230 protein-coding genes, 2 tRNA genes, 2 pseudogenes, 2 riboswitches and 2 other annotated features (1 of these 238 cut by a window edge) are annotated in these 230,686 nt (G+C 28.0%); of the genes and pseudogenes, 206 read left to right on the top strand and 28 right to left on the bottom strand.

Annotated features, from left to right (window positions below; genetic code table 11):
- The 73 genes from thyX to KQI36_RS09510 all read left to right on the top strand — a co-directional run.
- Window positions 1–723, top strand: the 3' portion of a protein-coding gene (thyX, locus tag KQI36_RS09870) for an FAD-dependent thymidylate synthase (RefSeq protein ID WP_010295382.1). Its footprint begins 81 nt before the window's first position; only the last 723 of its 804 coding nucleotides appear in the window; its start codon lies beyond the left edge, outside the window; its stop codon occupies window positions 721–723.
- 21 nt (window positions 724–744) lie between these two features.
- Window positions 745–1,584: a 23S rRNA (guanosine(2251)-2'-O)-methyltransferase RlmB gene (gene rlmB / locus KQI36_RS09865; protein ID WP_010295380.1), complete on the top strand. Its 840-nt coding sequence runs from the start codon at window positions 745–747 to the stop codon at window positions 1,582–1,584.
- An 18-nt stretch (window positions 1,585–1,602) separates the two neighbouring features.
- Entirely contained in the window at window positions 1,603–2,112 is a 510-nt protein-coding gene (locus tag KQI36_RS09860) for an NYN domain-containing protein (protein WP_216450718.1), read from the top strand.
- A 75-nt stretch (window positions 2,113–2,187) separates the two neighbouring features.
- Window positions 2,188–2,832: an RNA polymerase sporulation sigma factor SigH gene (gene sigH / locus KQI36_RS09855; protein ID WP_010295378.1), complete on the top strand. Its 645-nt coding sequence runs from the start codon at window positions 2,188–2,190 to the stop codon at window positions 2,830–2,832.
- An 84-nt stretch (window positions 2,833–2,916) separates the two neighbouring features.
- Window positions 2,917–2,992, top strand: a tRNA-Thr gene (locus tag KQI36_RS09850).
- Between the two features lie 76 nt (window positions 2,993–3,068).
- Complete coding sequence (gene tuf / locus KQI36_RS09845; RefSeq protein ID WP_216450714.1) at window positions 3,069–4,262, top strand: elongation factor Tu; 1,194 nt, start codon at window positions 3,069–3,071, stop codon at window positions 4,260–4,262.
- A 262-nt stretch (window positions 4,263–4,524) separates the two neighbouring features.
- Window positions 4,525–4,674, top strand: coding sequence for a 50S ribosomal protein L33 (gene rpmG / locus KQI36_RS09840; protein ID WP_010295376.1), 150 nt, complete (start codon window positions 4,525–4,527; stop codon window positions 4,672–4,674).
- Window positions 4,675–4,709: 35 nt separating this feature from the next.
- Window positions 4,710–4,934 carry a preprotein translocase subunit SecE gene (gene secE / locus KQI36_RS09835; RefSeq protein WP_010295374.1) on the top strand — a complete coding sequence of 75 codons (225 nt, stop codon included), beginning with the start codon at window positions 4,710–4,712 and terminating at the stop codon, window positions 4,932–4,934.
- A 45-nt stretch (window positions 4,935–4,979) separates the two neighbouring features.
- Window positions 4,980–5,501 carry a transcription termination/antitermination protein NusG gene (gene nusG / locus KQI36_RS09830; RefSeq protein ID WP_216450717.1) on the top strand — a complete coding sequence of 174 codons (522 nt, stop codon included), beginning with the start codon at window positions 4,980–4,982 and terminating at the stop codon, window positions 5,499–5,501.
- A gap of 91 nt (window positions 5,502–5,592) precedes the next feature.
- The gene (gene rplK, locus KQI36_RS09825; protein ID WP_010295371.1) at window positions 5,593–6,018 is read left to right on the top strand and encodes a 50S ribosomal protein L11; all 426 of its coding nucleotides are present in this window, start codon (window positions 5,593–5,595) and stop codon (window positions 6,016–6,018) included.
- A 59-nt stretch (window positions 6,019–6,077) separates the two neighbouring features.
- Window positions 6,078–6,767: a 50S ribosomal protein L1 gene (gene rplA, locus KQI36_RS09820; protein WP_010295368.1), complete on the top strand. Its 690-nt coding sequence runs from the start codon at window positions 6,078–6,080 to the stop codon at window positions 6,765–6,767.
- A gap of 52 nt (window positions 6,768–6,819) precedes the next feature.
- Window positions 6,820–6,952 (top strand) — a sequence feature (ribosomal protein L10 leader region).
- Between the two features lie 32 nt (window positions 6,953–6,984).
- Window positions 6,985–7,488: a 50S ribosomal protein L10 gene (rplJ, locus tag KQI36_RS09815; protein WP_010295365.1), complete on the top strand. Its 504-nt coding sequence runs from the start codon at window positions 6,985–6,987 to the stop codon at window positions 7,486–7,488.
- A gap of 67 nt (window positions 7,489–7,555) precedes the next feature.
- Window positions 7,556–7,921 carry a 50S ribosomal protein L7/L12 gene (rplL, locus tag KQI36_RS09810; protein ID WP_216450716.1) on the top strand — a complete coding sequence of 122 codons (366 nt, stop codon included), beginning with the start codon at window positions 7,556–7,558 and terminating at the stop codon, window positions 7,919–7,921.
- Between the two features lie 281 nt (window positions 7,922–8,202).
- Window positions 8,203–11,910, top strand: coding sequence for a DNA-directed RNA polymerase subunit beta (gene rpoB / locus KQI36_RS09805; RefSeq protein WP_010295359.1), 3,708 nt, complete (start codon window positions 8,203–8,205; stop codon window positions 11,908–11,910).
- A 22-nt stretch (window positions 11,911–11,932) separates the two neighbouring features.
- Window positions 11,933–15,466, top strand: a complete 3,534-nt coding sequence (gene rpoC / locus KQI36_RS09800) for a DNA-directed RNA polymerase subunit beta' (protein ID WP_216450715.1) — start codon at window positions 11,933–11,935, stop codon at window positions 15,464–15,466.
- A 107-nt stretch (window positions 15,467–15,573) separates the two neighbouring features.
- Window positions 15,574–15,810 carry a ribosomal L7Ae/L30e/S12e/Gadd45 family protein gene (locus KQI36_RS09795; RefSeq protein WP_010295352.1) on the top strand — a complete coding sequence of 79 codons (237 nt, stop codon included), beginning with the start codon at window positions 15,574–15,576 and terminating at the stop codon, window positions 15,808–15,810.
- A 130-nt stretch (window positions 15,811–15,940) separates the two neighbouring features.
- Window positions 15,941–16,318 carry a 30S ribosomal protein S12 gene (gene rpsL / locus KQI36_RS09790; protein WP_010295350.1) on the top strand — a complete coding sequence of 126 codons (378 nt, stop codon included), beginning with the start codon at window positions 15,941–15,943 and terminating at the stop codon, window positions 16,316–16,318.
- 158 nt (window positions 16,319–16,476) lie between these two features.
- Window positions 16,477–16,947 carry a 30S ribosomal protein S7 gene (rpsG, locus tag KQI36_RS09785; protein WP_061995587.1) on the top strand — a complete coding sequence of 157 codons (471 nt, stop codon included), beginning with the start codon at window positions 16,477–16,479 and terminating at the stop codon, window positions 16,945–16,947.
- Between the two features lie 75 nt (window positions 16,948–17,022).
- On the top strand, window positions 17,023–19,086 hold the full coding sequence (gene fusA / locus KQI36_RS09780; protein WP_010295348.1) for an elongation factor G: 2,064 nt from the start codon (window positions 17,023–17,025) through the stop codon (window positions 19,084–19,086).
- Between the two features lie 160 nt (window positions 19,087–19,246).
- Window positions 19,247–20,440 carry an elongation factor Tu gene (tuf, locus tag KQI36_RS09775; protein WP_216450714.1) on the top strand — a complete coding sequence of 398 codons (1,194 nt, stop codon included), beginning with the start codon at window positions 19,247–19,249 and terminating at the stop codon, window positions 20,438–20,440.
- A 479-nt stretch (window positions 20,441–20,919) separates the two neighbouring features.
- Window positions 20,920–21,228: a 30S ribosomal protein S10 gene (rpsJ, locus tag KQI36_RS09770; RefSeq protein ID WP_010295344.1), complete on the top strand. Its 309-nt coding sequence runs from the start codon at window positions 20,920–20,922 to the stop codon at window positions 21,226–21,228.
- Between the two features lie 108 nt (window positions 21,229–21,336).
- A complete protein-coding gene (gene rplC, locus KQI36_RS09765; RefSeq protein WP_010295342.1) occupies window positions 21,337–21,966 on the top strand; it encodes a 50S ribosomal protein L3 in 630 nt (209 codons plus the stop codon).
- A 17-nt stretch (window positions 21,967–21,983) separates the two neighbouring features.
- Window positions 21,984–22,604 (top strand): 50S ribosomal protein L4, encoded by a 621-nt coding sequence (rplD, locus tag KQI36_RS09760; RefSeq protein ID WP_010295341.1) that lies wholly within the window; start codon window positions 21,984–21,986, stop codon window positions 22,602–22,604.
- A complete protein-coding gene (rplW, locus tag KQI36_RS09755) occupies window positions 22,604–22,900 on the top strand; it encodes a 50S ribosomal protein L23 (protein WP_010295338.1) in 297 nt (98 codons plus the stop codon). Before rplD ends, rplW begins: the two co-directional genes overlap by 1 nt.
- A gap of 56 nt (window positions 22,901–22,956) precedes the next feature.
- Window positions 22,957–23,790, top strand: coding sequence for a 50S ribosomal protein L2 (gene rplB, locus KQI36_RS09750; protein ID WP_010295336.1), 834 nt, complete (start codon window positions 22,957–22,959; stop codon window positions 23,788–23,790).
- Window positions 23,791–23,848: 58 nt separating this feature from the next.
- The gene (gene rpsS / locus KQI36_RS09745; protein WP_010295333.1) at window positions 23,849–24,130 is read left to right on the top strand and encodes a 30S ribosomal protein S19; all 282 of its coding nucleotides are present in this window, start codon (window positions 23,849–23,851) and stop codon (window positions 24,128–24,130) included.
- A 22-nt stretch (window positions 24,131–24,152) separates the two neighbouring features.
- Window positions 24,153–24,488: a 50S ribosomal protein L22 gene (rplV, locus tag KQI36_RS09740; RefSeq protein ID WP_010295330.1), complete on the top strand. Its 336-nt coding sequence runs from the start codon at window positions 24,153–24,155 to the stop codon at window positions 24,486–24,488.
- A 16-nt stretch (window positions 24,489–24,504) separates the two neighbouring features.
- Complete coding sequence (gene rpsC / locus KQI36_RS09735) at window positions 24,505–25,170, top strand: 30S ribosomal protein S3 (protein ID WP_010295328.1); 666 nt, start codon at window positions 24,505–24,507, stop codon at window positions 25,168–25,170.
- A 26-nt stretch (window positions 25,171–25,196) separates the two neighbouring features.
- The gene (gene rplP, locus KQI36_RS09730) at window positions 25,197–25,640 is read left to right on the top strand and encodes a 50S ribosomal protein L16 (RefSeq protein ID WP_010295326.1); all 444 of its coding nucleotides are present in this window, start codon (window positions 25,197–25,199) and stop codon (window positions 25,638–25,640) included.
- Window positions 25,630–25,842: a 50S ribosomal protein L29 gene (gene rpmC, locus KQI36_RS09725; RefSeq protein ID WP_010295324.1), complete on the top strand. Its 213-nt coding sequence runs from the start codon at window positions 25,630–25,632 to the stop codon at window positions 25,840–25,842. Before rplP ends, rpmC begins: the two co-directional genes overlap by 11 nt.
- A gap of 29 nt (window positions 25,843–25,871) precedes the next feature.
- Complete coding sequence (rpsQ, locus tag KQI36_RS09720; protein ID WP_010295321.1) at window positions 25,872–26,126, top strand: 30S ribosomal protein S17; 255 nt, start codon at window positions 25,872–25,874, stop codon at window positions 26,124–26,126.
- 23 nt (window positions 26,127–26,149) lie between these two features.
- Window positions 26,150–26,518, top strand: a complete 369-nt coding sequence (rplN, locus tag KQI36_RS09715) for a 50S ribosomal protein L14 (protein WP_010295319.1) — start codon at window positions 26,150–26,152, stop codon at window positions 26,516–26,518.
- Window positions 26,519–26,528: 10 nt separating this feature from the next.
- Window positions 26,529–26,846 (top strand): 50S ribosomal protein L24, encoded by a 318-nt coding sequence (rplX, locus tag KQI36_RS09710; protein ID WP_026022327.1) that lies wholly within the window; start codon window positions 26,529–26,531, stop codon window positions 26,844–26,846.
- 22 nt (window positions 26,847–26,868) lie between these two features.
- The gene (rplE, locus tag KQI36_RS09705; protein WP_010295314.1) at window positions 26,869–27,411 is read left to right on the top strand and encodes a 50S ribosomal protein L5; all 543 of its coding nucleotides are present in this window, start codon (window positions 26,869–26,871) and stop codon (window positions 27,409–27,411) included.
- Between the two features lie 15 nt (window positions 27,412–27,426).
- Complete coding sequence (locus KQI36_RS09700; protein WP_010295312.1) at window positions 27,427–27,612, top strand: type Z 30S ribosomal protein S14; 186 nt, start codon at window positions 27,427–27,429, stop codon at window positions 27,610–27,612.
- 32 nt (window positions 27,613–27,644) lie between these two features.
- A complete protein-coding gene (gene rpsH, locus KQI36_RS09695) occupies window positions 27,645–28,043 on the top strand; it encodes a 30S ribosomal protein S8 (RefSeq protein WP_010295309.1) in 399 nt (132 codons plus the stop codon).
- Between the two features lie 22 nt (window positions 28,044–28,065).
- Window positions 28,066–28,605, top strand: coding sequence for a 50S ribosomal protein L6 (gene rplF, locus KQI36_RS09690; RefSeq protein ID WP_010295307.1), 540 nt, complete (start codon window positions 28,066–28,068; stop codon window positions 28,603–28,605).
- A 22-nt stretch (window positions 28,606–28,627) separates the two neighbouring features.
- Window positions 28,628–28,990, top strand: a complete 363-nt coding sequence (gene rplR, locus KQI36_RS09685) for a 50S ribosomal protein L18 (RefSeq protein ID WP_010295306.1) — start codon at window positions 28,628–28,630, stop codon at window positions 28,988–28,990.
- 23 nt (window positions 28,991–29,013) lie between these two features.
- Window positions 29,014–29,511 carry a 30S ribosomal protein S5 gene (gene rpsE / locus KQI36_RS09680; protein ID WP_010295304.1) on the top strand — a complete coding sequence of 166 codons (498 nt, stop codon included), beginning with the start codon at window positions 29,014–29,016 and terminating at the stop codon, window positions 29,509–29,511.
- Window positions 29,512–29,524: 13 nt separating this feature from the next.
- Entirely contained in the window at window positions 29,525–29,704 is a 180-nt protein-coding gene (gene rpmD, locus KQI36_RS09675) for a 50S ribosomal protein L30 (protein ID WP_010295302.1), read from the top strand.
- 19 nt (window positions 29,705–29,723) lie between these two features.
- Window positions 29,724–30,164 carry a 50S ribosomal protein L15 gene (gene rplO / locus KQI36_RS09670; protein ID WP_010295300.1) on the top strand — a complete coding sequence of 147 codons (441 nt, stop codon included), beginning with the start codon at window positions 29,724–29,726 and terminating at the stop codon, window positions 30,162–30,164.
- On the top strand, window positions 30,165–31,436 hold the full coding sequence (secY, locus tag KQI36_RS09665) for a preprotein translocase subunit SecY (RefSeq protein ID WP_010295298.1): 1,272 nt from the start codon (window positions 30,165–30,167) through the stop codon (window positions 31,434–31,436).
- A gap of 22 nt (window positions 31,437–31,458) precedes the next feature.
- The gene (locus KQI36_RS09660; RefSeq protein ID WP_216450713.1) at window positions 31,459–32,121 is read left to right on the top strand and encodes an adenylate kinase; all 663 of its coding nucleotides are present in this window, start codon (window positions 31,459–31,461) and stop codon (window positions 32,119–32,121) included.
- Entirely contained in the window at window positions 32,108–32,854 is a 747-nt protein-coding gene (gene map / locus KQI36_RS09655; protein WP_216450712.1) for a type I methionyl aminopeptidase, read from the top strand. The genes KQI36_RS09660 and map overlap by 14 nt, the downstream gene beginning before the upstream one ends.
- A 13-nt stretch (window positions 32,855–32,867) precedes the next feature.
- Entirely contained in the window at window positions 32,868–33,137 is a 270-nt protein-coding gene (locus tag KQI36_RS09650) for a KOW domain-containing RNA-binding protein (protein WP_010295288.1), read from the top strand.
- A gap of 7 nt (window positions 33,138–33,144) precedes the next feature.
- On the top strand, window positions 33,145–33,363 hold the full coding sequence (gene infA, locus KQI36_RS09645) for a translation initiation factor IF-1 (RefSeq protein WP_010295286.1): 219 nt from the start codon (window positions 33,145–33,147) through the stop codon (window positions 33,361–33,363).
- Window positions 33,364–33,378: 15 nt separating this feature from the next.
- Window positions 33,379–33,492, top strand: coding sequence for a 50S ribosomal protein L36 (rpmJ, locus tag KQI36_RS09640; protein WP_003373491.1), 114 nt, complete (start codon window positions 33,379–33,381; stop codon window positions 33,490–33,492).
- A gap of 44 nt (window positions 33,493–33,536) precedes the next feature.
- A complete protein-coding gene (gene rpsM / locus KQI36_RS09635) occupies window positions 33,537–33,905 on the top strand; it encodes a 30S ribosomal protein S13 (protein ID WP_010295181.1) in 369 nt (122 codons plus the stop codon).
- A 15-nt stretch (window positions 33,906–33,920) separates the two neighbouring features.
- A complete protein-coding gene (gene rpsK / locus KQI36_RS09630) occupies window positions 33,921–34,313 on the top strand; it encodes a 30S ribosomal protein S11 (RefSeq protein WP_010295178.1) in 393 nt (130 codons plus the stop codon).
- A 17-nt stretch (window positions 34,314–34,330) separates the two neighbouring features.
- Window positions 34,331–34,951 carry a 30S ribosomal protein S4 gene (gene rpsD / locus KQI36_RS09625; protein WP_010295177.1) on the top strand — a complete coding sequence of 207 codons (621 nt, stop codon included), beginning with the start codon at window positions 34,331–34,333 and terminating at the stop codon, window positions 34,949–34,951.
- Between the two features lie 67 nt (window positions 34,952–35,018).
- On the top strand, window positions 35,019–35,966 hold the full coding sequence (locus tag KQI36_RS09620) for a DNA-directed RNA polymerase subunit alpha (protein ID WP_010295174.1): 948 nt from the start codon (window positions 35,019–35,021) through the stop codon (window positions 35,964–35,966).
- 12 nt (window positions 35,967–35,978) lie between these two features.
- A complete protein-coding gene (gene rplQ, locus KQI36_RS09615) occupies window positions 35,979–36,320 on the top strand; it encodes a 50S ribosomal protein L17 (protein WP_010295172.1) in 342 nt (113 codons plus the stop codon).
- A gap of 84 nt (window positions 36,321–36,404) precedes the next feature.
- A complete protein-coding gene (locus tag KQI36_RS09610) occupies window positions 36,405–37,289 on the top strand; it encodes an energy-coupling factor transporter ATPase (RefSeq protein ID WP_010295170.1) in 885 nt (294 codons plus the stop codon).
- Complete coding sequence (locus KQI36_RS09605) at window positions 37,274–38,125, top strand: energy-coupling factor transporter ATPase (protein ID WP_216450711.1); 852 nt, start codon at window positions 37,274–37,276, stop codon at window positions 38,123–38,125. The genes KQI36_RS09610 and KQI36_RS09605 overlap by 16 nt, the downstream gene beginning before the upstream one ends.
- A 43-nt stretch (window positions 38,126–38,168) precedes the next feature.
- Complete coding sequence (locus tag KQI36_RS09600; RefSeq protein ID WP_010295167.1) at window positions 38,169–38,972, top strand: energy-coupling factor transporter transmembrane component T family protein; 804 nt, start codon at window positions 38,169–38,171, stop codon at window positions 38,970–38,972.
- An 11-nt stretch (window positions 38,973–38,983) separates the two neighbouring features.
- Entirely contained in the window at window positions 38,984–39,718 is a 735-nt protein-coding gene (truA, locus tag KQI36_RS09595; RefSeq protein ID WP_216450710.1) for a tRNA pseudouridine(38-40) synthase TruA, read from the top strand.
- A gap of 188 nt (window positions 39,719–39,906) precedes the next feature.
- Window positions 39,907–40,344 carry a 50S ribosomal protein L13 gene (gene rplM / locus KQI36_RS09590; RefSeq protein ID WP_010295165.1) on the top strand — a complete coding sequence of 146 codons (438 nt, stop codon included), beginning with the start codon at window positions 39,907–39,909 and terminating at the stop codon, window positions 40,342–40,344.
- Window positions 40,345–40,373: 29 nt separating this feature from the next.
- A complete protein-coding gene (gene rpsI / locus KQI36_RS09585; RefSeq protein ID WP_010295164.1) occupies window positions 40,374–40,766 on the top strand; it encodes a 30S ribosomal protein S9 in 393 nt (130 codons plus the stop codon).
- A gap of 866 nt (window positions 40,767–41,632) precedes the next feature.
- Window positions 41,633–43,261, top strand: a complete 1,629-nt coding sequence (locus KQI36_RS09580) for a Na/Pi cotransporter family protein (RefSeq protein ID WP_010295163.1) — start codon at window positions 41,633–41,635, stop codon at window positions 43,259–43,261.
- A 224-nt stretch (window positions 43,262–43,485) separates the two neighbouring features.
- A complete protein-coding gene (gene cwlD / locus KQI36_RS09575; RefSeq protein WP_216450709.1) occupies window positions 43,486–44,205 on the top strand; it encodes an N-acetylmuramoyl-L-alanine amidase CwlD in 720 nt (239 codons plus the stop codon).
- A 256-nt stretch (window positions 44,206–44,461) separates the two neighbouring features.
- The gene (locus KQI36_RS09570) at window positions 44,462–45,445 is read left to right on the top strand and encodes a GntR family transcriptional regulator (RefSeq protein WP_010295159.1); all 984 of its coding nucleotides are present in this window, start codon (window positions 44,462–44,464) and stop codon (window positions 45,443–45,445) included.
- 24 nt (window positions 45,446–45,469) lie between these two features.
- Entirely contained in the window at window positions 45,470–45,880 is a 411-nt protein-coding gene (gene glmS / locus KQI36_RS09565) for a methylaspartate mutase subunit S (RefSeq protein WP_010295157.1), read from the top strand.
- A 27-nt stretch (window positions 45,881–45,907) separates the two neighbouring features.
- Window positions 45,908–47,302, top strand: coding sequence for a methylaspartate mutase accessory protein GlmL (gene glmL, locus KQI36_RS09560; protein ID WP_010295155.1), 1,395 nt, complete (start codon window positions 45,908–45,910; stop codon window positions 47,300–47,302).
- Window positions 47,303–47,322: 20 nt separating this feature from the next.
- Complete coding sequence (locus KQI36_RS09555; protein ID WP_010295154.1) at window positions 47,323–48,777, top strand: methylaspartate mutase subunit E; 1,455 nt, start codon at window positions 47,323–47,325, stop codon at window positions 48,775–48,777.
- Window positions 48,778–48,843: 66 nt separating this feature from the next.
- Entirely contained in the window at window positions 48,844–50,088 is a 1,245-nt protein-coding gene (locus tag KQI36_RS09550) for a methylaspartate ammonia-lyase (RefSeq protein ID WP_216450708.1), read from the top strand.
- Between the two features lie 178 nt (window positions 50,089–50,266).
- Complete coding sequence (locus KQI36_RS09545) at window positions 50,267–51,109, top strand: fumarate hydratase (protein ID WP_010295151.1); 843 nt, start codon at window positions 50,267–50,269, stop codon at window positions 51,107–51,109.
- 16 nt (window positions 51,110–51,125) lie between these two features.
- Window positions 51,126–51,683 (top strand): Fe-S-containing hydro-lyase, encoded by a 558-nt coding sequence (locus tag KQI36_RS09540; RefSeq protein ID WP_010295148.1) that lies wholly within the window; start codon window positions 51,126–51,128, stop codon window positions 51,681–51,683.
- 57 nt (window positions 51,684–51,740) lie between these two features.
- Window positions 51,741–52,004, top strand: a complete 264-nt coding sequence (gene citD, locus KQI36_RS09535; protein ID WP_010295146.1) for a citrate lyase acyl carrier protein — start codon at window positions 51,741–51,743, stop codon at window positions 52,002–52,004.
- Window positions 52,005–52,018: 14 nt separating this feature from the next.
- The gene (locus KQI36_RS09530; protein ID WP_216450707.1) at window positions 52,019–52,891 is read left to right on the top strand and encodes an HpcH/HpaI aldolase/citrate lyase family protein; all 873 of its coding nucleotides are present in this window, start codon (window positions 52,019–52,021) and stop codon (window positions 52,889–52,891) included.
- A gap of 89 nt (window positions 52,892–52,980) precedes the next feature.
- Window positions 52,981–54,519, top strand: a complete 1,539-nt coding sequence (gene citF / locus KQI36_RS09525) for a citrate lyase subunit alpha (protein WP_010295142.1) — start codon at window positions 52,981–52,983, stop codon at window positions 54,517–54,519.
- 291 nt (window positions 54,520–54,810) lie between these two features.
- A complete protein-coding gene (locus KQI36_RS17850) occupies window positions 54,811–58,506 on the top strand; it encodes a glycosyl hydrolase family 18 protein (RefSeq protein ID WP_216450706.1) in 3,696 nt (1,231 codons plus the stop codon).
- Window positions 58,507–59,252: 746 nt separating this feature from the next.
- Window positions 59,253–59,945, top strand: a complete 693-nt coding sequence (locus tag KQI36_RS09515; protein WP_010295135.1) for an anthrax toxin lethal factor-related metalloendopeptidase — start codon at window positions 59,253–59,255, stop codon at window positions 59,943–59,945.
- Window positions 59,946–60,059: 114 nt separating this feature from the next.
- On the top strand, window positions 60,060–60,758 hold the full coding sequence (locus tag KQI36_RS09510) for a DUF5714 domain-containing protein (protein ID WP_216450705.1): 699 nt from the start codon (window positions 60,060–60,062) through the stop codon (window positions 60,756–60,758).
- Window positions 60,759–60,834: 76 nt separating this feature from the next.
- Here the strand turns inward: KQI36_RS09510 and KQI36_RS09505 are convergent, their stop codons facing one another.
- A complete protein-coding gene (locus KQI36_RS09505; RefSeq protein WP_216450704.1) occupies window positions 60,835–61,419 on the bottom strand; it encodes a hypothetical protein in 585 nt (194 codons plus the stop codon).
- Window positions 61,420–61,995: 576 nt separating this feature from the next.
- On the opposite strand from KQI36_RS09505, the gene KQI36_RS09500 reads away from it, so the two are divergent.
- The 25 genes from KQI36_RS09500 to trxA all read left to right on the top strand — a co-directional run bounded on the left by KQI36_RS09500 (window position 61,996) and on the right by trxA (window position 86,077).
- Entirely contained in the window at window positions 61,996–64,029 is a 2,034-nt protein-coding gene (locus KQI36_RS09500; RefSeq protein ID WP_216450703.1) for a sigma-54 interaction domain-containing protein, read from the top strand.
- Window positions 64,030–64,239: 210 nt separating this feature from the next.
- Window positions 64,240–64,965 carry a gamma-glutamyl-gamma-aminobutyrate hydrolase family protein gene (locus KQI36_RS09495; RefSeq protein ID WP_216450702.1) on the top strand — a complete coding sequence of 242 codons (726 nt, stop codon included), beginning with the start codon at window positions 64,240–64,242 and terminating at the stop codon, window positions 64,963–64,965.
- Between the two features lie 35 nt (window positions 64,966–65,000).
- The gene (locus tag KQI36_RS09490; protein ID WP_216450701.1) at window positions 65,001–66,287 is read left to right on the top strand and encodes an APC family permease; all 1,287 of its coding nucleotides are present in this window, start codon (window positions 65,001–65,003) and stop codon (window positions 66,285–66,287) included.
- Window positions 66,288–66,529: 242 nt separating this feature from the next.
- On the top strand, window positions 66,530–67,573 hold the full coding sequence (gene citC, locus KQI36_RS09485; protein ID WP_216450700.1) for a [citrate (pro-3S)-lyase] ligase: 1,044 nt from the start codon (window positions 66,530–66,532) through the stop codon (window positions 67,571–67,573).
- Window positions 67,574–67,840: 267 nt separating this feature from the next.
- Window positions 67,841–68,602, top strand: coding sequence for a molybdate ABC transporter substrate-binding protein (gene modA, locus KQI36_RS09480; RefSeq protein WP_216450737.1), 762 nt, complete (start codon window positions 67,841–67,843; stop codon window positions 68,600–68,602).
- An 8-nt stretch (window positions 68,603–68,610) separates the two neighbouring features.
- A complete protein-coding gene (modB, locus tag KQI36_RS09475; protein WP_010295116.1) occupies window positions 68,611–69,270 on the top strand; it encodes a molybdate ABC transporter permease subunit in 660 nt (219 codons plus the stop codon).
- A 29-nt stretch (window positions 69,271–69,299) separates the two neighbouring features.
- Window positions 69,300–69,938: an ATP-binding cassette domain-containing protein gene (locus KQI36_RS09470; protein WP_216450699.1), complete on the top strand. Its 639-nt coding sequence runs from the start codon at window positions 69,300–69,302 to the stop codon at window positions 69,936–69,938.
- 235 nt (window positions 69,939–70,173) lie between these two features.
- The gene (fdhF, locus tag KQI36_RS09465) at window positions 70,174–72,315 is read left to right on the top strand and encodes a formate dehydrogenase subunit alpha (protein ID WP_216450698.1); all 2,142 of its coding nucleotides are present in this window, start codon (window positions 70,174–70,176) and stop codon (window positions 72,313–72,315) included.
- 438 nt (window positions 72,316–72,753) lie between these two features.
- Window positions 72,754–73,965, top strand: coding sequence for a molybdopterin molybdotransferase MoeA (locus tag KQI36_RS09460; RefSeq protein WP_216450697.1), 1,212 nt, complete (start codon window positions 72,754–72,756; stop codon window positions 73,963–73,965).
- A complete protein-coding gene (gene mobB, locus KQI36_RS09455; protein WP_216450696.1) occupies window positions 73,943–74,482 on the top strand; it encodes a molybdopterin-guanine dinucleotide biosynthesis protein B in 540 nt (179 codons plus the stop codon). Before KQI36_RS09460 ends, mobB begins: the two co-directional genes overlap by 23 nt.
- Window positions 74,483–74,503: 21 nt before the next feature.
- On the top strand, window positions 74,504–75,310 hold the full coding sequence (gene fdhD / locus KQI36_RS09450; RefSeq protein WP_216450695.1) for a formate dehydrogenase accessory sulfurtransferase FdhD: 807 nt from the start codon (window positions 74,504–74,506) through the stop codon (window positions 75,308–75,310).
- A 31-nt stretch (window positions 75,311–75,341) separates the two neighbouring features.
- Window positions 75,342–75,929: a 4Fe-4S dicluster domain-containing protein gene (locus KQI36_RS09445; protein WP_216450694.1), complete on the top strand. Its 588-nt coding sequence runs from the start codon at window positions 75,342–75,344 to the stop codon at window positions 75,927–75,929.
- 65 nt (window positions 75,930–75,994) lie between these two features.
- Window positions 75,995–77,377 (top strand): [FeFe] hydrogenase, group A, encoded by a 1,383-nt coding sequence (locus tag KQI36_RS09440; RefSeq protein ID WP_216450693.1) that lies wholly within the window; start codon window positions 75,995–75,997, stop codon window positions 77,375–77,377.
- Entirely contained in the window at window positions 77,377–77,949 is a 573-nt protein-coding gene (locus tag KQI36_RS09435) for a 4Fe-4S dicluster domain-containing protein (RefSeq protein WP_216450692.1), read from the top strand. Before KQI36_RS09440 ends, KQI36_RS09435 begins: the two co-directional genes overlap by 1 nt.
- Before the next feature lie 142 nt (window positions 77,950–78,091).
- The gene (locus tag KQI36_RS09430; protein WP_216450691.1) at window positions 78,092–78,580 is read left to right on the top strand and encodes a MogA/MoaB family molybdenum cofactor biosynthesis protein; all 489 of its coding nucleotides are present in this window, start codon (window positions 78,092–78,094) and stop codon (window positions 78,578–78,580) included.
- A gap of 19 nt (window positions 78,581–78,599) precedes the next feature.
- On the top strand, window positions 78,600–79,262 hold the full coding sequence (mobA, locus tag KQI36_RS09425) for a molybdenum cofactor guanylyltransferase (protein WP_216450690.1): 663 nt from the start codon (window positions 78,600–78,602) through the stop codon (window positions 79,260–79,262).
- Window positions 79,255–80,211, top strand: coding sequence for a GTP 3',8-cyclase MoaA (gene moaA, locus KQI36_RS09420; protein WP_216450689.1), 957 nt, complete (start codon window positions 79,255–79,257; stop codon window positions 80,209–80,211). The genes mobA and moaA overlap by 8 nt, the downstream gene beginning before the upstream one ends.
- 3 nt (window positions 80,212–80,214) lie before the next feature.
- The gene (gene moaC / locus KQI36_RS09415; protein ID WP_216450688.1) at window positions 80,215–80,682 is read left to right on the top strand and encodes a cyclic pyranopterin monophosphate synthase MoaC; all 468 of its coding nucleotides are present in this window, start codon (window positions 80,215–80,217) and stop codon (window positions 80,680–80,682) included.
- A 34-nt stretch (window positions 80,683–80,716) separates the two neighbouring features.
- Window positions 80,717–81,166 carry an MOSC domain-containing protein gene (locus KQI36_RS09410; protein WP_216450687.1) on the top strand — a complete coding sequence of 150 codons (450 nt, stop codon included), beginning with the start codon at window positions 80,717–80,719 and terminating at the stop codon, window positions 81,164–81,166.
- Between the two features lie 255 nt (window positions 81,167–81,421).
- Window positions 81,422–81,937 carry a citrate lyase holo-[acyl-carrier protein] synthase gene (citX, locus tag KQI36_RS09405; protein ID WP_216450686.1) on the top strand — a complete coding sequence of 172 codons (516 nt, stop codon included), beginning with the start codon at window positions 81,422–81,424 and terminating at the stop codon, window positions 81,935–81,937.
- A 1-nt stretch (window position 81,938) separates the two neighbouring features.
- Entirely contained in the window at window positions 81,939–82,814 is an 876-nt protein-coding gene (gene citG / locus KQI36_RS09400) for a triphosphoribosyl-dephospho-CoA synthase CitG (RefSeq protein ID WP_216450685.1), read from the top strand.
- A gap of 100 nt (window positions 82,815–82,914) precedes the next feature.
- Window positions 82,915–83,487, top strand: coding sequence for an RNA polymerase sigma factor (locus KQI36_RS09395; protein WP_216450684.1), 573 nt, complete (start codon window positions 82,915–82,917; stop codon window positions 83,485–83,487).
- Window positions 83,477–84,325, top strand: a complete 849-nt coding sequence (locus tag KQI36_RS09390; protein WP_216450683.1) for an anti-sigma factor — start codon at window positions 83,477–83,479, stop codon at window positions 84,323–84,325. The genes KQI36_RS09395 and KQI36_RS09390 overlap by 11 nt, the downstream gene beginning before the upstream one ends.
- Before the next feature lie 33 nt (window positions 84,326–84,358).
- Complete coding sequence (locus tag KQI36_RS09385) at window positions 84,359–85,648, top strand: tol-pal system YbgF family protein (RefSeq protein WP_216450682.1); 1,290 nt, start codon at window positions 84,359–84,361, stop codon at window positions 85,646–85,648.
- A 117-nt stretch (window positions 85,649–85,765) separates the two neighbouring features.
- Window positions 85,766–86,077 (top strand): thioredoxin, encoded by a 312-nt coding sequence (gene trxA, locus KQI36_RS09380; RefSeq protein ID WP_216450681.1) that lies wholly within the window; start codon window positions 85,766–85,768, stop codon window positions 86,075–86,077.
- 127 nt (window positions 86,078–86,204) lie between these two features.
- Here the strand turns inward: trxA and KQI36_RS09375 are convergent, their stop codons facing one another.
- Window positions 86,205–86,369, bottom strand: coding sequence for a hypothetical protein (locus tag KQI36_RS09375; RefSeq protein WP_216450680.1), 165 nt, complete (start codon window positions 86,367–86,369; stop codon window positions 86,205–86,207).
- An 84-nt stretch (window positions 86,370–86,453) separates the two neighbouring features.
- Entirely contained in the window at window positions 86,454–87,437 is a 984-nt protein-coding gene (locus KQI36_RS09370; RefSeq protein ID WP_216450679.1) for a hypothetical protein, read from the bottom strand.
- A gap of 484 nt (window positions 87,438–87,921) precedes the next feature.
- Between KQI36_RS09370 and cdaA the strand changes: the two genes are divergently transcribed.
- The 26 genes from cdaA (at window position 87,922) to KQI36_RS09240 (ending at window position 115,605) form a co-directional block, all read left to right on the top strand.
- Window positions 87,922–88,770, top strand: coding sequence for a diadenylate cyclase CdaA (gene cdaA / locus KQI36_RS09365; protein ID WP_010295070.1), 849 nt, complete (start codon window positions 87,922–87,924; stop codon window positions 88,768–88,770).
- Window positions 88,740–89,987: a CdaR family protein gene (locus KQI36_RS09360; RefSeq protein WP_216450678.1), complete on the top strand. Its 1,248-nt coding sequence runs from the start codon at window positions 88,740–88,742 to the stop codon at window positions 89,985–89,987. The genes cdaA and KQI36_RS09360 overlap by 31 nt, the downstream gene beginning before the upstream one ends.
- A complete protein-coding gene (locus KQI36_RS09355; protein ID WP_216450677.1) occupies window positions 89,968–91,572 on the top strand; it encodes an NAD(P)/FAD-dependent oxidoreductase in 1,605 nt (534 codons plus the stop codon). The genes KQI36_RS09360 and KQI36_RS09355 overlap by 20 nt, the downstream gene beginning before the upstream one ends.
- 303 nt (window positions 91,573–91,875) lie before the next feature.
- Window positions 91,876–92,970: a butyrate kinase gene (gene buk / locus KQI36_RS09350; protein WP_216450676.1), complete on the top strand. Its 1,095-nt coding sequence runs from the start codon at window positions 91,876–91,878 to the stop codon at window positions 92,968–92,970.
- 105 nt (window positions 92,971–93,075) lie between these two features.
- A complete protein-coding gene (gene ptb / locus KQI36_RS09345) occupies window positions 93,076–93,981 on the top strand; it encodes a phosphate butyryltransferase (RefSeq protein ID WP_216450675.1) in 906 nt (301 codons plus the stop codon).
- Between the two features lie 37 nt (window positions 93,982–94,018).
- Window positions 94,019–95,089, top strand: a complete 1,071-nt coding sequence (buk, locus tag KQI36_RS09340; RefSeq protein ID WP_216450674.1) for a butyrate kinase — start codon at window positions 94,019–94,021, stop codon at window positions 95,087–95,089.
- Window positions 95,090–95,137: 48 nt separating this feature from the next.
- A complete protein-coding gene (locus KQI36_RS09335; protein WP_216450673.1) occupies window positions 95,138–95,806 on the top strand; it encodes a nucleotide-binding protein in 669 nt (222 codons plus the stop codon).
- 393 nt (window positions 95,807–96,199) lie between these two features.
- A complete protein-coding gene (locus KQI36_RS09330; protein ID WP_010295052.1) occupies window positions 96,200–96,409 on the top strand; it encodes a 4Fe-4S binding protein in 210 nt (69 codons plus the stop codon).
- A gap of 13 nt (window positions 96,410–96,422) precedes the next feature.
- Window positions 96,423–97,493: a 3-methyl-2-oxobutanoate dehydrogenase subunit VorB gene (locus KQI36_RS09325; protein WP_199870434.1), complete on the top strand. Its 1,071-nt coding sequence runs from the start codon at window positions 96,423–96,425 to the stop codon at window positions 97,491–97,493.
- Window positions 97,493–98,242, top strand: a complete 750-nt coding sequence (locus KQI36_RS09320; protein ID WP_010295049.1) for a thiamine pyrophosphate-dependent enzyme — start codon at window positions 97,493–97,495, stop codon at window positions 98,240–98,242. Before KQI36_RS09325 ends, KQI36_RS09320 begins: the two co-directional genes overlap by 1 nt.
- A 1-nt stretch (window position 98,243) precedes the next feature.
- Window positions 98,244–98,774, top strand: a complete 531-nt coding sequence (locus KQI36_RS09315; protein ID WP_010295046.1) for a 2-oxoacid:ferredoxin oxidoreductase subunit gamma family protein — start codon at window positions 98,244–98,246, stop codon at window positions 98,772–98,774.
- A gap of 671 nt (window positions 98,775–99,445) precedes the next feature.
- Window positions 99,446–100,294 carry a polymer-forming cytoskeletal protein gene (locus tag KQI36_RS09310; RefSeq protein WP_216450672.1) on the top strand — a complete coding sequence of 283 codons (849 nt, stop codon included), beginning with the start codon at window positions 99,446–99,448 and terminating at the stop codon, window positions 100,292–100,294.
- Window positions 100,295–100,395: 101 nt separating this feature from the next.
- Entirely contained in the window at window positions 100,396–101,187 is a 792-nt protein-coding gene (locus KQI36_RS09305) for a polymer-forming cytoskeletal protein (protein WP_216450671.1), read from the top strand.
- A 442-nt stretch (window positions 101,188–101,629) separates the two neighbouring features.
- Window positions 101,630–102,976 carry a phosphoglucosamine mutase gene (gene glmM / locus KQI36_RS09300; protein WP_216450670.1) on the top strand — a complete coding sequence of 449 codons (1,347 nt, stop codon included), beginning with the start codon at window positions 101,630–101,632 and terminating at the stop codon, window positions 102,974–102,976.
- A gap of 705 nt (window positions 102,977–103,681) precedes the next feature.
- A complete protein-coding gene (gene glmS / locus KQI36_RS09295; RefSeq protein WP_216450669.1) occupies window positions 103,682–105,508 on the top strand; it encodes a glutamine--fructose-6-phosphate transaminase (isomerizing) in 1,827 nt (608 codons plus the stop codon).
- 692 nt (window positions 105,509–106,200) lie between these two features.
- Window positions 106,201–106,728 (top strand): acyltransferase, encoded by a 528-nt coding sequence (locus KQI36_RS09290; protein ID WP_010295036.1) that lies wholly within the window; start codon window positions 106,201–106,203, stop codon window positions 106,726–106,728.
- A gap of 53 nt (window positions 106,729–106,781) precedes the next feature.
- Window positions 106,782–107,696: a GNAT family N-acetyltransferase gene (locus tag KQI36_RS09285; RefSeq protein ID WP_216450668.1), complete on the top strand. Its 915-nt coding sequence runs from the start codon at window positions 106,782–106,784 to the stop codon at window positions 107,694–107,696.
- A gap of 405 nt (window positions 107,697–108,101) precedes the next feature.
- Entirely contained in the window at window positions 108,102–108,566 is a 465-nt protein-coding gene (locus tag KQI36_RS09280) for an NUDIX hydrolase (protein WP_216450667.1), read from the top strand.
- 140 nt (window positions 108,567–108,706) lie between these two features.
- The gene (locus tag KQI36_RS09275) at window positions 108,707–109,162 is read left to right on the top strand and encodes an NUDIX domain-containing protein (RefSeq protein WP_216450666.1); all 456 of its coding nucleotides are present in this window, start codon (window positions 108,707–108,709) and stop codon (window positions 109,160–109,162) included.
- A 367-nt stretch (window positions 109,163–109,529) separates the two neighbouring features.
- On the top strand, window positions 109,530–110,270 hold the full coding sequence (locus KQI36_RS09270) for an ABC transporter ATP-binding protein (protein WP_216450665.1): 741 nt from the start codon (window positions 109,530–109,532) through the stop codon (window positions 110,268–110,270).
- Window positions 110,254–111,066, top strand: a complete 813-nt coding sequence (locus KQI36_RS09265; RefSeq protein WP_216450664.1) for a hypothetical protein — start codon at window positions 110,254–110,256, stop codon at window positions 111,064–111,066. The genes KQI36_RS09270 and KQI36_RS09265 overlap by 17 nt, the downstream gene beginning before the upstream one ends.
- Window positions 111,067–111,076: 10 nt before the next feature.
- On the top strand, window positions 111,077–111,583 hold the full coding sequence (locus KQI36_RS09260) for an ABC transporter permease (protein ID WP_216450663.1): 507 nt from the start codon (window positions 111,077–111,079) through the stop codon (window positions 111,581–111,583).
- 100 nt (window positions 111,584–111,683) lie between these two features.
- Window positions 111,684–111,863 carry a hypothetical protein gene (locus tag KQI36_RS09255; protein WP_216450662.1) on the top strand — a complete coding sequence of 60 codons (180 nt, stop codon included), beginning with the start codon at window positions 111,684–111,686 and terminating at the stop codon, window positions 111,861–111,863.
- A 242-nt stretch (window positions 111,864–112,105) separates the two neighbouring features.
- Window positions 112,106–112,789, top strand: coding sequence for a response regulator transcription factor (locus KQI36_RS09250; RefSeq protein WP_216450661.1), 684 nt, complete (start codon window positions 112,106–112,108; stop codon window positions 112,787–112,789).
- Complete coding sequence (locus KQI36_RS09245; RefSeq protein WP_216450660.1) at window positions 112,782–114,179, top strand: sensor histidine kinase; 1,398 nt, start codon at window positions 112,782–112,784, stop codon at window positions 114,177–114,179. Before KQI36_RS09250 ends, KQI36_RS09245 begins: the two co-directional genes overlap by 8 nt.
- Window positions 114,180–114,840: 661 nt before the next feature.
- Complete coding sequence (locus tag KQI36_RS09240; RefSeq protein ID WP_216450659.1) at window positions 114,841–115,605, top strand: carbon-nitrogen hydrolase family protein; 765 nt, start codon at window positions 114,841–114,843, stop codon at window positions 115,603–115,605.
- Between the two features lie 596 nt (window positions 115,606–116,201).
- Here KQI36_RS09240 and KQI36_RS09235 read toward each other — a convergent pair.
- On the bottom strand, window positions 116,202–116,561 hold the full coding sequence (locus tag KQI36_RS09235) for a hypothetical protein (protein ID WP_216450658.1): 360 nt from the start codon (window positions 116,559–116,561) through the stop codon (window positions 116,202–116,204).
- Between the two features lie 1,199 nt (window positions 116,562–117,760).
- Window positions 117,761–118,318, bottom strand: a complete 558-nt coding sequence (locus KQI36_RS09230; protein WP_216450657.1) for a hypothetical protein — start codon at window positions 118,316–118,318, stop codon at window positions 117,761–117,763.
- A gap of 275 nt (window positions 118,319–118,593) precedes the next feature.
- Here KQI36_RS09230 and KQI36_RS09225 point away from each other — a divergent pair.
- The 13 genes and pseudogenes from KQI36_RS09225 to KQI36_RS09165 all read left to right on the top strand — a co-directional run.
- Window positions 118,594–118,800 (top strand): annotated as a pseudogene (locus KQI36_RS09225) (GNAT family N-acetyltransferase); the annotation flags it as partial.
- Window positions 118,801–118,947: 147 nt separating this feature from the next.
- The gene (locus tag KQI36_RS09220) at window positions 118,948–119,274 is read left to right on the top strand and encodes an ArsR/SmtB family transcription factor (RefSeq protein WP_216450655.1); all 327 of its coding nucleotides are present in this window, start codon (window positions 118,948–118,950) and stop codon (window positions 119,272–119,274) included.
- A 20-nt stretch (window positions 119,275–119,294) separates the two neighbouring features.
- On the top strand, window positions 119,295–119,699 hold the full coding sequence (locus KQI36_RS09215) for an arsenate reductase/protein-tyrosine-phosphatase family protein (RefSeq protein WP_216450654.1): 405 nt from the start codon (window positions 119,295–119,297) through the stop codon (window positions 119,697–119,699).
- A gap of 11 nt (window positions 119,700–119,710) precedes the next feature.
- Complete coding sequence (arsB, locus tag KQI36_RS09210) at window positions 119,711–120,766, top strand: ACR3 family arsenite efflux transporter (RefSeq protein WP_216450653.1); 1,056 nt, start codon at window positions 119,711–119,713, stop codon at window positions 120,764–120,766.
- A gap of 416 nt (window positions 120,767–121,182) precedes the next feature.
- Window positions 121,183–121,980, top strand: coding sequence for an ABC transporter substrate-binding protein (locus tag KQI36_RS09205; protein ID WP_216450652.1), 798 nt, complete (start codon window positions 121,183–121,185; stop codon window positions 121,978–121,980).
- 43 nt (window positions 121,981–122,023) lie between these two features.
- A complete protein-coding gene (locus tag KQI36_RS09200) occupies window positions 122,024–122,671 on the top strand; it encodes an amino acid ABC transporter permease (protein ID WP_216450651.1) in 648 nt (215 codons plus the stop codon).
- 15 nt (window positions 122,672–122,686) lie between these two features.
- Window positions 122,687–123,418 carry an amino acid ABC transporter ATP-binding protein gene (locus KQI36_RS09195; RefSeq protein ID WP_280527032.1) on the top strand — a complete coding sequence of 244 codons (732 nt, stop codon included), beginning with the start codon at window positions 122,687–122,689 and terminating at the stop codon, window positions 123,416–123,418.
- A gap of 432 nt (window positions 123,419–123,850) precedes the next feature.
- Window positions 123,851–125,044 (top strand): argininosuccinate synthase, encoded by a 1,194-nt coding sequence (locus KQI36_RS09190; protein WP_216450650.1) that lies wholly within the window; start codon window positions 123,851–123,853, stop codon window positions 125,042–125,044.
- A gap of 26 nt (window positions 125,045–125,070) precedes the next feature.
- On the top strand, window positions 125,071–126,390 hold the full coding sequence (gene argH, locus KQI36_RS09185; RefSeq protein WP_216450649.1) for an argininosuccinate lyase: 1,320 nt from the start codon (window positions 125,071–125,073) through the stop codon (window positions 126,388–126,390).
- A gap of 255 nt (window positions 126,391–126,645) precedes the next feature.
- Window positions 126,646–127,089, top strand: coding sequence for an Lrp/AsnC family transcriptional regulator (locus tag KQI36_RS09180; protein WP_342357387.1), 444 nt, complete (start codon window positions 126,646–126,648; stop codon window positions 127,087–127,089).
- A gap of 96 nt (window positions 127,090–127,185) precedes the next feature.
- Window positions 127,186–127,794 (top strand): LysE family translocator, encoded by a 609-nt coding sequence (locus tag KQI36_RS09175; RefSeq protein WP_216450648.1) that lies wholly within the window; start codon window positions 127,186–127,188, stop codon window positions 127,792–127,794.
- A gap of 155 nt (window positions 127,795–127,949) precedes the next feature.
- A complete protein-coding gene (locus KQI36_RS09170; protein ID WP_216450647.1) occupies window positions 127,950–128,528 on the top strand; it encodes a sugar O-acetyltransferase in 579 nt (192 codons plus the stop codon).
- A 66-nt stretch (window positions 128,529–128,594) separates the two neighbouring features.
- Entirely contained in the window at window positions 128,595–129,095 is a 501-nt protein-coding gene (locus tag KQI36_RS09165; protein WP_216450646.1) for an NUDIX hydrolase, read from the top strand.
- A gap of 98 nt (window positions 129,096–129,193) precedes the next feature.
- On the opposite strand, the gene KQI36_RS09160 is transcribed toward KQI36_RS09165, so the two are convergent.
- Window positions 129,194–130,549 carry a YjiH family protein gene (locus KQI36_RS09160; RefSeq protein ID WP_026022321.1) on the bottom strand — a complete coding sequence of 452 codons (1,356 nt, stop codon included), beginning with the start codon at window positions 130,547–130,549 and terminating at the stop codon, window positions 129,194–129,196.
- A 546-nt stretch (window positions 130,550–131,095) separates the two neighbouring features.
- Here KQI36_RS09160 and KQI36_RS09155 point away from each other — a divergent pair.
- The 5 genes from KQI36_RS09155 (at window position 131,096) to KQI36_RS09135 (ending at window position 134,856) form a co-directional block, all read left to right on the top strand.
- Window positions 131,096–131,650: an undecaprenyl-diphosphatase gene (locus KQI36_RS09155; protein ID WP_216450645.1), complete on the top strand. Its 555-nt coding sequence runs from the start codon at window positions 131,096–131,098 to the stop codon at window positions 131,648–131,650.
- A gap of 28 nt (window positions 131,651–131,678) precedes the next feature.
- A complete protein-coding gene (locus KQI36_RS09150; protein WP_216450644.1) occupies window positions 131,679–132,314 on the top strand; it encodes a DedA family protein in 636 nt (211 codons plus the stop codon).
- A 182-nt stretch (window positions 132,315–132,496) separates the two neighbouring features.
- A complete protein-coding gene (locus KQI36_RS09145; RefSeq protein WP_244991545.1) occupies window positions 132,497–133,348 on the top strand; it encodes a leucine-rich repeat domain-containing protein in 852 nt (283 codons plus the stop codon).
- 12 nt (window positions 133,349–133,360) lie between these two features.
- A complete protein-coding gene (locus KQI36_RS09140) occupies window positions 133,361–133,891 on the top strand; it encodes a 2'-5' RNA ligase family protein (protein WP_216450643.1) in 531 nt (176 codons plus the stop codon).
- Window positions 133,892–133,995: 104 nt separating this feature from the next.
- A complete protein-coding gene (locus KQI36_RS09135; RefSeq protein ID WP_216450642.1) occupies window positions 133,996–134,856 on the top strand; it encodes a CPBP family intramembrane glutamic endopeptidase in 861 nt (286 codons plus the stop codon).
- A gap of 154 nt (window positions 134,857–135,010) precedes the next feature.
- Here the strand turns inward: KQI36_RS09135 and KQI36_RS09130 are convergent, their stop codons facing one another.
- Window positions 135,011–135,187 carry a hypothetical protein gene (locus tag KQI36_RS09130; RefSeq protein WP_216450641.1) on the bottom strand — a complete coding sequence of 59 codons (177 nt, stop codon included), beginning with the start codon at window positions 135,185–135,187 and terminating at the stop codon, window positions 135,011–135,013.
- 205 nt (window positions 135,188–135,392) lie between these two features.
- Between KQI36_RS09130 and KQI36_RS09125 the strand changes: the two genes are divergently transcribed.
- From KQI36_RS09125 to KQI36_RS09025, 21 genes are all read left to right on the top strand, one after another.
- Window positions 135,393–135,719, top strand: coding sequence for an HIT domain-containing protein (locus KQI36_RS09125; protein ID WP_216450640.1), 327 nt, complete (start codon window positions 135,393–135,395; stop codon window positions 135,717–135,719).
- A gap of 290 nt (window positions 135,720–136,009) precedes the next feature.
- Window positions 136,010–137,389, top strand: a complete 1,380-nt coding sequence (locus KQI36_RS09120) for a bifunctional metallophosphatase/5'-nucleotidase (protein WP_216450639.1) — start codon at window positions 136,010–136,012, stop codon at window positions 137,387–137,389.
- Window positions 137,390–137,538: 149 nt separating this feature from the next.
- Window positions 137,539–138,090 (top strand): phosphatase PAP2 family protein, encoded by a 552-nt coding sequence (locus tag KQI36_RS09115; protein ID WP_216450638.1) that lies wholly within the window; start codon window positions 137,539–137,541, stop codon window positions 138,088–138,090.
- Between the two features lie 74 nt (window positions 138,091–138,164).
- A complete protein-coding gene (locus tag KQI36_RS09110) occupies window positions 138,165–139,355 on the top strand; it encodes a hypothetical protein (protein WP_216450637.1) in 1,191 nt (396 codons plus the stop codon).
- A 206-nt stretch (window positions 139,356–139,561) separates the two neighbouring features.
- On the top strand, window positions 139,562–140,260 hold the full coding sequence (locus tag KQI36_RS09105) for an arginase (protein WP_216450636.1): 699 nt from the start codon (window positions 139,562–139,564) through the stop codon (window positions 140,258–140,260).
- Window positions 140,261–140,440: 180 nt separating this feature from the next.
- Complete coding sequence (locus KQI36_RS09100; protein ID WP_216450635.1) at window positions 140,441–140,992, top strand: class I SAM-dependent methyltransferase; 552 nt, start codon at window positions 140,441–140,443, stop codon at window positions 140,990–140,992.
- A gap of 203 nt (window positions 140,993–141,195) precedes the next feature.
- Complete coding sequence (locus KQI36_RS09095; protein ID WP_216450634.1) at window positions 141,196–141,579, top strand: NifB/NifX family molybdenum-iron cluster-binding protein; 384 nt, start codon at window positions 141,196–141,198, stop codon at window positions 141,577–141,579.
- 2 nt (window positions 141,580–141,581) lie between these two features.
- Window positions 141,582–142,412 carry a P-loop NTPase gene (locus KQI36_RS09090; protein WP_216450633.1) on the top strand — a complete coding sequence of 277 codons (831 nt, stop codon included), beginning with the start codon at window positions 141,582–141,584 and terminating at the stop codon, window positions 142,410–142,412.
- Window positions 142,403–143,251 carry an ATP-binding protein gene (locus KQI36_RS09085; protein WP_216450632.1) on the top strand — a complete coding sequence of 283 codons (849 nt, stop codon included), beginning with the start codon at window positions 142,403–142,405 and terminating at the stop codon, window positions 143,249–143,251. Before KQI36_RS09090 ends, KQI36_RS09085 begins: the two co-directional genes overlap by 10 nt.
- A 28-nt stretch (window positions 143,252–143,279) precedes the next feature.
- Complete coding sequence (locus KQI36_RS09080) at window positions 143,280–143,633, top strand: NifB/NifX family molybdenum-iron cluster-binding protein (RefSeq protein ID WP_216450631.1); 354 nt, start codon at window positions 143,280–143,282, stop codon at window positions 143,631–143,633.
- Between the two features lie 180 nt (window positions 143,634–143,813).
- Window positions 143,814–144,245 (top strand): DUF134 domain-containing protein, encoded by a 432-nt coding sequence (locus KQI36_RS09075; RefSeq protein WP_216450630.1) that lies wholly within the window; start codon window positions 143,814–143,816, stop codon window positions 144,243–144,245.
- A gap of 30 nt (window positions 144,246–144,275) precedes the next feature.
- Window positions 144,276–144,764, top strand: a complete 489-nt coding sequence (gene tsaA / locus KQI36_RS09070; protein ID WP_216450629.1) for a tRNA (N6-threonylcarbamoyladenosine(37)-N6)-methyltransferase TrmO — start codon at window positions 144,276–144,278, stop codon at window positions 144,762–144,764.
- Window positions 144,765–144,903: 139 nt separating this feature from the next.
- Complete coding sequence (locus tag KQI36_RS09065) at window positions 144,904–145,785, top strand: metallophosphoesterase (protein WP_216450628.1); 882 nt, start codon at window positions 144,904–144,906, stop codon at window positions 145,783–145,785.
- A 113-nt stretch (window positions 145,786–145,898) separates the two neighbouring features.
- Window positions 145,899–147,101: an HD-GYP domain-containing protein gene (locus KQI36_RS09060; RefSeq protein ID WP_216450627.1), complete on the top strand. Its 1,203-nt coding sequence runs from the start codon at window positions 145,899–145,901 to the stop codon at window positions 147,099–147,101.
- Window positions 147,102–147,334: 233 nt separating this feature from the next.
- A complete protein-coding gene (locus KQI36_RS09055) occupies window positions 147,335–148,993 on the top strand; it encodes a LytS/YhcK type 5TM receptor domain-containing protein (protein WP_216450626.1) in 1,659 nt (552 codons plus the stop codon).
- Between the two features lie 15 nt (window positions 148,994–149,008).
- Entirely contained in the window at window positions 149,009–149,737 is a 729-nt protein-coding gene (locus KQI36_RS09050; RefSeq protein ID WP_216450625.1) for a LytR/AlgR family response regulator transcription factor, read from the top strand.
- Window positions 149,738–149,875: 138 nt separating this feature from the next.
- A complete protein-coding gene (locus KQI36_RS09045) occupies window positions 149,876–151,285 on the top strand; it encodes a carbon starvation CstA family protein (RefSeq protein ID WP_216450624.1) in 1,410 nt (469 codons plus the stop codon).
- A gap of 534 nt (window positions 151,286–151,819) precedes the next feature.
- A complete protein-coding gene (locus KQI36_RS09040) occupies window positions 151,820–152,611 on the top strand; it encodes a response regulator (protein ID WP_216450623.1) in 792 nt (263 codons plus the stop codon).
- A 57-nt stretch (window positions 152,612–152,668) separates the two neighbouring features.
- Window positions 152,669–153,145 carry a methylated-DNA--[protein]-cysteine S-methyltransferase gene (locus KQI36_RS09035; RefSeq protein ID WP_216450622.1) on the top strand — a complete coding sequence of 159 codons (477 nt, stop codon included), beginning with the start codon at window positions 152,669–152,671 and terminating at the stop codon, window positions 153,143–153,145.
- A 115-nt stretch (window positions 153,146–153,260) separates the two neighbouring features.
- Window positions 153,261–153,689, top strand: a complete 429-nt coding sequence (locus KQI36_RS09030; protein WP_216450621.1) for a hypothetical protein — start codon at window positions 153,261–153,263, stop codon at window positions 153,687–153,689.
- A gap of 64 nt (window positions 153,690–153,753) precedes the next feature.
- A complete protein-coding gene (locus KQI36_RS09025) occupies window positions 153,754–153,915 on the top strand; it encodes a hypothetical protein (RefSeq protein ID WP_216450620.1) in 162 nt (53 codons plus the stop codon).
- A gap of 26 nt (window positions 153,916–153,941) precedes the next feature.
- Here the strand turns inward: KQI36_RS09025 and KQI36_RS09020 are convergent, their stop codons facing one another.
- The 6 genes from KQI36_RS09020 to KQI36_RS08995 all read right to left on the bottom strand — a co-directional run bounded on the left by KQI36_RS09020 (window position 153,942) and on the right by KQI36_RS08995 (window position 159,951).
- Window positions 153,942–155,303: an ABC transporter substrate-binding protein gene (locus tag KQI36_RS09020; RefSeq protein ID WP_216450619.1), complete on the bottom strand. Its 1,362-nt coding sequence runs from the start codon at window positions 155,301–155,303 to the stop codon at window positions 153,942–153,944.
- 126 nt (window positions 155,304–155,429) lie between these two features.
- On the bottom strand, window positions 155,430–156,254 hold the full coding sequence (locus KQI36_RS09015; protein WP_216450618.1) for a carbohydrate ABC transporter permease: 825 nt from the start codon (window positions 156,252–156,254) through the stop codon (window positions 155,430–155,432).
- Window positions 156,255–156,264: 10 nt separating this feature from the next.
- Entirely contained in the window at window positions 156,265–157,158 is an 894-nt protein-coding gene (locus KQI36_RS09010) for a carbohydrate ABC transporter permease (protein WP_216450617.1), read from the bottom strand.
- Window positions 157,151–158,230 carry an ABC transporter ATP-binding protein gene (locus KQI36_RS09005; protein WP_216450616.1) on the bottom strand — a complete coding sequence of 360 codons (1,080 nt, stop codon included), beginning with the start codon at window positions 158,228–158,230 and terminating at the stop codon, window positions 157,151–157,153. The genes KQI36_RS09010 and KQI36_RS09005 overlap by 8 nt, the downstream gene beginning before the upstream one ends.
- A gap of 12 nt (window positions 158,231–158,242) precedes the next feature.
- Window positions 158,243–158,812, bottom strand: a complete 570-nt coding sequence (locus KQI36_RS09000; protein WP_216450615.1) for a CD3072 family TudS-related putative desulfidase — start codon at window positions 158,810–158,812, stop codon at window positions 158,243–158,245.
- 272 nt (window positions 158,813–159,084) lie between these two features.
- A complete protein-coding gene (locus KQI36_RS08995) occupies window positions 159,085–159,951 on the bottom strand; it encodes a 50S ribosomal protein L11 methyltransferase (protein WP_216450614.1) in 867 nt (288 codons plus the stop codon).
- A gap of 458 nt (window positions 159,952–160,409) precedes the next feature.
- Between KQI36_RS08995 and KQI36_RS08990 the strand changes: the two genes are divergently transcribed.
- Window positions 160,410–161,240 carry an Mrp/NBP35 family ATP-binding protein gene (locus KQI36_RS08990; RefSeq protein WP_010294929.1) on the top strand — a complete coding sequence of 277 codons (831 nt, stop codon included), beginning with the start codon at window positions 160,410–160,412 and terminating at the stop codon, window positions 161,238–161,240.
- Window positions 161,241–161,280: 40 nt separating this feature from the next.
- Here the strand turns inward: KQI36_RS08990 and KQI36_RS08985 are convergent, their stop codons facing one another.
- Window positions 161,281–162,765, bottom strand: a complete 1,485-nt coding sequence (locus KQI36_RS08985) for a hypothetical protein (protein WP_216450613.1) — start codon at window positions 162,763–162,765, stop codon at window positions 161,281–161,283.
- Between the two features lie 156 nt (window positions 162,766–162,921).
- Between KQI36_RS08985 and KQI36_RS08980 the strand changes: the two genes are divergently transcribed.
- Window positions 162,922–163,089, top strand: a complete 168-nt coding sequence (locus KQI36_RS08980; protein ID WP_155844757.1) for a hypothetical protein — start codon at window positions 162,922–162,924, stop codon at window positions 163,087–163,089.
- A gap of 284 nt (window positions 163,090–163,373) precedes the next feature.
- Here KQI36_RS08980 and KQI36_RS08975 read toward each other — a convergent pair whose 3' ends face one another.
- The 3 genes from KQI36_RS08975 to KQI36_RS08965 form a co-directional block, all read right to left on the bottom strand.
- Window positions 163,374–164,366, bottom strand: a complete 993-nt coding sequence (locus tag KQI36_RS08975; RefSeq protein WP_216450612.1) for a choloylglycine hydrolase family protein — start codon at window positions 164,364–164,366, stop codon at window positions 163,374–163,376.
- Between the two features lie 468 nt (window positions 164,367–164,834).
- Complete coding sequence (locus KQI36_RS08970) at window positions 164,835–165,323, bottom strand: hypothetical protein (RefSeq protein ID WP_216450611.1); 489 nt, start codon at window positions 165,321–165,323, stop codon at window positions 164,835–164,837.
- 174 nt (window positions 165,324–165,497) lie between these two features.
- Entirely contained in the window at window positions 165,498–166,367 is an 870-nt protein-coding gene (locus KQI36_RS08965) for a hypothetical protein (protein ID WP_061996383.1), read from the bottom strand.
- Window positions 166,368–166,701: 334 nt separating this feature from the next.
- On the opposite strand from KQI36_RS08965, the gene KQI36_RS08960 reads away from it, so the two are divergent.
- From KQI36_RS08960 to KQI36_RS08930, 7 genes are all read left to right on the top strand, one after another.
- On the top strand, window positions 166,702–167,124 hold the full coding sequence (locus KQI36_RS08960; protein WP_216450610.1) for a flavodoxin: 423 nt from the start codon (window positions 166,702–166,704) through the stop codon (window positions 167,122–167,124).
- Between the two features lie 94 nt (window positions 167,125–167,218).
- Window positions 167,219–167,830, top strand: a complete 612-nt coding sequence (locus KQI36_RS08955; protein WP_216450609.1) for a DUF3793 family protein — start codon at window positions 167,219–167,221, stop codon at window positions 167,828–167,830.
- Window positions 167,831–168,063: 233 nt separating this feature from the next.
- Window positions 168,064–168,753, top strand: coding sequence for a M48 family metallopeptidase (locus KQI36_RS08950; protein WP_216450608.1), 690 nt, complete (start codon window positions 168,064–168,066; stop codon window positions 168,751–168,753).
- Window positions 168,754–168,906: 153 nt separating this feature from the next.
- Window positions 168,907–169,278: a hypothetical protein gene (locus KQI36_RS08945; protein WP_216450607.1), complete on the top strand. Its 372-nt coding sequence runs from the start codon at window positions 168,907–168,909 to the stop codon at window positions 169,276–169,278.
- Window positions 169,233–169,883 (top strand): C39 family peptidase, encoded by a 651-nt coding sequence (locus KQI36_RS08940; protein ID WP_216450606.1) that lies wholly within the window; start codon window positions 169,233–169,235, stop codon window positions 169,881–169,883. Before KQI36_RS08945 ends, KQI36_RS08940 begins: the two co-directional genes overlap by 46 nt.
- Before the next feature lie 104 nt (window positions 169,884–169,987).
- Window positions 169,988–170,557 carry a 5-formyltetrahydrofolate cyclo-ligase gene (locus tag KQI36_RS08935; protein WP_216450605.1) on the top strand — a complete coding sequence of 190 codons (570 nt, stop codon included), beginning with the start codon at window positions 169,988–169,990 and terminating at the stop codon, window positions 170,555–170,557.
- Window positions 170,558–170,904: 347 nt separating this feature from the next.
- Window positions 170,905–172,191, top strand: a complete 1,287-nt coding sequence (locus tag KQI36_RS08930) for an L-cysteine desulfidase family protein (protein ID WP_010294905.1) — start codon at window positions 170,905–170,907, stop codon at window positions 172,189–172,191.
- A gap of 72 nt (window positions 172,192–172,263) precedes the next feature.
- Here the strand turns inward: KQI36_RS08930 and KQI36_RS08925 are convergent, their stop codons facing one another.
- Together KQI36_RS08925 and thrS are read right to left on the bottom strand one after the other, a co-directional pair.
- Complete coding sequence (locus KQI36_RS08925) at window positions 172,264–173,691, bottom strand: Sapep family Mn(2+)-dependent dipeptidase (RefSeq protein WP_216450604.1); 1,428 nt, start codon at window positions 173,689–173,691, stop codon at window positions 172,264–172,266.
- Window positions 173,692–173,998: 307 nt separating this feature from the next.
- Window positions 173,999–175,936 carry a threonine--tRNA ligase gene (gene thrS, locus KQI36_RS08920; protein WP_216450603.1) on the bottom strand — a complete coding sequence of 646 codons (1,938 nt, stop codon included), beginning with the start codon at window positions 175,934–175,936 and terminating at the stop codon, window positions 173,999–174,001.
- A 158-nt stretch (window positions 175,937–176,094) separates the two neighbouring features.
- Window positions 176,095–176,303, bottom strand: a binding site (T-box leader).
- Between the two features lie 241 nt (window positions 176,304–176,544).
- Between thrS and KQI36_RS08915 the strand changes: the two genes are divergently transcribed.
- The 19 genes and pseudogenes from KQI36_RS08915 to KQI36_RS08820 all read left to right on the top strand — a co-directional run bounded on the left by KQI36_RS08915 (window position 176,545) and on the right by KQI36_RS08820 (window position 197,671).
- Window positions 176,545–177,870 (top strand): SH3 domain-containing protein, encoded by a 1,326-nt coding sequence (locus KQI36_RS08915; RefSeq protein WP_216450602.1) that lies wholly within the window; start codon window positions 176,545–176,547, stop codon window positions 177,868–177,870.
- Window positions 177,871–177,982: 112 nt separating this feature from the next.
- Window positions 177,983–178,516, top strand: coding sequence for a phosphatase PAP2 family protein (locus KQI36_RS08910; RefSeq protein ID WP_010294893.1), 534 nt, complete (start codon window positions 177,983–177,985; stop codon window positions 178,514–178,516).
- A 520-nt stretch (window positions 178,517–179,036) separates the two neighbouring features.
- A complete protein-coding gene (locus tag KQI36_RS08905; RefSeq protein ID WP_216450601.1) occupies window positions 179,037–179,837 on the top strand; it encodes a nitroreductase family protein in 801 nt (266 codons plus the stop codon).
- A gap of 153 nt (window positions 179,838–179,990) precedes the next feature.
- On the top strand, window positions 179,991–181,679 hold the full coding sequence (locus tag KQI36_RS08900; RefSeq protein WP_216450600.1) for an EAL domain-containing protein: 1,689 nt from the start codon (window positions 179,991–179,993) through the stop codon (window positions 181,677–181,679).
- A 1-nt stretch (window position 181,680) separates the two neighbouring features.
- On the top strand, window positions 181,681–183,420 hold the full coding sequence (locus tag KQI36_RS08895) for a GGDEF domain-containing protein (protein ID WP_216450599.1): 1,740 nt from the start codon (window positions 181,681–181,683) through the stop codon (window positions 183,418–183,420).
- Between the two features lie 67 nt (window positions 183,421–183,487).
- A complete protein-coding gene (locus KQI36_RS08890; protein ID WP_216450598.1) occupies window positions 183,488–183,838 on the top strand; it encodes a hypothetical protein in 351 nt (116 codons plus the stop codon).
- Between the two features lie 121 nt (window positions 183,839–183,959).
- The gene (locus KQI36_RS08885; RefSeq protein WP_216450597.1) at window positions 183,960–184,706 is read left to right on the top strand and encodes a flavodoxin family protein; all 747 of its coding nucleotides are present in this window, start codon (window positions 183,960–183,962) and stop codon (window positions 184,704–184,706) included.
- Window positions 184,707–184,736: 30 nt separating this feature from the next.
- Window positions 184,737–185,312: a pentapeptide repeat-containing protein gene (locus KQI36_RS08880; RefSeq protein WP_010294878.1), complete on the top strand. Its 576-nt coding sequence runs from the start codon at window positions 184,737–184,739 to the stop codon at window positions 185,310–185,312.
- A gap of 119 nt (window positions 185,313–185,431) precedes the next feature.
- A tRNA-Glu gene (locus KQI36_RS08875) sits at window positions 185,432–185,506 on the top strand.
- A gap of 139 nt (window positions 185,507–185,645) precedes the next feature.
- The gene (locus KQI36_RS08870) at window positions 185,646–185,948 is read left to right on the top strand and encodes a hypothetical protein (protein WP_216450596.1); all 303 of its coding nucleotides are present in this window, start codon (window positions 185,646–185,648) and stop codon (window positions 185,946–185,948) included.
- A gap of 277 nt (window positions 185,949–186,225) precedes the next feature.
- On the top strand, window positions 186,226–188,001 hold the full coding sequence (locus tag KQI36_RS08865; RefSeq protein ID WP_216450595.1) for a sigma-54-dependent Fis family transcriptional regulator: 1,776 nt from the start codon (window positions 186,226–186,228) through the stop codon (window positions 187,999–188,001).
- 350 nt (window positions 188,002–188,351) lie between these two features.
- Complete coding sequence (gene prdC, locus KQI36_RS08860) at window positions 188,352–189,650, top strand: proline reductase-associated electron transfer protein PrdC (protein WP_216450594.1); 1,299 nt, start codon at window positions 188,352–188,354, stop codon at window positions 189,648–189,650.
- A gap of 12 nt (window positions 189,651–189,662) precedes the next feature.
- Entirely contained in the window at window positions 189,663–191,774 is a 2,112-nt protein-coding gene (prdA, locus tag KQI36_RS08855) for a D-proline reductase (dithiol) proprotein PrdA (protein ID WP_216450593.1), read from the top strand.
- Window positions 191,775–191,871: 97 nt separating this feature from the next.
- Complete coding sequence (locus KQI36_RS08850; RefSeq protein WP_341473510.1) at window positions 191,872–192,138, top strand: CBO2463/CBO2479 domain-containing protein; 267 nt, start codon at window positions 191,872–191,874, stop codon at window positions 192,136–192,138.
- The gene (gene prdB, locus KQI36_RS08845) at window positions 192,131–192,856 is read left to right on the top strand and encodes a D-proline reductase (dithiol) protein PrdB (RefSeq protein ID WP_216450734.1); all 726 of its coding nucleotides are present in this window, start codon (window positions 192,131–192,133) and stop codon (window positions 192,854–192,856) included. The genes KQI36_RS08850 and prdB overlap by 8 nt, the downstream gene beginning before the upstream one ends.
- Before the next feature lie 101 nt (window positions 192,857–192,957).
- Window positions 192,958–194,256 (top strand): annotated as a pseudogene (gene prdD / locus KQI36_RS17710) (proline reductase cluster protein PrdD).
- Window positions 194,257–194,258: 2 nt separating this feature from the next.
- Window positions 194,259–195,266 carry a proline racemase gene (locus KQI36_RS08830; protein WP_216450590.1) on the top strand — a complete coding sequence of 336 codons (1,008 nt, stop codon included), beginning with the start codon at window positions 194,259–194,261 and terminating at the stop codon, window positions 195,264–195,266.
- Between the two features lie 76 nt (window positions 195,267–195,342).
- Window positions 195,343–195,515, top strand: a riboswitch (cobalamin riboswitch).
- Between the two features lie 607 nt (window positions 195,516–196,122).
- Window positions 196,123–196,300, top strand: a riboswitch (cobalamin riboswitch).
- Window positions 196,301–196,429: 129 nt separating this feature from the next.
- Window positions 196,430–197,287 (top strand): YitT family protein, encoded by an 858-nt coding sequence (locus KQI36_RS08825; RefSeq protein ID WP_216450589.1) that lies wholly within the window; start codon window positions 196,430–196,432, stop codon window positions 197,285–197,287.
- A gap of 105 nt (window positions 197,288–197,392) precedes the next feature.
- Complete coding sequence (locus KQI36_RS08820) at window positions 197,393–197,671, top strand: cysteine-rich small domain-containing protein (RefSeq protein WP_216450588.1); 279 nt, start codon at window positions 197,393–197,395, stop codon at window positions 197,669–197,671.
- A gap of 86 nt (window positions 197,672–197,757) precedes the next feature.
- Here KQI36_RS08820 and KQI36_RS08815 read toward each other — a convergent pair whose 3' ends face one another.
- From KQI36_RS08815 to KQI36_RS08805, 3 genes are all read right to left on the bottom strand, one after another.
- The gene (locus KQI36_RS08815) at window positions 197,758–198,627 is read right to left on the bottom strand and encodes a polysaccharide deacetylase family protein (protein WP_010294844.1); all 870 of its coding nucleotides are present in this window, start codon (window positions 198,625–198,627) and stop codon (window positions 197,758–197,760) included.
- 38 nt (window positions 198,628–198,665) lie between these two features.
- Window positions 198,666–198,929 (bottom strand): hypothetical protein, encoded by a 264-nt coding sequence (locus tag KQI36_RS08810; protein ID WP_216450587.1) that lies wholly within the window; start codon window positions 198,927–198,929, stop codon window positions 198,666–198,668.
- Between the two features lie 450 nt (window positions 198,930–199,379).
- Window positions 199,380–199,544 (bottom strand): DUF1540 domain-containing protein, encoded by a 165-nt coding sequence (locus KQI36_RS08805; RefSeq protein ID WP_010294842.1) that lies wholly within the window; start codon window positions 199,542–199,544, stop codon window positions 199,380–199,382.
- 267 nt (window positions 199,545–199,811) lie between these two features.
- Here KQI36_RS08805 and KQI36_RS08800 point away from each other — a divergent pair, with 267 nt between their 5' ends.
- Window positions 199,812–200,057: a FeoA family protein gene (locus tag KQI36_RS08800; protein ID WP_010294839.1), complete on the top strand. Its 246-nt coding sequence runs from the start codon at window positions 199,812–199,814 to the stop codon at window positions 200,055–200,057.
- An 89-nt stretch (window positions 200,058–200,146) separates the two neighbouring features.
- Window positions 200,147–202,270: a ferrous iron transport protein B gene (gene feoB, locus KQI36_RS08795; RefSeq protein ID WP_216450586.1), complete on the top strand. Its 2,124-nt coding sequence runs from the start codon at window positions 200,147–200,149 to the stop codon at window positions 202,268–202,270.
- A 66-nt stretch (window positions 202,271–202,336) separates the two neighbouring features.
- Here the strand turns inward: feoB and KQI36_RS08790 are convergent, their stop codons facing one another.
- Together KQI36_RS08790 and atoD are read right to left on the bottom strand one after the other, a co-directional pair.
- On the bottom strand, window positions 202,337–202,996 hold the full coding sequence (locus KQI36_RS08790; protein ID WP_010294833.1) for a CoA transferase subunit B: 660 nt from the start codon (window positions 202,994–202,996) through the stop codon (window positions 202,337–202,339).
- Window positions 202,997–202,998: 2 nt separating this feature from the next.
- Window positions 202,999–203,652: an acetate CoA-transferase subunit alpha gene (gene atoD / locus KQI36_RS08785; protein ID WP_010294830.1), complete on the bottom strand. Its 654-nt coding sequence runs from the start codon at window positions 203,650–203,652 to the stop codon at window positions 202,999–203,001.
- Between the two features lie 418 nt (window positions 203,653–204,070).
- Between atoD and addB the strand changes: the two genes are divergently transcribed.
- The 3 genes from addB (at window position 204,071) to ybaK (ending at window position 212,306) form a co-directional block, all read left to right on the top strand.
- Complete coding sequence (gene addB, locus KQI36_RS08780; RefSeq protein WP_216450585.1) at window positions 204,071–207,496, top strand: helicase-exonuclease AddAB subunit AddB; 3,426 nt, start codon at window positions 204,071–204,073, stop codon at window positions 207,494–207,496.
- Window positions 207,489–211,184: a helicase-exonuclease AddAB subunit AddA gene (gene addA, locus KQI36_RS08775; protein ID WP_216450584.1), complete on the top strand. Its 3,696-nt coding sequence runs from the start codon at window positions 207,489–207,491 to the stop codon at window positions 211,182–211,184. The genes addB and addA overlap by 8 nt, the downstream gene beginning before the upstream one ends.
- Window positions 211,185–211,826: 642 nt before the next feature.
- A complete protein-coding gene (gene ybaK, locus KQI36_RS08770; RefSeq protein WP_216450583.1) occupies window positions 211,827–212,306 on the top strand; it encodes a Cys-tRNA(Pro) deacylase in 480 nt (159 codons plus the stop codon).
- A gap of 60 nt (window positions 212,307–212,366) precedes the next feature.
- Here ybaK and KQI36_RS08765 read toward each other — a convergent pair whose 3' ends face one another.
- Entirely contained in the window at window positions 212,367–213,143 is a 777-nt protein-coding gene (locus tag KQI36_RS08765; RefSeq protein ID WP_216450582.1) for a nitroreductase family protein, read from the bottom strand.
- Window positions 213,144–213,329: 186 nt separating this feature from the next.
- Here KQI36_RS08765 and KQI36_RS08760 point away from each other — a divergent pair, with 186 nt between their 5' ends.
- Entirely contained in the window at window positions 213,330–216,548 is a 3,219-nt protein-coding gene (locus KQI36_RS08760) for a ligand-binding sensor domain-containing protein (protein ID WP_216450581.1), read from the top strand.
- Window positions 216,549–216,802: 254 nt separating this feature from the next.
- On the top strand, window positions 216,803–219,976 hold the full coding sequence (locus tag KQI36_RS08755; protein ID WP_216450580.1) for a ligand-binding sensor domain-containing protein: 3,174 nt from the start codon (window positions 216,803–216,805) through the stop codon (window positions 219,974–219,976).
- 27 nt (window positions 219,977–220,003) lie between these two features.
- Here KQI36_RS08755 and yjeM read toward each other — a convergent pair whose 3' ends face one another.
- Entirely contained in the window at window positions 220,004–221,506 is a 1,503-nt protein-coding gene (yjeM, locus tag KQI36_RS08750; RefSeq protein ID WP_216450579.1) for a glutamate/gamma-aminobutyrate family transporter YjeM, read from the bottom strand.
- Between the two features lie 539 nt (window positions 221,507–222,045).
- Here yjeM and KQI36_RS08745 point away from each other — a divergent pair.
- The 7 genes from KQI36_RS08745 (at window position 222,046) to KQI36_RS08715 (ending at window position 228,171) form a co-directional block, all read left to right on the top strand.
- A complete protein-coding gene (locus KQI36_RS08745; protein WP_216450578.1) occupies window positions 222,046–223,086 on the top strand; it encodes a M42 family metallopeptidase in 1,041 nt (346 codons plus the stop codon).
- Entirely contained in the window at window positions 223,077–224,108 is a 1,032-nt protein-coding gene (locus KQI36_RS08740) for a M42 family metallopeptidase (protein WP_216450577.1), read from the top strand. Before KQI36_RS08745 ends, KQI36_RS08740 begins: the two co-directional genes overlap by 10 nt.
- Before the next feature lie 80 nt (window positions 224,109–224,188).
- Entirely contained in the window at window positions 224,189–225,163 is a 975-nt protein-coding gene (locus tag KQI36_RS08735; protein ID WP_216450576.1) for a hypothetical protein, read from the top strand.
- 158 nt (window positions 225,164–225,321) lie between these two features.
- On the top strand, window positions 225,322–226,317 hold the full coding sequence (locus tag KQI36_RS08730; protein ID WP_216450575.1) for an ABC transporter substrate-binding protein: 996 nt from the start codon (window positions 225,322–225,324) through the stop codon (window positions 226,315–226,317).
- Window positions 226,292–227,056 carry an ABC transporter permease gene (locus KQI36_RS08725; protein ID WP_216450574.1) on the top strand — a complete coding sequence of 255 codons (765 nt, stop codon included), beginning with the start codon at window positions 226,292–226,294 and terminating at the stop codon, window positions 227,054–227,056. Before KQI36_RS08730 ends, KQI36_RS08725 begins: the two co-directional genes overlap by 26 nt.
- Window positions 227,041–227,718, top strand: a complete 678-nt coding sequence (locus KQI36_RS08720; RefSeq protein ID WP_216450573.1) for an ABC transporter ATP-binding protein — start codon at window positions 227,041–227,043, stop codon at window positions 227,716–227,718. Before KQI36_RS08725 ends, KQI36_RS08720 begins: the two co-directional genes overlap by 16 nt.
- Before the next feature lie 138 nt (window positions 227,719–227,856).
- A complete protein-coding gene (locus KQI36_RS08715) occupies window positions 227,857–228,171 on the top strand; it encodes a DUF1540 domain-containing protein (protein ID WP_010294793.1) in 315 nt (104 codons plus the stop codon).
- A 261-nt stretch (window positions 228,172–228,432) separates the two neighbouring features.
- Here KQI36_RS08715 and KQI36_RS08710 read toward each other — a convergent pair whose 3' ends face one another.
- The gene (locus tag KQI36_RS08710; protein WP_010294791.1) at window positions 228,433–228,606 is read right to left on the bottom strand and encodes an HTH domain-containing protein; all 174 of its coding nucleotides are present in this window, start codon (window positions 228,604–228,606) and stop codon (window positions 228,433–228,435) included.
- A gap of 256 nt (window positions 228,607–228,862) precedes the next feature.
- Here KQI36_RS08710 and KQI36_RS17950 point away from each other — a divergent pair, with 256 nt between their 5' ends.
- Window positions 228,863–229,030 carry a 4Fe-4S binding protein gene (locus KQI36_RS17950; protein WP_216450733.1) on the top strand — a complete coding sequence of 56 codons (168 nt, stop codon included), beginning with the start codon at window positions 228,863–228,865 and terminating at the stop codon, window positions 229,028–229,030.
- A gap of 35 nt (window positions 229,031–229,065) precedes the next feature.
- Here the strand turns inward: KQI36_RS17950 and KQI36_RS08700 are convergent, their stop codons facing one another.
- Entirely contained in the window at window positions 229,066–230,451 is a 1,386-nt protein-coding gene (locus tag KQI36_RS08700; protein ID WP_216450572.1) for a radical SAM/SPASM domain-containing protein, read from the bottom strand.
- Between the last annotated feature and the right edge of the window lie 235 nt (window positions 230,452–230,686).

The raw sequence follows: 230,686 nt of genomic DNA, 5'->3' as shown, positions 1-230,686 counted from the left end.
GTTGGGGTTGATGAAATCTTAGAAGGATTAGATGAAAATAAAACAAATAAATTTATAGAAATGTTAATGAATTATGGACACTATTCACCGGTGGAACATATAAGTTTTACCTTTGCTATAGAAGGTGTATCTAGAAGTTTAACACATCAATTAGTAAGACATAGAGTAGCTTCATATTCACAACAAAGTCAAAGATATGTTAAATTAAAACAATTTCAATATATAGTACCACCAAACATAGAGAAAAATGAAAAAGCCAAAGAAATTTTTATAAATGCAATGAAGAAAAATCAAAAAGACTATGATGATATAGTTGAAATATTATACAATGATTCTTATAATAGTGAGATTCAAAAATATATAGAAAGTAACAAATTAGAATGTGAAGATGAAATAGATGAAAAAGTTAAAAAAAGAATTAAAAATTCTAGTATAAAAAAAGCTATAGAAGATGCTAGATATGTATTCCCAAACGCATGTGAAACTAAAATTATAGTAACTATGAATGCTAGAGAACTTATGCATTTCTTTGCTCATAGGTGTTGTAATAGAGCTCAATGGGAAATTAGAAATATGGCAGATGAAATGCTTAAAGAAGCTAAAAAAGTGGCACCTACAATATTTAAGTTTTCAGGCCCTTCATGCTTAAAGGGGTCATGCCCAGAAGGTACTATGACTTGTGGCGAAATCTTGAAAATTAAAGATAAATATAATCAATTATAAAATTTGAAAGAGGTTAAATTTATGACTAAAAGAAGAGATGAAAATAATAGATTTAAAGAAAATAGAGTAAGGGAAAATAAATTTAAAGGAAATAGAGAAAGAGAAGAAAGAATAAAAGAAGATTTAGTAGTAAGAGAAGATTTGATAGAAGGAAGAAATGCTGTTATAGAAGCGTTAAAATCTGATAGAACTATAGAACAAATATTAGTAGCTAAAGGAGATTCAAAAGGCTCTATAAATGTTGTTTTAGGGTTAGCTAAGGAACAGGGAGTTGTAATTAAGCATGTTGAAAGAGCTAAACTTGATGAAATGTCTCAAACTTCAGCTCATCAAGGAGTTATAGCAAAGGTTACTCCTTATAAATATTATGATATAAAAGACATATTAGATTATGCAAAATCTAAGGAAGAAAAACCATTTATAATAATTTTAGATGAAATTGAAGATCCACACAATTTTGGATCAATAATAAGAACGGCAGAAGTTTGTGGGGTACATGGAATTATAATTCCAAAACGAAAAAATGTTGGAGTAACACCTACAGTTTATAAAACAGCAGTTGGTGCTACAGAACATATGAGAATAGCGAAAGTTACTAATATAAATACTACTATAGATGAATTAAAAGAACAGGGACTTTGGATTTATGGTGCAGATATGTCAGGTGAAGTATGTTACAAAACAGACCTAAGTGGAGCGGTTGCATTAGTTATAGGAAGTGAAGGAAAAGGTATGTCAAAACTAACAAAGGAAAAATGCGATGTGTTGGTTAAAATACCTATGGTTGGACAAATAACTTCATTAAATGCTTCAGTAGCAGGTGGAATATTAATGTATGAGGTGTTAAAACAAAAGTCTTAATGACTTTTGTTAATCATTGTGAGAATAGTTTTTGTTGATGGATATAATGTAATAAATAGTTGGCCAGAATTAAAAGAAATTAAGGAATATAGTTATGAGTCAGCTAGAGAAAAATTACTTGACATAATGCGTAATTACTCAGCGTTTTGTGGTTATAAAATAGAAGTGGTATTTGACGCTCATATGGTTAAAGGAGCTTATGAAAAAAAAGAAAAACATGATAAGGTAAGTGTGGTATTTACTAAAGAGGGAGAAACAGCAGATGGATATATAGAAAAAAAAGTGAATCTAATAGGACGAAAATTTGAAGTATATGTAGTTACATCTGATTCCTTAGAACAACAAGTTACATTCCAAAGGGGTGCTAGTAGGATGTCTTCTTTAGAATTTTATCATGAAGTTATGAAAGTTGAGAGGAAAATAGGAAAGAAATGTGAGAAGGTATACTCTCAAAAGAGGAACTTATTTGAAGATATGATAGATGAAGATATAGCAAAAATATTAGAAAAGATGAGAAGAAGTCAGTAATAGTAAGCTTGACGCAATTTTATAATACTGTATAATCTAAAGTAAATTCATAGTTAATTTTTGGAGGGAATGCTGTTGGAAAAAAGGGTTGACAATGGAGAAAATAAAAATTCCTTTATAGATAAAACGGATGAAGAAATAGTTATATTAGCTAGAGAAGGAAGCAAAGAAGCATTAGACTACTTGTTATGTAAATATGAAAATTTTGTTAGGGGAAAAGCTAAATCATATTTTTTAATTGGGGCAGACAGAGAAGATATATATCAAGAAGGTATGATTGGACTATTTAAAGCAATAAGAGATTTTAGATTGGATAAATTGGCATCATTTAAGGCATTTGCAGAGCTTTGTGTTACAAGACAAATAATAACAGCAGTTAAAACTGCTACTCGCCAAAAGCACATTCCTTTAAATACTTATATATCTTTAAATAAACCAATATATGATGAGGAATCTGAAAGGACTTTAATGGACATAATATCAGGGGTTAAGATTTCAGATCCAGAAGAATTAGTTATAAGTAGAGAAGAATTACAAAACATAGAGAATGAAATAGGGCAAGTGTTATCAGAACTTGAAATGGAAGTTTTAATGTCGTATTTAGATGGAAAATCTTATCAGGAAATTGCTTGTGATCTTGATAGGCAAGCAAAATCAATAGATAACGCTCTTCAAAGAGTTAAAAGAAAATTAGAAAAATGTCTAAATAAAAGAGTGTGATTTGCGTTGACAATACATTATACATATTGTATAATGAATAACTGATATAAAGCAATTTATACGACGCACTTGAATAAGGAAAATGCCCATATAGCTCAGTAGGTAGAGCGTCACCTTGGTAAGGTGGAGGTCACCGGTTCAATCCCGGTTATGGGCTCCAAACTCGTTGAGGGATGACAACACGCCAGGATGAGTTTATAGGATAAATATTTAAAGATTAAAAGGAGGAATTATAAATGGCAAAAGAAAAATTTGAAAGAAGTAAACCGCACGTTAACATAGGAACTATAGGACACGTTGACCACGGTAAAACAACATTAACAGCTGCAATCACAACAGTATTAGCAAACAGAGGATTCGCAGAGGCATTTAAATATGACGAAATAGATAAAGCACCAGAAGAAAAAGAAAGAGGAATCACAATCAACACAGCACACGTTGAGTATGAAACAGATGCAAGACACTATGCACACGTTGACTGTCCAGGACACGCTGACTATGTTAAAAACATGATCACAGGAGCAGCACAAATGGATGGAGCTATCTTAGTTGTATCAGCAGCAGATGGTCCAATGCCACAAACAAGAGAGCACATACTACTAGCATCAAGAGTTGGAGTACAATACATAGTAGTATTCTTAAACAAAGCAGATATGGTAGACGATCCAGAATTATTAGAATTAGTTGAAATGGAAATCAGAGAGCTATTAAGCGAATATGACTTCCCAGGAGATGATATTCCAGTAGTAACAGGATCAGCATTAAAAGCATTAGAAAACCCAACAGATGCAGAAGCAACAGCATGTATCATGGAATTAATGGGACACGTAGATGAATACATCCCAACACCAGAAAGAGCTACAGATAAAGCATTCTTAATGCCAGTAGAGGACGTATTCACAATAACAGGAAGAGGAACAGTTGCAACAGGAAGAGTTGAAGCTGGAATTCTTAAAGTTGGAGACGAAGTTGAAGTAGTTGGATTAAGCGAAGAGAAAAGAAAAACTGTATGTACAGGAGTTGAGATGTTCAGAAAACTTCTAGATCAAGCAGAAGCAGGAGATAACATCGGAGCTTTATTAAGAGGAATACAAAGAACTGACATCCAAAGAGGTCAAGTATTAACTCAACCAGGAGCAGTAAATCCACACAAAAAATTCGTAGGTCAAGTATATGTACTTAAAAAAGAAGAAGGTGGAAGACATACACCATTCTTTGATGGATACAGACCACAATTCTACTTCAGAACAACTGACGTAACAGGATCAATCAAATTACCAGACGGAATGGAAATGGTAATGCCAGGAGATCACATCGACATGAACGTTGAATTAATAACTCAAGTAGCAATGGATGAGGGATTAAGATTCGCGATCAGAGAAGGTGGAAGAACTGTAGGATCAGGAGTTGTTACTTCAATAGTTGAGTAATAATAAAAAGAAATCACCATATAGGACTGGGTTTCTAACCTAGTCCTTTTAAAAGGCATTTTAAATAAAAAGGCCAAAATGAATAAAAAATGAAAAAACAGAAATACTTACCAATGATAAAGCTACTAACTAATTTGTTGACATATTTAAAAACTTGTGATAAATTAATTGGGTAGTTAAAAATTCGGATTTTAATTTCTAAGTATAAAGACAATACGATTAAGTTTAAGATAAATCACTCGTAAATTAGGAGGTGTAGACTGTGAGAGTTAAAGTGACTTTAGCATGCACAGATTGCAAACAAAGAAACTACAATACAATGAAAAACAAGAAAAACAACCCAGACAGAATAGAAATGCAAAAATATTGCAAATTCTGCCACAAACATACACTTCATAAAGAAACAAAATAATTAACCTAATATAAAATTGGGGATGTGAAAAAAAGATGGCTAAGAATGTTGAAAAAAAGTCAAATACAAAAAAGAAGCGTTCAGGAGTCATTCAGTTTTTTGTAGACTTAAAAGCTGAGTTCAAAAGAGTAACTTGGCCTTCCAAGAAAGAAATTAAAAAAGCTTCTGGAGCAGTGATTAGCTTTTGTCTTCTTTATGTGATTCTAGTAGGTTTGTTGGATACTGGTTTCAATAACCTCTTTAAAATGTTCTTCAAATAATAGAAAAAGGGAGGTAGGGGATTGGTTTAATCAACCCCTGAAGTTATGACAGGAAAAGCTAAGTGGTATGTTGTTCATACTTATTCTGGATATGAAAACAAAGTTAAAGCTAACCTTGAAAAAGCTATTGAAAATAGAAATCTTGAAGAGTTCATTCATGACATTCAAGTTCCTATGGAAGAACAAGTTGAAATCAAGGATGGCAAGAAAAAAGTAACTTACAAAAAAATATTCCCTGGATATGTAATGGTTAGAATGGTTATGACAGATGACTCTTGGTATATCGTAAGAAATACTAGAGGAGTTACAGGATTTGTTGGACCGGGATCAAAACCAGTGCCTCTAACAGAAGAAGAGGCAAAAAACATGGGAATTGTTGAAAAATCAGTTTCTATAGATATAGAAATTGGGGAACAGGTAAAAATAGTATCTGGCCCATTTGCAGAATTTGTGCTTTCTATACAAGAAATAAATATAGAAAAGCATAAAGTAAAAGGTTTAGTTGATATGTTTGGCAGGGAAACTCCTGTTGAACTTGATTTTAATCAAATAGAAAAAATGGATTAAGCTTATAAGATAAAATCTTAATATAGATTTATTCTTATTAAGTGGGAGGGCTTTTAAAGTCCGATTACCACAATATAGGAGGTGTAAACTCATGGCTAAGAAAATAACAGGAATGATAAAACTTCAACTTCCTGCAGGGAAAGCAACACCAGCACCACCAGTTGGACCAGCATTAGGACAACATGGTGTTAATATCATGGGATTCTGTAAGGAGTTTAACGCAAAAACTGCTGATAAGGCTGGATTAATAATACCAGTAGTAATTACTGTATATCAAGACAGATCTTTCAGCTTCATACTAAAAACTCCACCAGCAGCAGTTCTTTTAAAGAAAGCAGCTGGAATTGAGAGTGGTTCAGGCGTACCTAACAGAACAAAAGTTGCTACAGTAACTGCAGCTCAAGTTAGAGAAATAGCTGAATTAAAGATGCCAGATTTAAACGCTGCATCAGTAGAAACTGCTATGAGCATGATAGCTGGAACAGCTAGAAGCATGGGAATAACAGTAGAAGAATAATTCGATTTTTAAATTAGTGGGAGGCAAAAACCGTTAATACCACAAAGGAGGATAGCAATATGGGAAAAAACTACATAGAGAGTGCTAAATTAGTAGAAAGAAACACTCTATATACACCATCAGAAGCTATGGAGCTTGCGATAAAAACATCAAAAGCAAAATTTGATGAGACAATAGAAGTTCACGTAAGACTTGGTGTTGACCCAAGACATGCGGATCAACAAGTTAGAGGAGCAGTTGTTCTACCTCATGGAACTGGTAAAACAGTTAGAGTTTTAGTTTTCGCTAAAGGCGATAAAGCTAAAGAGGCAGAAGCAGCAGGCGCAGACTTCGTTGGAGCAGAAGAATTAGTAGAGAAAATCCAAAAAGAAAACTGGTTTGGATTTGATGTAGTTGTTGCTACACCAGATATGATGGGAGTAGTAGGAAGATTAGGAAGAGTATTAGGACCAAAAGGATTAATGCCAAACCCTAAATCTGGAACAGTTACATTTGATGTTACTAAAGCTTTAGCTGACATTAAAGCTGGTAAAGTTGAATACAGAGTAGACAAAACTGCTATAATACACGTTGGAGTAGGTAAAAAATCTTTTGGAGAAGCTAAATTACAAGAGAACTTTGCTACTTTAATGGATGCAATAGTAAAAGCAAAACCAGCTGCAGCAAAAGGACAATATATAAAATCAGTTACAGTAGCAAGCACAATGGGTCCTGGAATCAAAATCAACCCAGTAAAAGTTACTGAATAATTTTTAAAAAATATATTGACTAGTTGCAACAAGTATGTTAGAATCTTAAAAGTTGAATATAATAAATATTCCGTAGACAGTAGGTGCCTTTGGCGTAACAGAATAACCTACCGAGGGTTCTAATAGAACGTGATGATTTTATTGGTCTCTTCGTATGTTTGCGGGGAGACTTTTAATTTTAAATAAACAGTGAAAGCTGTGAGGAGGTGGACACACAGTGCAAAGCAAAAACAGAGCATTAAAAGAAGCAAAAGTTGCTGAGATAAAAGAAAAATTAGAGAAAGCTCAAGGCGTTATACTAAGTGAATATCAAGGATTAACAGTTGAGCAAGACACAGAATTAAGAAAGAATTTAAGAGAAGCTGGTGTTGAGTATAAAGTTTACAAAAACACATTAGTAGCATTAGCTGCTAAAGAGCTAGGAATAGAAGGATTAGAAGCATACCTTCAAGGACCTGTATCAATAGCATTTGGTTATGAGGATCCAACAGCTCCAGCAAGAATATTAAATGATTTCGCAAAAGCTAACAAAAAGCTACAATTAAAAGCTGGAGTAGTTCAAGGCGAATTATTTGATGGAGATAAAGTTAAAGAGCTTGCTTCAATACCACCAAGAGAGGTATTACTTGCAAAACTTCTTGGAAGTTTCAAAGCTCCATTATCAAACTTAGCGTACTTATTAACTGCTATAGCAGATAAAAAAGAAGAAACAGCTGAGTAATAATATAAAAGTAAAACACTATAACAAAGATAAAAAAAGAAAGATAAATTTCGGAGGTGCATTTAAAATGACAAAAGAGCAAATAATAGAAGCTATAAAAGAAATGAGCGTTTTAGAATTAAATGAATTAGTTAAAGCTTGTGAAGAAGAATTCGGAGTAAGCGCAGCTGCACCAGTTGCAGTAGCAGGAGCAGCAGTTGCAGGAGCAGCAGCAGAAGAAAAAACTGAATTTGAAGTAGTTTTAGCTAGCGCTGGAGCTAACAAAATAAAAGTTATAAAAGCAGTTAGAGAAATAACTGGATTAGGATTAAAAGAAGCTAAAGAAATAGTTGATGGAGCTCCTAAAACATTAAAAGAAGGCGTAAGCAAAGATCAAGCTGAAGAAATGAAAGCTAAATTAGAAGAAGTTGGAGCAGCTGTAGAAGTAAAATAGTTGTAACATTAACAAAAAAAGGAGTACTTTCATAGTGCTCCTTTTTTCATCTAAAGCTTGACTTTAGGTTCGAAATGTGATAAAATAATTCAATGCGAAAGTAATTAGACAGTTTAAGTTATGTAATTAATTGTAGAAAAAAGAAGAAAAATCTATATGTGAATAAAAATTCTACAATTGGTTATAATAGCATGATGAAAAAGTGTGAAGTCCGAAAACACAAAGTCCTAGGGGATAGTGGGTTTTTGGGTTATTTTAGTTTATACAAGGGGTGAAAGCTGATGGTACATCCTGTCAAAAATGGAAAAAGAACAAGAATGAGTTTTGCTCGAGTAGGCGATAAGGCAAACATGCCTAATCTAATTGAAGTTCAATTAGATTCATACAATTGGTTTTTAAAAGAAGGTTTACAAGAAGTATTTGAAGACATTAATCCAATTCAAGATTATACAGGAAATTTAGCCTTAGAATTTGTTGGTTATAAGCTTGATTTTGATAACATCAAATACTGTGTAGAACAATGCAAAGAAAGAGATACAACTTATGCAGCACCACTAAAAGTAAAAGTTAGATTACGTAATAATGAGACTGGAGAAATAAAAGAACAAGATGTCTTCATGGGAGATTTCCCATTAATGACGGAACAAGGAACTTTTGTTATAAATGGTGCAGAAAGAGTTATTGTAAGCCAGCTTGTTAGATCACCAGGTGTTTATTATAACTATTCAGTTGATAAAACTGGTAAAAAGTTATTTACATCTACTGTTATACCAAATAGAGGTGCATGGCTAGAATACGAAACAGACTCAAATGACATCATATATGTAAGAATTGATAAAACTAGAAAAATACCAATAACAGTTCTTGCAAGAGTAATGATGCACTATGGTAGTGATGCTGAAATATTAGATTTCTTTGGTGAAGAAGAAAGATTAAAAGCTACTATAGAAAAAGATAACACTAAAGATAGAAATGAAGCATTATTAGAGATTTATAAAAGATTAAGACCGGGTGAACCACCAACTGTTGACAGTGCTATTTCATTGATAGATTCATTATTCTTTGATGCAAAAAGATATGATTTATCTAGAGTTGGAAGATATAAATTCAACAAAAAATTAGCTATTCACTTAAGAATTGCTAATCAAATAGCTGCTGAAAACATAGTAAACCCTTCAACTGGCGAAATAATAGTTGAAAAAGGGGAAAAAATTGACAGAGACGTTGCGCTAGATATTCAAAATTTAGGAATAAACTCTGTTGACATATTAGTAGAAGACAAAGTTTTAAGAATAATAGGAAACCACTTTGTTGATATAACTAAACATGTAGACTTTGATGTTAAGGAATTAAATATAAGAGAATTAGTTCACTATCCAACACTTAAAGAAATTTTAGATAACAACAGTGATGAAGATAGTATAAAAGAAAAAATCAAAGCAAACATAAACAAATTAATACCTAAACATATAATTAAAGATGACATATATGCAACAATAAGTTATGAATTAGGATTAGCTTATGGAATTGGATATGTAGATGACATAGATCACTTAGGAAATAGAAGATTAAGATCAGTAGGAGAATTATTACAAAACCAATTTAGAATTGGACTTTCAAGAATGGAAAGAGTTGTTAAAGAAAGAATGACAATTCAAGACCAAGAAGTAATAACTCCACAGGCATTAATTAATATAAGACCAGTGGTTGCATCTATAAAAGAATTCTTTGGTAGTTCACAGTTATCACAATTCATGGATCAAACAAACCCATTATCTGAATTAACACATAAGAGAAGATTATCTGCTTTAGGACCAGGAGGACTTTCAAGAGAGAGAGCTGGTTTCGAAGTAAGAGACGTTCACTATTCACATTATGGAAGAATGTGTCCAATAGAAACTCCAGAGGGTCCAAATATAGGACTTATAAACTCATTAGCTACTTATGCAAAAGTTAATGAATATGGATTTATAGAAACTCCATATAGAGTTATTGATAAGAAAACTGGAGTAATTACAGATTCAATAAGATACATGACTGCGGACGAAGAAGATAACTATATAGTTGCTCAGGCTAATGAGCCGATTGGAGAAGACAATAGGTTCTTAGATAACAAGGTAACAGTCAGAGTTAAAGAAGAAGTTATAGTTGTACCTAGAGAAGAAGTTGATTTAGTTGACGTTTCTCCAAGACAAATAGTTTCAGTTGCTACAGCAATGATTCCATTCTTAGAGAATGATGACGCATCAAGAGCACTGATGGGATCAAACATGCAACGTCAGGCAGTTCCACTATTAAGAACACAAGCGCCTGTTGTTGGTACAGGAATAGAATTTAAAGCTGCTGTAGATTCTGGAGTATTACCAAAAGCTAGAAATGCTGGAACAGTAATTTACGTAAGTGCAAATGAAGTTAGAGTAAAAAGAGATGAAGATGGTGGAATAGATTCTTACAAACTTCTTAAGTTTAAAAGATCTAACCAAGGTACTTGTATAAACCAAAGACCTATAGTTGATAAAGGTGAAAAGGTTGATAAAGGTACAGTACTTGCAGATGGTCCATCTACAGATTTAGGAGAAATAGCTTTAGGAAAGAACATACGTATAGGATTTATAACTTGGGAAGGTTATAACTACGAGGATGCTATGTTAATTTCTGAAGAATTAGTAAGAGATGATATATTTACTTCAGTTCACATAGAAGAGTATGAAGCAGAAGCTAGAGATACAAAGCTAGGACCTGAAGAAATAACAAGAGATATACCAAATGTAGGTGAAGAAGCACTTAAAGATATCGACGAAAGAGGTATCATAAGAATAGGTGCGGAAGTAAGATCTGGAGATATATTAGTAGGTAAAGTAACTCCAAAAGGAGAAACTGAATTAACTGCTGAGGAAAGACTATTAAGAGCTATATTTGGAGAAAAAGCAAGAGAAGTTAGAGATACATCTTTAAGAGTACCACATGGTGAAGCTGGAATTATAGTAGATGTGAAAGTATTTACAAAAGAGAACTCAGATGAGTTACCACCTGGAGTAAATCAATTAGTAAGATGCTATATAGCACAAAAGAGAAAAATATCTGTCGGAGATAAAATGGCGGGAAGACACGGTAACAAGGGTGTTATTTCAAGAGTTTTACCAGAAGAAGATATGCCATTCTTACCAGATGGTAGACCACTACAAATATGCTTAAACCCATTAGGGGTTCCGTCTCGTATGAACATCGGTCAGGTACTAGAAGTTCATTTAGGATGGGCAGCTAGTGAATTAGGTTGGCATATAGCAACACCAGTATTTGATGGTGCATTAGATACTGATATAGAAGACTGCTTAGAAAAAGCAGGATACAATAGAGATGGAAAAACAGTTTTACATGATGGAAGAACTGGAGAAGCCTTTGATAATAGAGTTACAGTTGGATACATGTATATATTAAAACTGCATCACTTAGTTGATGATAAGATACATGCTAGATCAACAGGACCATACTCATTAGTTACTCAACAGCCATTAGGTGGTAAAGCTCAATTCGGAGGACAAAGATTTGGAGAGATGGAAGTTTGGGCACTTGAAGCATACGGTTCAGCTCATACACTTCAAGAAATCTTAACAGTTAAGTCAGACGACGTTGTAGGAAGAGTTAAAACTTATGAAGCAATAGTTAAGGGTGAAAACATATCAGAGCCAGGAATACCTGAATCATTCAAAGTTCTTATAAAAGAATTACAAGCACTTTGTTTAGATGTAAAACTTTTAAATGACTCACAAGAAGAGATTAGATTAAAAGAATCTGCAGAAGAAGAGTTAGAGGACTTAGAAGTTAATATAGAAGGTACTGAGGAACAAACTCCAAAAGAACCTGAAAAAGAATATATAGAACCAATAGAAGATGAAGTAGAAGAAGAAGTAGAGATAGAATATGAAAATTTACCTCTAGATTTTTCTGATGATGTAATAGAAATAAATGATTTCAATGATGAACACTAAAAATTGAAGGGAGGATGTACCCTTGGTTGAATTAAATAATTTTGAAGCAATACAAATTGGTCTTGCTTCTCCAGAACAGATAAGAGAGTGGTCTAGAGGAGAGGTAAAAAAACCTGAAACAATTAACTATAGGACATTAAAACCAGAAAAAGATGGTCTATTCTGTGAGAGAATATTTGGACCTATGAAAGACTGGGAATGTCATTGTGGAAAATATAAAAGAGTAAGATATAAAGGGATAGTTTGTGACAGATGTGGAGTTGAAGTTACAAAAGCTAAAGTAAGACGTGAGAGAATGGGGCATGTAGAACTTGCTGCCCCTGTATCACACATTTGGTACTTCAAGGGAATTCCATCTAGAATGGGATTAATTCTAGATATGTCACCAAGATCACTAGAAAAAGTATTATATTTTGCTTCATATGTAGTATTAGATGCAAAGGATACTCCATTAGAGAAAAAGCAAATATTAACAGAAAAAGATTTTAGAGAAGCTGTTGATAAATACGGATATGATGGATTTGTAGCAGGTATGGGAGCAGAATCTGTGAAAAAACTTCTACAAGACATAGATTTAGAACAGTTATCTGTAGAATTAAAAGAAGAATTGAAAACTAGTAGTGGTCAAAAGAAAGTTAGAACTATTAGAAGACTAGATGTTGTAGAATCTTTTAGAAAATCTAGTAATAAACCTGAGTGGATGATTATAGATGTAATACCTGTAATACCACCAGATTTAAGACCTATGGTTCAATTAGATGGTGGAAGATTTGCTACATCAGACTTAAATGACCTATATAGAAGAGTTATAAATAGAAATAACAGACTTAAAAAACTTTTAGACTTAGGAGCGCCAGACATAATTGTAAGAAATGAAAAAAGAATGTTACAAGAAGCTGTAGATGCTCTTATAGACAATGGTAGAAGAGGTAGACCGGTTACAGGACCAGGAAATAGACCGTTAAAATCTTTATCAGATATGTTAAAAGGTAAGCAAGGAAGATTTAGACAAAACTTACTTGGAAAACGTGTTGATTATTCTGGACGTTCAGTTATCGTTGTAGGACCTGAATTAAAAATGTACCAATGTGGTCTTCCAAAAGAAATGGCCTTAGAATTATTTAAGCCATTTGTTATGAAAAAGCTAACAGAAAGTGGAATTGCACATAATATTAAAAGTGCTAAAAGAATGGTTGAAAGAGTAATGCCTCAAGTATGGGATGTACTAGAAGAAGTAATAGTAGACCATCCAGTATTACTAAACCGTGCTCCGACTCTACACAGACTTGGAATACAAGCGTTCCAACCAGTTTTAGTTGAAGGAAGAGCTATAAAACTTCATCCATTAGTTTGTACAGCATATAACGCTGACTTTGATGGAGACCAAATGGCTGTCCACGTTCCGCTATCAGTTGAGGCTCAAGCAGAAGCAAGATTCTTAATGTTAGCTGCACATAATATATTAAAACCATCTGATGGTAAACCAGTATGTGTACCTACTCAGGATATGGTTCTAGGATCATACTACCTAACTTTAGACAAAGATGGTGCTAAAGGTGAAGGAAGAATGTTCTCTTCACCAGAAGAAGTTTATATGGCATATCAATGTAAAGATATAGATATACATGCTAAAATAAAAGTTAAACTTTGTAAAATCAAAGATGGTGAATTAGTTAGTGGAATCATTGATACTACACCAGGTAAATTATTATTTAACGAATCTATACCTCAAGATTTAGGATTCATTGATAGAAGTTTACCTGAAAATGAGTTCAAATTAGAAATTGATTTCTTAGCAAGTAAGAAAAATCTAGGAAAAATTATAGATAAGTGCTATTTAAAATATGGTGCTACAGAAACATCTAAAATGCTTGATAACATAAAAGCTAGAGGATATCACTTCTCATCTATAGGAGCTATTACAGTTGCTACATCAGATATGGAAGTTCCAGAAGCTAAAAAAGCATTACTTAAAGAAGCAGATGAAACAGTAGATAAAATTGAAAAAATGTACAGAAGAGGATTCATATCTGAAGATGAAAGATATAACAGAGTTATAGATAAGTGGACTAAGACTACTGAAGATATAGCGAATGCCTTAATGGACAGCTTAGATAAATTCAATCCGATAGCGATGATGGCAGATTCAGGAGCCAGGGGTTCTAAGAGTCAGATCAAACAGCTTGCAGGTATGAGAGGTCTTATGGCTAATCCATCAGGTAAGATTATAGAGCTTCCTATCAGAGCATCATTCAGAGAAGGTCTAGACGTACTTCAATACTTTATTTCAACTCACGGAGCTAGAAAAGGTAACGCCGATACAGCTCTTAAAACAGCTGACTCAGGATACTTAACAAGAAGACTTGTTGATGTAAGCCAAGATGTTATAGTAAGACATGAAGATTGCGGAACTCATGAAGGATTCGAAGTAAGTGAAATAAAAGAAGGTAGCGAAGTAATAGAATCATTAGGTGAAAGACTTACAGGTAGATATAGTGCAGAGGATATAATTGATCCAAAAACTGGAGAAATTATAGTTCCAAATGATACTTATATGGATATTCATCTTGCTGAGAAAGTTGAAAAAGCAGGAGTGAAGAAAGTAAAAATAAGATCTGTATTCACATGTAAATCAAAAATAGGAGTATGTTGTAAGTGTTATGGTATGAACATGGCAACAGCTCAAAAGATAAATATAGGAGAAGCAGTTGGTATAATTGCAGCTCAATCAATTGGTGAACCAGGAACACAGCTTACAATGAGAACATTCCATACAGGGGGAGTTGCCGGAGCGGATATCACTCAAGGTCTTCCAAGGGTTGAAGAGCTATTTGAAGCTAGAAAACCAAAAGGATTAGCTATAGTAAGTGATGTAGCTGGTGAAGTAAGAATAGAAGAAACTAAGAAGAAGAGAACTGTTATAATCGTTGCAAATGATGGCGAAGAATTCAGCTATGATATACCATTTGGATCTAGAGTAAAAGTTGCTAATGGTGAATTTATTGGAGCTGGAGATGAGATAACAGAAGGTTCAGTTAACCCACATGATATCATAAGAATCAAAGGTGTTAACGGAGTTAAAAACTATCTTCTTTCAGAAGTTCAAAAGGTTTATAGACTACAAGGTGTTGATATCAATGATAAACACTTAGAAGTAGTTGTAAGACAAATGACAAGAAAAATTAAAATAGAAGAATCTGGAGATACTGAGTTATTACCAGGTACAATGATAGATATGTTTGATTTCGAAGAAGCTAATGAAAAAGTATTAGCAGAAGGTGGAGTACCAGCAGAAGGTAAAATAACTCTACTAGGAATTACTAAAGCTGCCTTAGCTACAGATTCATTCTTATCAGCAGCATCATTCCAAGAAACTACAAGAGTTCTTACAGATGCAGCGATAAAAGGAAAAGTAGATCCATTAGTTGGATTAAAAGAAAATGTAATTATAGGTAAGTTAATTCCAGCTGGAACTGGTATGAATCGTTACAGAACTATTAAAATATCTACAGAAAATGAAACAGAAGAAAAAGTAGAAGAAAATTTAGAAGCCTAATACAATAAAAGTAAAAATATATTTTATTGACAGTATAGGCCTAAGGTGATAAAATACAGAATGTGTGATTTTATGAAAGGTCACGATAGTATATGAGGGGGGAAAATATGGTAAGCAGACTTATAGGCGAAAAAGTTGTTGGAATTAAGCAAACAACTAAAGCATTAAAGGCTAAGCAAGGTAAAATATTGTATATAGCAAAAGATGTAGATCCAAAGATTGCAAACCCTATTTTAGAGTTAGCAAAAGCTAATCACCTGCAGATTGAGTATGTTGAAACAATGAAGGATTTAGGTAAACTATGTTCTATAGATGTTTCTGCGGCCACTGCGCTCATATTATAACAATTGTTATTGGATATTTAATATAAATATATCTATATCATCATACATTAGTACTTGGTATTAATGTATGATGCTTAGATAGATATACTATTAGAAATTAATAGTATGCTAAAATATAGGAGGTGAAATAATGCCAACAATCAGCCAATTAGTTAGAAAAGGAAGAAAATCTTTAGCAACTAAATCAACTGCACCAGCATTAAAAGAGTGTCCACAAAAAAGAGGAGTTTGTACAGTAGTTAAAACAACAACTCCAAAGAAACCAAACTCAGCTTTAAGAAAAATTGCAAGAGTTAGACTTACAAATGGATATGAAGTTACTGCTTACATCGGTGGAGTTGGACACAACTTACAAGAGCACAGTGTTGTTCTTATAAGAGGTGGAAGAGTTAAAGACTTACCAGGGGTAAGATACCACATAGTAAGAGGAGCTCTAGATTCAGCAGGAGTTGCAAACAGATTACAATCAAGATCTAAGTATGGTGCTAAGAAACCAAAACAAAAATAGTTGGTTTCAATTGATTGAGCTAAGAGGTGCGATGCCTTCGGCATTTATATAGATTATACATACATTAATTTAAATAAATTTAGTTGAAGCAGAGCGCTTTGCGGTAGAAATATCGAGTACCTATGAGTTAATTTTAAATTGTTAAGGAGGGAAGAAAAGTGCCAAGAAAAGGATTTATAGCAAAAAGAGATGTATTACCAGATCCAGTTTATAATTCAAAAGTTGTTACTAAGTTAATAAACAATGTTATGGAAGATGGTAAAAAGGGAGTAGCACAAAAAATATGCTACGACGCATTTGAAATAATAAAAGAAAAGACTGGCAAAGAAGCTTTAGAAGTTTTTGAAGAAGCAATGAACAATATAATGCCATTATTAGAGGTTAAAGCAAGAAGAATAGGTGGAGCTACTTATCAAGTACCTATCGAAGTTAGAACTGAAAGAAGACAAACATTAGGACTAAGATGGTTATTAATGGCTTGTGAAAAAAGAGGCGAAAAGTACATGAGAGAGAGACTTGCAAACGAGTTAATCGACGCTTCAAACAACACAGGAGTAGCTGTTAAAAAGAGAGAAGATACTCATAAGATGGCAGAAGCTAATAAAGCTTTCGCTCATTACAGATATTAATATTAAAACTGTTTTGGCTCTGCCAAAACAGTTTTGTCAAATTTTAAAATCACTCGTTGAGAGGAGGAAACAAACGTGGCTAGACAATATGAATTAGAAAAATTTCGTAATATCGGAATAATGGCTCATATAGATGCTGGTAAAACAACAACAACAGAGCGTATATTATTCTACACAGGAAGAACTCACAAAATAGGAGAGACTCACGAAGGTGGAGCTACAATGGACTGGATGGTTCAAGAGCAAGAGAGAGGTATAACAATTACTTCTGCAGCAACAATGTGCTTTTGGAGAGATCACGTAATAAACATTATAGATACACCAGGACACGTAGATTTTACAGTTGAGGTTGAAAGATCTCTAAGAGTTCTTGATGGAGCTGTATGTGTATTCTGTGCAAAGGGAGGGGTTGAACCTCAATCTGAAACTGTTTGGAGACAGGCAGATAAGTACAATGTACCAAGAATGGCATATGTAAACAAAATGGATATCATGGGTGCTGACTTCTTCAGAGTTGTAAACATGATGAGAGATAGATTACATTGTAATGCAGTGCCAATACAATTACCAATAGGAAAAGAAGAAAACTTTGCTGGAATAATTGACTTATTAAAAAATAAGGCAGAAATCTACAAAGATGATCTTGGAAGAGAAATCGAAGAAACTGACGTTCCAGAAGAAATGAAAGAATTAGCTGATGAGTATAGAGCTGCATTAATAGAAGCTATTGCAGAACTTGACGAAGAGTTAATGATGAAATATCTTGATGGAGAAGAGTTAGATATAGAAGAGTTAAAAGTTGCTTTAAGAAAAGGTGTATGCAACAATGAAATCGTTCCAGTAATGTGTGGATCATCTTACAAAAATAAAGGTGTTCAAATGATGATCGATGCTTCTGTTGATTACATGCCATCACCACTTGATGTACCATCTATAAAAGGTACAGATGCAATAACTAATGAAGAAGTTGAAAGACACGCAAGTGATGATGAACCATTAGCTGCATTAGCATTCAAAATAGCTACTGACCCATTTGTTGGTAAATTAGCATTCACTAGAGTTTACTCAGGAGTAATGGAAAGTGGTACATATGTATTAAATGCTAATAAAGGAAAAAAAGAAAGAATCGGAAGACTTGTTAAAATGCATGCTAATGCAAGAGAAGAAGTTAACGAATTAAGAGCAGGAGATTTAGGTGCTGTTATAGGACTTAAAATGACAACTACAGGAGATACATTGTGTTCAGAAGACTCTCCAGTTATTCTAGAAAACATGGAATTCCCAGAGCCAGTTATAGAAGTTGCTATAGAACCAAAATCAAAAGCAAGCCAAGAAAAAATGGGAATATCTTTAGCAAAACTTTCAGAAGAGGATCCAACATTTAAAACTTGGACTAATCATGACACAGGACAGACAATAATAGCAGGTATGGGAGAGCTTCACTTAGAAATCATCGTTGATAGACTTCAAAGAGAATTCAAAGTTGAGTGTAACGTAGGTAAGCCTCAAGTTGCTTATAAAGAAACAATCAGAAAAGAAGTTAAAGCTGAAGGTAAATTCGTTAGACAATCAGGTGGACGTGGACAATACGGTCATGCTGTAATAGAATTAATACCTCACCAAGGAGAATATGAATTCGAAAATGCTATCGTTGGAGGATCAGTACCAAAAGAGTACGTAGGACCTATCGATAACGGAATTAGAGAAGCTTCTGAAGCTGGTATTCTTGGAGGATTCCCAGTTCTTAACTTCAAAGTAAGATTAATTGACGGATCATACCACGATGTTGACTCATCTGAAATGGCGTTCAAAATTGCCGGATCTATGGCATTCAAAAATGCTATGGCTAAAGCAGAGCCAGCTATACTTGAACCAATAATGAAAGTTGAAGTAATTATACCAGAAGAGTACATGGGAGACGTTATGGGAGACATAAACTCTAGAAGAGGTAGAATAGAGGGAATGGAAGCTCAAAACGGAGCTCAAACAATAAAAGCAATGGTACCACTATCAGAAATGTTCGGATATGCAACAACTTTAAGATCTAGAACTCAAGGTAGAGGTAACTACAGCATGGAATTCGCTGCTTATGAAGAAGTTCCAAAAAGCTTACAAGAGCAAATCATAGGAAAAAAATAATAAATCTTTAAGATTTATAAAATAATATATATATAAGTATACTTTAAAGTAATTATAAATTGCATTTGCATTGTTGAATGTAAATGCAATTATGATCGATCAAAATTAATACATTTTTAAAATGTTAAACTTAATGGATTTAATTAAGGAGGAATTAGAAATGGCAAAGGAAAAATTTGAAAGAAGTAAACCACACGTTAATATAGGAACTATAGGACACGTTGACCACGGTAAAACAACATTAACAGCTGCAATCACAACAGTATTAGCAAACAGAGGATTCGCAGAGGCATTTAAATATGACGAAATAGATAAAGCACCAGAAGAAAAAGAAAGAGGAATCACAATCAACACAGCACACGTTGAGTATGAAACAGATGCAAGACACTATGCACACGTTGACTGTCCAGGACACGCTGACTATGTTAAAAACATGATCACAGGAGCAGCACAAATGGATGGAGCTATCTTAGTTGTATCAGCAGCAGATGGTCCAATGCCACAAACAAGAGAGCACATACTACTAGCATCAAGAGTTGGAGTACAATACATAGTAGTATTCTTAAACAAAGCAGATATGGTAGACGATCCAGAATTATTAGAATTAGTTGAAATGGAAATCAGAGAGCTATTAAGCGAATATGACTTCCCAGGAGATGATATTCCAGTAGTAACAGGATCAGCATTAAAAGCATTAGAAAACCCAACAGATGCAGAAGCAACAGCATGTATCATGGAATTAATGGGACACGTAGATGAATACATCCCAACACCAGAAAGAGCTACAGATAAAGCATTCTTAATGCCAGTAGAGGACGTATTCACAATAACAGGAAGAGGAACAGTTGCAACAGGAAGAGTTGAAGCTGGAATTCTTAAAGTTGGAGACGAAGTTGAAGTAGTTGGATTAAGCGAAGAGAAAAGAAAAACTGTATGTACAGGAGTTGAGATGTTCAGAAAACTTCTAGATCAAGCAGAAGCAGGAGATAACATCGGAGCTTTATTAAGAGGAATACAAAGAACTGACATCCAAAGAGGTCAAGTATTAACTCAACCAGGAGCAGTAAATCCACACAAAAAATTCGTAGGTCAAGTATATGTACTTAAAAAAGAAGAAGGTGGAAGACATACACCATTCTTTGATGGATACAGACCACAATTCTACTTCAGAACAACTGACGTAACAGGATCAATCAAATTACCAGACGGAATGGAAATGGTAATGCCAGGAGATCACATCGACATGAACGTTGAATTAATAACTCAAGTAGCAATGGATGAGGGATTAAGATTCGCGATCAGAGAAGGTGGAAGAACTGTAGGATCAGGAGTTGTTACTTCAATAGTTGAGTAATAATAAATGAAACTAATTAATCAATAAAAAATTGATTATAAAGATAGACTTAATAGTAAATTTTACTAAAATGTGCACGAATAAAAATACCTAGGTTTTAAGGAGAAGGGGACGCCCTTCTCCTTAATTAATATAATAAGAAGATATAAAAATAAAAAACAAATTGATGAGAAAATATTTAAAATAGTTAAAAAACTTAAAAAAAATATTTTTTAAATAGAAAAAAATAAAATTAAAAAAATACTTGTCAAAGAACATGAAATGCGATATAATGTAGAAGTTGCAAAGTGGTAACAGCGTTGAGGTAAGAGGTTGCCGGACTTCCGGGGAATTCTTAACCGAGCATGCCTAATCTTGAATTAGGCGACGGGGTCTGTTGTTCTGCGTTGAATTGTATAATGAAACACCTGGAACAGTTTACAGAACATCCGCTGTTGCACGTAAGAAGTACCAGCGTGCGATGAAAAGGAGGGAATATAATGTCAAAACAAAAAATAAGAATTAGACTTAAGGCGTTTGATCACACAATACTAGATCAATCTGCTGAAAAAATAGTTGAAACTGCAAAATCAACTGGAGCAAAAGTAGCAGGTCCAGTACCTCTACCAACAGAAAAAGATGTTATAACAGTTTTAAGAGCAGTTCACAAATATAAAGACTCTAGAGAGCAGTTCGAAATAAGAACTCACAAGAGACTAATCGACATATTAAGTCCATCACCAAAAACTGTTGATGCCTTAATGAGATTAGATTTACCAGCAGGCGTAGATATAGAAATAAAACTATAATATAGGCGTACATATATGGTAACTTCCATAGGTACGGGTAATAGATTACTATTACTAACTATTATGATCACCAAGGTGGTCCGCTAATAAGTAGGAGGTGTATTAATAATGAAAAAAGCTATAATGGGTAAAAAATTAGGAATGACTCAAATATTTGATGAAAATAGAAAAGTAGTTCCAGTAACAGTTGTAGAAGCTGGTCCATGTGTAGTAATCCAAAAGAAAACAGTTGAGACTGATGGATATGAAGCAGTTAAAGTTGCTTTTGGAGATATAAGAGAAAAATTAGTTAACAAGCCAACAAAAGGACAATTCGATAAGGCTGGAGTTGCTGTTAAAAGACATATAAAAGAGTTCAGACTAGAAGATATGAGCAACGTAGAAGTTGGAGCTGAAATAAAAGCTGATATATTTGCAGCTGGAGACAAAATCGATGTTTCTGGAATATCTAAAGGTAAGGGTTTCCAAGGCGTAATTAAAAGATGGAACTTCCACAGAGGACCAATGAGCCACGGATCTAAATTCCACAGAGCAGTAGGTTCAATGGGAGCATCATCAGACCCTTCAAGAACTTTCAAAAACAAAAAAATGCCTGGACATATGGGAAATGTTAATACTACAGTATTAAACTTAGAAATCGTAAGAGTAATACCTGAGAAAAACATAATCCTTATAAAAGGTGGAATACCAGGACCAAACAAAGGTCTTGTAGTAATAAGAGACGCTGTTAAAGCTTAAGGAAAGGAGGATGCAGAATGCCTACAATAAAAGTTTTTAATAAAGAAGGAAAAGAAGTTGGAGATATCCAATTAAATGAGAGCATATTCGGAGCTGAAATAAGCAAAGAAAGTATGCACCAAGTTGTATTAGCTCAATTAGCTAATAAAAGACAAGGAACTCAAAGCGCTAAAACTAGAGCAGAAGTTAGAGGCGGAGGAATAAAACCTTGGAGACAAAAAGGAACTGGTAGAGCAAGACAAGGTTCTATAAGAGCTCCACAATGGATACATGGTGGTATAGTATTTGCACCAAAACCAAGAGACTACAGAGTTTCTATTCCAAAAAGCATGAGAAGAACAGCTATGAAATCAGCTTTAACTTCAAAAGTTGCTGAAAATGAAATGATAGTAATAGAAAGCTTAGAGTTTGAAGCACCAAAAACTAAAGAAATGATTAACGTTTTAAATGCTTTTGAAGCTAAAAAGACTTTAATCGTTGTAGCTGAGTCAAACGAAAATGTTTATAAATCAGCTAGAAACATACCAGGAGTAGCAGTTTTACCAGTAAACAACTTAAACGTATATGATATATTAAAATACGAAAAGTTCATGGTAACTAAAGAAGCTGTATCTAAGATTGAGGAGGTGTATGCATAATGAAAATGACTAGCCATGATATAATAAGAAAACCTGTTATAACTGAAAAAAGTATGGCAGCAATGGCTGACAGAAAATACACTTTCATCGTTGACATACACGCAAACAAATTCCAAATCAAAAAAGCTATAGAAGATGTTTTTGCTGGAGTTAAAGTTGAAAATGTTGCTACAATGAGAAACTTAGGAAAAACTAAGAGAGTTGGAGTACATGTTGGTAAAAGAGCTGACTTCAAAAAAGCAGTAATAACATTAACTGAAGATAGTAAAACTATAGAATTTTTTGAAGGAATGTAATTAGAAGCATTTATTGGCATGATGCCAGATAAGCGATAAAGAAGGAGGGAAACCTAATGGCAGTTAAAAAATTTAGACCTACCACTCCTTCAAGAAGAAATATGACAATGGCTACATTTGAAGAAATAACTACAAATGTCCCAGAGAAATCTCTTCTTGTAAGCAAGAAAAAAACTGGTGGTAGAAACGCACAAGGTAAAATAACTGTTCGTCACCACGGTGGTGGAGCGAAACAAAAATATAGAATAATTGACTTTAAAAGAAATAAAGACAACATTACTGCAAAGGTTGCAACAGTTGAGTATGATCCAAACAGATCAGCTTACATTGCATTAGTTGTATATGCAGATGGAGAGAAGAGATACATAATTGCTCCAGTTGGTTTAAAAGTTGGAGATGTAATAGTATCAGGTCCAGAAGCAGATATAAAACCAGGTAACACATTACCAATAGCTAACATCCCAGTAGGTACAGTAATTCACAATGTAGAATTACAACCAGGAAAAGGAGCTCAACTTGTTAGATCAGCAGGTTCTTCAGCACAATTAATGGCTAAAGAAGGAGAATATGCTCAAGTAAGACTACCAAGTGGAGAAGTTAGATATGTAAGAATCAACTGTAGAGCAACTATAGGAACTGTTTCTAACTTAACACATGAAATAGTTAAAATAGGTAAAGCTGGAAGAAAGAGACACATGGGTATAAGACCTACAGTTAGAGGTTCTGTTATGAACCCTAATGATCACCCTCACGGAGGTGGAGAAGGTAAAGCACCTGTCGGACATGCAAGTCCAATGACACCATGGGGTAAACCAGCTCTTGGATATAAAACAAGAAAAACTAAAAAATACTCTGATAAGTTTATTGTTAAGAGAAGAAATAGCAAGTAATAGGAAGAGAATAGAATATTCTCTTCTAAACTACTCATATGAAGGGAGGACTTTATAAATGGGCAGATCAATTAAAAAAGGACCTTTTATAAAAGAGTCACTGTTAAAGAAAATTGAAGAAATGAACCAAAATGGGGAAAAGAAAGTTATAAAAACTTGGTCAAGAAGTTCAACAATCTTCCCACAAATGATAGGTCACACTATTGCAGTTCATGACGGAAGAAAGCATGTTCCAGTATATGTTCAAGAAGATATGGTAGGACATAAATTAGGAGAATTCGCTTTAACAAGAACTTTCAAAGGTCACATTGATAAATCAAAATCAAGTAAAGTAAGATAGTTTTGGAAAGGAGGACACATCAATGGAAGCTAAAGCTATAGCTAAATACGTAAGAATGTCTCCAATGAAAATTGGTATAGTTCTTGATTTAATAAGAGGAAAAGATGTAAACGAAGCTTTTGCTATATTACAATATACTCCAAAAGATGCAGCTGAAGTAGTAAACAAAGTTTTAAAATCAGCAGTTGCTAATGCAGAAAACAACTTAAGTTTAGATAGAAGTAGATTATATGTTGCTAACGCTCACACTGGTCAAGGTCCAACATTAAAGAGATTCAGACCACACGCTCAAGGTAGAGCTTTCAGAATAAACAAGAAAACTAGCCATATAACTCTAGTAGTTAAAGAAAGAGAGTAAGAAGGAGGGATATATAGTGGGACAAAAAGTACATCCACACGGCCTAAGAGTTGGTGTAATTAAAGAGTGGGATGCTAAGTGGTACGCTGAAGGAACAAAATTCGCAGATAACTTAGTTGAAGACAATGCAATAAGAGAATATCTTAAAAAGAAACTTTTTAGTGCTGGAATCGCTAAAATAGAGATTGAAAGAGCAGCGAAAAGAGTTAAATTAAATATACATACTGCTAAACCAGGAATGGTTATAGGAAAAGGCGGTCAAGGTATAGAGCAATTAAAGAAAGATTTAAAAAATATAGTTTCAACAAATACTTTATTAATAAATATAGTTGAAGTTAAAAGACCAGATAACAATTCTCAATTAATGGCTGAAAATATAGCAGCTCAATTAGAAAAGAGAATATCTTTTAGAAGAGCTATGAAACAAACAATTCAAAGAGCTATGAAAACAGGCGTTAAGGGTGTTAAAACATCTTGTTCAGGAAGACTTGGTGGAGCAGATATAGCTAGAACAGAGCAATATCATGAAGGTACAATTCCACTACAAACTTTAAGAGCTGACATAGATTATGGATTTGCTGAAGCAGATACAATCTACGGAAAAATTGGAGTTAAAGTTTGGGTATATAGAGGAGAAGTTCTTCCAACAAAGAAAGTAGAGAAGGAAGAAGTTAACGCTTAATAACGTTCAGGAAGGAGGAATATGACATGTTAATGCCTAAAAGAGTTAAACATCGTAAGGTGCAACGTGGTAGAATGAAAGGTAAAGCTACAAGAGGTAACTTTATCGCTTACGGAGATTATGCTTTACAAGCAACTGAGTGCGGTTGGATAACAAGTAACCAAATCGAGTCTGCCAGAATAGCTATCAATAGATACGTAAGAAGAGGAGGAAAGGTTTGGATAAAAATCTTCCCTGATAAACCAGTTACTGAGAAACCAGCTGAAACACGTATGGGATCTGGTAAAGGTTCGCCAGAATACTGGGTAGCAGTAGTTAAACCAGGCAGAGTGTTATTTGAAATATCTGGAGTTTCAGAAGAAGCTGCTAGAGAAGCAATGAGATTAGCATCACACAAACTTCCAGTTAAAACTAAGTTTGTAACAAGAAAAGATTTTGAGGAAATGGGTGGTGAAAACAATGAAGGCTAATGAATTAAAAGAGTTGAGACAAAGTACTCCTCAAGATTTACAAGTTAAATTAAATGATTTAAAAGCAGAATTATTTAACCTAAGATTTCAGTTAGCTACAGGACAGTTAGAGAACCCAATGAGAATAAAAAAGGTTAAAAAATCTATAGCCCAAATTAAAACCATCCTTAGAGAAGAAGAATTAAGGGCTTTTGAACAGTAATATAGTTATACTGAAAGGAGGTTTATCTTGTGGAAAGAGGAATTAGAAAAACAAGAATAGGAAAAGTTGTTTCTGATAAGATGGATAAGACAATCGTTGTTGCAGTTGAGACAAAGGTAAGACATCCACTATACGGAAAAACAGTTAACACAACTACTAAATTTAAAGTTCATGATGAAAATAATGATGCAAGAATTAATGATAGAGTTTCAATAATGGAAACAAGACCATTATCAAAGGACAAAAGATGGAGACTTGTTGAAATTACAGAAAGAGCTAAATAGTTAACTGAAAGGAGGTATTTTGCATGATACAACAACAAACATTATTAAAAGTAGCAGATAACTCTGGTGCTAAAGAGATAATGTGTATAAGAGTATTAGGTGGTTCTAAGAGAAAATGGGGAAACATCGGAGATATAATCGTTGCTAGCGTTAAAAGTGCAACACCAGGTGGAGTTGTTAAAAAAGGTGAAGTTGTTAAAGCTGTTATTGTTAGATCTGTAAAAGGCCTAAGAAGAGCAGACGGTTCATATATAAAATTTGATGAAAATGCAGCTGTTATAATAAAAGAAGATAAAAATCCAAAGGGAACTCGTATCTTCGGACCTGTTGCTAGGGAGCTAAGAGATAAAGAATTCAACAAAATATTATCATTAGCACCTGAAGTTCTATAAGGAGGTAGCTATAATGAAAGTACACGTTAGAAAGAAAGATACTGTAATGGTTATTTCTGGTAAAGATAAAGGAAAAATCGGCGAAGTTTTAGCGGTTTATCCAAAAACAGGAAAAGTTGTAGTAAAAGACGTTAACGTTGTGACTAAACATCAAAAACCAAGCAGAGAAAATATGCAAGGCGGAATAGTTCACAGAGAAGGAGCTATAAACAGCTCTAAAGTTATGTTATATTGCAACAAATGTAAATCTGTTACTAGAATAAGCAATAAAATATTAGAGGATGGCACAAAAGTTAGAGTGTGCAAAAAGTGCGGAGAGACATTTTAATTCGTGAAAGGAGGTATAACTAATGGTTACAAGACTACAAGAAAAATATAATAAAGAAGTAGTTCAAGCTATGATGGAGAAATTCGGATATAAAAACATCATGGAAGTACCAAAGCTTGAGAAAATAGTATTAAACATGGGTATTGGAGAAGCTAAAGACAACTCTAAGGTTTTAGAGTCAGCTGTTGCTGATATGGAGCTAATAACTGGTCAAAAAGCAATTTTGACTAAAGCTAAAAAGTCTGTAGCTAACTTCAAAATAAGAGAAAACATGCCAATAGGCTGCAAAGTTACATTAAGAAGAGAAAAAATGTATGAATTTGCAGATAAGTTAATTAATGTTACTTTACCTAGAATTAGAGACTTCAGAGGAGTTCCTTCAAAATCTTTTGATGGAAGAGGTAACTATGCATTAGGAATAAAAGAACAATTAATATTCCCTGAAGTAGAATATGATAAAATTGACAAAGTTAGAGGTATGGATATAATATTCGTTACTACTGCAAAGACAGACGAGGAAGCAAGAGAATTATTAAGATTCCTTGGAATGCCATTTGCTCAATAATAAGGAGGGAATAACGTGGCACGTAAAGCTTTAATAGAAAAATGGAAAAAAGAGCCGAAGTATTCAACTAGAGCTTACACAAGATGCAGACTTTGTGGAAGACCACATTCTGTATTAAAAAAATTCGGTATTTGCCGTATCTGTTTCAGAGAACTTGCATACAAGGGACAAATTCCTGGATGTAAGAAGGCAAGTTGGTAATATAATTCATTATATGAAAGGAGGCACAATAAATGGTTATGACTGACCCTATCGCAGATTTGCTAACACGTATAAGAAATGCAAATGTTGTTAGACATGAAATATTAGAGGTTCCTTCTTCAAACATCAAGAAGGCGATTGCAAACATAATGCTTCAAGAAGGATATCTTAAAAATATAGAAGAGTACCAAGACGGTTCTGTAAAAATGTTAAGACTTACAATGAAATATGGTCAAAACAAAGAAAGAGTAATAACAGGACTAAAGAGAATATCTAAACCTGGTTTAAGAGTGTATACTGGACATGAGGATATTCCAAAAGTATTAAATGGATTAGGTGTAGCAGTAATATCTACATCAAAAGGAATAGTAACTGATAAAGAAGCTAGAAATTTAGGATTAGGTGGAGAAGTAATCTGCTATATCTGGTAGTTTAAGAACAGGAGGTGCAATTATGTCAAGAATAGGAAGACTTCCAATAGCTATACCAAATGGTGTAACAGTTACAGTATCACCAGAGAACGTTGTTACAGTTAAAGGACCAAAAGGCGAATTAACTAAAGCAATGTGCAAAGATATGAATATAGCTATAGAGGAAAATTCAATAGTTATTACAAGACCAAGTGATGTAAAACAACACAGAGCTCTTCACGGATTAACAAGAGCTTTAATAAATAACATGGTAATAGGAGTAGCTAATGGTTATACTAAAACTCTTCAATTAGTTGGAGTTGGTTACAGAGCTACAGTAAAAGGAAATAAATTAGTATTAAACCTTGGATTCTCACATCCAGTTGAAATAGATGCAGTTGAAGGAATAACATTTGAAACTCCAGATGCTAATACTATAAACGTTAAAGGTATTAATAAAGAATTAGTTGGAGCTGTTGCTGCTGACATAAGATCTTGGAGAAAACCTGAACCTTACAAAGGAAAAGGAATTAAATATACTAATGAAGTTATCAGACGTAAAGAAGGTAAGACTGGTAAATAATAATTAGGAAGGAGTGAATGCAATGTTCAAGAAAGTTGACAGAAAGCTATCAAGAGAAGCTCGTCACTTAAGAGTTCGTAAAAAAATATCTGGAACAACTGAAAGACCAAGATTAGCTGTTTACAGAAGTTCAAAGAACATATACGCTCAAATAATCGATGACGTAACTGGCAGAACTTTAGTTTCAGCTTCAAGCTTAGAGAAAGATTTTACTTTAAAAGCTGGAAGCAATAAAGATGCTGCAAAGGCTGTTGGAGAATTAGTAGCTAAGAAAGCTTTAGAAAAAGGAATTGAAGAAGTTGTATTCGACAGAGGTGGATTCGTATATCACGGAAGAATACAAATGCTTGCAGAAGGCGCAAGAGAAGCAGGTCTTAAATTCTAATCTAAAAAAAAGGAGGGAAATTCATGAAAATAGATCCTAGCACACTAGATCTTAAAGAAAAAGTTGTTGATATAAATAGAGTTGCTAAGGTTGTTAAAGGTGGAAGAAACTTCAGATTCAGCGCTTTAGTAGTTGTTGGAGATGAAAACGGACACGTTGGCGTTGGAACTGGTAAATCAATAGAAATACCAGAAGCTATCAGAAAAGGTATTGAAGACGCTAAAAAGAACCTTGTAAAAGTTGAATTAGATGGAACTACTGTTCCTCATACTATAGATGGAAAATTCGGTACTGGAAAAGTGCATATAATGCCAGCTTCAGAAGGTACAGGAGTTATAGCTGGGGGTCCAGCAAGAGCAGTACTTGAGCTTGCAGGATTAAAAGACGTTAGAGCTAAATCTTTAGGATCTAACAACCCAAGAAACATGGTAAATGCTACTATCAACGGATTAGCTAACTTAAGAACAGCAGAACAAGTTGCGAAGTTAAGAGGCAAAACTGTTGAGGAAATTTTAGGATAGGAGGGGAAATACCTTGGCTAAAATTAAAATAACTTTAACAAAAAGCTTAATAGGCAGAAAAAAAGATCATATAGCTACAGTTAATGCATTAGGATTAAAGAAAATCGGTAAAACTGTAGAGCACGAGGAAACTCCTCAAATCAGAGGTATGGTAAATAAAGTTAATTACCTACTAAAAGTTGAAGAAGCTTAATAATAAGGAGGTGTAGACTATGAAACTTCATGAGTTAAGACCTGCAGCAGGTGCTAAGAAATCAGCTAAAAGAGTTGGAAGAGGTGCTGGTTCAGGATTAGGTAAAACAGCTGGTAAGGGACAAAACGGACAAAACTCAAGATCAGGCGGTGGAGTAAGACCTGGATTTGAGGGTGGACAAATGCCTTTATACAGAAGATTACCGAAAAGAGGATTCACAAACATATTTGCAAAAGAATATGCTTGCATAAATGTTGAAAGATTAAACATATTTGAAAATGGTACAGAAGTAACACCAGAAGTGTTAATGGAAAAAGGAATCGTTAAAAAACTTTATGATGGTGTTAAAATATTAGGAAACGGTAATTTAGAGAAAAGCTTAACTGTAAAAGCTCAAAAAATATCTAAAGGTGCTGTTGAAAAAATAGAAGCCGCTGGAGGAAAAGTTGAGGTGATATAGATGTTATCAACCCTACGAAATGCTTGGAAAGTTCCAGAGCTTAGAAAAAGAATGCTATTTACCTTGTTTATAGTGGTGATATTCAGATTAGGAATATTTATTCCAGTTCCTGGAGTAGATGCTAGTAAATTAGCTAGCTTAAGTAGTTCAGGAACATTATTCACCTTCTATGACATGTTGTCCGGTGGTGCTTTAAGTAAATTTAGTATATTTGCTATGGGTGTTACGCCTTACATAAACGCATCAATCGTAATTCAACTACTTACAATAGCAGTTCCTACCTTGGAACAACTTTCGAAAGAAGGCCAAGAAGGAAGACAAAAAATTCAAAATTACACAAGATTAGCAGCAGTTGTATTTGCCGTATTTCAAGGAATAGCGATGTACATGTTAATAAATGGAACATTGAAGAGTACTGGATACATGGAACTATTTATTATAGTTTTAACAATGACAGCTGGATCAAGCTTGTTAGTTTGGCTAGGAGAACAAATTCAAGTTTATGGTATTGGTAGTGGTGTATCGGTTATAATATTTGTAAACATCATTTCCACAATACCAACAACTATTTACAAAGTCGCTGGATTACGTCAAGCAGGCGAAGTTAGTTTAGTAGAGGTTATAATATTTGTATTAGTAGCTTTAGTTTTATTACTGGCAGTTATTATAATTAACTTAGCAGAAAGAAGAGTTCCTGTACAATATGCAGGAAAAGCTGTAGGAAATAAAGTGTTTAAAGGACAATCAACACATATTCCTTTCAGCTTAAATTCAGCAGGCGTTATGGCTATAATATTTGCTATGTCAGTGATGCAATTCCCTGAAACAATAGCAAAAATTTGGCCAACATCAGCGTTTGCAAAGTTTATAATGGAAAGTCCTTGGAGTATATTTAAAAGTGGTTCTTTGAAATATATAATTACGTATCTTGTTTTAATACTATTCTTCTCATGGTTCTATACAATAGTTACATTTAAACCAGATGAGATGGCTGAGAATATGAACAAATCATCTGGATTTGTACCAGGTATAAGACCAGGAAAACCAACTGAAGTTTTCTTAGAAAGTGTTTTAACAAAGGTTTCTATAATGGGTGGTGTATTTGCATCTATTATTGCGATATTCCCTATAGTTGTAGAAGCTTATAGTAATTTTAAAGGAATTGCTTTTGGAGGTACTAGTTTATTGATTATTGTAGGAGTAGCGTTAGACACTATGAAACAATTAGAATCACAGCTAGTTATGAGACATTACCAAGGTTTCCTTAAATAATAAAATTTTGGAGTTGATGCTAGTGAAAATCATCTTATTAGGTCCTCCGGGAGCCGGAAAAGGAACACAAGCTAAATCAATTAGTAATAAATACTCCATACCGCACATATCAACAGGAGATATTTTTAGAAAGAACATTTCTGAAAAAACTCCGCTAGGAATCGAAGCTAAGAGTTATATTGATAAGGGACAATTAGTACCTGACAAGTTAACCATAGATATAGTACAAGATAGATTAGAGCATGAAGACTGTAAAAATGGATTCTTACTTGATGGCTATCCAAGAACTGTAAGTCAAGCTGAAGCTCTTAAAAATTTCTTAAGTGAAAAAGGAGAAAAACTTGATACAGCTCTATTAATAGACGTTCAAAAAGAATTTATTATAGATAGAATGACTGGTAGAAGAGTTTGCCCAGATTGTGGCGCGAGCTACCATGTTAAGTTTAATCCTACTAAGGTTGAAGGAAAATGCGACATTTGTGGCAGTGTTGTAATACAAAGAGCGGATGATACTGAATCTACAGTAAAAGATCGTTTAGATGTATATGAAACACAAACCCAACCACTTATAGAATACTATAAGAATCAAGGATTACTATCTACAGTAGACGGAACTCAATCTATTGATGATGTTTTTAAGGACATTTGTGGTGTCTTAGGAGCGATAAATAGTGATAATAATTAAAGGTGATATGGAAATTGAATATATGAGAAATGCAGGTAAAGTAGTTGCTGACACACTTGCTAAAATTGAGTCGGTGATAAAACCAGGCATAACAACTGCAGAAATAGATAAATTAGCTGAAGAGTTCATACTAAAACAGGGCGCCAAGCCATCCTTTAAAGGATATGGCGGTTTTCCGGCTACAATCTGCGCATCAGTTAATAATGAAGTTATACATGGAATTCCTAAAAATAGGGTTCTAGAGGATGGCGACATTATTAGTGTAGATTGTGGAGCAATTCTTAATGGATTTCATGGTGATGCAGCTAGAACTTTTCCAGTAGGGAATATATCTAAAGAAGCAGAGCAGTTAATTAAAGTTACAAAAGAATGTTTCTTTAAGGGTATGGAAAATGCAGTGGTTGGAAACAGATTAACTGATATTTCAGCAGCTGTTCAAAGACATGCCGAAAGCTTTGGATATTCTGTGGTTAGGGATTTTGTAGGTCATGGAATTGGAAGATCAATGCATGAAGATCCACAAGTTCCTAATTACGGCACTGCTGGTAGAGGTCCTAAGCTAAAACATGGGATGGTTCTAGCAATTGAACCTATGATAAACATTGGTAAATGTAATGTAAAAGTAAATTCGGACGGATGGACAGTTGTTACTAGTGATGGTACACTATCTGCACATTATGAAAATACTTTAGCGGTATTAAATAGTGGTCCTGAGATACTAACTTTAAGCTAATGAGGTGAAAAGATTGGATGATAATAGCCTTTTAGGTAAGGTAGTACATTCGAAATCAGGTAGAGACCGTAATAGATATTTTATAATAGTAGGAATACTAAATGAAGATTATGTCTATATTTCAGATGGTGATCTAAGAAAAATAGAAAAGCCAAAGAAGAAAAAAATTAAACATTTAATTTTTACAGACATGATAGCACAGGATATCAAAGAGTTAATTACTAACAATAAAAAGGTAAGCAATTCTATGATTAGAAAGTTTTTGCAAGTTGAGGAGGTATGATTACCTTATGTCAAAAGATGATATAATTGAAATGCAAGGTGTTGTTTTAGAAGCACTACCAAATGCTATGTTTCAAGTAGAACTTGAAAGCGGACATAAAATAATGGCACATATATCAGGTAAATTAAGAATGAATTTTATCAGGATATTACCAGGCGATAAAGTTACAGTAGAGCTTTCTCCATATGATTTGACTCGTGGGAGAATAACTTGGAGAGATAAGTAATAAGGAGGGTTAGCTATGAAAGTAAGACCGTCAGTTAAACCTATATGTGAAAAATGTAAAGTTATAAAAAGAAAAGGAAGAGTAATGGTTATCTGTGAAAATCCTAAACATAAACAAAAACAAGGCTAATAGCCTTATGTATTATATAAATACTTAGGAGGTGTAGATCGTAGATGGCAAGAATAGCAGGTATTGACCTACCAAGAGAAAAAAGAGTTGAGATAGGTCTAACTTATATATTTGGTATAGGACTACCAAAATCACATGAAATACTTGAAGCTACAAAAGTAAATCCAGATACAAGAGTTAAAGATTTAACTGAAGATGAAGTTAATGCTTTAAGAGAATATATAAACAAAAACATATTAGTTGAAGGTGACCTAAGAAGAACAGTTGCTCTTGACATAAAGAGATTAATGGAAATCGGTTGTTACAGAGGAATCAGACATAGAAGAGGACTTCCTGTAAGAGGACAAAAAACTAAGACTAATGCTAGAACTAGAAAAGGTCCTAAAAAGACAATGGCAGGAAAGAAGAAATAGTAAGGAGGGAATAAAATGGCTCAAAAAGTTAAAAGAAGTAGAAGAAGAAAAGAAAGAAAAAATGTTGAGCATGGTGCAGCACATATCAAATCTACTTTCAACAATTCCATCGTTACACTTACTGATGCAGCTGGAAACGCATTGTCATGGGCAAGTGCTGGTGGATTAGGATTTAGAGGATCAAGAAAAAGCACACCATTTGCAGCTCAAATGGCAGCAGAAACTGCAGCTAAAGCAGCAATGGAACATGGATTAAAAAGTGTAGAAGTTTACGTTAAAGGACCAGGAGCAGGAAGAGAAGCTGCTATAAGATCTCTACAAGCTGCTGGATTAGAAGTTACTTTAATAAAAGATGTAACTCCAATTCCACACAATGGATGTAGACCACCAAAAAGAAGAAGAGTTTAGTAATAGGAGGTGTAAAAATGGCTAGATATACTGAAGCTACTTGCAAACTTTGCAGAAGAGAAGGTTTAAAGCTTAACCTAAAAGGTGACAGATGTTTTACTGAGAAATGCGCATTCGCTAGAAGAAGCTACGCACCAGGACAACACGGTCAAGGAAGAAAAAAGATTTCTAACTATGGATTACAATTAAGAGAAAAACAAAAAGCAAGAAGAATCTACGGAGTTCTTGAAAAACAATTTAGAAAATACTATGACAAGGCTGAAAAACAAAGAGGTATAACAGGTGAAAACTTATTAAGACTTCTTGAAATAAGACTTGACAATGTAATATACAGATTAGGATACGGTGCTTCTAGAGCAGAAGCTAGACAATTAGTTACTCACGGACATTTCCTAATAAACGGAAAGAAAGTTGACATCGCATCTTACAGCGTTAAAATAAATGACGTAATCACAGTATGTGATAAGAGCAAAGCTACTGAGAAGTTTAAAGTTTTCAATGAAAACCCAAAAACTTTACCAAAATGGTTAGAGGCTGATCAAGAAGCTTTTGCTGCTAAAGTTGTATCTTTACCAACTAGAGAAGATATAGATGTTCCAGTAAATGAAACATTAATAGTTGAGTTATACAGCAAATAGTCAATAATATAAAATCAGTTGCCCTCAAAATAGAACGCCCATTTAATAAAGAAGGAGGGTTATATATATGTTAGAAATAGAAAAGCCAAAAATAGAATGTGTAGAAACCACTGAAAATGGTACATATGGAAAATTTGTCATAGAACCATTAGAGAGAGGTTATGGAATAACTTTAGGTAATGCTTTAAGAAGAATACTTCTTTCTTCATTACCTGGAGTTGCTGCAAATTCAATAAAAATAGACGGTGTACTTCATGAATTTTCAACTATAAATGGAGTTAAAGAAGATGTATCTGAGTTAATTCTTAACATAAAAGGATTAGCATTAAAGATGAATGGTGAAGGAGCTAAAACTGTATATATAGATGCTGTTGGACCAGGAGAGGTTACAGGAGCAGATATAAAAACTGATGGTGATGTTGAGGTTATAAATAAAGATCTTCATATAGCAACACTAGATGATGATGGTAAATTATTTATGGAACTTAACGTTAGCAGAGGTAGAGGTTATGTTTCTCAGAACAAAAATAAAACTGAAGACAAACCAATAGCTACTATACCTGTAGATTCAATTTATACTCCAGTTAAGAGAGTTAATTTTACTGTTGAAAATACAAGAGTAGGCCAAATAACAGATTATGATAAATTAACAATTGAAATATGGACTAATGGAACAATTAGACCTGATGAAGCAATTGGTTTATCAGCAAAAATTCTTATAGAACACTTTAAACTATTTATGACATTAACAGATCATGCTGATAATGTTGAAATAATGGTTGAAAAAGAAGAAGATAAGAAAGAAAAAGTATTAGAAATGACAATAGAGGAACTTGATTTATCTGTTAGAAGTTTTAACTGCTTAAAAAGAGCTGGTATAAATACTGTTCAAGAATTAACAGAAAGATCAATGGATGATATGATGAAGGTTAGAAACCTAGGAAAGAAATCTCTTGAAGAGGTTGAACAAAAACTAGAAGCCTTAGGACTATCATTTAAACCAAACGAAGAGTAAGGAGGGATAGCGATGGCACAACAACGTAAGTTAGGACGTCCAACTGATCAAAGAATGGCAATGCTTAGAAATCTTGTTACTAGCTTCTTAAAGCACGGAAAAATAGAAACTACAGAAACTAGAGCTAAAGAAACTAAGAGACTAGCTGAAAAAATGATAACTCTTGCTAAAAGAGGAGATTTACATGCTAGAAGACAGGTTCTTGCATTCGTTACAGAAGAGGAAGTTGTTAAGAATTTATTCGATAACATAGCTCCAAAATACGCTGAGAGAAATGGTGGATATACTAGAATAATGAAAGTAGGTCCAAGAAGAGGCGACGGAGCAGAAGTTGTTATATTAGAATTAGTATAATATATTCCAGGGGATTAAGTATGCCTAGCTTAGTCCCCATTTTATTATAAAAATATAAATTTTCCAGCTATGGAGGGATGAAATATGGAACTTACCAAAAATGCCCCTCAAGGTATTAAAAATGATACAAAAGTTGAAATTGTAAGTGAAAATTTATTCTTTAAATATGAATCAAATGAAGATGGTAAAGAAAAAATTGCACTAGATGGTGTTAATATAACTATAAACAAAGGTGATTTTGTAGTTGTTTTAGGCCATAATGGATCTGGTAAATCTACTTTTGCAAAGCATATAAATGGATTATTACTACCAAGTAAAGGTAAAATTTTTGTAGGTGGATTGGATACCTCAAAAGAAGAAAATCTTTGGGAAGTAAGAAAAAAAGCTGGGATGGTTTTTCAAAATCCAGACAACCAAATTGTTGCTACAATAGTAGAAGAAGATGTTGCTTTTGGACCAGAAAATTTAGGAATAGATTCAGCAGAAATAAGAAGAAGAGTTGATGAATCCTTAAAAAGAGTTAATATGTATGAATATAAACAGCATGGTCCACATTTACTATCAGGAGGACAGAAACAAAGAGTTGCAATAGCAGGTATACTTGCTATGAGACCGGAGTGTATAGTCTTAGATGAGCCAACTGCTATGTTAGATCCTTCAGGAAGAAAAGAAGTTATAAAGACTATTAAAGAGTTAAACAAGGAGTCTGGCATAACTGTAGTGCTTATTACTCATTATATGGAAGAAGCAGTTGATGCAGACAAAATTTATGTTATGGATTCAGGAAAAGTAATTATTGAAGGTACTCCAAAGGAAGTGTTTAAAGAAGTTGATACTATGAAAAGCTTAGGACTTGACGTACCTCAGATGACAGAGCTTGCTTATGAACTTAGCAAAGATGGAATAAGCTTAAATAGAGAAATATTAACTATAGATGAGATGGTGAATGAATTATGTCAATTAAGATAGAAAATTTAACACATATATATATGGCAAAATCACCTTTTGAAAAAAAAGCATTAGATAATGTTTCATTAGAAATAAATGATGGTGAGTTTTTAGCTTTAATAGGGCATACAGGATCAGGAAAATCAACTTTGATTCAGCATATTAATGGACTGTTAAAACCGTCTTCAGGAAAGATAATAGTAGACGACATAGATATTACTTCAAAAAATATAAAGCTTACTGAAATAAGAAAAAGAGTAGGCCTAGTATTTCAATATGCAGAGTATCAATTGTTTGAAGAGACAATTGAAAAAGACATAGCTTTTGGACCTAAAAATTTAGGTTTATCAGAATCGGAAGTTTCAGATAGAGTAAAAAGAGCTATGAATATAGTAGGATTAGATTATGAGTTATATAAAGATAAGTCTCCTTTTGAGTTAAGTGGAGGTCAAAAAAGAAGAGTTGCAATAGCAGGTGTTGTTGCAATGGAGCCTAAAGTGTTAATTTTAGACGAACCTACTGCAGGACTTGATCCAAAGGGAAGAGATGAAATATTAGGAAAAATAGAATTATTACATAGAGAGTATAATATGACTATAATCCTAGTTTCACATAGCATGGAAGATGTAGCTAAAGTAGCAGATAGAATATTAGTTATGGAAGGTGGAAAATGCATTTTAGATGGAGCACCTAAAGTAATATTTAAAGATGTTGAAACGTTAGAGAGAGTAGGCCTAGCAGTACCACAAGTTACTTATTTAGTAAAAGAACTTAGAAAAAAAGGATTGGACATATCAGAAGATATATTTACCTTAAAGGAAGCTAAGGAAGAAATACTTAGAGTTTTAAAATCTTAAAGTATTTAATTTATTTATAGGTTTCTATTTTGGAGGAGTTTATATGATCAAGGATATTACAATAGGCCAATATATTATTGGTGAATCATTTATACACAAGCTTGATCCAAGAACAAAAATATTAATATCATTATTATTTATAATAGTTTTATTTTTAGCAAATAATGTGCAGGGATATGTTGTAGTCTTTTTATTTTTAATGTTATGTATATATGTATCAAAGGTACCATTTAGATATATATATAAGGGGTTAAAACCCATATTTATATTGATGTTAATAACAGCAATATTCAATATATTTTTCACAAAGGGAGAAACATTAGTTTATCAATTAGGATTTTTGAAAATATATAAAGAAGGATTGATTCTTGCTGCCTTTATGATAATAAGGCTTACATTTTTAATAGCAGGTACATCGTTATTAACATTAACAACATCCCCTATAGAATTAACTGATGGGATAGAGAGACTACTTAATCCATTTAAGAAAATAGGGGTACCAGCTCATGAATTAGCTATGATGATGACTATAGCACTTAGATTTATACCTACGCTTATGGATGAGACTGATAAAATAATGAAGGCTCAGATGGCAAGAGGTGCTGACTTTGAAAGTGGAAATCTTATAAATAGGGCTAAAAGTTTAGTGCCATTGTTAGTACCATTATTTATAAGTTCATTTAGAAGAGCTGAAGACCTTGCTATGGCAATGGAAGCAAGATGCTATAGAGGCGGAGACGGTAGAACTAGAATGAAAGTATTAAAAATGACTAAAAGAGATAGTATAGCATTTGTAAACTTTGCTATATTTACGATATTGATATTTGGAACAAGATTTTATTTTTAAAGGAATTTAATATGAGAAATATAAAGTTAACACTAGAATATGATGGAACAAACTATTTCGGATGGCAAAAACAAAAGACTAAGGTTACATTACAAGGTACTATAGAAGATGTAATTTCTAATTTAACAAAAGAGGATATAGAGATAATTGGATGTAGCAGGACTGATAGTGGAGTACATTCTAAAGGATATATATGCAATTTTGTTACAAACAGTTCTATACCTAGTGAAAAATTTAAAGATGCACTTAATGTAAAATTACCAGATGATATTGCCGTCTTAAAATCTGAAGAAGTGCCAGAAGAATTTCATTCTAGATACAGTTGCAGGGGAAAGACGTATAGTTATACTATACTTGAAAGACCTATGAAAGCAACAATAGATAGAAATTATGTATGTCAATGTAAATATAATTTAGATATAGAGAAAATGAATGAAGCTTGTAAATACTTTATAGGTACTCATGACTTTTCAGCATTTAAAAACAAAGGAAGTTCAGTTAAAACCTCTGTGAGGACTATAAGTGAACTTTATGTAGAGAAAACAGGAAACTATGTAAAAATATTTGTAAGTGCTGATGGTTTTTTATATAATATGGTAAGAATAATAGTAGGTACCCTTATTGATGTGGGTATAGGAAAAATTAATCCGAAAAGCATCAAAAATATAATAGATTCAAAGGAAAGAACTAACGCCGGAAAATCTATGCCACCTCAAGGGCTGTGTTTAGAAGAAGTTTATTATTAGTATTACTAAAATAGGCATATTTACTACAATTTTAGTAATGTAATAATTTTTTAAATAATTGACACGCGTGGCAAATTGTATTATAATATTTTTGTTTGTTATAATAAAAAAATTGTGTATAAGATCCACTAGCCCCGGGTCTTTAGCATAGAATTAAGATTGTTAAAAATTCAGGGAGGGAAAAAGAAATGAAATCATACTTAGCAAAACCAAATGAAGTTCAAAAAAAATGGTATGTAGTAGACGTGGCAGGAATGCCTTTAGGAAGAGCTGCTAGCCAAATAGCTTCAGTATTAAGAGGAAAAAACAAACCAGAATTTACTCCACACGTAGATACAGGAGATTACGTTGTAGTTATTAATGCAGAGAAAATTGTTTTAACAGGAAAGAAATTAGATCAAAAAATGTTAAGACATCACTCTCTATATCCAGGTGGATTAAAAGAGACTCCATACAGAGAAGCATTAGCTAAAAAACCAGAATTCGTATTTGAAGAAGCAGTAAGAAGAATGCTTCCAAGCGGAATTTTAGGAAGAAAAATGCTTAAAAAATTAACAGTATACAGAGGAACAGAACACAACAATCACGCTCAAAACCCAGAAGTTTTAGAGTTAGTAAGAAAATAATTAGATAGAGTTTGGAAGGAGGATTTAAAATGGCAAAAGTTCAATATTTCGGAACAGGAAGAAGAAAACAATCAGTTGCTAGAGTAAGACTTGTACCTGGAGAAGGTAGAGTTGTAATAAATAACAGAGAGATAGAAAATTTCTTTGGATTAGAAACTTTAAGAGTTATAGTTAATCAACCATTAGTATTAACTGGAACTAAAGAAAAATTCGACGTTTTAGTTAACGTTCACGGTGGTGGATACACTGGTCAAGCAGGAGCAATAAGACATGGAATATCTAGAGCCTTATTAAAAGCTGACGAAAACTTAAGACCAGAACTTAAAAAAGCTGGTTTCTTAACAAGAGACCCAAGAATGAAAGAAAGAAAGAAATACGGTCTTAAAAAAGCAAGAAGAGCTTCTCAGTTCTCAAAAAGATAATATTTCAAAAACGTATTTTTCAAGTTTTTACTTTGGAATACATATTAAATGCATATGCCTTTGGCATATGCATTTTTTATTGTTTAAAACATGAAATTAAAGATTAAAGTTTTAACCTAAATTAAAAATGTCAATGAATTGAAAATAAAAAGTTAAAAGTATTTGGATTTACTGAAATATAATTACTTAATAAAAATAGTATAACTATAAGTAGTTAAAAGTTAAGAATTAAGAGTCAAAAGTAATGGATGAAACTGAGAATGAGTTTTTTAAATTAGAATAATAAAACCTTTAATTTGGAATATAAAGTTAACTGAAGTTATATCCAAAGTTTACAGCTGTAACAAGAAGGATAGGAGTGTGGAAATTTATTTTCCATAAGTTATTTTTAAAATAAGATTGAGAGGATATTAATAAAACATAAAGCAATAAAATCTAGTCCTAAAAAAGTACATTTGGTATTATTAGGAAGATACTGAATAATAATCACCGTAACTAGTAATTGTTAACTAAAATAATCTACTAGTTATTCATAAAGTAATAATTTTAGTTTTCTCATTTAATAAATGAATAAGTTTAAAATTTAATCTGGAATCCTATAGTATTAAATAAGAAGATTTATAATTTTATTTATAAGTCAATTTAATATAATACATATTGATGCTAAATTAATAGTTATACCTATATAAAGGATATATATAAGTTATGGTAAAAAAATTAGTTTAAAATAACAGTGAATTTAGAAGATTTCATTTTATGTTATGTTTATGTTAAATTTGTTCTGTATATATTAACATGAACTTAATTTTGAGGTATCATTTAATAGGAATTTTAGATAAAAGTTAAAATTATTTTGGAGGTAATCTATGGACTTATTTACCACAATAGTTAGTCTGTTCGGCGGATTAGGACTGTTTCTTTATGGAATGACAATGATGGGGGACGGTTTAGAAAATGCTACTGGAGACAGATTAAAAAGCGTATTTGACAAGATAACATCTAACCCAGTAAAAGGAGTTTTAACAGGAGCTATAGTAACAGGTATAATTCAAAGTAGTAGTGCTACTACAGTTATGGTTGTAGGATTTGTTAATGCAGGTCTTATGAACTTATATCAAGCTACAGCTGTTATAATGGGAGCTAATATAGGTACGACTATTACAGCTCAATTAATTGCTTTTAAAATGGATTTTTTAGCACCATTATGTTTAGCAATTGGTGCAATGATAGTATTATTCTCAAAGAATAATAAGAAGAAGCAAATAGGAAACATAGTTTTAGGATTTGGTATTTTATTTTTAGGATTAGATTTGATGAAAAATGCTATGTCACCATTAGCGGATTCACCAATATTTGCAACTTTAATATTAAAATTACAAGGTAAAGTATTATTAGGAGTACTACTAGGAGCTGTTATGACAGCTGTAATTCAAAGTTCTTCAGCTTCAACAGGTATACTAGTTGCACTTGCATCAACAGGGGCATTACCATTAAGTGTAGCCATACCGATATTATTAGGTAGTAATATAGGTACATGTGTTACAGCGATGATATCAAGTATAGGAACTTCTAAAACAGCTAAAAAAGCAGCAGTAATACATCTACTATTTAATGTGATAGGAACTCTTATATTTATAGGATTTGCAACTCAACTTGCTAATATAGTTCAGGCTATAACACCAGGAAATGATGCAGAAGCTGTAAAAAGACAGATAGCAAATGCACATACTATATTTAATGTTATTAATACATTATTATTAATTTGGTTTATAAAACCATTAGTTGCATTAGTTAACAAGTTAATACCAGGTGAAGATGAAAAAGACACAATAGGTGTTCAGTACATAGACGAAAGATTATTAGAAACCCCTATAATTGCTTTAGGTCAAACAACAAATGAACTTGTAAGAATGGGTACTAAAGCTAAAGAAAATGTTGAATATGCCATGAAAGCCTTTGTTTATAATGATGAGAAGGCTCTAAAAAAGGTATATGAGCAAGAAAAGCTTATAAATATATTAGAAGATGATATAACTAAATTTTTGGTTAAATTATCTAATAGTGAATTGGGGGAAGAACAAAAGGGAATGGTTGCGGCAATGTTCCATGTTGTTAATGACATAGAACGTATAGGTGATCATGCTGAAAATATAGCAGATTTAGCTAGTGAAAAAATGACCAAGAATGCGGACTTTTCTGAGGAAGGCGTTAAAGAATTAAATGATATATTTAATTATACAATTAACTCTTTAGAAATGAGTATTGAGTGCTTTAAAAACTATAATAAGGACAAAGCTGATACAGTTAGATCAGTGGAGGACAGAATCGATAGTTTAGAAAAACAATTAAGATCATCACATATAAAAAGACTTAATAATGGAGTTTGTAATGCAACAGTAGGTGCAATATTCTTAGATGTTATAAGTAACTTTGAAAGAATAGGTGACCATGCAGTAAATATAGCAGAGATAGTTGCAGAAACTGCTTATAATTAATAGATATAACATCTCAAAACAATTTTGTTTTGAGATGTTATTTTTTTATAAAATAAAATTATAGTCATAAAATCCATATAGTGCCAATATTTTAGCTCAATCAAGCTAATTTAATTAGTATAGTAATATTTATAAGAGTATGTGGGCATATTAAATAGAGGAATATTAGAAAAAATTTAATGCAACTTAAATTATGTTAAAACAGACAAATTAGAGGTGAAAATATGAAATATAAAAATAGTATTTTAATTGGTACTTTAATGGCTATATTAATTGTACTTGGAAGTTTTTTTACAACAGATTTAAAAAGAAGTGAAGATGTGGTTAATTTAAATGATAATAAAGTTAAAACTATACTTATAGATCCAGGACATGGAGGTATGGATGGTGGTGCTAGTGCATCAGATGGTACTGTAGAAAAACATATAAATCTTAATATTGCTCTTGAACTTGAAAAACTTTTAAAAGAATCAGGATATAATGTGTATTTAACTAGATATGAAGATACAGGTTTATATTCAGAGAATGGAACTGTAAGACAAAAGAAAAATGAAGATTTAAATGCTAGATGTCAATTAAAGAAAGAAACTAATTGCGATTTGTTTGTAAGTATACATTTAAATAAATTTAAAGATGCTAGTTGTAAAGGAGCGCAAGTATGGTACTCAAATAATCCAGAAAGTGAAGTTATTTCCAAAATAGTACAAAACAACTTAAAAGAAGATTTAGATACCAATAATAAAAGGCAGGCAAAACCAGCAAAAGATGCTTATAAGGTATTAAGAACTAATGATACTATGCCAGGTTTTATTATAGAATGTGGGTTTTTATCAAATAATGAAGATTTGTCTAAATTAAAAGATGAAAGTTATCAAAAAAAAGTTGCACAATCATTGTTCAAGTCAATAGAATATTATTATAAAAATGGTACAAAAAGTAAGTAAAATGAGAAAAATATGAAAAAATTTGAAGAAAACTGTAAAAAAATAAATAAAAACAAAAAAATATAAATTAAAAATAGAGAAAATTTAAAAAAGATTCACACAAATGAATCGAAACTTGCCGAACGGGAAATCTGGGTCGGCTTTTTTTTGATTTTTATCAAAATTGGCATTGAATTAGATAGGGCCATATGTTATTATTACATTGTAAATGGTAAATGGATTAGTCCATTAGTCCATTTAGACTTGGGAGGTATTTATGAATATTGTGGTAGATAAAAAATGCGGAATACCACTTTATATTCAAGTTAAAAAGCAAATAATGGATTTGGTAAAAGAAGGTACTCTCAAGGTAGGAAACAAAATGCCAACGGAAAGAGAACTTTCACAAGAGCTAAAAGTAAGTAGGAATACAATAAGTACTGCTTATAAACAACTTGAAAATAGTGGTGTATTAAAGTCTATTCAAGGAAAAGGAACATTCGTAGCAGAAGAAGTTATTTCCTGGAAGGATGAGGAAATAAAAAACAAGCTAATAAAGTTTGTTGATTTAGCCCTTGAAGAGGCTCTAGAAATTGGTGTAGAAGCAGAAGATTTTCTAGAAATAGTAATAGAAAGAGTTAAAGAAAAAAAAGAATTGATGAAAAAAGTTACAGCAATTTTTGTTGAATGTAACATTGAACAATCAAGAATGTTTAGTAAACAATTAAGTGAAAATAGTAATATGAATGTTATACCTTTAACGGTGTCAGAACTTAATGAAATGTCAGAAAAAACAAAAAAAATAGTAAATGACAGCGAGGTTATAATTGCAACATTCAATCATGTAAATGAAGTTAAAAATGCAATAAAGGAAATAAATAGAGAAGTTTTAGGAGTAGCTATAAATCCTAAGTTGGAATCTATAGTGAAAATTGCGAGACACCCTTATGAGACAAGTTTTGCTTTCATATGTATATCACAAGAAATGATTTTTAAAATGAAAGCAGCGTTAGATGACTCAGGGCTTGCAGATTTAAATGTACAATATTTCAACGAATTAGAAGTGGACAAACTAAAAAAGATAGTTGAAGAGTTTGATGTGCTAATAGTTACGCCGGGAAGAGTAAAGGATATCTCTATACTGAATATTCACAATAAAGAAATAATTGAGTTTTCTTATAGTTTAGATGCGGGTTCTGTAAAAGCACTTAAGTCTAAGCTAATTGAAATAAAATATAAGCAAAATACTAATCACAATTAATTATTTTTTAGGGAGGCTTTAGAAATGGAAAAGAAAACTTTAGTTCTTGGAGTTATAGGAGCTGACTGTCACGCAGTTGGTAATAAAATCCTAGATTATGCTTTAACAGAAGCAGGATTCAACGTAATAAATATAGGTGTATTATCACCACAAGAAGATTTCATTAATGCAGCAGTAGAAACTAATGCAGACGTTATAATAGTATCTTCACTTTATGGTCATGGAGAAATTGACTGTAGAGGATTAAGAGAAAAATGTGATGAAGCTGGATTAAAAGACATTTTACTTTATGTAGGTGGAAACATAGTTGTAGGAAAACAAAACTGGGAAGAAGTTCTTGGAAGATTCCAAGCTATGGGATTTGACAGAGTTTACCCACCTGGAACAAGTCTTGAAACAACAATTCACGATTTAAAAGAAGATTTAGGACTATAATAAATATACAAAAGTGGAGTGATTAAAGTGGATGCATACTTACTTTTAGACTTTGGTAGTACCTACACAAAACTTACAGCTGTAGATATTGAAAATGAAGAAATATTAGCTTCAGCAAAAGATATAACAACAATTGAAGATGATATTATGACTGGTTTTGATAAGGCTTATAAGAAGTTAGAAGAGCAATTAGAAGGCAAAGATGTAAACTTTGTAAAGAAATTAGCTTGTTCATCAGCAGCTGGTGGATTAAAAATGGTTGCCTTAGGTCTAGTTCCAGACTTAACTGCAGAAGCAGCCAAAAGAGCAGCGTTAGGCGCTGGAGCAAGAGTGTTAAAAGTATATAGTTATGAAATAACAAATTCTGAAGCAGAAGAAATTAAAAATTCGGATGTGGATATAATACTTCTAGCAGGTGGAACAAATGGTGGTAATAAACAGTGTGTAATACATAATGCTAAGATGATTGTAAAGCATAACATAGATGTTCCAGTGGTAGTTGCTGGTAATAAAGTAGCTAATGATGAAATAAGAGAGATATTTGAAAAAGCTGGTATTTACTTTAGTGTAACTGAAAATGTTATGCCAACATTAAATTCATTAAATGTTGAACCAGCCCGTGAAGAAATAAGAAAAGTATTCATGGATAAAATAACAGATGCAAAGGGCCTTAATAATGCAGAAAGTTTTGTAAACGGAATATTAATGCCTACGCCAGCGGCAGTATTAAAAGCTGCAAGAGTGTTAAGTGAAGGTAGCGATGAGGAAGAAGGTATTGGCGACTTAATAGTTGTTGATATTGGAGGAGCAACTACTGATATTCACTCAATAGCTGATGGAGAACCAACAAAGGCAGGAGTTAACATGAGAGGACTTGAAGAACCTTTTGCTAAAAGAACTGTTGAAGGTGATTTAGGAATGCGATATTCTGCAGTTTCTCTTTGGGAAGCTGGTGGCTCTAGAAAGCTAAGAAATTACTTAGGTGATGAAAAAAGAGAAGTAAATATAGAAGAGTGTTGTAAATATAGATACGAAAACATAAAAATGGTACCTAAGGATGACGAGGAAATAAAATTTGATGAAGCTATGGCTAAAGTAGCAACTGAACTTGCACTTGAAAGACATGCAGGATGTATTGAAAATGTATATACTCCAATGGGAGTTGTGTTTAACCAAATAGGTAAAGACCTTATGAAAGTTAAATATATGATAGGTACAGGTGGAGTTTTAGTTCATAGTAAAAATCCAGGAGATATTTTGAATGCTGGTACTTTTACAAAAGAAAACCCAACGTCATTAAAACCAGAGGAACCAGAGTTTTTGTTAGATAAGAGTTATATATTATCAGCGATGGGATTGTTAGCACATGATCATCCAGATAAAGCCGTTAGAATTATGAAAAAATATTTAGTTAATGTGTAATTATCAGGAGGTAATTTAAAGTGGAACTTAAAAATAAAAAATGGACTGAAGAGGAATTTTTCAAAGTAAGAGAAGAAGTTTTAGCACAATGGCCAACAGGAAAAGATGTAGCCAATATACAAGATGGAATAGAGTACAATAAAACAATTCCAGACCACAAAAACTTTGCTAAGAAATTAGTAAAAGCAAAACAAGAAGGAATTACTTTAGCACAACCAAGAGCAGGTGTTGCTTTAATAGATAAGCATGTAGAATTATTATCATTTTTACAAAATGAAGGTGGAGCAGACTTACTACCTTCAACAATAGATAGTTATACAAGACAAAATAGATATGAAGAATGTGAAGTAGGAATAAAAGAAAGTATAAAAGAAGGAAGATCATTACTTAACGGATTCCCAGGGGTTAACCATGGTGTAGCTGGATGTAAAAAAGTATTTGAATCAGTTAACTTACCAATAGAATCAAGACATGGTACTCCAGACGGAAGATTACTTGCAGAAATTACACACGCATCAGGATGGACATCAAATGAGGGTGGTGGTATATCTTATAACATACCATACGCTAAAAATGTTACATTAGAAAAAACAATCTTAGATTGGCAGTACTGCGATAGACTAGTTGGTTACTATGAAGAACATGGTGTATCAATAAACAGAGAACCATATGGTCCATTAACTGGAACATTAGTACCACCAAGTACATCAAACGTAGTAGCTATAATAGAAGCTTTACTTGCAGCAGAACAAGGTGTTAAAAACATTACTGTAGGATACGGTCAATGCGGAAACTTAATCCAAGACGTTGCAGCTATAAGAGCATTAGAAGAGCAATGTAATGAATACTTAAAAGCTAATGGATACAATGATGTATTTGTTACAACAGTATTCCACCAATGGATGGGTGGATTCCCTGCTGACGAAGCAAAAGCTTATGGTGTTATATCTACAGGTTCAGCAGCAGCAGCTTTAGCTGGAGCTACTAAAGTTATCGTTAAAACTACACACGAAGCTATTGGTATCCCAACAAAAGAAGCTAATGCACAAGGTATAAAAACAACAAAAATGACTCTAAACTTACTTGAAGGACAAAGAATGGCAATGTCTAAAGAGTTAGAAGAGGAAATTAACATAATAAAAGCTGAAACTAAATGTATGTTAGAAGCAGTTTATGAAGCTGGAAATGGCGACTTAGCTATAGGAACAGTTAAAGCATTTGAAAGAGGATTATTAGATATCCCATTCGCACCAAGCAAATACAATGCTGGTAAAATGATGCCTGCAAGAGATAACGATGGTGCTGTAAGATACTTAAAATTAGGAAACATTCCATTCACTGAAGAATTAAAAGCTTATAACTTAAACAAATTAGAAGAAAGAGCTAAATTTGAAGGAAGAGATGTTTGCTTCCAAATGACAGTTGATGATATATTCGCTGTTGGAAAAGGTAAATTAGTAGGAAGACCTGAATAATAATTAAATTGTTAAAAAAATAAATTAATATATACTTATTAATCTTTAGAAGGTAAGGTGTTTTATATGAAAATTGTTGACGTAATATGTTCAGCAGGAAGAACAGGATTCTATTTTGATGACCAAAGAGCTATAAAAAAAGGAGCAGGACATGATGGATTTACATATGTAGGAGAAGCTGTGACTGAAGGATTTACATCTGTAAGACAAGCTGGAGAATCTATATCTGTAATGTTAGTACTTGAAGATGGTCAAGTAGCTTGTGGAGATTGTGCAGCAGTTCAATACTCAGGAGCAGGTGGAAGAGATCCATTATTCTTAGCAAAAGACTTTATACCAGTTATTGAAAAAGAAATCGCACCTAAATTAATAGGAAGAGAATTAGAAAACTTCAAAGCTTTAGCAGAAGAGTTTGATCACATGACAGTTGATGGAAAAAGATTACATACAGCTATCAGATATGGTGTAACTCAAGCAATCCTTGATGGTGTAGCAAAAGCTAAAAAAGTAACTATGGCTGAAGTTGTAAGAGATGAATACAACACAGGAGTAGAAATAAAAAGAATTCCTATATTCACTCAATCTGGAGATGACAGATACGATAATGCAGACAAAATGATTATAAAAGGTGCAGACGTAATGCCTCACGCTTTAATCAACCATGTTGCTGATAAATTAGGTAACAAAGGTGAAAAATTACATGCATATGTTAAATGGTTAAGTGACAGAGTTCTAAAATTAAGAACTTGTGAAGACTATAGCCCAGTATTCCACATAGACGTTTATGGAACAATAGGAGTAGCTTTCGATTACGATACAAAAGCAATGGCTGATTATATCCAAACATTAGAAGAAGCTGCTAAACCTTTCAAATTAAGAATTGAAGGACCTATGGATGTTGAACATAGAGAAAGACAAATGGAAGCTTTAAGAGACTTAACAACTGAAATAAACAACAGAGGAATGAATGTTGAGCTTGTTGCAGACGAATGGTGTAACACATACGATGATGTTAAATTCTTCGCTGATAACAATGCAGGACATATGCTACAAATCAAAACTCCAGACCTTGGCGGAGTTAACAATATCATAGATTCTATATTATACTGTAAGAAAAAAGGTGTAGGAGCTTACTGTGGAGGAACTTGTAACGAAACAAATAGATCTGCAGAAATCTGCACTAACATCGCAATAGCTTGTGGAGCAGACCAATGTCTTGCAAAACCAGGTATGGGTGTTGACGAAGGATATATGATAGTTAACAACGAAATGAACAGAGTAGTTGCATTAGTTAACAGAAGAAACAAATAATAAATATATATTAGATAAAAGGCGGTTTATAAAAAACTGCCTTTTACACTATGAATAACATAAACTTTATATTATAGGCTTAAATTAAGATAAAAGTTTAATTGTATAAGATAAAGTTTTACATAGTATAAAATTTTATAATAATAAAAAATAGACTGCCAATTTTGGAGGAGTTGCAATGAAAGAAATTAATGTTGAACAAATAAGTAAAGAAGTAAGAGAGTTATGTATAAATGCTAATTATTACTTAGGTGAAGATGTTAAAAATGCATTAATTAACTCTAGAGATAATGAAAATTGGGATATAGCAAAAGGTATATTAGATAAAATAATAACTAATGCTGATATAGCTAAAAATGAAAACATGCCAATGTGTCAAGATACTGGAATGGCATGTGTATTTGTTGAGCTTGGACAAGAAGTTCACATAGTTGGTGGAAGCTTAGAAGATGCTATAAATGAAGGCGTTAGAAGAGGATATACAGACGGATATTTAAGAAAATCTGTTGTTAAAGACCCATTAGATAGAGTTAATACTAAAGATAATACACCAGCAATAATTTATTATAATGTAGTTCCAGGAGATAAATTAAAAATAACAGTAGCACCAAAAGGATTTGGTTCAGAAAACATGAGCCAAATAAAAATGTTAAAACCATCTGATGGACTAGACGGTGTTAAAGAATTTATATTAAAAGTAGTTAAAGAAGCAGGTCCAAACCCATGCCCACCAATAGTTGTAGGTGTTGGAATTGGAGGAACTTTTGATAGATCTGCAAACTTAGCTAAAAAAGCTTTAATAAGACCATTTGATAAGAGAAATTCAAATCCTTTCTATGAAAAGCTTGAAAATGAATTACTAGAGGCTATAAACAGTTTAGGAATAGGACCACAAGGATTTGGTGGAAAAACAACTGCTCTTGCTGTAAATATAGAAACATATGCAACTCATATTGCAGGATTACCAGTTGCAGTAAACATAAACTGTCATGCTACAAGACATGCTGAAGTAGAGCTTTAATAGGGGGTATTTAGTAATGGAAAAAAGAATAACTATGCCATTAACTGAAGAAAAAGTAAAAGATTTAAAAGCTGGAGATAGCGTATTACTTTCAGGAGTAATATATACATCTAGAGATGCAGCTCATAAAAGATTTGTTGATTTATTAGAAAAAGGTGAGAAATTACCTATAGATGTAAAAGATAGTTTAATATATTATGTTGGACCAACACCAGCGAAACCAGGAATGGCAATAGGATCAGCAGGCCCAACAACTAGCTATAGAATGGATGCTTATACACCACAACTTTTAGATCAAGGATTAAAAGGAATGGTTGGTAAAGGCTTACGTTCAAAAGAAGTTATTGAATCAATGAAGAAAAACAAAGCTGTTTATTTTGCAGCAATAGGTGGCGCAGCAGCACTAATGGCTAAATGCGTAGAGACTGCAGAGATTGTAACTTATGAAGATCTAGGTGCAGAAGCTGTAAGAAGATTAGAAGTTAAAGATTTACCATTAGTAGTTGTTATAGACTGTGAAGGAAATAACCTTTATGAGATGGGAAAAGAAGCATATTTAAATTCAGTAAAATAGATAGCGTTTTAGTAGCTTAGCTATTAAAATAACCGTGAAAAATTAGAGGTGAATACTATGGATATAAAAAAAGTTGCGAAAGCAGGTACTTTAGAATCTAATGATATTTATATAATGATTATGCCGAGCGAAGAAAAAGGTATAGAATTAGACCTTGAGAGTATAGTAATGAAGCAATTTGGTGAAGAAATAAGAAAAGTTATTTTAGAAACTTTAAAAGAGCTAAAAGTGGAAAGTGCTATAGTAAAGGCTCAAGATAAAGGGGCACTAGATTACACTATAAAAGCTAGAGTAGAAACAGCTGTAAAAAGAGCTCAATAGTAGAGGTGAATAAAATGAAAAAATTAAGAAGAACTATGCTTTTTATGCCTGGTAATAATCCAGGAATGCTTCAAAATGCAGGAATTTTAGGAGCAGACTCAATAATACTAGATTTAGAAGATGCAGTTTCTCTTACAGAAAAAGATAGTGCAAGAGTACTTGTAAGAGAAGCAATAAAAAATGTAGATTACAGTAATGTTGAAGTGGTAGTTAGAATTAACCCACTTACAACAGAATTTGCTGATGAAGATATAGATGTTATAGCTAGAGTGAAACCAGATACAATAATGGTTCCTAAAGCTACAGAAGAAGAGTTAATAGAAATAGATAAAAGACTTAGTAAAATTGAAGAAGAAGAAGGTTTTGAGATAGGATCAATAAAACTATTCCCAATAGCAGAAAGTGCTTATGGTGTTGAAAACATTTATTCAATAATTAAGTCATCAAAAAGAGTTGCAGGAGTTCTTTTAGGTGGAGAAGATTATACTTCAGACATGGGAATAAAAAGAACTAAAGCAGGTGAAGAAGTATTCTATGCAAGAAATAGAGTTGCAATAGCTTGTAAAGCTGCTAAAGTTGATGCAATAGATACTCCATTTACTGATACAAATGATTTAGACGGATTACTAGTAGATACTGCAAAAGCTAAATCACTAGGAATGACTGGAAAAGCATCTATAAACCCAAGACAAATAGATGGAATACATTCAGTATATGCTCCAACTAAAGAAGAAATAAAACATGCAGTAAGAGTTTTAGAAGCTATGGAAGAAGCTCAAAAAGAAGGAAAAGGAGTTTTCTCATTAGACGGAAAAATGGTAGATGCTCCAATCATAAATAGAGCAAAAACAACAGTTGAATTAGCTAAAATATTAGGATTACTTTAAGAATAGATAGATTTTGAAAAATAATTAGTCGTTATATTAGTTAATTTATAGATGACTTAGAAGTAAAGGTAATTTATTGAGGTGATATTATGAAAAACGTATTAGGACGTGAACTTCCTAGCTTTATAGATGGATATGGTGAAGTTATGCCGTTTGAAGGAGTTTTTGCAAAAGCAGGAGAAAAACAAAAGGCTGCTGTTAATGTAAAATCAGTAACTCCAATGGATGAAAAATTATTAAATAATATAGAAGATGCTTTAGACAAAGTTAATTTAAAAGATGGAATGACAATATCATTCCACCACCATTTAAGAAATGGTGACTATGTTTTAAATATGGTTGTAGAAGCTATCGCAAAAAGAGGAATAAAAGATATAAGAATTGCAGCAAGTTCAATATTCCCAGTACATGCACCACTTGTAGACTATATAGAAAGTGGCGTAGTAACTAGAATTTGTGCAAACTACATTTCAGGTCCAGTTGCAAAAGCAATATCTGAAGGTAGATTAAAATATCCAGCAGTAATGCACACTCATGGTGGAAGAGCTAGAGCTATAGAAAGTGGAGATTTACACATAGATGTAGCATTTATAGCAGCACCAGCTTGTGATATGTATGGAAATATTAATGGTTTATACGGAAAATCAGCTTGCGGAGCTTTAGGATATGCAGTAAGTGATGCAGAAGGTGCAGAAAAAGTTGTTGCTATAACTGATAATTTAGTAGCTTATCCAAACTGTCCAATAGAAATCAGTCAAATATATGTTGATTATATTGTAAAAGTTGATTCTATAGGAGATCCAAAAGGAATAGTTTCTGGAACAACTCAAATAACTAAAGATCCAGTAGGATTAAAAATAGCTAAAATGGCTTTAGAAACTATGATAGCATCCGGTCTTGTAAAAGACGGAATGAGTTTCCAAACAGGTGCTGGTGGAACATCTCTAGCAGTAGCTGCAGAGCTTAGAGAATATATGAAAAAAGAAGAAATAAAAGGAAGCTTTGCATCAGGTGGAATAACTGGATACATAGTTGATATGTACAGAGAAGGATTATTCAAAAACTTATTTGATGTTCAATGCTTTGACTTAAAAGCTGTTGAATCTTATTCAACATCTCATGAACATATGAGAATGTCAGCATCTATGTATGGTAACCCAGACAATAAAGGTGCTGTAGTAAATAACTTAGACATAGTTATATTAGGAGCAACTGAAATAGATACAAACTTTAACGTTAACGTTACAACAGCTTCTGATGGAACTATAATGGGAGGTTCTGGTGGACACAGTGATACAGCTGCTGGAGCTAAGTTAACTATAATAGTTACACAACTTACAAAAGCTAGACTTCCAATTGTAAAAGATAAGTTAACAACAATAACAACTCCAGGAGATAGTATAGATGTTATCGTAACTGAAAGAGGAATTGCTGTTAACCCTAAGAGAACAGATTTAATAGAAAAATTAAAACAAACAAATCTACCAATAATGACAATAGACGAATTAAAAGCTACAGCTGAAAAGATGACAGGTGCTCCAAAAGCAGTTGAATTATCTGATGAAGTAGTTGCTGTAGTAGAATACAGAGACGGATCTGTAATAGATGTAATAAAAAAACCAATGTAATATAAAAAGCTTCAAAATAGAGTAATTCTATTTTGAAGCTTTTTTTAGTATCAAAATAAAGTAAATATTCTTATTATAAGGTAGAAATTAATAGAAAAAGTAAGGATTTTATTAATTATATTATTTATCCTAAACATTTTTAAAAAAAATACGACACTATTATTAGATAAGCTTACTATTATAAATATGTAGACTAAAAATACTTGCAAGTATAAGTCCTACTATTATTTTTATAAATTATTTTTATAAGTTATTAATAAGACTATTAATTTAATGGGAGAGATTTATTGTATGGTTAGTAAAAAAACAAGAAAAATAGTAGCTAAAAGAATTATATCGGCAACAGCCATAGTATCACTTTCGCTTGGAATGCTTCTTCCAGGAATAGGTACAATAGAAGCAAAAGCAGTAGAAATGAATAAAAGTGTCGTAAGTGAAAATGCTCAAGAAGGAAAAAGAAATGTCATGTATTATGGAGATTGGTCTATTTGGGGTGGACAAGGAAATTTCTATCCTAAAGATATACCAGCTGATCAATTAACACATTTAAATTTTGCTTTTTTAGATTTTGATGGAGAAGGAAATTTAGTTTTTACAGATAAAGATGCTGCAGTAGGAGCACCAGTTGGTCAACCAGGAGTTCAATGGGGCGCTGCAAATGCAGGAGTTTTATCAGCATTTCAAGATTTGAGAGCACAAAATCCTAATCTAAAAATTGGAGTTTCTTTAGGTGGATGGTCAAAATCAGGGGATTTTTCAAGGGTTTGTGATAATTCACAAAAAAGAGCTAAGCTTGTAGAAAATATTATAAAATTTATAGAATATACTAATATGGATTTTGTAGATGTAGATTGGGAATATCCAGGTTCAGTACGTCAACCAGATTTAGTAGACAATAAAAATGATGAAGGTACACCTAATGCTACACCTAAAGATAAAGAAAATTATATACTGCTATTACAAGACTTAAGAAATGCATTAGATAAAAAGGAAAAAGAACTAGGAAAAGAATATGAATTATCAGTAGCAATTCCTGCTCCAAAATCAACTCTTGATAAGGGAATTGATATAAAAAGGTTATTTGAAGTAGTAGATTTCGCTAATATAATGACCTATGATATGAGAGGTGCATGGGATGATACCAGTGGTCACCAAACAGGATTGTATTCAAATCCAAAGGATCCATTGGCAAGTCAAGGACTAAGTGTTAATGATAGCGTTAAATATCTAATAAGCCAGGGCGCTAAGGAAGATAAGATAGTTGTAGGAGCTGCATTTTATAGCCGTGGATGGGAAAAAGTATCAAAGGGTCCTGATGGTAAAACACCAGGATTATTTGGAAAAGCTGAACAGATATCAAAAGATGCAGATCAAAGCCCAAGTCGTGGAGCAGTAAATGAAGCGCCATTAAAATCAGGTGAAGGTGGAAGACGTGGAGGGGTATGGTCATATCGTAATTTGAATGAGATAAAGACTAAATACCCAAATATAAAAGAATATTGGGATGATGTAGCAAAAGCACCATATCTTTATGATGAAACTACAGGGGTATTCTTCACTTATGAAAATAAAAAATCAATTGGAGAAAAGACATCTTATGTAAACAATAACAATTTAGGTGGAGTTATATCATGGATGGCATCTGAAGATGCACCAACCAATAATGGAACTAAACGTGATGAACTAACAAAGACTATTAAAAATGGTTTATTTGGAAGTGAAGCATTGCCAGATCATCAAATAAAGTATGCAGACTTGGATGTAACAGCAACTATAAAACCGTATAAAGAGTCATGGGGATCTAGTGGCGGTTATGAAATAACAATAAAAAATAACGAAACAACAAATGAGTCCGGAGATGTTATGAGATCTGTTGAAAAAGCAGCAGAAACAATTAAATTCCCTAAATTATATATAAAAAGTGATGAGAAATTAACAGCAGGTGATTACTTGGCTGGTACAGTAACACAAGAAAACGGATACACTGTTGTTGATCTTGAAGCTGTATATGATGGTAAAACAATAGATCAGGGTAGGAGTTATACGTTTAAATTAAAATCTAATGTAGCACCAACAGATGATAAAGGAATAAAAAGTATAGGATTGTCTCAAAGAATGACATCAAAAGGTGCTGAACTTGGAAGACAAACTATATACGGAGAAAGTGTTACACCACCAGAAACAAATTCTAAACCAGTATTAAATGGAGTTGTAGATAAAGAAATCAAAGTTGGTGATAGCTTTAATCCAATGGAAGGTGTAACTGCTAAGGATAAAGAAGATGGAGATTTAACTAAGAATGTTAAGGTTACAGGAAATGTAGACACAACAAAAGTCGGAGAATATAAACTAATATACAGTGTAGCTGACAGTAAAAATGAAACTACAACAGCAGAAAGAAAGATAATTGTAAAAGAAGATAATACAACGGTACCAAAATATGATTTTAGTGTTGGTCAAGGTATAGAGTGGCCTAAACAAGTGAATTGTCCATTTATAGATATGGTTGCATGGGTTACAAAACCAGGCTATACCAATAATGGAGCTGCAAATTTAGTTAAAATTTCTAATGATAGTGGTGTTAAATACTTTAACTTAGGTTTTATACAATCTACAAATAACACTATAAAAGATGGAAAAGTCCAATGGGGTTGGGGTGGATACTCTGTTTTAAACGAAGAGCATAAGGACAATACCCAATACCAAGGAATTAAAAAATCAATAAAAGAATTACGTGATTTAGGTGGAGATGTTACAATCTCATTAGGCGGATTAAATGGTATAACATTTTGGGAAGTGACACAGGACGTAGATGTTTTAGTTAACACTTATAAAGAAGTAATACAAGGATATGGGCTAACAAGGCTAGACTTAGACATTGAAGGCGGAGCTCAAGATAAAGCTAAAAATATTGCTAATGCTAAAGCAATTAAAAAGGTTCAAGATGAGTTAGGAACTGATATTGTTTTAACTCTTCCAGTATTACCAAGTGGTTTAACTCAAACACAATTAGATGTAGTTGAAGCATATCTTACTGAAGGAGTAGATATTAAAGTTGTAAATATTATGACTATGTGCTATGGTAGTGGAACTTTATTACCAGGTGAAAACTATGGAACAGGTTCTGTAAGAGCTATAGATAGCACTAAAAATCAATTAAAAAATTATTATAAAAGATTTGCAAAAGTAGAATTAACAGATGAGCAAGCATATGGAAAAATTGGTGCAACTCCATCTATTGGATTTGAGGGAAGTGCTCATCCTATATTTACTACAGAGTGGTCTAAGTTAATAGTTGATCATGCAATAAAAAACAAAATTGCAATGACATCATTTTGGTCTATGAATAGAGATGCTATGTTAGAATCTAATTCTGGAGTAAAAAGTCAATATGAATTTACTAATATATTTAAAAAATTTGGAAGCGAAGATGATGGTGAGGTAGATCCACCAACAAATACTGCACCAACTATAACTGGTGTAGAAAACAAAAAGATATTTGTTGGAGAAACATTTGATCCAATGAATGGTGTTAAAGCTAATGATAAAGAAGATGGAGATTTAACTAGCAAAGTTAAAGTTACAGGCACTGTTGATACTAATACAATAGGAACGTATAAATTAGTATATACAGTGGAAGATAGTGAAGGACTAAATGCCAAAAAAGAATGTATAATAACTGTTGCAGAAAAACCTGAAATACCAGAGGATACTTTTGACCCTAAAAAAATATATGTAGAAGGCGATACAGTAATATATAAAGGTGAAAAATATAAGGCTAAATGGTGGACTCAAGGTGGTGTACCAGAAAATAATATGGCATGGGAAAAAATAGTTGAAAAGAATCCAGATGGTAGTGTAGATTATGTACCTGGAGGCATTTATGTAGAAGGGGATATAGTTGTATACCAAGGTAGTAAATATAGAGCTAAATGGTGGACTAATTCAGTACCAGGTAGCGATGAAACGTGGCAATTAGTGGGTTAATAAAATTAATAAGGAGTTTGTTGAAAAGCTAGCTGATAAAAGTTAGAGGAGCAACAGCTCCTTTTTCTTGAGTAAAAATTAAGTTTATATACAAACTATTTATTTTTAAATTAATAATAATTTTCTTTATAGATAAATAATAAAAAGGTTTTTAAATTACAAAGAAAAAATATGTAATATAATAAAAAATTAAATAAAGACAAATTTATATTATTATACTTTCAGCGCAATACAACTAAAACTTTACAAAATATTAAGGAATCATATATAAATTTTAGGTTTAAAAATAAATTTTTAATATTTTATAAGGATACTTACAAAATATTGCGTTATATAAGTACATTTATTGGAGTTTTGTAATATTATAAAAAGTAGATATAATTTGACGATTTTATAAATAGGCATCTTAAAATAACTATTACATCGTCAAATTTACTAATTTATATTAAAAAATAAATATAATTATCACTTGAATATGATAAGACATTTATTAAAAAAATAAATGTTTTATAGATTTTAAAATTATACTAGTACATTGCAAACATTAGAGACTCAAACTAGCAAGTAAATGCATAAAAGTACTTTAGATTTAACAAATTAAGATATGTAAGTTGAAATTAAATTTTTCAACTTTGTAATTATAAATTTATATTTAAAATAGAAGTAAAATAAATTTATAAGTATTATGAGAATAAAAGTTACTTCTTTTAAAATATTAAGGATGCCTTATTCTAGGAGTGATATTCATGAAAAAGGATGGGACACTGGAGTTATTTCTTATGTTATTACCATTTTGTAGTGATGTAGATATAACAGTGGGAAAAAATAATAAACTTAAGATAAAGGCAGATTTAAAATCGTTTTATATAAAAAATATATTATATAAGGAATATGATGTTCCATATTGCGTGTTAAAGCAATATGAAAAAGAACTCAGTAAAGTTCCACTATATCTTTTACAATATTATAATTATTATGAAGTTAAAATGTATATTACAAAAAAATCTATAAGAAATATAGTTAAAAATGAAATAGGTTACGATTTAGGAAGTATGGATATAGGAGGCGCTTTTATTAATTTACCGCAATATTTAAAAGGGTATGTTTCAACTAGATATTATGGACATCATTATGTTTTGCTTCATGAGCTTGGGCATGCTATAGATGCTATAGAGAAATTTTATGGCATGGGACTTGAGCCTTCCTTAAGTGATATATTTAAAAAAATATATAAAGATGAACGTGCTAAGTTATTTAATAAGCAAGGGTTAGTTTATGCTCAAACGGAAAAAGAATATTGGGCTCAATGTTTTGCATTGTATAATATAGATGAAGAAAAATTAAGAAAATTAGCACCTAGAACTCATGGATATATGAAATTAATATTAGAAAGTATAAAATTAAGAATGAAAAATAATACGGATAAAATTGCCGGATAAAATAAAACTAAAGCATCTTTTAATAAGAAAAAATTAAAAGATGCTTTAACTATATACAATTATAAAAAAATGGCGTTATACTATAGATATATTTTACTATTATGAGGTGAAGTTATGGAAAATAAATTTAATTGTTTAATATGTGGTGAAGAGTTAGAATACTTTGATGAAAGTAAAGAAATGGAGTGCTACTTTTGCAAGAAAAAATTTAGCTCTAATGCAAGTTGCAAATCAGGGCATTATGTTTGTGATAGTTGCCATAGTTTAGGTGCTTTCGAAATAATAAAAGAATATTGCTTAAAAAGTAATAGTACTAATCCAATGGAAATGGCATTAGATTTAATGAAACATCCATCAGTTAAAATGCATGGACCAGAGCATCATTATTTAGTTCCAGCAGTATTAGTTACAGCTTATTTAAATTCCATAGGTGATAGGACTAATTTAGAAAGGCTACTTAATGAAGGTGGAAAAAGAGCTAAAAATGTTTTAGGAGGATTTTGTGGATTTTATGGTGCTTGCGGTGCTGCTGTAGGTACTGGAATTTACATAAGTTTAATATTAGGCGCAAGTCCATTGTCAGAGGAAAAATGGGGATTATCCAACTTAATAACAGCTAAAACATTAGAAAAAATAGCATCTTTTGGTGGCCCTAGATGTTGTAAGAGAGATACTTTTTTAGCTTTAGAAACTGCTGTTGATTTTACTAAAGAAAAATTAAATGTGCAACTTGAAAAGAAAGAAAATTTAAAATGTAATTATAGCAAAATAAATGATCAATGTTTAAAAGATAGATGTAAATTTCATAAATAATAAGAAAAACTAGCATAATAAATTATTTATAAATTTATTATGCTAGTAAATAATTTAAACGTTAGTTCCTATATAATTAATAACAATATAAATTATTTTGTAGTTCACAAGAATCATCGCTAGTTGAAAAGGATACTTTGATATTTAAAGGAAAATCTTTAATTAAAAGTTCTTCAAAAATATTTGTAGCTAATTCAGTATAATTTCCATAAAGGTCTGATAAATTGCTATTATAAAATTGAACTACATTTTTATTTATTATTACTACAATTTGACCAATCATATCCTCTTGTTCTGCAAGCAATAACCCATCTGTTATAATAACACCATTAAATAATCTATTAGAATGAAGACCTATGCAAAATATTGATGCAATATCATCAATTGTATAATTGGACAAAGGACCAACGGTAATTTCATTATTGTCTGAATCTAATATGATTACATTAACAGTTACATCTTCTACTTTATATTCTTTTGAAAGTATCGCCCTTAAGGCTTTAGCTTTGTTTATGCTACGATATACTTTTATTTTTAAGGTGTAATTGCCATCTTCCAAAGGTATAAGATTACTTACTTCAACATAAGGATCTTTACCTATAGTATAATAGATTTTATCTCTAAGTGTGTGCCAAGAAGGAGATTGTGTTGGGAAGTTCATAAGATTCACCACTCAAATTAATAAATATTAAACTTTTTATATATTAAAAAGTTTTACTTGAGGAATTTAAGAATTTAAATATTTATTTTACATTAAACAAATTTTAAATCTATATTCATTAAAAGGCTTGTCCAACATTTGTAATTAATGAATTAAGATGGGAATTTGGATTAAAATAGTTTAATGCTATTATTTTTGATATTTAAAATTAGATTACAATATAGTATATAAAAAAAGCTGCTATAATGTGATATCTTAATTTTACAGTTAATAAATGCAAATAAAATATTATAAATTTATTTAAATAAGATATAGGGTTCCAAATTAATATTTTATAAGTAACTAACAAAAGTTAATAGGAGAGAGTTGTGGGATTTTTCTAGTTAAGAGTTAAGAGTGAATTCGTAACTAAATATATTTGTACTTATTTTTTAAAACTTATAACAAAAATTTGATGTGTAAATTTAAGTTGGAGCTTGTTAAAAAAGTATAATTAAATTCAATTAGGAAATATATTTATATGATAAAAAGCATGTGAAAATGTGGTTTATAATTTAGTTGATAAGGAGTGATAATGTGAAGTCTATTGCAGTTATAACAGACACAAATGCTAGACTAGCAAATTTTCTTCGAGAAAACTTAGAAGAAGTGTTAGGTAATAAAATATCAATAAATAATTACTTTCTTAATACAATAAATAATGATTTTAAAATAGATGATGAAATAGTTCTAGTAATGATAAAAGAAAGAGCCTTTGAAATAAAAAAACATATAAAAGGTGATGCTAAAGTTATAGTTATTAAAAGAACAATAGAAGAAGAAGCTATGATGAAAATATTTAGTATACCTAAAGGTACTGATGTATTAGTAGTTAATGATAATAAAGAAACAACATATGAGATTGTAAGCTTTTTTTATGAATTAGGAATAAATCATATAAATTTAGTTCCATATTATGATGATAGAGATTATAGTAACTTTAAAGTTGCAATTACACCAGGTGAAAATAAATCAGTTCCTACATCTGTAAGAGAAATAATTGATGTAGGCGATAGAAAAATAGATGTGTCTACTTTCATAAAAATAATAAGTTTTTTAGATGTAGAAGAGGATAATAACAAATTAATACATAGCAATCTTATTAAATATTCAGAAAGATTAGTAAATGTTGATATAGGAATAAGGGATAAGTATAAAGAATTATTTTTAAAAAATGAGGAATTAGATACTATTATAAATTTATCTAATAACGGAATAATATTTACATCACTAGAAGGAAAAATAAATATTTGCAATGAAAAAGCAAAAAAAATGTTAGGAATATATAAAGATATAATAGGGAGAAGCATAAACAATATTCTGGATGAGAAATTACTTAGTTTATTAAATGAAGATTACTTAGAAGATGAAGTAATAGAATTTAATAATAAGTTTCTAAGTGTTAATAAGTGTAAAATAACAAGCTTTGGATTAGAAACAGGAATATATTATCATATTCAAGAAATTACATATATACGTCAATTAGAACAAAATTTAAGTAAAAAAATAAGAGAAAAAGGACATATAGCAAGATATAATTTTAATAATATAATAACTAATTCTAAACCAATGCAAGAATGTATAGAACTTGCTCTAAGAATTTCATTATCAGACTTAACTGTATTAATATTAGGGGAAAGTGGGACTGGAAAGGAACTTTTTGCTCAATCAATACATAATAATTCTCTAAGAAACAAACAACCTTTTATTGCAGTAAATTGTGCTGCTATGCCAGAAAATCTATTAGAAAGTGAATTGTTTGGGTATGAGGCTGGAGCCTTTACAGGAGCATTAAAGGAAGGAAAAAAAGGCTTGTTTGAGCAAGCTAACAATGGAACTATTTTTTTAGATGAAATAGGTGATATGCCGTTATATCTGCAAACTAAACTTTTAAGGGTGTTACAAGAGAGACAGCTAGTAAGGGTTGGATCAAATAAAGTTATAGATATAAACATAAGGGTTATTGCTGCAACTAATCAAGATTTATTTAAATTAGTAAATGAAGGTAAGTTTAGAGGAGACCTATATTATAGATTAAACGTTCTTCCTTTAAATATTCCACCATTAAATGAAAGAAAAGAAGATATATTGGATTTACTTATATATTTCATGAATAGGGATATAAAATATGTAGATCCACTAGTAAAAAAGGAATTGTTAAATCATACATGGCCAGGAAATGTAAGAGAACTACAAAATTTGGCCTCATATTTATCTCTTATGTGTAATGATAGGATAACAATAAATGATTTACCTTATTACTTTAATGTGGAGCAAAAAAGAGATGAATTTGATGAAATAGAAAGTTTTTTAGAAAATAAGTATAGTTTTAAGATTGTATATGAAATATTAAAAGAAATAGAGTTTTTTAATAGTATAAAAGAAAATGTTGGAAGAAATAATTTAGTCAAAATTTTAAGTAAAAAGAAATATGAAGTAACAGAGAATGAGATTAGGAAAATTTTAGTGGATTTAAGTAAGTTTAATCTTGTTGTTAGTGGAAAAGGCAGAAAAGGTAGCAGTATAACAGAAAAAGGTAAAGAATTTTTCAAAATAATTAAAAATAGGTAAATAAATAGGTGAGTTGAGAATAAAAACTCACCTATTTATTTACCTATTTTTATTATGGATTATTTTAAATTATAAATCTTTTCTAATTATTACATGAAAAATGTATATATAAATGCATTTATTTAACTAGATTTAAAAGTTGGCATGATTTTTGCTCATATAAATTATTGTAGGGGAATTTTTTAAAATTTAGCTTAGGAGGACAATTTAATGAACAAAAGACCAATTATAGGCATCTCAGGAAGTATGATTATAGACCAAGGAGGCATGTTTCCAGGATATAAAAGAGCTTATGTAAATAACGACTATGTAAAGGCTGTTATAAATGCAGGTGGAATACCACTTATCATACCAATGAATATGGATGATGAAATTATAGAAGCTCAAATAAGCATGGTAGATGGATTAATTTTATCAGGAGGACATGATATTGATCCATTATTATTTAATGAAGAACCACATCAAAAATTAGGTGGAATTTATCCAGATAGAGATAGGTTTGATTTTTTAATAATAAAAAAGGCAATGGGTAAAAAAATGCCTATACTTGGAATATGCAGAGGACATCAAGTTATAAATGTAGCTAATGGTGGAAGTTTATATCAAGATTTAAGCTTAATTGATGGATGTTATATAAAACATAATCAAGGTGAATTATCAGATGTAAAAACTCATACAATATCCATTGAAAAAAATTCAGTATTAAATCAAATTTTAGGTGATGTTACATGTTGTAATTCATTTCATCATTTAGCTGTAAATAAGGTTGCACCAGGTTTTAAGGTAGTAGCTAGATCAAAAGATGGGGTAATTGAGGCTATAGAAAGGATAGAAAAACCTTTAGTTATGGGAATTCAGTGGCATCCAGAAATGTTAGCTGGTGTAGATGAAAATATGTTAAACATATTCAAATATTTTATAAAAGAATGTAAATAAGGAAAAATAATTAAAGGATGAGGTGAAGTTTTTCTATGAGCAACAAAAAAAAGATAGGCTTTTGGAGTATTGTATTGCTTGGAATTAACTCAATTATAGGATCAGGAATATTTTTGCTTCCTAATCAAGCAATGGAACTTATAGGACCAGCTAGTTTAGGTGTAATATTATTTGATATGCTATTAGTAGTTAGTATAGCATTATGTTTTGCAGAAGTTGGTGGAATGTTTAGTAAAAATGGGGGACCTTATGTTTATGCTAAAGAAGCCTTTGGAAGTTTTGTAGGATTTGAAGTAGGATTCATGAAATGGGCTATAGGAATTATAGCTTGGGCAACAATGGCAGTTGGGTTTGTTACAGCATTATCAGCAGTATGGCCAGCAGCTGGTGAAGGTATGATGAAAAATATAATAATTATAGTAATTTTAGGCGGACTTGGAATAATAAATATATTAGGTGTTAGTATTTCAAAAATTTTAAATAATATAATAACTGTAGGAAAATTAGTACCTTTATTTATTTTTATAGCAGTAGGAATATTCTTTATAAAAGGAGCTAACTTTACTCCAGTATTTCCAGGTGGAGTATATCAAGGCGGTTCATTTGGAGCAGCAGCACTTTTAATATTTTATGCATTTACTGGATTTGAATCTATAGCAGTTGCAGCTGAAGATATGGAAAATCCAGAGAAAAATATACCAAAAGCAATAATAACAGTAATGATTATCGTATCAGTAGTATATCTATTAATTCAAGCAGTTTCTATAGGTATATTAGGTGAACAATTAGCATTAACTAAAACTCCAGTGGCAGATGCTTCAGCAGTATTTTTAGGTTCATGGGGTGGAATATTAGTAACAGCAGGTACATTAATTTCAATAGGTGGAATTAATATAGCAGCATCATTTATTACACCAAGAACAGCAGTAGCTTTAGCAGAAGATGGATTATTACCTAAGTGCTTAAACAAATATAATAAAAAGGGAACACCATACATAGCAATAATAGTTACAGTTGCATTAACTATCCCAGTTGCATTATCAGGAAGCTTTACTAAATTAGCGGCTATAAGCGTTGTATCAAGATTTGCACAATACGTTCCAACTTGTTTATCAGTGCTAGTTTTAAGAAAGAAAAGACCAGATTTAAAAAGTTCATTTAGAATTCCATTAGGACCAGTAATTCCAATTTTAGCAGTAGTAGTAAGTGGATGGCTGTTAGTTCAATCATCAATGGAAAAAATATTATGGGGGCTAGGTGGATTAATTATAGGAGTGCCTATATATTTATTAATGGTTAATATAAATAAAAAAGAAAAATAATAACTTAGAAAAAGTAGATTAAGAATCAGTAAATTATTATTTAAAGTAGGATTCTAAAAATATATAGCTGTCTTGAAATAAAATTAAATTTCAGGACAGCTTTTGTCATAATAAAAAATTATTAAAAGTTTCTTAATTAATTTTTATAAGAATTTATTAAAAAATTATAATATTATCAACAAATATTGTATAATTGTTTTGTATTCAATTTAAAAACAAAAGAATTATGGTGGTGATGTTAAGTGTATAATTTAAACTTAGAAAAAGTTAACATAAAAAAAGAAATATATAGAGAAGAAGTTGAAACATTTTTAAATAAGTTTGATTTAGAACTGGATAAAGATGTAGATTACACTGTTGTTATTAGAGTGGATGGTGAGATAAAAGCTACTTGTTCTAAGGGCGGAAGTATATTTAAATGTTTTGCTGTAGATGATGATTTAAGAGGTGAAGGGGTATCTGCAACTTTATTAAATGCAGTAAATGATAAATTATTTGAGGAAGGTAAGTATCATAGTTTCATATTTACTAAACCAAGTAATGTAGCAATTTTTTCAGGTCTTGGATATAAATTAATAGAAGAGGTAGAAAAAGTAGCACTATTAGAAAATGGGGTTTATAATATAAATTCTTGTTTAAATAAAATTGGTGATAAATACGATTTAAAAAATAATACAAAAAAAGCAGCATTAGTTATGAATTGTAATCCATTTACTTTAGGTCACTTATATTTAGTTGAGAAAGCTGCAAGTGAAAATGAGGAAGTTATTGTATTTGTTGTAGAAGAAGATAAATCTTTATTCCCATTCAAAGTTAGATATGATTTAGTGAAAAAAGGATGCGCTCATTTAAAAAATGTAAAGGTAATTCCTGGTGGAGAATATATAATATCATCTGCTACATTCCCATCATACTTTATAAGGAAAAAAGATGAGGTTTTAAAAGCATATACTAATTTAGATGCAAAGATATTTGGAAAGTATTTCTGTAATGAATTTAATATAAATAAACGATATGTAGGTGAGGAACCATATTGTGTGGTAACTAAATCATACAACGATACATTAAAAGAAATATTACCAACTTTTTTAACAGATGTTATAGAAGTAAAAAGAAAAGCAGAAGATGAAGTGCCTATAAGTGCATCTAGAGTTAGAGAACTTATAAGAGAAGGAAAAATGGATGAAATAGAAAAAATAGTACCAAAAACAACTTTTGAATTTTTAAATAGTGATGATGCTATTGAAATTATAGAAAAAATAAAAAATAATAATACGCCACACTAAAGAAAAATTCATGTTTGTTTAATATTATATTAGCTTTAAATAATAGACCAGTTTCTTTTTTGGTCCATAGGTTCTGCTAAAAATTACTAATGGCAGAACCTATTTGCGATACAAGATTACTTTTTAATTTAGTCTATTATTTTTTTTACGTGTCCAAAGATATAGGGTTCCAAGTTAACTTTAGGATTTAGTTTAGAACTCTATAGTATCTTATATAAAAATATTTTAGGGAATGAGGAATTTAAAGTGACAAAATTAAAAAAAATTATGAGTATGATTCTAATATCTACAGTGGTAGGTACATTAGTAGGATGCAGTAAGCAAGATACAAAAAATACTGAAGAAGAAATAACTGTATCTGCTGCCGCAAGTTTAAAAGAAAGTTTAGAAGAAATAGAACCAATTTTTGAGAAGGAAAGTGGAATAAAAGTTACTTTTAACTTTGGCGGATCAGGAACCCTTCAAAAACAAATAGAAGAAGGTGCTCCAGTAGATTTATTTATTTCAGCAGGAAAAAAACAAATGGATCAATTAGAAAATAAAAAATTAATAGTTAATGATAGTAGATTAGATTTATTAAAAAATGAATTAGTTTTAATTGTTTCTAATGCAAATAAAGAAGAAATAAAAAATGTTAATGATGTTATTTCAAAAAATAAAGATATGTCAATAGGAACTGTTGAATCTGTGCCAGCAGGTCAATATGCAAAAGAAGCACTTACAAAATTAAATCTATGGAATCAAATTGAAAATAAACTGATATATTCTAAAGATGTAAAACAAGTAGCATATTATGTTGATAATAACGAAGTAACATCAGGTATAGTATATAAATCAGATGCGATGGAATTAAAAAATTCTTACATAGCTGAAACTTTTGATGAAAGCACACATAGTCCTATAGTTTATCCATGTGCCCTTATTTCAAATAGTGAAAGAAAAGAAAGTGCTGAAAAATTTATGGAGTACTTAAAGGAAAAAGAAAGTATGAATATATTTGAAAGGCATGGATTTAATATTAATAAGTAGGTGTAGACATGATATTGGAGCCAATAATAATATCGCTTAAAGTATCAAGCATATCTACTTTGATTACATTAATGTTAGGTATATTTTTAGCTAGAATATTTACAAAATACAATTTTAAAGGAAAAGATATTTTAGAAACAATTATAATGCTACCTATGGTATTGCCACCTTCTGTTATTGGTTATGGTCTATTAATGATCATTGGTAGTAATGGAATAATTGGAAAAATATTTTTAGAACTTTTTAATAAAAAGCTTATATTTAATATAACAGCAGCGTGTATTGCTTCAACTATTGTAGCATTGCCATTAATGTATCAAAGTGTCAAAAGTGCATTTTTAAATATAGATATACTTTATGAAAATGTAGCAAGAACTCTTGGAGCAGATGAGAGGACTATATTTTGGAAAATATCTTTTCCTTTAGCATTTCAAGGAATAATAAGTGGTATAGTGTTAGCCTTTGCAAGGTCCATAGGTGAGTTTGGGGCTACTCTTATGGTAGCTGGAAATATACCAGGAAAGACTCAAACAATACCTCTAGCTATATATTTTGCAGCAGAGGGCGGAGATAATAAGACTGCAAATATTTTAATGACTATAGTGATTGTATTTAGCTTTATAATTGTTTACGGATTGAATAGATGGAGCAAATCTAAAAAATATTAATATGAAAAATTTAATTTAGGAGAATGAAAATGAATTATATTGAAATATTTAAGAAGTTAAATTACTTTGATTTAAATATAAAAATAAAATTAGATAAAGAAATATTAGTTATACAAGGTCCATCTGGTTCAGGAAAGACTAGTATATTCGATTGTATAAGTGGAATAACAAATCCGGATAAAGGTGAAATAATTTTGAACGATAAAATAGTATATTCTAGTGAAAAAAATATAAATTTGCCAATAAAGGATAGAGGCGTTGGATATGTATTTCAAAATTATGGTCTATTTCCTCATATGACGGTAAAAGACAACATTATGTTTGGCGTGAAAAACAATAAAAACTGCCAAGTTGATCAAAGTCATGGTGAATATGTAATGGAAATTTTAAAAATAGATCATTTGAAAAATAGGTATCCAAAAGAAATATCTGGAGGAGAAAAACAAAGGGTAGCTTTGGCAAGAGCTTTAGCAATAAAACCTAATATTATGATTATGGATGAACCATTTTCAGCATTAGATAGTAAAACTAAGGAGCTAGTGTATAAAGAGTTTTTGGAATTTAAAAAAGTATGTGATGTAAGCATAATACTAGTTACCCATGATACATATGAAGCTAAGCTTTTAGGTGATAGAATAATCAACATAAAAGATGGAGCATTAATGTGAAAATTTTCAGTATAAAACATCATTTGTGAATAGTAAAAATGTGTATATATTTATCGAAAAAACTATTATTATGTTGAATTATGAGTTTTATATAAAATGTGAGTTAAAAATGGCAAATTATCATTAATATTATAGTTTGACTGTGCAAATATGATACTCTAGAATGATATTATAATGAGATATTTTTTACTTTTTTATAGTAAGAATATAAAAAACACAACAAAAGGAGAATTTTATGGAAAAGAAAATACTAACTGTATGTCCATATTGTGGCGGAGGCTGCCAGCTAAATTTGGTAGTTAAAGATGGACAAATAGTAAGAGCTGAAGCAGCCAACGGTAGAACAAACGAAGAAAATTTATGTCTTAAAGGATATTATGGATGGGATTTCTTAAATGATCCTCAACTTTTAACTCCAAGACTAAAAAAACCTATGATAAGAAAAAATGGTGAATTAGAAGAAGTTTCATGGGATGAAGCTGTAAGATTTGTAGCAGAAAGATTATTAGCTATAAAAGCTAAATATGGTCCAGATGCTATTATGGGAACAGGTTCAGCTAGAGGACCAGGAAATGAAGCAAACTATGTAATGCAAAAATTTATGAGAGCAGTAATTGGAACAAACAATGTAGATCACTGTGCTAGAGTGTGACATGCTCCTTCAGTAGCCGGTCTGGCTTACTCATTAGGAAATGGTGCAATGTCTAACGGAATACCAGAAATAGAAGATACGGATTTATTATTTGTATTTGGTTATAATGCAGCAGATTCACATCCAATTGTTGCGAGAAGAATTGTTAAGGCAAAGGAAAAAGGGGCAAAAATAATATCAGTGGACCCTAGACTTACAGAAACAGGAAGAATATCAGATTTATGGTTAGCGTTAAAAGGTGGCACAAATATGGCACTTGTTAATGCATTTGGTAATGTCTTAATAAATGAAAATCTTTATGATAGAGATTATGTAGAAAAATATACAAATGGATTTGAAGAATATAAAAAACAAGTAGAAAAGTACACTCCAGAATATGCTGAAAAAATAACAGGAGTAAAAGCTGATGATATAAGAAAAGCTATGAGAGAATATGCAAAAGCTAAAAATGCTATGATTCTTTATGGAATGGGTGTTTGTCAATTCTCACAAGCTGTAGATGTAGTTAAAGGATTAGCATCTCTTGCACTTTTAACAGGAAATTATGGAAGACCTGGTGTTGGAATAGGTCCAGTTCGTGGACAAAACAATGTACAAGGTACATGTGATATGGGAACTCTTCCAGACGTATTCCCAGGATACCAAAAAGTTACAGATGATGCTGCAAGAGAAAAATTTGAAAAGGCTTGGAATGTAAAGCTTTCAAATAAGCCAGGACATAAGTTAACAGAAATACCTCACTTAGTTCTTCATGAAGATAAAATAAAAGCTTATTACATATTTGGAGAAGATCCAGTTCAAAGTGACCCAAATGCAGCAGAGGTAAGGGAAACTTTAGACAACATAGATTTAGTAATAGTACAAGACATATTTATGAATAAAACAGCGCTTCATGCAGATGTTGTTCTTCCAGCAACTGCTTGGGGAGAACATGAAGGGGTTTACTCTAGCGCTGATAGAGGATTCCAAAGATTTAGAAAAGCTGTTGAACCTAAAGGTGAAGCAAAACCAGATTGGCAAATTATCTGTGAAATAGCTACAGCTATGGGATACCCAATGAGCTATAAAAACACAGAAGAGATTTGGGATGAAATGAGAAGTCTTTGTCCAAGTTTTGCAGGAGCAAGTTATAAACGTCTTGAAGAATTAGGTGGAATTCAATGGCCATGCCCAACTGAAGACCATCCAGGAACACCTTATTTATATGAAGGAAATAAATTTTCAACTGAAAATGAAAAAGGAAATTTATTTGCAGCTGAATGGAGAGCACCAGGTGAAATGCCAGATGAAGAATATCCTCTAAGCTTATCAACAGTAAGAGAAGTTGGACATTACTCTGTAAGAACTATGACAGGTAACTGTAGAGCTTTAAAAGAGCTAGCAGATGAGCCAGGATATATTCAAATAAGTGCAGAAGATGCTACAGAGCTTAATATAGAGTCAGAAGAGTTAGTTAGAGTAACATCAAGAAGAGGTAGCATACTAACTAGAGCTTTAGTTACAGAAAGAGTAAAAAAGGGTGCTACATATATGACTTACCAATGGTGGGTAGGTTCTTGTAATGAGTTAACAAGTGACTTTGTTGATCCAATAACAAAAACACCGGAATTTAAATATTGTGCAATTAAAGTAGAAAAAATAGAAGATCAACAGTGGGCTGAAAACCACGTAAAAGAAACATATGATAACATAAAAAAACAAATGGGTGTTTCTAAAAGCTCATAAACTACATTATTAGTTAAAAACTTATATAAATTGTAAATATAAGGTTTTAAACTAAGTTTGAAAGTTATTTATTTATCAAGTGAGAAAATTCAAGTTAATATTTTAGTTAAGAGTTAAGGGTTGAGGTTATTACTCCTTACTTTGTTCCTAGTAATGTTTGATTCAAAAAAAACAGGGAGTAAAGTTTTATTCATAATTATAAATTTCTTCAATTCTTACCTTTTAACTATTAACTAACTTAATTTCTACTTATTTTCATCAAGTGATAAAAATATTTGTTTAAATAGGAGCTTTGCTCATATGAATATATAGGTAAAATTGTTAATTAATTAACTTTGTAATTTAGTTTTATATGAAAATATAAAATTAATAAAAATCAGCTTAGGAAAAGACTTAATATTAAAATGTTATAATATTTCATTTTGAAAGGATAAAAATATGATTACTATAGAAGAAGCATTGAAAATAATTAAAGAAGAAACAAAGATTATAGGCTTAGAAAGAGTAGATATTATATCATCACTTAATAGGGTTTTAGCAGAAGATATTTACTCAAAAGATATTTTACCACCTTTTGATAAATCTGCTATGGACGGCTATGCTATAAAGTTTGAAGATACTACAGTATGTGAAAGTGGAATCAATGCAGAGCTTGATATAGTAGGATTAATAAGAGCTGGAGAGTATTACGAAGATGAATTAAAACAAGGTCAAGCTATAAAAATTATGACAGGAGCACCGGTACCTAAGGGCGCTAATGCAGTAATACAAATTGAAAAAGTAGAATGTAAAGAAAACAAATTAATAATATCTGATGTTGTTAAAAAAGATACTAATATTATAAAAATGGGTGAAGAAATAAATGTTGGGGATTTAGCAATACCAAAAGGGAAAGTTATAAGACCTACTGAAATAGGTTTTTTAGCATCTCTAGGCTATAGTAAAGTTTTAACTTATAAAATTCCTAAAATAGCAATAATATCAACTGGTGATGAATTACTAAACATAGATGAAGCTCTTGAAAAAGGTAAGATAAGAAATTCTAATGAATATTCACTTATGGCTTTATGTAAAAATTTAAATTTAGATTTTATATCTTTAGGTATAGCGTCGGATAAAAAAGAGATTTTAAAAGGAAAAATCACAGAAGGCTTAGAAAGTGCAGATATAGTAATTACATCTGGTGGTGTTTCAGCTGGAGATTTTGATTTTGTTGAAGATGTCTTAGAAGAAATAGGCGCAAAAATTAATTTTACATCAGTAGCAATAAAGCCAGGAAAACCAGTAACTTTTGCAACAGTTAAAAATAAATTCTTTTTTGGCTTACCAGGAAACCCGTTATCTCTTATAACAACTTTTGAAGAGTTTGTAAAACCAGCTATTAAAAATATAAGTGGATTTAATAAAATTGAAGATGATATTATTTCTATATTGGCAGCAAGTAAATTTAAAGCAAAAAACAATAGAAGAAAATATATATATGTAAATATAACTGAAAAAGATGGAATATATTATGCTAATGATTTAGGAAATCAATGTTCAAATCATCTTATGACTATGAGTAAAGCTAATGGAATAATAATTATGAATGAAGATGTAAGAGAAATAAATATAGGAGATAAGGTTTATGGAAAATTTATCTTTAAATAAGAAAGTATATCCTAAAATTATTTCTATAGTTGCAACAAAATCAGGAACTGGTAAAACAACTTTAATTGAAAAATTAATCCCAATTTTAAAAGAGAAAAATTGGAAGGTTGGAGTTTTAAAACATGATGCACATAAGTTCGAAATGGATAAAGAAGGTAAGGATACTTATAGATTTGCACAGGCCGGAGCAGACAATGTTATAATTTCATCTTCTACTAAATTAGCAATGATACAGACTTTAAAAGAAGAGAGAACTATTGAGGACATATTACCTCTTTTTAAAGATGTTGATTTAATTATAATAGAAGGATTTAAAAATAATAGATATCCTAAAATTGAAGTGCACAGAAATGTTGTAGATAACAACTTTTTATATAATAATTTAAACTTTAAAAAAGATACTTTTATAGCAGTAGCTAGTGATGAAGAGTTAGATACTGATATAAAAGTTTTAGATATTAATAATCCCATGGAAGTAGTTAAGTTTATTGAAGATAAAATACTAAATGAAAAATAAATTTTATATAGCGGGGTAATTATGAATAAAACTTTAGATTATACTGTTTTAAAAATAGATAATGGAGAAAAAACTTCTTGTGAAGAGCTATTAGTTTGTGAATATCCAATGACTATTTTTTTAAACAATAAAAAAATAGCAACACTTTTATGTAGTCCGGAAAATCTAGAAGAGTTAGCTATAGGCTTTTTAAGAACAGAAAACCTTATAGATAGTATAAAAGATATTACATCTTTAAAATTAGATATGAATAAAGGAACTGCATATATAGAAACAAATTTAAAAGAAATAAATACTAAAAGTTTTCAAAGCAAAAAAATAAGGTTTCAAAATAATAATGTTTTAGTTGAAGAAAATATAGAAAAATTTTTAGATTCACTTTGCTGTAATCCAGTAGAAAGTGAACTTACTATAGAAATAGATAAAATTTTTGAGTTTATGAAGGAAAACCTAAATTATTCTGAAACATTTAAAAATACTGGTGGAGTACATAGTATAGCTCTAAGTGACAGAGAAAAAATATTAGTTATATGTGAGGATGTAGCTAGACATAATGCTATGGATAAGACTATAGGTTATGCACTAAAAAATGAAATATCATTAAAGGATAAGATAATGATACTTAGTGGTAGGGTTTCATTGGAAATGATATTAAAAGCAGCTAGGATGGAAATTCCAATTATCATATCAAAATCAGCACCAACTACATTATCAGTAAGCCTTGCAAATAAACTTAATATAACTTTAGTTGGTTTTGTTAGAAAAAATAAAATGAATATATATTCTAATGGTCAAAGGGTAATAGAAAGTAATTTAATAGTGAAATAGAAATAAATATACTTGAAAGGTGATAAAATTTATGAAAACTGCACTTAATTCTTTTGTTGTAGCTAATCCAAATAAATGCATAGGATGCAAGGTTTGTGAAGTAGCATGTTTTGTAGCACATAGCAAAAAAAATAATGTTAGTGGTGTTGTTGGAACAATTAAAACTCCAGTTACACCAAGACTACATAGTATAAAAGTAGGAAAGATAACAATGCCAATTCAATGTAGGCATTGTGAAGATGCACCATGTGCAAATAGTTGTCCAACATCAGCTATAAAGCAAGAAGATGGAATAATAATTATAGATGAAAAAGCTTGCATAGGTTGTAAAAGCTGTGTTTTAGCATGTCCATTTGGTGCTATAGAATTAATGCCAGAATATAAAAATGGTGAAGAAGTTTTACAAAGTAACTTAAAACAATATATAGAAAATGAATTAGAAAGCAAAAGTAAAATTATAGCTTATAAGTGTGATTTATGTAAAGAAAATGGAGAGGCAGCCTGTGTGAAAGCTTGTCCTAAAGATGCGCTAACACTTATAACTCCAAAAGAAACAAAAAAAGCTCGTAACTTAAAGGCAGTGGAAAGCCTATCAAAAATTATAAATAATCAAAAATAAAATTTATTTATATGTAAAACCAATTCATATAATTATTCTTATTTATAAGAGTGGAGGATCGATTGATGAATATAAGCTTAATTAACATAGATAAAGAGCTTTGTACAGGATGTAGACGTTGCGCTGAAATATGTCCTGTAAATGCTATAGAAGGAATTTCTGGAGAACCACAAAGCATAAACAGAGATAAATGTGTTTTATGTGGACAATGTATACAGACTTGTAGTGTATATGCGTCTGAGTTTCAAGAAGAAATAGCAAGTAAAGAAGAAAAGCTAAAAGAAAGAAAAATGCTTGATACAGTTACTGAACCTATTTTTGCAGCATATAGCTTAGGACAAGTTATTGAGGTAAAAGAAAAATTAAAAGATAAAAATCTTTATAAAATTGTTCAATGTGCTCCAGCAGTTAGAGTAGCATTAGCAGAAGAATTTGGAATGGAGTTTGGAGCATTAACTCCAGGTAAATTAGCTAAGGCACTTAAAGTATTAAATTTTGATAGAGTATATGATACTAATTTTGCTGCAGATTTAACTATAATGGAGGAAGGTAGTGAGCTAATAGAAAGAGTTACAACAGGAAAGAATCTTCCGATGTTCACATCTTGTTGTCCAGCATGGGTAAAATTTGCAGAAGATACATATCCAGAACTTTTAAATCATTTATCAAGTTGTAAATCTCCACAACAAATGGCAGGAGTTTTATTTAAAACGTATGGTGCAAAAATTGATAAAGTAGAACCAAGTAAAATATATAGTGTAGCTGTAATGCCTTGTACATGTAAGCAGTTCGAATGCGATAGAGAAGAAATGAACAGTAGTGGATATAGAGATGTAGATTGCGTTATAACTACTAGAGAATTAGCTCATTTAATAAAAGAGAGTGGTATTGATTTTGCTAATTTGGAAGAAGATACATTTGATACTCCATTAGGAACTTATAGTGGAGCTGGAAACATATTTGGAGCTACTGGTGGAGTTATGGAAGCTGCTATAAGAACTGGCTATGAACTTATAAGCAAAAAAAGCATTCCAAAGCTAGAGCTTAATTTTATAAGAGGATCAGAAGGAATAAGAACAGCTACAGTTGATGTTGATGGATTAGAATTAAAAGTAGCTGTAGTTTCAGGTCTTAAACATGTTTCTAAAGTTATGGAAGATGTTAAGCTAGGAAAATGTGATTATCATTTTGTAGAAGTAATGACTTGTCCAGATGGATGCGTAAGTGGCGGTGGACAACCTAAACTACTTTTAGAAGAATATAGACAAGTTGCATATAAAAAGAGAAAAGAATCACTATATAATCATGATTCAGCATTGAAAATAAGAAAATCTCATGAGAATCCTGATATTAAAAAGATATATGATGAATTTTTAGAAAAGCCGTTAGGCCATAAATCACATGAACTTTTACACACTAAATATGGTATGAGAAGGGAGAAGAAATAATGAATACTTTTGTAGTAGCAGATCCTAATAAATGTATAGGATGTAGAACTTGTGAGGTTGCTTGCGTAGTTGCACATTCACAAGATAACATATTTACTCAAGAAAGCAATGATGTAGATTTTAACCCTCGTTTAACTGTTATAAAAACTGCAAATGTAAGTGCACCAATTCAATGCAGACACTGTGAAGATGCACCATGTGCAAATGTATGTCCTAATGGATCAATAACAAATAAAGATGGTGTTATATTTATAGATAAAAGTACTTGTATAGGTTGTAAGACTTGCGTTATAGCATGTCCATTTGGAGCTATAGATATAGTTGAAGAATATGATAAAGGGGAAAAAGTCTTACAAAATGGATTAAAAGTTAGTGACGATAAGAATGTAGAATTTAAAGAGAAAATGATAGCTAACAAGTGTGACCTTTGCATAGGAAGAGAAGACGGTCCTGCTTGTGTTGAAATATGCCCAACAAAAGCATTAAGAATTATAGAATCAAAAGAAATAGAAAAATCTGTTGAAGCTAAAAGAAGTCAAGTTGCTCTTGAACTTATGAATGTAGTTAAATAAGAAAACATATTGAAAAAGATGTACACTGCTATTTTTAATTATTAAAATTAGCAGTGTCATAAATTTTAGTGTTAAATTTTCGTAAGAATAATTTATATGGAAACAAGCTCGTATTTAAGTCTAATTTACAAGGAGGAGAAATATGTTTAAAGTTGCCATTATAACATGTAGTGATAAAGGATATGAAAATAAAAGAATTGATGATAGTGGAAAAGTTATAAAAGAGATAGTAGAAAGTGTAGGATACACTGTAGAAAAATACATAGTACTTCCAGATGATAAAAATATGATTTCAAATGAAATTATAGAATGTAGTGATAACCTTAATGCGGATTTAATACTTACAACCGGTGGTACAGGATTTAGTGAAAGAGATGTTACACCAGAAGCAACATTAGAGGTTGTAGACAAGCTTGTACCTGGAATATCAGAGGCTATTAGAGCATATAGCATGACTATTACTAAAAGAGCAATGTTATCTAGAGCAGTTAGTGGAATAAGACATAAAACTTTAATTATAAATCTTCCAGGAAGCCCTAAAGCAGTTAGAGAATCATTAGAGTATATAATAAAATCATTACATCATGGATTAGAAATTCTTACTGGCAAGGCAAGTGAATGTGCTAGATAATTGTTAAACGGTGAAATATATGAATTCAAAATTAAAAAATAAAGATAATAATTATATAAATATAGCAAATACAGCTATAATACTGGCTGGTGGAAAAAGCTCTAGAATGGGGTTTGACAAACAGTTTTTAGAAATAAATAATAATAGATTAATAGATTCATTAGTTAAAAAGTTAAAAGATGAATTTGAAGAAATTATAGTTGTTACTAATAAGGCAGAACAATATGTTGAAAAAGATTATAAAATTATTAGTGATGAAATAAAAAATTGTGGGCCTTTAGGTGGTATACATGTAGGGCTTAAAAATAGTAGTAGCAAATATACATATTTTATTGCCTGTGATATGCCTAACATAAATTTAGATTATATAAAATTTATGAAAAGTAAAATAGAAAAGTTAGAATTAGATGCATGTATAACTAAAAGTAAGAATGGAAAAATCGAGCCTTTTAATGGATTTTATTCTAAGAAAGTTATAGATGTTATAGAAAAACAAGTTTTAGAAAAAAAGTTAGCAATATCTTATCTTATTGATAATGTTAATGCAGTTTATATAGATGAAAAAGATGCAAAATATTATAATGATAGTTTAAATATGTTTATAAACTTAAATACACAAAAAGAATTAGAAACTTATACTGAGAATTTAAAAAAACTCAGGAAAGGAGCGTTTGATGATTGATTCATTTGGCCGTAATATAAATTATTTAAGAATATCTGTAACGGATTTATGTAATTTAAGATGTAAGTATTGTATACCGGAGCAAGGAATAAACAAAATAGATAATAAAGAAATATTAACACTAGAAGAAATAGAAGAAATAACAAAGATATTTGTTGAATTAGGAGTAACGAAAGTAAGAATAACTGGAGGGGAACCTCTAGTAAGAAAAAATGTTCTAAAGTTGATAAAAAACATAGGAAGTATTGAGAAGATAAAAGATTTTTCTATAACGACAAATGGAACATTATTAGAAGATTACATAGAAGAATTAAAGGCTTTTGGCGTAAATAGATTAAATATAAGTTTAGATACTTTTAATGAGGATAGATATAAGTATATAACAAGAGGTGGAGAGCTACAAAAAGTTTTAAATGGTATAGAGAAAGCAAAACAAATGGGGATTTCTCCTATAAAATTCAATGTGGTTTTAGTAAAAGGCTTTAATGATGATGAAATTAAAGACTTTGTAAATTTAACTATTGATGAAGATGTTCATGTTAGGTTTATTGAGCTTATGCCAATAGGTCAGTGTAAAAATTGGTCTTTAGGTAAATTTATATCTAATGAAACAATATTAAGCAAAGTTAAGGGGTTAGAGGAAGTTGAAAGTGAAGATATATCATCACCAGCGAAGTACTACAAATTACCTAATGCTAAAGGTAAAGTAGGTCTTATAAGTTCTATATCATGTAATTTTTGTAAAGATTGTAATAGAATTAGACTTACCTGTGATGGTAAATTAAAGCTTTGTCTTCATTCTGATGAGGAAATTGATTTAAAGAACCCTTTAAGAAATGGTGAAGATGTAAAACAAATAATTATTAATGCTATAAATAAAAAACCACAAAGACATAACTTAGAAGATGGTGAGTACATAAATAGAAATATGGTAGCTATAGGAGGATAAAAAATGGAATTTACGCATTTTAATGAAAATGGAAGAGCTCATATGGTAAACGTAGGTGGAAAAGATGACACAAAAAGAATAGCTACAGCTGTGGGCTCTATAAAAATGAATAAAGAAACAATAAACATAATAAAAAATGGATTAATAAAAAAAGGTGATGTTTTATCTGTTGCTCAAATAGGTGGAATAATGGGCGCTAAAAAAACATCAGATTTAATCCCTATGTGTCATAATATATTTTTAACTGGTGCAGATATAAAATTTAATGTATTAGATACAGAAATAGAAATAGAAGCTACAGTATCTACTTATGGGAAAACAGGAGTTGAAATGGAAGCGCTAACAGCAGTATCTGTTACAGCACTTACTATATACGATATGTGTAAAGCAGTAGATAAAGATATGATTATAGGTGAGATAAAACTTATAAAAAAAACTGGTGGTAAGAGCGGAGATTACGAAAGAAAATAATATATACATAATATATATATTTAGGAGGCATATTATGAAAAATAATGTTACTGGAAAGGTAATATCAATAAATATAAGTGATAAAAAAGGTATAATAAAGCAGCCTATAGAGGTTGGAGTTTTTGAAGAAGATTTCGGGCTAAAAGATGATGCTCATGGTGGAAAGTGGCATAGACAAGTAAGTTTATTAGCTCAAGAAAGTATAGATAAAATGACTAATTTAGGAGTGGAAGGATTAGTTCCAGGAAAGTTTGCAGAAAACATAACAACAGAGGGAATGGTACTTTATACACTTCCAGTAGGAACTTTGCTTAAAATTGGAGAAACTATTCAAGAAGTTACTCAAATAGGAAAAGAGTGTCATAGTGGATGTGCTATTAAACAAGCAGTGGGAAAATGTATAATGCCTAAAGAAGGTATTTTCACTAAAGTAATAAAAGGTGGAAAAGTAAAAGCTGGAGACACTATAGAAGTAATAGAATAAAACTCTAGATTTGAATCATGTATAGGTTTAGCAAGAGAGAAGTTTAATAAATTTCTTTCTTGTTTTATTATATTTTAAAATATTTAAAATTATTATTAGTTTATCATAGGAATTATTATTGTATAATTGTAAAGAAACATGATATATTGATGTTTAAAATTAAATATATGATTTGGATAAGACATTATATCTTTCAAAAGTTAGGGAGGAGTTGAGAAATGGAGAAGAAATTTAAAGTTAAATTCTCCAAATAATATGAATAAAGAAGAAATTTTAAAAGCTAATGCGATTTTAGATGCAAGAGAAGAAAGAGTTAATCTTATTGAAACTCTTATAGAAAACTATAAAGATACTATTGTAGTAGCAAGAGTTAATTATCCAGGGAATAATAAAGAAAATTATATAAGTGATTATATTATAGAAAAAGGGCGAGAGGAACTTATAAAGGTTTTTAATGACAGAATAGAACATATTATAGAAAAAAGTTCAGCTGAAGGTCCTTACATAGTATTAATATTAAAAGTAGATGGAAATACAGCGAAGAGAAGAACCATTGAAATAGAAAATACTCATTTATTAGGTAGATTTTTAGATTTGGATGTATATGAAGGTAGTATTTCATCTATTAGTAGACAAAGTTTAGGTTTTGATAAAAGAACATGTTATTTATGTGGAAACTATGCACATGAATGCATTAGAAGTAAGAATCACACAGTAGAAGAAGTAGAAGAATTTATAATAAAAGCAGTGAAAAGATATATGGAGAAGTAAAATGAATAAGAATTATGAGATAAAAGAAATATCCTTTAAGTTAGGCGCGTTAGCAAATGAGGCTATGTTAAGTGAAGCTAGTTGTTATCCATCGCCAGGATTAGTTTCACCAATTTCAACAGGTTCTCACAATGATATGGATTATTACACATTTATACAAAGTTGTTCTGCGTTACATAAATATATGATTTTATTTGCTAATGAAGGTTTTAGCGAAAAAAGTCCAAAAGAAATTTTTAAAGCAATAAGAAAAGTAGGAATAGATGCTGAAAGAGCAATGTTTGAAAGTACTGATGGAATCAATACTCATAAAGGTATGATATTTTTATTAGGTGTATCTATAAGTGCTACGGCAAAAGCATTACATGATAATCTTCCCTTTTCTGATATAAAAAATATAATTAAAGATATGACAGAAGGCATAGTAGAAAGAGAACTTAAGAATATAGATAAAAATAAAAAACTTACATATGGAGAACAATTGTATGTGGATTATGGAATAGAAGGCATAAGAGGGCAAGTGGAAAAAGGTCTACCATTAGTTTTTGATTATGCATTAGATATTTTAAAAAAAGAAAAAAATTTAATTTTAAATGATAGACTAGTACATGTACTTATTGCTATAATGATATATTTAGATGACTGTAATATAATACATAGACATTCTATAGAAATGTTAGGGATTTCACATAAAAAGGCAGAAGAAATTATAAAGTTAGGTGGAATGAAAACAAAAGAAGGAAAAGAAAAAATAAAAGAATTAGAGGAAGAATTTTTAAAAAATAGAGTTAGTCCTGGAGGATGTGCAGATCTTTTAGCTGTAACTTTATTCTTTTATTTAGTTGAAAAAAAGATGTACAAAAATAATTCAATTTAATTTAATATATTAAATTATTTAGGTTATAGGCTAAAAATGTAGAATTTTTAATAATTATATTTTTAGTCTATAACTAATTTATATAGAAAGAGGTAAGTTTATGACCACAGTTGATGTTTTAAGTGATATTAACTTAGTCAATAGTGTGCTTGATGGTAATGCAAAAGATTTTGAGATTATTGTTGAGAAGTATGGAAATATTGTTTTTCAATTTATATATAGTATGTTAAAGGAGCAGCATCTTTCTGAGGATATAACTCAAGAGGTGTTTATAACAGTTTATAATAAATTATACTTATATGATAGTAAATACAAGTTTTCTACATGGGTACTTAAAATCGCTAAAAATAAAACTATAGACTATATTAGAAAAAACAAATTAATAAAGGAACAAAGTATAGATTCTGTAAAGGAGTTAGAGTCTGTAAATATATCACCGGAAGAATTTATAGAATATAAAGAAACAAGAGAGATATTACTAGATTATATAAATAATTTAAAAGATATGGACAGACAAATTATTTATTTAAAATACAAATATAAAAAGACTTTTAGTGAAATTGGAAAAGAAATAGACATGCCAGAATCTACAGTAAAAAAAAGATTTTATAAAGCAAGAGAAAATTTTAAAAAATATAAAAGTGGAAAAGGAGTTGAGAGATATGAATTGTAATTTAGATAAAGAAAAAATTTCATTGTATATAAGTGGTTTATTAGATGAAAAAGAAGAAATAATAGTAAAAAACCATATCTCAACTTGTGAAAAGTGCAAAAAAATATATAAGGAAGAACTGTTACTAGAGAAAGAACTTGAAAATACATTTTCTTTAGATGAAATAAATTTAGAAAGAATAAAAAACAATGTAATGGAATCTATAGATAAAAATAAATATACTAAAAAAAAGAAAGCAATCTTAAATAAAAATAAGATGTTGGTTTTATCAGCAGCTTGTTTATTAATTGTATTTATTGCATTTAAAAATATTAGTATTAATAATTTTCAAGATAAAGATTTAAAAACAAAATCAGTTGAGCCAAGCAATTATTTAATTGAAAATAAAAATAAATTTTTTAAGAATATAAAGGTAAAAACATATGACGATGATATAAGATGGTTTTATAATAAAGAAAAAACTAAAGAGTTTGCATTGATTGAAGAATTTCAAGAAAGATACGTTTTATTAATTAGGGACTATAATTCAAATGATATAAATAAATTGGATTTATTAAAAAATGAGGATAGTAAAGTTATGATTAATGCTCAGTGGTATAATAATGAGGATTTATTAGTAACAACTGGTATAGATAAAAATAATATTATTTTAGGTAAAAAGGTTATTAAATTAAATACCGATAATTTTAATGAAGAAGTTATTTATGAAGCAGATAATGCACTTAAAGAGATAGAAGAGGTAAAAGTTAAAGAAAATCACATAGAGATTACTATAAAAGAGTATTTAGATGAAAAAATGAAAAATTATTTAGAAAAAGTTGAAACTATAAAATTTTAAATTGGGGATTGAGAAATTAGGGCGGTGATTTATATGGAAAAAAGCAAAAGATATTATACCAAAGCTATAAAAAATTATGATATGGGGAATCTGTCAAAGGCCATTGATTACTGTAACAAAAGTTTAAAGGAAGATAGAGGAAATTCTGCTTCTTTGAATTTAAAAGGACTTATATATTATTTAAAGGGCGACTTGGAAAGTGGAAGAAATCAATGGAAAATAAATTTTAAAGTAAATAGTGATGAAATATCAAGGAAATATTTAAATGATAGCAGGAATGATAGAGATAGACTTGAAAAATTTAGAGAAGGACAACGACTTTTGAAAGAAATTAAGGTGAAAGAAGCATTAAGCATATTTGAAAGTCTAAAAAATTCACATTTTAATTTTATTAATTTATACAATAATATAGCTCTTTGCTATGTAAGGTTAGGTGAATATGATACTGCTTATTATCATGTTAAACAGGTATTAAATTTTGATAATAGCAATAAATTTTCTTATGAAATAATTAAATCATTACAAGATATAGGTGCTATAAAACACAAAGATAGATTAAAGCAGAAAAAGACAATAACTATATTGGCTATAGTAGGAATATTTTTACTTATTACAAGTGGAACATATTACTTTGCATTTAGGAGTAATAGTAATGTGGCATTAATAAATGAAGTGGATAGTAAAAATCAAAAGAAAAAAATTGAAGAAAATGTTAAAAGTAAAAAAAATGATATGGAAAATAAGAAAGATGAAAAAATAGATGAGAAAGTAGTAGAAGACAACAGTAAAGAAAAAGTGGAAGAGAAGAAAGTGTTTCCATTTAATGAGTTTAATGCAGCATTATCTAATAAAGATTATGAAACAATTATAAAAGATTTAAATGAATTTAAGGTAGATGAACTTAATGTTAATGATAAGACATTATACATAAAGGGAATGGAACTAATTAATTCAGAAGCAGTTGAAAGTTACTATAAAAAAGCATTAGAATATATGAGCAAAAAAGATTATAAAAGTAGTATCAATACATTAAATAAAGTGTATAAATATAGTGATGGAATATATTTAAATGAACATATAATTTATATGATGGCTGTAAGTTATGAAAGTCAAAGTGACATAGCCAATGCATTAAAGTGGTATGAAGAATATAATAACAAATATAAAGATGGAAGTTATATAGAAGGAGTAATTTATAAACTAGCTATTTTAAATAAAGATATAGATTTAAATAAGGCTAAGCAATATGCTAGTGATGTGTCTGATAATTATTCGGAATCACAATATAATAATTCTAAAATAAAAGAAATAATCAACAAATAACAAAAAAAGTTATATTTTAGGTTAAGTTAAAATATTAAGTTGGTTACAAATTATTATATGGATATATTTTATTTGTTTTATGCTTAAGTTTTACAATATAATGTTGGAGGTATTTTTATGATAGAATTAAAGGAAGAGAATTTTAGTTCAGAAATAATGAATAGTGAAAAACCAATAGTAGTTGATTTTTGGGCAACTTGGTGTGGACCATGTCAAAGATTAGCTCCAGTTATAGAACAACTTTCACATGAGATGCCAGATGCTGTATTTGCAAAGGTAAATGTAGAGGATAATTCTTCATTGGCAAGACAATTTAAAGTTATGAGCATACCAACTATAAAAATAATAAAAAATGGTGAAGTAGTAGATACATCTATAGGATATAAAGATAAAGAAGATTTAAAAGCAATAATAGAAAAGCATATATAAAGCATAATTAAATAAGTAATAGACCAAATATCCTTTTGGATTTTGGTCTATTACTTATTTTTATATGACTAAAGCAAAGAACCCAACTTAAAATTGGGTTTTTTATATTTTAATAGTAATATACTAATTACATTTCATTATAGTCAAGTTCATTAGTGGTCGTAAAAACTTCTGTTGATTTACCATTAAATTTTATAAGGGTTTCTTCATATAAATCAGAATTAACGAATGAAATAGATCCAAAACTAGTTAAAAAGGATAAAATTAAAAATTTTAAAACTAAATTTTTCATTATATAATCACCTCTTTAATATAAGAGTAGTTTTACCTTAATATAAAAAATAATACATAAAACTTTAAATATTATTATTTTCATCTATAAAGCATCAGATTTATACTGGAAATAGGAATTTTTAAATTTGTCATAATAACTTTGAAAGCTATTTAAATAATCTTTTGAAGTTGAATAAAGAGAATCAAAAAATTCCTTAGAATATTCTTTGTTATCTGAGTACATTTTTTCCATAGATAATGCATATTTAAAACTTGCTAGATAATTATCATATTCATTAAAAGATGAAATTAATTTCTCATAAGAAATAGTTCCTTTGTTAGGTATAGATAGATTTTTTAACTGTGAATTAAAACTTTCTAGGGATTTAATTTTATCATCAACTTTAGATATAGCTAGTTCATAAGTTATTTTATTATTTCTAGCATCTTTAGTAAGAGAATTTAAATCTTCCATAGATTTTTCGAAAGAAGATAAAATTGTATCTAAAGATGAAATAAACAGTGCAGCTTGATCATTTTTTATATCTTTTTCTTTATCTTTAACAGTATTTTCAAAACAGTAATTTATAGTACTTTCTATTGCATAAAAAGTATCTTTCAGTACATTATTATTACCTAATTCGGAATATATATTATTAGCAGTATTATGATATGTTTTTAGATTTTTTGAAGATACTTCAATATCATTAGCTTTAGAATTTTTTAACATTGAATACATTTGATCATAAATAAGTATATTATTATCTAGTGCATTTATTAAAGATTTTTGTTTTTCGTTAGAAGATGATAAATTATTTCTTAATTTAGATAAGTTAGTTTTTATATTTGATATATTTTTTAGGGCTATATCACAGTCTAACTCACCATTTTTGCAAAAGGAAGTACACTTATTGTTTATAGCTTGTACATCTTCAAGAATATCAGATATGGAATGTGAAGAAGAAGATGTTGGTAGTGACTTTTCTTTAAATATATTAAAGCTTAGACAAAATAAAGATATTGAACCAACTATGACTAATAAATAAATAAGAAGTTTATTTTTCTTGTCTGATATAATTATGTTCATTTAAAAATCCTCCTGTTATTATAAATAAAATTAAATTTAAAATTTATTTAAGAAAATTGTATTAAAAATTGAGAATTAGGTGCATTTTAAATATAAAGCACTTAAAATTTATTTTATTGCTAATAAACATATATTAATTTGTAACGTAAAATATTCATTAGATAATAATAAAATTTCAGTAGTAATAAAATTTACAATTAATTAATAAAATCATTATAAACAATATTAAATTATAGAAATTTAAAGGGAAAATCTTATTACTAAATTGTTAATAAATTTTGAAAAAAATTATAGGGGGATATAATAAGAATTTATAAAAAATAAATTGGATAATGTATTATAAATAAAGGTATTAGTGTATAATTATATGTATATATAAATATTTTTTTGTCAAATAAATATTTAGTTTTTGATTATGTAATACAAGATTATTTCATATAATTTTAATAAAAGAAAAAGGTAAAATAGAGAGGTGAGGCAGCAAATGGAGGGTTTTAATTTATTTATGAATAGCCTAAAAGGATTTAGTATATCTTCGGCTATTGATGTTCTAGTTGTATCCATAATTTTTTATAAAGGATATATTCTTATAAAAGAAACTAGAGCAGAACAACTTTTAAAAGGTGTGTTACTAATATTTTTATTAATACCTATTAGTGAATTCTTCAATTTAACTATGTTAAGTTGGATATTGAGTAACACTATAACAATAGGAGTTATTACTATTGTTATTATATTCCAACCAGAAGTAAGAAAGGCATTAGAACATTTAGGAAGAACGTCTTTTGTGGATAAAATAATATATGAAGACGAAGAAGTTATGAATAATGTTGTAAATGAAATAGTTGATGCTGTTGAAGCCCTTGCAAAGGATAAAACCGGAGCACTTATTTTAATTGAACAAAAAACAGGTCTTGGAGACATAATAAAAACAGGAACAAAAATAGACGCTGTTGTATCCTCTGCGTTACTGCAAAATATATTTGTGGTAAATACACCATTACATGATGGTGCAACAGTAATAAAAAATGACAGAATAGAAGCAGCAGGATGTTTTTTGCCACTTACTAGTAATGATAAACTTAACAAGCAATTAGGAACTAGACATAGAGCTGGTATAGGTGTTACAGAATTAACAGATTGTTTAACTATAATAGTATCAGAGGAAACAGGTGTTATTTCTTTAGCGGTTAATGGAAGGCTACTTAGACATTATGATGGAGAAAAGTTAAAAACTATTCTCGTTAAAATTATGAAAAGTAGGAATAAGAATAAGGAAACATTTAAAGAGAGGGTTAAAAGATGGATAAAGCGAAAAGACAAGACGTTTTAATTAGAGTTTGTTGTGTAATTGCCTCCTTTGTACTATGGTTATATATAAGAAATATACAAAATCCATTAACTAATCATGTAATAAGATATGTACCAGTAGAAATAACTAATATAGAAGTGCTTGAGGAAAATAAATTAGTAGTTTTGCCAAATCAAGAATTTAATATAAGTCTAACTGTGAAGGGTGCGGCTACATCTGTATATCAAATAAATAAAACAAAAGATTTTAAAATAGTTGCAGATTTGAGTAAGTATGCTTTGAAAGCTGGAGAAAATACAATTCCAGTTGAAATAAAAGAAGCTCCAAACAATATAAGTATTGTAAACAGTGAAAATCTTTGGATTAAGATTCAAATAGATAATTTACAAGAAAAAGAATTACCGATAACACCTAATATATTAGGTGATTTGCCAGCAGGTATACACGCTGGAGAAGCTACAGTAGAACCTAAAACTGTTAATGTTTATGGTGCAAAACAATTTGTTGATAAAGTTACAGGTGTTGTTGCTAATATAGATGCAGCATCTATAGAAAGTGATGTTAATAAGTCAGCAGAGTTATATGCTGTAGATGCAAATGGAAATGTGGTAAAAGAAGTTACACTTTCAGAGACTAATGCAAATGTAAAAATACCCATAAGTAAAGGTAAGATAGTGCCAGTAGAAGCAAAGGTTACTGGTGCTGTAAATAATGGGTCATTGCAAAGTGTAGAAGTAGAACCTAAAAATGTTGAAATATCTGGAGATGGTAATCAACTTGCAGATGTAGGGGTGATTTATACATCTCCAATAGATTTAAGTCAAATATCTGAAAGTACAACATTACAAGTAAAATTACAGATTCCTGATAATTTAAAACTATCAACAGATACAGTAAATGTTAAAATCAATGTTGTAGTAAATAAAACATTACAAAAGACTGTTAATGTACCTATAAATTATACAAATCCACCAGAAAAATCTACAATAACATTAGGACAAGATACAGTGCAAATAGTTTTATCTGGAAGTGAAGCAGATATAAATAGTTTAGATGCAAGTAAAATAAGTGCAAATATAGATTTGTCTGGACTTGCAGAAGGAGAACACACTTTGCCTATAAATATAGTAGGTATACCTGATAATCTAAGAAAGGTATCTCAAAGTTTAGAGAGTGTAAAAGTAACTATAAAGAAGAATTCGGAGGAAGACAAAGAAAATGTGGATAAAGGTGAATAATTTATCTTTAAGTATAGAAGAAGATATAAATACGTTAAAAACAAAAGCAGCTAAAAAACTAAAATTAAGTGAAAAAGATATAAAGAATTTTAGAATATGTAAAGAATCTATTGATGCTAGAAAAAAAGACAATATAAAATTTAATTATGCAGTAGAGATTACTTGTGACAATTTAGAAAAAGTAGCAAAAAAGGCTAATGATAAGGATGTAACAATAGAAAATGTTAAATATAATGCTGAAATAGAATTTGGGTCAGAAAAATTAAATACTAGACCAATTATTGTAGGTATGGGGCCAGCAGGACTTTTTGCTGGTCTTATTATGGCTCAAAAAGGATACAAGCCAATTATAATAGAACGTGGAGAAGACGTTGATGCTAGAACATTAGCTGTTAATAATTTTTGGGAAAACGGAAAGATTAATGTTCAGTCGAATGTTCAATTTGGAGAAGGTGGAGCAGGAACTTTCTCTGATGGAAAACTAACTACTAGAACAAAAGATTATAGGGGTGCATATGTTTTAGAGGAACTTGTTAAAGCTGGAGCTCCAGAGGAAATCTTATATATGGCTAAACCTCATATAGGAACAGATATTTTAAAAAATGTAGTAAAAACAATACGTAAAGAGATAATAAAATTAGGTGGAGAAGTTAGATTTAAATCTAAACTTGAGGATATTATTATTAAAGATAATAATATTAAAGAAATAATTGTAAATGGTGAAAAGATACCGTGTGAAGTATTAATTTTAGCAATAGGACATAGTGCAAGAGATACATATGAAATGTTATTTAAAAGAGGAATTTTTATGATGTCTAAGCCTTTTGCGATAGGGTTTAGAGTTGAGCATCCTCAAGATTTAATAAATGAAAATCAATATGGAAAATATAAAAATCATCCAAGATTAAAAGCTGCAGAGTATAAATTAACAAATACAGCTAAATCAACAGGTAGGGGAGTATATAGTTTTTGTATGTGTCCAGGTGGTCATGTAGTTGCAGCAGCATCAGAAGAAAATACAGTTGTAGTAAATGGTATGAGCAACTATAAAAGAGATAATGTGAATGCTAATTCAGCTATAGTTGTTTCTGTTGGACCAGATGATTTTGGAAGTGATTCTCCTATTGCTGGAATAGAATTTCAAAGAAAATATGAAAGATTAGCTTATGAAGTAGGTGGTAAAAACTATAATGCCCCTGTACAGCTAGTTGAAGACTTTTTAAATGATAGAAAATCCACTAAATTAAAAGGAGTAACTCCAACGTATGCGCCAGGAGTAGAATTTAGCGAACTTAAAAACTGTATACCCAAATATGTTGTAGATTCAATAAAAGAATCTATGCCAGTATTTAATAGAAGAATACGTGGATTTGCAGAAGGTGGAGCTATATTCACTGGAGTAGAAACTAGAACTTCATCACCAGTTAGAATAAGTAGAAATGAAGAAGATGTTAGTATATCAACAAAAGGTTTATACCCTGCAGGAGAAGGTGCAGGATATGCAGGTGGAATTATATCTGCAGCAATAGATGGGTTAAAAGTTGCAGAAAATGTAATTAAAAAATATAATATACCTAATTATTAGATTATTTTTATTGATATTTATGTAACTAATTTGTTAAAATATTATTAGGGGAAAATTAAACAAGGCAAAAAAGTGTATTATAATCCAACTAGATACGTATTCTAGTTGGATTTAGATATATAAAATTGCATTAAAATTTAAATATATAAATATAAAAGTTTAATATATGATAAAAAAATGCAATTAAGATTCAGAAATTTTTATATAATTAAATTAATTTTAATATTTAGATTAGTTTGTTTTAATATTAACATACTAAATTAAATTAATGTAAAAATTTCAAATAAATTGGGGGTATTAATTATGGCAAAAAAATCTTATGTTTTAGTTATTAATCCAGGTTCTACATCAACAAAATTAGCTATATTTAAAGAAAATGATTGCATAGTATCAACGAGTTTAAGTCATGATATTAAGGAAATTAATAAATTTGAAACAATATATGCCCAAAAGGACATGAGAGTAAAGGTTATACTTCAGTGGTTAGATGAAAAAGGAGTAAAGTTAAACGAATTAGCAGCTGTTGTTGGAAGGGGTGGCCTTTTAAGACCAATGCCAGGTGGAACATATGAAGTTTCGGCCAAAATGCTTGAAGATTTAAAAATAGGAATACAGGGACAACATGCATCTAATTTAGGTGGAATAATATCAAATGAAATAGCAAAAAAAGTAAATATAAAAGCTTATATAGTAGATCCAGTTGCAGTAGATGAAATATGTGATGAGGCTAGAATATCAGGTATGCCAGAAATACCAAGACGCTCTTTAGTACATGCTTTAAACATGAAAGCAGTTGCGAGAAGAGTTTGTGCCGATAAAGGTTTAGATTTTTATAAGTCAAACTTTGTTATTGCTCATTTAGGTGGAGGAATATCTATTTCACCATTTAAAGATGGAAAGTTACTTGATTGTAATAATGCTAATCATGAAGGTCCATTTTCACCAGAAAGAAGTGGATCATTACCAGTGCGTGACACTGTAGAGATGGCCTTTAGTGGTAAATACGCTCATAAAGAATTAGCAAAACTAATAAGTGGACAAGGTGGGCTTGTTGCATATCTTGGAACTAATGATGGAAGAATTGTAGATTCAATGATAGACAAAGGGGATAAAAAAGCAGAACTTATTTTAAAAGCTATGGCATATCAAATAGCAAAGGAAATAGGTGCAATGTCAACTGTGATTAAAGGGAAAGTGGATAATATAATAATTACAGGTGGACTAGCTCATAATAAAAGACTTATGGATTGGATTAAAGAGCAAGTTGAATTTATAGCAGACATAGTTTTAGTACCAGGGGAAGATGAAATGCTTGCACTTGCACAAGGAGCATTAAGAATTTTAAATGGTGAAGAGAAGAGCAAAATATATGAACAAGAGATTTTGACTTTAAAATAATATAAATTTGTAATATTGATAAATAAAATAGTATAAATCACAAATTTAAAATTTTTATAGTTTTATTTATCTTTATATATATAAAATCATGGGGAGGATAAATAAATGGCAAATTCATTTAAACAAATTATTGAAAAAGTTAAAGCACAACCGATGAAAAAGGTAGCAGTAGCTGTGGCTCAAGATGAGCCAGTTTTAGAGGCTATAAGGGATGCTAAAAATAATAAAATAGCAGACGCAGTTTTGGTGGGAGACAAAGGAAAAATAATTTCAATTGGTGAAAAAATTGGAATGGACATGAATGAATTTGAAATAGTAGATGAAAAAAATGCAAAAAAAGCAGCATTAAAAGCAGTTGAACTAGTTTCAAGTGGAAAAGCTGACATGATGATGAAAGGATTAATTGATACAGCATCATTCTTAAGAGCTGTATTAAACAAGGAAGTGGGATTAAGAGCAGGAAAACAAATGTCTCATATAGCTGTTTTTGAAATACCTGGATATGACAGGATGATATTCTTAACAGATGCAGCATTTAATATGTATCCTGAACTAAAAGAAAAAGTAGACATTATAAATAATGCAGTTAAGGTTGCAAAAGCAATTGGTATAGAAACACCAAAAGTAGCACCAATATGTGCAGTAGAAGTTGTAAATGAGGCAATGCCAGCAACTTTAGATGCAGCAGCTTTAACAGCTATGAACAATAGGGGACAAATTAAAGGTTGTATAGTTGATGGACCATTAGCGTTAGATAATGCTTTATCAGAAGAAGCAGCAAAACATAAAGGTGTTTCAGGACCAGTTGCAGGTCATGCGGATATACTTTTAATGGCAAATATAGAAGCAGGTAATGCAATGTACAAATGTTTAACATACACAACTGAATCTAAAAATGGAGGATTATTAGCAGGGGCAGCTGCACCGGTTATAGTTACTTCAAGAGCAGATTCACCAGAGACAAAAATGAATTCAATAGCACTAGCAGCGTTAGTTGCTCATAATAAATAGGGTTTAATCACGTTACAATTTTAGGAGGGAAAAAGTTATGGCATTTAAGTTACTTATAATTAATCCAGGTTCAACTTCAACAAAAATAGGGGTTTATGAAGATACAAAACCTGTATTAGTAGAGACATTAAGACACAGTTCAGAGGAAATAGGAAAATATAAAAATATATATGATCAGTTTAATTTTAGAAAAGAAGTTATCCTTAATGTATTAAAAGAAAAGAATTTTGATATTAAAGAATTAAGCGCAGTAGTTGGTAGAGGTGGACTTTTAAAACCAATAGAAGGTGGAACTTATGAAATAAATGATTCCATGATAGAAGATTTAAAAGTTGGAGTTCAAGGGCAACATGCATCTAATTTAGGTGGAATTATTGCTCGTGAAATTGCAAATGACTTAAACATAAGATCATTCATAATTGATCCAGTTGTTGTTGATGAATTAGCTGATGTTGCAAGAATATCAGGAATTCCAGAAATAGAAAGAAAAAGTATATTTCATGCACTAAATCAAAAGGCTGTAGCAAGAAGATTTGCTAAAGAAACTGGCAAAAACTATGAAGATTTAAATTTAATAATTGCACATATGGGTGGTGGAGTTTCAGTTGGAGCACACAATCATGGAAGAGTTATCGATGTAAATAATGCATTACATGGCGATGGACCATTTTCACCAGAAAGAAGTGGTGGAGTACCAATAGGGGATTTAGTAAATATGTGTTTTAGTGGCAAGTACACTAAAGATGAAGTAAATAAGAAAATAACAGGTAAAGGTGGAATAGTAGCATACTTAAATACTAATGATGCTAAAAAAGTAGATGATGATGCTGCTGCTGGAGATGAAAAATCTAAATTAATATTTGATGCTATGGGATATCAAACAGCTAAAGAAATAGGTGGATGTGCTGCAGTATTAAAAGGAAAAGTTGATGCTATTATACTTACAGGTGGTATAGCTTATTCAAAAGCTATGGTAAGCTATATTAAAGAGAGAGTAGAATTTATTTCTCAAGTAGTTGTTTACCCAGGAGAAGATGAATTATTAGCATTAGCAGAAGGTGGATTAAGAGTATTAAATGGCGAAGAGACAGCTAAAGAATACAAATAATCTAAATAATTTTTAGATATTTAGTATCTAAAGAGAAAAGGTGATAATATGAGTAGAATTAGGGTTTTTACAGGTCATTTTGGTAGTGGAAAAACTGAGATAGCAATAAATTATGCAATTGATTTAGCTAAAAAAGGTAAAAAAGTTGCTATAGTTGATTTAGATATTGTAAATCCTTATTTCTGTGTAAGAGACTTAAAAAAGGATTTAGAAGAAAATTATAACATAAGAGTAATATCATCTAATCCTGAGTATGTAAATGCTGAACTAATGGTTGTTCCAGCTGAAGTCATGGCTGTTTTTAATGATAAAAGTTACGAGGTTGTTTTTGATGTTGGTGGAGATGATGCAGGAGCTGTAGGACTTGGCCAATATAATAAATTTTTCAAAGAAGAACCTTATGATATGTACTTTGTCATAAATAATAACAGACCACTTACATCTGATGATAAAGGTGTTAAAGAATATATAGATGCTATACAGAAGGCATCAAGATTAAATGTTACACATTTAGTGTCTAATACAAACTTATCTTATGAAACAACTAAAGAGCATATTTTAAAGGGTGATAAGTATGTTGCAAATTTATCAAAGGAAATTAACATACCACATCAATATACAGTTTGCACAGCTGATATGGCTGATGAAGTGAAAAATAGCGTTAGTGCTGAATTATTTCCTATAAAGATATACATGCTACCACCTTGGAGAAAATAAAAGAAAAGTAAAATCATATTTCCTATAATATTTAACTTATTATAGGAAATATGATTAATTTTTTATATAAGTAATTATATAAAGTTTCTATGCATAAGGTTAATATAGACCTAGTCAACTAAAATATTATTAGTATTTCTAGGGTGCTTAGAGTAAAAATATAATGAAAGTTCTAAATACAAAAAAATTATAAAATAGAATTTAACAAATTGTTAGAATATTATTAATAAACTGAATTGACAACGTATTCAAAATAGAGTTACAATAAAAGTACAAGCATGATTTGGGATTAAGTGTTATTTGAAGAGTTAAAAATATGGGTAGCTTAGATATATAAAATTATCTTTATATATATTTTATATTGAAGTTGCAACATTATAAGGAGGGAAAGTTATGGCAAAGGTTAGCTTCAGAGAAGAAAGATGCAAAGGTTGTGGAAATTGCATCGTTGTATGTCCTAAAAATATAATAAGTTTTTCTCAAGGGTTAAATGTAAAAGGATATCATCCAGCAACAGTAATAGAAGAAAAACAAGCTGAATGCATAGGGTGTGCATCATGTGCAAAAATGTGTCCAGATCTTGTAATTACAGTTGAAAAATAAGGAGGGTTATTTCATGGCGGATAAAATTTTAATGAAGGGTAATGAAGCTATTGGTGAAGCTGCTATAAAAGCAGGTTGTAAATGCTTCTTTGGATACCCAATAACACCACAAACTGAAATATCAGCATATCTTTCAAGAAAGATGCCAAAAATAGGAAGAGTATTCCTTCAAGCTGAAAGTGAAATTGCAGCTGTTAACATGGTTTATGGAGCAGCAGGAACTGGAGTTAGATGTATGACATCTTCAAGTTCTCCAGGAATAAGCTTAAAAGCAGAAGGAATTTCATATATAGCAGGAGCTGAATTACCATGTGTAATTATAAACATAGTAAGAGGAGGCCCTGGACTTGGTAGTATACAACCAGCACAATCAGATTATTTCCAAGCTACTAAAGGTGGCGGACATGGAGATTTTAACATGCCAGTATTTGCACCAGCTTCTATACAAGAAATGGTTGATATGGTACAAGAAGCATTTGATGTTGCGGAAATGTATAGAACTCCTGTAATGATAATGGGAGATGGAATGATTGGTCAAATGATGGAGCCAGTCCAATTTAAAGAAAGAGAAGAAAAACAATTACCTGAAAAAACTTGGGCTGCCAATGGATTGCATGGAAGAAAAAAACACAATGTAATAAACTCTCTGTACTTAAAAGCAGAAGTATTAGAAGAACATAATAAGCATTTACAAGAAAAATATAAAACTATAAAAGAAAATGAAGTTAAATATGAACTATTTAACTGTGATAGAGAAAATGATTTAGTGTTAGTTGCTTATGGAACAACATCAAGAATTTGTAAAAATGTTGTTAAAATGGCTGAAAAAGAAGGTATAAAACTAGGTTTAATTAGACCTATAACATTATGGCCATTCCCAACAGAAGCCTTTGATAAAACTGTAAATTCAACAAAACACGGATATTTATCAGTTGAGTTAAGTTGTGGACAAATGGTTGAAGATGTTAGATTAGCAGTTGAAGGCAAGAAACCGGTAAATTTCTTTGGTAGAAGTGGTGGAATGGTTCCAACACCAGAAGAAATACTTTCAAAAGTTAAAGAACTAGTAGGAGGTGCTAAATAATGGCTATAGTATTTGAACCAACAAAAGCATTATTAGATGTTCCTACTCACTATTGTCCAGGATGTACTCATGGAGTTATTCATAGATTAGTAGGAGAAGTTTTAGATGAATTAAATGTTATAGATAAAACAATAGGAGTTGCTCCTGTTGGATGTTCTGTTTTAGCTTATGATTATTTTGCATGTGATATGTTTGAGGCAGCTCACGGTAGAGCACCTGCTGTAGCAACAGGAATAAAAAGATCTAATCCAGATGCTGTAGTATTCACATATCAAGGAGATGGAGATTTAGCAGCTATAGGTACAGCTGAGATAGTTCATGCTGCAACAAGAGGCGAAAATATAGTAACTATATTTGTAAATAACTGTATATACGGTATGACTGGTGGACAAATGGCACCAACTACATTACCAGGACAAGTTACAGAAACATCTCCTTATGGAAGAGATGTAAATATTCAAGGACATCCTATAAGAGTATCAGAGATGATAGCAACTTTAGATGGAGCTTGTTATGTAGAAAGAGTTTCTGTTGACAGTGTTCCAAATGTTAATAAAGCTAAAAAAGCTATAAAAAAAGCATTTGAAAATGCTATAGCAGGAAAGGGATTTTCACTAGTAGAAGTATTATCAATTTGCCCAACTAACTGGGGTCTATCTCCTAATGAATCTATGGAGTGGTTAAGAAACAATATGATGCCACACTATACTTTAGGAGTAAAAAAAGATAATACAGAGGAGGTGAAATAATATGGCATCACAAGATATAATTTTTGCAGGTTTTGGTGGACAAGGAATACTTTCAATGGGTAAGTTTTTAGCTTATGCAGGTATGGATGCAGATAAAAATGTTTCATGGTTGCCATCATATGGACCAGAAATGAGAGGGGGAACTGCAAACTGTTCGGTAATAGTTACTGATGATGAAGTAGGATCACCAGTAGTTACTAATCCGTCTACAGTAGTAGTAATGAATAGACCTTCTTTAGATAAATTTGAGAATGATTTAGTAAAAGGTGGATTATTAATAATAGATAGCGATTTAGTAGATAGAGAGCCAGAAAGAAGCGATATTGAAATATTAAAAATACCAGCACAAACAGAAGCAACTAAACTAGGAAGTAGTAAAATAGCAAACATGATACTTTTAGGTGCATTAGTTGCAAAAACTAAAATAGTTACAATGGATGAACTATTAGCTGCATTAAAATCTCACGGAAAAGAGAAGTTCTTTGAGGTTAATAAAAAAGCTTTAGAACTAGGTGCAAATTACGTTAAATAATTTTTAAAATAGCTAAAGTTAATAAGTATATATAAAAGGGACTATCTAAATATAGAATTTTAATTCTATATTTAGATAGTCTTTTGGCTTAAGTAATTAAAAAGAGGAAGCTTTTTTGTTGGTTTCTTTAACATAATCTTTAAAGTTACATTTAGGACAAGAAATTATTTTATATTTAAAACGCTTTGTTGATAGAGTGAAAGATTTAAAGTTGTATGAAATGATGTGACCACAATTAGGACAAATAAAGAAAAATTTCTTGAATATTATTTTTATAGTTATACCAATAAATAAAAAACAGGTTAAAGAGAAAAATATTGGTAGGATATATTTAATAAATAAAGTCATATAAAAACTCCTTATATATATATATTTAGAAATCATTACATATGTTTTTGTGTATAGCCTTTATATATTTTATTAAAAGAAGAAAATGGCTATAACTGAAAATAGTAGAATTTATTATAATTTTTAACCAAAATTAAGTTTTTTATAATAAAACCAGCAAAAATCTTTACTTTTTACTATTTGTTAAATAAATAACAATAAAAAATAAAGAATAGCGTAACATTGTTACGCTATTTAGTGTATAATAAAGATAATGATGAACAAAATAAAAAAGTTATCAACAATAGGTGTTGATAACTTTGTTGAAAAGGTGGGAATAGATTGTGGATAATAAAAATACAATAAGTGATTTAATTATATCTGGAAGTTGTACTGCTAGTGGAGGAAGATATAATAAAGTTATTTCAAATGGTTCAGGAAAGATAAATGGAGATATACATTGTGATGAATTTAAAATAAGTGGTTCTACTGTTGTTAATGGCTCTGTTGAAAGTAATGGGCAATTAAAAATGAACGGTAGTGGAAAAATAAAAGGTAATGCTAAGTGTGATACTTTAAAGACTAGTGGCAGTTCTAAATTTATTGGTAATGTAAGTTGTAATGAAGGGGCTGTTAGTGGAAGTTGTAATATTGAAGGTGAAATAAAGGCAAATGTTTTTGAAATAAGTGGGGGATGTACTGTTTTAAAAGATGCATCAATTGAAAAGTTGAGAGTTTCAGGTGGATGTAATTTTCATGAAAATGTTACTAGTAAAGAAATAGTAGTAAATGGAGGAATTAAAGTTTCTAATAATGTAGAAAGTGAAATTTTTAAAGCTTCAGGATCATTTGAAATAGGACAAATGTTAAATGCAGATGAGGTTTTTATTAAACTTGGTGGTTTTTGTAGAGTTAAGGAAATAGGTTGTAGTAAAATAGAAGTTAATAAAAGTTTTGGTAAATCTATAATAAGAGAGTTTATTAGCATTTTTTCAAAGAGTTTAGATATGGAACTAGAAGTTGAAACTATAGAAGCTGATTATATTTATCTAGAAAATACAAAAGCTAAAATTGTTAGAGGCGAAAACGTAATAATAGGTAGAAATTGTGAAATAGATTTAATAGAATATAAGAATGAGTACAAATGCGACGAACAAAGTGTTGTTAATAAAGTAGAAAAAGTTAATTGCTAAAGACAACTTAATAGGAAATTTGTGTATGATTTTATAAGGATTTATCAATAAAAAGGCAAGGGGTTTTATATAAAATCAAAAGATTAAGGGGTAGGTATGTTATGGCATTAGATTTTAAAAAATTAGAAAATTTAAAAGTAGAAAGCACAACTAATATTAAAGGTGGAAATTTTAATAAAGTTATAATAACTGGAAATGCATATTTTGAAGGGGATATTTCATGTAAAAATTTTTTATCTAAAGGTAGTTGTAATTCTAAGGGCAATATAGAAGGAAAAAACATTGTTATAAATGGAAAGGCTTCTATAGATGGTAATATAAAAGGTAAAACTGCAAAATTGCAAGGTATTATAGCTACTAAGGGAAATGTAGACGTAGAAGATTTAATTATAGGAGGAAAGGTTTCTATAGAAAAGGATTTAATCTGTAAAAATTTTAATCTTCCTGGAGTAGGTAGTATAGAAGGCAACATAAATTCTGAGTGTGTTTATATTTCAGGTGCTAGTCATGTGAAAAAAGATATAAATACAGATATATTTGTTTTAAGTGGAGGAATAGTTCACGAAGGTATGTTAAATGCTCAAGATGTGAGTATAACACTAGGAAGTAAATCTAAAATAAATAATATAAAGTGTGAAAAAATAAATATAAAAAAGCCAGAAAACACTTCTAAACTATTTTCACGATTACTTAAGAAGTTAGTAAAAAATGAAGTTTCTATTGAGTGTAAGAAAATTGAAGGTAAGAAAATATATTTAGAAAATACTAAAGCTGATTTAGTTAGAGGAAAAGTTGTGGTTATAGGCGAAGGGTGCAATATTAAAAAGGTTGAGTATGAGGAAGAATTTAAAGTTATTCAAAATGGAAAAGTAGTGAATAACATAAAAATATGATTAATTTTAAATAAAACTGATGTGTGTTGCATCAGTTTTATTTACATATGTCTTATTGTGTATAGAAAAAAATTATATTATAATGTAATTTGTGTATTTATGTATATTTTAAATAGAAAATCTACACTATATGCATAAGGTTTATTTAGTCATCTTTAAAGAATGAATGCTCTTTAGGTGGCTTTTTATAACATTAGGGATAAAATAAATTTAATATTTTTATATGGCATTTTTTATATAATATATTTTAAAGTAAGGGTAAAGTATATTAACATAATTTAATGCATTGTTTTTATTTCTTACATAAATAATTGATAAAAAGTGTCTAATAATAAGAATAATGTATAGAATTTATGAGAATGTAATTTATTTGTCATTAAAATATTAGCATATTAGGTTAAATTAGTATTGTTATACTATATAAGAGGAAAGAGGTTGTCAAATGAGTAGAATGTTTGGTACTGATGGAGTTAGAGGAATAGCTAATAGTGAATTAACAGTTGAACTTGCATATAATTTAGGAAAAGCTGGAGCGTGTGTTTTAACTGATACAATGCACAAACCTAAAATATTAGTTGGAATGGATACTAGAATATCAAAAGATATGTTAGAGAGTGCATTAGTTTCTGGAATACTTTCAGTAGGAGCAGAAGCTATATGTGTTGGTGTAATTCCTACCCCTGCTATTGCATATTTAACTAAGAAATATGGTGCAGACGCAGGTGTTGTTATATCTGCATCTCATAATCCTGTTGAATACAATGGCATAAAATTCTTTAACAAAGAAGGATTCAAACTAAGTGATGAATTAGAAGATGAAATACAAAAATTAATAGAAGATAAATTTGCAGGAGTACCTGTTGTAACTGGTGAAAATGTAGGAAAAAAAATAGTTGTAGATAGCGCAATAGATGATTATGTTGAATTTGCAGTATCTACAGTTAATGGCGATTTAAAAGGAATGAAAATTGCTATAGATTGCGCTAATGGTGCATCTTATAAAACTTCAGAACTAGCTCTTAAAAAATTAGGAGCAGAGGTTTTGGCTATTAATAATACTCCTGATGGATGTAATATTAATAAAGATTGTGGTTCAACACATCCAGAGCAATTAATGAAACATGTAGTTGAAAATAAATGTGATTTAGGATTAGCATTTGATGGAGATGCTGATAGATGCTTAGCTGTAGATGAAAATGGTAAATTGATAAATGGTGACTTCATGATGGTTATAGCAGCTAAACACTTAAAGGCGCAAGGAAAATTAAATAAAGATACAGTTGTTGTAACTGTTATGAGTAACTTAGGCTTAGATATAGCTTTAAAAGAAGAAAATATAAAAACTATCAAAACTAAAGTTGGAGATAGATATGTTTTAGAGGAAATGAAAAAAGGTGGATATAGTATAGGTGGAGAACAATCTGGTCATGTTATATTCTTAGATTATAATACAACTGGAGATGGTTTAGTTTCAGGAATACAATTAGCAGCTACAGTTAAAGAAAGTGGAAAAACTTTAAGTAATCTTGCATCAGTGATGACAGAACTTCCACAAGTTTTAGTAAATGCTAGAATTCCAAATGATAAGAAAAATATCCACAATGAAGATGAAGAAATAAAAAATGAAATAGCTAAAATGGAGAAAAAACTAGAAGGTGAAGGAAGAGTATTAATAAGACCTTCTGGAACAGAACCATTAGTAAGAGTAATGCTTGAAGGTAAAAATCAACAAGAATTAGATGAAATGGCACATGCTTTAGCTAAGTTAATAGAAGAAAAAGCAAACTAAATTATATAAAGAAAGTATAAAACTACCTTTAAAATGAATGTAAATTTGTTTTAAAAGTAGTTTTTTTATAAATATTTAAAGGAAATTTCTTTTATTTTAAAACTTAGTTTAAAATTTCAGTGATATATTTATAAAATCATATAATGTAAGCTTAATTCTGCTAAAAGAATAATAATACATAATAAATGTTTAATAATGTAGAACAAAGAGAAGAATAAAAATAAATTGTATATCATAAATAAAAATATTTTAAAATTATTATTATTCTAATATTTAAAAAAATATTTTAAAAAAATTTCATGGAAAAAAAATCCATTGACCATTGGTATACCGTTGAATATAATAAATTGAGGTTTAATTAATATTAAACTATAAATTCAAAAGCGCCAGGACTTGGAAAAATTAATTTTGTTAATAAGGTGGATATGCTAGGCTGTGTTTACATTAGAGTTAAAATAGCAACATTCATTTATGAGAAATTTTAAAATTTTCAAGTTGACGAGGATGGGGAGTATCGAATCTTCGGCGGGTGCCCCACGGTATCGCACTACCGTTAAAGATTGATAAAAGCAAAAAGCGATTTTTGTCACAATATCAATCAGGTGTTAAAACCTTTCAAATGTAGGGAATGTAGGTTTATATTTTTTGTAAACCCTATAATAAACCCTATAAATAAAAATATTTAAATATCGGAGGAAGATTTATATGTGCGGAATAGTAGGTTATTTTGGAAACAGAGAAGCAGCACCGTTACTAATTGAAGGATTAAGCAAGCTTGAGTATAGAGGATATGACTCAGCAGGTGTTGCAATAATCGAAAATGGAGAAATTGAAGTTACTAAATGTAAAGGAAGATTAAAAAATCTTGAAAATAAATTAGAAGAGTCTCCTATACATGGAATGGTAGGAATAGGACATACTAGATGGGCTACTCATGGACAGCCATCAGATGTTAACTCACATCCACATTCTAATAAAGAACAAACTATAAGTGTTGTTCATAATGGAATAATAGAAAACTATATAGAATTAAGAGAATGGTTAACTTCAGAAGGTTATGAGTTTAAATCTCAAACTGATACAGAGGTAATACCAAACTTAGTAGATTATTTCTATGAAGGAGATTTATTAAAAGCTGTTATAAAAGCTACTAAAAAAATGGAAGGAAGTTATGCTATAGGAGTTATAGCTAAAAACGAACCAGACAAATTAGTAGCAGTAAGAAAAGACAGCCCACTTATAGTAGGTATTGGAAAAGAAGAAAGTTTTATAGCATCAGATATACCAGCAGTACTTGCTCAAACAAGAGATGTATATCTATTAGAAGATAGAGAATTTGTTATTTTAACAAAAGAAGGCGTTAAAATAGTAGATTCTAATGAAAATGTAATAGAAAAAGAAGTTTATAAAGTAACTTGGGATGCTGATGCAGCTGAAAAAGGTGGATATGAGCACTTCATGTTAAAAGAAATTCACGAGCAACCAAAGGCTATAAAAGATACAATGACATCTAGAATAGTTAAAGGTCAACCAATAAAATTAGACGATATAACTATAACTAAAGAAGAAATCAAGAAGTTAAACAAAGTTTATATCGTAGCTTGTGGAACAGCTTACCATGCTGGAGTAGTTGGAAAATATGTTATAGAAAAATTAGCTAGAATACCAGTTGAAGTTGATATAGCTTCAGAATTTAAATATAGAGATCCAATCATTGATGAAAATTCATTAATGATAATAATAAGCCAATCTGGAGAAACTGCAGATACAATGTCAGCATTAAGACTTGCAAAAGAAAAAGGTGCAAGAGTAATAGCTGTAACAAATGTAGTTGGAAGTACAGCATCAAGAGAAGCTGATGATGTATTATACACTTGGGCAGGACCAGAAATAGCAGTTGCATCAACTAAAGCTTATGTAACTCAATTAATAGCAATGTATATAATCGCATTATTCTTTGCACAAAATAAAGAAACTGTATCTAATGAAAAATTAGAAGAGATAAAAGAAGAGATGTTAGCTCTACCAGAAAAAGTAGAAAAAGCATTTGAGTGTAAAGAAGCTATTGAAAAAATGACTGCTGAAACTGTAAATGAAAAAGATATGTTCTTCTTAGGAAGAGGACTAGACTACGCTGTAGCACTAGAAGGTTCTTTAAAATTAAAAGAAATATCTTATATTCACTCAGAAGCATATGCTGCTGGAGAGTTAAAACATGGTCCAATAGCATTAATAGAAGAAGGAACAGTTGTAGTAGCGTTAGGAACACAAGAAGAGTTATTTGATAAAACAGTAAGTAACGTTCAAGAAGTTGTTTCAAGAGGAGCAAAAGTTTACGCTATAGCTAAGGAAGGACACAAAGAAGTAGAGAAAACTGCTAACAGTGCAATCTACGTTCCAAGAGTAATGGACTTACTAGCACCAGTAGTAACAGTAATACCACTACAATTATTCTCTTACTACATGTCAATAGCAAAAGGCTGTGACGTAGATAAGCCAAGAAACTTAGCAAAATCAGTAACAGTTGAATAATAAAAGAAGATAAAATACAGACCGTATCAAATTTGATACGGTCTTTTTATATGTAAAATTATATAAAAATATAAGATTTTAAGCATAGGGGTAAAGCTAATCCTAAAAAATCCAAAATTATAGTGTTAAAAAATAATAATGAAAAAATCTAAAACGCTAGTCTGTGAAAATTTCAAAGAAACTCTAAATATATTTTTATCTGATTTTTATGACTACCCGGAGAAGCGACGTCCTTGTCTGGTGCACCGGCTAATCCGTCCTTGGATTAGGTCACAAAAATCAAACAAGAATCTATAAGAGTTTCTAAATCAATTTTCAATGAATAGCTTATTTAAATTCTTTATTATCACATAATGTAGTAAAAAATTAGAAGAAAGATATTCTATTGGAATAAAGTAGCTTAGGTTTAAGTACAGAAGATTTTAAGTTCTAAATTTAACTATATTGCTAGAAAATATGGCAAATAGAACTTTAAACCGTTATTCAGAAGAATGACAAAGGAGTCACTAATATTTGTTTATGTGTTTATTTTTGGTACAATTGTATAAGAAAATAAAATTAAAATTTTACAAACTTGTTAGAAGTAGTGTTATTGTTTACTTAATTAATATGTATAATTTTTTGAATATTAAGTTTATTATAGACTTTGATAAATATATTATCAAATAAAGTGAAAATGATGGAGGTTTTTTATGAATAATGTTTATATTCATCCCACAGCTAATGTATCAAATTTATGTAAGATAGGTTCAGGTACAAGCATATGGGTAAATAGCCAAGTTATAGAGAATGCAATTATAGGATTGAATTGTAAAATAGGTAAAGATACATTTATAGACCATGATGTATGCATTGGAAATGGAGTTAAAATCCAAAATGGAGTTTCTGTTTATTATGGAATTACTATAGAAGATGATGTATTTGTAGGGCCTAATGTAACATTTACAAATGATTATTATCCACGTTCTTTTAATACTGAATGGAAGGTTTCTAAAACTATCATAAAGAAAGGTGCATCCATTGGAGCAAATTCTACAATTATTTGTGGTCATTCTTTAGGTGAATATTGCATGATAGGAGCAGGGAGTGTGGTAACTAAAGATGTACCAAGTTATGCATTAGTTATGGGTAATCCTGCTAAAGTAGTTGGGTATGTATGTAAATGTGGTGAAAGATTAGTTGATGGTAAATGTGATAAATGTAATTTTGAATTGATTTAATTATATATATTAGATTATATAAAAAATAGGTTAGAGAATTGAGGGTGTAGTTTATGAATATTCGAAATATTTCAAATAAGGAATTGCACAAGTATACATCATTGAGCAAAAATGATAATTGTAATTTTAAAAATGAATTATTAAAATGGCTTGGTGATGGAAGGACAAAGATAGAATACTGTTTTGTTGTAGAAGAGAATGATGAATTTTTAGGTAGGATTGTTTATGGGTTATTTAAAGATGAACCCAATGACCTTAAAATATGGAATATGACATTAAGGGATGGAAATTTTGATGTTATATCTATTTATAATAAGTTGATTAGGGAAAGCATGAATAAAATGAAGCTAGAGAATTTTAAAACTATAGAATATCATCTTTATTCAGATGGTAATGATTCATTTGAAAGATATAAAGAAATATTTTTAAGATGTGGATTTGAGATAGTACAAGAAAAAAGTAGCTTTATTTGTGATGAATTTAATAGAGAAAATTTATCATCAGTATTAAATTTTAAGTCTTTAAGGGAAGTTGGAGAGAATAAATTTTTAAAAGCTATAGAAAGGGTTACAGAAAATACATTAGACCAAGATGATCTAAATTGTATAAATGAATATGGTTCTAAAGAAGCAGCTAGAAAATACTTTAATATTTTAAAGACAATTGACTTTAATGAAGATTGGTGGAACCTAGCATATGAAAATGAAGGTGAATTCGTAGGATTAGTAGTTCCACAACAATTTAATAAAAATATCGGTGCTATTAATTACATTGGGGTTACCCCTGAAAAAAGAGGTAAGGGGTACGTAAATGAATTATTATGGCATGGCACTAAAGTATTATTCAATAATGCAATAAAGGAAATTATTGCAGATATTGATGTTAAAAATTTTCCAATGGAAAGGTCTCTTTATAACCAAAATTATAAGTTTAAAAATAAAATGGCAATTTTAAAGATTACATTGTAAGAGATAATATTGTTAAAAGTATTTTTATTTATATTAGAATTTACAATCATAAGCAATGGCAAAACATTAAAATATTGAAGAAGAGGATTTAAATATGGAATATAATAAGTATTGGTAATTTGAAAGCAAAATTACCACTCTTTATAACCAAAAGAAATATAAAGAAGCTCTAAATTTATTAGAACATGCATCAGAGTATCTTCCTAAACAGCAATTTGATAAATATTTGTTTGAAATAATGCTTTCAAAAGCTAAATTTTATTGTAATTAATAATGTAAAGCATTGAGTTTTATATGTAATTATTAATAAGATAAGCATACCAATTAAACATAACATTATAGATTAGATTGTGTTTGAATAAAAAATTTTTGGTAGCGATTTATTAAAAATAAGGGGGCAATATTTTGTATTTAGCAAAAAACAAATGGGGATATATTTTATTAGATTTTATTAAAATTACAGAAACAGAGATGTTAGAAAATAAGTTATATAAGCCTATTACGGGGGCTTTAATATTAGTTGAATGTAATAGTAAATATCTTATTGGATTTAATAGGTGGAGAAATCAATGGGAGATGCCTGCTGGTGGTATAGAGTATGGAGAAACCCCAAGAGAATGTGTGGAAAGAGAATTATTTGAAGAAACAAATCAAAAGGTAACAAACATAGAATTTAAAGGGATTTTTAAAATATATGATGAAAATAAAAACATAATAAAATATCAAGCAATGTATTATGCTTGTACTGATGAACTTAAAGAGTTTGCTAAAAATGATGAAATTTATAAGATTATGTTATGGGATTTACAAAGTTCTATTGGAGAATTTGATGAAGTAGATAGAAAAATGATTGATTTATGTTTAAAATAAAGTTTTATAATAGTAAAGATGACAGTTATTAAGAATTTAAGTATATAATTTTAATCATATGCTTAATAAATTTAAGGATGTACAATTTTAAGATTGTGAAAGTAAAACGTAATATACTTAGTTGAATGGATGGTGTTTCAATGAAAAGCTTTGGGAAAAGAAAACATAATCTTGAATATAGGAAGCGAAAAGGTGCCTACGGAATTATTCAAAATTCAGATGGAAAGTTTTTAGTAGTAAAGGACAAAGACAATAATCTTTATTTGGTGGGAGGGAAAATTGAACTAGGTGAAGATCCAATACAAACAATTTGCAGAGAAGCACTAGAAGAAACAGGATACCAAGTTAAGGTAAATGATTTTATAGGTATTGCTGAAAAGTATTGGGTTTCAGCAAAATATCCGAAATGGTCTCAGCATAATATAGGGGTGTTTTATAAATGTGACCTATTAAAAAAAGTAACTTTACCGGTAGAGAAAGAACCAATACTATGGGTTTCATTGTCTGATTTAGAAAAGTATCTTTTTCATGAACATCATCTCTACATGGTTAAAAAATCATTAGTACTAGACGAGAGCGAAGGAACTGATATTTAAACAATTGCTTATAACTCAATTTATGTACTTATAAGAACAATAGATACTACTTGTATCATTAAAAAATATAGATTATAAATTGTATAATTAGTGGAGCAACAATTAAGTTTTATATTCCGATTTGTTAAACATAGATGACAGTTATTAAGAATTTAGTTTTTAATAGCTGTCATTTTAAGTTTATATTAAATTTTATTAGCAACTATATTACATAAGAGGTTAATTTTTAAATAATAAAATCAGTAATAATAACCATTGTTAATAATTCAAAAAATATTTTAAGTTAAAGTTCACCGTTCAAACCTTATAAAAACTTTATATTTATTTTTTATAATAAAGTAAATTGTTAAAATGAGGGGTGAAAAGATTGAAAAAAACAATTGTAATGGAAAACGTGAGCAAGACAATTAAGAGAAAAAAATTATTAAGTAATGTTAGTTTTGAAGTTGCTGGGGGTGAAATAACTGGGTTTATTGGTCCAAATGGTGCAGGGAAAACAACAACTATAAAAATATTAACAGGATTAATTAGACCAAGTAGTGGTACGGCATATGTGAATGGAAAAGACATTTCAAAATCATTAGAAGGATTAAAAGATATGGGAGCGATGGTTGAATATCCAATTTTTTATCCTTATTTAACAGGAGAAGAGAATTTAAGAGTATTAGGTATGATAGATAACTTAGAGAAAAGAAAAAGGGAAGAACGAATAAAAGAAGTAATTGAATTAGTAAATTTAAAAGGGCGTGAAAAAGATAAAATTAAAGAGTATTCATTAGGAATGAAACAAAGGTTAGGTATAGCGCAGGCATTACTAAAAAATCCAGAAATATTAATACTTGATGAGCCTACAAATGGGTTAGATCCAATAGGGATGAAAGAATTAAGAGATATAATAGTTAAAATAAATAAGGAATATAAAAAGACAATATTTATTTCTAGTCATTTGTTAGATGAATTACAACAAATTTGTGATAACTTCATAATTATTAATAATGGAGAGATTTTATTTGAGGGAACAAAACAATCATTGTTAAAAAAAGGAGAGAAATTAGAAGATGCATTTTTAAATATATTAAGGGGTGAAAAACTTGATAAAATTATTTAATGCAGAAATATATAAATTTTTAAAGAGAAGAGATAATTGGTTGTTATTTGCTAGTATACCTATTTTAGTATTTTTATCAGTTCATATGTTTAAAAAAAGTAATTTATCATTAGAAAGAAGTAATACAGGCTTTGTGAATAGTTTGAATTTCCCATATCAAATAATTCAGGAACAATTAATATTGGCTGTAAATATACTAATTCTTTATTATGTAACAAATTTTATAATTCAAGAATTAAAAAATGGTGAAGCAAGATTTGTGTTTACTAGGGGTGTTAGTAAATTTCAGTTTATACAGAGTAAAATTATAATAATTTCTTTAGCTCTTTTATTATTTTATATATTAATTTTTATTTTTTCTTTATTATTTGGAAAGTTATTTTTACCATATGGAAATTGTATATATAAATTTTTTACAGAAGAAAAATTAGTTGGATTAGATGCATATAAATATGCAATTAAATATTATGTGATTGCATATTTATCAAGTTTAGCAATGTTGATGTTTTTAACATTGTTAGGGGTATTTTGTAAAAATTCTAATATTGCTTTTGCAGTAGGGTTGGCAGTAGTGATAATAAGTTTAATATATCCTGAAATAATAGCAATGATAAGTGCAAGTAAAGTTGTATTTTATATACAACTTACATCTATAGTATTTATACAATTTAAAGGAATAGCACTTTTTTTATCTCAACCAGGATTTAATATTATAATTTGGATTTGTTTAATTTATATAGGTTTATCATTATTTTTACTAATGTTATTTTGTAAAAATAGAGATTATACTTACTAGGAGGAATGATATGTTTAATTGTATAAAAAGTGAATTCTATAAATTAAGTAAAAAGAAAGGAACTTATATTTTAATAAGTATAGAAGCAATATTAGTTTTTGTTATTGCATTTTTACTAAAGGATATAATTTCAGTTATATATAATCATAGTAGTAGTGATTCAATAAGGATGATAACAAATAGACTAAATTTACCTACTGCAGTATTATCAGAGATAGGGGTTATGATAACTATTATTTTAATACCAGTTTTAATTTCAAATAACATTTCTAAAGAAAAAAGTGACGGTCAATTAAGAATAATACAGTCTAGGGGAATAAATAAAAGTAGTGTAATAATATCTAAATATATTTTTAATGTCATCTTAATAGGAATAAATATTATATATGTATTTATATGCACCATAATAGCTTCTTTAGTTTTTTATAATAAAGTAGAATATAGCTCTTTTGTTTTAATAGATGAAAAGCTAACATTATGGCAAAGTATTTTTTATAATATAAAGTTTTTTTTTTGAGTTTTTTTTAATATGTATAATCCTTATTAGTTTAGCAACAATCATAAATGTTGTTATTGATAGTAGTATATTTGCTATTGTTAGTAATATTGGATGTTTATTGATAGGTAGTTATTTATACAAGCCTATAGCTAAAATAACACTTAAAGCTAGTGATTTTATCATTGAAATCATATCAAAAAATAATGTAGCTATATGTTCTTTGCTATTAATACTAACATCTATAGCGATATTAATATTATCAAATTTAATTTATAAGAAAAAAGATTATAAATATTAATATGTACAAGTTATATATTTATAAACTATTAACTAAGAAGGTATTTTATTTTTTTATTATAGAATTATGTTTATTATTAGTAGTATTTTTATGATAATTGGTCATTAAAGTAATTGAAATATAGAAATAATTTTATGAGTTTATGTTAAAGTATACTTAATGTATATTAAGTAATTTACTATGTTTATAGATGGTCTAAAAATTTAAAATATATTTTTATTATAATAATTAAGAGGGTTGAAATGAATAGAGTTTTAATAGTAGATGATGATTTTGAGATGTTAGATATGATTAGTGAATATTTATCTATAAAAGGTTTAGAGGTAAAAAAAGCCCATTGTTATGATGAGGCTATTAAATATATAGGTGATGTAGATATTATTTTGTTAGATGTCATGATGCCTAATATAAATGGATTTACAATATGTGAAAACATAAGAGATAAGGTGGATTGCCCAATTATATTCATTAGTGCTCGTAATTTTGAAGAAGATATAATTAAAGGTCTAGGAGTTGGCGGAGATGATTATATTGAAAAGCCGTTTAGAATAGGAGAATTATATGCGAGAATATTATCTCATCTAAGAAGAGAGCGAAGAATAGTAAATAAAGAAAAAAATATTTTAGAAAGTGGTAACATTATTCTTGATATGAGGGCGAAAGAAGTAAGGTGTTTAGGTGAGATCTTAATGTTGTCTAGAAAAGAGTTTGATATTATAGAATTATTAATAATTAATAAGGGATGTGTTTTTTCAAAAGAGCAAATATTTCAAAAAGTGTGGGAATATGATTCAGAAAGTAATTTAAGTACAGTGGTAGAACATATAAAAAATATTAGAGGTAAATTAAAGGAAGTAGACAGTAAAACAAGTTATATAAAAACTGTGTGGAGTGTTGGATATAAGTGGGATGTGGAAAATGTTTAAAAATTTAAAACTTAAAAAACTTCTTAGTAGGATGGTTATATACATTATTTTTTTTACAGTTATAACTACAATAATTGTAGAAGGGATATTATTTATCTTACTAAATAATTCTTTTGCAAAAAAAACAAGTTATTATTCTAATTTACTTCCTCAAGTAGAGCAGTATATTCAAGATAAAAAAGTGGATATTTTAGATGAAAAAGAAATAAATTTTAAAGAAATAGATAGCAATTTTAAAGGTGAATATGTTGGACTAAATGGAAAACATATTTCGGGAGAATATTTATTAGATGAAGATAAAAGAAAAAATATAATAAATAATTTAAACCGTAATATATGTGATCATAGTGATGGGTATAAATTTATAGGTATAATAGATAGTAATTTAAATTTAAAAGGTGCTTATGTTATTAAATATCCTTTTAATATATTTAAAAATAATTCTGATAATAAGTTATTTTTACCTCTTAATATAGCAATATTAATTTCTCCATTTTGTATATTAATATTTTATTTGATAGTATTTACTAGGCTAGCATATATATCTATAAATAGTGATATAAAAAATTTAAAAATAGCAATAAAAAGAATAGAAGATAAAGATTTAGAATTTGAAATTATTAATAATCACGATACGGAAATGGGAATGTTAATGAGATCTGTAAACAACATGAAAAATACACTTAGGGAATATATTGAGAAAAATATAGAGGTTGAGGAAGAAAAAAGATTTATTATAAGGACAATTACACATGATATAAAAACACCTTTGACAATAATACTAGGTCAGACTGATATGATAAAAGAAGTTAGTAATGAATATCAGAATATAGAAAAATACATAAATTCTATCTTAAGAAATTGTAATAGAATTTATATATTGATTAAGGAATTAAGTGTCATTTACAGTATGCAAAATAACAATATAAATGTAAATTTAAGTGAAGAAAATTTAATTAAGTATATAGATGATAAGGTAGAAGAATTTGAATCTATAGCAAAATTAAATAATATAAATATTAAAAAAGAATATCATTTATCAAAAGACACATATAGTTTTGATAAATTGCTATTAAATCATATATTAGATAATTTATTTTCAAATAGTTTAAAATTTGTAAAATCAGAAGGTAGGATTGGAATTAAGATAGAGGAAAAAGAGAAAAAATTATACTTTACTTGTTATGATACTGGCCCTGGATTCAAAAATGTTAATATAAATAAAGTGTTTGAAATGTTTTATATGGGTTGTCATGAAAAAAATAGTGAAAATTTTGGGCTAGGATTATATATTTGTAAAAAGATAGTTATTAAGCTAGGTGGAGGTATAAAAGCATATAATAATGAACTTAATGGAGCAACAATTAAGTTTTATATTCCGATTTGTTAAATATAGGTGACAGTCATTAAAAAATTAATTTTTAATAGCTGTCACTTTAAATTAAATAAGCATCTATTTTAAAATATATTATGATGAAAATTGTTTTTAAATTATGAGTTTTTAGTGTTTTGAATTTTCTTATAGTTTAATAAAGTACAACTTAATAACCCTAACAATATAGCGATCCAACAGATTGCATCATAATGTCTAATGACACTTGGGTCGGTTTTGATAGAGTCTTTTATATACATTGCCCAAAAGCATAATAATAAAATTAGATAAACTAAATTAAATTTATTGAATTTAGTTTTATTTATATACAATAATTGTAATGAAAAGTATATTACAATTAATATTAAATAAATTATTAAATTATGTAAGTTTACAAATACAGGATTTATAATTGTAAGCCTCATTGCAAAGAGCATAATAAGTAGAGTGAATATAACTGAAATAATAGTAAAAAGTATATCTAAAATATTTTTCATAGAAACCTCCAAGTAATTATATAAATACAATTTAACAAATAATACAATAATAGTATCATATTGTATTATTAATGAAAAATTATATTGATAAATATTATCAGTTTAATATATGAATTAAAAGGAGTTAAATAATATGTTATAGAAATAGATATATACTATATTTAATATTTAGGGGGCTAGTTATGAAGATTTCAGTACTTGTTGCACAATTTCCTATAAGCTTTAATATAAATGAAAACTTAGAATACATAATGTCAGTATTAGAAAAATCAAAAGAGGATGATTTAGTTATATTACCAGAAGGAGCGTTATCAGGATATAGTGATGATGTTAACTTTCTTAAAAATATAAATGTAAAAGAACTTAAAAATGCAATGAAGTTATTAAAAGATGAAGTTGTTAAAAAAAGGGTACATTTAGTATTTGGTTCATGTGTTTTTGAAAATGACATATGGTGCAATGCTGCAATAGGTTACTCTTATAATAATCCAGATTTTATATATAAAAAGTTAAATTTGGCATTTCATGAAAGAGGGTATTTTAAAGAAGGAGATAAGTTGGAAGTTTATCCAATTAAAATTGGAGAAAAAATTATAGATTTAGGAATACAACTTTGCAGAGAAATTCGTTTTCCAGAACAGTGGAGATGGCTTGCAAAACATAAAGCGGACATATTTATATACTTAACCAATGCTGTACAAGGAAAAGGCATTTCAGTGTGGAGAAGTCACCTTGTTAGCAGAGCTGCAGAAAATCAAAGATTTTTAATAAGTGCTAATAATGCCCATGTAAATCAACATTGTCCGACAATGATTATTTCTCCAAGTGGTGAAATATTAAAAGAATGTGTTAATGATAAATTTTATTATTTTAGAGAAGAAATAGATCTTAATGAAACATCAGATTGGTATATAAGCCAATGTAGAGATGATATAGATAATTATTAGTTGAAAAATAAAAGTAAAAAACTGTATATTCAATTTTACTACTTTTCCCATAATGAATTAGTGTAGAGTGCAATGATATCGTTAAAATTATTGCTGTTAGTAATAAGCTCAGTACATAGCTATATAAGAAAATAGATTTTATATTTATGTGACAAATTGGGTAGATAATAAAATTTCAATAATTAATAAAAAATTAATATTATTATTTTAATTATATATTGTAGGATATCATCTATACTGTATAACAACAATTTTTTAATAATAAATAAAATTAAACACTTCACTCTCAAAGTACAAGAATATATACCTGTGTGAAAGCACAGGTTTTTTAAAAAAATAAAATAATAAATATTTAAGATAGGAATATTTTAAAATACATTATAATATATTTAAAATAGAATTTATTATAATAAATGTTGATTATATGGTGTAAAATAAAAAAGCAATAAAATCAGTATGTTATTTACATTTTTTATAAAAATTGTTATGATAGTGATGGTGAATTTAATATGTATTAAATGAATAGAATAAATAAAATAGCTAATAATTTAAGTAGAAGTAGTGGCCAGACTACTTCTACCAATAAAGATTAAGTCCTAAAGATATTGATTAATCATATTTATTATATGTTTGATTAATTTCTTTAGGGCTGTTGTGTTTTTTGTTGTTTTGATGTTTTCTTGACTATGTCCTAGAACTGTTATGGTAATTATTGCAAGTTCTATGATTTTATTAATTATATGTGTGTTGTTAGTAAATCTATACCAGAAAAACATCGATACAACACTGACCAGAAAAACACTAAGAATATACTTTAACCTAGTATATTCTAATCTTTCTTTTGTATTTCTGTATGATTTGTTATAAATCATATAAATAAATATTTTTTCTTTTGTAAGGCGTCTACATTTCTTTTTTTTGCTTGCTGATTCTCTAATTTTAAATCTTCTTAGCATTATATAACGCCCCTTTCATTGTTAAAATTATTTGATACCATTACGATACCTTGGATAAATGTTGAAGAATATGTTCAGCATTTAGTGGAAGTATCGCAATGGACTAATAATTTTATTAAAAGGTATAAAAACTTAAATATAAGAGAAATAGATATTAAAAAGAAATGTATTAGTAGATTGATTTGTGTTGAGGCGATGTTTTTAAAAAACCTCCTTACCACTAACTAAATTAGATTTTAAATTTAATTTTGGTTTTTTAAATATCATCTATATACCCCCTCATATGAGTGTAGAATTAGCTATACTATAAATAATATAGCTATACTAATAATAACATATTTTACAATAAATGTTTGTAAAAGAGCTATGGTTAATAAAGTTTTTTTATTTCTTATATGTAAATAAAATATAAAATATAACTAATCCGACTTAAAATAAGTTTGAAATATGTAGAAAAATACAATTAAAATAAAAAGAACCCTAAAATATATACCATAATTGAAAAAGGTATTTATTTTGAAGGGTTCATTTTAATTTTGCTTTATTATAGGGTTCCAAGTTTACTTTTTAAATTATCCACTCTAAAACTTGGATACCTAAAATAGTGAGACATGCTCCGAATCACTTAGAATTCAACACTGCATCTTGTATGAAAATATTTTAAAGTTATTGAATAAATTTAAATTGGAGCTTGTTTCCCTATACATTTAAAACAAGTTTGTTAATAGTGAATTTAGTTAAAAACAATGTGATAATTAAAATATATCTAAGAGTAATCAACGAATCTTCTTTAAATATCAATATGAATATAAAAGAAATAGTTATTGTTATTAATGATTCTATTAAAGCCCAAAATTTAATTTTCTTGTATAACTTAGTGGAAAGTTTTTCCTTTTCAAACAAGGTGGTTAAAACTTCTTCACTAAATACAAAATAAACAAATTTATTTTCAAATCTATTATTAAATATAGAAATAAGGCCATTTAATAAACAGAAAATAAGAGTACATAATATTATAATTAAAATATAAAAAAACATGTGTATCACCTACTTAATATATAATTTTAGATTTTTACAATTCACAATAAAATAAAAAAACTGGATGCTTTATTTTTTAGATTCAATAGCATTTACGTTTTTTCCTTCTAAAATAAAAAAGACATATGCCTTTTGTTAGACATATGTCGTCATTTATATCTTTACTTATGAATTTTTTTATATATAATTGGTTGGTCATATCCGAAGGTTCTTTTCCCGTTAACTTCCATTGATTCAGATACTTCTAATGTTCCTTCTGAAAAGCGTTCAAATAGTGTAAATTTAAGAACTGGAGAGAACATGCTTACACTTCCACCTTCCCATACATTGTCTTTCAGAGTATATATTGCTGGTGTGAATTTTTCTGATGTTTTTAAACAATTATAATCTATTGATTCTAATTGTGTATATGTAAAAGTATTTTTATCATATCCTTTTGGAAGTTCATAAGAAGTTAATTTAATTCCTTCATTTTCTTCTGTAAACAGAAATAAATGAGGAGATGAATGGGTTTTTCCATCAGAAGTATAATAGCTTTCTTCTACAAGAAAAATACCCTGAAAATCTTTAGGAAGATTTGTTATTTTATCATTGCATATGGTATTTACATGCTTGGCAAATGGAAAATTTGTAATTCCTCTACTTTGCAATTCTTTAAATTGTTCAGAGTTATCAAAACTTCCTGTTAAAATATTAATAAAATTATTTAATTTGTTCATATAATATCCTCCTATCTTAAATTTAATATATAACGATTATAAATAATTATACTCTTTTAAAAAAGTATTTACATGTAGTTTAATCATCTTAAAGTATTATTTGAAAAAAATATTATATTATACTGATGTACTATAGGAGAATGAGTTCATATTTAAGTTTATCTATTAAATTTTTATTATAACTTGATAAAAGTAAGTACAATTGCAGTTAGTTAATAGTTAAAAGGTAAGAGTTAATAGTTTAGGATGAAACTACAGCTGAAAACAGTTATTCTGCAATGATTGTTGGGGTTTGTACACATATAGATTATAGAGGTTGTGGATATGCAACGGCTTTAGTTTCTAAATTGTGTATAGATTTACTTTTAGAAGGGAAAACAGTATGTTTGTTTTATGATAATCCAATAGCAGGCAAAATTTATAAAAATATTGGATTTATAGAAATTGGTTTTTGGAGTCTATGGAAAAGCGAAAAATGTTAGTTTGTACATTTTATGAAAATACAAGTATATAGATGCAAATAAATATATATAATGAATTTAAAGATTGTAATGCTATATTGACAAAGGAAAAACAAAAGCTTATTATTTATATATAGATAATTATAAATGTAACGAGGTGAAAAACATTTGAAATGTTATGATGAAAATGCAAAAATAATAAAGGCATTATCAGAGGCTAATAGATTAAAAATAATTGATATATTATCCTGTGGAGAAATGTGTGCTTGTGATATATTGGAACATTTTGATTTTACACAGCCAACACTTTCACACCATATGAAGGTGTTAATGGATTGTGGAATTGTACAATCTAGAAAAGATGGATTATGGAGTTATTATGCTCTTAATAATTCTAACTGTAATAAGCTTATTTTATTTCTTATGAATCTTATAACAGATACTGATGAATGTATTTGTAAAGAAAAATCTAAATGCAAATGTAAGTATGACTAAAATTATAGGAGGAAAAAGTAATGAAAAAGAAAGTAGCTTTTATATGTGTTCATAATTCTTGCAGGTCACAAATGGCTGAAGCTTTAGGTAAGTTATATGGTTATGAGTTTTTTGAAAGTTATTCAGCAGGAACAGAATTAGTACAAAATATTAATCAAGATGCTGTAAGGATAATAAAAGATTTATATGATATAGATATGAATATATCTCAAAAGTCTAAGCTTTTAGCTGACTTGCCACAGGTAGACATAGTTATAAAAATGGGATGTAATGTACAATGCCCATATTTACCTGCAAAGTATGTGGAAGATTGGGGATTAGAAGATCCTACTGGAAAAAGTGATGAGGAGTTTATTAAAACTGCAAAAAATATAGAAAAGAAAGTTAAAGGCTTAGTTGAAAAAATTAAAAATCATGAAGTATAGGAGGAAAAAAGATGTCACAAGAAAAGAATAAAGGTATAGGATTTTTTGAAAGATATCTTACTATATGGGTGGCACTTTGTATTGTAGTAGGAATACTTATAGGTCAATTTATTCCTGTTATACCTGAGACATTAAATAAATTTGAATATTATAATGTATCTATACCAGTAGCTATTTTAATTTGGCTTATGATATATCCAATGATGTTGAAAATTGATTTTAATAGTATAGTTGATGTAACTAAAAAACCTAAGGGATTAGTGGTTACATGTGTTACTAACTGGCTTATAAAACCATTTACCATGTATTTTATAGCGGCTTTTTTCTTGAAAGTTGTATTTAAGGGATTTATTCCAGAAAATCTTGCTACAGAGTATTTAGCAGGGGCAGTATTGTTAGGTGCAGCACCATGTACAGCTATGGTATTTGTGTGGAGTTATCTTACTAAAGGAGATCCTGCATATACATTAGTCCAAGTAGCTGTAAATGATTTGATTATATTAATAGCATTTGCACCTATTGTAGCATTTTTATTAGGGGTGAGTGATGTTACAGTACCTTATGGAACATTAATCTTATCAACAATACTATTTGTTGTCATACCACTTGTAGCAGGATATTTGACAAGAAAATATGTTGTAAGAAATAAAGGAACAGACTATTTCAATAATATATTTTTAAAGAAATTTGATAATATAACTATTATCGGATTACTTTTAACTTTAATTATAATTTTTTCATTCCAAGGGGAAATTATATTAAATAATCCACTTCACATATTGTTAATTGCAGTACCGTTAACAATTCAAACATTTTTAATCTTTACTATTGCTTACGGTTTGGCAAAGTTATGGAAACTTCCTCATAGTGTTGCTGCTCCGGCAGGTATGATTGGTGCAAGCAATTTCTTTGAATTAGCAGTTGCAGTAGCAATATCACTATTTGGGCTTAAATCTGGAGCAGCTCTTGCTACAGTGGTAGGTGTTTTAACAGAAGTACCTATAATGTTAACACTTGTTAAAATTGCTAATAATACAAGAGGTTGGTTCTTAAATAATAAGGCATAAAACTTAGATATATAATTTCTTGATTATAAAAATTTATAATAAGAAAAATGAATTATTATATTAATTAAATCTCAATATAATAATATATAAATAACAAGATGTATTGTTTTTAATAATACTTATTAAATAAAAAAAGCTATCTTAAAATAGAGTTGAAAGTCTATTTTAAGATAGCTTTTGTTTTTGAAAATAAATTAAAAAACATGTATATACATGAATAAATATGCAGAAGTAGAATAAAAATAGAAAAAATAAGTTTAATATATGGTTTTTGTTTAAAAAAAAATCCCTTATTTTAAGGATTTTGAAGACTAAAAGAAAAATATTTTTAAAAAATATAAAAATACACTTGCATAATTATGAGAAAGGATGTATTATCTATAATAACAAAAATTTAAGGGGGAGGAGATGATACTATGAAGAAAATTCTTATGTTGATTGGAATTATATTAATAAGTTTTTTTGCTTTTGTTGGATGTGGTAATGAAAAAGTTGAAGATGAAAATATTAATTCTTTAGAAAAGGTTAAAGAAGAAGGTAAGTTATTAATTGGGCTTAATGATACATATCCGCCTATGGAATTTAGGGATGAAAATCATAACTTAGTGGGGTTTGATGTTGACTTAGGAAATGAGATAGCTAAAAAACTTGGGGTTAAAGCAGAATTTATAAATAATGACTGGAAGGGAATTATTTTATCATTTAAAGCTAAAAAATATGACATGATACTTTCAACAATGACTATAACTGATGAAAGAAAAAAAGAAATTGATTTTTCACAGCCGTACATAGTAGGTGGACAAAAGTTAATTGTAAAAAAAGATAATACAGCTATAAATGATGTAGAAGACTTAAAGGATAAGGTTGTAGGAGTGCAACTAGGAACTACTGGTGATATGGCTGCACAAAAAATTGATGGGTTAAAAGAAATTAAGAAATATGATGGGATAACAGAAGCTTTTAATGATTTATCTATTGGAAGACTAGATGCAGTTATAGCAGATGGACAAGTTGGAGGATACTATCTAACCCAAAGAGATGGGGATTTAATTCTTCTTGATGCTAAGCTTTCAGAGGAAAATGTAGGCGCTGGGTTTAGAAAAGAAGATACAGATTTAAAAGACCAAGTGCAAAAGGCGCTTGATGAATTAAAGACAGATGGTACTTTATCCAAGCTGTCAGAGAAATGGTTTGGATATGATTTTTACAAATAATTAGCTTAAAAAATACTTAAGATAAAGAGGGGGTGAAGAAGCTATGGATATTGATATACTAAAGCAGATATTTCCTATACTACTACAATCAACAGGTATGACTATATTCTTAACAATAATTTCTGTAGTTTTAGGAACTTTAATTGGGATAGCAGTGTCATTATTAAAAATGTCAAAGAATAAATTAATATATTCCTTAGCTTCATTTTATACATGGATAATTAGGGGAACACCTATGCTATTGCAACTATTCTTTTTATACTATGGGTTACCTTTTTTAGGAATAAAATTAGAACCAATGTCAGCGGCTATAATTGGTTTAAGTTTAAATTCAGGGGCTTATATGTCAGAAATAATTAGAGGTGGCATTTTAGCTGTTGATAAGGGACAGTTTGAGGCTTGTAAGGCTTTAGGATTTACTTATGGTCAAACTATGAAAAGAGTAGTACTTCCCCAAACTTTTAAAGTTATAATACCGCCAGTAGGTAATGAATTTATAACGATTTTAAAGGATACTTCATTAGTTTCTATCATAGCTATGGAAGAATTGATGAGAACTGCACAGCAGATATATTCATCTAATTTTAGACCAATAGAACCATTTTTTATTGCAGCATGTATTTATTTAGTTTTAACTACGATATTTACAGGTATGTTCTCCAAATGGGAGAAAAAACTAGCTAGATATTAATTGGGGGGAATGACTATGTATATGATAGAAGGTATAAACATTACTAAAAGATTTGGGGATTTAACGGTATTTGAAAATTTAAATATAAAAGTTGAAAAAGGAGAAGTTCTCGTTATAATTGGAGCTTCAGGGTCAGGAAAAAGTACTTTTTTAAGATGCTTAAACCATCTAGAAAGTATAGATGAAGGTAAGATAATAATAGAAAATGAAGAATTGAATGAGAAAAATAAACATTTGTTAAGAAAAGTAACTACTAAAATGGGGATGGTATTTCAAAATTTTAATTTGTTTCCACATAAGACGGCATTAGAAAACGTTATGGAAGCACCTATTATAGTAAAAAAACAAGAAAAAAATGAGGTAAGAGTAAAAGCAGAAAATTTATTAAAAAAGGTTGGATTAGAAAATAAAATGGATTATTATCCATCAAAACTTTCAGGTGGTCAAAAACAAAGGGTAGCAATAGCCAGAGCACTTGCTATGGAACCAGATATAATGCTTTTTGATGAACCAACTTCTGCATTAGATCCAGAATTAGTTGGTGAAGTTTTAAATGTTATGAAAGATTTAGCAAGTGAAGGTATGACTATGGTAGTAGTAACTCACGAGATGAGTTTTGCTAAAGATGTAGGACATAGAGTGATATTTATGGATGGTGGGAAAATTATAGAGGAAGGTAAACCAAGTGAGATTTTTACTTCTCCAAAAGAGGAAAGAACAAAAGAATTTTTAAAGAAAGTAATATAGGGAAACAAGTTCCAGTTTAAATTAATTTATTAGATTTATATTATCAATTGAGAAAATAAAAGTTGAATTTAGGATATGAAATTAACTGAAGTTATATCCAAAGTTTACAGCCGTGACAAGAAGGACAGGAGTATTAAAATTTATTTTTAATGACTAACAGATTATTTTAGTTAAGAGTGAATAGTGAACAGTTATGGTTATTACTACTTACTTTGCTCCTAGTAATTCTCAACGTATTTTTACAATTAAGAAACTGATGCTCAGTTTCATCAATGATTTTTAATTCTTAACTAACTATATTTGTACTTATTTTTCTCAACTGATAACGAAAAAATAATATATAAATTTAAGTTATAGAGTGCATTCCTATAATTGCTAAAAAATAAAAAATAAAGATATAAAATTTTGACTAAAAATAAGGGGGCTTAATTTATGAATAAAGAAAAAGTAATATTAGCATACTCAGGAGGACTAGATACATCAATCATAATTCCTTGGTTACAAGAAAATTATGATTTAGAAGTCATAGCGGTATGTGTAGATGTTGGACAAGATGATGATATGAAAGAAGTGGAGAAAAAAGCAATAAGAACTGGTGCCAAGAAGGTTTATATAGAAGATGTAAGAGAAGAATTTGTGAAGGAATATGTATATAAAGCATTAAAAGCTGGAGCAGTTTATGAGGATAAATATCTTCTTGGAACTTCTCTTGCAAGACCGCTTATGGCTAAGAGATTAGTAGAAATAGCAAAAATGGAGGGTGCAAAATACATATGTCATGGATGTACGGGAAAAGGAAATGACCAAGTTAGATTTGAAGTAGCAATTGCATCCTGTGATCCACTTATAGAAATTATAGCACCTTGGAGAATGTGGAATATTTCTTCAAGAGAAGATGCGATAGATTATGCTTTAAGCAAAGGTGTAGATGTTCCTGTAACAAAAGAGAAAATATATTCTGTTGACAAAAATTTATGGCATATTAGTCATGAAGGTGGCGATTTAGAAGATCCACAAAATCAGCATAAGTTGGAGTTATACTCTTCAATAACAGCACCAGAAAATGCAAAGGATGAACCTACTTATGTAGAAATTTACTTTGAAAAGGGTGAGCCTAAAAAAGTAGACGGAGTAGAGTTAAATGGAGTGGATTTAATAACTATTTTAAATAAGTTTGGTTCGGAAAATGGTATAGGTATAATTGATATAGTTGAAAATAGACTTGTTGGAATGAAATCTAGAGGTGTATATGAAACCCCTGGTGGAACAATTCTTTATGAGGCACACAGAGAACTTGAAAGATTGACTTTAGATAAAATAACATATCACTATAAACAAGGGTTAGCTTTAAAATATGGAGAGCTTGTTTATGATGGATTGTGGTTTACTACTTTAAGGGAATCTTTAGATGCTTTTGTAGAGAAAACACAAGAAAATGTTACAGGTACAGTTAAATTAAAATTATATAAAGGTAATGTAACAAATGCAGGAGTGTTTACAGAAAATGCCTTGTATGACCAAGGAATATCTTCTTTTGGAGAAAGTGATTTATATAGTCATAAAGATGCTGACGGATTTATAAGATTATTTAGTCTTCCATCAAGAATAAAAGCATTAAAGAAATAAAAATTTTGAATTGGAGGAGATCTTATATGAAGCTGTGGGGAGGAAGATTTAAAGAGAAAGAAAGCGAGCTTATGGAAGATTTTAATAGTTCATTAAGATTTGACAAAAAGCTATATAAATACGATATACAAGGTAGCATAGCACATGTAAAGATGTTAGCGAAATGTAACATTTTAACTGATGAAGAAAAAGATGAAATAATTAAAGGGCTAATTTCTATTTTAAAAGATATTGATGAAGGAAAACTTTTAATTGAAGGAACATATGAAGACATTCATAGTTTTGTGGAAATGAACTTAATTTCAAGAATTGGAGAAGTAGGCAAAAAGCTTCATACTGCAAGAAGTAGAAATGATCAAGTTGCATTAGATTTTAGGCTTTATGCAAAAGATAAGGCTAAAGAAATTATAGAAGAAATTGTGAATCTTAAAGAAGCCATAGTAGAACTTGGTGATGAAAATAATGTACTTATGCCAGGATATACTCATCTTCAAAGAGCTCAAGTAGTTACTTTTAAGTATCATATTATGGCATATTATAATATGCTTGTAAGAGACGAAAAAAGGATGCTAAATGCAATAGAAGTAATGGATGAAAGCCCATTAGGTTGTTGTGCATTAGCAGGTACTACTTATAATACAGATAGAGATTTTACTGCAAAGGAATTAGGTTTTAAAAAGCCAGTAGATAATTTTTTAGATGGAGTTAGTGATAGGGATTTTGCTATTGAAATTTTAAGTGCATGTTCAATAATAATGATGCATTTAAGTAGATTGAGTGAAGAGATTATAATTTGGAGCAGTAAAGAGTTTGATTTTATAGAGATTAGTGATGAATTTTCTACAGGAAGTTCTATAATGCCTCAAAAGAAAAACCCAGATGCAGCAGAATTAATTAGAGGCAAAACTGGTGGTGTTTATGGAAACTTAATGGCATTACTTACTACTATGAAAGGTATACCTTTAGCTTATAATAAAGATATGCAAGAAGATAAAGAAGGATTTTTTAGCGGTACTAACAATGCTATAAGTTGTCTTAAAATAATGAGTGGAATGCTTTCAAGTTTAAAAGTAAATGAAGAAGTTACTAAAAATGCAGTTAAAAAAGGTTTTTTAAATGCTACAGAAGGTGCAGACTATTTAGTTACTAAAGGAATTCCATTTAGGGATGCTCATAGAATAATAGGTGAGATAGTACTTTATTGCGAAGAATATTGTACTACAATAGAAAGCTTAAATTTAAAAGAACTTAAAAAATTTAGTGATGCATTTGATGAAGATATTTATGAATTCATTGACTACGAAAGCACATTAAAAAGAGGGATAAAAAAAGAAATAATTAAATAATATATATGATAATTGAATATACCTAACAATAAAGAGCACATGGTTTAATATGTTTATTCCATGTGCTTTTTTTAATATTTACTAAAAAACACTTTAATAATTTAAAGTATTATACAGGTATGTAATATTACTAATTAAAAATTTAAACTAAAAGTTATATTTTACTTAAAAATTTATTGATTTTTTCAAAAATATTTACTTATATTAATTTAATATTATAAAATAAAATTACTTTAGAAAAGTTAGGGGTGATTAATCATAGATGCTATTGATTTCGAAATTATTAATATCTTAAAAGAAAATAGTAGATCAACTACTTCAGAGATAAGTAAAAGAGTGAAGCTTTCTGTACCAGCTGTATCAGAAAGAATAAGAAAAATAGAATCTGCCGGTATAATTGAGAAATACACAGTAAGGATTAATAGAGATAAAATTAATTATAAACTTTTAGCATTTATTTTTGTTAATATTGATAAAACTGAAAATATAGAAGGATTTAGAAAAGCTATAGTTAAATATAATTCTGTATTAGAATGTCATCACGTTGTCGGTAAATATGATTATTTGCTAAAAATACTTGTAGAAGATACCAACGTTTTAGAAAATTTTATATCTAATAAACTAAAAAAAATAAAAGGTGTAGTTCAATCAAATACAATAATCACTCTATCATCACTAAAAGAAGATATTAATGTTTAAGGCATATTTATTTAATTAATAAAGGATAATTTATTCATTTGTTTTTAAGCATTAAGTTTGAATAAATTAGCTTATATGCCTAAAAGGAGTTAAGATATGTTTTTTAAAGGTTTAAAATTTGGAATGTTATTGCAGTTAGCAATAGGCCCTGTTTGTATTTTTATATTGCAGATGGCTTCCTTAAAAGGTTTTTATATAGCAGAAACTGGAGTATTAGGTGTTACTATAGTTGATGGTCTTTATATCTTTGCGGCTATTTTAGGAATAGCATCTATAATAGAAAAAAGAAAGGTAAAAGTAGGGCTGAAAATATTTGGAGCAATTATACTAATTATTTTTGGATTAAGTACAGTTTTAGGTCAATTTGATATTAATTTTATACCAAGCTTAAGTCTTCAAGGGGCAGGAAATTCAAATAGTGTATTTTTAAAATCTATAATACTTACTGCATCTAATCCACTTACAATAGTATTTTGGGCAGGGGTATTTTCTACTAAAATTATTGAAGAAAATATGAAAAGAAAAGATATTTATATTTTTGGAATTGGTGCTTTAATGGCTACATTAAGTTTTTTAACGTTAGTTGCAGTAGTAGGTACTTTTACAAAAGTATTTTTACCAGCATATGTAATTCAAATATTAAATATAATTGTCGGAGTTTTACTAATTTATTTTGGTGTTAAAATGGCACTTAAAAAAGTATAACAATATAGAAAAAATCAAGGTTAATCCTTGATTTTTTTAGTTTGAAAAGATTATAGTTTGGAATGAATTTTTGATAGTAAAAGAAATAGATTGTATAATATAATAAAACAAGTTGAAAATATTGTAAATTAAAATGAGAAGGGAATATATGAGCTATGTTAACGGAAAGAGAAAAAATGTTGGCAGGAGAAATCTATGATTCAAGAGATCCTGAACTTATTGGTATGTATCACAATGCTAAAAATCTTTTAGAAAAGTTTAATAATGCTCCATCTACAGAGGCAGAATTTAAATTTAATGTTTTAAAGGATTTATTTAAATCTGTAGGGGATGGAGTTTGGATAGAAAAATTTTTTTCCTGTGATTATGGAAAAAATATATCTATTGGTAAGAATACATTTATTAATTATAATTGTGTTTTTATAGATGATAACCTTATAACAATTGGAGAAAATGTTCTTATCGGTCCAGCTGTTCAGATATATACGGCAACTCACCCTATAAATCCATTAGAAAGAATTAAAACAAATTCTTCAAATGGAGCAACATATACAACATTTACTAAATCAGTAAGTATAGGTAATAACTCTTGGATTGGAGGGGGAGCAATTATTTGCCCAGGAGTTACTATTGGTGATAATACAGTTATTGGAGCTGGAAGTGTAGTAACTAAATCTATTCCAAGTAATTGTGTTGCCTATGGGAATCCCTGTAAGGTAGTAGAGAAAATATAAAGTTTTGATATTAGAAAATGTGTACTCTATTTAAATAAAATAAAGTTAGAATTAGGAGGGGTAATTGTGGAAGTTTGGGATATATATGATAAAAATGGCTATAAAACAGGAAAAGTAAAAGAAAAAGGTGAAAAATTAAACAGTGGTGAATACCATTTAGCTATGGAGGCATGGATTATAAATTCAGATTCTAAAATATTAGTACAAAAACGTTCTAACAGATGTGACATATTACCAGGGGTGTGGGGATTAACAACAGGAAGGATGATATCAGGAGAAAATTCTATAGATGGGTGTATTCGTGAAGTCAACGAAGAGTTAGGAATAAAAATTTCTGAAGATGAAATGGAATTTATGCGAAGAATTTTTAGAACAGATTTAATTTGGGATTTATATTTAGTAAGAAAAGATATTGATTTAGAAGAGTTCGTTTTACAAGAAAATGAAGTTGCTGAAGCTAAGTGGATTACAGTTAATGAGTTTAAAGAAATGCTTGAAGAAGGAAGGTTATTTAAATATCCTGAGATTTATGAAATTCTTGATTTAGTTGAAGGTGGTTTTCATTAGATAGTATTTAAAATTTATAGATGGATTAACTTACATATTTAAAATAGAGGATATATTAAAGAAAGTTAATGCCTTAATATATCCTTTTGTTTATAAGTTTAAAATAAGATGTGAGCTACAATTACAATGACAGGGAGTGTGACTAAAGTACGCTCTATAAAAAGAATCAATAAGTCTTTCATGTTAACAGGAATTTTAGAACCTATTAAAAGTCCACCTACTTCTGACATATATATAAGTTGTGTTACAGATACAGCAGCTACTATAAATTTTGTCATTTCACTTTCTATTGTGGCAGCAGCTATAACTGAAGGTAAAAACATGTCTGCAAAGCCAACTACAAATGTTTGGGAAGCACTTAAGGCTTCAGGTACTTGGAATAATTTAAGTATTGGATAGAATGGCAATCCTAAAAATTTGAAAACAGATGTATATTCTGCAATAATTACAGCAATTGTTCCAATAGCCATAACTACAGGCATTACTCCAAGCCACATTTCTAAAACATTTTGTGTTCCTTCTTTAAATATATCTTTTATATTATTACTTTTAGCTTTTTGAACTGCTAATCTTAAACCCCATTGAGATTTACTATATCCATTTGGAATAACCTCTCCTTTATCCTTTGGAGGAGTGCAATAAGTGTCTTCCTTTCTTGATAGTGGAGGTATTCTTGGTAGTATAATAGCAGCAACTATTCCTGCTAAACAAATAGTTAGGTAATATGGAAGAAAATATTCTTCTAAGCCTACAGTTTGCAATACAACTAAACTAAATGTTATAGAAACGGCTGAAAAAGTAGTACCTATAACAGCTGCTTCTCTTTTGGTATAATATCCTTCTTCATATTGCTTACTTGTAAGCAACACACCTATAGTACCATCACCTAACCATGAGGTTATACAATCTATTGATGAACGTCCAGGAAGATTAAAGATAGGTCTCATTATTTTTGTAAGTAAGGTTCCAACAAACTCAAGTAGGCCAAAGTTTAATAGAAGTGGTAACAGTAGACCTGCAAATAAAAATACAGCAAATAGTACAGGAAGTAGGCTATTTAGAAGTAATCCACCAGTATTTTCAGAGAAAATCCATTCAGGACCTAGTTCAAATAATGTTAATACAACTAAGGTCATACCTATTATTCTAATCCAAAACCATATAGGTTTTACATTAAATAATCCTTTAAGAAATTTATTTTTTTCTAAAAATTTAGGCTTTGCAATTTTAACATAGATAGTAAATAATACACTGGAACATATTATTATAGCAGCAATCGTGGGTAAATATAATTCAAGGTTTGTAGTTATAACCTTTGCAAATATTGCTACAGGTATGGTTATTTGTCCATTAAAAGGTATAGGTATCATAAAAAGAAAAATTCCTAATAATGATGGAATAATGAACTTAAAAATCCCTCTAGCAGTTATAGATTGATTTGATTCCAAAATCATATCCTCCTCAATTTTAAAAATTACTAACTTATACTATTTATATTAAAAAATATAAGTTATTATAAATTTTTAATGTTAAGTTTTATAGTGAAATTTAAATATTCAATTGAAATTAAAGACAATTTTTAAAATTAATATATTTTCTTTGAACAGTATGTTAAGGTTTGATGAAAGAAAAATAATATGTAATAAATCTCTATATTTTGAAAGTGAAATGTAAACAGGTGCTTTAATTAAGTATAAAAATAATAAGAAATATAAATTATATTGACATTTTTATAAATTTAAATTTAAATAGTTAATAAGCATAGGGGGTATAAGATAAGATTAGAATAAAATTTATTCATCAAATTTTTATTATTATTTAAGAAAATAAGTACAACTATAATTAGGTAATAGTTAAGAACATTTAACTATTCACTCTTAACTAAATTAAGTTATTAACTAGCAGCAAAATATTAATCTTAAATTTTCTTATTTGATAAATGAATAAGTTGAAATTTAAAACCCTATAAAATTAACTAAAGAAAAATTGAGGTGATTTTTATGAATTTTAAGCTTTTTGATTTAGTAAATCAGTTAGCTGGTAAAAGCAAACTTATGGATAATATTATGATAATATTTTCAAAATATGTACCTATAATTTTTGCTATAGTAATTCTAGTTTTATATATTTATGGATTTGTTAAAAAAGATAAAAATACTAGAGCTATTGCAATCAACACAGGTGTTTTTACAGTGTTAAATTTATTTTTAAGTGCAATGATAGGAATGGTTTATTACCATCCTAGACCATTTGTTTCACATGATGTAAACTTATTATTTCCACATAGTCCTAACGCATCTTTCCCTAGTGATCATTCAACTTTTACAATGAGTATAGCTTTAGGTATAAATAAATATAGTAAAATTTATGGTGTGATTCTTATAGCTTTATCATGTATTGTAGGAGTATCTAGACTTTATGTTGGTCATCACTATCCTTTAGATGTTATTGGAGCATACATATTAGTTTTTATTACTAACTATTTATATTCAAAATTTCTTAGTAAAAAAGTAGCTAATTTATATTTAAAATTAGAAGGAAAAATACTTAAATAGGTTATAGCTATGATAAGGAGTATAAGTAATGGATTTAATAAGTAATTTCTTTTATGTAGTTTTACATATTGATAAATTTTTAGGAGCCTTTATAGGTGAATATGGATTATTTATATATTTAATATTATTTATAATAATATTTTGTGAAACAGGATTAGTTATAATTCCTTTTTTGCCAGGAGATTCTCTTTTATTTGCTGCAGGAGCTTTTGCTGCGTTAGGTGATTTAAATATAGTAATATTAATTATATTTTTAGGACTAGCAGCAATTTTAGGTGATACTGTAAATTATCATATAGGAAGATATCTAGGGCCTAAAGTATTAAAAGATGATAATAAATTTTTGAAAAAGGAATATATAGATAAAACAAATGAGTTTTATGAAACTTATGGTGGAAAAACAATAATATTAGCAAGGTTTATGCCAATTATACGTACATTTGCGCCTTTTGTTGCTGGTGTAGGAAAAATGAATTATAAAAAATTTATAACCTTTAATGCAATAGGGGGAATAGTTTGGGTAAGCGGTATATTGTTAATAGGTTATTCTTTCGGAAACATACCTTTTGTAGAAAAGAATTTTTCCATAGTGATTATAGCTATAATTATGATTTCATTGCTTCCTGCTGTTTTTGAATTAATAAAAAATAAATTTTTCAAATAGTAGTAGAATTTTATATGATAGTTTAAGAAATAAATAAATTAGCAAATAATTATTTAAATAAAAATCGATGATGATTTAAAATCATTATCGATTTTTTAGCAATTATATAATACAATTATGTGATTTGGATTAATGTGAAAAGTATTTATTAGATAAAATATTTTTAATGATTGGAGAAAGATATGAAAGTAAATTTAAATAGTTTAGGATTAAAAAAACTACCTAATATAAAATATAAACTTGATGAGTTAAAAGAAGTAAGTCTTTATGATAATAATATAGATATTATTCCAGATGAAATTTTTCAAATGAAAAATTTACAGGTTTTAAATATATCAGTGAATAAAGTAAATTGTATAAGTGCAAATATAAAAGAATTATCAAAATTAAAAATGCTAGACTTAGGATATAATGAAATAACTGAAATACCTATAGAATTTAAATATTTAACTGAATTAGAAGATTATTTATATATACATGGAAATAGAATTGTAGAAATACCTACAGAAATTTGCACTTTGCATAAGTTAAAATACTTAAATGCAAGTGAAAACCTGTTAAAAAATATTCCTAATAACATTGGAAATTTAGTGAATTTAATAGAATTAAGATTAATTGATAATAAATTAGAAGGTTTACCGAATTCTATTGGTGATATGACGAATTTAAAAGAGATTCATTTAAAAGAAAATAAACTAAAATATATACCAGATTCTATTGGAAATTTAAAGTTTTTAAGAGTTTTAGATTTAAGTAATAATATGTTAGAAGAGATACCAAAAGAGATTGGTATGTGTAAGAAATTAAGACGTTTAAATCTTAGAAATAACAATATTAATATTTTACCTAAAGATATAGGGAAAATGGAAAATTTATTAGAATTAGATTTAAGAGGAAATAAATTAAAAAAATTACCAAGAGAGTTGCTAAACATAGAAAACTTAGAAAGATTAGATTTGAGATGGAATAGAGAATTAGAAGAAATAGAATGGTTAGATGAGTTAGAAAAAAAGGGATGTATAGTATATAGATAGAAGGGGATAGTTGTGAAAAAAAGATGTATATTGATATTTCCAGAGTTTGAAAATGTAGATGTTATTAATAAAATTAGAAAAGTATATGATCCGTTATATCATAAGGTGAGACCACATATAACTTTAGTGTTTCCTTTTGAAAGTTATTTAAATACAGAAGAATTAAAAAATTATTTATTAGAAACATTAAAGGAGACAAAAGCTTTTAAAATTAGTTTATATGGAATAGTTAAAGTTCAGGATAAATCAGGAAATTATTTATTTTTAAAGGTTATGGATGGTAAAGAAGATTTAATAGGCATTCATACTAATTTATATAAAGATATATTAAAAGAGCATAAACCTAAGTGGTTAAATAACGTTGAATTTATACCACATATGACTATTGGTAACTTTAACAATAAGGAGAGTTTAGAAAATGCATATAAAGAGACTTGTAATATACAAGAAGTTTTCAATACAGAAGTGAAAAAAATTTCAGTGGAGATTATAGATGAAAGTGAACTTTCTATTTTAGAAATGGAAATAGAGTTAAAACAATAATATATACATGAACTTTTAAAGAATAAATATAATATTACAAGGTATTATCAATGTTGGAAGAGAATAGTTTTGATAGAATTTAAAGTATTTATGGGGGATGTTTTATGAAGACTAAAAGCAGTAATAAATGTTTAAATGATGGAGTAAAAAATTTTTTTTATATAATTATTACTTTTATTGCTTATGTTATTTATTGTATAGATGTATCTCACAGTAAATATGAAATTATATTAAAAGTATTGTCAAGTGGAGTTCCAATAATAATAAATATAATTTTAGTAAGTTTATTATTTAAAGTTAACTTTATAAAAGAAAATAAAAAAATTTACACAAATAAAAGAGCATTAATTTCTTTTACTATTTTATATTTAATGAACATTAGTTATAATCTATATATTTTTTCTAGTAACTCTATAAATTATATAAACTTAAAAGAATATTTAATTAAATTTCTACCAAAGCAAATACTTATGTTTTTAATAGTAATTATAATTATGAAGTTTACTAAATGTAGTATTAAAAATTTTAAGTTCAAAGCTAATGCTAAAGAAATTTTTCTTGTGTTGTTACTTTCAGTTGTTATGTTTTTATGCAATCTTGTTGTTTATGGAAGTAATGGAATAAACATATATATTATAAGTAATGGATTTACAATATTAATGTTTAACGTTATACAAGGATTTTTTGTACCAGCTTTAATAGAAGAAATATTATTTAGAGGATTGTTAATTTCAGGATTAAAAGGATTTAGTATAAATGATGAAAGTGTAAATATAATACAATCAATTATTTTTGCAATTACTCATTTTTTTATGTATATCTCTATGGGATGGATAGGAATGCTTGGAATGTCTAATCAAGCACTAATTGGATTTTTATTAGGAAAAATATATTTAAAAACAGGGTCTATTATAATTTGTGCATTATGTCATGTATTAATAAATACACTATATTCAATAATTTGAAATTGTATCAAGTTAATTTATATTTAAAAACTTTATAATATAGGACAATATATGTGTAAAAAAGTGCTTTATAGGGTAATTATCCATAAGAGTCATTTTGGTAACACCTTGAGGATGAAAACAAGAATAAATTGTCATTTATAAAGGGTATACTTTATGAAGTCTTATCTTTTTTATTAGCAAAATACATTATTATAAAATATAAATATACTGGTATAAGAATACCTATTACAGGGTTAAAAGAAGTTTTTATTTTTAGAAAAGTATATAAAGCTAAAGCTATCACTGTAGTAACTATTTTAAATATATTACTTTGTTTTTTAGTTATCATAACAAATCTTTAAACCTCCAATTTTTTTATAAATCAATATAAGTTATGTATATTTTATCAAATAAATTACATATAACAAAATTTTAAATAAGTATATGAAAAATAATAAGTACAGAAAATAACAGGTATTATTAAACACATTGTAGAAATATTTAAAATAACAAATTTATTTTGTATTAATAACTTAAAAATGGGGGGAAGGTAATTGGGAAATGATTTTTATTGTGAACAAGTATTGAGTAATAAAATAGAAGTTAAGAAAGTGTATGAAACAGAGAACGTATTAGCATATTATCATACTAAGCCGGCATATGAGAAACATATAGTTGTTATACCTAAAAGGCATATAGCATCATTAATTACGCTTACTGATAATGAAGATGATTTGTTGTTAGAATTATTAAGTGTAGTAAAAAAAGTTGCAGCAGAGATTGTAGATGAAGATGGTGCATGTAGAGTTATAACGAACTTAGGCAAATATCAGGATTCTAAGCATTTACATTTTCATTTAGTTTATGGAAGTAGAAAATAAATTTAATATATTAAATAGAAAACAGTGATTTAAGCATTTAAAACACTGTTTTTTTATATGTTTTAAATTTTGCACTTTAAAGTGATATATAAAAATAATGAAACAAAATATAAAAATACAAAGGATTTGGGAAAAATTTGTAGAAAAATTATAATAAACGAAAATCTATATATGTGTTATAAAGTAATTTAAGATATTAAAAAAATTAGAGTACTAATTGTGATAGTAATATTTTTTAGTAAATGAGTAGTTTGAGCATAATAGATAATTTGAAATTTAAGGGGGATCTTATGAGAGTACGAATATTGCACACTAATGATATTCATAGTAGATTTGAGAATTTCTCTAAAGCTGTAACTAAAATTAAAGAGCTAAGGGATGAAAATACACTACTTTTAGATGCAGGAGATTTTAATGATTTTATGAGGATTGAACTTCAAGGTACAAATGGTGAAGCTGGAGCAAGGTTGTTAGAAAAGGCAGGATATGATGCCATTTCAGTTGGAAATAATGAGGGGTTTTCAGGAATAGAAATCATGGAAACTATGATTGGTTCCACTTCTGTATCTTTTTTATCTAGTAATTTATATAAATATAATAAAGAAAATATTAAAGGGTTAAAGCGAAGTATTATAGTTAATAAAGGCAATGTAAGATTTTTAATAATAGGTGTAACACCTGAATATAATGGATTTTTTGAATTAAATAATTTATATGCTTCAAGTCAAAAAGATGAAATAAAAAAAGAAATTGAAGATAACAAAGGAAATTATGATATATGTATATTATTAAGTCATGCAGGAATAAGAGAAGATAGGGAGTTTTGTGAAAGTATTGAAGGTATAGATATTATAATCGGTGGACATAGTCATATTTTAATGGATAAAGTAGAAAAATTAAATAAAACAATAGTTCATCAATCAGGTTGCTATGGAACCCATTTAGGAGTTTTAGATATAGATATTGAAGACAATATTATAAAAGAATTTGATGGACAAAATATAGAAATCATAAATGAAATAGAAGATAGTGAAATTAAAGAGCAACTTAAGGTTGAATATGATTTAGCAGTGGAAAACTTAAGAGGGGCTCTTTATGAAATAAATAGAGATGTTTGGCATGATGTAGTTAATGAAAATCCGATAACAAATCTTTTAGCAGATGGTCTAAGAGATGTAATACCCTGTGATCTTAGCATAATAAATAGTGGAATAATAAATGGTGGGATAAAAAGAGGTGCAGTTTCAGAAAAAAAACTTTTAGAAATAAGCCCATCACCATTAAATCCGACTTACATGGAAATTAAGGGGAAATATATAAAAGAAGCACTGGAACAATCTCTTAAATCAGAAATATGTATGTTAGATGGAAAGGGCGCAGGATTTAGAGGTAAATACCTAGGAAGGCTACATGTATCAGGTGCAGTAATAGCTCATGATGGAAAAAATATTATAAGAATAATACTAAAAAATGGAGAATTAGAAGAAGAAAAGTTATATAGAGTAGCTACATCAGATTATTTACAACGAGGTACAGGATATTCATCTTTAGCAAATAATAAAAATGAAAAATATAATACAGAATATACAAGGGATACACTAAGAACATATTTATCTAAACCGGAATTTATGGAAAAGTGTTTTGAGGATAGATGGATAAAAATTGTATAAAGTATAAAATTATAAAAAATTATATATGATGATATCTATATAATATATAGATATACTTAAATATAATTTATCAAAAGACACTGATTAGAGAGTGTCTTTATTTTTTATATAATATAAATAAATTAAATTGTAATTGATGGAGGAATGAAATGAATTTAATTATGAATATTATATTTTTCATACAAAAGGTTGATAATTTAATTCTGAATTATATAAAAGATAATATGCATGTACATATTATGGATAAAATTATGGTTATGATAACGTCTTTAGGTAATTTGGGCATGATATGGATTGTAATTTCTTGTTTATTAATTATAAATAAAAAGTATAGAAATATAGGACTTATGGCATTAGGAGCTTTAATATTAAGTACAATATTAGGAGAGGGAATATTAAAACATATAATTAAGCGTCCAAGACCCTGTTTAGATATATCACCTATAAATCTTTTAATTAAAAAACCATTGTCATATTCTTTTCCATCAGGACATACTACATCTTCCTTTGCTGTAGTAGGAGTACTATATAAATATTTTAAAAATTATACATTTGAACTTTTTTCTATAGCAATTTTAATAGCTTTCTCAAGGTTATATTTATATGTTCATTATCCTACAGATATATTAGGTGGAATAATTTTAGGATTAATATGTAGTAAAATTATAATTCGAATATTTAATAGATTTAAATGTAGGTAGGGAAATTAAATATACAAAGGGATATAAATGTTAAGAAAAATAATAATAAACTATGTTTTAATGGAGGATTAATTATGGTAAATAAAAAGTTAGAGTTTTATTATTTTGGTAATGAGGGGAAATTTGATGAATTTAACCCTTCTTATGTATGTAATAAGAAATATGCAGCAGAAATATTATATATAATATCAACGTCGGAACCTTATTCTATGGATATGTTTAAAATTAGCAATAGATTAAAAATTAATGTTGAAAAGGTTGAAAATATAATTTCAAGTCTAAAGAAAATTAGAGCTATAGATGAAAGAAATAGAGGATATAGTATTAATTTTCCTGTGTTTTTAGAAACGGATATTGAAAGGTTAGATGGAGTTTTAAAGGATGTAGGAAAAATTATTGGAGATAGAGTAATAAGTTTAAGTGATAAAATTGAAAATGAAATTTTGAAGTTAAATTGTATTAAATCTAATTCAGTGGAGAGAATCCTATATCATATAATTTGTGATGAGATTTTTGATGGATTAGCTTTTGAATTTTTTGCAAATAAAAATATTTTTTCTATATCAAAATCACAGCCAGGGGGAAGAGATTATATTATAGTTGCATATGAAAAAAGTGAAAAAATAGAATGTCATAGTAATAAATTGTTATGTAGTAGCAATAATTATAGGGCTGATGATGTTTTATTTAATAGTTTTGGTGATGGAAATGGTTTTAGAAAGGATATGTATAGATATTTTAGAATGATTCCTAAAAGTATTGATGAAGAAATTAAATTTCACAGTTTGAACATCTCATATATGGATATTCTAGATGATTTTAATAATATAATTGCTAAAGAGTGTGGTAGCCTAATAAAAAATATATTTACAAACAATAGAAAGTATGTTGATTTAAATAATAAGGAAAGAAAATTAGCAAATTTTTTAATAGAGTTAAATTATTTAAATATAGATAAAGACAATGGGAATTTAAATATAGATGTGCCAGTGTTTTTAAATAGTGAAAGAGATATTATTCAAAGAATAGGCCAGATAATTCTTTTAGATATATTACCTTGTGTTGAAAAAACTTTTATAGAATTAAAAAGAAGCGTGGACAAGTTAACCTCAATAAAACATGGGGTTTCAATTAAAGATATTGGTAATGAATTATGGCATCAAATATTTGGTTATATTAATGAGTATTTAGTTAAAAGTGAGTTTGTAGCAACTCCGAAGTTTAAAGAAGGAGAAGGAAGATATCTGCAAAGTATAGTAATATAAAAGAAAGAATAGCTTTTCTAAAGAAAGATACTGCTTTATAGTTTGTTCCATAGATATAACTATTTATTAAGCTTAATCTTGATTTGGTAACTTTGACTATAATTTGTAAAGTATTAAAATAATAGTTAGGAAGAGTATATACACCTCAATATTTCAATCGCATATTATGTTTATATATTTTGTTATTGAGGAGGGGGTATATTATAATGAAAAAATGTTTGTTATCAGTTGATTGGGATTATTTTGTTTATACTCAGAAGGAAAATTGGGGTTCGTATATTGAGAATAATAGGAATATTATAAATTTGTGGTACAAGCGTTATATTCAATGCAGAAATAGAGGGAAAAGTATTGAAAAATCATTTGAGCTTTCTAGAAATGTAAATATTTTTTGGAATAAGATAAAAAGAAATTTTAAATTTGATAAAAATTTAAAGGTTTATATTTCTGATTCCCATGTGTTGTCTTATGACATAGCTAAAAAATATGATTGTAATGAGGTGTATCTTTTTGATGCTCATTCTGATTTAGGGTATGGTGGACTATCTTCGCTTAATTTTGAAGTTAATTGTGCAAATTGGTTAGGAAAACTTTTAAAAAATAATATAATTAATAAAGCAAATATTATATATAGTCCGTATACTACAGAAAAACCAGAATATTTCAATGAAATAAAAAATAAATATAATGTTAATTTTATAGATATAGATGACTTAGAAAAGGACATTTATGTTCCTTCATTACACATTTGTAGGTCAGGTGCGTGGACGCCACCTTGGTTTGATGAGGATTTTAAAGAATTTATAGATGAATTAAAAGTACCATATAAAATAGTAGATTGTCCTAAAAGGAGTTGGTCACCAGAAAATTTAAGTTTTTCTGATGCTATTTATTATTTAATGTAAAGAATAGAATATTGATTTATAAAAAAACTTTCATTTAAGTGATGAAGGTTTTTTGTTTATTATAGAAATTTATTTAATGTAAAGAAAATAGGTTTTAAATGTTTATTGACATTTTAAAAATAATAATATAATATGTGAGTAATTGATAATGGATATCAATAAAGAAATGGTGGTGACAAAGTGGATAAAAAATTTAATGTTAACAAAATGGATAAACTTAATAATCCAGAAAGATTAAAACTTATAAAAATAGACAAAATAATTACTGAACTATCTTTAAAGAAAAATCCTACTATCGTAGATATAGGAATAGGTACAGGTGTATTCTCAAAAGAGTTTTTAAATAAAATTCCTAATTCTAAAGGATATGGGTTTGATATATCTAATGACATGATAAAGTGGATAAATGAAAATATGAAGACGGAATTATCCGGTAGATTAGCTGTTGATGTAATGGAAGAAAATAAAATTCCATTAGAAGATAATAGTGCTGATTTAGTATTTATGATAACTGTTCATCATGAATTAGATGCTCCAATTGAACTGTTAAAAGATGCAAAAAGAGTATTAAAAGATAAAGGTAAAATATTAATTTGTGATTGGAAAGAAGGATGTCATAAACATTTTGTGACAAAAGAAAGTATTATAAATGATTTGGAAAATGCAGATTTACATAATGTAAAAGAAGTAAATGCATCAGAAAAATTATTATGCTTAATTTGTGAAAAATAGAATATTAAAAACCTTAGACTGCTATATGGTAATTTTTAAATTATTATATAGCAGTTTTTATGCAGATTAATGTAATTAAATAAATAAAATATAAAATTATTTTCAAAATACGTTATTGGCATTTGACAAAAACAAAAAGTAGTATTAATATAATAATTAGCAAATGCCAATAATTAAAAAATTATATTTTAGGAGGGTATGAAATGAAAATAGCAATTTCAGCAAATGGAAAAGAGTGTAATAGTTTAGTTGATGCTAGATTTGGAAGATGCGATTTATTTCAAATTCATGATGATGAAAAAAAACAGTTTTATGTATTAGATAATGAAGGAAAGTCTTCATCAGGTGGAGCGGGAATTGTTGCAGCACAACAATTAATAAATGAAAATATAGATTATATAATAACTGGAAATCTTGGACCAAATGCTTTTAAACTTATAGAAAAAGCAAAAATTAAAGCTTTTAAATCAGATGCTATATCTATAGAGGATGCATTGGAGATGTTAAAAAAAGACGAACTAGAAGAGATCAGTTTTGCAGGTCCAGCACATGGTGGTATGGGTAATGGACATATGGGAGGAAGATAACTTTGAATATTGCAATTCTAAGTGGAAAAGGTGGAACAGGAAAAACTACTGTATCTACAAATTTAGCTTTAGCATTAAAAGCAAATTATATTGATTGTGATGTAGAAGAACCTAATGGATTTTTATTTTTAAAACCTTATATAGACGAAGAAAAAGAAGTTCTAGTAGATTATCCATTTATAGATGATAGTAAATGTGATTCCTGTGGAAAATGTGTTAGGGTTTGTCAATTTAATTCTCTAGCTAAGGTTGGAGATGATATAATGCTTTTTCAAAAATTATGTCATAGTTGTGGAGCATGTAAAATTATTTGTGATAAAGATGCTATATCTTATAAGAAAAGAAGTATAGGAAACATTGAAAAAGGAACTTTTGAGGATATTAAATGTATAAGAGGAGTTTTAAATGTAAATGAACCTATGGCAGTGCCGGTAATTAAGGAAGTATTTAATAACATAGAAACAAATTTTAATTTAATAGATTGTCCTCCTGGTACTTCTTGTAATGTTGTAACTTCTTTAAAATATGCAAATGCTGCAATTTTAGTTACAGAACCAACGGAGTTTGGTCTTCATGACATGAAAATGGCATTAGAGGTTGTAAAACTTTTTAATATACCTTTTGGAATAATTATAAATAAAGATGATAAAAAAGATAATTTAATTAAGAAATATTGTAGGGAAAATGATATGAAAATTATAGGAACTTTGCCTTATAGCAGAGAGGTTGCTGAAATATATTCAATGGGGAATATATTATATAAAAATACAAAATACAAGGAGGTATTTGATAATATAGCAATTAAGGCAAGGGAGGTTCTAAAATGGAATTAGTAGTTTTAAGTGGAAAAGGTGGGACAGGAAAAACTACCATAGCAACTGCGTTATCTCAATTAGCAAAGCAGGTAATAAAAGTTGATTGTGATGTTGATGCACCAAATTTGTCTTTGTTTTATAAAGGTAAAGATATTAAAAAAGAAGATTTCATAAGTGGCAAGAAAGCTATAATAGATAAAAATAAATGTATAAAATGTGGAAAATGTGAAGACGTATGTAGATTTGAAGCTATAAGCGATTTTTCAGCAAATGAATTTCTATGTGAGGGATGTACTGCTTGTAGTCTTGTATGTCCACAAAATGCAATATCATTTGAAGATGAACATATTGCAGATACTTTTATTACAGAGTTAGAAAAAGGAATTATTTCTAGAGCTATTATGAAACCTGGAAGTGATGGATCAGGAAAATTAATAACTCAATTAAGAAAAAATGCAAAACAATATAATAAAAATGATGATTTAGTAATTATAGACGGGTCACCAGGGATTGGTTGTCCTGTAATATCTTCTATAACTGGTAGCAATGCAGTTCTAATTGTAACGGAACCTACTAAATCAGGTGTTGAGGATATGATAAGAACAATTTCTTTATGTGAGCACTTTGGAGTACTTACAATGATATGTATAAATAAGTATGATATAAATTTAGAAGTTGCATACAAAATTGAAGAAGTAGCGAAAGATAGGGGAATAAAAGTTGTTGGAAAAATACCTTATGATGATACAGTAATAAAATCCATAAATGAATTAAAACCAATAACTTACTATAAAGAAAGTTTAGCGAATAAATTCGTAAAAGATATGTGGAGCAATATAAAGGAAATAATTTATTAATAATATATAAAAATTAGGAGGAATTAAAATGAAAATAGCAATATCAAGCGAAGGAAATTATGTTAGTGGACATTTTGGACACTGTGAAGGATTTAGTATTTATGAAGTAAAAGAAGGAAATATAAATAAAAGTTTCGTTGAAAATCCAGGACATAAACCAGGTTTTTTACCAGTTTTTTTAAATGATTTAGGAGTAACTACTATAATTTCAGGAGGAATGGGAGAAAGAGCACAAGAACTTTTTGCAGAAAACTCTATAGAAGTAGTTGTAGGAGCAAGCGGACTTTGTGATGATTTAGTAAATGAATATATAAAAGGAAACTTAAAATCAACAGGGAGTGTTTGTAGAGAGCATGAACATGAAGGAAATTGTGGAGAATAAAAATTAGTTTTTTAATATTTATTCATGTGATTATTAGGAAAAAAGAATGCAACGGTTTTGTGTATTTTAAAATTCTATAATATAGTAGTATAATGTATGAATATGAATCAAAAACTATTTAATCTAGAGTGAATCATATTATAAATATTAAATACTAATAAATTGTAGGGAGGAATACAAATGGCAAGACCAACTAAGTGTAGAAGAGTAGAATTTTTTCCAGATAATAATTACTTTGTGCCTTTTGGAAAACCTAAATGCGAAGTTGAAGAAATAATTTTAAAAGTTGAAGAGTTAGAAGCTATGAGACTTAAAGATATAGAAAATTTAAATCAAGAACAGTGTGCAAAAAGAATGGAAGTGTCTAGACAAACTTTTCAAAATATCATAGATAGTGCAAGAAATAAGGTTACAAGGGCTTTGACAGAAGGAAAAGCTATAAAAATAAGTGGTGGAGATTATAGTACGAAATTATGTAAACTTAAATGTATGGATTGTGATAATTCCTATGAAGTAAATTTTAAACAAGATAAAACTTCTTGTCCCCATTGTGGATCTAAACAAGTGATGTGTAATAAAAAATTAGGTTTTTGCAATAAATGGTGTAAGTAAAATTTAGTTATTTCAGTGGAGGTAGTCGTTTTGGAAGAAAATATAATTTTAAAACCTATAGGAATTATTCATAGCAAATTTGAAGATGTAAAAAGTATGCCTATTCAACCGACAGGTGATAATGCAGACAGAGGGAAAATAGAGATATTCCATGAGTATGCAGAAGGGTTAAAAGATTTAGAAGAGTTTTCACACATAATAGTTATATATCATTTTCATAAGGTGGAAAAAACTGAACTTACTGTAAAACCTTTTTTAGATGATAAGGTTCATGGTGTTTTTGCAACAAGGACACCAGTTAGACCGAATCATATTGGTTTGTCAGTAGTTGAAATAGAGAAGATTTGTGATAAAAACATTTTTGTGAAAAATATTGACATATTAGATGGGACTCCAGTTATAGATGTAAAACCATTGGTGCCAGGTTTTGATATTCCTAAATCAGATATTAAAATAGGATGGCTAACTGAGAATATTAAAAACGTGTCTACTAGGCTATCAGACAATAGGTTTGAATAAAGATAAATCGCTATAGAATATTTAAAAATATTCTATAGCGATTTGTTTTTTTATTGAAGTGAAGTTGTAATTTGAGTTAACCAATAGTTAATTAAAACTATATAATATAGTGTATTAAGTTTTGGGAGTTAAGTTAGATATGTCAAAGGATATTTTAAAAAATATAATGATAAGTTGTCCTAAAATAGATATAAATAATAAATCAAAATTTGTTTTTATAAGCGATTGTCATAGGGGCGATGGAACATGGAAAGATGATTTATTACCTAACTCAAACATATATATGGCAGCATTAAAATATTATTATAAAAAAGATTTTTCATATGTAGAAGTAGGAGATGGTGATGAGTTATGGAAAGTTTCAAAAATAGGAACTATATATGAAATTCACCCAGAAATTTTTAAGATTCTTTTAAAGTTTAAAAATAAAGATAAACTTTATATGATTGTAGGAAATCACGATAAAATAAAAAAAAGTAAAAAATTTAAAAAAGAAATAGAATGTTATAAGAATGATGCAAATAAGAAAAATTTATATATGTTATTTAAAGATTTGCCAATTTATGATGGTATTATGTTAATGGACAATAATGTATGTAAAAACCTATTTGTTGTGCATGGACATCAAGTTGATTTTTTAAATTATCAATTAAGTTTTTTATCTAAGTTTTTAGTAAAGTATGTTTGGGGATTTATGGAGCAAGTTTTTGGATTTAAAAATCCTACTAGTCCAGCTAAAAGTAAGTCTAGAAGAACAGTGGTTGATAGAAAATTAGAGAGGTGGGCAAAAGAAAATAATCAATCAGTACTTGCAGGTCATACCCATAGGTCTATTTTAAATAATAATGGATGTAAATATTTTAATGATGGATGTTGTGTTCAACCATATTCAATGAGTTGTATAGAATTAGAAAATGGTTTACTAACCCTTGTAAAATGGAAAATAACTTCTTTAGAGAATGGAGTTTTATGTGTAAAAAGAAGTATAATTAGTGAACCTATAAATATACAGTGCATATAGAAAAAAATACATTATTTGCAATAAAACGGATATTAGATTTTAAAACTTAATAAATTAATATATAATATATTAATGAGTATTATTAATTAATAATATATTAAATGGGGGAAAACATGTTATTTAATTTAAATGAATTTTTAATGTCAGTGTCATTTGCATTAGATTTTGTTGAAATGGATGTTTTAGGGGTACCTTCTAATCATGGAAAAAGAGTAGCATATATAGCACTTAAAGTTGGACAACATTTAGGTTTAAGCTCTAAAGAATTACATGATATAGTTTCGTTAGCTATTTTACATGATAATGGGGTAAGTGAAAAAAATTTATATAATAATTTAATGTGTAAAGAAGAAATAAACTTAAATGAAGTAGAAGTAGCAAAGAAGCATTGTATAATCGGAGAAGAAAATATAATTAATTATCCTTTTTTGACTGATGTAAAAAATATAATTAAATATCACCATGAAAAGTATGATGGTTCAGGCTTTTTTAAATTAAAAGGTGATGAAATTCCAATAATGGCACAGATAATTCAATTTGCTAATGATATGGAAATGAATAATAATTTTAAAAGTGATAAAAAAGAAGATATAATATCCTTTATAAAGGAAAGGGAAAATATAAGTTTTTCACATAAAATATCAAGGGCATTTATAGAGATAGCAAGAGATGAAAAATTTTGGATAAATATAAATAATGAATCTATAAATAATATTATAAAAAAAGAAACACCAAGTTATAGCTTAGAGTTATCCTTTGATGAAATAAGAAATATAACTAAAGTCTTATCAAAAATCATAGACTGTAAATCAAGATATACTCAAAGACATTCTAGAGGATTATCTGAAAAAGTGGGAATTATGGCAGACTTCTACAATTATAGTCATGATGAAAAAGTTCAGTTAATGATTGCAGCAGATCTTCATGATATAGGGAAATTAGCTGTTCCCAATAGTATTTTAGATAGTCCTAATAAACTTACAGAAGAAGAATTTAAGGTTGTGAAAAATCATGCATATTATACAAGAGTTGCATTACATGAAATTAAAGGCTTTGAAAAAATTACTGAATGGGCTGCTAATCATCATGAAAAGTTAAATGGAAAAGGCTATCCTTTTGGTTTCACAGAAGATAATTTAGATTTTAATTCAAGGCTAATGGCATGTTTAGATATATATCAGGCCATAACAGAAGAGAGACCTTATAGAAAATCACTTAGTCATAAAGAGGCTATGGGTATTTTAAATAAAATGAGTACTGAAGGATATATAGATAGTAAAATTACAAATGATATAAATGAGGTTTTTAGCCTATAAAAAGGTATACGGATTTAAACTCTAAATTTAAATTTTATTATTTAATAAATTAGTATTTTAAATAGAACAAGTTTATGTTTAAAAATTGGGGAGTCTTTAAATAGTTATCCTTTATAAAAATTTTTAAATATTACTTGTTATTTTTTTATTAATATTAGAGTATTAATCTTTAATTTGTTAAATACTAACACTAATATATAATGTGTATAAAGTATTTAAAGAAAGGAAGTATTATGTGGACATTAACAAATACGCTTATGAGCAATTTAGGATATGTTATTTTAATTGCTTTTACAATTTCAAAAAGTAAAACTTTTAAAAAAGCTTTAGACAATAGTAAATATACTATTAAAGACATAGTTATATTATCAGCTATTTTTTCAGGTTTGGGGATTGTTGGCACTTATTTTGGAGTAGATTATTATGGTGCTATAGTAAATATAAGGAATGTTGGTATTATAGTAGCGTCTATAGTTTGTGGACCGTTAGTTGGGGGAATAGCAGGGATAGTTGCTAGTTTTCATAGAATTATTTCAGGGGTTGGTGCTACAACTGCAATTCCATGTGCTATAAGTACAATAGTAGCTGGTATTATGCCAGGGTATTTATATAAATTGGTTAATACAAATGGTAAGTATGTATTTGGTTGCTTTTGTGCTGTAGTAATTGAAAGTTTTAGTATGATTTTAATTAGGATAATGGTTCCAACAGGAAGTGAAATCATAAGCTCAATTTATATTCCAATGGTGGTTATAAATGGACTGGGCGTTGTATTAGTTATAGGCATAATTGATAATATATTTAAGGAAAAAGAAAAGGTAGCAGGAGAACAAGCTAAATTAGCACTTGAAATTGCTAACAAAACTCTTCCATATTTTAAAGATTTAAGTGAAGCATCATTAGAAAAAGTTTGTGAAATTATAAGAGTAGGAGTAGGTGGAGAAGTAGCAATAATAACAGGAAAAGAGCATATATTAGCGTATAGCTCTAAAAATAATAAATTAAATATAAAAAGCAAAGAAATAGTTGGAGAATATACTAAAAGAGCTATAAATACAGGAGAAACAGTGATTATATCTGATAAAGAAGAGGAGATAGGCTATAATTGTATTGATGGTATAGAAATAAAATCCGGTATTATAACGCCGCTAAATTATGATAAAGAAGTAATAGGGGTTTTGAAAGTTTATTTTAATAAGAACAGTAAGGTAACAGAAGGAAAAAAATATTTAATTTTAGGTCTTAGTAACTTGATATCTACTCAAATACAGCTTGGAAATATAAAAAAGCTTGAAGATATGGCTAAAAAAGCCGAAATAAAAGCACTGCAAGCGCAAATAAATCCTCATTTTTTATTTAATGCATTGAATACTATAACATCTTTTATAAGAATAAATCCGAGTAAAGCCAGAGAATTAATAATAAACCTTTCAAATTATTTAAGATATAATATTGAGTTTAAGGAAAATTTAGTAGAACTAGATGAAGAAATGGAACATGTTAAGGCTTATGTTTATATTGAAAAATGTAGATTTGGAGATAAAATAGAAGTTCATTATGATATTGATGAAGAAGCTAGAAAAGCAAGAGTTCCAACTTTGATTATACAACCGTTAGTTGAAAATGCTATAAAGCATGGGATTTTAGAAGATGTTTTTGGAAAAAATGTGTGGATAGAAGTTAAAAAAGTACATAATGGATTCAAAGTTATAATAGAAGATGATGGCTGTGGTATAGATAATAATATAGTAGATCAAATATACAATGATAAAGTGGATGAAAATAAAATCGGTCTATACAATGTTCATAGTAGAGTAAAACTTATATATGGAAAAGGACTTGAAATTGAAAGATTAGAAAAAGGAACAAGAATAAGTTTTATTATAAATTAAAGGTTAGGTGATATTATGAGATGTATAATAGCAGATGATGAATTTCCATCAAGAGAAGAATTAAAATATTTTATAACTGAATTTAGTAATCTAGAAATTATTAAGGAATTTGAAAATGGATTAGATGTACTTAAATTTATGGAAAATGAACATATAGATGTTGCTTTTTTAGATATAAATATGCCAGGATTAAATGGAGTGGGAGTAGCAAAACTATTAAGTAGAATAAATAATAAAATTAAAATAATATTTATAACAGCATATAAAGAATATGCAGTTGAAGCTTTTGAGATTCATGCTTTTGATTATCTTTTAAAACCTTATTCAGAGGAGAGAATTTTATCTTGCTTAAAACGATTAGAAGATAGTACTAAAAAGACTGATATCAAAGAGAGTGATAATATAAATACAGTTATAGAAAAAATAACAATCATAGATGAAGGAAAAATGTATTTAATAGATGCAGATGAAATTTATTATATAGAAGCTCATGGTAAGGTTGTAAAGGTGTTTACTAAAAGTGGTGAGTATATATCTAAAAATAAGATTTCTGACATTATGAAAAAGTTAAATAAAGAAAAATTTTATAAATGTCATAGGTCTTATATAGTTAATTTAGATAAGGTGAAAGAGGTTGTACCATGGTTTAATTGTACATATGTATTAAAATTAAAGGATATAGGTAAAGATGTGCCTGTCAGTAGGCAAAATACAAAAACTTTTAGAAAATTAATTAATATGTAAAGGTTTATGTCAATTCGTGTAGGAATATTGCATTTCATACCTAAATTAAGCATCTCATTCCCATTATGTTTTGAATTGAGCGAAAATTGCATACAATAAAGGTGCAATAATAATAAATATTTTGGGGGAGATGATAAAATGATTTCGTTTTTAGCATCATTAGTATTGTTAATAGTCGGATATTTTACTTATGGAAAATTTGTAGACAGGACATTTGGAATCGATGACAAAAATGCAACTCCTGCGGAAACTTTACAAGATGGAGTTGACTATGTGCCAATGAGTTGGCCAAAAATTTTCTTAATTCAATTTTTAAATATAGCAGGTTTAGGACCAATATTTGGAGCTATTTCAGGAGCATTGTGGGGTCCAGCAGCATTTTTATGGATCGTTTTTGGATGTATTTTTGCAGGTGCAGTTCATGATTATTTTACAGGTGTGCTTTCAATGAGAAATGACGGAGCTTCAGTTTCAGAACTTGTAGGTAAGTATTTGGGAGAAGGTCCAAGAAAAATAATGATAGTATTTTCAGTTGTTTTATTAATTTTAGTAGGTGTGGTGTTTTTAACAGGACCAGCAGATTTATTGAAAACTTTAACTGGAATAGATAGAAGAATTTTAATAGGAATAATAATAATTTATTACATAGCAGCAACAGTACTTCCAGTAGATAAAATAATAGGAAAAATATATCCTTTATTTGGAGCGACATTACTTATAATGGCAGTAGGTATTGGAGTTGGAATAGTAATTGGTGGTTATAACATACCAGAGGTTACATTAGTTAATTTCCATCCAAAAGGAACACCTATATTCCCATACTTATTTATAACAATAGCATGTGGGGCTATATCAGGTTTCCATGCAACACAATCACCAATAATGGCTAGATGTGTAAAAAGAGAAAGTGAAGCTAGAAAAGTATTTTATGGTGCAATGATAGCTGAAGGTGTTATAGCACTTATATGGGCAGCGGCAGCAATGTCATTCTTTGGAGGAACTGAAGGATTACAAGATGCTATAGCAAATGGAGGCCCAGCAGGAGTTGTAAATACAATATCTAATACTTTAATGGGTAAGGTTGGAGCAATATTAGCGATTTTAGGAGTTGTAGCTTGTCCTATATCTTCAGGTGATACAGCATTTAGAAGTGCTAGATTAACAATTGCAGATTCTATGGGAATGAAGCAAGATAAAATAGCTAATAGATTTAAAATAGCTATACCATTGTTTGTAGTTGGAATAGGTCTTACTATGATAGACTTTACAGTAATATGGAGATATTTCTCTTGGGCGAACCAAACTCTTGCAATGATAATGTTATGGGCGTCAGCAGCATATTTAGTTCAATCAGGGAAAAATTATTGGCTTTGTGCAATACCAGCAGTATTTATGTCTGCAGTAACTAGTGCATATATATTACAAGCACCAGAAGGGTTAAGGTTAAATGCAATGGTATCAAACATAATAGGAGTGGCATTTGCATTAATCTTATTCATAATTTTTATGAGATATACAAAGAAAAAAGACAAGGAAATTAAGGCTTAATTAAATGTAAAAATAAAATAAACTTATTATACAAAGAGTAAAAAGTGTTTCTTTAAATGATAAAATTGGTTTAAAGAAGCACTTTTTATATTTATAAAAATTTATATTACATATAATCGTCAGTATATTACATTTGCGAAAATTTATATATTAAAATAACGAATATTTATATAAAGGTAATCTTGTATTTAAAATTTTTATTATTAAATAATGTAGTAATATAGGGTTCCAAGTTGATAGCTAAAATTATGTAAGGAATTTATTGTTAGAAAAAATGGTAAATATAACTTTAAACCGTCATTCAGTTAGTTGTTTTGAGAAATTCTAATAATCATAACTAACTTAAAGTTCTATGTACCATTAAAAGATATCTTAGGTAAGCGAATAAATCAAAAATTCAGTTTGGAATCCTATAACAAAGAAAAAAGATATTTTAGTAGAATAGAGTGGATTGATTTTACGTACATGATTAGAACCTTATAATTAAAGGGAAATGTAAACGTATATTTTATAATTAAAGTAGGAGGAAAAAACATGTATAAGATTCTTCATATTGAGCAAAGTGAGTTTTTTTGTAAAATAATTAAACAAAGTTTAGTAGAAAAGGGATATAGTTATTTAACTACAGATAATTTTTATGATGGATATAATATACTAAAAGACAATGATATAGATTTAATAATTACATCTTTAATCGGTAGGGAAGGGACTATCGAAGAATTTTTAAAAAGAGTAAATGTAAGTAAAAAAAATGAAGTTCCTATAATAGTAGTTAGTAGTAATAATGTAGATGAAGAAAAAAAAGAGCTATTTAATTTAGGAATTACAGATTATATTTTAAAGGATAATATACAAGATGGTATAATAAATCGAATATCAGAAATATTAAAAGAAGATGATTATATGGCAAACTTAAAGTTATTAAATTTTGCTATAGTTGACGATAATTCTTTAGAGAAAATGATAGAAAAAGATATTTTAAATAAATATGGAATAAATAATGTTGAATATTTTAATTCTGGTAAAGAATTATTTGAAAGTGGAAAAAAATACGATTTATATTTGATAGATATAGTTTTGCAAAATGAATTTGGAAAAGACTTAATACAGAAAATAAGAAATAATAATAGAAAGGCTATAATAATAGCAGTGACTTCTTTAACAAACTCAAAAATTTTATCTAGTATTTTAAATTCTGGAGCTGATGATATAATAGGTAAGCCAATTGATGAAAGTTTATTTATATCAAAGTTAAAGACAAATATTAGAATTCATATTTTAAATGAAAAAATAAAAGAAGTTGTAAAAGAAATAAAAAATAGATAAAAATGCTTAAAATAAAATCAATATAAAAATTTATAAAATATTAATAAGGAGAAAATCATGGAAAATATTTATTTTTGTTATTATAATTCACCGATTGGAATTTTAAAAATACATGCAGATAATGAAGCTATAACTGAAATTAAATTTGTTCATCAGATAGATGAAATAGAATTGAAAAGTAATAGATTAAATTCTATAATCAATCAATGTGTTGAAGAGTTAAACGAATACTTTACTGGAAAGAGAAAAGACTTTGAAGTTAAAGTAGCTTTAAAGGGAACAGAATTTCAAAAAAGTGTTTGGAAAGAATTGAAAAATATTCCTTATGGAACAGTAAAAACTTATAAAGATATCGCTATAAGTATAAACAATGAAAAAGCTGTTAGAGCAGTTGGAAATGCTAATAATAAAAATAAAGTACCGATAATAATACCTTGTCATAGAGTTATAGGAAAAAATGGAAAATTAGTTGGGTATGCTGGTGGGTTAGATAAAAAAGAATGGTTGTTAAAACATGAAATAGAAAATGTATAATATGTTAAATATATGTAAAAATATAATTAATAAAACTAAACTGTTAAAAAATTTTACACTATAATAGTATAATGATACAAATAAATAAAATAAAGTAAAAAGGAGAGTGTAGGAAGTGATAACTTTTATTACAATTTTAGGTGTAATTTTATTTGTATTTTTAGTCTATTTATTAATAAAAGATTGTTTAGTAAAGTTAAAATTAAGTGAAAATGGTTTTAAAAATGCATTATATGTGATAATAATTTTGGTTGGAATCTTTTTTAGTTTTTCCATGTACTTAAATTCAAATGAAGTAAGTGAGCTAAAAGTTTATTATGAAGCCTCGGTTTTAAATAAAAGTTTAAATGAAAAGGAACTTGATGAAGTACAAAAACGAATAATACAGTGTACTGAAAATAGTAAAAAATATTCTTTATATGCTTTAATTGATTTAGGAATTATTTTAGTTGTAAGAAACAATATAAAAAAAGAAAGAATAAGGTTACTAGAAGAACCTAAGAAAAGATGGAGTGATATTCAAAAAGATTTAGATAAAGAGTAATAAATTTTATCTTATATGAGAAGAATAAGTAATAAATAAAATAACTCCAAGGAGAATTAAATTTATGACTAATAAAATAAATAATAAAACAAATAAAAACATAGCAGCGGTAGGTAATTATACTAAAAATGCTGTTGAAAGATTTGAGGAAAATATAGTAAATCAAACTGATTATTTAGAAAAAGTTAAAGAAGGTACTTCAAAAAATAAAGAAATAGAAGGTTAATCTCTTAACCTTCTATTTCTTTGTTGTTAATTACCAAAAGATTTTTTAGCTTCATCTAATGCTTTTCTAGTATTAGTTTCAGCTTCATCTAAAGCGGCTTTTGTGTCTTTTTCTTCTAATAAAATTTGTTGTAATGCCTTGTTCATATTTTCATGTATAGAATAACCATTTAATACTTTAGGGTCACAGTATCCATAATCAAATTCTTCAACAGCTACACCTTTAGCTGGATTTTCTTTTTCTACGTAGTTTTTAAAATCATTTGATTCTAAAACAGATTTTCTAAGTGGTAAGTAGCCAGAGTTTGTGCCCCATGTTAATTGATTTTCTTCTTCCATAAAGAATTTAATGAATTCAAATGCTGCAAGTTTTTCTTCAGGTGATGGAGTGTTGAAAATTGTAACATCTGTACCTGCAAAAAGAGCAGCCTTTTGTTTGTTTTCAGGCAATACTGCAGTTTTAAAGTTTATATTATTTCCACTGCAAGTTTTTATTATATCAGGTAATGCAGAAATTGATGATATACCCATAGCAGCTTCCCCTCTACCAAAAGGTCCAGTCATATATTTTTCTTCAGTGCATACTTTAGCAGAGCCATCTTTAACCATTCCAGCTAAGAAATCAAAAGCTTCGGCAGTTTCTTGAGAGTTAAATAATATTTTATCATTTTCTTCATCTATAAGGTGTCCACCAGCTTGTTCTACCCAAAAACTAGAATCTATACCTACAGAAGAATTTAATGCTAGTCCAACAGTGTCTGTAGTACCATCATTATCCTTATCAACAGTTAATGTTTTAGCTGCATCTTTAAGTTCATTCCAGTTAGTTGGAACTTTAACATTTTTTTCTTTAAGTAAATCTTCATTATAGAATAAAAGATAGGTAGATTTATTAAAAGGTAATGAGTAATGTTTTTCATTCCACATACCATTATCCCTTAAAAATTCAGGAATATCATTCCAGCTATCTTTAGAAAATCCTATTTTCTCATTTTCTATATACGGATTTAAATCTTCAACTAAATCGTTCATAACATAAGCTGTTAATCTATTCGGATATATCATAGATAAAGCAGGTAGTTGATTAGATTTTGACGCGCCTTCAAGTTTAGAAAATAGTTCTTTGTAATGACCTTGATAAACTAAATTTACTGTTATTTTACCATCATTTTTTTTGTTGAATTTTTCTGTGATTTCTTTTAGTACTTTTTCATTTTCTCCATTAATTGCATGCCAAAATTCAATACTAACTGGATCTTTAATTTCAGTTGCAATTTTAGATTCTGTTTCCTTAACATTTGTTGAAGTTTCAGCAGAATTACCACATCCAATTAAACCTAAAGTTAATATGCATGATGTAACAAGTGCTGTTAGTTTTTTGAATTTCATAAGTCTGTCCCCCTTATATCGTTTATATTTAATATTATTAAATTAATTATTTTTATAGGATTTAAAAGTTTCAACTTATACTTTTATCATTCGATAAGATAATTTATATATATATAAGTCTAAATTTTAACCCTTTATACCAGATTTGGTTATACCAGAAATAACATACTTTTGCAGAACAAAATATATTATTAATATAGGAACTATGACAATAGTGGTAGCGGCCATGAGTAGGTGATAATTACCTCCTGCTTCGGAAGTAAAATTCATTATACCTACTGGTAACGTTCTCATTGTTGGAATATTAGTAACAATGAGAGGCCATAAAAATTCATTCCAGCTATTAACTATTTTTAAAAGTGCAATAGTTAGTAGTGCAGGTTTTGATATGGGAACCATTATTGTCCAAAGATATTTAAAATCACTACAACCATCTAATTTAGCTGCATAGTAAAGTGAATTTGGAATTGTTAAGAAAAATTGTCTTAACAAAAATACTGAAAAAACGCTTATTATCCAAGGTATAGTAAGGCCCTTAAAAGTATTTATCCAACCGAGTTTTACTATTGTAATGTAATTAGGAATCAACATGAGTTCACCAGGTACCATCATTGTTCCTATCATAATTGAAAAAATAATATCTCTACCCCAAAAATCTATTTTAGAAAATCCAAATGAAGCTAATATAGTTGTAATTAAAGTTCCAATGGTAACAATGAAAGTAATAATTAAAGTATTAATAAAGTAAGTAACAATTGGAATTTGCGTTGCTACTTCTTTATAGTTAGAAAACTTCGGATTTTTAGGTATAATTTCCGGTGGCATTATAAAGACTTCATTAAGAGATTTTAATGAGGTACTTAACATCCATACAAAAGGTAATAAGGTTATAATACAGCCTAAAGTTAATATCAAATAAGTAAAAAGCTTTGAAAACTTAAATTTATTCATTTTATCACCTCTAATCATAGTTAACTTTTTTTCTGCCAATTTTAAATTGTATTGTGTTTAAAATAACTATTATTAAAAATAGTATTAATGCAGCAGCAGATGCTATGCCATATTGGTAATGATTATAAAATTTATTGTATATATAATAAACCATTGTTAAGCAACTATTTAGTGGACCAGGTTGTTTATCAAAAAGAGCAAAAACCTCTCCAAAAACTTTGAAAGAATTTATGCAAGTTATTATACATACAAAAAATAGGGTAGGTGATAAAAGAGGAATTGTAATATTTTTAACTCGCTGAAAAAAATTAGCACCATCAATTCTAGCAACTATATTATATTTTTCATCAATGCTTTGCAATCCGGATAAAAATATTATTATATTATAGCCTAAATTCCTCCATACACTAACAATTATTAAACTAATCATGGATTTACTAGGATCTGAAAGCCAATTAATAGGATCTATATTAAATACAGAAAGTAAATAATTTAGTAGACCATGATCACCATGGAAAATCCATCTCCAAACCATAGAAATAGCTATGCTAGATGTTACAAAAGGTAAAAAGTATATACTTCTAAAAAAGCCTTTTAACTTTATATTTGAATTTAAAAGTATGGCTATAGATAAAGATAATATTATTGAAATCGGCATTACTAAACTAGCATATATAAAAGTGTTTTTTATTGCTATAAAAAAATCATCATCATTTAATAAATATATGTAGTTATCTATACCTCTTTCAAAAACTAAATTTTTTTGATAGTTATATTTGCTATAAAAGCTCATATCAAAAGTTTTTAATATAGGATAAATATTAAAAACAATTAGTATTATTAATACTGGTGATATATATAGTAGTCCTTTGAAAAAACTTTTTAAATTTCTATTATTATTCAAAATTTATAGTCTCCTCAGTTGAAGGATTGAAAAATAATATTTTCTTTGGCTTAACTCCAATTAAAGGAGCTACTAAAGTTTTATTAACAGAATCATAAGGAACTACTACTTTAACTATAAAATTATTAATGTTAATTTTTAATATAGAATCTTTTCCAAGATTTTCAGTATCTACAATGTTTCCACTGAAAATTCCATTTGAATCACTTATTAAAAAATCTTCAGGACGTATTCCAGCTTTACAATTAGACATATTATTAGGAATTTTGCTTAGATTTATAAAGCTACTTAATTTTAAATTAGTTCCTAAAATATTGAAGATGTCATTTTGTTTATCTATATGGCAATCTAAAATATTAATGGAAGGATTACCAATAAATTTTGCTACAAATAAATTTTTAGGATTTGAATATAATTTATTTGGTAAATCATATTGCTGAAGAATACCATCTTTTAAAATAACTATTTTATCAGATATACTTAATGCTTCCTCTTGGTCATGAGTTACAAAAATTGTAGTTATTTTTAAATCCTTTTGAAGTCGTCGTATTTCCTCCCTCATTTCAACACGTAGTCTAGCATCTAAATTAGACAAAGGTTCATCTAGCAGTAATATTTCAGGCTTTTTTACTAATGCTCTTGCAATAGCAACCCTTTGTTGTTGACCACCAGAGAGCTGAGAGGGTTTTCTTTTAAGCAACTCTTCAATTTTAACTAATTTAGCCATACTTATTACAGCATTTTTTATATCTTTTTTGTTTTGTTTTTTTAATTTTAGTGGAAAGGCTATGTTATCAAAAATATTCATATGTGGATAAAGAGAATAATTTTGAAAAACCATTCCTATGTTACGTTTTTCTGGTACTAAATCGTTTATTACAGTATCATCAAAATAAATTGAACCATTACAAGGCTTATGTATACCTGAAATTGTAAAGATAGTTGTGCTTTTGCCACATCCACTTGGACCAAGAAGACTTATAAGCTCACCAGATTTAACATGTAAATTAAGGTTATTAACTGCTGTAAAATCTTTAAATTTTACAGAAAGATTTTCTATTTTTAAATCCATATAATCACCTTTCTAAATTTTAGATTCAAATAACTTAAAAATTTTATCTATATTCATGCTATCTAATCCAAGAATAGGAATCTTAATATTTTTAGTTTCAAAAATTGAAATTAATTCTTCAATAAATACTCCAGCCTCATCTACAACAGTTAATGAAGATAACATATTTGATAAATTTTCATTAGAAGATAATTCACCATACCATTTACCAGAACAAGTTTTATCAACACCGCAACTAGGACTTCCATTTATACCGATTACACCTAAAATTGAAAAATCATTTTTTATATAATCTTCTATTTGGTCAACATAATTCTCTAATAAAGTTTTGCAAGTTTTTCTAAAATGGGGAGTATCAAATTGCTCTTTAACATGTCCCCATCTATTACAGCCATAGCAAGTTAGCTCAGGGCAGGGAAGTTGAATTATTCCTATATTATTATTTATAAATAAATTAATTAGATCTTTTTTTCTTTGTTCAAAATCTTCTTTAACAATTCCAAAATTATAAACTTTGGAATTACTATTAATTAGACAATGACAAATTATTATAATTTTCTTGTTTTTATTCAAATTTTTCATAAAATCTCCTAAAATTTTTAAAATATATGCACTTATAGTATAATGTATATACAAAAAATTACAAATATACAAAACAAATAAATAAGCTATATTTTATTTGAATTTCCTATAAGTTATAAAAATAAAACTAATTTTGAAGTATTTAAAAAGTTTAAAGTAATATGAAAAATAGAATTTAAAATTCTACAAGTATAATATTAGAATAAAAACTTATTAAAATAGAAAAAGCTATAAAATAGAATTTAAATTTCTATTTTATAGCTTTTTCTATTTTAAATTTTAGTAAGTAATGCAGTGCACCACTCATTTGTTTGACAACTAGAAATTAAAGTGTATCCGTAATCTTTAATCTTATCGATAACTAAATCAAATGTCCACTCAACTAATCCAGATACTAAAAGGGTACCACTTTTTTTAAGATGATTATCTATAAAATTCATAAACATTTGTGTTTCTTCTCCACCAATATTTATAATAATATAATCAAATTTATCTTTAAATGTTATTTCATTTTCTAATATATTACCAACATAAACATCTATATTATCAAGTTCATTTAATGATGCATTTAGCTGGATTTCTTCGTTAACATCTCGTATATCAACAGCAATTACAGTTTCAGCTTTTTTTATTGCAGTAGCAATTGAAAGGATGCCAGAACCAGTACCAATATCTAATACAGATTTATTTTTAAAATCTTCATCTAAAATATATCTTAAACAATCTTGAGTCGTTTCATGTAAACCAGTTCCAAATGCACCTTGAGGAATAAAATTAATTTTATTTTTTCCTTCAACTTCATATTCAGGTGAACATAAAACCCAACCATTATTTAAATCTATAGGTTCTAAAGTTTCATTTAATTCTACATTATTTATGGATTCTATTTTAATTTCATTAACATTAAGGGTATTCATTATAACTTTTTTTTGGTTTTGAGCTTCTTCTATATCATCACTTTCTACAACTATATTAAAATCAACAAATTCATCTTCATTTTCGTAATAACCATATCCATAATCTGTTTTAGTTATAGTTATAGGACTTTCATAAAATACATTATATATATCATGAATATAAAGTTTTTCTGTGGCTTCATCAGCTTTAGAGAGTGGAAATTTAAAAGTAAGTTTAAACATATTATATATTTCCTCCTTGTATACCTAATGCATAGATATATAATACCTTTAATTATATATTCTAATTTTAGTATTAACTAAAAAGAAAAAAATAAGAACAATATTAGAAATATAATTAATAATTATTAAAGTAGTAAATAAATTCATCTAATATAAAACATACAATAGGTATAAAATAAATTAATAAAAATTATTTTAAAAAATTATTTTAGTATTATTATAGATAAGTTTATATTAGTTTTCAATAAAAATAGAGATATATTTAATTATATTGTAAAAAATGTATCATTTATTCAATAGAAAATTAAAAAAATTAGATAGATTAAGTAATTTTTAGTAGATAGAAATTATTTAAAGATTAAAAAGTAATATAGTCTTAGATTATTAGGTATGAAATTTTATTTATTAATAAAATTATGATAAAGTTAAGTTGAGAGTTATTATAAGGAGGGGATAATATGTCTTCAAATTGCGATACATGTCCAAGTAAAGGCAAGTGTACTTCTGACAAGGGAAGTTGTTCTATAGAAAATAATGTTAATAATAAAGTTAAAAAAGTTATTGCTGTTATGAGTGGAAAAGGTGGCGTAGGTAAATCTACAATGTCTACTATGATAGCAAAAACATTAAGAAAAAAAGGTTATTCTGTAGGTGTATTAGATGCAGATATTACTGGCCCAAGTATTCCAAGACTTTTAAATATAAAAGAAACAGAAGTTTTTGGATCAGAACAAGGTATATTGCCAGTAGCATCAAAAGAAGATATAAAAGTTATGTCTATTAACTTTTTGATAAATGACGAGGAGTCTCCAGTAATTTTAAGAGGTCCAGCAGTCTCAGCTACAGTTAAACAATTTTGGACAGATGTTTATTGGGGCGAGTTAGATTATCTTATAATAGATATGCCTCCGGGAACTGGTGATGTACCATTAACTGTTATGCAATCTATTCCAATAAATGGAGTGGTAGTTGTTACAACACCTCAGGATATGGTTTCTATGATAGTAGCAAAATCAATAAATATGGCACGTAAAATGAATGTTGAAGTTTTAGGTGTAATACAAAATATGAGTTATTTAGTTTGTCCAGATTGTAATACTAAAATAAAAATCTTTAAAGATGAAGATTTTAAAGAGTACATAGATAGAATGCATACTAAGTTATTAGGTGAAATGCCTATGACTTTAGATTTAGCTAAAATATCTGATGGTGAAGTAACACAATACGGTGATAAAGTGGAAGAAACTTTAAATGAAATAACAGATGAAATAGAAAAGTTTTGCAAATAAAAATAAGAGAACAAATTTTGAAAATTTGTTCTCTTATTTTCTATTTATTAGAATCCATAATTTTTTTTATTGGACCTTTTTCTGTTAGTAAATCGGTTATATCATTATATGGAATAAATATAAAATCAACGGATAAATAATCTGGAGTAGAATCATTAGTCTCATTTCTGTTATATAAAACTAAGGAATTAGGTGTTAGGAAAAATTCTTGATTTTCTGTTATACCTTTAAATAATTTAGCTTTTTCAGGATTTTGTTTTTGGAGAAAAGCAATAGATAAACTATTTAGTTTTTCAATATAGTTTGATTTAAGATTAAATAAATCCTTTAATCCAACTAAATTACCAGTTTCATAATTAACAGTTAAAGAAGCATAAGATATGCTTTCTTCATTATTAAATCCATAAGAGTAAAGATAAAATATAAAACTTGCTATATTTTCTACTTGAAGTGATAATGAATATGATCCATAAATATCCATATACACAACTTTCTTTTCTACAAAAAGTTCTCGTCTTATAAGTGACATATATTTATCAACTATAAGATTGTTTATAGAATCTTCAGCTGATTTACTTGATAATCCTTTAAAGAAAGGATATATTATTGAAAAAGAATTTGGTGCTATTTTTTTATCATAAATAAAATCAGAAATTTGATTTATACTTTCAACATAGGTCATATTAGTTTTAGCATTGTTTTTAGTTTCTCTATGAAAGCATTCAAAGTAAGCAATTCTATTTAAATCTATACCAAAGTAAACCCAACGACCATTTTTCCAACGGTATCCAGAGGCAGTTTTTTTATCAATTCTGGTTAGCCAAGCCCAAAATGAATTTCCATTATAAAGCCATAAATATACATATTCATATAAGCACGGTCTTAATGAGTTAGAAGACACTGTTTTATTTTGTTTTTCATTAAGATTTGCTTTTTTAGGTGTAAAATTAGGTGGAGAACCTACTGGTTGGTCATAGTTTTTTTTGTTAGATTCTCTAGAAAAATCATAGCAATCTAAATCAAGTGGTTTTAAAACTAATTCATCTTTTAATGAATTATCAGTATATATGTTTTCTTCAGATGAACGTCCAAAACATTCAAAGTAATCTATTCTATTTAGACCAATTCCAAAATAAACCCATCTTCGTCCATTCCATCTAAAACCAAAAGCCGAGTTTCTATCAACACCTATTAACCAAGCCCAAAAACCATTTCCGTTACGTGGCCAAATATAAACAAATTGAAAAGTACAAGGTCTTATAGAGTTTGGAGATACTGCTTTAGTTTGTGGCCCACTTTTAAAATTAGATTTTTGTGGGGTAAAATTAGGTGGTGGTGTAGATGGTTGACCACTGTTTTGACTAGGATTATTTATAGGTGGTTGATTAGGGTTAAAGTCTGGAAAATTTATAGGTGGTCTTGGAATTTGTCTATTTGCTATAAAAAAATCAGAATTAGCTTCTTCTAAATTTAGTCCATCATCTAAATCTTTAAATTTATTTTCATACGGATATCTAACATACATTAATTAAACACTCCTAGATATATTAATACATTAATATAATATGAAGTATTTTTTATTATGATACATAAAAAATATATTATAAGTAAAATTTACTAGTTTCTTATTTGAAAAAATGAGCAAACTAATCATATAAAATAAATTTTAGGAGGAATAAAAATGAAAAAGATGAGAAGAAGTAGAAAAAGTAGAATGAATAATATGCCTAATATGAAGAAAATGAAAAAATTAACTGCTAAAACTAAAAGGGAAATAAAAAAATTCTCTATGGAGATGGGAAAAGATATGTCTATAATGATAAAAAACATAAAAAAATCAATGAAATAAAATTTAATAGTAGATTACTAAGAAAAGTAAATATTTTATAAGGGTACCTATAAAATAGTGATGATAGATTAATTTCTTATTATCACTATTTTTCTTTTAGATTATTTAGTTGTTGTATGAAAGCTTTAATAATTACCTTAAGTTAAATTATTTTTATATACGTAGTAGTTTTTGAATTCCTAAATTAATAATATAAAAATCACCAATAAAAATTACATGTTTTATTGGTGATTTTAAATTATGTATTATTTATAAGAAGATGGTTAGTTAAACTAATTAACTAGTTAATTACAAAAATTAATGTTTTGTTTAAATGTCATATTCCATGATTTAATATCATCACTATCTAAATTTTCATTAAATAATGAAATTGCTGTTAGTTGCGAATTATCGTATGTTTTATAATAGAGTATTCCTTTATCTAAATTGAAACAAGAAGTATATTGAGTATAGTCAATTTTATTGTATTCTGTGATAACATTACCTTTAGGTATAGTTACTGCCTCAAGTATATGAAAAATATTTGTTACGCCTTCTATTTCATTTTTACAATCAATACTTGCATATTTTGCAAATACTGTTTTAACAAATCTAGATGGTGATGTAAAATCTCCAGGCAATCCCAGTGTACCAGAACCTTGAGAAAGTGGCTTAAATGTAATATTTCCTAAGGTAACTTCTTTCTTTTTTAATGGATTAATACCAACATAATTTCTTAAATTAGTCATATGCCAGTTAAATTCAGGACTATTTGTCATAACTCCAATAGGATTTTCTTTAATTTCTAAACCATTTTTTGTCGGTTCGATAACTATACAATCTCCACTTTTATCACTGACAATCCAATGAAGTGGTGGTAATAATTGCATTTCATCTAAAGCTCTATTCATCAAGTGTATTTTTTCAATTTCTTTTATAGCATTCTGTACAGATTCACATTTACTCAATAAGTATGGAACTACTTCATAAGGTGCAATGTTTAATAAAGAATTTGATTCTTTGTCAGAATAGGTTGCATATCCAGGAAAATATAGAGATGCACATGAAAAACCTTTTTCATTGGTACCATCTGCAAAAGCACAATAATTTTCGTTGAATTTTTGACCTACTCCTAAAAAAGCAAAATTAACTTCTATGGATTGTTTATCATGGTATAATTTCCAATTATATTTTCTAGGATACATAATTGCAGTGGGATTTAATATAAGTGAAAAATCCATAGTTCTTGCTAAAAAATGATTTCCATCTTGTGTTTCTAAGGTTACACTTGTACACATAATTGTATTCCTCCTGCTTTTTATTCACTGTAACATATTATTAAATGTAGTATACCTTCCGATTAAATGTATTATACGCTGTTTTATTTTGATTTTGTACATATATAGGGTTCCAAGTTAAATTTTAAAGTTATTCATTTATGAAATGAGAAAACTCAAATTAATATTTTATCAATAACTAACAGATTATTTTAGTTAAGAGTTAATAGTGAATAGTTGTGGAATTATTAATGTATTTTTAACTTTAAGAAACTGATGCTGATTTTCATCAATAATTTTTAATTTTTAACTAACTATAGTTGTACTTATTTTTCTCAACTGATAACAAAAATTTGATTTATAAATAAATTTAAAATGAAACTAAATAAAAGCACAATCCCATATATATTGATTGTACTTTTACTTAGTTGATATTTAACTATAATTTTAAAAATTATAAGAATAATTGCTATTATGACATGTTTTTATTTACATTAAAACTAAATCATCTGTAAAAATAAAAATGATATAGTTGTAAAGATGAGTTAAATATTTTTCTAATAAGACACAATATTTTTCACATAAACTTTCATAATTATTATTATTTAAAACTTCTATTAAATAATTTCTTAATCTAGTAGTTATTGATACTGATACACCACAGTAACTTCCTTCTAAAGAATAGGTTTTAATAAAAGGTTTAAAAGATGATGGATATAAAGTTTTTATATAATCAATATCTTGTTCTAATTTAATTAGTATAGGGGAGTCGATAAATTTAGATTTAAATCTAGTTGAAATCTCCTTATTAATTAGAAAAAGAGCTGATATAGAATCAGTAAGTGTTGAGATAATTTTAAATTTATTATTTGAAGGGATTTTTAGATTTTTTTCTAGAATATCACATAAAAAATTTATTGCATTATTTAATTGAGACGCATGACATTCAATATTTATAAATAAATTAGATTTTGTCATAATATACACCACCTATTTGAAAAATACCTATTAGACATGAATGTGGGTATCATTAATAAAACTAAAATTATTAAGTATATAATTTATTTAAAATACAGTGTAATAAAAAATATATTTAACTAATATAGATTTATATTTTAATAATATGAAATAAGATACCTATTTTTATATGTCTTAATACAGGTTTAAATAAAATTTATCTTCCTTTAATGTAAAACCATTTTTTTTATAAAATTCTAAATTAGATTTTTTGGTATTACAACCATAAATAACTTTAGTTTTAAAATTATCTTTAAGTTTAATATTATTATTAGTATTTTTAAATAAATTATTAAACTCAGGAATAAGTTTATCTATAAGATATATAAGAGCTTTATTGCCAAACTCTGAATTAGAATTATTGCCTAAATAAAAATTTTTTACCTCTAAGGAAGATGGTATGATTTCATTATACTTCAAATTAAGCTCCATGTAACCGCCTTTTTTCGACAAATCTTCATATTTTCCAAAAAAACCATAGATTTTGAAATTATAGTTTCCTGTTATAAAGTAATTCTTATCAATAGGACATATAAATGCCATAGGATAACCCTTTTTGTCCTTAGAAAACTGAAAAAAAGGACTAGTTAGTATAGTAGTATCCACATTAGCTTCTTTTGTAAATTTTTTTAAATCTTTAATTATATTAATATATTTATTAAAAATTATACAATTTTTATCAATGCATTGTATAAGTTTATTGCTAATAAATAACTGTTCTATAATTTTATCATCTGATGGATAATTAATATTTGCCATATGAATATCTTCTAATAAACTATCATCAATTGATTTATCTAAACATAAAGATGTTAAGTCATTAGAAAATACCTCATCTAAATTATTAGAATTAAGACATATATATTTTAATCTATTTAATTTAGTTATAGACTCATATTTAGTTTTTTCAAGAATTTTATTGTGACTTCGTAATAAAGAAAGAATTTGTTCATTATTATTTTTGTATAAAATAGATAAGAAAACATCTTTAAAAGAATATTTCATTATAACAGCTCCTTTCCTAATTTTTTCAGTTTAAAATATATAAATAAATTTATTTTTATAACCTTGTTAATAAATTAAAGTACAAAAGAATTAAAAAAAAATTTTACGGCATAATATAAATAGTATTAAATTTATAATAAATTTTAGGAATACACAAAATATATCAATAAATTATATGTCTTTCATATTAAAAATAGTACTAAGAAATATATTGTTAAAATAAATGATAATTATTTTCAATTAAACTGTTGACAAGTAAAAAAAGTAGAGATATAATAAAGTCAAGTTAGTAATGAAAATCATTATCAATTAGAAATGGTGAGGAGAGAGTTTTATGAAAGACATATTAATAGTATATTGGAGTGGTACAGGTAACACAGAAAAAATGGCAAATTTAATTGGTCAAGGTGTTATGGAAAGTGGAGCTAAGGTTTTAATAAAAAATGTTAGTGAGGCAACTACAGAGGATATAGAAAAATTTGATACTATAGCATTAGGATGTCCATCTATGGGAAATGAAGTTTTAGAAGAATGTGAAATGGAACCTTTTATAGAATCTATAAGTGATAAAGTAGGCGGTAAAAAAGTAGCTCTATTTGGTTCTTTTGGATGGGGCGATGGCCAATGGATGAGAGATTGGTCAGAAAGAATGGAAAGTTATGGTGCTAATTTAATAGATGAAGGTTTAATTATAAATTCTGAACCAGATTCAAAAGGACAGGAAGAATGTATTGAATTAGGAAAAAAATTAGTATAGATGTGATATTAAAACTGTAAAAATATTTTATGGTTTTTAAATATAAAAAATAAATGAAACTATTTTTATTATGACATTAAAGGAGCGATTACTATTGGATATAGCTATTAAAGATTTTAGAAATAAAATTAAAGAATTTGATGATGTAGAATATATGGTTAATGTTATAGTATTTAATGCAGCACCTACAATAAAAGAATTAAAGGCAGGAACTACAGTTACCCTTTGTAATCATGATAAAAATATGAAAAATAATTGGAAAGTGTATAAAGAAGAATTACTTGAAAGATTAAAACTTAAAGCTTTCGAATTAAAAGAAACAGAAGATGCAGTAGTAGTACTTTTTTATAAAGAAGAATTACTAAAGAATAAACTAGGAAATGAACCAGTAAAAACTTATTTAAAAAAATTTGGTTATAAGCCAGAGATGACCCTATATGAAAAATTAACCTTATTAAAAAAAAGATATGAAAAAAATGCTTGTCCGCATGAACTGGGGTTATTCTTAGGATTTCCTCTAGATGATGTAAAAATATTCATAGAAAGTCCACACAGTGAATGTTTAATATGCGGATATTGGAAAGTGTATAAAGATGAACATTATGCTATGAAAACTTTTGAAAATTTTGATGCGGCAAAGCTTGAAATAATAAATAAAGTTTGTAGCGGTTTATCTTTAACAGAAATATTAGATGAAATAGCTTAAAATATAGATTTTAAGAATATTTTGCTAATATTATAAATTTAAAACTCAAAATGAGTCAATAACATCCAAATCCTTCTTATAATAATATATAATATTTTTAAAGTGCAGTTTTAAATTGATACCCATAGCAAAATAGCTATGGGTATCTTTTTTAGTATACTGTGGTTTATGATATAATAATGAATTAATGCATAATCAAATAAATAAAATATTAATATTAGGGTAGGTTTTTTATGAAGATAGATGAATTGGATATAGAGATAATATATAGAGAAAGAAAGAGTATATGTATAAGAATACAAGAGGATAATAAAATTAAAATTTTAGTACCAAATGGTATTTCAGATAAAATAATTTATGAAGTAGTAGAAAAAAAATTAAGTTGGATAGAAAATAAAATTGAAAGAAATAACCAACGTATGTTGAATAGGAAGGTAAGGTATGGAATTGATGGAGAAGAGTATCTTTATTTAGGAGAATTATATACGTTGAAAATAATATTAGATAAAAGAGGAAAAAATAACATAAGAATAGAAGAAAAAGAAATAATCTTAAATTGTAAAGATTTAAATAAGACAAAGCATATGATAGAAAAATTTTATAGAAAATTAGCTTTGGAGTTAATAGAAGAAAGAGTTAAAATCCATTCGGAAAAGTTAAAATTAAATTACAAATCAGTAAAAGTAAGAACTCAAAAGAGAAGATGGGCAAGCTGTACATATAATAATGATTTAATATTTAATTGGAAATGTATAATGGCACCGTTAGATGTCATTGATTATATAGTTATACATGAACTATGTCATACTGTTCACAAAAATCATTCTTCCGAATATTGGGATTATGTAAGGAAAATTATGCCGAATTATAAAGAAAAAGAATTATGGCTTAAAGATAATGGATATAATTTAGAATTGTTTTAGATTATAAAAGAGGATTATTATTAACTAACTTAAATTTGTTACGTATATAAAAGTATAGAGGAATAAATTCAAGTTAGTTTGTTAAAATTTAAAACTCTATATAAATTATAAAATAAGTTAAAGTACCTAAAGTTATGAGTGAGGAGGATATTGTTGAAGCAGAATAGAAAGAAGAAAAAAAGAAATTTTTCTATAATCACTTGTGCTTTATCTATAATGATTTTATCAATTTCTTTGTACACCTATATTAGATTTAGTAGCCAGGTATCGGCATATGAAACTCATATAAAAAACATAAAGATAAACTCTAATATAGGAGATGATTATTTAACTAATTTTGAAAAAGAGCAGATAGAAAAAGAAAAGCAAAAGGAAGAGGAAAAAATAAAGAAAGAAGAAGAACGAAAGGAAAAGCTAGAAGAACAAAAAAAAGTATTAAAAGAACTTGAAGAAAAGAAAAGAGATAAGAAAAAAAGGAAATGGAAAAAAAACTTAGTAATGATAAAGAAAAAAGTTCTAATTTAAAGAGTAATATTATGAATGTGGAGATTATAAAACAACTTCCAGAATTAAAAAATGGTTGTGAAGTAACATCAGTAGCTATGATGTTAAATCATTTTGGTATAAAAGTTGATAAGATGACATTAGCAGAAAAGGTGAAAAAAGATAACACTAAAATAGAGTATGATGAAAATGGAAAAATAATCAAATGGGGAAATCCAGATATAGGCTTTGTAGGGGATATAACAGGGGTTTCTTCAGGATATTCTATAAATCCAATACCTTTACTGGAATTAGTAAATCAGTATGTTAAAGGTGTTAATTTAACAAACTTAGATTATTCTTATATTGAAAAATCCTTATCAGAAAATAGACCAGTTGTAGTGTGGGTTACAAGTGATTTTACAAGTCCGCAGATTAATGCATCATGGAAAAATAACGGAGAAACGGTAACGGCATATTTTAATCAGCATGCAGTATTGTTAACAGGATATGATGATGAATATTTATACTATAATGATCCACTTACAGGAAAAATAAATGACAAAATAGAAAAAAATATATTTTTGAAAATTTGGACAAATACAGGTAGAAAAGCTATAACTTGTGAATTGAAAAATTCAAAATAAAAATAACGTCAATATTTATTGCGTTATTTTTATTTTAAAAAAAGTTAATATATAAATTAAAATATAAAATTTATAATGAATTTATTTTTTTAGGGGGAGTTAAAATGTTAAATAAAAAGGAATTAAGGAAGGAAATTTTGAAATTAAGAGATGGCATAAGTAAAGAAACTAAGAAGATTTATGATAATGAAATATTTGAAAAATTTATAACACATAAAAAATTTAAAGAGTGTAAAAATATATTTATATTTGTAAGCTATAAAAGCGAAGTTGATACTCATGAAATTATAAAGTATTGCTTTGATAATAATAAAAAAGTTTTCATTCCAAAAGTGAAAAATGCAGATGGTGATATGGGAGCCTTCAAAATAAATTCATTTTCACAATTAAAAGTAGGGTATAAAGGAATATTAGAGTGTGATGATACCGCTGAAGAGGTAGATAAAAATGATATAGAATTAGTTGTAATGCCTGGTGCAGTTTTTGATTTGAATGGTGGAAGAATTGGATATGGTGGAGGATTTTATGATAAATTTTTAAATGACTTAAGTGAAGATAAATTTAAAATAGCTCTTGCATATGATTTTCAAATTTTAAATGAAATACCAAATGAGGAACATGATATAAAACCTAATGTAATATTAACAAATAAAAGAATATTAAAAATAGTTTAGTATAACTAAAAAAATACAAGCTAAATATTATATATAATGTTTTAAATTATAATTTTGTGTTAATTAGTAAAATATAATCAAGTTAAAAAAGTTAGAAAAAAGTAAATATACCTAAGATTGAGTGAGAAAAATGACGAAAAATGAATTCTAATGCTAATATATCTTGTATAAAATACCTGAATTTCACTTGTATTTATTTTGTTTTTTTGATTAAATAAGTTTGTAAAGAATATCAGATTAGCGAACAAAATTTTAATGGAAAATTTATTATATTTGGATAAATCAAAAATTTAAAAATATAATAAATTTTCAAAAAATAAAATCTACATAATGTAGGGGGAAAAAATATGAATTATAATGAAATAACAGAATTATTAAAAATTGAAGTTGTACCAGCTTTAGGATGTACAGAACCTATAGCAATAGCTATTGCAACAGCAAAAGCAGCAAGTTGTTTAAAAAAGGATGTAGAAAAAATAGAATTATATTTAAGTACAAATATAATTAAAAACGCAATGTCAGTTGGAATTCCAGGAACAGGGGCAAATGGAATAGATATTGCAGCAGCTTTAGGGGCAGTTGCTGGCAATGCAGATTTAAAATTAGAGGTTTTAAGAGATTGTACACAAGAAGATGTATCAAAAGCAAAACAAATGGTTCAAGATGGTAAGGTTTCTGTAAAAAAAGCAGATAGAACAGAAAAACTATACATTGAAGCAATTTGTACAAGTGGAGAAGAAACAGCTAAGGTTGTTATAAAATATAAACATACAAACATAACTTTAATACAAGTTAATGGAGAAATAGTTTATTCAAATGAAGAAACACTAGAAGCTCCAAAAGAAGATGGAAAAGAAGACAAGAAAAAATTAACTTTTTCAGTAGCTAAAATTTATGAGTATGCTACAACAGTTCCATTTGAAGATATAAAATTCTTACTAGATGGAGCAGCTATGAATAGTAAAGTTGCAGAAGAAGGACTAAAGCATGAATATGGTCTTAAAATAGGAAAGACTTTAATGGGTCAAATTGAAGAAGGAATATTAAGTGATGATATAATGTCATTTACAATGGCATTCACAGCAGCAGGATCAGATGCTAGAATGTCTGGATGTCCATTACCAGTTATGAGTAGTGCAGGAAGTGGAAATCAAGGATTAACAGCAATATTACCAGTAGTAGCTGTTAGTAAAAAAATAAATGCTAGTGATGAAACTTTAGCAAGAGGATTAGCTATAAGTCACTTAATAACTTATTACATAAAAAGTCATTTAGGAAGACTTTCAGCACTTTGTGGATGTGGTGTAGCAGCTTCAATTGGAGCTAGTGCAGCTATGACATATATGATGGGTGGAAAATTAGAAAACGTATGTTATACAATTAAAAATATGATAGGTGATGTATCTGGAATGATTTGTGATGGAGCAAAACCAGGTTGTGCATTAAAATTATCAACAGCAGTTGGTTCTTCAGTAAAATCAGCTATACTTGCTACACATGGTATCGAGATTTCTGATAAAGATGGAATAGTAAGTAAAGAGGCAGATCAATCAATAAGAAACTTAGCTACATTAGCTAATAGTGGAATGACAAATTGTGATAACGTAATTTTAGATATAATGATTTGTAAATAATAAAAAGGGCTTAATGCCCTTTTTTATTTATAATCAATTGTATATCGATAAGTTAATATTTATGCTTGTTTCTTATATTAATGGTTTAGTTTCTTCAAGCATTCTACCTAATGCTACAGAATATATTTTAGTAGCTTTTAATAATTTTTCAAGTGATATAAATTCATTAGCCACATGACAACATTCATCTTCATCATAGAAAACTGGTCCCCATGCAACAGTGTTAGGCATAGCCTTTGCATAAGAAGTTCCATGTCCAAGTGTAAAATCATTTTTTAGACCACTTAATTCATTATAAGTGTTTTCCATTATTTGAAGGAAAGGTTTTTCTTTGCTAACAAATATAGGAGCTAAGAAATCTAATACTTCAAATGTAGATTTAGTATCATTTGATATTTTAGTAAAGACTTCTTTTAATCCTTCAAGTGTTGTACCATATACAGGTCTCATATTTAAAATAACTGTACACTGAGAATCATCTTCTTTAACTACCGTTGGAGATATTACATTTCTATGCATATATTCTCCATCTAAATACTCGCTTTCGCTATAAACTCCTAAGCCTTTTCCAAAATAATCATAGCAATTTTCAGCTATAAATTTAATTGCATTTCCTTGAGAATTAGACACAATACTTAATGTATTAAGGAATTTACCTAACATAACTATAGGATTTACACTTAAATGTGGAAATGCAGAGTGACCTGAAACACCTTCAGCAACAACTTTTATAACCGATCCATCCTCAGAAAATGTTATTTTAGCATCTTTATTTAAAGCTAAATATTTATTTAATGAGTCTTTAAAATTATTTAAATCACCTTTTAACATTGCAGTGGCCATTCCTGGAACAGAGTTAGTAGCATTACCACTTTGAAGTTTTATAATTTCAAATTCCCCAGTACAACCAGTGGAAGATGTGAATTTAAATGCTACATCAGCATATCCTTTTTCTTTATTACAAATAGGAAATTGTCCATCAGGGGTAAATCCGTAATCTGGTAAAGGATACTTTTCTACATATTCATTCATATCAATCCACTCAACTTCTTCTTGAGTACCTATTATAAGTTGAACTTTCTTGTTAATAGGTAAGTTAAGTTTTCTTATAGCATCCATAGCATATAATGAAGAAACTATACAACCTTTATCGTCTAAAACTCCTCGACCATATAAAACTCCGTCTTTTTCAATCATTTCAAATGGATTACTATTCCATTTGTCTAAATCATCAGCAGGAACTACATCTATATGAGTTAATATTCCTATAGTTTCAGTTCCTTCACCCATTTCAACAATACCGATTGAATCATCTAAAACTGTATATGCTTTAAAACCCATTTTCTCAGCCTTACATATAATTGTTTTTAAACATTCTTTAACTTTTGGTAAATTTTCAGAAACACTAGGTATAGCAACTAGGTCTCTTATATCATTAATTATATTTTCTTTATTATCTTGTAAAAATTTATTTATGTTTTGTATTTCAATATTATTCATAAGCGCCTCCCAAATATATTTATTTTTCTCAATTTGTATATGATAAATTTTATCACTATTTTAAATTTACTACAATAAACAGGCAATTCTGCAAAGTGCTATTACAATAGAATATTTAAAAGAACCTCTTAAAAAGATGATTTATCTACTGTATACTTTAAAATGAAACAAAAACTTAAACTAAATTTAAAAAAGTTTAGAAAAAGTTAATTAAATTTAAATGTTATTAACTATTTTGATAAAATTATAATATTATATTGTAATTTAATGTAGAAAAAAGCAACACTGCTAAGTGTTGCTTTAATAGTTACTTTTCTTTATTTTCTACTTCTACAGTAATTCTTTCAATAAATGACTTTAATGCTATAGCACCTTCATCACCATTTTTTCTACTTCTGATGGCCACCTCTTTATTTTCAGCTTCTTTTTCACCTACAACTAGAATATATGGAACTCTTTCATTACGAGCTTCTCTAATTTTATATCCTATTTTTTCAGCTCTATAATCAGTTTCAACTCTTAATCCATTTTTTTCAAGTTCTTTAGTAACTTCTTCAGCATAATCGTGATATTTCTCTGATATAGGAAGAACTTTAACTTGAATTGGTGCAAGCCAAGTTGGGAATGCTCCAGCATATTTTTCTATAAGCATAGCTAATGTTCTTTCATAACATCCAATAGAAGTTCTGTGAATAATGTAAGGATGTTTTTCTTTACCATCTTTATCTATATAAGTCATTCCAAATCTTTCAGCTAATGAGAAATCAATTTGGACAGTTATTATAGTATCTTCTTTTCCATGAACATTTTTTATTTGAAGGTCTAGTTTAGGACCATAGAATGCTGCTTCACCCTCAGCTTCAGTATAATCTAATTGAAGATTATCAAGGATTTGTCTCATCTTATCTTGAGTTTCTTCCCATTCTTTTGGTTTATCTATATATTTAGCTTTGTTGTTTGGATCCCATTTAGAGAATCTATAAGTTATATCTTCTCTAATTCCTAAAGTATCTAACATATAGTTAATTAAATCAACAACTCCTCTGAATTCATCTTCTAATTGGTCAGGTCTTACAGCTAAATGTCCTTCAGAAATTGTGAATTGTCTTACACGGATAAGACCATGCATTTCTCCAGATGACTCATTTCTAAATAAAGTAGAAGTTTCGTTGTATCTTAAAGGTAAGTCTCTATAACTTCTCTTTTTAGCTTTATAAGCCATGAATTGGAATGGGCAAGTCATAGGACGAAGAGCAAATACTTCATCATCTTTTTCTTCATCACCTAAAACAAACATACCATCTTTGTAATGATCCCAATGTCCAGAAATTTTATATAAATCACTTTTCGCCATTAAAGGAGTTTTTGTTAATAAATAACCTCTTTTTTGTTCTTCATCTTCAACAAATCTTTGAAGTAATTGTACAACTCTAGATCCTTTTGGTAATAAAATAGGAAGACCTTGGCCAACCGGTTCAGAAGTTGTAAATAGTTCTAATTCTCTACCAAGTTTATTGTGATCTCTTTTTTTAGCCTCTTCAAGTGCTTCAATGTGCGCATCTAAGTCTGATTTTTTAGTAAATGCAGTTCCGTATATACGAGAAAGCATTTTATTTTTTTCATCACCTCTCCAGTAAGCTCCTGCAATTTTAGTAAGTTTAAATGCTTTAACTGGCTTTGTTGATAGAAGGTGTGGTCCTGCACATAAATCAACAAAATCACCTTGTTTGTAGAATGATATAACCTCGTTTTCAGGAAGGTCTTTAATTAATTCTACTTTATAAATTTCTCCAGATTCCTCCATTAGCTTTATAGCTTCATCTCTTGGAAGTTCAAATCTTTCAATTTGTAAGTTTTCTTTAACGATTTTTTTCATTTCAGCTTCAATTTTTTCTAAATCTTCAAAAGTAAATGGTTTTTCCACATCAAAATCATAATAGAAACCATTATCTATAGAAGGTCCTATTGCAAGTTTTGCAGAAGGATTTAATTTCTTTACAGCTTGAGCTAATATATGAGAAGCTGTATGTCTAAATGCATCCTTACCTTCTTGAGAATCGAAAGTTAATATATTAAGTTCACAATCTTTATCAACTATATGACGTAAATCAACTACTTCGCCATTAACAGTTGCTGCACAAGCAACCCTTGCTAATCCTTCTGAAATATTTTTAGCTATATCTAAAACAGATAATTCATTTTCAAATTCTTTTATAGATCCATCTTTTAAACTAATTTTTATCATACTAAAACTCCTCCTAATTCAATTAATGATACAAAATAATGATTTATTTTGTTAAGTAGTAAAATGATTTTTTATTTTGATATTATGTAAAAATAAACTTAAAATTTATTTGTAGTTTATTAATTTAAAATAAAAAAACTCATCCCTTTCTTAAAAAAGAAAGGGACGAGTATAAACCCGTGGTTCCACCCAATTTGCCTATAAAAATAGACCACTTTAGTACTAGACTTGTAACGGAGTCTACCGGACTTTATTAGAGTCACTCAGAGGTGGTTTTCAACTAAATTCCATTTAAGAATACTTTCAGCTAATGTACCCTTTCTCTGAAAATGTATCGATAGTCTACTGTCCTCGTCATAGTATTAAACTTTTTAATATTATAACATTAAAAAATATTATGTCAATATTAATAAAGAAAAAATATGTTAGAAATATATAAACAATATAATATCATACTATTTATATATTATTATTATATATCCTAATAGGTTACTAAGTAAAGAGATTTAATAAGTATTTGTTTTATAAGTATAACCAGTAATGTATAAAAATATAATATATTGTAGGTGTACAGTAAAGTAGAAAAATATAAGAAGGGGGGATTTTTTATGGAAAAACATTTTAATTCAACTATTCCGGAAATAACCCATGAAATGTTAAATCCTGAATTTTGGATAAGGCATAGTGAAACATCTTCTAGAATAATAGGATGTTATGATAAAATTGAAAGTTTTAATAACAAAAGTATATCAACTAATCATATAAAAGATATATTTGACTTTAAGATTCAATATGCTAAAAATGAAGTAGTAGATTTAATTTTATCTATAAGTGGTCCTATAAAAAAAGAAATGTATAGAAATGGTTTAAAATTAAATGAAGAGGATATAAAAAAATTACAAACAAATTTAGCTATTGATAAAATACCATATAATCCAGTTGTTAAATATGGAATTATAACTTATAGAACCGTTGTAAAATCATATCCTACAGATGATAAATTTTTTGATAATAAAGAAGAGTATGTTATAGATAGGTTAATGGAGTCAGCAATAAATATATGTGAACCTGTTTTGGTGTTTCATGAAAGTTATGATAAAGAATGGTATTTTATTGAAAGTTATAATTGCAAAGGTTGGGTTAGAAAAAAATATTTAGCGATTGGAAATAAAAATGATATAGAAGAATATACAAAATCTGAAGATTTTTTAATTGTAACAGGTAGAAGAATTTATACAAATTATAATCCAATAGATAAAAGAACATCGTTAATTCCCATAGATATGGGTGTGAAATTAAGGCTTGTGGAAAGAAACTGTATACCAAATGAAGTTGATGATATGGATGTTCTAGCGAGTTATGTAATTTATTTACCTGTAAGAAATGAGAAAAACGGAAAATTAGAATTTGTAAAAACACTAATACCTATATGTGCTGATGTAAAAGTTGGATTTCTACATTACACTGAGGAAAATATAATAAAACAAAGTTTTAAATTTTTAGGTGAAAGATATGGTTGGGGAGGAGACTTTTTTTCAAGAGATTGCTCAAGTTTAGTATTAGATGTGTTAAAAACCATGGGGGTATATATACCGAGAAACACTTCTAATCAATCAGATGAGAATTTAGGTATTGTAAAAAAAATGAATGGTTTGAAAGTGTACCAGAAGAAAAACTTTTTGGATTGGCTACATCCAGGAAGTATACTATATATGAAAGGACATGTAATGATTTATTTAGGAAAATATAATGAAGAATATTATATTATCCATGACACTATAGGATTTTATTTATCTTGTATATGCAAAACAAAAACTGGAGATTTAAAATACATTAAAGCTAATGGTGTAACGTTAACTCCCATGAGTATAGCATATACAACTTCAGGACAAAATTATATTGATGCTTTAATAGCATCAAAGATTTTTATATAGAATAGCTCATAAAAAACTTTGATTTATAGAAAAATAAAAAAAATTTTGATATAATTCATATTAAAACAATAGGCTTAATTAGTAAAAATTTGAAAAACGTTAGGAGATAAAAATGAGAGAAAAAATACACTCTATAGATAAAAATATAATAGATTTTATTTATTATAAATTAAAAAATCCTGTTTTAGATAGAGTTATGCCTTTTATTACTCATCTAGGGGATGGTGGTTTAATTTGGATTATAATATCAGCACTATTAATATTTAAACCCCAATATAGAAATTTAGGTGTGCTGTGTTTAATGTCTTTAGCTTTAAGTGTTTTATTAACTGAAGGTATAATAAAAAATATAGTTGAGAGAGTTAGGCCTATAATTAGATACCCAAGAGAAAATCCTTTAGTTACAATACCTAAGTCATACTCTTTTCCGTCAGGACATACATCATCATCTTTTGCTATAGCAACTGTACTTTTTATAACATTCCCATATTTAAAGCTAGCATCACTTTTATTAGCTTTTATGATAGGGTTTTCAAGAATTTATCTATATGTACATTATCCAACAGATGTTTTTGTTGGAATGATAATTGGGGTTTTGAGTGCAGTTATAGTTCTTATAACTTATAAAAATATTTTAATATATTAATTTAAAGTCACTGGCTAAATAATAATCAGTGGCTTTTTATAATATAAAAATTTAAAATTCACTTTAAAATCAAAAGGTTAAACTTGGTAGAAACAAGTATAAATATAGTTAGTTAAGAATTATGAATTTAGGATGAAAGTGGAAATCACTTTCTGAAAATGATTTTAAAAAATCTATCAAAATAATTTACTTTGCAAATTTATAAAAAAATACGTTGAGAATTACTAGGAACGAAGTGAGTAGTAATAACCATAATTGTTAACTATTCACTCTTAACTAAAATAATCTGCTAGTTATTGAAAAAATACTAATTTGATAAATGAATAACTTTAAAACTTAACTTTGAACCATATATAAGAACAAATTTAAAAATAATAAATAATATATAATAAAAGGAATAATTTAAATATGTATTTATAAGATTAGTGAATAAATGATATTTTTTCTTATTTTGTAAGAAGTTTTAATATATACATTATAGAGTTAATAACATTATTAAAGCATGTTGGGAGGTGAAGATATGATAGATTTAGCTATGGATTATGAAAAATTTAATAATGCTATTTATAATAGAAAGTCTATAAGAATTTATGAAGATTTAAAATTAGATTATAATGATGAAAGATTTGTTTTATATTTAAAAAATTATATAAATAGTTTAAATTGTGGAGTAAAGGTAGAAGTAGTTTTTGAAAAAAACCAAAATAGAGATATTTGTAACGATATAATTGGTGCATATGGAAAAATCAAAAATTGTAATGGATATTTTATATTATTAGGAGATAAACATAAAAAATTTATAGAAGATTATGTAGGATATTTAGGTGAATATATAATTTTGAATTGTACCTCAAAAGGCTTAGGAACTTGCTGGATTAGTGGTAATTTTAAAAGAACTAGTGTAATTGAAAGATGTAGTTTAAAAAAGAGTGAAAATATATATTCAATAATTTTATTTGGATATGAAAATAAGAAAGAAAATACAAGTAAAAGAGAAAGAAATTCTCTAGAAACTTTAATAATAAATAAAAAATTAAGTGAAATAAAATCAAAACAAGTTCTTGATGCAATAAATGCAGCAAGATTAGCGCCATCATTATTAAATAGACAACCTTGGAGATTTGAGATATTAGAAAATGGTATAAAGATTAAAAGGGATAGAGATATTGTAAAATCTAAAAAACTTATAAAGGGAAAAAGAATAGATATAGGAACAGCTATTTTTCATATTATAGTTTCTTTAGGGTTTAATAAAATAGAACCTAAAATTATATTATCAGAATGTGAGGATATTATAGCAGTGATAAATTTTAAAATATAATAAATAAAATATATACAAGTTGCCGTATAAAATGGCAGCTTATTTTTTAGTTATAGCAGAATTTTAAAATTGTGTGAATCGTATAAAGTAATGCAATAAAAATGGCGAAATATAAAGTATTAAGAAGTTTAAAAAATAAGGGAGTAAGTAGATGTGAGAAATCAAAAGAAGTATATTAAAATAATTACTTTGCTTTTCATTATGCTTTTAACTAGGAGTTTAACATATTTAAATTTATATAACATATGTGGGGATTCTAATGTAACTTTAAAAACTTTTCACATAAAAACAATTAAATATGTATCTTATGGAATATTAATTTCTATAATATATTTATATTGTTGCCATGAAAATAAAATAATTAAAAAGAATACATATAAAAATAATAAGCTTTTAATAATACTTTCAACTGTAAGGTTTGCGTTATTTTCAATAATATATCTTATTTTAAGTAAATTTTATACAAAATATCTAAATCTAAATATATATGTTAGTACTATTATAATTTTTTTTATCATTTCAAGAAATGTTCATATAAGAAAAAAAAACAAATTGCTTTCTAAGGAGTTAGATTTAATTTATAAAAAAGACAATTTAACTAATATATATAATTTTAATGTTTTTGAAAAAATAATTTTTTCATGGAATAAGCCGTACACTATATTTTTTATAAATGTAAAAAAATTAAAAGATATAAATGATGTTTATGGACATGGAGTAGGAAATAAGATTTTAATACAGGTTGCTAATTCATTAAAAAAATTAAATACATATGAAAATGTAAAAAAAGCGTATTGTAGGTATAATAGTGATAAATTTTTATATGCTATTGATACAACAGAGAGTAATTATATAAAAAATGTATTAGATAAACTATGTTTGAATAAAAGTATTTGTTGTAATGATGAAAAAATTGAGTTGATTTTTGAATTAAATGTAGGATATGCAATAAATGAAGATGAAGATTTTGAGACTATTATAAATAATAGCGAATTGGCCATGTACTATGGTAAGGAAAATAAGTTAAATAATCCTGTAGAATATTCACAAGAATTGAAGGAAAAGTATTCTAATATTAAAGATTTAGAAAAAGACTTAGATGATGCTATAGAAAATGATGAAATTGCAGTTGTATTTCAGCCCAAAATTTGTGCTACAACAGAAAATGTTAAAGGATTTGAAGCTTTAGCTAGGTGGAATCATAGGGATAAAGGATTAATATTTCCTAATATATTTATAAAATTAGCTGAAGAAAGTGGTAAAATACACAAAGTAGATCTATGTATTTTGAAAAAAGCTTGTGAATTTGAAAAAAAATTAGAAGGATTAAATATATATAATACTTGTTCTGTAAATTTTTCAGTAAAAACGTTGCAAGAAGAGGACATTGTTAATATAGTAAATGATATCATAATAGAAACTGGTGTAAAAAAAGAAAAAATAATAATAGAAATATTAGAGAATATAGACTTGAATCATAATAAATTAGTATTAGATAATATTACTGAATTAAGAAAATTAGGGTTTAAAATTTCAATAGATGATTTTGGAACAGAATATTCATCATTAAATAGAATAGCACAGGTTCCATTTAATGAATTGAAAATTCCTAAGGATTTTATAGATATAATATATAGTGATCGTCAATTAAAAGTATTGGAGTCTGTAATATTTATGGCAAAACTTTTAAAAACAGATACAGTAATTGAAGGGGTAGAAACTGAATATCAATACAAATTGTTTAAGGATTTAGGATTTAATTTGATACAAGGATATTATTTTTCAAAACCATTAAAAGAAGATGAATATATACAGTGGATAAGAAACTATATGAGGAGATAGTATGAAATTTCGAAGGTTAAAAGTTTTCTGCATAAGTTTTCTTTTAGGCATGTTTTTAAAACAAAATAATGTAATAGCTATGGAAAATGTAGAAGATTTTATTAATCAAATTGGAAAAACAAACAATTATGATCTTGTTAAAATGATTGATTATTGTGAGGAAATGTTAAATAAAAAACCTACACAAAAAAATGATAAGCTTCAGGCAAAAATTTATTTTAGTCTTGTTTATTTAAATAGATTAGAATTAAATTATGATGATGCATTAAAGTATGTTGATATTGCAAAATATTATTTAATACAAGAAAAATATTATGAGGAATTAGTAGATTTATATGGTATGGCAGCTAATATGACTTCATCAAAAGAAGAGTTTAAGATGTCTAGTTATTATGCTTATGAATCTTTGGAAGTATTAAATAAAATACAACTAAAAGATAAGAGGGAAAAATATAAAGAGGATAGAATAGCTATAAATTATCTTATGGCTACATTAATACAACAATTAAACGCGCCAGAACATGCAAAAGAGTATTATGATATAGGACAAAAATTAGAAAAGGAAAGTAAAAATAAAATAGATAGGTATGACATATATACAAGTTTAGCCTTTTATAATTATTATAATAAAAATTTTCAAGAAGCTGAAAAATACTTTACAAAAGCTTATGATAAATATTTAGAATTAAAAAATGAATATGGCGTTGATTTTAGAAATCAACTACTGCTAAATTTAGTATATTCTCAAATAGAATTAGAAAAATTTGATGAAGCAGAGAAAAACTTAAAACTTATAGAAAGTAGTCTTCATGACTCTGTAGATTTGATTGAGGTAGGAAAAATAAATAACGCTTATGGAAATTTATATTATAATAAAAATGATTATGACAATGCATTAAATTATTATTATAAGGCTTATAATAACTTGAAAGAAAAATCTGTTTTTAAAATGTCAAAAGATATAGTAAATAGACTTATAAAAATATATGAAATTAAAGGAGAAAGAGAACAAGAGCTTTATTGGCGTCGTAATGGTGAGCTCTTAGATGAAAATAGTAATGATAATGAAAATGGTATTGTAATTGAAATTATAGAAAAAATTCATAAGGATAAATATAGAGAAATAAATAATAATAAAAAATTTATATATAATTTAAAGGTAGGGTTAATATTTTTTATATTAACTACAATAATACTAATACTCACATTATTAATATCTGTACTATATAGTAGAAATAAAAAAAGGGAAAAGGTAAATTTAATTTTAAAAGAAAAGATAAATAAAGATCCTTTAACAGGAGCTTATAATAGAGAATATTTTAATAATATAGTAAGTACTTATGATGAAAATAAAAAACAATGTATTATAGCTATTTTAGACATAGATGATTATAAAAAAATAAACGATTCTTATGGACATTTATTTGGTGATTATATATTAATTGAATTGGTAAAGGTTATAAAAAAAATATTAAATAAAAAAGATATTTTAGTGAGATATGGTGGGGAAGAATTTTTAATAATAGTAGAAAAGAAAAGTTTAATGGATATAAGTCCATTAGAAAAAATAAGAAAAGAAATAGAAGAATATAATTGGAAAGAAAATGTTGAGATAACAGTTACTATAGGTGCTGCTAAATATGATGGAAAAAAAAGTGTAACAGATACAATATTATTAGCTGATAAATTATTATATAAAGGAAAAAACAGTGGAAAAAATGTAGTTATATATGAAAAATAATTATAATAGTATAATTTTTTTATAAAAAACAAAAGTTATTAATAAAGAATTTATAGGAGGATAAAAAATGAAAATAAAAAGAATTTTATTATTTACTATGATGATGTTATTAATAACTATTCCAGCAAGTGGGAAAGTTCCTCAGACTATTTTAATAGGTGAAGTACAGGAAGTTAAACAAGAAGGAAATTATACAAGGCTATTAGTTGAAGGATATCTAAAGGGTTGTGAGGTTTATAAGGAGACTGTAGTAGTTATAGTAAGTGAAGACACAAAAATATTAAAACCATGTAAAAAAGAACTAAATAAAATTGTCTTTGATAAAGGTGATACTGTATATGTTGAGTTAAGCCCAGCTATGACTAAGTCAATTCCACCACAATCAAGTGCTATGAAAATTCAATTAACAAAGAAATAATTTAATAAGAACATAGGTAAATCACTATTGCGCTATATATATTATAAATGCTAATAGTGATTTTTTAAGCTCTATTGTATAATTATATAATATATGTAGTTAATATTGGGTGGTGATTTTATTGAAAAAAATATTAATGATAAATTCTAGTTATAGAGAAAAGAATACTTTTATTGTCTTACAAAATATTAAAAAAGTATTATTAAATTATGGATACAATATTGAAGTTATAAATTTAAAAGATTATAAAATTTCATCATGTCATGGATGTGAATATTGTATTTATAAAAATAAATGTAATATAGATGACGATATGGAATTTTTAATGACAAAGTTACAGGAATGTGATGGAATTATTATAGGAACACCAGTTTATATCAATAATATGAGTGGAATTTTAAAAACATTTTTAGATAGGACTTGTAGGTGGTTCCATAGACCAGTACTTGAAGGTAAACCAGTAATTTTAGTAGCTACCACAGCAGGTTCAGGGCTAAAAAATACTTTTAAATCATTAAATGAAGGTTTAGTTCAATGGGGTGTTGATGTAGTTAGTGAAGTAGGGCGAACTATATCAAATTTAAATAAAGAAATTGAAAAAAAAGAAATTTTCCCATTTATAAAACATTTAAATACTGATGGGATGTCATACAGAGTTACCATGAAGCAAATAACAACTTATCAAGTTCAAAGAGCATTAGCTAATAATATTTTTGAATTTGATAAAGATTATTGGAAAGAAAAACAGTGGATAGATAAAATATATTATAGGCCTAAAAAAGTAGGAGTAATTGGTAAAATTACAGGAAGTTTACTATTTAACGTATTAGTAAGAAATATAAAGCCAGTAGTAGATAAAAGGTTATAATATTAAAAAGTATTTAATAAGAGGTGTGATATGGAGTTTTTAGATAATGATTATTATAGAGAAGAATTTAGGAATATTAAAGAAAATAAATTGCTTGTTGGCAAAAGTTTTGAACAATGTGAGTTTATAAATTGTGATTTTTTACAAGGAGATTTTTCATTTTCAACTTTTGAAGATTGTATATTTAAAGAATGCAATTTAGCGTTAATAAATGTGGATGATACAAAATTTAGAAATGTGAAATTTGATGGATGTAAGATAGCAGGAATAAACTTTACTAAATGCGATAATTTTATATTAGATATAAATTTCTCTGAAAGTTTAATAAATAGTTGCAATTTTTCTAGACTTTCATTAAAAAAGACTTCTTTTAAGGGAAGTATAATTAAAGAATGTGATTTTATAGAGGTGAGTTTACAAGAGTGTGATTTTACATATACAACTTTAACTAAATCTGTTTTCTTAGATTGCAATCTATCAAAAGCAGATTTTTCATATGCTAAGGAATATGATATAAATCCACAGGTAAATAATTTAAAAAAGGCAATATTTACAGTTCCTGATGCGGCTATGTTATTAAAGTATTTTGATATAGTAATAAAATAAAAATCTTAGTATTTACAATTTAAATAGAGAATAAATAACTATAGAAATAAGAAATAAGAAAATTTAAAGAAAAATATTGAAGATTTTTAATATTAGGAATATAATTAAACTTGTATTGAGGCTCATTGGTCAAGCGGTTAAGACACCACCCTCTCACGGTGGTAACAGGGGTTCGATTCCCCTATGGGTCACCATTAAATATCTCAAAGTTATAATATTTAATTAGCACAAGTAAGGTTATGTATAGAACGAAAAGTATACATGACCTTATTTTTGTTATAATAGAAAATGAGAAATATGAAATTAAAAAATAATTTAAACAAGGAGATTAAGATGCCTAAAAAAACAAGTAAAAATAATGATTTATTAAATAGTGTAAGAAATACTACTTCACCAAAAGTATACGATTTATTATTAAAGTTAGTAAATAATGGAGATGAGGATCTTGCTAATATGGTTTTAAAAATTGATTATTTAATAGAATATGCAAGTAATTGTGTTAAAGCAAGGGATTATGTGGATGGTAGAGAAGCATTAGATGGAGCTAAAGGTAGAATTGAAAAATTAAAAGAAAAAGGTGTAAATACAACCTACCTAGAATATTTATTTGAAGGTATAAATAAAAAATGTAAATAATAGTATGCTAAGAATATAGAATACAATTGTATTTACATATTCTTAGTATTTTTTATTGAATCAAAACTTTATAGATAAGCAATCTCCAATTTAAATTTATTCAATAATCTTAAAATTTAATTTGGAATCCTATAGTTTATTTCAATATATCATGAAACTATAGATAACATTATCTACAATATATATAATTATATATAACAAATAAAATAGCTATTATAAAAATTTATGAGATGTACAAGAATTAACAATATAAAAATGGTATGAAGAGGAAGATTTTATGAACTTAGAAGAATTAATATACAAAGCGGAAGATATTATGAATAAAAATTTTGTGAAGGTTTTTAGTCATGATACTGTGAAATATGCAACGGAAGCAATGATTAAAAATAATCTAGATGAAGTAATAATTATAAATGAATTAGATAGGCTGGAGGGGATTTTTACAAGAAATGATTTAGCTAAAGTTGAAAATATTAATTCAAAATATCCTGAAGTTAATATTTTTGAAGATTCAATCATAAATCATGGAACTAGAAATGTTTTTACAGTTTCTCCACAGGAATTTGCAAGAGATGTTAGAGATATGATGATTAAAAAAAATATCGGTAGAGTTCCAGTTGTTAAACAAGGAAAGGTTATAGGGGTTCTTACTAGTAATAATTTAAGAGATAGTTTTTATATAAAAATCGATGAAATGTTTAGTTTGCAAAACAATATACTTAACAATATACATGAAGCCATCTGTATTTGTGATGTGGATGGAAAGGTAATATATTGGAATAAAAGTGCAGAAAAATTATATAAGTTAAAAGCTTGTGATATTGTTGGTGAAAATGTAAAAAAACATTTTAATAATCCAATAATACCTAAAGTTTTGAAGGAAGGAAAGCCATTGGAAAATATTTATCATGAGCCAATGACTGGAAAATCAGTTATATTGAGCGTAATACCTATATTTAATCAAAAAAATGATATGATAGCGGTAGTTTCTACAGACCGAGATATTACAGAAGTTGTGTATTTATCTGAAAAATTAGAAAATGCAAATGCACAAGTAGAAGCCTTAAGTAAAGCATATAGTAAAGAATTTTCCAATAATTATACATTTTTAAATATAATAGGTAAAAGTAAAAAAATAATAGAAGCAATTTCTTTAGCTCAAAAAGTAGCTCCCACATCAGCTTCAGTGTTGATTACAGGAGAAAGTGGTACTGGAAAAGAAGTTTTTGCAAGGTCAATACATGAAGCAAGTGGCAGAAATGGCCAATTTGTAGCAGTAAATTGTAGTGCTATACCAGAAAATTTATTAGAAAGTGAGCTTTTTGGATATGTAGAAGGTGCTTTTACAGGAGCAACTAAAAAAGGAAAAATGGGTATGTTTGAATTTGCAAATAATGGTACATTGTTTTTGGATGAAATAGGGGACATGCCTATAGGCATGCAAAGTAAATTATTAAGAGTTTTACAAGATGGTGTTGTAAATAGATTAGGAAGTGAAAAATTTATTAATACTAATACTAGGATAATAGCAGCCACTAACAAAGATTTAAATAAGGCTATAAAAGAAAAATCCTTTAGATGTGATTTGTTTTATAGATTAGCAATAGTTCAAATAGAACTTCCACCGTTAAGAGAAAGAAGAGGGGATATAAAGAACTTTATAGATTTATTTATTAAAAAAATATCTCAAAAAGAAAAAATAGATATTATTTCTGTGGATGAAGAAATATATGAGATTTTATCTAGTTATAAATGGGAAGGAAATATAAGAGAGTTAAAAAATGTAGTTCAGAGGATGGTGGTGTTATCAACTGATAAAAAAATTAGTGTAAAAAATATACCAAACTATATTTTAGAGTATAATAAATCACAAATAATGGGATTTAATAATGCCATTATTGATAAGTATGATTTGGAAAACAGAATAAAGCAATTGGAAAGTAATTTAATAAAAGAAGTTATGAATATATGTAATGGGAATAAAGTAAAAGCAGCAGAAATGCTTAAAATAAAAAGAAGTACGTTATATTATAAATTAAATCAAATAGATTAAAAAATTAATATTATTTACAAAAATATATCATTTTATTAATTATAGTAGTAGTGTCAGAAAAATGACACCTATGTCAAAAATAAGTCATATTTAACAAATAAAGACAAATCAATAATTCTTCATAAAAAAATAACAAAATTATAACTTTAACTGTCAAAAAAATGTCATATTTAAAATAAGAACAAAATAGCCACTATGAATATTAGTTTATTTATAGTGGCTATTTTAATGGTGTTTGCTATTAATTTTATAAATAATATAAAAGTTGGCATGTAAATTGCTCAATATAACTATGACTACATATATTGACGAGGTTTACATAAAAATATTGAAATGTGTGAGGTAAGAAAATGGACAATATAGTTAGAATACCATTAAAAATGCATATAGGTGCTAGTTGTGAGCCAATAGTTAAGGTTGGAGAAAAAGTAAAAAGAGGTCAGTGCATAGGAGAACCTAATAAGGGACTAGGTGCTAAGATACATGCTAGTATTTCAGGGGAAGTAAAAGAAATCACTGAAAATGAAATAAAAATATTGAAAAATGATAGTCAAACTAATGACTATGTACCGATAAAGGAGTGTACTACAGTTAAAGAATATATTTTTGAAGCTGGAATTGTTGGTGCAGGTGGAGCTGGTTTTCCCACTCATGTGAAATTAAATGTTGAAATTCCAGATGGCTGTATAATAGCTAACTGTGTTGAATGTGAACCATTATTAAAGCATAATATAAAAGTTTTACAAGAAAATCCAATGGATGTTATTAAAGGTATTAAATATGCTATGGAAGTTACAAAAGCACCAAAAGCTTATATAGGAATTAAAGGTAAGAATGAAAAGGCTATTGAGGAAATAAAAAAAGTAATAGAAAATGAAGAAAATATAGAAGTTAAAGAACTTAAGGATATATATCCAGCAGGAGAAGAAAGAGCGTTAATACATGAAGTATTAGGTGTTTGGCTAGAACCTACACAACTTCCAGTTGAGGCTGATGTTGTGGTTTTAAATGCTGAAACTCTTGTAAATATAAAAAGAGCAGTGGAAGATAGAAAACCTGTTATAGATAAAGATATTACAGTCGCAGGAAAACTAAAAAATTTAGAAGAAAAAGTGTTTTTACAAGTGCCAATAGGAACAAAAATAAGTTCTTTAATAGATGAATGCGGTGGTATTGATGGAGAATATGGAGAAATCGTTATAGGTGGACCGTATACAGGAAAAGCAGGAGATCTTAATAATTCAATTGTAACAAAAACTTCAGGTGGAGCAATAGTTACTATGACGTTTCCAGAGTATAAAGGAAATGTGGGGTTATTAGTATGTGCTTGTGGAGCTAATGAAGAGAGACTTAGAGATATTGCAGGTAAGATGAAGGCTAATGTGGTTTCTGTAATGGATTGCAAAAATATAGTTAAAATAAAAGGTGCTAACAAATGCAAAACACCAGGAGATTGCCCAGGTCAAGCAGCTGTTGTAATGAAATTTAAAAAAGACGGAGCAGAAAGAATAATAATAGCCAATTGTAGTGATTGTTCTAATACCGTTATGAATTCTGCACCTAAATTAGGATTAGCTGTGTATCATCATACAGATCATGTATTTAGAACAGTTAATCATAAATTAACTAGAAGATTAAAAATAGACTAGGAGGAATTTATTATGTCAATGACTAAAGAGCATGCAGAAGCTTTGAAAAATGAAGTTGCTGTAGTTTGTTGTAGAACAGAAGCTGGAACTATAATTTCAGCAGATAATTTAGAAGATCCAGATATATTCCCAGATATGGTTGACTCAGGACTTTTAAACATTCCAAGTGATTGTTTAAAAGTTGGAGAAGTTATTGGTGCAAAACTTTTAAAAACAATAGATTCATTAACACCATTAACTAAAGATGTATTAGAAGGTGTTAAAGAATTAGAAGGTAATAATGATAAGACTAAAAAAGAAGAATTTAAAATAGATGAAGATGCAAAAGCTGTTTTAAAGATAAATAAAAAATGTGGTGAAATCATAAATGAAAATGATTTAGAAAATCCTATGTATTTTGAACAATTAGAGGATTCACTACTTGTTAATTTAGGGGAGAGAGTTTTAACAGTAAAAGAAGTTTTAGGAAAAGTGTTATCTGTAGATGTTGTAGCATTAACTCCTATAACAGCAGAATTATTAGAAGGATATAAAGAAGTTGTAAAAGAAAATCAGGGAATAACATCTTATATAAATGGTGGAATTTTAAAAATTAAAATTGAAGAGGGAAAAGGAATAGATATAGAAGTACCTTTAAATTCATTTCCTATGACAGTTGAAGATAAAAAAGAAAATTTAATAAAAAAGGTTTCTGAAGCTGTTGATAATAAATCATTAAAAAAAGAAGAAACTTCTAAAAAAGAAATTGTTTTAGAACCTAAAAAAGTTAGAAATTTAACTAAAAAGCATTTTAAAATAGAAGAAGTTGAGTTTGGACAAGAAACAAAAATAGAAGGAACAACATTATACATAAGAGAAGATATTTGTAATCAAGCTCAAAATGAAAGTGAGTTAGTAAAATCTATAAAAATAGATATAATAACACCGGAAAAATATCATACGTACTCTGAAACTATAATGGATGTTCAACCAATAGCTACTAAAGAAGGTGATTCTAAAGTAGGTACAGGTGTAACTAGAGTACTTGATGGTGTAATAGTTATGGTTACTGGAACTGATGAGGACGGAGTTCAAATTGGGGAATTTGGATCATCAGAAGGTATATTAGATGAAAATATTATGTGGAATAGACCAGGTGCTCCAGATAAAGGAGATATATTTATAAAGTCAGAGGTTGTTATAGCGAGAGGTACAAACATGGAAAGACCAGGCCCATTAGCTGCTCATAAAGCAACGGATTTTATAACACAGGAAATAAGAACTGCGCTTAAAGAATTAGATGAAAGTTTAGTTGTTTCAACAGAAGAATTAGTTCAATATAGAAGACCGGGAAAGAAAAAAGTTATTTTAGTTAAAGAAATAATGGGACAAGGTGCTATGCATGACAACTTAATACTACCTCAAGAGCCAGTAGGTGTTTTAGGGGGAAAACCTAATGTTGACCTTGGTAATGTACCAGTTATGCTATCACCACTTGAAGTTTTAGATGGGGGTATACATGCTTTAACTTGTATAGGGCCTGCATCTAAAGAATGTTCAAGACATTATTGGAGAGAACCATTAGTAATTGAAGCTATGAATGATGAAAACATAGATTTAGCAGGAGTTATATTTGTAGGGTCGCCACAAATAAATGCTGAAAAATTCTATGTTTCAGAAAGACTTGGAATGATGGTTGAATCTATGGATGTTGATGGTGCTATAGTTACAACAGAAGGATTTGGAAATAATCATATAGATTTTGCTTCTCATATTGAACAAATTGGAATGAGAGATGTTCCATGTGTAGGGATGTCATTCTGCGCAGTTCAAGGAGCATTAGTTGTTGGAAACAAATACATGAAGTATATGGTAGATAATAATAAATCAGAAGCAGGAATTGAAAATGAAGTTCTAGGATGCAATACTTTATGTAAAGAAGATGCAATAAGGGCATTAGAAATGGTTAAATCAGCTATGGCGGGTAAAGATGTAAAAGCAGCTGAAAGAAAATGGAATTCAAATGTAAAAGAAAATAATTTGGAAGAAATAGAAAAAACATATAACAAAAATATAGTTAGAGTAGAAAATGAAACAGCTATTCCTATGAGTCAAAAAAGATTAGAAAAATATTCAACAAAGTAATTAAATTCTATTTAGGCATAATCAAATAAATAATAGACCAAATATGCTTTGAATCTTTGGTTTCTTATTTCTTTTCATATGCCTTATGAAAAGAGGAGTGCAAATGAAGTATGATGATAAGATTATAGAAATGCAAGGCATAATAGTTGAAATACATGATGGATGTGTTGCAATGGATTTAAAAGGTAGGCTTGGATATATGAAAATACCAATGAGAATGCTTATAACTGATTATCCTCTAAAATTAGGCCAAGAAGTAGGATTTAAAATGAGTTTTCCAGAAGTTTTAAAAGAAGAACCAAATGATAAATATGTAAGCAATTTAATGAAGAGAGAAAGAAAGGATGGAACACAAAATGGTTAGTACTGTTGTGAATAATTTACAATCAGAAATATTTGTGCCAATAACACCAACACCAGTATGGACACCAGTTACAAAAGAATTAAAAGATATGAAGATCGCTTTTGCAACTGCTGCTGGAGTTCATTTGAAAAGTGATAAAAGATTCAATCTGGCAGGAGATTTTACTTATAGATTAGTACCAGGAGATGTTAAAACAGAAGATTTAATGGTGTCTCATGGTGGATATGATAATGGAGATGTAAATAAAGATATAAATTGTATGTTTCCAATAGACAGATTAAGGGAGTTAAAAGAAGAAGGATTTATAAAAGAAATAGCCCCAACGCATATAGGCTTTATGGGTGGTGGTGGAAACCAAGAAAAATTTACTCATGAAACAGGACCATCAATAGCTAAAATTTTAAAAGAAGAAGGGGTAGATGCTGTAGTATTAACAGCAGGATGAGGAACTTGTCATCGTTCAGCTGTATTAGTACAGAGAGCGATAGAGGAATCAGGGATTCCTACGATTTGTATAGCTGCATTACCACCAGTTGTAAGACAAACTGGTACACCAAGAGCCGTAGCGCCACTTGTTCCAATGGGAGCTAATGCTGGTGAACCAAATAACAGAGAAATGCAGATAAATATATTAAAAGATACTTTAAGAAAGTTAGTTGAAATAGACACTCCAGGAAAAATAGTATCACTTCCATATGAATATATAGCAAAAGTTTAATAAATAAAATTATGAGAATTCCGATTTTCTATCAATAGAAAATCGGAATTCTCACATAGAAACATATTAGAAGATTATAAAAATAATTATGAGGTATATTTATGTATAAATTTAAAAAATTGAGAAAACTTGTAATTAAGGCTTTTCATATTGAAGAAGTTAAATTTTATGACAAAACATTTATAGACAATAAAACTTTATACATAAGAAAAAATATTATGGAAGATATAGAATTTGATAGGGAAATTATAAAATCTATAGATTTAAATGTTATTTATAAGGATGAAAGAAATATATTTGTGAATTCTATAATGGATTTTTATCCTATAGCAACTAAGGTTTTAGGAGAATTAGGAGAAGGAATAACTCATGTTATAACCGGAGTAACTGTTATGATAAATGGTATAGACGATGAAGGTATTCAAATATGTGAGTTTGGGAGTTCAGAGGGGATTTTAAGTGAACAAGTTGTATTTGGAAAGGCAGGTACTCCTGATATAGATGATATAATTATTCAATTTGATGTAGTAGTAAATAAGGATAAAGCCAGTAAAAGAGAAACAATTTTAGAAATACATAAATGTTGTGATAAAGTAATTCAAAATATAAGGGAATTACTTAAAAATATTAATGGCAGATATTGTGATGAAAAACATGAATATTACGATAAAGTAAATAAAGAGGGTAAAAAAGTAGTTATAATAAAGCAAGTTGCAGGACAAGGGGCTATGTATGATACAGCTTTGCTAGGGAATGAACCATGTAGTTCTATAGGTGCTAAATCAATAATTGATATGGGGAACATTCCAATAATATTAACTCCGAATGAATATAGAGATGGAGCTTTAAGAGCAATGCACTAAAAACATACTGATATTTAAGGCGAAATTTAAAACTTATACAAGCTATATTGTGGAGGTGATTTTTAGATGGGAATAGGGCCGTCTACAAAGGAAACAACAAAGCATCATTTTAAGGATCCTTTGGTGGAGTTAGTTTCAGGTGATAAAGATATAGATTTGTTAGGAATTATGATAGTAGGGACACCTCAAAACAACAAAGATAAATTATTTGTTGGAAAAAGGGCTGCAACTTGGGTAGAAGCTATGAGGGCAGATGGTGTTATTTTGTCTTTAGATGGATGGGGAAATAGTCATGTAGACTTTGCCAATACTATTGAGGAAATAGGAAAAAGGGGAGTTCCAGTTGTGGGATTAAGTTTTGTAGGTAAACAAGCTCAATTTGTAGTTAAAAACAAATATATGGACACCATAGTTGATTTTAATAAAAGTAAACATGGTATAGAAACAGAAGTTGTAGGTGAAAACACTGTTACAACTTTAGATGCTAAAAAAGCATTAGCATTTTTGAAATTGAAAATGAGAAAAATGGAGGAATAAAAATGAAAGTAGTAAAGTCTATTCAAGCTATAGATTCACATACAATGGGGGAACCAACAAGAATAGTAGTAGGGGGAGTACCACAAATACCAGGAAAAACTATGCCAGAAAAAAAATCTTATTTAGAAAAACATATGGATAATTTAAGAACAGCTATAATGTTAGAGCCAAGGGGTCATAAAGATATGTTTGGCTCAATAATAACTCAGCCAACTAAAGAAGAGGCTGATTTAGGTATTATATTTATGGATGGTGGCGGATATCTTAATATGTGTGGACATGGTTCTATTGGTGCTGCTACAGTAGCAGTTGAAACTGGTATGGTAGAAGTTAAGGAACCATATACAAATATAACATTAGAAGCTCCAGCAGGATTAATAAAAGCAACTGTAAAAGTTAAAGATGGAAAAGCTGTAGAAACATCTATTGAAAATGTACCAGCATTTTTATATAAAGAAAATATAAAAATAGAGTTACCAGAGATAGGAAAAATATTAGTTGATATATCCTTTGGGGGAAGTTTTTTTGTTTTAGTTAAAGCATCTGATTTAGGTATTGAGATAGATCCTAAAAATTCTACTCAGATTTCAAGTATTGGTATTCAAATTAGAGATATAGTAAATAAAACTATAAAAATAGAACATCCGACATTAAAGCATATAAAAACTGTAGATTTAGTAGAAATATATGGACCGGCAAAAAACATAGATGCTACACTTCAAAATGTTGTTGTATTCGGAGATGGACAAATAGATAGATCACCTTGTGGAACAGGTACAAGTGCAAAGATGGCGGCACTTCATGCTAAAGGGTTATTAAAAGAAGGGGAAGAATTTATTTATGAGAGTATTTTAGGAACTATGTTTAGAGGAAGAATATTAGGAACAACAAAAATTGAAAATTTTAATGGCATAATACCAGAAATAACTGCGAGTGCATATATAACTGGTTTTAATCATTTTGTTATTGATGATACAGATCCTGTTAAGTTTGGATTTAAACTTTCTTAAAAAGTAAAAGAAAAAGTAAAAAAAATTTTTTTAACTATTGAAAAAATTTTTTTTCATGATATAATTATAAATATAAAGTAAATATTGTGTAATAGGTGCTCTACAAAGAGTTAAAAGGGAAAGTGGTTAAAATCCACTGCAGCCCCCGCTACTGTAACGCAGACGAACCAGTATCCACTGAATTATTTTGGGAAGGATGGTGTAGGATGATGCGTGAGCCAGGAGACCTGCCTAGAACTTTGTTTTATAAAACTTCGGAGGGAAGAATTTGTAACAATCTTTGAATTCGTATATTTAATTGAATTTAAATATATTATTTAATATTTGTTATATAAACCTTCGTAAAGTTTACGAAGGTTTTTTATATATTTCCAATAACTTAAATTACTTTTATTTACCTGACTTTAGTAGATATAGGTTAAATAAAAACTTTGTATCTACTAAAGTTTTAATGAAAATTTAAGTAGACTTGATAAACTAATAAAAAATTGATAACATGTTCTTATAAAATAAAATAATAATTTAGAATTATAAATGAAAAAGTAATATAAATAGTTTACTATTATTTAAATTATGCTATATTATATCTTTGTTTTACGAAGATATTTTTTATAAACTTTAAATTATCTCTATTTGATAAGTTTCAGTTAAGTAACGTTAGAGTTTAAATTTTAGATACTTAAAAAATAATAATTGTGAAAAATTTGCTTATATTAAAAAATTAGTTTAGACAACACAGCTAACTGAAGTCTTATGAGAGATAGAAAATTAACTCTTATTAAATTTACACACTTAAGCTATAGGAGAGATGTTTCATTCTCTCCTATGTTTAATTTAAAAGAAAAATATAAAGAAAACAAATATAGGGTTTATAGGTGCCTTAATTTAAGGGTAAAAGGGAAAGTGGTTAAAATCCACTACAGCCCCCGCTACTGTAAGTAGGACAAGTTTAGAATATCCACTGGTTAAAACTGGGAAGGACTAAATGAGGATGAGTACAAAGTCAGGAAACCTGCCTAAAATCTTATGATAATCTTTCGGAGGGAAGGAGAAGTCAGAAATTGATTAAAATTAATATTATATATGTATATTGTTATTTGATTACATGAAAAGAATAGCTAAAAAATTAAATGAAATTTAGTTATTCATTAGGAGATGTTAGTATGAATTTAAAAGATAACAATATATATTTTAAAATAGTTAAAATTATTTTTGGAAGTATACTTTATGCTGTAGCGATAAATATTTTTATTTCACCAAATAAACTTTTAAGTGGAGGTATAGCTGGAATTTCTCTTATACTTCAATATATACTAGATATTCCCTCAGGATATTGGGTATTCATAATAAACTTACCTGTATTTATTATAGGATATAAATTTTTGAAAGATAAAGAATTTATTTTTTTGAGTATTATTGGAATGGTATCAATGTCAGTAGCATTAGTTATAACAGATAAATTGCTTAAAGGATTTGTTGTAAATGATTTAGTTATAGCTACATTTTTTGGAGCTATTTTAAGTGGAATCGGTATGGGAATAATATTTAGGCAAGGTGCATCACAAGGTGGAACAGATATTATAGCAATAATAATAAGAAGAAATAGAGGTATTAAAATATCCTCATTATATTTTGCATTGAATGGAATAATAGTGGCTTTAGGAATTTTTATAACAAGTATAGAATTAACGCTATACACAATAATGCTTATGTATGTAAAATCCAAAGTTATAGATAAAATAATAAATGCTTTTAACCAAAAGAAAATATTAATAATAGTAACTGAAAAAGAGAATGAAGTATCTAATGCAATTATGGACAGTTTGGGAAGAGGAACTACTTTTTTTTATGGAGAAGGCGCTTATACTGGAGTTAAAAGAAAAATCATTTATTCTGTGGTTTCAGAAAAAGAACTTAATAATGCACAAAAATTAATAGAAAGTATAGATAAAAAAGCATTGGTTTCTGTTTCAGATGCTATGGAAGTTCAGGGAAAAGGATTTTTAAAATCTGCCATATAATTCAGACAGTACTTGAGAAATTATTTGAATGTTAGATAAATTTGAAATAAAATGTTAAAATAAAAGTAAATTTTAAATATTAATTATGGGATTGGAGATAATATCATGAGTGAGAATTATAAGTTTTTTCAACACAAAAGTTGCGAATTTTTTCCTTGTCACAAAGTAAATAAAGAGGAAGAATTCAATTGTTTATTTTGCTACTGTCCATTATACTTTCTTGAAGACTGTGGTGGAAACAATGTAATGAGTAATGGAATAAAAGATTGTACTAATTGTATGATACCACATTCAAAAAATGGATATGATTATATATTTAATAAAATAGTATCTGTAAATAATGACAGAGTAGATAAATTTTTAAAAGAAAAATATAAAAAATAGCAATAATCATTAATAATTTGAATAAAGTACTACAAAAAGTTATATCCACCAATTTTATTGGTGGATATAACTTTTTATAATTACTATTAATTAACAGAAGTAAATTGTATTTTAGCTGAATCATGAGTTAAAGGTTCGATAATAAAACCTTGGGATTTTAATCCCTCAATAACACTAGGCAATGCATCTACAGTAGTTGTTTTAGGATTTAAATCGTGCATTAATATATTTGCTTGTTTAACATATGGAGTATTATCAAGTATACTATGGATTATTACATTTTTATCTTGTTTAAAAGTAGCGGCATCCATAGAATCTATATTCCAATCAAAAAAAGTATAACCGAGGTCAGTCATATATTGTGACAAGCCAGGCATAAAATTAGCATCACTATGACCATTTACTCTATTATTAGAACCGCCAGGAAATCTAAAAATTTTAGATGGTTCTTTACCAGTTATAGATTTTAATTTTTCATCTAAAAATTGTATATCACCTAAAAAACTTTCATTATTAGCATAAATTTTATTATAGCTATGAGAAGCAGTATGATTAGCTAAAGTATGGCCTCTATCAGATATTTCTTTGTACATACGTTCCATTCCTGGTTTATAATTTACAAAAAAAGTAGCTTTTACATTGTATTTATCTAAAATATCTAAAATTTTTAAAGTATGATTTGATGGTCCATCATCAAAAGTTAAATATGCAATTTTAGTATTTGATAAAACTTCACTATATTGAGATTTTTTTTCTTTTATACTTTGCTCTAAGGTAATATTTTCCTTAGTTAGCTTATCTTTTTCAGCAACTTTATCTTCAATTGTTTCTGATAAAGTTTTAGTATCAGATTTTGCCAATATAGCCTTTGAATTTATAAATAAAGTAAAAATAAGAATAAATATTGTAAAAATAAGTAGAACTTTTATAAATAAAGCGCTTGTCCTGTTTTTCATTAGATTACCCCCCTATAACCATTAAATACACTATTTTACTATTTTGATAATGAATTAATTTTAGACTCTAAATTATTTTTTTGTTCTAATAACTTAGAATTTTTACTTTTTAAATCACTTATATCTGTATCTAAAGAATTAATTTTAGACTTTAAATTTGTATTTTCATCTTTATATTGATTTAATTTATGATTGCAATAAAAAATTGATATAAAAGACACAAATATTACTAAAGTAAAAATTAAAATAGAACGTTTTTGTTTTTTCTTTAATTTAGATGTATTTTTATATGAAATATTCATCTTTATGTCTCCTTTTAAATAAATATTTTTCCATAACACTACAAATTAAATTATAAACCTATATTTTACTTTTGTTTTTACAAAAATGTTACAAAAATATTTTAGAGACAAATATTGTTTTAAATAATAATTTTATTTATAGAAAAGTAGAAGAAAATCTTCTACTTTTCTAAAAAAAGTTGTTAACAACTGAATTATACAGCTATAAATTAGATTTATTAAATATCTTTTATTTATAAAATATTTAATAAAAAATTATTTTTAATTTTAACAATTTATAATTTGTATAATATGAGCTCATATAAATATCTTTAAGGGTAATCTTTAGATTTTATTTTGATTTTACAATTTTAATAATTAGCATCAATATTACTAATATATTAGTAATAAATACTAATTATTAAAAAATTCATCATAAAAAATTATTTTATATTTTATAAAATAATTTAATTAGTGATTACATTTTTTAAAGCTATTACAATCAGTACATTCAGGCATAGTAGGATTAGTTTCATGAGTACCTACTTCTATTTTGTTTAATGTACAATAGTTAGTATCTTTAGCATGATATTCACATTGTTCTACAGTACATCCAATAGATTCATTTTTTTTCATTAGTAATTACCTCCTCTAAATTTATTGATTAAAGAAATTTTATAATCTTTAATCATTACAATAATATTTTAAGCAATATAAGAAATATTATGTGTATCAAAATGTGGGTGAAAAGTCAAAAAAAAATAATGAAAATGGTACTCAATTTCATTTAAAAAACATATTTTATATAAATATATATATTAAGAACCAATGTATATTACATTACATAATATGTAATGTAATTGTAATTTTAAAAATAAATTAACAAAAGGTAGGGAATGGGTTATGGAGGATAAAATATTTAAGCTTAGCGAATGTAATGTAGGTGAGACTGTAGAAATTACATCAGTGTTATCTACAGGTTTAAGTAAACAAAGGTTATTAGATTTAGGTTTTGTACCTAATACCAAAATTTTCATATTAAGAGAGTCACCTTTTGGTGAGCCGGTAGCTTATCTTATAAGGGAGACATGTATAGCACTTAGAAAGGAAGAAAGTGAAAATATTTTGGTAAGGAGAAGTATTTTATAAAAGTTTTATACAAATATGCTTGGATATCTTATTTATAAATAGTAATAAAAATAAATTTATTTTATTAATCAATTTTTTAGAGGTGAAAAATGGGATTAACTTTTGATTCAACAAAGAAAGAAAATTTAAAAGATATTAAGATTGTTGAAAAAAATAAAAGCAATCAATATATAATATCATTAGCTGGAAATCCTAATACAGGTAAAAGTACTGTTTTTAATGAACTAACTGGACTACATCAACATACAGGAAATTGGCCAGGAAAAACAGTAGTAAATTCTCAAGGAACTTTTAATTATAAAAATAATGAATATATTTTAGTAGATTTACCAGGAACATATTCATTATTGGCTACATCATCAGAAGAAGAGGTTGCTAGAGATTATATATGCTTTGGACAGGCAGACTTAAATATTGTAGTTGTAGATGCAACTTGCTTAGAAAGAAATTTAAACTTGTTAATTCAAATTTTAGAACTTAATCCTAAAGTTTTAGTTTGTTTGAATTTGATTGATGAGGCTAAAAAGAAAAATATAGAAATAAATGTTGAAAAATTAAAAGAATTATTATCAGTTCCTGTTGTTGTAACTTCTGCAAGAAATGGAGAAGGAATTGATATTTTAAAAGAAAATATAGAGGTATATACTAGAGAATATAAAAGAAAAATTCCATTTAAAATAGATTATGATGAGGATATAGAAAGAAAAGTTGATTTTATATCAGAATTGCTATATAAAAAATATAGTGACATGAATTACAGGTGGGTTTCATTAAGATTACTGGATGGAGATAAAACAATTATAAATTCTATACGCAAATATGTTGATGAAAATTTTTTATTATATGATGATGATGATACTAAAAAAATTAAAGAAATTATAGATGAAAGTGTTTCTATTAGGGATAAAATTGCCTTGAAAATATATGAAAGTTGTTCTTATATTGCAGAAGAAACAGTAGAAAAAGATGAAAATCAAATTTTTAGACAACAAAAGGTAGATGATATTTTAACATCAAAAAAATTTGGAATACCAGTAATGCTTATGCTTTTAACTATGATTTTATGGATAACAATACAGGGAGCTAATTATCCATCAAAGTTACTAGCTGATATGTTTAATAATTTTGAACCACATTTAGTAAACTTTTTTGAAAATATAAATAGTCCTATTTGGCTTACTAATATTTTAGTTTTAGGAATGTATAAGACAGTTGCATGGGTAGTGGCAGTAATGTTACCACCAATGGCTATATTTTTTCCTATATTCACTATACTTGAGGATTGTGGGTATTTACCAAGAATTTGTTTTAATTTAGATAAAGCATTTAAAAAGGCTTGTTGTCATGGTAAACAAGTTTTAACTATGTGTATGGGTTTTGGATGTAATGCAGCAGGAGTTATAGCTTGTAGAATAATTGACTCTCCAAGAGAAAAATTAATTGCAATACTTACTAATTGCTTTGTGCCCTGCAATGGAAGGTTTCCAACATTAATAGCATTATCAATGATTTTTGTAGGAGGTACTTTTGCATCTAATACAGCAAATTCAATATTAGCTGCATTAATAGTTGTAGGGTTAGTAATTTTAGGCGTTGCAATAACATTATTAAGTTCATTAATAATGTCAAAAACTATATTAAAAGGTATGCCTTCTTCTTTTACATTAGAGTTACCACCATATAGAAGACCACAAATAATGAGGGTTATATATACTTCTATAATTGATAGAACTATATTTGTATTGGTTAGAGCTATTAAAGTAGCAGCGCCAGCAGGGGTTCTTATATATATATTTAGTAATATTATTATAGGTGACATGAGTATAATAGGGCATATTGCTAACTTTCTAAATCCTATAGCAAGTTTAATAGGCTTAGATGGATTCATATTAATGGCATTTTTATTAGGACTACCAGCTAATGAAATAGTTCTTCCAATACTTTTAATGGGATATTTAGCTAACGGAACTATGGTGGATTATACTAGTTTAGACATGCTTAAAAATATTTTAATAAATAATGGTTGGACTTATTTGACATTATTGAACACTATGATATTTTCTTTATTGCATTTTCCATGTGCAACAACAATACTTACAATAAAGAAAGAGACAGGAAGTAGGAAATGGGCTTTATTTTCTTTGGTTATGCCTACAGTAGTGGCATTTTTAGTATGTTTTATAACAACTACTATATATAAAATAGCTATGTAAGTATGTTTTTATGTAATAAAAAATGAACTGATAAAATGCAGTTCATTTTTGTTTTTTATAATTATATTATATGTTCATTCTTTTTATATTGTCAGGAATTATTAAGTCAGCTAGTGTTGCAGCTTTAACATCAGCTACTGTAGCTTCAGGTCCTAATTCTCTTAAAACAAGACCTTCTTTAGTAACTTCCATAACAGCCATTTCAGTTATTATTAAGTTAACTTGGTGAGCAGCTGTTAATGGTAATGTACATTTTTTCAAAATTTTAGGATTTCCTTTTGCAGTATGTTCCATTGAAACTATAACCTTTTTAGCTCCAACTACAAGATCCATAGCGCCACCCATTCCAGGTACTTTTTTACCAGGAATCATCCAGTTAGCAAGGTTTCCTTCTTGGTCAACTTCAAGTGCACCAAGTATAGTTGCATCAACATGTCCACCTCTTATTATAGAGAATGACATTGAACTATCAAAAAATGCAGCACCAGGTACTACAGTAACATATTGTCCGCCTGCATTTATTAAATCTTTATCTTCTTCTCCTTCTTTAGGTGAAGAACCTATTCCTACAAAACCGTTTTCAGATTGTAGTGTTATATCTATACCTTCAGGAATATAATTAGCAACAAGTGTTGGTAGTCCTATACCAAGATTTACAACATCTCCGTCTTTAAGTTCTTGCGCAACTCTTTTTGCTATAACTTCTCTCATCATACTTCTATCCATAATTACTTGTCCCCCTTTACAATGTAATCAACAAAAACTGATGGTGTAACAACTATGTTAGGATCTAATTCACCAGCTTCTACAAGTTCTTCAGCTTCAACGATTACAATATCAGCTGCCATTGCTATTAATGGATTAAAGTTTCTAGTAGCTTCATGATAATAGATGTTACCTTTTGTATCTACTTTTGATCCAAATAATAATGCTACATCAGCTTTTAAAGGAAGTTCAAGTAAATATTCTTTACCATTAACAGTAATTTTTTCTTTGCCTTCTTCTATAATAGTTCCAATTCCAGTTTCAGTTAGGAATCCTCCAAGGCCAGCACCGCCACATCTAATTCTTTCAGCAAGTGTTCCTTGAGGAACAAGTTGAACGTCCATTTCATTTTCATTCATTTGTCGTCCAGTTTCTGGATTAGTACCTATATGAGAGGCAATAGTTTTTTTCGCCTGTTTATTAACTATTAACTTTCCAATACCTTTATCTGGATATCCAGTATCATTAGCAATTATAGTTAAATCTTTAACCCCTTTTTCAACTAATTTATCTACTAATTTTTCTGGAGTTCCAGCTGCTAAGAAACCACCGATCATAACAGTCATGCCATCTTTTATATGAGAGATAGCTTCTTCAATAGTAACAATTTTGTTCATAACATATACCTCCAAATATTTTTAATTGCCTTACTATAAAGAATATTCTACACAAAAATAGAAATTCCTTCTTTTATTTTAAAAAAAATCACAAAATTATTAAAAAATAAAAATTATATTGAAAATAGTGGATAAAATTTAAATAATATTTTACTTATGTATAAACTTTAATTTAAAATGATATGAATTTTAAAGAGGATTTTAATAAAATTAAATCTAAAAGAAAAAATACACAATAAAAGTTTGAGTATTAACTTTTATTAGTAACATCTGACTACTTTAGAGCAAATAGTATATAATTTAAATATAATAAGTAGAAAAAATGAAGAGATATTAATTTAAAGGTGGTGAGTTTTTATTGTATATATAATTTATTTTGTTAAAAATTTAAATTATATATAAATACAATAATATAGATATGACATTAAGATTTATATTTGGCGGTTCAGGTAGCGGAAAAAGTTATAGATGTATAGAGGAAATTGCAAATAAAAAGAAAAAAGGTGAAAATGGTCCTTTAATATTATTAATTCCAGAGCAATTGTCTTTTAAGTCAGAAAAAATGTTATTAGAAAGGTTAGGTTGTTTAGGGGTCAATAATGTATACAGCTTTAGTTTTAAAAGGCTAGCTCATATTATTTTTAATGAAGTAGGAGGTATTACACATAAAAATTTAAGTAATACTGGAAAAGCAATAATAGTTGATAAAATACTTCAAGAATCAAAAGATGAGCTTAAGGTATTTTCATTATCAGCAAAACAGAGTGGTTTTGTAGATAATATTATATCAATGATCAATGAATTTAAAACATATAATGTAACTGTTGAAGATATTAATGAAATGAAAAATGTTATAGATGAAAACTCACTTTTATCAGACAAAATATTTGATACATCATTAATTTATGAAAAGTATAATGCAGCTTTAGGAAAAGATACTTTTGATCCAGCAGATACTTTAGATTTTTTAAATGAGAAAATTTTAAAAAGTAAATTTTTAAGTGGTGCTGAAGTTTGGATTGATGAATTTTATGGTTTTACACCTCAACAATATAATATTATAGAAAAACTTTTTAAAATATGTAAGAGAGTAAATATAACATTACCATATAAGGGAAGTAGTATTTTAAAAAAAGAAGATGATTTTGATATAACAGATGCATTTTATCCTGTTTTTTATACAGAAAATAAAATCTTAAAGATAGCGGCAGAAAATAATATATCCTATGAAAAACCAATTATATTAAAGGGAAATCCTAAAAATGAAAATAATTATAGATTTATAAATAGTGATGAATTAAGCTATATAGAAAAAAACTATTTTAATATTGCTACTAAATCATATGAAAAAGAAATAAATGATATAAAAATATTTAAAGGATTAAATACTTATTCAGAAATACAATATGTAGCAAAAGAAATATTAAGATTATGTAGAGATGAAAATTATAGATTTAAAGATATAGCAGTTATTACTCGTAATTTGGATAGTTATGAGGATATAATAAAAGCTATTTTTTCAGAGTATAAGATTCCATACTTTTTAGATATGAAAAAAGATGTAGAAAGTAATCCAATAGTGATTATGGTTAAATCTGCACTAGAAATTATATTGAAAAATTTTTCATATGAAAGTGTTTTTAGATATCTAAAAAGTGAGTTTATTGATATTGATATGGAAGATGTGGACATATTAGAAAATTACGTTATAGCCTATGGTATAACAGGTGAAAAAAAATATTTAGATGAATATTATTGGAAAGAAGAAAAACCTAAAATTATAAAAGATAAATTTTTAGAACCAATTCTTAATTTAAAAAAAAGTTTAAAGAAGGAAAATAAAATTGCAAGTATGTGTAAAGCATTGTTTGCATTTTTAGAAGAATTGGATTTAGGAAATAAGATAAATATAAAAATTGAAGACTTAAAAGAAAAAGAACAGTTGAATGATGCAAGGGAGTATAGTTCTATATGGAATTTACTCATGGAAATTTTAGATGAATTAGTTAAAGTTTTAGGGGAAGAAAAAATAGCATTAAAGCAATTTGTATCATTATTTAATATGGCTATTTCTTATCACGAGATGGGGATAATTCCCCCAGCATTAGATCAAGTTACAATAGGAGATATACAACGTATAAGAGCTCAAGATATTAAAGCACTTTATATTGTTGGTGTTAACGATGGAGTTTTTCCAAAAGCTACAATAGATGATGGTATATTTAATGATTTAGATAAAAAAGTTTTTGAAACTAATGGTGTAAAATTGTCAAGTGATACACAGACTTTAATGTTTGAGGAACAATTTTTAATATACACTGCACTAACACTTCCAAGTGAAAAACTTACTTTAAGTTATCCAGTTGCAGATTTTGAAGGAAAGGCTCTTAGGCAATCTATAATAATATCTAGAATAAAAGGCATTCTTAAAAAAGTGAAGGAAGAAAGTGACATAGTAAAAGATATGAATTTAGATGAGTTAGACGATGTTAATTCACATATTCCAACTTTTAATAATCTTATTATAAAAATAAGACATTATATAGAAACGGAAGAAATATCGCCAGTATGGGGTGAGGTATATAAATATTTTATAGAAAATAAAGATTATAGTGAAAAAGCTAAAACTATCTTTAATGGATTCTCCTATAAAAATATTGTAGATGCTATAAGTGATGAAAAAGCAAAAGAACTTTATGATGGTGGAAATTATTTTACTGTATCTAAAATAGAAAAATATGCTAGATGCCCTTTTGCTTATTTTATACAATATGGTTTAAAAGCAAAAGAAAGAAAAGTTTACGGATTTTCAGCACCAGATTTGGGAAGTTTTATGCATAATGTTTTAGATAGTTTTTCTAAAAATATGAAGAAAGAAGGATTGACATGGCAGGATATTGATAGTGAATATTGTGAGCGTAAAGTGGAGGCTATAGTAAATATTATAATGAGTGAAGATAGAAGTTTTATATTAAATAGCTCCTTTAGATATAAATATATAAGTGAAAGACTGAAAAGAGTTTTAATAAGAGCAGTAATAACTATCATGAATCAAATTAATTTAGGAGAATTTGAACCAGAAGGATATGAAATTGGATTTGGGACAACGAATAGTGAATATCCTCCAATAGAAATAGAACTTTCAAATGGAGAAGTTGTAAAACTAATAGGAAGAATAGATAGGATAGATAAATTGATTTCTGGTAATCAAGTATATTATAGAATTATAGATTATAAATCAGGGTCAAAAAAATTCAAATTAAGTGATGTATATTATGGATTACAGATTCAATTATTAACTTACTTGGATGCAATTTTGAATAGAAAATTAAACGTAGGAGAAAAATCTAATCCAGCAGGAGTTTTATATTTTAAAATAGATGATCCAATAATAAGTGTGGATGAAAATATGTCTGATGAGGAAATAGAAAGCAGTATATTAAAAGAGCTAAAGATGAAGGGGCTTTTAATTAGAGATGTAGAAATTTTAAGGGAAATGGACGAAACATTAGATAATGGAAATAAATCTAGTATAATACCTGTTGGATTAAAAAAAGATGGTGAATTTACATCTGATTCTAGTGTGATATCTTATGATGGTTTTAACGTGCTTAGAAATCATGTTCGTAAAGAATTAATAAATTTTTGTGAAGATATGTTAAGTGGTGATATTAGTATTAATCCATGTAAAATTGAAGATGATGATCCTTGTGAATATTGTGAGTTATCAGCTATATGTCAATTTGATTTATCCTTCGAGGAAAATAAATATAGAAGTATTAAGGGGAAAAAGGATAAAGAAATATTAAAAATATTGGAATGTGGTGAAGAAGTAAATGAGTGATAATAAAGTGAAATTTACAAAGGAGCAACAGTGGGCAATAGATACAAGAAATGCTAACTTACTTGTTGCAGCCGCTGCAGGTTCAGGAAAGACAGCAGTTTTAGTTCAGAGAATAATAAATATGATAACAGATAAGGACAATTTAATTGATATAGATAAACTATTAGTAGTTACATTTACTAATGCAGCAGCATCAGAAATGAGAGAGAGAATAGGTGATGCTATTTCAAAAGAAATTGCTAGTAGACCTACATCAAAACATCTTCAAAGGCAATTAACGCTTTTAAATAAAGCTAGTATTATGACTATACACTCCTTTTGTCTTGAGGTAATTAAAAGAAATTTTCATATGATAGATTTAGACCCTAGTTTTAGAGTTGCCGATGAGACAGAAACAGAACTTTTAAAGCAAGAATCATTAGAAGAAGTTTTTGAAAAAATGTATGAAGATAATGATGAAATATTTTTAGAGCTTATAGAATGTTATTGTAATAATAAGAATGATTTAAATCTATTTAATATGGTTTTAGATTTATATAGATTTTCTATGAGTACACCATATCCTAAGCAATGGCTACAGGAAAAAAGTGAAATGTTTAATATTGGAGAAGAATTTAAAATAGAAGATTCATCTATCGGTAAAGCATTAATTAATGACATAGGAATTGAATTAGAGAGTTTAACTAAATCTATGAAAATAGCAAAAAATATAGTAGAGGAAGATGATTCTTTAGAAAAGTATTATAAAGTTATAAGTAATGAGTACTCATACTTTAGAGAGTTATATAAAAATAAGCATTCCTTAGAAAGTTTAAAAAACATAATAAATAATATAAAATTTATAAGAATGCCTTCTATTAAAAACTGTGAAAATAAGATTTCTCAGGAAGAAGTAAAAAATATAAGAGAAACAAATAAAAAGAAGATTTTAGAATTAACAACTATTATAAATAAAGCAACTTCTAATTATTGCAGGGAAGATATTAAATATTTATATCCACTTATGAAAAAACTATGTGAGTTAGTAATTAATTTATCTAAAACATATCAGGCAAAAAAGAAAGAAAAGGGAATAATAGATTTTAATGATTTTGAACACTTTGCATTAGAAATTTTAACAAATATAGACGAAGAAAGTAATATAAAACCATCTAAGATAGCTATGGAATTAAGAGAAAAATATGACGAAATTTTAATTGATGAATATCAAGATTCAAATTATGTGCAAGAGTATATACTTACTATGATTTCTAAAGGAGACATTGGTGAAAATAATATATTCATGGTTGGTGATGTAAAGCAAAGTATTTATAGGTTTAGAATGGCGAAACCAGAATTGTTTCTTGAAAAGAAAAATACTTATAGTGAGTCAGAAGGAGCAAAGGAACGATTAGTAAAACTATATAAAAATTTTAGGAGTAGAGAAGAAGTAATAAATGCTGTAAATTATATATTTAAAAATATAATGAGTGAACAGTTAGGAGAATTAGACTACACAGAAGAGGAGTCTTTAAATTTAGGTGCTGATTATAAGGAGTTAGAAGATGGTGTTTGTGGTGGACCTGTAGAAGTTATGCTTTTTGAAAATGAAAAAATAGTAGAAGAGAATGATGATGTTGAAGAGGAAGAAATATCTACTATAGAGTTAGAAGCCAGAGCAGTAGGACAAAAAATAAAGGAATTTATAGAAGGAAAAAACAACTTTAAAGTTTTTGATAAAAATTTAAAAGAATATAGAATTCCACAATATAAGGATATAGTTGTTTTACTAAGAGCTACCTCAAGTTATGCACCTATATTTTCAGAAGAACTTAAAAAAATAGGTATACCTGTTTATACAGATGCAAATGATGGTTATTTTAACACTCTAGAGATAAAAACTATGATAAGTTTACTTGAAATTATAGATAATCCTAAGCAGGATATTCCACTATTAGCGGTTTTACGTTCACCAATAGGTGGTTTTTCCTCAGAAGATATAGTAAATGTTAGATTGAATAGTCCAGAAACAGATATTTTTGATGCACTAAAAAATTATATTGAATTAGAACATACAGAATTAACAAAAAAAATATCTGGATTTTTAGACAAATTGGATATATGGAGAAAGAAATCACTTATAATTCCTATTGATGAATTAATTTGGAATTTATATATGGAAACAGGTTATTATGGTTATGTAGGGGCCATGCCTACTGGAGAAAAGAGGCAGGCAAACTTAAGAATGCTATTTCAAAGGGCAAAACAATATGATAAAACAAGTTATAAAGGCTTATTTAACTTTATAAAGTTTATAGATAAAGTTAAGAGTACTAGTGGTGATTTAGGCTCAGCTAAGACTATAGGTGAAAATGAAAATGTAGTAAGAATAATGAGCATTCATAAAAGTAAGGGGCTTGAATTCCCAGTTGTATTTTTAAGTGCTATGGGAAAACAATTTAATACTATGGATATAAAGAAAAAAATATTATTTCATCATGAGTTAGGTTTTGGACCAGAAGTTATAGATTTTAAAAGAAGAATTTCATATAGTCCTATAATTAAGGATATAATTAAGAATAAAATTAAGAAAGAAAATTTATCAGAAGAAATGAGAATACTTTATGTTGCTTTTACAAGGGCTAAAGAAAAATTAATAATTTCAGGAAGTGTTAAGTCTTTTGAAAAATCTATAGAGAGATGGAGAAGTATAGCTAAAAATAGTGAGGGAAAAATTTTGCAAGGATATTTAATAAGAGCCAATAATTATTTAGATTGGATTATGCCTTGTATAATTAGACATGAGGATGGCGTCTCTTTATTAAAAAATAATAAAATTCCTACAATTAAAGATAATTCTAAGTGGAATGTCAGACTTATTAGTTATAAAGACCTTATAGAATATGAAGATAAAATAGTTAATAACAAGGATATAGAAGAAATATTAAATAGAATTTATGAGATTCATGATGACACAATACAAAATAAAGTTTTAAATAGATTGGATTATAAATATAAATATGAGAAGGCTACAACTATGGAAACTAATTTTACTGTATCTGAGTTAAAGAGGCAGAATAATCAAGAAGAAGAAATGGAGTATACAGGAAACTATGTGCCATCAATAGTTAAAAGACCTAAATTTTTAGAAGAAAAGAAAATTTTAACACCAGCAGAAAAAGGTACTGCTGTTCATGCTGTTATGCAAAGATTAGATTTTTCACAGGATTGTAGTGAGGCTGGAATAAGAAGGCAAATAAAACAGATGGTTGAAAATGAACTAATAACGGAAGAACAAGAAAAAGTTATTAAAATAAGTAAAATAAGTAACTTCTTAAATGATGATTTAGGGAAAAAAGTAATAGAAGCTTATAAAGAAGGAACCTTAAATAGGGAAGTACCATTTAGCATAGAAGTAAGAGCTAAAGAAGTTTATAAGGAATTAGAAGAAGATGTGTATGATAATGAATTTATAAAAATTCAAGGAATAATAGATGGTTATTTTGAAAAAAATAATAAAATTGTTCTATTTGATTATAAAACGGATTATATATCAATGGACAATGAAAATGGAATTCAGTCTATAAAAGAAAAATATAAAATGCAATTAGATTATTATAGTAGAGCTTTAGAAAAAGGAATAGGAAAGCCGGTTATAAAAAAATATTTATATTTATTTTCTATAGATAAAAGTGAAGAAGTTGAGTAAGGTATATGAAAAAAATAGGAAGCTAAAGATTCAAATTAGATTTGTAACGACACAAGAAGATGAAATTTAATTATAGTGAAGATATGTATGGAGTTTTTCGATAAAGCATTCGTTACGAATAGGTGAAAATACTGATAAGTATATTTAATAGTAAAAAAGGTGTATTAAAATGGTTGCATGCCAATTTAATACACCTTCTTTTTATGAGTTGTATTTGCAGAAGTATAACCATAACCTCTGTAAATGGAGGAAAATGAAGAAAGTATAATATAATATTTGGGGAGTATTATAGGAAATACTTTCTTAAAATATAAGGTATAATTTATACCTTAATATATAAATATAATAAATAAGTTTTAGTTTAGATGTATGAAAACATCGTTAATTAGTATATCCAATAGAATAAAAAAAATTCAGAAAAAGAAATTGTTATTTAAGGTAACAGTTTTATTTTTATAAAAATATATTTTAATGGTATTGAATAAATTTAAATTGTAGCTTGTTTCTATATAATAATTGATAACAAAATTTAAATATTAAGTTATGTTCCTATATGTGCTATAATTTGGTCTTTAAATTAAAATTTGATACAATAAATAAAAGATTAATTAAATATATAATTGGATTAGTAAAGGAGAAAATATGGCACAGGTAAAGACAAATGCAATGAGAATTTTAGATAAAAAAAATATAAAGTATAATATTATAACCTATGAAAATAAAGATGGAAAAATAGATGGAGTATCAGTTGCTGCTAAAATAGGAAAGTCAGAAGATATGGTATATAAAACATTAGTAGCTCAAGGGGTTAGTAAGGAATTATATGTTTTTGTTATACCAGTAAAGGAAGAATTGGATTTGAAAAAAGCATCAAAAATTTGTGGTGAAAAAAAAATTGAGATGATAAAAGTTACAGATATTAATAAATATACTGGGTACATAAGAGGGGGATGCTCTCCAATTGGTATGAAAAAACTATATAAGACCTTTATAAATATCACTGTAGAGTCATTGGAAAATGTTATAGTTAGTGGTGGTAAAATTGGTGTTCAGATAGAAATACCACCTAAAAATCTAATAGAAATTGTAAATGCAAAAACAGCAGACTTGATAAAAAGTTAGGAGAAACTGTATAAAAGTAGAATTTAAATTTTATTTTTATACAGTTTTATTATTATGAAATTATTTTTTTAGCCAGTGTTTTAATATTACATTTATACTTCTTTCCATCTCATTAGAAAATTCTTGACTAAATTTTCTACCATATAAAAATTGACCAAAATTTTCAGCATTATATTTATTAGGTTTAGGAATTTTATTTTCATAGAGCTCATACATAGTTTTAAAATCATCTTTATTTAAATCATGATAATGTTCAGAGTGAATAATGTATTTTTTATCAAAGCGTGGTGTGATTTTCTTAGGATAATCATCTGGATAGTAACCAAGACAAAGCATGGATATAGGAAATGTCCAATCAGGCAAGTTAAAATGTTTTTTATGGATTTCATAATTTTCAATTATATCACCTATATAGCAAGAGCCTATATTTAAGGATTCTGCAGCAATAACTGTGTTCTGAGCAGCTATAAAAGCATCACCAGCAGCTAAAAATAAACTTGATAAATTAGGAGTTTTAAATTTTACATTGGCTTTATTGCAATAATCTTTGATATTACAACTTTCAAAGTATTTATAAAGTCTATGCATATCCGCTAAGAATATTAATATTACTGGTGCAGTAGCTATAAAAGGTTGATTATCACAAGTTTTACTTAACAAATCTTTTGTTCTATCATCTTTGACTACTATTATAGAATACATCATCATATTCCCAGCAGTAGGAGCTCGCATAGCGCTTTCCAAAATTAAGTTTAAATGATTTTCTTCAATTTCGACATTTTTATATTTTCGTAAAGAAGTTCTGTTAAATATTGAATTTAATGTAGAATTATGCATAATATCCTCCTTATTTTAAAGTTGAAAATTTACGGAATTTGAATTTAAGTAATAATATCATGAAATTCCAAATATTTCAACTTACAATATAATGTATTAAATGAAAAAATATAGAAATAGTATAAAAATTGTTATATTATTGTATAAAAAGATAAAGTTTGAAGTTATTATATGAGGGGATATTACATGATAAGTTATAATTTGAAAAAAAATGAAGTTTATATTAAATTTTTAATTATTTCTGTTTTATTTTATACTTATTTAACATCTAATGCATTAGCTGTAGGAAATCAGCTAAATTTTGAAAGAATTACTAATGAAGATGGATTGTCGCAAAATACTATAAGATCAATTATACAGGATAAAAAAGGATATATGTGGATAGGGACTAATGAAGGGTTAAACATATATGATGGCAATAAATTTGAAGTTATTAAATACAATAAATTTAAAGATAAAGGTTTATCATCTTCTAATATTTTGTGTATTACACAAGATAATAAAGAAAATATTTGGATAGGAACAAAAAATGGACTTAATAGATTTGATACTAAAACCAATAAGATTCAAATATATAAATTTAATGATTGTGATGAGAATAGTATATCTAACAATAGGATAAGAGTATTAATGGTAGATTCTAAAAATAGATTATGGATAGGCACTGAATATGGTTTAAATATATATAACTATGATGAGGATAATTTTTTTAGAATTTATAAAAGTGATTCTTGTGTAAAGCTAACAGATAATAGAATTACTGCTATAGAAGAAGATAAGAAAGGAAATATATGGGTAGGGACTAAGGATGGGTTAAACTGCATTAATGAAGATTTAAGCAAGATAGATACTTATTCTCATGGAGGAGAGTTATACAATCTAACAGATAATAGTATTACAAGTTTATGTGTAGAAAATGATAATTTATGGGTTGGAACATTAAAAGGGGGAATTAATAAATTAAATTTAAAGACAAAAGAAAATATTATTTATAACAACGAAACAAATGAAATATTAAGCAATACTATTACAAAATTAAAGATAGTAAATTGTAATGAAGAAAGCAAAATGTTTATTGGTACTCATAATGGATTAAATATATATGATTTAAAAAGTGAAAAAATTATAGAATGCAAAAATAACACATGTGATTTAAAAAGTTTATCAAGTAATGTAGTTATAGATGTATACCAAGATAGAACAGGACTTATATGGATTGGAACTGCAGATGGAATAAATTTATATAACTCAAAAAGTTTTTTTGAACATTATAAAAAAACTGGAGATAAAAACTCTATAAGCAGCAATATAATAAGTGGAATTTATGAAGACAAAGATGAATTACTTTGGGTAGGAACTAGAGACAATGGAATTAATTGCATTGATAGAAAAAATAAAAATAAAGTTATATATAAAGAAGATGAAAATGAATATGTGTGGTCTGTAGTAGGTAATGAAAATGATGAAATATATTGGAATACATCCCGTTATGTAAAAAAATTTAATAAAAATAGCGGAATAAGTACTACACTAGATTTACCTATATGTTCTCCTAAAACGTTATACTTTGATAAAGAAGGTTATCTTTGGATTAGTGGTAACAATGAATTAATAGCAATATCTCCAAATGGTGAAATTATAGATTATAAATTTATTTTAGAAAGTACCATTGGAAGGTTAGATAAAGTTATTTTAACAATACATCAAGATAAAAATGGAGAAATGTGGTTTGGGGGAAATATAGGGCTTATAAGATATAATAAAGAGAGTAATAAAATAAAAAATTATTATCATGAAGAAAATAGTTGCAATGGGTTAATAAGTAATAGAATAAGTTGTATTAATAGTGATAGTAAAGGTACTATATTAATTGGTAGTGATTATGGAATTAATATGTTAGATCCTAAAACAGAAAAATTTAGTCAAGGGGATGAAAGTTCTGGATTACCAAGCAATTATGTATATGGAATATTAGTAGATGAAAAAGATAATCCTTGGATAAGTACTAATCAAGGAATATGTAAATTGGAGATTCAAAATCAATCAATAATCATATTTGATATTTTCGATGGGCTACAAGGAAAAGAATTTAATTTATTATCTTATTTTAAAAATAAAAATGGAGAAATGTTTTTTGGTGGAAATAATGGATTTAATGTATTTAGTCCTAGTAAGTTTAAAGAAGAGGATATTAGTATAGATGTAGTTATAAAAGATATTTCTGTTAAAGATAAAGAAATAGTTGATTATAAGGACTTAAGTTTAAAACATTATGAAAATAGTTTTAATATAAATTTCTTTCTTCCTGATTATAGGAATTTAGGGAATAGAGCATTTTTATATAGATTAAAAGGATTAGACAAGGATTGGAATTTTGGATTAAACTTAAATAATATAAGTTATACTCAGATTCCACCAGGGGAGTATACTTTTGAAATATGTTCACAAAATTGTATTGGTCAGTGGAGTGGTCCTAAAAAAGTAAATATTAATATTCAAACACCACCATGGAGAACACCGTTTGCTTATTTGATTTATATAATTATAGTGGCTATGATTATATTATTTTTGTGGAATGAGTTTAAAGTTTTAGATTCTTTAGTAAAACAAAAGACTAGTGAACTAAACAAAGAGTTACATGAAAATGAAAATTTATATAAGAAAATTATTCAACAAGAAAAAAATAAGAATAATTATTTTGTTAATTTATCACATGAACTTAGAACTCCACTAAATGTTATTTTAAGTAGTCTTCAGCTTATAGATAAATTAAATGAAGAAAAAAGTTATATTCCAAAGGAGAAAATAGTATATTATGTGAAGGTTATGAATAAAAATTCTAATAGATTATTAAAGCTTATAAATAATATAATAGATACTTCAAAAATTGAATCAGGAACATATGAAGTGAAATTTGAAAATGTAGATATTGTTTATTTAGTTGAAGAAGTTGCTCTTTCAATGAAAGATTTAATAGAAAGTAAAGGAATAGAACTTATAATAGATCCTGAAATGGAAGAAAAAATGATAGAATGTGCTCCATCAGAAATAGAAAGGTGTATTATAAACTTAATAGGAAATGCAGTTAAATTTACAGATAAAGGTGGAAGAATAGAGGTTAGATTATTTGATTTGGGAGAGCAAGTGAAAATATCTGTAAAAGATACTGGCATAGGTATTGATTGTAAATATCATGATGTAATATTTAATAGATTTTCACAAGCTTATAAAAAATCTACAGAAGAATATGGTGGAAGTGGATTAGGTCTTACAGTTACAAGACAATTGATTCTGTTGCATGAGGGTAGTATAGAACTAATTAGTAAAGTTGGAGAGGGAAGTGAATTTGTTATAACACTTCCTGTCTATAGAAATACTCATGTAGGAAGTTTAAATTACTCATAATAAAGTAAATTTAATCTTAAAAAATTTTAGAATGAAAAGTTGATTAGGAGATAATGTTGTTTTAATAATATATTAAAATTTAAAACCACATTATCTTTTTATTTAATATAATTTAAAAAATTATTAAATTTTATTAGTAAAAGTACAAGTGTATGTAATAAAAATACTATAATATAATTATAAAGTTTGTAATAGAATGTTGATTTGAATATTCAAATACTTAAATAAAGTAATTTTATTAAAAGGAGTTTGATATGAAAGAAAAAATTATAATGATTTTTATATTTTTAATTATATTTTGTATAAAGAATTATTCTGTTTATGGAGAAACAGAAACTCATAAATTAAATTTTGAAAATATAACAGTAGATGATGGTTTATCTCAATCATCAGTGAATGCCATATTTCAAGATAGTGAGGGATATATTTGGATAGGAACAGATGATGGACTAAATAGGTATGACGGACATCAGTTTTATGTATATAGATATGATGAAGAAAAGATAAGTATAAACTCAAATTGCATATCGGATATATTTGAAGATGGAGAAGGATATTTATGGATAGGTACTTCACGAGGAATAAATAAAATAAATAAGGATGGTAAAGTTTTAGAGACATATAATGCATATAGCGATTTATCACATTATAAGATTGTAGACATAATGGAAGATAGTAATGAGAGAATATGGGTGGCTACAGAGAATGGGCTGAATATAATAGATAAAAAATCTAAAAAAATAGATAAATTTTTTAATGAAATAAATAATAGTAACTCCTTAAGTAGTGATTTTATAACTAGTATATGTGAGGATATAAATGGTAATATATGGATAGGAACTAATAATGGATTAAATAAGTTTGAAGTTAAAGATAATAAATTTATAAGATATGATAATGATTTAGTAAATGGTACATATATAACTAAAGTTTATAAGGATAATGAAAAAATTTATATAGGAACCAAGGAAGATGGATTATTTGAATTAAATATAGAAACTAATAAAATGAGTAAGTATAATTATGAGGACTTAAACGGAAACATAAGTAGTATATTTAAAGATGCTTCAGGAAATTTGTGGATTGGAAGTGATAATGGATTAATAAACATTAAAGATAATAATTTTATAACTTATAAAAACAGTTATTATGATAGTCAAAGTTTAGTGAGTAATAATGTGTTATCAATTACCCAAGATAAATCGGGATTAATTTGGGTAGGAACTTATGGAGGAATTAGTATTTTTAATCCTAATAAGTTGTTTACACACTACAAAAGGATTCCTATGATAGATCAAACTTTAAGTTCAGATCAAGTTTCAGGAATATATGAAGATGATGAAGGGTTAATTTGGTTAGGTACCAAAAATGATGGATTAAATGTTTTAGATAGGTACAATAATTCTATTAAAGTATTTAAAAAGGAAGATATAAAATCCATAAGTGACAATCAAATATGGCAAATCACAGGTAAAGGTAACGATATATGGATAGCTACATCTAATGGATTAAATAAATTTAATAAAAATACTGGGAAATTCACTAATTACTATCATGGGGAGAATGAAAATAGTCTAATAAATAATGATGTTAGATCACTCTTTATTGATAATAAAGGAATACTTTGGATTGGGACAACAAATGGAGTATGCACATTAGACTCAAATGGGAATTTTAAAGACTACTCATATATATTTAATGATAATAATATAATGGACAAGTCTATAACGTCAATATATGAAGATGAATATGGAAATATGTGGTTTGGAACATCTATAGATGGAGGAATAGTAAAATATAATAGGGATACGGAGGAAGTTAAAAACTATATTCATATAAAAGGTGAATCGAATACAATAAGTTTTAATGCTATAAAATCCATAACTGGAGATGGTGTAGGTAATTTATGGATTGCAACTAGTTACGGAATAAATAAATTTAACATAAAAAATGAAAAATTTATAACATATAATGATAAAAATGGTCTTTCAAATAATTTTACATATGGAATTTTAATTGATGATGATAAGAATCCTTGGATAAGTACAAATAATGGAATTTGTAAATATAACATTGAAAGAGATAGCTTTACAGTTTTTGATATAACAGATGGATTACAGAATAAAGAATTTAATACATACTCTTATTTTAAAAGTAAAAGTGGTGAGATGTTTTTTGGAGGAATAAGTGGATTTAATAGCTTTTATCCAAAGAATATAAATAAGCCTGATTATACTGCAAAAGTTAAAATTGAAAGTTTAAAATTTAATACAAAAGATATAAATATAACAAAGAATATTGAATTAAAATACGATGAAAACTATTTAAATTTTGAGTTTTTTTTACCTGATTTTAAAAATACTGCACAAACAACATATTATTATAAGTTGCAAGGACTAGACGATGATTGGATAGATTCAGAAAATAGGAACTATGCAAAGTATACAAATATTCCACCAGGAAACTATAAGTTTTTAGTTACAGCAAGAAGTTCAAATGGTAATTGGAGTAATCCCACAGAACTTAATATAAAAATATTGAATCCACCTTGGAAATCTGGATGGGCCTATCTAATATATTTGTTGGTAATTTTACTAATTATATATATAGCATGGAATTATGTAAAAATTTTAGAATCCATAATATTTGAGAGAACTCATCAACTTAATATTAAATTTGCAGAGAACGAAGAATTATATAAACAAGTTATTGAAGTTGAGAAATATAAAAACAACTATTTTGTTAATTTATCCCATGAGTTAAGAACTCCATTGAATTTAATTTTATCATCTGTACAATTAATAAATAGTTTTAATCAGTCTAAAGATGGAATAAGTAGAAATAAATTAGAGGAGTATATGCTAGTTTTACAAAGAAATTCTAAAAGGTTGTTAAGGCTTATAAATAATATAATAGATACTTCAAAAATAGAAGCAGGAGAATATAAGTTACATATAGCAAAAGTGGATATTATTTATATAGTTGAGGAATTAGCACTCTCAATGAAAAATTTTGTAGAAGATAATGGTATAGAACTCATTATAGATCCAGAGGTAGAAGAGTTTGAAATTGAATGTGATGGGGATACAATAGAAAGATGTTTAATTAATTTAATTGGAAATGCAGTGAAATTTACTGAAAAAGGTGGAAAGATAGAAGTTGGTGTTTGGACTGATAGTTATAAAGTATATATAGATATTAAAGATACTGGTATAGGAATAGATAAAAAATATCATGAAAGTATATTTAATAGATTTTCTCAGACTTACAGTAAAAGTACTGAGGAACATGGGGGAAGCGGTCTAGGATTGACTGTAACTAAACAAATAATTGAACTTCATAATGGTGAAATAAAAGTTGAAAGTGAATTAGGAAAAGGAAGTAAATTTACATTAGCATTACCTATAAGTCAAACAAAAAAACATTGACATTAGTTGTCAATGTTTTTGTTTGATTTATAGTTTATTAGATTTCTTTTTTCTATCATAATTTGCATATAAAATTAATGCAACTGCTGTAAATATTAATGGTCCAGCTAAACTGAATATTGAAGTTATATAGTCATTATTAATAGCAGGTTCTATTATAGAAAATATATTTGCAAAGCCAACAGTAGCTGTAACAATTATAGTTAGTATTAAAGATACTGATTTGCTTTTAAACATTACAAATGGCTTTTTAATTTCATCTTTTCTTTTAAATGATATAAAAGCACCGGCTAAGAACATATAAGGTATGGTCATTGCAACATTTGTCATAGCTATTAATATATCGAAAAATTTAGTAGCTGCGTCTCCTCCGAAAGATACTAATGCAATTATTATAATTACAACAACAGCTTGAACCTTCATTGCAGTTACAGGTATTCCATTTTCAACTTTAGATATTTTATCATTGAATAATCCTTTTGGAGAACCTTCTATTAATTGTTTTACTGGTGCATATGTCATAGTAAAAAATGCGCCAAATAATGCAAGTAACATGGAAAGTCCAACAAATCTAGCAATCCAGTTACCAATTGCTATTGATACTGTTTCACTAAGACCAAAAGTTGTTCCAAGAGTATATCCTAGGTTATTCATTACTATATAACCAACATTAGCTTTATTAACTACATCAGAAGATAGTGTTTTATCCCAATTGGTAAATATGCCTATACAAAATAGACCAACAGCATAACCAACGGCTATAACTATAGCTGAAAAAGTTAAACCTTTTGGAAAGTTTTTTTCGGCATTTTCTGTTTCATCAACAAGACCACCGACAACTTCTATTCCACCAAATGCAAAAATTGCAAAAACTAAAAATGACAGGATAGATATAGGGCTAGTATAAGCTGGATTTGGTGAAGACATAAATGATGAAAGTGAATCTATTGGTTGAGCAAGTTTTCCACCATTACCAATTAACACAATTATAGCTCCACCTATAAGTAAAATATTAAGTAATGCAACAGCAGTACCACCTATAGAAGTAACTTTTTTTATTTTATCTAAACCTTTTGTAGAGATAAAAGTTATAAGGGTTATTAATAAAATTCCTAAAATTCCAAGTGTTTTAGGAGAACTCAATCCAAATATAGTCCAAGTTGAAGTCTTATCCACTCCAGAAATAGCTGTAGAAAGTGGAATCCAAATAGTAGATGATATATTAACCATCCAAATTATTGCGGATGTGTACCACATAAAAGTTCCAACAAAAGCATATCTAGGTCCTACTGATTTTTCCATCCAAGAAAAAATACCACCTTTTTCATTTTTAAACGCTGCTCCATATTCTGCTATCATAAATGCAAATGGAATAAAAAATATTAAAGATGAAATTATGTAGAATGGTATAGCACCATATCCCATTAAGTAAAATGATCTTGGCATATTATTAAAGCCATAAACTGAAGTGAATATCATTAATATTAGTGCAGTTAAAGATAACTTTTTATTATTATTATTTGATGACATTTTATTTCCTCCTTTACAAAGTTTACAATTTGTTAATAATTTAATAACTACAAGATTATATTATACGGGTTTTATGAGAAAAAACAAGATAAAAATTTAAAAAATTTTGAACATATATTAAATATAAATGATTTATACAGTTTGAAAAAATTTGTTAAAAAATTATTGTCAATAGTATTATGTGTATTGCTTAAAAAGTAAATACATTTAATATAGGGGCTAAAGTTCAGTTTAAAAATTACTCATTAAGAACTTGGATATCTTAAACAGTGATGTATGTTTTAAATTACTTAAAACTTAGTAATGATTTTATAAAAAATGTTTTGAATTTATTTATTAGGTTTTGATATCAATACAAAAATAGTAAATATAATTTATAATATTTATTTAAATAATATTTTAAGTCTATAAGTCACAAATAGCTTAAAGCTTTTAATATATATTAAAAAACTTAAATTTAAACATTATAATTAAATTTAAAATAGATATTTATGGTAAAATTAATTTATTAGAATATTTAGAAAAAAGGGGGAGCGAAGATGAATGAAAAAGAACTTTTAAAAAAATTATGTGAAAGTCATGGTCCTAGTGGAAGAGAGCATTGGCTATTTGATACTATAAAATGTGCTTTTGAAAGTTTTGGAGAAGTTACAAAAGATAATCTTAACAATGTAATTATAAAGAAAAAAGGTAAGGGCAAAGGAAAGATAATGTTAATGGCCCATGCTGATGAAATATTTATGGTTGTAACTAAAATAGATAAAAATGGATTTTTACAATTTGAAGAAAACGGATTCGATCCTAAGGTTTTAGTTTCTCAAGAAGTCATCATACACGGTAAAGAAAAAATTTCAGGAATCATAGGAGTTAAACCACCACATTTATTTAACGATGAAGATAGAAAAAAAGCAATTAAAGTAGAAGATTTAAGAATAGATACAGGATATAGTGAAGAATCATTAAGAGAAAAAATAAGTGTTGGAGATTTTGTAACTATAAAAAGAAATTTTATAGAACTTTTAAATGATAATGTTTCTGGGAAAGCACTAGATGATAGAGCCTGTATTGGAATACTTTATTCTTGTGCAAAGGAGCTTGAAAATATAAATCATGACTTAGATGTGTATTTTGTATGCTCATCACAAGAGGAAGTAGGACATAGAGGTGCCAAAACAGCTACTTATGGAATAAAACCAGATATAGGAATAGCTATTGATGTTGGGTTTGATAATAGTTTTTTGGGAGATGAAGATTCTAATACAGCTTTAGGCGATGGGCCAATGATATCTGTAGGACCTAATATTCACCCGAAACTTAGAAAGTATACTATTGATATAGCTAAAGAATATAACATACCTTATGGAGTAGAAGTGTGTCCTGGAGCTACAGGTACAGATGCTTGGGATATACAAATTTCAGCAGATGGAGTACCAACGTTACTGTTTTCATTGGCACAGAGATACATGCATACTTCAGTTGAAGTTGTAAATATAAATGATATTAAGAATGCAGGAAGATTATTAGCTAAAATTATAGAAAAAACAAAATATGAAGATTTGGAGGGGATTTTATGTTTCTAGCAAAGGAACTTGAAAAAGGTGGTTTATTAGATAAACTAACTTCTGCTCATGGTCCTACAGGTTATGAAGGTGAAGTAAGAAATATAATAAAGAAAGAAATAGAAAATTATGTAGATGATATAAAAGTCGATAAAATGGGGAATATAGTTGCACATAAAAAAGGTAACGGTCCTAAAGTTATGATTGCAGCACATATGGATGAAGTCGGATTTATAATTACAGGATATAATAAGGATGGTACTTTGAAATTTAGAGGTTTAGGGGGAGTGAATCAGTTAGCTATTCCATCTAAACCAGTTCTAATAGGTGAAAAAAAATTAAAAGGTGTTATAGGAGTAAAAGCTATACATCTACAAAGCTCTGAAGAGAGAAAAAAGCCATTTAACTATTCAAATTGTTGTATAGATATAGGGGCAAAATCAAAAGATAAAGCAATGCAGCAAGTTGAATATGGAGAATATGTGGTTTTTGATACAGAATATGATAGTTTTGGAGAAAATCTTATAAAAGGTAAAGCTTTTGATGATAGAATAGGATGTTTAGTTATTATAGAAATATTAAAAGAAAAATATGATTGTGATTTATATGGGGTTTTTAATGTACAAGAGGAAGTAGGATCTAGAGGAGCAAATATATCTGCATTTAATGTTCAACCAGATTTTGCTATTGTTCTAGAAGGAACTATATGTGCAGATATGCCTAACATACCAGATAATAAAAAAGCAACTGAAGTTAATAAGGGACCTGCAATTTCAATAATGGATAAAAAAAGTATCTTTAGTAATGAGATGGTAGAGGAAATAATTAAATGCTGTGATGAAAATAAAATTCCATATCAAAGAAGAAATTCAATAGCAGGTGGAAATGATGCAGGTGTAATTCACACAGTAGGAAATGGAACTTCAAAAATAGCTGCAATTTCAGTACCTTGTAGATATATTCATTCTTCAATATCAGTTGCATCACAGAAAGACTATTTAAATACAGTAAAATTGTTAAATTGTTATTTAAAGAAGTTTTAATATATGCTAATTTGCATTTAAATATTAAGGTAAAGGTTTAGTTCGATATAATAAAAATATATGAAATGGAGTGTATTGGTATGGATATGTTATTAAATAAATTGGCAAAAGCTTTTGGAACTAGTGGACATGAAAAAAATATCAGGTTAGCAATAATAGAAGAATTAGAAAAATTACCAGTAAAATATGAAGTAGATAAAATGGATAATGTAATAGTTACTATTGGTAAAAAAAATAGTGATAAAGATATGATGATAGTTTCTCATATGGATTCAGTAGGTCTTATAATAAACTTTATAGATGAAAAAGGACATTTATTAGTTGATCAAATAGGCAATTTTCAAGTAAAGGACTTTGTGAATAATTTAGTGGTTTTTGAAAATGGTATAATTGGTAGAGTGTGTTGTAAAAAAGATGAGGTTAAAATAGAATATGTTTATATAGATTTGTTTGTAGATAAAAAGGAAGAAGCTTTAAAAAAAGTAAAAGAAGGTGATGTTGCTGTATTATATGGGGACATAAATGAAGTGGAAGGGAATATAATAGGGCATAATTTAAATAATAAAATAGGATGCTATTCTATGATAAAAGCGTTACAATATATATGTAAACATAACTTGGAATTAAATAATTTAGATAAAAAAATACATTTTGTATTTTCTACTCAAAAACAATTAGGTGGAAGAGGTGCAAGAGCAGCAGCATTTAAACTAGAACCAAATTATTGTTTGGCAATTGATAGTGAAAAAGCATCAGATAACTTTAAAAGTGGACAAGGCGTCGGCATACATGTAGTTGATAGGAATTTAATAGTTCATCATGAAATAAAAGAACTATTAGAAGATGTTTGTAAAGATGATGAAATTAAAAGTCAATATGTTTTTAGTAAAGTAGGAACAGATGGTGGAATGATACACAAGGAACTATGTGGAATTAAAACAGGTGCAATATCAGTACCTGTAAATTATAAGAACACACTTAATGAAACAATAAGTGTTAGTGATATTGAACTTTTAACAAAAGTTATAATAAAAACTATAACTATCCATAACTAAAATTAATTTAAAGTTGTCTTATAATTAAAAAATATGGTTAAGGTATGGAATGTAAATTGTTAGTAAATAATTTCTTTTCTTACCTTAACCTTTAATTGTGGAATAAATTTTAAATTTATTTTAATACATAAAAATTTATTAAGAAAGGAACATAAGAAATGAGATTGAAAAAAATAGCTATAGCCATGGCTTTGGTAGGAAGCATCTTATTAATTGGATGCGGAAATTCATCAAATAAAGGATCGACTATAGAAACAAAGGAGAAAAAGGTAGTTAATGTAGTTGTACCAGATGGATTACCTTCAATTACTATGGCAAAAATAATGAAAGAAAATCCTAACTTTGATGAAACTGTTGATATAAAGTATTCAATAGAAAAAGGAACAGATGGGTTAACATCTAAAGTTTTATCTGGAGAAGCAGATATTGCTATTGTTCCATCAAATTTAGCGGCACAGGCATATAATAAGGGATTAGGATATAAACTTGCTGCAACAGGTGGATTTGGTTCTTTTTCTTTAATTGGAAATGAAGATATAAAAACTGTTGAAGATTTAAAAGGTAAAACTGTAACTACTATAGGAAAAGGGATGACACCGGATATAGTTTTAAAAGCTATATTAAAGGAAAAAGGCATAGATATAGAAAAGGATATAACTTTAAATTATTTAGGGGGAGCTACAGAATTAGCACCTACATTTTTAAGTGGAAAATGTGAAATAGCTCAAATACCAGAACCAATGTTAACAAAAGTTTTATCTCAAAAGACAACTTCTAATATAATTATAGATTTAAACGAAGAGTGGAAAACAACATTTAAAACAGAGAATGGTTATCCACAAAGTAGTTTAATAATTAAAGAAAACCTTATAAGTGATAGGGATAACTTTGTTAATAAATTTATAAAAGGATATAAAGATAGTATAGAATTTGCAAATAACAATACTGATAAATTAGGAAACTACTGTGAAGAACTTGGAATATCAGTAGATAAAAACATTTTAAAAGATGCTATAGAAAGATCAAATTTAAAATTTGTAAAAGCTAAAGATTCTAAAAAAGATTATGAGAAATATTATGAGATACTAATGGAGTCTAACAGTAAAGTTATTGGTGGTAAAATTCCAGATGAAAAAATATATTATGAAGAATAAAAAATTAGTAGCATTAGGAACAATATTATTTCTAATGCTATGGTTCTTATTATATAAAGTTATAAACAACAAAATATTATTACCTTCTCCAATTGAAGTACTTATAGAAGTAAAGTATATAATAACAGAGAAAACTTTTGCAAATATAATTTTTGGGACCTTAAACAGGTCAGTTTGGGCATTTTTTATAGCATTAAGTTTTGCTATTGTTTTATCTATTTTTTCAATTTTAAACCATGTTATATATAATTTTTTGATACCATTTATAGAACTTTTGAAAACTATACCTACAATGACAATAGTAATTTTAGCTTTGGTATGGTTAAACAATGATAAAGCTCCAATTCTTATGGGGATTTTATCAGTTTTTCCAATACTATATGAAGGACTATTAAAGAATATTATTAGTACTGATGAAAAGATAATACATATGTTAGATGTATATAACGTACAAAAAATAGATGTTGTTAGGTATGTATATATACCTAAAATTTTTGAAGGGTTAGGTAAGATATTTTCATCAACTTTAGGATTAACTTTTAAAATTGTTGTAGGTGGAGAAATCCTAGCAGCACCAAACAACTCCATTGGGAGTGAAATACAGTTACAAAAAGTGTATTTAAATACTGCTGGTGTATTTGCGTGGATAATAATTATTGTTATTTTAACTATAATTATAGACTATATAATAAACTTTATTGGGGAGTTTAGGGGAGAAAAATTATGGATGAAATTTTAGTTAAAAAAGTTAATAAGAGTTTTGGAAAACTGAAAATTTTAAAAGATATATCAATGAATTGTGAAAAAGAAAAAGTTACGTGTATATTAGGGCCATCAGGATGTGGGAAAAGTACTTTATTAAATATAATAACTAAAAATATAAAAGATTATGAAGGAGAGGTAATTGGATATAAAAAAGATGACGTTTCTTTTGTTTTTCAAGAGGATAGGCTATTAGAATGGCTAAATATATATGATAATCTAAAATTAGTATTTAAATCAAAATATAAGGGCATAGAATTAAAAAATAAAATTTTGGAATCATTAAATAGTGTAGGAATGGAAAAATATAAAGAATTTTATCCTAAAGAATTAAGTGGAGGGATGAGACAAAGAATTAGTATAATACGAGCTTTCTTTTATGGAGGAGGGCTTTTAATTATGGATGAACCATTTAAATCTTTAGATATAAAAAATAAAAGAGTTTTAATAGAGGATTTTAAAACTTTAAGAAATAAAAATAAAAATACAGTAATATTTGTAACCCATGATATAGAAGAAGCTATTGAATTATCTGATAAAATATATGTACTTTCAGATAAACCAACAACAGTTAAAAAAGAATTTATAAATGTAAATATTGATATTTATGATGAATTAAAATATATATTAATAAATTAAAAATCATTTTAAGTAAGTGTATAAAAATTAACCTGTTAACTTATAATATTTATAATAATTAGTGGTTAGATGAGAAGGTACAAATAGCTATTAATTATTTATTAAAACTTAGAAAAAATATTATTAGGAGGGATTTTTATGACTAAATTAAGTTGTTCAGCTTCAAATTGCGCAAATAATAATAAAAATTATTGCTGTATAAGTTCAATAGATGTTACAGGAAATAGTGCAGTAAATTCAGAGGAAACTTGTTGTAGTAGTTTTAGAGAAAAAAATGATACATTTACTAACTGTACTACAGAACCTAATCCAAGTGTTAATATAGCATGTAAAGCTGAAAATTGTATCCATAATAGTGATAAAAAATGTTATGCTGAAAGTATACATATAGCAGGACAATCTGCATATAATGATGTAGAAACTGAATGTTCAACTTTTAGTTGTGGATATTAATTTAAATAGTGAAAATTTGTAAACAAATTCAGAATTTAAGTTCTTTTGATATATATGTTTAAGGTAATATATTTACAATTATAGAATATAAATATATAATATTTATATAACTTAAAAATATGTTATCTTTGTATGTATATATTATATAATGAAAAAATAATATTTATAGAAGTATAGTTATATTTGGTTTTATGCAAACAACACTCTCTTAATATAGAGAGTGTTTTTTAGTTAAATTTAATATAATATTAAATTTAATTATTATTTAGCAGAATAATAACATCTTTTAGGAGATTCAATTTTTTCATCTGCTTTTAATTTTTTAATTGCTTTATCTATATCTTTTTTATCTACATTTAGTTTTTCTGCAATTTCTCCAGATTTCATAGCACCGTTTTCTTTTAATGTTTCCAAAACCTTATCTAAAATATCCATTTTAACACCTCCAAATGATAATAATTATTATATAATATGAATTATAACATAAATAAATAATAATACAATATCCAATATGGACAAATTTAATAAATGGGATGTAATATGAATATATAGAGTTCTAAGTTAATTTAAAACTTATATATATATTTATTTTTTAATTGATAACAAAGATTTTATGTATAGTTTTAATAGGGCTTTGTTTCTCTATAGAAATACTAGATTTTAGTTTAATGGGGGGAGTTATGAAAAAAAAATACATATAGAAGATAAAAAATGTGTTTTATGTGGAAAATGTGCAGCAGTATGCAATGTAAATGCAATCAAAAGAGAAGGAAAAAGAATGATTTATGATGAAGAAAAGTGCATAAGCTGTGGGAGATGCGTAGAAGGATGTGGTTTCTTAGCCATAAGCTATTGTTAAATAAAAAAGCAAAAGGGGGATTCCCCTTTTGTTTTTTAGCCTTTAGACATATCATAATTACCTTTATTATTAAATTCTTTTTCAAAAGCTTCATCTGCATAAGGTTTAAAGTTAGCGGCTAATTTATCAATTTTATCAATAAATTCTTTATCCTTAATCATAATTTCAGCACTAGGATGTGTAGGTTTTGCTCCGGTAAATTTTACTATTTCTCTTATTTGAGTTGGATTATCTACCATAGGGCAAGGAAGTAGTAAATTTTTATTATAAGGATGCCTTCTTCTAAGCTCCTTAAAGTAATCACATTTTAATGCTTCAAGTAAAGGTTTATTTTTTACATTTTCTGTGGCAAAGTGAGAGAATATACATGGTTCAAGATCCTCTTTAGAATTAATATGACAATAATATTTTCCAGCTATGCAACCACCAACATAAGGAGCATCATTAAAAAAGTCTATAGGGAAAAGTTTCATTTCTTTTCTTATTTCACGAGTTCTTTTTCCTAATGTTAATCTCTCTGTTGGAGAAAGCATGTAATTAATATCTTGAATAGGATTATCTCCTACAGGCATAAACATAAAATACCAAAGCATTCTAGCACCTTTTTCATATAACATATCAATAAATTGATTTGAAATAACTGTATTAATGTTGTTATTTCCTGTAGCTACTGAAGCGCCAAAGGGAACACCTTTTTTATTTAATAAGTCCATTCCTTTCATAACAGAGTTAAAAATGCCATCACCGCGCCTTGTATCAGTTTCCTTTTTAAAGCCTTCTATAGAAAGCATAGGCATTACATTACCTAAGGATTGTAGTTTATCTACTAAAGATTCATCAAATAATGTACCGTTAGTAAAAGGCATAAAGTATATGTCATTATATTTTTTATATATATCTAACATGTATTCATTGAAAAAAGGTTCTCCGCCTAAAACTATAATATAATAAATTCCTAAATCACGTGCTTCTTTAACCAATCTGTCTACTTCCTCATAAGGAATATCATCTTTTTTACAATAATTTGCAGCATAACAACCAGTACAATGAAGGTTACATCTCATAGATGGACTTATAAGTAAGGTAAATGGAATTTTTATATCATTATCCATTCCTATTTTTTCTCTTTTACTAACTCCATACCATAAGGCATTTCCAAGCATATTTTTAAAGAATTTTTTTAAACAATTTTTGTCTGTATTTTTTAGTATATTTTTAACGTATTCTTGGATATTTGGAGAATTCGAATATTGAACATAAACATCTTCTACTATTTTGAGGCTATACTCATCTTTAATTGATTTTCTAAGTAGTGAAAATATTCTTTCAACATTAGATTCTGGATTTTTATCTAAGAGTTCTAATACTGTAGAAATTATTCTTTCTTTTGTTTTTTTTTCAAAATTATCTTTAAAATTCATAACTATACCCCCTATGAATAAAAAAGTGAATAAATATGTTTAATTTAAGAATATAACTAATAATATGCAACACACATATAAAAAATTAGTATTTTAGGAACACAAAATAATTTTTTTTGCAATCCTATGACTAGGTTCTATATGTAATTAAATTTAGGTTAAATTATAGAAGCTTATTGATAATTATGAAAAATATATTAAGTTGGCTAATTTAATATATATAATTTAATATATA

This window comes from Clostridium senegalense, assembly GCF_018916625.1.
Lineage (GTDB): Bacteria > Bacillota > Clostridia > Clostridiales > Clostridiaceae > Clostridium_J > Clostridium_J senegalense.
The sequence above is the reverse complement of the archived record's forward strand: the minus strand, read 5'-3'. Positions and strand labels throughout refer to the sequence as shown.

Bases quoted from the DNA above. Each gene is read 5' to 3' on its own strand.
- rlmB (WP_010295380.1), top strand. From the start codon at position 745: ATGACTAAAAGAAGAGATGAAAATAATAGATTTAAAGAAAATAGAGTA.
- tuf (WP_216450714.1), top strand. From the start codon at position 3,069: ATGGCAAAAGAAAAATTTGAAAGAAGTAAACCGCACGTTAACATAGGA.
- secE (WP_010295374.1), top strand. From the start codon at position 4,710: ATGGCTAAGAATGTTGAAAAAAAGTCAAATACAAAAAAGAAGCGTTCA.
- nusG (WP_216450717.1), top strand. From the start codon at position 4,980: ATGACAGGAAAAGCTAAGTGGTATGTTGTTCATACTTATTCTGGATAT.
- rplK (WP_010295371.1), top strand. From the start codon at position 5,593: ATGGCTAAGAAAATAACAGGAATGATAAAACTTCAACTTCCTGCAGGG.
- rplA (WP_010295368.1), top strand. From the start codon at position 6,078: ATGGGAAAAAACTACATAGAGAGTGCTAAATTAGTAGAAAGAAACACT.
- rplL (WP_216450716.1), top strand. From the start codon at position 7,556: ATGACAAAAGAGCAAATAATAGAAGCTATAAAAGAAATGAGCGTTTTA.
- rpoB (WP_010295359.1), top strand. From the start codon at position 8,203: ATGGTACATCCTGTCAAAAATGGAAAAAGAACAAGAATGAGTTTTGCT.
- KQI36_RS09795 (WP_010295352.1), top strand. From the start codon at position 15,574: ATGGTAAGCAGACTTATAGGCGAAAAAGTTGTTGGAATTAAGCAAACA.
- rpsL (WP_010295350.1), top strand. From the start codon at position 15,941: ATGCCAACAATCAGCCAATTAGTTAGAAAAGGAAGAAAATCTTTAGCA.
- tuf (WP_216450714.1), top strand. From the start codon at position 19,247: ATGGCAAAGGAAAAATTTGAAAGAAGTAAACCACACGTTAATATAGGA.
- rpsJ (WP_010295344.1), top strand. From the start codon at position 20,920: ATGTCAAAACAAAAAATAAGAATTAGACTTAAGGCGTTTGATCACACA.
- rplC (WP_010295342.1), top strand. From the start codon at position 21,337: ATGAAAAAAGCTATAATGGGTAAAAAATTAGGAATGACTCAAATATTT.
- rplD (WP_010295341.1), top strand. From the start codon at position 21,984: ATGCCTACAATAAAAGTTTTTAATAAAGAAGGAAAAGAAGTTGGAGAT.
- rplW (WP_010295338.1), top strand. From the start codon at position 22,604: ATGAAAATGACTAGCCATGATATAATAAGAAAACCTGTTATAACTGAA.
- rplB (WP_010295336.1), top strand. From the start codon at position 22,957: ATGGCAGTTAAAAAATTTAGACCTACCACTCCTTCAAGAAGAAATATG.
- rpsS (WP_010295333.1), top strand. From the start codon at position 23,849: ATGGGCAGATCAATTAAAAAAGGACCTTTTATAAAAGAGTCACTGTTA.
- rplV (WP_010295330.1), top strand. From the start codon at position 24,153: ATGGAAGCTAAAGCTATAGCTAAATACGTAAGAATGTCTCCAATGAAA.
- rplP (WP_010295326.1), top strand. From the start codon at position 25,197: ATGTTAATGCCTAAAAGAGTTAAACATCGTAAGGTGCAACGTGGTAGA.
- rpmC (WP_010295324.1), top strand. From the start codon at position 25,630: ATGAAGGCTAATGAATTAAAAGAGTTGAGACAAAGTACTCCTCAAGAT.
- rplN (WP_010295319.1), top strand. From the start codon at position 26,150: ATGATACAACAACAAACATTATTAAAAGTAGCAGATAACTCTGGTGCT.
- rplE (WP_010295314.1), top strand. From the start codon at position 26,869: ATGGTTACAAGACTACAAGAAAAATATAATAAAGAAGTAGTTCAAGCT.
- rpsH (WP_010295309.1), top strand. From the start codon at position 27,645: ATGGTTATGACTGACCCTATCGCAGATTTGCTAACACGTATAAGAAAT.
- rplF (WP_010295307.1), top strand. From the start codon at position 28,066: ATGTCAAGAATAGGAAGACTTCCAATAGCTATACCAAATGGTGTAACA.
- rplR (WP_010295306.1), top strand. From the start codon at position 28,628: ATGTTCAAGAAAGTTGACAGAAAGCTATCAAGAGAAGCTCGTCACTTA.
- rpsE (WP_010295304.1), top strand. From the start codon at position 29,014: ATGAAAATAGATCCTAGCACACTAGATCTTAAAGAAAAAGTTGTTGAT.
- rplO (WP_010295300.1), top strand. From the start codon at position 29,724: ATGAAACTTCATGAGTTAAGACCTGCAGCAGGTGCTAAGAAATCAGCT.
- secY (WP_010295298.1), top strand. From the start codon at position 30,165: ATGTTATCAACCCTACGAAATGCTTGGAAAGTTCCAGAGCTTAGAAAA.
- infA (WP_010295286.1), top strand. From the start codon at position 33,145: ATGTCAAAAGATGATATAATTGAAATGCAAGGTGTTGTTTTAGAAGCA.
- rpmJ (WP_003373491.1), top strand. From the start codon at position 33,379: ATGAAAGTAAGACCGTCAGTTAAACCTATATGTGAAAAATGTAAAGTT.
- rpsM (WP_010295181.1), top strand. From the start codon at position 33,537: ATGGCAAGAATAGCAGGTATTGACCTACCAAGAGAAAAAAGAGTTGAG.
- rpsK (WP_010295178.1), top strand. From the start codon at position 33,921: ATGGCTCAAAAAGTTAAAAGAAGTAGAAGAAGAAAAGAAAGAAAAAAT.
- rpsD (WP_010295177.1), top strand. From the start codon at position 34,331: ATGGCTAGATATACTGAAGCTACTTGCAAACTTTGCAGAAGAGAAGGT.
- KQI36_RS09620 (WP_010295174.1), top strand. From the start codon at position 35,019: ATGTTAGAAATAGAAAAGCCAAAAATAGAATGTGTAGAAACCACTGAA.
- rplQ (WP_010295172.1), top strand. From the start codon at position 35,979: ATGGCACAACAACGTAAGTTAGGACGTCCAACTGATCAAAGAATGGCA.
- KQI36_RS09610 (WP_010295170.1), top strand. From the start codon at position 36,405: ATGGAACTTACCAAAAATGCCCCTCAAGGTATTAAAAATGATACAAAA.
- KQI36_RS09605 (WP_216450711.1), top strand. From the start codon at position 37,274: ATGTCAATTAAGATAGAAAATTTAACACATATATATATGGCAAAATCA.
- KQI36_RS09600 (WP_010295167.1), top strand. From the start codon at position 38,169: ATGATCAAGGATATTACAATAGGCCAATATATTATTGGTGAATCATTT.
- truA (WP_216450710.1), top strand. From the start codon at position 38,984: ATGAGAAATATAAAGTTAACACTAGAATATGATGGAACAAACTATTTC.
- rplM (WP_010295165.1), top strand. From the start codon at position 39,907: ATGAAATCATACTTAGCAAAACCAAATGAAGTTCAAAAAAAATGGTAT.
- rpsI (WP_010295164.1), top strand. From the start codon at position 40,374: ATGGCAAAAGTTCAATATTTCGGAACAGGAAGAAGAAAACAATCAGTT.
- KQI36_RS09580 (WP_010295163.1), top strand. From the start codon at position 41,633: ATGGACTTATTTACCACAATAGTTAGTCTGTTCGGCGGATTAGGACTG.
- cwlD (WP_216450709.1), top strand. From the start codon at position 43,486: ATGAAATATAAAAATAGTATTTTAATTGGTACTTTAATGGCTATATTA.
- KQI36_RS09570 (WP_010295159.1), top strand. From the start codon at position 44,462: ATGAATATTGTGGTAGATAAAAAATGCGGAATACCACTTTATATTCAA.
- glmS (WP_010295157.1), top strand. From the start codon at position 45,470: ATGGAAAAGAAAACTTTAGTTCTTGGAGTTATAGGAGCTGACTGTCAC.
- KQI36_RS09550 (WP_216450708.1), top strand. From the start codon at position 48,844: ATGAAAATTGTTGACGTAATATGTTCAGCAGGAAGAACAGGATTCTAT.
- KQI36_RS09545 (WP_010295151.1), top strand. From the start codon at position 50,267: ATGAAAGAAATTAATGTTGAACAAATAAGTAAAGAAGTAAGAGAGTTA.
- KQI36_RS09540 (WP_010295148.1), top strand. From the start codon at position 51,126: ATGGAAAAAAGAATAACTATGCCATTAACTGAAGAAAAAGTAAAAGAT.
- citD (WP_010295146.1), top strand. From the start codon at position 51,741: ATGGATATAAAAAAAGTTGCGAAAGCAGGTACTTTAGAATCTAATGAT.
- KQI36_RS09530 (WP_216450707.1), top strand. From the start codon at position 52,019: ATGAAAAAATTAAGAAGAACTATGCTTTTTATGCCTGGTAATAATCCA.
- citF (WP_010295142.1), top strand. From the start codon at position 52,981: ATGAAAAACGTATTAGGACGTGAACTTCCTAGCTTTATAGATGGATAT.
- KQI36_RS17850 (WP_216450706.1), top strand. From the start codon at position 54,811: ATGGTTAGTAAAAAAACAAGAAAAATAGTAGCTAAAAGAATTATATCG.
- KQI36_RS09515 (WP_010295135.1), top strand. From the start codon at position 59,253: ATGAAAAAGGATGGGACACTGGAGTTATTTCTTATGTTATTACCATTT.
- KQI36_RS09510 (WP_216450705.1), top strand. From the start codon at position 60,060: ATGGAAAATAAATTTAATTGTTTAATATGTGGTGAAGAGTTAGAATAC.
- KQI36_RS09505 (WP_216450704.1), bottom strand. From the start codon at position 61,419: ATGAACTTCCCAACACAATCTCCTTCTTGGCACACACTTAGAGATAAA.
- KQI36_RS09495 (WP_216450702.1), top strand. From the start codon at position 64,240: ATGAACAAAAGACCAATTATAGGCATCTCAGGAAGTATGATTATAGAC.
- KQI36_RS09490 (WP_216450701.1), top strand. From the start codon at position 65,001: ATGAGCAACAAAAAAAAGATAGGCTTTTGGAGTATTGTATTGCTTGGA.
- modA (WP_216450737.1), top strand. From the start codon at position 67,841: ATGAGTATGATTCTAATATCTACAGTGGTAGGTACATTAGTAGGATGC.
- modB (WP_010295116.1), top strand. From the start codon at position 68,611: ATGATATTGGAGCCAATAATAATATCGCTTAAAGTATCAAGCATATCT.
- KQI36_RS09470 (WP_216450699.1), top strand. From the start codon at position 69,300: ATGAATTATATTGAAATATTTAAGAAGTTAAATTACTTTGATTTAAAT.
- KQI36_RS09460 (WP_216450697.1), top strand. From the start codon at position 72,754: ATGATTACTATAGAAGAAGCATTGAAAATAATTAAAGAAGAAACAAAG.
- mobB (WP_216450696.1), top strand. From the start codon at position 73,943: ATGGAAAATTTATCTTTAAATAAGAAAGTATATCCTAAAATTATTTCT.
- fdhD (WP_216450695.1), top strand. From the start codon at position 74,504: ATGAATAAAACTTTAGATTATACTGTTTTAAAAATAGATAATGGAGAA.
- KQI36_RS09445 (WP_216450694.1), top strand. From the start codon at position 75,342: ATGAAAACTGCACTTAATTCTTTTGTTGTAGCTAATCCAAATAAATGC.
- KQI36_RS09440 (WP_216450693.1), top strand. From the start codon at position 75,995: ATGAATATAAGCTTAATTAACATAGATAAAGAGCTTTGTACAGGATGT.
- KQI36_RS09435 (WP_216450692.1), top strand. From the start codon at position 77,377: ATGAATACTTTTGTAGTAGCAGATCCTAATAAATGTATAGGATGTAGA.
- KQI36_RS09430 (WP_216450691.1), top strand. From the start codon at position 78,092: ATGTTTAAAGTTGCCATTATAACATGTAGTGATAAAGGATATGAAAAT.
- mobA (WP_216450690.1), top strand. From the start codon at position 78,600: ATGAATTCAAAATTAAAAAATAAAGATAATAATTATATAAATATAGCA.
- moaA (WP_216450689.1), top strand. From the start codon at position 79,255: ATGATTGATTCATTTGGCCGTAATATAAATTATTTAAGAATATCTGTA.
- moaC (WP_216450688.1), top strand. From the start codon at position 80,215: ATGGAATTTACGCATTTTAATGAAAATGGAAGAGCTCATATGGTAAAC.
- KQI36_RS09410 (WP_216450687.1), top strand. From the start codon at position 80,717: ATGAAAAATAATGTTACTGGAAAGGTAATATCAATAAATATAAGTGAT.
- citX (WP_216450686.1), top strand. From the start codon at position 81,422: ATGAATAAAGAAGAAATTTTAAAAGCTAATGCGATTTTAGATGCAAGA.
- citG (WP_216450685.1), top strand. From the start codon at position 81,939: ATGAATAAGAATTATGAGATAAAAGAAATATCCTTTAAGTTAGGCGCG.
- KQI36_RS09395 (WP_216450684.1), top strand. From the start codon at position 82,915: ATGACCACAGTTGATGTTTTAAGTGATATTAACTTAGTCAATAGTGTG.
- KQI36_RS09390 (WP_216450683.1), top strand. From the start codon at position 83,477: ATGAATTGTAATTTAGATAAAGAAAAAATTTCATTGTATATAAGTGGT.
- KQI36_RS09385 (WP_216450682.1), top strand. From the start codon at position 84,359: ATGGAAAAAAGCAAAAGATATTATACCAAAGCTATAAAAAATTATGAT.
- trxA (WP_216450681.1), top strand. From the start codon at position 85,766: ATGATAGAATTAAAGGAAGAGAATTTTAGTTCAGAAATAATGAATAGT.
- KQI36_RS09375 (WP_216450680.1), bottom strand. From the start codon at position 86,369: ATGAAAAATTTAGTTTTAAAATTTTTAATTTTATCCTTTTTAACTAGT.
- KQI36_RS09370 (WP_216450679.1), bottom strand. From the start codon at position 87,437: ATGAACATAATTATATCAGACAAGAAAAATAAACTTCTTATTTATTTA.
- cdaA (WP_010295070.1), top strand. From the start codon at position 87,922: ATGGAGGGTTTTAATTTATTTATGAATAGCCTAAAAGGATTTAGTATA.
- KQI36_RS09360 (WP_216450678.1), top strand. From the start codon at position 88,740: ATGGATAAAGCGAAAAGACAAGACGTTTTAATTAGAGTTTGTTGTGTA.
- KQI36_RS09355 (WP_216450677.1), top strand. From the start codon at position 89,968: ATGTGGATAAAGGTGAATAATTTATCTTTAAGTATAGAAGAAGATATA.
- buk (WP_216450676.1), top strand. From the start codon at position 91,876: ATGGCAAAAAAATCTTATGTTTTAGTTATTAATCCAGGTTCTACATCA.
- ptb (WP_216450675.1), top strand. From the start codon at position 93,076: ATGGCAAATTCATTTAAACAAATTATTGAAAAAGTTAAAGCACAACCG.
- buk (WP_216450674.1), top strand. From the start codon at position 94,019: ATGGCATTTAAGTTACTTATAATTAATCCAGGTTCAACTTCAACAAAA.
- KQI36_RS09335 (WP_216450673.1), top strand. From the start codon at position 95,138: ATGAGTAGAATTAGGGTTTTTACAGGTCATTTTGGTAGTGGAAAAACT.
- KQI36_RS09330 (WP_010295052.1), top strand. From the start codon at position 96,200: ATGGCAAAGGTTAGCTTCAGAGAAGAAAGATGCAAAGGTTGTGGAAAT.
- KQI36_RS09325 (WP_199870434.1), top strand. From the start codon at position 96,423: ATGGCGGATAAAATTTTAATGAAGGGTAATGAAGCTATTGGTGAAGCT.
- KQI36_RS09320 (WP_010295049.1), top strand. From the start codon at position 97,493: ATGGCTATAGTATTTGAACCAACAAAAGCATTATTAGATGTTCCTACT.
- KQI36_RS09315 (WP_010295046.1), top strand. From the start codon at position 98,244: ATGGCATCACAAGATATAATTTTTGCAGGTTTTGGTGGACAAGGAATA.
- KQI36_RS09305 (WP_216450671.1), top strand. From the start codon at position 100,396: ATGGCATTAGATTTTAAAAAATTAGAAAATTTAAAAGTAGAAAGCACA.
- glmM (WP_216450670.1), top strand. From the start codon at position 101,630: ATGAGTAGAATGTTTGGTACTGATGGAGTTAGAGGAATAGCTAATAGT.
- glmS (WP_216450669.1), top strand. From the start codon at position 103,682: ATGTGCGGAATAGTAGGTTATTTTGGAAACAGAGAAGCAGCACCGTTA.
- KQI36_RS09290 (WP_010295036.1), top strand. From the start codon at position 106,201: ATGAATAATGTTTATATTCATCCCACAGCTAATGTATCAAATTTATGT.
- KQI36_RS09285 (WP_216450668.1), top strand. From the start codon at position 106,782: ATGAATATTCGAAATATTTCAAATAAGGAATTGCACAAGTATACATCA.
- KQI36_RS09275 (WP_216450666.1), top strand. From the start codon at position 108,707: ATGAAAAGCTTTGGGAAAAGAAAACATAATCTTGAATATAGGAAGCGA.
- KQI36_RS09260 (WP_216450663.1), top strand. From the start codon at position 111,077: ATGTTTAATTGTATAAAAAGTGAATTCTATAAATTAAGTAAAAAGAAA.
- KQI36_RS09250 (WP_216450661.1), top strand. From the start codon at position 112,106: ATGAATAGAGTTTTAATAGTAGATGATGATTTTGAGATGTTAGATATG.
- KQI36_RS09245 (WP_216450660.1), top strand. From the start codon at position 112,782: ATGTTTAAAAATTTAAAACTTAAAAAACTTCTTAGTAGGATGGTTATA.
- KQI36_RS09240 (WP_216450659.1), top strand. From the start codon at position 114,841: ATGAAGATTTCAGTACTTGTTGCACAATTTCCTATAAGCTTTAATATA.
- KQI36_RS09235 (WP_216450658.1), bottom strand. From the start codon at position 116,561: ATGCTAAGAAGATTTAAAATTAGAGAATCAGCAAGCAAAAAAAAGAAA.
- KQI36_RS09230 (WP_216450657.1), bottom strand. From the start codon at position 118,318: ATGAACAAATTAAATAATTTTATTAATATTTTAACAGGAAGTTTTGAT.
- KQI36_RS09215 (WP_216450654.1), top strand. From the start codon at position 119,295: ATGAAAAAGAAAGTAGCTTTTATATGTGTTCATAATTCTTGCAGGTCA.
- arsB (WP_216450653.1), top strand. From the start codon at position 119,711: ATGTCACAAGAAAAGAATAAAGGTATAGGATTTTTTGAAAGATATCTT.
- KQI36_RS09205 (WP_216450652.1), top strand. From the start codon at position 121,183: ATGAAGAAAATTCTTATGTTGATTGGAATTATATTAATAAGTTTTTTT.
- KQI36_RS09200 (WP_216450651.1), top strand. From the start codon at position 122,024: ATGGATATTGATATACTAAAGCAGATATTTCCTATACTACTACAATCA.
- KQI36_RS09195 (WP_280527032.1), top strand. From the start codon at position 122,687: ATGTATATGATAGAAGGTATAAACATTACTAAAAGATTTGGGGATTTA.
- KQI36_RS09190 (WP_216450650.1), top strand. From the start codon at position 123,851: ATGAATAAAGAAAAAGTAATATTAGCATACTCAGGAGGACTAGATACA.
- argH (WP_216450649.1), top strand. From the start codon at position 125,071: ATGAAGCTGTGGGGAGGAAGATTTAAAGAGAAAGAAAGCGAGCTTATG.
- KQI36_RS09175 (WP_216450648.1), top strand. From the start codon at position 127,186: ATGTTTTTTAAAGGTTTAAAATTTGGAATGTTATTGCAGTTAGCAATA.
- KQI36_RS09170 (WP_216450647.1), top strand. From the start codon at position 127,950: ATGTTAACGGAAAGAGAAAAAATGTTGGCAGGAGAAATCTATGATTCA.
- KQI36_RS09160 (WP_026022321.1), bottom strand. From the start codon at position 130,549: ATGATTTTGGAATCAAATCAATCTATAACTGCTAGAGGGATTTTTAAG.
- KQI36_RS09155 (WP_216450645.1), top strand. From the start codon at position 131,096: ATGAATTTTAAGCTTTTTGATTTAGTAAATCAGTTAGCTGGTAAAAGC.
- KQI36_RS09150 (WP_216450644.1), top strand. From the start codon at position 131,679: ATGGATTTAATAAGTAATTTCTTTTATGTAGTTTTACATATTGATAAA.
- KQI36_RS09145 (WP_244991545.1), top strand. From the start codon at position 132,497: ATGAAAGTAAATTTAAATAGTTTAGGATTAAAAAAACTACCTAATATA.
- KQI36_RS09135 (WP_216450642.1), top strand. From the start codon at position 133,996: ATGAAGACTAAAAGCAGTAATAAATGTTTAAATGATGGAGTAAAAAAT.
- KQI36_RS09130 (WP_216450641.1), bottom strand. From the start codon at position 135,187: ATGATAACTAAAAAACAAAGTAATATATTTAAAATAGTTACTACAGTG.
- KQI36_RS09120 (WP_216450639.1), top strand. From the start codon at position 136,010: ATGAGAGTACGAATATTGCACACTAATGATATTCATAGTAGATTTGAG.
- KQI36_RS09115 (WP_216450638.1), top strand. From the start codon at position 137,539: ATGAATTTAATTATGAATATTATATTTTTCATACAAAAGGTTGATAAT.
- KQI36_RS09110 (WP_216450637.1), top strand. From the start codon at position 138,165: ATGGTAAATAAAAAGTTAGAGTTTTATTATTTTGGTAATGAGGGGAAA.
- KQI36_RS09105 (WP_216450636.1), top strand. From the start codon at position 139,562: ATGAAAAAATGTTTGTTATCAGTTGATTGGGATTATTTTGTTTATACT.
- KQI36_RS09095 (WP_216450634.1), top strand. From the start codon at position 141,196: ATGAAAATAGCAATTTCAGCAAATGGAAAAGAGTGTAATAGTTTAGTT.
- KQI36_RS09085 (WP_216450632.1), top strand. From the start codon at position 142,403: ATGGAATTAGTAGTTTTAAGTGGAAAAGGTGGGACAGGAAAAACTACC.
- KQI36_RS09080 (WP_216450631.1), top strand. From the start codon at position 143,280: ATGAAAATAGCAATATCAAGCGAAGGAAATTATGTTAGTGGACATTTT.
- KQI36_RS09075 (WP_216450630.1), top strand. From the start codon at position 143,814: ATGGCAAGACCAACTAAGTGTAGAAGAGTAGAATTTTTTCCAGATAAT.
- KQI36_RS09065 (WP_216450628.1), top strand. From the start codon at position 144,904: ATGTCAAAGGATATTTTAAAAAATATAATGATAAGTTGTCCTAAAATA.
- KQI36_RS09060 (WP_216450627.1), top strand. From the start codon at position 145,899: ATGTTATTTAATTTAAATGAATTTTTAATGTCAGTGTCATTTGCATTA.
- KQI36_RS09055 (WP_216450626.1), top strand. From the start codon at position 147,335: ATGTGGACATTAACAAATACGCTTATGAGCAATTTAGGATATGTTATT.
- KQI36_RS09050 (WP_216450625.1), top strand. From the start codon at position 149,009: ATGAGATGTATAATAGCAGATGATGAATTTCCATCAAGAGAAGAATTA.
- KQI36_RS09045 (WP_216450624.1), top strand. From the start codon at position 149,876: ATGATTTCGTTTTTAGCATCATTAGTATTGTTAATAGTCGGATATTTT.
- KQI36_RS09040 (WP_216450623.1), top strand. From the start codon at position 151,820: ATGTATAAGATTCTTCATATTGAGCAAAGTGAGTTTTTTTGTAAAATA.
- KQI36_RS09035 (WP_216450622.1), top strand. From the start codon at position 152,669: ATGGAAAATATTTATTTTTGTTATTATAATTCACCGATTGGAATTTTA.
- KQI36_RS09025 (WP_216450620.1), top strand. From the start codon at position 153,754: ATGACTAATAAAATAAATAATAAAACAAATAAAAACATAGCAGCGGTA.
- KQI36_RS09020 (WP_216450619.1), bottom strand. From the start codon at position 155,303: ATGAAATTCAAAAAACTAACAGCACTTGTTACATCATGCATATTAACT.
- KQI36_RS09015 (WP_216450618.1), bottom strand. From the start codon at position 156,254: ATGAATAAATTTAAGTTTTCAAAGCTTTTTACTTATTTGATATTAACT.
- KQI36_RS09005 (WP_216450616.1), bottom strand. From the start codon at position 158,230: ATGGATTTAAAAATAGAAAATCTTTCTGTAAAATTTAAAGATTTTACA.
- KQI36_RS09000 (WP_216450615.1), bottom strand. From the start codon at position 158,812: ATGAAAAATTTGAATAAAAACAAGAAAATTATAATAATTTGTCATTGT.
- KQI36_RS08995 (WP_216450614.1), bottom strand. From the start codon at position 159,951: ATGTTTAAACTTACTTTTAAATTTCCACTCTCTAAAGCTGATGAAGCC.
- KQI36_RS08990 (WP_010294929.1), top strand. From the start codon at position 160,410: ATGTCTTCAAATTGCGATACATGTCCAAGTAAAGGCAAGTGTACTTCT.
- KQI36_RS08985 (WP_216450613.1), bottom strand. From the start codon at position 162,765: ATGTATGTTAGATATCCGTATGAAAATAAATTTAAAGATTTAGATGAT.
- KQI36_RS08980 (WP_155844757.1), top strand. From the start codon at position 162,922: ATGAAAAAGATGAGAAGAAGTAGAAAAAGTAGAATGAATAATATGCCT.
- KQI36_RS08975 (WP_216450612.1), bottom strand. From the start codon at position 164,366: ATGTGTACAAGTGTAACCTTAGAAACACAAGATGGAAATCATTTTTTA.
- KQI36_RS08970 (WP_216450611.1), bottom strand. From the start codon at position 165,323: ATGACAAAATCTAATTTATTTATAAATATTGAATGTCATGCGTCTCAA.
- KQI36_RS08965 (WP_061996383.1), bottom strand. From the start codon at position 166,367: ATGAAATATTCTTTTAAAGATGTTTTCTTATCTATTTTATACAAAAAT.
- KQI36_RS08960 (WP_216450610.1), top strand. From the start codon at position 166,702: ATGAAAGACATATTAATAGTATATTGGAGTGGTACAGGTAACACAGAA.
- KQI36_RS08950 (WP_216450608.1), top strand. From the start codon at position 168,064: ATGAAGATAGATGAATTGGATATAGAGATAATATATAGAGAAAGAAAG.
- KQI36_RS08940 (WP_216450606.1), top strand. From the start codon at position 169,233: ATGGAAAAAAAACTTAGTAATGATAAAGAAAAAAGTTCTAATTTAAAG.
- KQI36_RS08935 (WP_216450605.1), top strand. From the start codon at position 169,988: ATGTTAAATAAAAAGGAATTAAGGAAGGAAATTTTGAAATTAAGAGAT.
- KQI36_RS08930 (WP_010294905.1), top strand. From the start codon at position 170,905: ATGAATTATAATGAAATAACAGAATTATTAAAAATTGAAGTTGTACCA.
- KQI36_RS08925 (WP_216450604.1), bottom strand. From the start codon at position 173,691: ATGAATAATATTGAAATACAAAACATAAATAAATTTTTACAAGATAAT.
- thrS (WP_216450603.1), bottom strand. From the start codon at position 175,936: ATGATAAAAATTAGTTTAAAAGATGGATCTATAAAAGAATTTGAAAAT.
- KQI36_RS08915 (WP_216450602.1), top strand. From the start codon at position 176,545: ATGGAAAAACATTTTAATTCAACTATTCCGGAAATAACCCATGAAATG.
- KQI36_RS08910 (WP_010294893.1), top strand. From the start codon at position 177,983: ATGAGAGAAAAAATACACTCTATAGATAAAAATATAATAGATTTTATT.
- KQI36_RS08905 (WP_216450601.1), top strand. From the start codon at position 179,037: ATGATAGATTTAGCTATGGATTATGAAAAATTTAATAATGCTATTTAT.
- KQI36_RS08895 (WP_216450599.1), top strand. From the start codon at position 181,681: ATGAAATTTCGAAGGTTAAAAGTTTTCTGCATAAGTTTTCTTTTAGGC.
- KQI36_RS08890 (WP_216450598.1), top strand. From the start codon at position 183,488: ATGAAAATAAAAAGAATTTTATTATTTACTATGATGATGTTATTAATA.
- KQI36_RS08880 (WP_010294878.1), top strand. From the start codon at position 184,737: ATGGAGTTTTTAGATAATGATTATTATAGAGAAGAATTTAGGAATATT.
- KQI36_RS08870 (WP_216450596.1), top strand. From the start codon at position 185,646: ATGCCTAAAAAAACAAGTAAAAATAATGATTTATTAAATAGTGTAAGA.
- KQI36_RS08865 (WP_216450595.1), top strand. From the start codon at position 186,226: ATGAACTTAGAAGAATTAATATACAAAGCGGAAGATATTATGAATAAA.
- prdC (WP_216450594.1), top strand. From the start codon at position 188,352: ATGGACAATATAGTTAGAATACCATTAAAAATGCATATAGGTGCTAGT.
- prdA (WP_216450593.1), top strand. From the start codon at position 189,663: ATGTCAATGACTAAAGAGCATGCAGAAGCTTTGAAAAATGAAGTTGCT.
- KQI36_RS08830 (WP_216450590.1), top strand. From the start codon at position 194,259: ATGAAAGTAGTAAAGTCTATTCAAGCTATAGATTCACATACAATGGGG.
- KQI36_RS08825 (WP_216450589.1), top strand. From the start codon at position 196,430: ATGAATTTAAAAGATAACAATATATATTTTAAAATAGTTAAAATTATT.
- KQI36_RS08820 (WP_216450588.1), top strand. From the start codon at position 197,393: ATGAGTGAGAATTATAAGTTTTTTCAACACAAAAGTTGCGAATTTTTT.
- KQI36_RS08815 (WP_010294844.1), bottom strand. From the start codon at position 198,627: ATGAAAAACAGGACAAGCGCTTTATTTATAAAAGTTCTACTTATTTTT.
- KQI36_RS08810 (WP_216450587.1), bottom strand. From the start codon at position 198,929: ATGAATATTTCATATAAAAATACATCTAAATTAAAGAAAAAACAAAAA.
- KQI36_RS08805 (WP_010294842.1), bottom strand. From the start codon at position 199,544: ATGAAAAAAAATGAATCTATTGGATGTACTGTAGAACAATGTGAATAT.
- KQI36_RS08800 (WP_010294839.1), top strand. From the start codon at position 199,812: ATGGAGGATAAAATATTTAAGCTTAGCGAATGTAATGTAGGTGAGACT.
- feoB (WP_216450586.1), top strand. From the start codon at position 200,147: ATGGGATTAACTTTTGATTCAACAAAGAAAGAAAATTTAAAAGATATT.
- KQI36_RS08790 (WP_010294833.1), bottom strand. From the start codon at position 202,996: ATGGATAGAAGTATGATGAGAGAAGTTATAGCAAAAAGAGTTGCGCAA.
- atoD (WP_010294830.1), bottom strand. From the start codon at position 203,652: ATGAACAAAATTGTTACTATTGAAGAAGCTATCTCTCATATAAAAGAT.
- addB (WP_216450585.1), top strand. From the start codon at position 204,071: ATGACATTAAGATTTATATTTGGCGGTTCAGGTAGCGGAAAAAGTTAT.
- addA (WP_216450584.1), top strand. From the start codon at position 207,489: ATGAGTGATAATAAAGTGAAATTTACAAAGGAGCAACAGTGGGCAATA.
- ybaK (WP_216450583.1), top strand. From the start codon at position 211,827: ATGGCACAGGTAAAGACAAATGCAATGAGAATTTTAGATAAAAAAAAT.
- KQI36_RS08765 (WP_216450582.1), bottom strand. From the start codon at position 213,143: ATGCATAATTCTACATTAAATTCAATATTTAACAGAACTTCTTTACGA.
- KQI36_RS08760 (WP_216450581.1), top strand. From the start codon at position 213,330: ATGATAAGTTATAATTTGAAAAAAAATGAAGTTTATATTAAATTTTTA.
- KQI36_RS08755 (WP_216450580.1), top strand. From the start codon at position 216,803: ATGAAAGAAAAAATTATAATGATTTTTATATTTTTAATTATATTTTGT.
- yjeM (WP_216450579.1), bottom strand. From the start codon at position 221,506: ATGTCATCAAATAATAATAATAAAAAGTTATCTTTAACTGCACTAATA.
- KQI36_RS08745 (WP_216450578.1), top strand. From the start codon at position 222,046: ATGAATGAAAAAGAACTTTTAAAAAAATTATGTGAAAGTCATGGTCCT.
- KQI36_RS08740 (WP_216450577.1), top strand. From the start codon at position 223,077: ATGTTTCTAGCAAAGGAACTTGAAAAAGGTGGTTTATTAGATAAACTA.
- KQI36_RS08735 (WP_216450576.1), top strand. From the start codon at position 224,189: ATGGATATGTTATTAAATAAATTGGCAAAAGCTTTTGGAACTAGTGGA.
- KQI36_RS08730 (WP_216450575.1), top strand. From the start codon at position 225,322: ATGAGATTGAAAAAAATAGCTATAGCCATGGCTTTGGTAGGAAGCATC.
- KQI36_RS08725 (WP_216450574.1), top strand. From the start codon at position 226,292: ATGAAAAAATATATTATGAAGAATAAAAAATTAGTAGCATTAGGAACA.
- KQI36_RS08720 (WP_216450573.1), top strand. From the start codon at position 227,041: ATGGATGAAATTTTAGTTAAAAAAGTTAATAAGAGTTTTGGAAAACTG.
- KQI36_RS08715 (WP_010294793.1), top strand. From the start codon at position 227,857: ATGACTAAATTAAGTTGTTCAGCTTCAAATTGCGCAAATAATAATAAA.
- KQI36_RS08710 (WP_010294791.1), bottom strand. From the start codon at position 228,606: ATGGATATTTTAGATAAGGTTTTGGAAACATTAAAAGAAAACGGTGCT.
- KQI36_RS08700 (WP_216450572.1), bottom strand. From the start codon at position 230,451: ATGAATTTTAAAGATAATTTTGAAAAAAAAACAAAAGAAAGAATAATT.